The organism is Chitinophaga sp. W2I13 (assembly GCF_050434005.1).
GTDB lineage: Bacteria > Bacteroidota > Bacteroidia > Chitinophagales > Chitinophagaceae > Chitinophaga.
Genome location: NZ_JBNPWD010000001.1, coordinates 3,788,530 through 4,019,215 on the forward strand (window position 1 = coordinate 3,788,530; position 230,686 = coordinate 4,019,215).

General features: G+C 46.7%; 193 protein-coding genes and 9 tRNA genes (2 of these 202 running past the window's edge). 151 read left to right on the forward strand and 51 right to left on the reverse strand.

The window, feature by feature from the left end; genetic code table 11:
• Nucleotides 1–794 carry the 3' portion of an FAD-dependent monooxygenase gene (locus QFZ48_RS15760; RefSeq protein ID WP_429062943.1) on the forward strand. It extends 331 nt beyond the left edge of the window, so the window shows 794 of its 1,125 coding nt (coding positions 332–1,125); the start codon falls outside the window, past its left edge; its stop codon occupies nucleotides 792–794.
• A gap of 5 nt (nucleotides 795–799) precedes the next feature.
• Here QFZ48_RS15760 and QFZ48_RS15765 read toward each other — a convergent pair whose 3' ends face one another.
• The 5 genes from QFZ48_RS15765 to gatC all read right to left on the reverse strand — a co-directional run bounded on the left by QFZ48_RS15765 (nucleotide 800) and on the right by gatC (nucleotide 3,787).
• Nucleotides 800–1,489 carry a hypothetical protein gene (locus QFZ48_RS15765; RefSeq protein WP_429051170.1) on the reverse strand — a complete coding sequence of 230 codons (690 nt, stop codon included), beginning with the start codon at nucleotides 1,487–1,489 and terminating at the stop codon, nucleotides 800–802.
• 40 nt (nucleotides 1,490–1,529) lie between these two features.
• Nucleotides 1,530–2,120, reverse strand: coding sequence for a riboflavin synthase (locus QFZ48_RS15770; protein ID WP_429051169.1), 591 nt, complete (start codon nucleotides 2,118–2,120; stop codon nucleotides 1,530–1,532).
• Between the two features lie 21 nt (nucleotides 2,121–2,141).
• Nucleotides 2,142–2,702: a cob(I)yrinic acid a,c-diamide adenosyltransferase gene (locus tag QFZ48_RS15775; RefSeq protein WP_429051168.1), complete on the reverse strand. Its 561-nt coding sequence runs from the start codon at nucleotides 2,700–2,702 to the stop codon at nucleotides 2,142–2,144.
• Between the two features lie 87 nt (nucleotides 2,703–2,789).
• On the reverse strand, nucleotides 2,790–3,491 hold the full coding sequence (locus tag QFZ48_RS15780) for an ABC transporter ATP-binding protein (RefSeq protein ID WP_429051167.1): 702 nt from the start codon (nucleotides 3,489–3,491) through the stop codon (nucleotides 2,790–2,792).
• Between the two features lie 5 nt (nucleotides 3,492–3,496).
• Nucleotides 3,497–3,787 carry an Asp-tRNA(Asn)/Glu-tRNA(Gln) amidotransferase subunit GatC gene (gene gatC / locus QFZ48_RS15785; RefSeq protein WP_079470697.1) on the reverse strand — a complete coding sequence of 97 codons (291 nt, stop codon included), beginning with the start codon at nucleotides 3,785–3,787 and terminating at the stop codon, nucleotides 3,497–3,499.
• Between the two features lie 185 nt (nucleotides 3,788–3,972).
• Here gatC and trpS point away from each other — a divergent pair, with 185 nt between their 5' ends.
• The 10 genes from trpS (at nucleotide 3,973) to QFZ48_RS15835 (ending at nucleotide 17,809) form a co-directional block, all read left to right on the forward strand.
• Nucleotides 3,973–4,980, forward strand: a complete 1,008-nt coding sequence (trpS, locus tag QFZ48_RS15790) for a tryptophan--tRNA ligase (protein WP_429051165.1) — start codon at nucleotides 3,973–3,975, stop codon at nucleotides 4,978–4,980.
• Between the two features lie 48 nt (nucleotides 4,981–5,028).
• Nucleotides 5,029–5,664, forward strand: a complete 636-nt coding sequence (locus tag QFZ48_RS15795) for a deoxynucleoside kinase (protein ID WP_079470695.1) — start codon at nucleotides 5,029–5,031, stop codon at nucleotides 5,662–5,664.
• Nucleotides 5,665–6,036: 372 nt separating this feature from the next.
• Nucleotides 6,037–6,831 carry a hypothetical protein gene (locus tag QFZ48_RS15800; RefSeq protein ID WP_429062946.1) on the forward strand — a complete coding sequence of 265 codons (795 nt, stop codon included), beginning with the start codon at nucleotides 6,037–6,039 and terminating at the stop codon, nucleotides 6,829–6,831.
• 90 nt (nucleotides 6,832–6,921) lie between these two features.
• Nucleotides 6,922–8,997 carry a ComEA family DNA-binding protein gene (locus QFZ48_RS15805; protein WP_429062948.1) on the forward strand — a complete coding sequence of 692 codons (2,076 nt, stop codon included), beginning with the start codon at nucleotides 6,922–6,924 and terminating at the stop codon, nucleotides 8,995–8,997.
• 693 nt (nucleotides 8,998–9,690) lie between these two features.
• Nucleotides 9,691–12,897: a SusC/RagA family TonB-linked outer membrane protein gene (locus QFZ48_RS15810; protein WP_429051161.1), complete on the forward strand. Its 3,207-nt coding sequence runs from the start codon at nucleotides 9,691–9,693 to the stop codon at nucleotides 12,895–12,897.
• A gap of 19 nt (nucleotides 12,898–12,916) precedes the next feature.
• Nucleotides 12,917–14,404, forward strand: a complete 1,488-nt coding sequence (locus QFZ48_RS15815) for a SusD/RagB family nutrient-binding outer membrane lipoprotein (RefSeq protein WP_429051160.1) — start codon at nucleotides 12,917–12,919, stop codon at nucleotides 14,402–14,404.
• A 24-nt stretch (nucleotides 14,405–14,428) separates the two neighbouring features.
• Nucleotides 14,429–14,926, forward strand: coding sequence for a lipid-binding protein (locus QFZ48_RS15820; protein ID WP_429062950.1), 498 nt, complete (start codon nucleotides 14,429–14,431; stop codon nucleotides 14,924–14,926).
• An 82-nt stretch (nucleotides 14,927–15,008) separates the two neighbouring features.
• Complete coding sequence (locus QFZ48_RS15825; protein WP_079470689.1) at nucleotides 15,009–15,323, forward strand: DUF3467 domain-containing protein; 315 nt, start codon at nucleotides 15,009–15,011, stop codon at nucleotides 15,321–15,323.
• Nucleotides 15,324–15,334: 11 nt separating this feature from the next.
• Entirely contained in the window at nucleotides 15,335–16,408 is a 1,074-nt protein-coding gene (locus QFZ48_RS15830) for an Ldh family oxidoreductase (RefSeq protein ID WP_429051157.1), read from the forward strand.
• A 78-nt stretch (nucleotides 16,409–16,486) separates the two neighbouring features.
• Nucleotides 16,487–17,809, forward strand: a complete 1,323-nt coding sequence (locus QFZ48_RS15835; protein WP_370912172.1) for an aspartate kinase — start codon at nucleotides 16,487–16,489, stop codon at nucleotides 17,807–17,809.
• A gap of 48 nt (nucleotides 17,810–17,857) precedes the next feature.
• Here QFZ48_RS15835 and QFZ48_RS15840 read toward each other — a convergent pair whose 3' ends face one another.
• From QFZ48_RS15840 to dinB, 5 genes are read right to left on the reverse strand one after another with little or no spacing between them, the layout of a single operon-like run.
• Entirely contained in the window at nucleotides 17,858–18,316 is a 459-nt protein-coding gene (locus QFZ48_RS15840; protein WP_429051155.1) for an RES family NAD+ phosphorylase, read from the reverse strand.
• Between the two features lie 17 nt (nucleotides 18,317–18,333).
• Entirely contained in the window at nucleotides 18,334–18,789 is a 456-nt protein-coding gene (gene parS, locus QFZ48_RS15845) for a type II RES/Xre toxin-antitoxin system antitoxin (RefSeq protein ID WP_370912174.1), read from the reverse strand.
• Between the two features lie 41 nt (nucleotides 18,790–18,830).
• A complete protein-coding gene (locus QFZ48_RS15850; RefSeq protein ID WP_429062952.1) occupies nucleotides 18,831–19,466 on the reverse strand; it encodes a hypothetical protein in 636 nt (211 codons plus the stop codon).
• On the reverse strand, nucleotides 19,463–21,790 hold the full coding sequence (locus tag QFZ48_RS15855; protein ID WP_429062954.1) for a PHP domain-containing protein: 2,328 nt from the start codon (nucleotides 21,788–21,790) through the stop codon (nucleotides 19,463–19,465). Before QFZ48_RS15855 ends, QFZ48_RS15850 begins: the two co-directional genes overlap by 4 nt.
• Before the next feature lie 5 nt (nucleotides 21,791–21,795).
• Complete coding sequence (gene dinB, locus QFZ48_RS15860) at nucleotides 21,796–23,007, reverse strand: DNA polymerase IV (protein WP_429051151.1); 1,212 nt, start codon at nucleotides 23,005–23,007, stop codon at nucleotides 21,796–21,798.
• Between the two features lie 308 nt (nucleotides 23,008–23,315).
• Between dinB and QFZ48_RS15865 the strand changes: the two genes are divergently transcribed.
• On the forward strand, nucleotides 23,316–23,987 hold the full coding sequence (locus QFZ48_RS15865) for an SdpI family protein (RefSeq protein ID WP_370912177.1): 672 nt from the start codon (nucleotides 23,316–23,318) through the stop codon (nucleotides 23,985–23,987).
• A gap of 93 nt (nucleotides 23,988–24,080) precedes the next feature.
• Here QFZ48_RS15865 and QFZ48_RS15870 read toward each other — a convergent pair whose 3' ends face one another.
• Nucleotides 24,081–24,530 carry a hypothetical protein gene (locus QFZ48_RS15870; protein ID WP_429062956.1) on the reverse strand — a complete coding sequence of 150 codons (450 nt, stop codon included), beginning with the start codon at nucleotides 24,528–24,530 and terminating at the stop codon, nucleotides 24,081–24,083.
• Nucleotides 24,531–24,639: 109 nt separating this feature from the next.
• Between QFZ48_RS15870 and QFZ48_RS15875 the strand changes: the two genes are divergently transcribed.
• The 33 genes from QFZ48_RS15875 (at nucleotide 24,640) to QFZ48_RS16035 (ending at nucleotide 60,163) form a co-directional block, all read left to right on the forward strand.
• Nucleotides 24,640–25,392, forward strand: a complete 753-nt coding sequence (locus tag QFZ48_RS15875; RefSeq protein WP_079470680.1) for an XRE family transcriptional regulator — start codon at nucleotides 24,640–24,642, stop codon at nucleotides 25,390–25,392.
• Nucleotides 25,393–25,654: 262 nt separating this feature from the next.
• A complete protein-coding gene (rpsU, locus tag QFZ48_RS15880; protein ID WP_079470678.1) occupies nucleotides 25,655–25,852 on the forward strand; it encodes a 30S ribosomal protein S21 in 198 nt (65 codons plus the stop codon).
• A 41-nt stretch (nucleotides 25,853–25,893) separates the two neighbouring features.
• Nucleotides 25,894–26,880 carry a tyrosine-type recombinase/integrase gene (locus tag QFZ48_RS15885; RefSeq protein WP_429051147.1) on the forward strand — a complete coding sequence of 329 codons (987 nt, stop codon included), beginning with the start codon at nucleotides 25,894–25,896 and terminating at the stop codon, nucleotides 26,878–26,880.
• Between the two features lie 161 nt (nucleotides 26,881–27,041).
• Nucleotides 27,042–27,341: an HPF/RaiA family ribosome-associated protein gene (locus QFZ48_RS15890; protein WP_079470676.1), complete on the forward strand. Its 300-nt coding sequence runs from the start codon at nucleotides 27,042–27,044 to the stop codon at nucleotides 27,339–27,341.
• A 235-nt stretch (nucleotides 27,342–27,576) separates the two neighbouring features.
• Nucleotides 27,577–27,650 (forward strand) — tRNA-Thr (locus tag QFZ48_RS15895).
• Nucleotides 27,651–27,706: 56 nt separating this feature from the next.
• Nucleotides 27,707–27,788, forward strand: a tRNA-Tyr gene (locus QFZ48_RS15900).
• A 197-nt stretch (nucleotides 27,789–27,985) separates the two neighbouring features.
• Nucleotides 27,986–28,058 (forward strand) — tRNA-Gly (locus tag QFZ48_RS15905).
• A 23-nt stretch (nucleotides 28,059–28,081) separates the two neighbouring features.
• Nucleotides 28,082–28,153: transfer RNA gene (locus QFZ48_RS15910), tRNA-Thr, on the forward strand.
• Nucleotides 28,154–28,267: 114 nt separating this feature from the next.
• Nucleotides 28,268–28,341, forward strand: a tRNA-Lys gene (locus tag QFZ48_RS15915).
• A gap of 72 nt (nucleotides 28,342–28,413) precedes the next feature.
• Nucleotides 28,414–29,601 carry an elongation factor Tu gene (gene tuf, locus QFZ48_RS15920; RefSeq protein WP_370912179.1) on the forward strand — a complete coding sequence of 396 codons (1,188 nt, stop codon included), beginning with the start codon at nucleotides 28,414–28,416 and terminating at the stop codon, nucleotides 29,599–29,601.
• Between the two features lie 101 nt (nucleotides 29,602–29,702).
• A tRNA-Trp gene (locus tag QFZ48_RS15925) sits at nucleotides 29,703–29,773 on the forward strand.
• Nucleotides 29,774–29,873: 100 nt separating this feature from the next.
• Complete coding sequence (secE, locus tag QFZ48_RS15930; protein WP_079470674.1) at nucleotides 29,874–30,074, forward strand: preprotein translocase subunit SecE; 201 nt, start codon at nucleotides 29,874–29,876, stop codon at nucleotides 30,072–30,074.
• Nucleotides 30,075–30,641, forward strand: a complete 567-nt coding sequence (gene nusG / locus QFZ48_RS15935) for a transcription termination/antitermination protein NusG (RefSeq protein ID WP_079470673.1) — start codon at nucleotides 30,075–30,077, stop codon at nucleotides 30,639–30,641. It abuts the gene before it with no gap.
• Nucleotides 30,642–30,730: 89 nt separating this feature from the next.
• Entirely contained in the window at nucleotides 30,731–31,918 is a 1,188-nt protein-coding gene (locus QFZ48_RS15940; RefSeq protein WP_429062958.1) for a transglutaminase domain-containing protein, read from the forward strand.
• A gap of 227 nt (nucleotides 31,919–32,145) precedes the next feature.
• Entirely contained in the window at nucleotides 32,146–32,589 is a 444-nt protein-coding gene (gene rplK / locus QFZ48_RS15945; protein ID WP_079470671.1) for a 50S ribosomal protein L11, read from the forward strand.
• Nucleotides 32,590–32,633: 44 nt separating this feature from the next.
• Nucleotides 32,634–33,323 carry a 50S ribosomal protein L1 gene (rplA, locus tag QFZ48_RS15950; protein WP_089902929.1) on the forward strand — a complete coding sequence of 230 codons (690 nt, stop codon included), beginning with the start codon at nucleotides 32,634–32,636 and terminating at the stop codon, nucleotides 33,321–33,323.
• 58 nt (nucleotides 33,324–33,381) lie between these two features.
• Entirely contained in the window at nucleotides 33,382–33,909 is a 528-nt protein-coding gene (gene rplJ, locus QFZ48_RS15955) for a 50S ribosomal protein L10 (RefSeq protein WP_079470669.1), read from the forward strand.
• 96 nt (nucleotides 33,910–34,005) lie between these two features.
• Nucleotides 34,006–34,377: a 50S ribosomal protein L7/L12 gene (rplL, locus tag QFZ48_RS15960; protein ID WP_370912181.1), complete on the forward strand. Its 372-nt coding sequence runs from the start codon at nucleotides 34,006–34,008 to the stop codon at nucleotides 34,375–34,377.
• 218 nt (nucleotides 34,378–34,595) lie between these two features.
• Nucleotides 34,596–38,405 (forward strand): DNA-directed RNA polymerase subunit beta, encoded by a 3,810-nt coding sequence (gene rpoB / locus QFZ48_RS15965; RefSeq protein WP_370912182.1) that lies wholly within the window; start codon nucleotides 34,596–34,598, stop codon nucleotides 38,403–38,405.
• Between the two features lie 121 nt (nucleotides 38,406–38,526).
• Nucleotides 38,527–42,825 (forward strand): DNA-directed RNA polymerase subunit beta', encoded by a 4,299-nt coding sequence (gene rpoC / locus QFZ48_RS15970; RefSeq protein WP_429051143.1) that lies wholly within the window; start codon nucleotides 38,527–38,529, stop codon nucleotides 42,823–42,825.
• Nucleotides 42,826–42,923: 98 nt separating this feature from the next.
• Nucleotides 42,924–43,616 (forward strand): DUF4397 domain-containing protein, encoded by a 693-nt coding sequence (locus QFZ48_RS15975; RefSeq protein WP_429051141.1) that lies wholly within the window; start codon nucleotides 42,924–42,926, stop codon nucleotides 43,614–43,616.
• A 131-nt stretch (nucleotides 43,617–43,747) separates the two neighbouring features.
• Nucleotides 43,748–44,746: a glycerophosphodiester phosphodiesterase gene (locus tag QFZ48_RS15980; RefSeq protein WP_429062960.1), complete on the forward strand. Its 999-nt coding sequence runs from the start codon at nucleotides 43,748–43,750 to the stop codon at nucleotides 44,744–44,746.
• Between the two features lie 117 nt (nucleotides 44,747–44,863).
• A complete protein-coding gene (locus QFZ48_RS15985) occupies nucleotides 44,864–45,478 on the forward strand; it encodes an OmpH family outer membrane protein (protein WP_429051137.1) in 615 nt (204 codons plus the stop codon).
• 78 nt (nucleotides 45,479–45,556) lie between these two features.
• A complete protein-coding gene (locus QFZ48_RS15990) occupies nucleotides 45,557–46,990 on the forward strand; it encodes an APC family permease (protein WP_429062962.1) in 1,434 nt (477 codons plus the stop codon).
• Between the two features lie 604 nt (nucleotides 46,991–47,594).
• Nucleotides 47,595–48,200, forward strand: a complete 606-nt coding sequence (locus tag QFZ48_RS15995; RefSeq protein WP_429051134.1) for a DUF4254 domain-containing protein — start codon at nucleotides 47,595–47,597, stop codon at nucleotides 48,198–48,200.
• 10 nt (nucleotides 48,201–48,210) lie between these two features.
• Entirely contained in the window at nucleotides 48,211–49,251 is a 1,041-nt protein-coding gene (locus QFZ48_RS16000) for a glycosyltransferase family 9 protein (RefSeq protein ID WP_429051133.1), read from the forward strand.
• 104 nt (nucleotides 49,252–49,355) lie between these two features.
• Nucleotides 49,356–49,426 (forward strand) — tRNA-Gln (locus QFZ48_RS16005).
• Nucleotides 49,427–49,707: 281 nt separating this feature from the next.
• On the forward strand, nucleotides 49,708–50,316 hold the full coding sequence (locus tag QFZ48_RS16010) for an RNA polymerase sigma factor (RefSeq protein ID WP_429051132.1): 609 nt from the start codon (nucleotides 49,708–49,710) through the stop codon (nucleotides 50,314–50,316).
• Between the two features lie 73 nt (nucleotides 50,317–50,389).
• Entirely contained in the window at nucleotides 50,390–51,574 is a 1,185-nt protein-coding gene (locus tag QFZ48_RS16015) for a FecR family protein (protein WP_429051130.1), read from the forward strand.
• Between the two features lie 206 nt (nucleotides 51,575–51,780).
• On the forward strand, nucleotides 51,781–55,260 hold the full coding sequence (locus QFZ48_RS16020) for a TonB-dependent receptor (RefSeq protein WP_429062964.1): 3,480 nt from the start codon (nucleotides 51,781–51,783) through the stop codon (nucleotides 55,258–55,260).
• 28 nt (nucleotides 55,261–55,288) lie between these two features.
• Nucleotides 55,289–57,097, forward strand: coding sequence for a RagB/SusD family nutrient uptake outer membrane protein (locus QFZ48_RS16025; RefSeq protein WP_429062966.1), 1,809 nt, complete (start codon nucleotides 55,289–55,291; stop codon nucleotides 57,095–57,097).
• A gap of 35 nt (nucleotides 57,098–57,132) precedes the next feature.
• A complete protein-coding gene (locus QFZ48_RS16030; protein WP_429062968.1) occupies nucleotides 57,133–58,683 on the forward strand; it encodes a DUF5123 domain-containing protein in 1,551 nt (516 codons plus the stop codon).
• A gap of 37 nt (nucleotides 58,684–58,720) precedes the next feature.
• On the forward strand, nucleotides 58,721–60,163 hold the full coding sequence (locus QFZ48_RS16035) for a pectate lyase family protein (RefSeq protein ID WP_429062970.1): 1,443 nt from the start codon (nucleotides 58,721–58,723) through the stop codon (nucleotides 60,161–60,163).
• A 61-nt stretch (nucleotides 60,164–60,224) separates the two neighbouring features.
• Here the strand turns inward: QFZ48_RS16035 and QFZ48_RS16040 are convergent, their stop codons facing one another.
• The 3 genes from QFZ48_RS16040 to QFZ48_RS16050 all read right to left on the reverse strand — a co-directional run bounded on the left by QFZ48_RS16040 (nucleotide 60,225) and on the right by QFZ48_RS16050 (nucleotide 62,700).
• A complete protein-coding gene (locus QFZ48_RS16040) occupies nucleotides 60,225–60,860 on the reverse strand; it encodes a class I SAM-dependent methyltransferase (protein WP_429051123.1) in 636 nt (211 codons plus the stop codon).
• Nucleotides 60,861–60,955: 95 nt separating this feature from the next.
• Entirely contained in the window at nucleotides 60,956–61,921 is a 966-nt protein-coding gene (locus QFZ48_RS16045; protein WP_429051122.1) for an MBL fold metallo-hydrolase, read from the reverse strand.
• A gap of 86 nt (nucleotides 61,922–62,007) precedes the next feature.
• Nucleotides 62,008–62,700, reverse strand: a complete 693-nt coding sequence (locus QFZ48_RS16050; protein ID WP_429051121.1) for a Crp/Fnr family transcriptional regulator — start codon at nucleotides 62,698–62,700, stop codon at nucleotides 62,008–62,010.
• A gap of 342 nt (nucleotides 62,701–63,042) precedes the next feature.
• On the opposite strand from QFZ48_RS16050, the gene QFZ48_RS16055 reads away from it, so the two are divergent.
• The 4 genes from QFZ48_RS16055 (at nucleotide 63,043) to QFZ48_RS16070 (ending at nucleotide 71,380) form a co-directional block, all read left to right on the forward strand.
• Nucleotides 63,043–66,264: a SusC/RagA family TonB-linked outer membrane protein gene (locus QFZ48_RS16055; RefSeq protein WP_429062972.1), complete on the forward strand. Its 3,222-nt coding sequence runs from the start codon at nucleotides 63,043–63,045 to the stop codon at nucleotides 66,262–66,264.
• Nucleotides 66,265–66,284: 20 nt separating this feature from the next.
• Nucleotides 66,285–67,781: a SusD/RagB family nutrient-binding outer membrane lipoprotein gene (locus tag QFZ48_RS16060; protein ID WP_429062974.1), complete on the forward strand. Its 1,497-nt coding sequence runs from the start codon at nucleotides 66,285–66,287 to the stop codon at nucleotides 67,779–67,781.
• A 26-nt stretch (nucleotides 67,782–67,807) separates the two neighbouring features.
• On the forward strand, nucleotides 67,808–70,129 hold the full coding sequence (locus QFZ48_RS16065; protein ID WP_429051116.1) for an arylsulfatase: 2,322 nt from the start codon (nucleotides 67,808–67,810) through the stop codon (nucleotides 70,127–70,129).
• Nucleotides 70,130–70,288: 159 nt separating this feature from the next.
• Nucleotides 70,289–71,380 (forward strand): sterol desaturase family protein, encoded by a 1,092-nt coding sequence (locus QFZ48_RS16070; protein ID WP_429051114.1) that lies wholly within the window; start codon nucleotides 70,289–70,291, stop codon nucleotides 71,378–71,380.
• 322 nt (nucleotides 71,381–71,702) lie between these two features.
• Here QFZ48_RS16070 and QFZ48_RS16075 read toward each other — a convergent pair whose 3' ends face one another.
• The 5 genes from QFZ48_RS16075 to QFZ48_RS16095 all read right to left on the reverse strand — a co-directional run bounded on the left by QFZ48_RS16075 (nucleotide 71,703) and on the right by QFZ48_RS16095 (nucleotide 80,826).
• Nucleotides 71,703–74,165: a PQQ-binding-like beta-propeller repeat protein gene (locus QFZ48_RS16075; protein ID WP_429062976.1), complete on the reverse strand. Its 2,463-nt coding sequence runs from the start codon at nucleotides 74,163–74,165 to the stop codon at nucleotides 71,703–71,705.
• 127 nt (nucleotides 74,166–74,292) lie between these two features.
• Nucleotides 74,293–76,086, reverse strand: coding sequence for a RagB/SusD family nutrient uptake outer membrane protein (locus tag QFZ48_RS16080; protein ID WP_429062978.1), 1,794 nt, complete (start codon nucleotides 76,084–76,086; stop codon nucleotides 74,293–74,295).
• Nucleotides 76,087–76,105: 19 nt separating this feature from the next.
• A complete protein-coding gene (locus QFZ48_RS16085) occupies nucleotides 76,106–79,498 on the reverse strand; it encodes a SusC/RagA family TonB-linked outer membrane protein (RefSeq protein ID WP_429062980.1) in 3,393 nt (1,130 codons plus the stop codon).
• Nucleotides 79,499–79,745: 247 nt separating this feature from the next.
• Entirely contained in the window at nucleotides 79,746–80,456 is a 711-nt protein-coding gene (locus tag QFZ48_RS16090) for a FecR family protein (protein WP_429062981.1), read from the reverse strand.
• Nucleotide 80,457: 1 nt separating this feature from the next.
• Complete coding sequence (locus QFZ48_RS16095) at nucleotides 80,458–80,826, reverse strand: hypothetical protein (RefSeq protein WP_429062983.1); 369 nt, start codon at nucleotides 80,824–80,826, stop codon at nucleotides 80,458–80,460.
• Between the two features lie 218 nt (nucleotides 80,827–81,044).
• On the opposite strand from QFZ48_RS16095, the gene QFZ48_RS16100 reads away from it, so the two are divergent.
• On the forward strand, nucleotides 81,045–81,605 hold the full coding sequence (locus tag QFZ48_RS16100; RefSeq protein ID WP_429051104.1) for an RNA polymerase sigma-70 factor: 561 nt from the start codon (nucleotides 81,045–81,047) through the stop codon (nucleotides 81,603–81,605).
• A 1-nt stretch (nucleotide 81,606) separates the two neighbouring features.
• On the opposite strand, the gene QFZ48_RS16105 is transcribed toward QFZ48_RS16100, so the two are convergent.
• Nucleotides 81,607–82,671 carry an SDR family oxidoreductase gene (locus tag QFZ48_RS16105; protein WP_429062985.1) on the reverse strand — a complete coding sequence of 355 codons (1,065 nt, stop codon included), beginning with the start codon at nucleotides 82,669–82,671 and terminating at the stop codon, nucleotides 81,607–81,609.
• A gap of 91 nt (nucleotides 82,672–82,762) precedes the next feature.
• Here QFZ48_RS16105 and QFZ48_RS16110 point away from each other — a divergent pair, with 91 nt between their 5' ends.
• A complete protein-coding gene (locus tag QFZ48_RS16110; protein ID WP_429051102.1) occupies nucleotides 82,763–83,602 on the forward strand; it encodes an AraC family transcriptional regulator in 840 nt (279 codons plus the stop codon).
• Nucleotides 83,603–83,670: 68 nt separating this feature from the next.
• On the opposite strand, the gene QFZ48_RS16115 is transcribed toward QFZ48_RS16110, so the two are convergent.
• Nucleotides 83,671–84,771, reverse strand: coding sequence for a fatty acid desaturase family protein (locus QFZ48_RS16115; RefSeq protein WP_370912216.1), 1,101 nt, complete (start codon nucleotides 84,769–84,771; stop codon nucleotides 83,671–83,673).
• A 185-nt stretch (nucleotides 84,772–84,956) separates the two neighbouring features.
• Between QFZ48_RS16115 and QFZ48_RS16120 the strand changes: the two genes are divergently transcribed.
• Together QFZ48_RS16120 and QFZ48_RS16125 are read left to right on the forward strand one after the other, a co-directional pair.
• Complete coding sequence (locus QFZ48_RS16120) at nucleotides 84,957–85,754, forward strand: TerC family protein (protein ID WP_429062987.1); 798 nt, start codon at nucleotides 84,957–84,959, stop codon at nucleotides 85,752–85,754.
• 52 nt (nucleotides 85,755–85,806) lie between these two features.
• Complete coding sequence (locus QFZ48_RS16125; RefSeq protein WP_370912218.1) at nucleotides 85,807–86,199, forward strand: acyl-CoA thioesterase; 393 nt, start codon at nucleotides 85,807–85,809, stop codon at nucleotides 86,197–86,199.
• A gap of 2 nt (nucleotides 86,200–86,201) precedes the next feature.
• Here QFZ48_RS16125 and QFZ48_RS16130 read toward each other — a convergent pair whose 3' ends face one another.
• From QFZ48_RS16130 to QFZ48_RS16140, 3 genes are read right to left on the reverse strand one after another with little or no spacing between them, the layout of a single operon-like run.
• Nucleotides 86,202–86,597 carry a DUF1634 domain-containing protein gene (locus QFZ48_RS16130; RefSeq protein ID WP_429062988.1) on the reverse strand — a complete coding sequence of 132 codons (396 nt, stop codon included), beginning with the start codon at nucleotides 86,595–86,597 and terminating at the stop codon, nucleotides 86,202–86,204.
• A gap of 10 nt (nucleotides 86,598–86,607) precedes the next feature.
• Nucleotides 86,608–87,441, reverse strand: coding sequence for a sulfite exporter TauE/SafE family protein (locus QFZ48_RS16135; RefSeq protein ID WP_429062989.1), 834 nt, complete (start codon nucleotides 87,439–87,441; stop codon nucleotides 86,608–86,610).
• A gap of 10 nt (nucleotides 87,442–87,451) precedes the next feature.
• Complete coding sequence (locus QFZ48_RS16140) at nucleotides 87,452–88,105, reverse strand: FadR/GntR family transcriptional regulator (protein WP_429051096.1); 654 nt, start codon at nucleotides 88,103–88,105, stop codon at nucleotides 87,452–87,454.
• A gap of 243 nt (nucleotides 88,106–88,348) precedes the next feature.
• On the opposite strand from QFZ48_RS16140, the gene QFZ48_RS16145 reads away from it, so the two are divergent.
• From QFZ48_RS16145 to QFZ48_RS16185, 9 genes are all read left to right on the forward strand, one after another.
• Complete coding sequence (locus tag QFZ48_RS16145) at nucleotides 88,349–89,992, forward strand: FAD-dependent oxidoreductase (protein ID WP_429062990.1); 1,644 nt, start codon at nucleotides 88,349–88,351, stop codon at nucleotides 89,990–89,992.
• 82 nt (nucleotides 89,993–90,074) lie between these two features.
• On the forward strand, nucleotides 90,075–90,563 hold the full coding sequence (locus QFZ48_RS16150) for a DUF4126 family protein (protein WP_429062991.1): 489 nt from the start codon (nucleotides 90,075–90,077) through the stop codon (nucleotides 90,561–90,563).
• A gap of 50 nt (nucleotides 90,564–90,613) precedes the next feature.
• Nucleotides 90,614–90,684: transfer RNA gene (locus QFZ48_RS16155), tRNA-Gln, on the forward strand.
• A 361-nt stretch (nucleotides 90,685–91,045) separates the two neighbouring features.
• The gene (locus QFZ48_RS16160; protein ID WP_429062992.1) at nucleotides 91,046–93,496 is read left to right on the forward strand and encodes a gliding motility-associated C-terminal domain-containing protein; all 2,451 of its coding nucleotides are present in this window, start codon (nucleotides 91,046–91,048) and stop codon (nucleotides 93,494–93,496) included.
• A 127-nt stretch (nucleotides 93,497–93,623) separates the two neighbouring features.
• Nucleotides 93,624–94,196, forward strand: a complete 573-nt coding sequence (locus tag QFZ48_RS16165) for an RNA polymerase sigma-70 factor (RefSeq protein WP_429051089.1) — start codon at nucleotides 93,624–93,626, stop codon at nucleotides 94,194–94,196.
• Nucleotides 94,197–94,256: 60 nt separating this feature from the next.
• Entirely contained in the window at nucleotides 94,257–95,234 is a 978-nt protein-coding gene (locus QFZ48_RS16170; RefSeq protein ID WP_429051087.1) for a FecR family protein, read from the forward strand.
• Between the two features lie 163 nt (nucleotides 95,235–95,397).
• On the forward strand, nucleotides 95,398–98,739 hold the full coding sequence (locus QFZ48_RS16175) for a SusC/RagA family TonB-linked outer membrane protein (RefSeq protein ID WP_429062993.1): 3,342 nt from the start codon (nucleotides 95,398–95,400) through the stop codon (nucleotides 98,737–98,739).
• Between the two features lie 29 nt (nucleotides 98,740–98,768).
• A complete protein-coding gene (locus tag QFZ48_RS16180; RefSeq protein WP_429062994.1) occupies nucleotides 98,769–100,394 on the forward strand; it encodes a RagB/SusD family nutrient uptake outer membrane protein in 1,626 nt (541 codons plus the stop codon).
• Nucleotides 100,395–100,431: 37 nt separating this feature from the next.
• On the forward strand, nucleotides 100,432–101,829 hold the full coding sequence (locus tag QFZ48_RS16185; protein ID WP_429051083.1) for an alpha-L-fucosidase: 1,398 nt from the start codon (nucleotides 100,432–100,434) through the stop codon (nucleotides 101,827–101,829).
• Nucleotides 101,830–101,894: 65 nt separating this feature from the next.
• Here QFZ48_RS16185 and QFZ48_RS16190 read toward each other — a convergent pair whose 3' ends face one another.
• From QFZ48_RS16190 to QFZ48_RS16205, 4 genes are all read right to left on the reverse strand, one after another.
• Nucleotides 101,895–103,496 (reverse strand): NAD(P)/FAD-dependent oxidoreductase, encoded by a 1,602-nt coding sequence (locus QFZ48_RS16190; protein WP_429051081.1) that lies wholly within the window; start codon nucleotides 103,494–103,496, stop codon nucleotides 101,895–101,897.
• Between the two features lie 289 nt (nucleotides 103,497–103,785).
• Nucleotides 103,786–104,634, reverse strand: a complete 849-nt coding sequence (locus QFZ48_RS16195; protein ID WP_429051079.1) for a hypothetical protein — start codon at nucleotides 104,632–104,634, stop codon at nucleotides 103,786–103,788.
• A gap of 353 nt (nucleotides 104,635–104,987) precedes the next feature.
• Nucleotides 104,988–105,413, reverse strand: a complete 426-nt coding sequence (locus tag QFZ48_RS16200) for a hypothetical protein (protein WP_429062995.1) — start codon at nucleotides 105,411–105,413, stop codon at nucleotides 104,988–104,990.
• A 24-nt stretch (nucleotides 105,414–105,437) separates the two neighbouring features.
• On the reverse strand, nucleotides 105,438–105,677 hold the full coding sequence (locus QFZ48_RS16205; RefSeq protein WP_429062996.1) for a hypothetical protein: 240 nt from the start codon (nucleotides 105,675–105,677) through the stop codon (nucleotides 105,438–105,440).
• 216 nt (nucleotides 105,678–105,893) lie between these two features.
• Here QFZ48_RS16205 and QFZ48_RS16210 point away from each other — a divergent pair, with 216 nt between their 5' ends.
• The 5 genes from QFZ48_RS16210 (at nucleotide 105,894) to QFZ48_RS16230 (ending at nucleotide 111,960) form a co-directional block, all read left to right on the forward strand.
• Nucleotides 105,894–109,088, forward strand: coding sequence for a SusC/RagA family TonB-linked outer membrane protein (locus QFZ48_RS16210; RefSeq protein ID WP_429062997.1), 3,195 nt, complete (start codon nucleotides 105,894–105,896; stop codon nucleotides 109,086–109,088).
• Between the two features lie 12 nt (nucleotides 109,089–109,100).
• A complete protein-coding gene (locus tag QFZ48_RS16215; protein ID WP_429062998.1) occupies nucleotides 109,101–110,531 on the forward strand; it encodes a SusD/RagB family nutrient-binding outer membrane lipoprotein in 1,431 nt (476 codons plus the stop codon).
• Between the two features lie 227 nt (nucleotides 110,532–110,758).
• Entirely contained in the window at nucleotides 110,759–111,106 is a 348-nt protein-coding gene (locus tag QFZ48_RS16220) for a DUF6088 family protein (RefSeq protein ID WP_429062999.1), read from the forward strand.
• Between the two features lies 1 nt (nucleotide 111,107).
• Nucleotides 111,108–111,497, forward strand: coding sequence for a nucleotidyl transferase AbiEii/AbiGii toxin family protein (locus QFZ48_RS16225; protein WP_429051070.1), 390 nt, complete (start codon nucleotides 111,108–111,110; stop codon nucleotides 111,495–111,497).
• Nucleotides 111,498–111,525: 28 nt separating this feature from the next.
• Nucleotides 111,526–111,960 (forward strand): nucleotidyl transferase AbiEii/AbiGii toxin family protein, encoded by a 435-nt coding sequence (locus tag QFZ48_RS16230; protein WP_429063000.1) that lies wholly within the window; start codon nucleotides 111,526–111,528, stop codon nucleotides 111,958–111,960.
• 307 nt (nucleotides 111,961–112,267) lie between these two features.
• Here the strand turns inward: QFZ48_RS16230 and QFZ48_RS16235 are convergent, their stop codons facing one another.
• Together QFZ48_RS16235 and QFZ48_RS16240 are read right to left on the reverse strand one after the other, a co-directional pair.
• Nucleotides 112,268–112,864 (reverse strand): RICIN domain-containing protein, encoded by a 597-nt coding sequence (locus QFZ48_RS16235; protein ID WP_429051068.1) that lies wholly within the window; start codon nucleotides 112,862–112,864, stop codon nucleotides 112,268–112,270.
• Nucleotides 112,865–113,311: 447 nt separating this feature from the next.
• Nucleotides 113,312–113,382: transfer RNA gene (locus QFZ48_RS16240), tRNA-Gln, on the reverse strand.
• A 167-nt stretch (nucleotides 113,383–113,549) separates the two neighbouring features.
• Here QFZ48_RS16240 and QFZ48_RS16245 point away from each other — a divergent pair.
• From QFZ48_RS16245 to QFZ48_RS16285, 9 genes are all read left to right on the forward strand, one after another.
• Nucleotides 113,550–115,088, forward strand: coding sequence for a hypothetical protein (locus QFZ48_RS16245; RefSeq protein WP_429063001.1), 1,539 nt, complete (start codon nucleotides 113,550–113,552; stop codon nucleotides 115,086–115,088).
• 83 nt (nucleotides 115,089–115,171) lie between these two features.
• Nucleotides 115,172–116,008, forward strand: coding sequence for a hypothetical protein (locus tag QFZ48_RS16250; RefSeq protein ID WP_429063002.1), 837 nt, complete (start codon nucleotides 115,172–115,174; stop codon nucleotides 116,006–116,008).
• The gene (locus QFZ48_RS16255; RefSeq protein ID WP_429063003.1) at nucleotides 115,968–118,217 is read left to right on the forward strand and encodes a S41 family peptidase; all 2,250 of its coding nucleotides are present in this window, start codon (nucleotides 115,968–115,970) and stop codon (nucleotides 118,215–118,217) included. The genes QFZ48_RS16250 and QFZ48_RS16255 overlap by 41 nt, the downstream gene beginning before the upstream one ends.
• Nucleotides 118,218–118,230: 13 nt before the next feature.
• Nucleotides 118,231–118,782, forward strand: a complete 552-nt coding sequence (locus QFZ48_RS16260) for an RNA polymerase sigma factor (protein ID WP_429051063.1) — start codon at nucleotides 118,231–118,233, stop codon at nucleotides 118,780–118,782.
• Between the two features lie 92 nt (nucleotides 118,783–118,874).
• The gene (locus QFZ48_RS16265; protein WP_429051062.1) at nucleotides 118,875–119,960 is read left to right on the forward strand and encodes a FecR family protein; all 1,086 of its coding nucleotides are present in this window, start codon (nucleotides 118,875–118,877) and stop codon (nucleotides 119,958–119,960) included.
• 108 nt (nucleotides 119,961–120,068) lie between these two features.
• Nucleotides 120,069–123,422 carry a TonB-dependent receptor gene (locus tag QFZ48_RS16270; RefSeq protein ID WP_429063004.1) on the forward strand — a complete coding sequence of 1,118 codons (3,354 nt, stop codon included), beginning with the start codon at nucleotides 120,069–120,071 and terminating at the stop codon, nucleotides 123,420–123,422.
• Between the two features lie 12 nt (nucleotides 123,423–123,434).
• Nucleotides 123,435–124,832, forward strand: a complete 1,398-nt coding sequence (locus QFZ48_RS16275; RefSeq protein ID WP_429063005.1) for a RagB/SusD family nutrient uptake outer membrane protein — start codon at nucleotides 123,435–123,437, stop codon at nucleotides 124,830–124,832.
• Between the two features lie 56 nt (nucleotides 124,833–124,888).
• On the forward strand, nucleotides 124,889–125,866 hold the full coding sequence (locus tag QFZ48_RS16280; RefSeq protein WP_429063006.1) for a cyanophycinase: 978 nt from the start codon (nucleotides 124,889–124,891) through the stop codon (nucleotides 125,864–125,866).
• Between the two features lie 23 nt (nucleotides 125,867–125,889).
• Nucleotides 125,890–126,921: an isoaspartyl peptidase/L-asparaginase family protein gene (locus tag QFZ48_RS16285; protein ID WP_429063007.1), complete on the forward strand. Its 1,032-nt coding sequence runs from the start codon at nucleotides 125,890–125,892 to the stop codon at nucleotides 126,919–126,921.
• Nucleotides 126,922–126,973: 52 nt separating this feature from the next.
• Here QFZ48_RS16285 and QFZ48_RS16290 read toward each other — a convergent pair whose 3' ends face one another.
• The 4 genes from QFZ48_RS16290 to QFZ48_RS16305 all read right to left on the reverse strand — a co-directional run bounded on the left by QFZ48_RS16290 (nucleotide 126,974) and on the right by QFZ48_RS16305 (nucleotide 129,151).
• Nucleotides 126,974–127,243, reverse strand: a complete 270-nt coding sequence (locus QFZ48_RS16290) for a hypothetical protein (RefSeq protein ID WP_429051055.1) — start codon at nucleotides 127,241–127,243, stop codon at nucleotides 126,974–126,976.
• A gap of 105 nt (nucleotides 127,244–127,348) precedes the next feature.
• Nucleotides 127,349–128,317: a hypothetical protein gene (locus QFZ48_RS16295; RefSeq protein WP_429063008.1), complete on the reverse strand. Its 969-nt coding sequence runs from the start codon at nucleotides 128,315–128,317 to the stop codon at nucleotides 127,349–127,351.
• Between the two features lie 120 nt (nucleotides 128,318–128,437).
• Nucleotides 128,438–128,911: a PRC-barrel domain-containing protein gene (locus QFZ48_RS16300; protein ID WP_429051052.1), complete on the reverse strand. Its 474-nt coding sequence runs from the start codon at nucleotides 128,909–128,911 to the stop codon at nucleotides 128,438–128,440.
• 36 nt (nucleotides 128,912–128,947) lie between these two features.
• On the reverse strand, nucleotides 128,948–129,151 hold the full coding sequence (locus QFZ48_RS16305; RefSeq protein WP_429051050.1) for a hypothetical protein: 204 nt from the start codon (nucleotides 129,149–129,151) through the stop codon (nucleotides 128,948–128,950).
• Nucleotides 129,152–129,452: 301 nt separating this feature from the next.
• Here QFZ48_RS16305 and QFZ48_RS16310 point away from each other — a divergent pair, with 301 nt between their 5' ends.
• Nucleotides 129,453–129,581, forward strand: a complete 129-nt coding sequence (locus tag QFZ48_RS16310) for a hypothetical protein (protein ID WP_429063009.1) — start codon at nucleotides 129,453–129,455, stop codon at nucleotides 129,579–129,581.
• Nucleotides 129,582–129,606: 25 nt separating this feature from the next.
• The gene (locus QFZ48_RS16315) at nucleotides 129,607–130,944 is read left to right on the forward strand and encodes an alkaline phosphatase family protein (RefSeq protein WP_429063010.1); all 1,338 of its coding nucleotides are present in this window, start codon (nucleotides 129,607–129,609) and stop codon (nucleotides 130,942–130,944) included.
• Between the two features lie 77 nt (nucleotides 130,945–131,021).
• Here the strand turns inward: QFZ48_RS16315 and QFZ48_RS16320 are convergent, their stop codons facing one another.
• Together QFZ48_RS16320 and QFZ48_RS16325 are read right to left on the reverse strand one after the other, a co-directional pair.
• Nucleotides 131,022–131,774, reverse strand: a complete 753-nt coding sequence (locus tag QFZ48_RS16320; protein ID WP_429051047.1) for an SOS response-associated peptidase — start codon at nucleotides 131,772–131,774, stop codon at nucleotides 131,022–131,024.
• Between the two features lie 63 nt (nucleotides 131,775–131,837).
• Nucleotides 131,838–132,257, reverse strand: coding sequence for a LexA family protein (locus tag QFZ48_RS16325; RefSeq protein WP_429063011.1), 420 nt, complete (start codon nucleotides 132,255–132,257; stop codon nucleotides 131,838–131,840).
• A 380-nt stretch (nucleotides 132,258–132,637) separates the two neighbouring features.
• On the opposite strand from QFZ48_RS16325, the gene QFZ48_RS16330 reads away from it, so the two are divergent.
• From QFZ48_RS16330 to QFZ48_RS16440, 23 genes are all read left to right on the forward strand, one after another.
• On the forward strand, nucleotides 132,638–133,318 hold the full coding sequence (locus QFZ48_RS16330; protein WP_429051043.1) for a hypothetical protein: 681 nt from the start codon (nucleotides 132,638–132,640) through the stop codon (nucleotides 133,316–133,318).
• 285 nt (nucleotides 133,319–133,603) lie between these two features.
• A complete protein-coding gene (gene hisG / locus QFZ48_RS16335; protein WP_370912255.1) occupies nucleotides 133,604–134,458 on the forward strand; it encodes an ATP phosphoribosyltransferase in 855 nt (284 codons plus the stop codon).
• Between the two features lie 15 nt (nucleotides 134,459–134,473).
• Entirely contained in the window at nucleotides 134,474–135,766 is a 1,293-nt protein-coding gene (hisD, locus tag QFZ48_RS16340; protein ID WP_429063012.1) for a histidinol dehydrogenase, read from the forward strand.
• 10 nt (nucleotides 135,767–135,776) lie between these two features.
• Nucleotides 135,777–136,850 carry a histidinol-phosphate transaminase gene (gene hisC / locus QFZ48_RS16345; RefSeq protein ID WP_429063013.1) on the forward strand — a complete coding sequence of 358 codons (1,074 nt, stop codon included), beginning with the start codon at nucleotides 135,777–135,779 and terminating at the stop codon, nucleotides 136,848–136,850.
• Nucleotides 136,847–137,482 (forward strand): histidinol-phosphatase, encoded by a 636-nt coding sequence (hisB, locus tag QFZ48_RS16350; RefSeq protein WP_429063014.1) that lies wholly within the window; start codon nucleotides 136,847–136,849, stop codon nucleotides 137,480–137,482. Before hisC ends, hisB (QFZ48_RS16350) begins: the two co-directional genes overlap by 4 nt.
• Before the next feature lie 37 nt (nucleotides 137,483–137,519).
• Nucleotides 137,520–137,984 (forward strand): imidazoleglycerol-phosphate dehydratase HisB, encoded by a 465-nt coding sequence (gene hisB, locus QFZ48_RS16355; protein WP_429063015.1) that lies wholly within the window; start codon nucleotides 137,520–137,522, stop codon nucleotides 137,982–137,984.
• A gap of 488 nt (nucleotides 137,985–138,472) precedes the next feature.
• The gene (locus QFZ48_RS16360; RefSeq protein ID WP_429051038.1) at nucleotides 138,473–139,885 is read left to right on the forward strand and encodes an anthranilate synthase component I family protein; all 1,413 of its coding nucleotides are present in this window, start codon (nucleotides 138,473–138,475) and stop codon (nucleotides 139,883–139,885) included.
• A 1-nt stretch (nucleotide 139,886) separates the two neighbouring features.
• Nucleotides 139,887–140,456 (forward strand): anthranilate synthase component II, encoded by a 570-nt coding sequence (locus tag QFZ48_RS16365; RefSeq protein ID WP_370912260.1) that lies wholly within the window; start codon nucleotides 139,887–139,889, stop codon nucleotides 140,454–140,456.
• A gap of 60 nt (nucleotides 140,457–140,516) precedes the next feature.
• Complete coding sequence (trpD, locus tag QFZ48_RS16370; protein ID WP_370912261.1) at nucleotides 140,517–141,512, forward strand: anthranilate phosphoribosyltransferase; 996 nt, start codon at nucleotides 140,517–140,519, stop codon at nucleotides 141,510–141,512.
• Nucleotides 141,513–141,527: 15 nt separating this feature from the next.
• Complete coding sequence (trpC, locus tag QFZ48_RS16375; protein WP_429051037.1) at nucleotides 141,528–142,331, forward strand: indole-3-glycerol phosphate synthase TrpC; 804 nt, start codon at nucleotides 141,528–141,530, stop codon at nucleotides 142,329–142,331.
• A 4-nt stretch (nucleotides 142,332–142,335) separates the two neighbouring features.
• The gene (locus QFZ48_RS16380) at nucleotides 142,336–142,971 is read left to right on the forward strand and encodes a phosphoribosylanthranilate isomerase (RefSeq protein ID WP_429051036.1); all 636 of its coding nucleotides are present in this window, start codon (nucleotides 142,336–142,338) and stop codon (nucleotides 142,969–142,971) included.
• A gap of 6 nt (nucleotides 142,972–142,977) precedes the next feature.
• The gene (gene trpB / locus QFZ48_RS16385) at nucleotides 142,978–144,186 is read left to right on the forward strand and encodes a tryptophan synthase subunit beta (RefSeq protein ID WP_429051035.1); all 1,209 of its coding nucleotides are present in this window, start codon (nucleotides 142,978–142,980) and stop codon (nucleotides 144,184–144,186) included.
• A 7-nt stretch (nucleotides 144,187–144,193) separates the two neighbouring features.
• Nucleotides 144,194–144,967: a tryptophan synthase subunit alpha gene (gene trpA, locus QFZ48_RS16390; protein WP_429051034.1), complete on the forward strand. Its 774-nt coding sequence runs from the start codon at nucleotides 144,194–144,196 to the stop codon at nucleotides 144,965–144,967.
• A gap of 4 nt (nucleotides 144,968–144,971) precedes the next feature.
• Nucleotides 144,972–145,565 (forward strand): imidazole glycerol phosphate synthase subunit HisH, encoded by a 594-nt coding sequence (gene hisH, locus QFZ48_RS16395; RefSeq protein WP_370912266.1) that lies wholly within the window; start codon nucleotides 144,972–144,974, stop codon nucleotides 145,563–145,565.
• Between the two features lies 1 nt (nucleotide 145,566).
• Entirely contained in the window at nucleotides 145,567–146,712 is a 1,146-nt protein-coding gene (hisA, locus tag QFZ48_RS16400) for a 1-(5-phosphoribosyl)-5-[(5-phosphoribosylamino)methylideneamino]imidazole-4-carboxamide isomerase (RefSeq protein WP_429063016.1), read from the forward strand.
• Nucleotides 146,713–146,723: 11 nt separating this feature from the next.
• Nucleotides 146,724–147,479, forward strand: a complete 756-nt coding sequence (gene hisF / locus QFZ48_RS16405; protein WP_429051030.1) for an imidazole glycerol phosphate synthase subunit HisF — start codon at nucleotides 146,724–146,726, stop codon at nucleotides 147,477–147,479.
• A gap of 23 nt (nucleotides 147,480–147,502) precedes the next feature.
• Nucleotides 147,503–148,096 carry a bifunctional phosphoribosyl-AMP cyclohydrolase/phosphoribosyl-ATP diphosphatase HisIE gene (hisIE, locus tag QFZ48_RS16410; protein WP_429063017.1) on the forward strand — a complete coding sequence of 198 codons (594 nt, stop codon included), beginning with the start codon at nucleotides 147,503–147,505 and terminating at the stop codon, nucleotides 148,094–148,096.
• A gap of 258 nt (nucleotides 148,097–148,354) precedes the next feature.
• Nucleotides 148,355–149,437 carry a redoxin domain-containing protein gene (locus tag QFZ48_RS16415; protein ID WP_429063018.1) on the forward strand — a complete coding sequence of 361 codons (1,083 nt, stop codon included), beginning with the start codon at nucleotides 148,355–148,357 and terminating at the stop codon, nucleotides 149,435–149,437.
• A gap of 70 nt (nucleotides 149,438–149,507) precedes the next feature.
• Nucleotides 149,508–150,647: a redoxin domain-containing protein gene (locus tag QFZ48_RS16420; protein WP_429063019.1), complete on the forward strand. Its 1,140-nt coding sequence runs from the start codon at nucleotides 149,508–149,510 to the stop codon at nucleotides 150,645–150,647.
• A 169-nt stretch (nucleotides 150,648–150,816) separates the two neighbouring features.
• Nucleotides 150,817–151,176 (forward strand): BlaI/MecI/CopY family transcriptional regulator, encoded by a 360-nt coding sequence (locus QFZ48_RS16425; RefSeq protein ID WP_370912272.1) that lies wholly within the window; start codon nucleotides 150,817–150,819, stop codon nucleotides 151,174–151,176.
• A 13-nt stretch (nucleotides 151,177–151,189) separates the two neighbouring features.
• On the forward strand, nucleotides 151,190–152,767 hold the full coding sequence (locus tag QFZ48_RS16430) for a TonB-dependent receptor plug domain-containing protein (protein WP_429063020.1): 1,578 nt from the start codon (nucleotides 151,190–151,192) through the stop codon (nucleotides 152,765–152,767).
• A gap of 113 nt (nucleotides 152,768–152,880) precedes the next feature.
• Nucleotides 152,881–153,342 (forward strand): peroxiredoxin, encoded by a 462-nt coding sequence (locus tag QFZ48_RS16435; protein ID WP_370912274.1) that lies wholly within the window; start codon nucleotides 152,881–152,883, stop codon nucleotides 153,340–153,342.
• A gap of 3 nt (nucleotides 153,343–153,345) precedes the next feature.
• Nucleotides 153,346–153,855: a DsbA family protein gene (locus QFZ48_RS16440; RefSeq protein WP_429063021.1), complete on the forward strand. Its 510-nt coding sequence runs from the start codon at nucleotides 153,346–153,348 to the stop codon at nucleotides 153,853–153,855.
• Here QFZ48_RS16440 and QFZ48_RS16445 read toward each other — a convergent pair.
• Nucleotides 153,838–154,884 (reverse strand): formylglycine-generating enzyme family protein, encoded by a 1,047-nt coding sequence (locus QFZ48_RS16445; protein WP_429063022.1) that lies wholly within the window; start codon nucleotides 154,882–154,884, stop codon nucleotides 153,838–153,840. The two genes, QFZ48_RS16440 and QFZ48_RS16445, sit on opposite strands and share 18 nt — an antisense overlap.
• Before the next feature lie 185 nt (nucleotides 154,885–155,069).
• Between QFZ48_RS16445 and QFZ48_RS16450 the strand changes: the two genes are divergently transcribed.
• A complete protein-coding gene (locus tag QFZ48_RS16450; protein ID WP_429063023.1) occupies nucleotides 155,070–156,434 on the forward strand; it encodes a GH1 family beta-glucosidase in 1,365 nt (454 codons plus the stop codon).
• 230 nt (nucleotides 156,435–156,664) lie between these two features.
• On the opposite strand, the gene QFZ48_RS16455 is transcribed toward QFZ48_RS16450, so the two are convergent.
• Nucleotides 156,665–157,894: a hypothetical protein gene (locus QFZ48_RS16455; RefSeq protein ID WP_429051019.1), complete on the reverse strand. Its 1,230-nt coding sequence runs from the start codon at nucleotides 157,892–157,894 to the stop codon at nucleotides 156,665–156,667.
• 9 nt (nucleotides 157,895–157,903) lie between these two features.
• Nucleotides 157,904–159,238 (reverse strand): DUF4270 family protein, encoded by a 1,335-nt coding sequence (locus QFZ48_RS16460; RefSeq protein WP_429063024.1) that lies wholly within the window; start codon nucleotides 159,236–159,238, stop codon nucleotides 157,904–157,906.
• 247 nt (nucleotides 159,239–159,485) lie between these two features.
• Between QFZ48_RS16460 and QFZ48_RS16465 the strand changes: the two genes are divergently transcribed.
• The 5 genes from QFZ48_RS16465 (at nucleotide 159,486) to QFZ48_RS16485 (ending at nucleotide 164,462) form a co-directional block, all read left to right on the forward strand.
• On the forward strand, nucleotides 159,486–160,475 hold the full coding sequence (locus QFZ48_RS16465) for a Kelch repeat-containing protein (RefSeq protein ID WP_370912280.1): 990 nt from the start codon (nucleotides 159,486–159,488) through the stop codon (nucleotides 160,473–160,475).
• A complete protein-coding gene (locus QFZ48_RS16470; RefSeq protein ID WP_429063025.1) occupies nucleotides 160,468–160,812 on the forward strand; it encodes a DUF4907 domain-containing protein in 345 nt (114 codons plus the stop codon). Before QFZ48_RS16465 ends, QFZ48_RS16470 begins: the two co-directional genes overlap by 8 nt.
• A gap of 505 nt (nucleotides 160,813–161,317) precedes the next feature.
• On the forward strand, nucleotides 161,318–162,415 hold the full coding sequence (locus QFZ48_RS16475) for a sensor histidine kinase (protein WP_429063026.1): 1,098 nt from the start codon (nucleotides 161,318–161,320) through the stop codon (nucleotides 162,413–162,415).
• Nucleotides 162,412–163,143: a LytR/AlgR family response regulator transcription factor gene (locus QFZ48_RS16480; RefSeq protein WP_079470552.1), complete on the forward strand. Its 732-nt coding sequence runs from the start codon at nucleotides 162,412–162,414 to the stop codon at nucleotides 163,141–163,143. The genes QFZ48_RS16475 and QFZ48_RS16480 overlap by 4 nt, the downstream gene beginning before the upstream one ends.
• A 191-nt stretch (nucleotides 163,144–163,334) precedes the next feature.
• Nucleotides 163,335–164,462 (forward strand): cysteine desulfurase family protein, encoded by a 1,128-nt coding sequence (locus tag QFZ48_RS16485; protein ID WP_370912283.1) that lies wholly within the window; start codon nucleotides 163,335–163,337, stop codon nucleotides 164,460–164,462.
• Between the two features lie 223 nt (nucleotides 164,463–164,685).
• On the opposite strand, the gene glmM is transcribed toward QFZ48_RS16485, so the two are convergent.
• Nucleotides 164,686–166,068 carry a phosphoglucosamine mutase gene (gene glmM / locus QFZ48_RS16490; RefSeq protein WP_429051011.1) on the reverse strand — a complete coding sequence of 461 codons (1,383 nt, stop codon included), beginning with the start codon at nucleotides 166,066–166,068 and terminating at the stop codon, nucleotides 164,686–164,688.
• A gap of 166 nt (nucleotides 166,069–166,234) precedes the next feature.
• Between glmM and QFZ48_RS16495 the strand changes: the two genes are divergently transcribed.
• The 30 genes from QFZ48_RS16495 (at nucleotide 166,235) to QFZ48_RS16640 (ending at nucleotide 197,346) form a co-directional block, all read left to right on the forward strand.
• Nucleotides 166,235–168,253: an LTA synthase family protein gene (locus QFZ48_RS16495; RefSeq protein WP_429051009.1), complete on the forward strand. Its 2,019-nt coding sequence runs from the start codon at nucleotides 166,235–166,237 to the stop codon at nucleotides 168,251–168,253.
• Nucleotides 168,254–168,284: 31 nt separating this feature from the next.
• Nucleotides 168,285–169,028, forward strand: coding sequence for a class I SAM-dependent methyltransferase (locus QFZ48_RS16500; RefSeq protein WP_429051007.1), 744 nt, complete (start codon nucleotides 168,285–168,287; stop codon nucleotides 169,026–169,028).
• A 2-nt stretch (nucleotides 169,029–169,030) separates the two neighbouring features.
• The gene (locus QFZ48_RS16505; RefSeq protein ID WP_429051006.1) at nucleotides 169,031–169,609 is read left to right on the forward strand and encodes a phosphatase PAP2 family protein; all 579 of its coding nucleotides are present in this window, start codon (nucleotides 169,031–169,033) and stop codon (nucleotides 169,607–169,609) included.
• Nucleotides 169,606–170,337 carry a ZIP family metal transporter gene (locus tag QFZ48_RS16510; protein ID WP_370912288.1) on the forward strand — a complete coding sequence of 244 codons (732 nt, stop codon included), beginning with the start codon at nucleotides 169,606–169,608 and terminating at the stop codon, nucleotides 170,335–170,337. The genes QFZ48_RS16505 and QFZ48_RS16510 overlap by 4 nt, the downstream gene beginning before the upstream one ends.
• A gap of 23 nt (nucleotides 170,338–170,360) precedes the next feature.
• Nucleotides 170,361–171,650 (forward strand): hemolysin family protein, encoded by a 1,290-nt coding sequence (locus QFZ48_RS16515; RefSeq protein WP_370912289.1) that lies wholly within the window; start codon nucleotides 170,361–170,363, stop codon nucleotides 171,648–171,650.
• A 146-nt stretch (nucleotides 171,651–171,796) separates the two neighbouring features.
• A complete protein-coding gene (locus QFZ48_RS16520) occupies nucleotides 171,797–173,332 on the forward strand; it encodes an HAL/PAL/TAL family ammonia-lyase (RefSeq protein ID WP_370912290.1) in 1,536 nt (511 codons plus the stop codon).
• Nucleotides 173,333–173,380: 48 nt separating this feature from the next.
• Complete coding sequence (gene fabG, locus QFZ48_RS16525) at nucleotides 173,381–174,109, forward strand: 3-oxoacyl-ACP reductase FabG (RefSeq protein ID WP_429051002.1); 729 nt, start codon at nucleotides 173,381–173,383, stop codon at nucleotides 174,107–174,109.
• A gap of 49 nt (nucleotides 174,110–174,158) precedes the next feature.
• Nucleotides 174,159–175,385 (forward strand): beta-ketoacyl-[acyl-carrier-protein] synthase family protein, encoded by a 1,227-nt coding sequence (locus QFZ48_RS16530; RefSeq protein WP_429063027.1) that lies wholly within the window; start codon nucleotides 174,159–174,161, stop codon nucleotides 175,383–175,385.
• Between the two features lie 95 nt (nucleotides 175,386–175,480).
• Nucleotides 175,481–175,738, forward strand: coding sequence for a phosphopantetheine-binding protein (locus QFZ48_RS16535; RefSeq protein ID WP_370912293.1), 258 nt, complete (start codon nucleotides 175,481–175,483; stop codon nucleotides 175,736–175,738).
• A complete protein-coding gene (locus QFZ48_RS16540) occupies nucleotides 175,738–176,613 on the forward strand; it encodes a lipid A biosynthesis acyltransferase (RefSeq protein WP_429050999.1) in 876 nt (291 codons plus the stop codon). Before QFZ48_RS16535 ends, QFZ48_RS16540 begins: the two co-directional genes overlap by 1 nt.
• Nucleotides 176,614–176,688: 75 nt before the next feature.
• Nucleotides 176,689–177,114 (forward strand): 3-hydroxyacyl-ACP dehydratase, encoded by a 426-nt coding sequence (locus QFZ48_RS16545; RefSeq protein ID WP_429050998.1) that lies wholly within the window; start codon nucleotides 176,689–176,691, stop codon nucleotides 177,112–177,114.
• Between the two features lie 6 nt (nucleotides 177,115–177,120).
• Nucleotides 177,121–177,876 (forward strand): hypothetical protein, encoded by a 756-nt coding sequence (locus QFZ48_RS16550; protein ID WP_429050996.1) that lies wholly within the window; start codon nucleotides 177,121–177,123, stop codon nucleotides 177,874–177,876.
• Between the two features lie 3 nt (nucleotides 177,877–177,879).
• Nucleotides 177,880–178,299 (forward strand): acyl-CoA thioesterase, encoded by a 420-nt coding sequence (locus QFZ48_RS16555; protein WP_079470537.1) that lies wholly within the window; start codon nucleotides 177,880–177,882, stop codon nucleotides 178,297–178,299.
• Between the two features lie 12 nt (nucleotides 178,300–178,311).
• Nucleotides 178,312–179,457 carry a beta-ketoacyl-[acyl-carrier-protein] synthase family protein gene (locus QFZ48_RS16560; protein WP_429063028.1) on the forward strand — a complete coding sequence of 382 codons (1,146 nt, stop codon included), beginning with the start codon at nucleotides 178,312–178,314 and terminating at the stop codon, nucleotides 179,455–179,457.
• Nucleotides 179,458–179,471: 14 nt separating this feature from the next.
• Nucleotides 179,472–180,533: an SAM-dependent methyltransferase gene (locus QFZ48_RS16565; RefSeq protein ID WP_429050991.1), complete on the forward strand. Its 1,062-nt coding sequence runs from the start codon at nucleotides 179,472–179,474 to the stop codon at nucleotides 180,531–180,533.
• Between the two features lie 44 nt (nucleotides 180,534–180,577).
• Nucleotides 180,578–181,834 carry an NAD(P)/FAD-dependent oxidoreductase gene (locus QFZ48_RS16570; protein ID WP_370912300.1) on the forward strand — a complete coding sequence of 419 codons (1,257 nt, stop codon included), beginning with the start codon at nucleotides 180,578–180,580 and terminating at the stop codon, nucleotides 181,832–181,834.
• Between the two features lie 67 nt (nucleotides 181,835–181,901).
• Nucleotides 181,902–182,456: a beta-ketoacyl synthase N-terminal-like domain-containing protein gene (locus QFZ48_RS16575; RefSeq protein ID WP_429050988.1), complete on the forward strand. Its 555-nt coding sequence runs from the start codon at nucleotides 181,902–181,904 to the stop codon at nucleotides 182,454–182,456.
• Nucleotides 182,457–182,475: 19 nt separating this feature from the next.
• A complete protein-coding gene (locus tag QFZ48_RS16580; protein ID WP_079470532.1) occupies nucleotides 182,476–182,742 on the forward strand; it encodes a phosphopantetheine-binding protein in 267 nt (88 codons plus the stop codon).
• Nucleotides 182,739–183,935, forward strand: a complete 1,197-nt coding sequence (locus QFZ48_RS16585) for a beta-ketoacyl-[acyl-carrier-protein] synthase family protein (RefSeq protein ID WP_429050986.1) — start codon at nucleotides 182,739–182,741, stop codon at nucleotides 183,933–183,935. Before QFZ48_RS16580 ends, QFZ48_RS16585 begins: the two co-directional genes overlap by 4 nt.
• Nucleotides 183,936–184,011: 76 nt before the next feature.
• On the forward strand, nucleotides 184,012–185,013 hold the full coding sequence (locus tag QFZ48_RS16590; protein WP_429063029.1) for a beta-ketoacyl synthase N-terminal-like domain-containing protein: 1,002 nt from the start codon (nucleotides 184,012–184,014) through the stop codon (nucleotides 185,011–185,013).
• Nucleotides 185,007–185,786 carry a polysaccharide deacetylase family protein gene (locus QFZ48_RS16595; RefSeq protein ID WP_429063030.1) on the forward strand — a complete coding sequence of 260 codons (780 nt, stop codon included), beginning with the start codon at nucleotides 185,007–185,009 and terminating at the stop codon, nucleotides 185,784–185,786. Before QFZ48_RS16590 ends, QFZ48_RS16595 begins: the two co-directional genes overlap by 7 nt.
• Complete coding sequence (locus tag QFZ48_RS16600) at nucleotides 185,779–186,411, forward strand: outer membrane lipoprotein carrier protein LolA (RefSeq protein ID WP_429050982.1); 633 nt, start codon at nucleotides 185,779–185,781, stop codon at nucleotides 186,409–186,411. The genes QFZ48_RS16595 and QFZ48_RS16600 overlap by 8 nt, the downstream gene beginning before the upstream one ends.
• Entirely contained in the window at nucleotides 186,389–187,012 is a 624-nt protein-coding gene (locus QFZ48_RS16605; RefSeq protein ID WP_429063031.1) for a hypothetical protein, read from the forward strand. Before QFZ48_RS16600 ends, QFZ48_RS16605 begins: the two co-directional genes overlap by 23 nt.
• A 34-nt stretch (nucleotides 187,013–187,046) precedes the next feature.
• The gene (locus QFZ48_RS16610; protein WP_429063032.1) at nucleotides 187,047–187,406 is read left to right on the forward strand and encodes a 3-hydroxyacyl-ACP dehydratase; all 360 of its coding nucleotides are present in this window, start codon (nucleotides 187,047–187,049) and stop codon (nucleotides 187,404–187,406) included.
• A complete protein-coding gene (locus QFZ48_RS16615; RefSeq protein ID WP_429050977.1) occupies nucleotides 187,407–188,600 on the forward strand; it encodes a DUF2062 domain-containing protein in 1,194 nt (397 codons plus the stop codon).
• Entirely contained in the window at nucleotides 188,593–192,468 is a 3,876-nt protein-coding gene (locus tag QFZ48_RS16620; RefSeq protein WP_429063033.1) for a 1-acyl-sn-glycerol-3-phosphate acyltransferase, read from the forward strand. The genes QFZ48_RS16615 and QFZ48_RS16620 overlap by 8 nt, the downstream gene beginning before the upstream one ends.
• Complete coding sequence (locus QFZ48_RS16625) at nucleotides 192,455–193,972, forward strand: phytoene desaturase family protein (protein ID WP_429050973.1); 1,518 nt, start codon at nucleotides 192,455–192,457, stop codon at nucleotides 193,970–193,972. The genes QFZ48_RS16620 and QFZ48_RS16625 overlap by 14 nt, the downstream gene beginning before the upstream one ends.
• 1 nt (nucleotide 193,973) lies before the next feature.
• Nucleotides 193,974–195,659: a C45 family autoproteolytic acyltransferase/hydolase gene (locus tag QFZ48_RS16630; protein WP_429063034.1), complete on the forward strand. Its 1,686-nt coding sequence runs from the start codon at nucleotides 193,974–193,976 to the stop codon at nucleotides 195,657–195,659.
• A gap of 5 nt (nucleotides 195,660–195,664) precedes the next feature.
• On the forward strand, nucleotides 195,665–196,042 hold the full coding sequence (locus tag QFZ48_RS16635) for a holo-ACP synthase (protein WP_370912319.1): 378 nt from the start codon (nucleotides 195,665–195,667) through the stop codon (nucleotides 196,040–196,042).
• Between the two features lie 11 nt (nucleotides 196,043–196,053).
• Entirely contained in the window at nucleotides 196,054–197,346 is a 1,293-nt protein-coding gene (locus QFZ48_RS16640) for a phenylacetate--CoA ligase family protein (RefSeq protein WP_429063035.1), read from the forward strand.
• Here the strand turns inward: QFZ48_RS16640 and QFZ48_RS16645 are convergent.
• The 3 genes from QFZ48_RS16645 to QFZ48_RS16655 form a co-directional block, all read right to left on the reverse strand.
• Nucleotides 197,343–197,723 (reverse strand): helix-turn-helix domain-containing protein, encoded by a 381-nt coding sequence (locus QFZ48_RS16645; protein ID WP_370912321.1) that lies wholly within the window; start codon nucleotides 197,721–197,723, stop codon nucleotides 197,343–197,345. The two genes, QFZ48_RS16640 and QFZ48_RS16645, sit on opposite strands and share 4 nt — an antisense overlap.
• 70 nt (nucleotides 197,724–197,793) lie before the next feature.
• Nucleotides 197,794–198,069, reverse strand: a complete 276-nt coding sequence (locus QFZ48_RS16650; protein ID WP_429050966.1) for a type II toxin-antitoxin system HigB family toxin — start codon at nucleotides 198,067–198,069, stop codon at nucleotides 197,794–197,796.
• A gap of 84 nt (nucleotides 198,070–198,153) precedes the next feature.
• Nucleotides 198,154–198,642 carry a DUF6702 family protein gene (locus tag QFZ48_RS16655; RefSeq protein WP_429063036.1) on the reverse strand — a complete coding sequence of 163 codons (489 nt, stop codon included), beginning with the start codon at nucleotides 198,640–198,642 and terminating at the stop codon, nucleotides 198,154–198,156.
• A 68-nt stretch (nucleotides 198,643–198,710) separates the two neighbouring features.
• On the opposite strand from QFZ48_RS16655, the gene QFZ48_RS16660 reads away from it, so the two are divergent.
• From QFZ48_RS16660 to QFZ48_RS16670, 3 genes are all read left to right on the forward strand, one after another.
• Entirely contained in the window at nucleotides 198,711–199,292 is a 582-nt protein-coding gene (locus QFZ48_RS16660) for a HupE/UreJ family protein (protein WP_429050962.1), read from the forward strand.
• Between the two features lie 8 nt (nucleotides 199,293–199,300).
• Nucleotides 199,301–201,625 carry a M1 family metallopeptidase gene (locus QFZ48_RS16665; RefSeq protein WP_429063037.1) on the forward strand — a complete coding sequence of 775 codons (2,325 nt, stop codon included), beginning with the start codon at nucleotides 199,301–199,303 and terminating at the stop codon, nucleotides 201,623–201,625.
• A gap of 83 nt (nucleotides 201,626–201,708) precedes the next feature.
• A complete protein-coding gene (locus QFZ48_RS16670) occupies nucleotides 201,709–202,521 on the forward strand; it encodes an alpha/beta hydrolase (protein ID WP_429063038.1) in 813 nt (270 codons plus the stop codon).
• Between the two features lie 308 nt (nucleotides 202,522–202,829).
• Here QFZ48_RS16670 and QFZ48_RS16675 read toward each other — a convergent pair whose 3' ends face one another.
• The 7 genes from QFZ48_RS16675 to QFZ48_RS16705 all read right to left on the reverse strand — a co-directional run bounded on the left by QFZ48_RS16675 (nucleotide 202,830) and on the right by QFZ48_RS16705 (nucleotide 215,794).
• On the reverse strand, nucleotides 202,830–204,431 hold the full coding sequence (locus QFZ48_RS16675; RefSeq protein ID WP_370912328.1) for a SusD/RagB family nutrient-binding outer membrane lipoprotein: 1,602 nt from the start codon (nucleotides 204,429–204,431) through the stop codon (nucleotides 202,830–202,832).
• 29 nt (nucleotides 204,432–204,460) lie between these two features.
• Nucleotides 204,461–207,610: a SusC/RagA family TonB-linked outer membrane protein gene (locus QFZ48_RS16680; RefSeq protein ID WP_429063039.1), complete on the reverse strand. Its 3,150-nt coding sequence runs from the start codon at nucleotides 207,608–207,610 to the stop codon at nucleotides 204,461–204,463.
• Nucleotides 207,611–207,997: 387 nt separating this feature from the next.
• A complete protein-coding gene (locus tag QFZ48_RS16685) occupies nucleotides 207,998–209,575 on the reverse strand; it encodes a SusD/RagB family nutrient-binding outer membrane lipoprotein (RefSeq protein ID WP_429063040.1) in 1,578 nt (525 codons plus the stop codon).
• Nucleotides 209,576–209,586: 11 nt separating this feature from the next.
• Nucleotides 209,587–213,072 carry a SusC/RagA family TonB-linked outer membrane protein gene (locus tag QFZ48_RS16690; RefSeq protein ID WP_429063041.1) on the reverse strand — a complete coding sequence of 1,162 codons (3,486 nt, stop codon included), beginning with the start codon at nucleotides 213,070–213,072 and terminating at the stop codon, nucleotides 209,587–209,589.
• 5 nt (nucleotides 213,073–213,077) lie between these two features.
• A complete protein-coding gene (locus tag QFZ48_RS16695; protein ID WP_429063042.1) occupies nucleotides 213,078–214,103 on the reverse strand; it encodes a FecR family protein in 1,026 nt (341 codons plus the stop codon).
• Between the two features lie 92 nt (nucleotides 214,104–214,195).
• Complete coding sequence (locus QFZ48_RS16700; RefSeq protein ID WP_429050949.1) at nucleotides 214,196–214,780, reverse strand: RNA polymerase sigma factor; 585 nt, start codon at nucleotides 214,778–214,780, stop codon at nucleotides 214,196–214,198.
• A 138-nt stretch (nucleotides 214,781–214,918) separates the two neighbouring features.
• Nucleotides 214,919–215,794, reverse strand: coding sequence for an AraC family transcriptional regulator (locus QFZ48_RS16705; protein ID WP_079470510.1), 876 nt, complete (start codon nucleotides 215,792–215,794; stop codon nucleotides 214,919–214,921).
• A 311-nt stretch (nucleotides 215,795–216,105) separates the two neighbouring features.
• On the opposite strand from QFZ48_RS16705, the gene QFZ48_RS16710 reads away from it, so the two are divergent.
• The 3 genes from QFZ48_RS16710 (at nucleotide 216,106) to QFZ48_RS16720 (ending at nucleotide 222,724) form a co-directional block, all read left to right on the forward strand.
• Nucleotides 216,106–217,137: a LacI family DNA-binding transcriptional regulator gene (locus QFZ48_RS16710; protein ID WP_429063043.1), complete on the forward strand. Its 1,032-nt coding sequence runs from the start codon at nucleotides 216,106–216,108 to the stop codon at nucleotides 217,135–217,137.
• Nucleotides 217,138–217,827: 690 nt separating this feature from the next.
• A complete protein-coding gene (locus tag QFZ48_RS16715) occupies nucleotides 217,828–221,109 on the forward strand; it encodes a SusC/RagA family TonB-linked outer membrane protein (protein WP_429063044.1) in 3,282 nt (1,093 codons plus the stop codon).
• Between the two features lie 37 nt (nucleotides 221,110–221,146).
• A complete protein-coding gene (locus tag QFZ48_RS16720) occupies nucleotides 221,147–222,724 on the forward strand; it encodes a SusD/RagB family nutrient-binding outer membrane lipoprotein (protein WP_429063045.1) in 1,578 nt (525 codons plus the stop codon).
• 81 nt (nucleotides 222,725–222,805) lie between these two features.
• Here the strand turns inward: QFZ48_RS16720 and mutS are convergent, their stop codons facing one another.
• Nucleotides 222,806–225,415 carry a DNA mismatch repair protein MutS gene (mutS, locus tag QFZ48_RS16725; RefSeq protein ID WP_429063046.1) on the reverse strand — a complete coding sequence of 870 codons (2,610 nt, stop codon included), beginning with the start codon at nucleotides 225,413–225,415 and terminating at the stop codon, nucleotides 222,806–222,808.
• Between the two features lie 46 nt (nucleotides 225,416–225,461).
• Here mutS and QFZ48_RS16730 point away from each other — a divergent pair, with 46 nt between their 5' ends.
• The 8 genes from QFZ48_RS16730 to QFZ48_RS16765 form a co-directional block, all read left to right on the forward strand.
• Nucleotides 225,462–225,995 carry an RNA methyltransferase gene (locus tag QFZ48_RS16730; RefSeq protein ID WP_429063047.1) on the forward strand — a complete coding sequence of 178 codons (534 nt, stop codon included), beginning with the start codon at nucleotides 225,462–225,464 and terminating at the stop codon, nucleotides 225,993–225,995.
• A 12-nt stretch (nucleotides 225,996–226,007) separates the two neighbouring features.
• Entirely contained in the window at nucleotides 226,008–226,874 is an 867-nt protein-coding gene (locus tag QFZ48_RS16735) for a UbiA-like polyprenyltransferase (RefSeq protein WP_429050935.1), read from the forward strand.
• 25 nt (nucleotides 226,875–226,899) lie between these two features.
• On the forward strand, nucleotides 226,900–227,313 hold the full coding sequence (gene ruvX, locus QFZ48_RS16740) for a Holliday junction resolvase RuvX (protein WP_370912340.1): 414 nt from the start codon (nucleotides 226,900–226,902) through the stop codon (nucleotides 227,311–227,313).
• Nucleotides 227,314–227,415: 102 nt separating this feature from the next.
• Nucleotides 227,416–227,994: a peptide deformylase gene (gene def / locus QFZ48_RS16745; RefSeq protein ID WP_429063048.1), complete on the forward strand. Its 579-nt coding sequence runs from the start codon at nucleotides 227,416–227,418 to the stop codon at nucleotides 227,992–227,994.
• Between the two features lie 104 nt (nucleotides 227,995–228,098).
• Nucleotides 228,099–228,617: an RNA polymerase sigma factor gene (locus QFZ48_RS16750; protein WP_370912342.1), complete on the forward strand. Its 519-nt coding sequence runs from the start codon at nucleotides 228,099–228,101 to the stop codon at nucleotides 228,615–228,617.
• Between the two features lie 66 nt (nucleotides 228,618–228,683).
• Nucleotides 228,684–229,553: an anti-sigma factor domain-containing protein gene (locus QFZ48_RS16755; RefSeq protein WP_429063049.1), complete on the forward strand. Its 870-nt coding sequence runs from the start codon at nucleotides 228,684–228,686 to the stop codon at nucleotides 229,551–229,553.
• A gap of 188 nt (nucleotides 229,554–229,741) precedes the next feature.
• Nucleotides 229,742–230,290 carry an RNA polymerase sigma factor gene (locus QFZ48_RS16760; protein ID WP_429063050.1) on the forward strand — a complete coding sequence of 183 codons (549 nt, stop codon included), beginning with the start codon at nucleotides 229,742–229,744 and terminating at the stop codon, nucleotides 230,288–230,290.
• A 69-nt stretch (nucleotides 230,291–230,359) separates the two neighbouring features.
• Nucleotides 230,360–230,686, forward strand: the 5' portion of a protein-coding gene (locus tag QFZ48_RS16765; protein ID WP_429063051.1) for an anti-sigma factor. It continues 468 nt past the right edge of the window; the window shows 327 of its 795 coding nt (coding positions 1–327); it begins with the start codon at nucleotides 230,360–230,362; its stop codon lies beyond the right edge, outside the window.

The window sequence follows — 230,686 nt, forward strand, 5'->3', positions numbered from 1 at the left end:
TACTCAATATCTTGTTTGATACGGTGAAAAATGACGTTGAATTCATTTTCAACAACAGTATCACCGCCTTAAACGAAACGAACGACGATGTTGAAGTTACCTTTAAAGATGGCTCACAACAGGCTTTTGATTTAGTGTTCGGCTGCGACGGCATACATTCGGCGGTAAGGAAGATCTGGTTTGGCAATGAAGCGGGTTACCTGCATTTTCTCGGGCAATATTTCTCTATCACCATCGTAAATAAATTGCTGATAAAGCAAAATACAACGCAATTCTATAACGTGCCTGATAAGGTAGTAATGCTAAATGCTTACAACAACAAAACTGATATAATTTTCTGCTTTCGTTCAGAGAAGGAAATTCCTTACGATTATCGTGATGAAGAACAACAAAGAAAAATCATTTTGGGACAATTTCAAGAACAAAGCTGGAGAACTGCGGAATTATTGGACGAAGTAATGAATGCTACAACTTTTTACTTCGATAAGCTTTGCCAGGTAAAAATGCCATCGTGGACAAAAGGCAGAGTGGCGCTGGTGGGCGACGCAGGCTATTGTGCTTCCCCTGCTACGGGAAAGGGCGGATCGTTGGCAATAGATGGAGCTGCCGCATTAGCGGATGCTTTTCTGCAACACAATGGAGATTTTGAATTAGCCTTCCAGGATTACAACAAAAATTTCCGCCCGTTTATTGAGGAGGTCCAGGCAGAAGCTATACGCATGGGTTTAGAAACGCTTGTTCCGGGAACCGAAGAAGCTATTCGCAAAAGAAACACGGAAGGTGTTGGTTTTTAGACCGGCTAATGTCTTCTCTTCTTTTTAAACAGGTCGTCTGTATTTTTCAAAATAAGGGAGTCTGCGTCCGGCGCCTGTTTTACTGGTATCACGGATCGCAGGTAGAGGCGGTCGTTGTGTTTGTACCAGGCTTCCACTGTTACTGATTTCAGGGTATCATTTTTTGGGAGTAATAAATCCTGTCCTATTATTTTTCCTGCGGAGGCAGCGAACCTGATGGCATTGGTATCTAACGGGAATACTTTCCCGCTGCTGAATTTTCCTTCTATATTCAGGTAGAAGCGGATATCGCGTTTTATGCTGTCGGCATAATGATTGAACCGGATAGCGGTAATGGCCGGGAGTTGCAGGGTGGTTTGATGGGAGGTGTTGTTGGGTGTAGTAACGGTAAGGGTTATACGGTATTTATCTTTTACCAGTTGTTCCCTGTTAAAACGGAGTACGCCGTTTTGTATTTGCCCGTTGCTGCTGCTAACGGTTAATTTGTTCCAGCGGAGGTTTCCTTCCAGGAGTCCGGTAGTTTGCTGGGTGGAGCTATCGGTATAAATAATCCGGATGCCCAGGGGCGCGCTGTTGTACAATTCCGTCACAGCATCTGCATCATAAAAGGCCACTATGCGCGCTACTTTGGCCTGTTGGGCATTTGCCGGCAGGGTGATAGCAAGTAAGGTGCAGAGCAGGAGATATTTCAGCATGCGGTTTGGAATGTTTTAGCACCGGTGGACAACCGGCTGATTAATTTCTTACCGCCATTTGCCTGGCTACGTATTTACCGAGAATATCAAATTCCAGGTTTACCAGGCTGCCGGTTTTTATATTTGAGATGTTGGTAAATTCGTAGGTGTATGGAATAATGGCAACAGAGAACTCATCGTTGGTGACATTGAATACGGTGAGACTGATACCATTGAGGCAAATGCTTCCTTTTTCCACAATCAGCGCGGCGAATTCGGCAGGGTAGCGGAAGCGGAATAACCAGCTGCCATCCTGTTCCTGGCAGGAGAGGCATTCTCCTACGCTATCCACATGGCCTTGCACCAGGTGGCCATCGATGCGGCCGTTGAACACCATAGCTCTTTCGAGGTTCACGAATTGTGTAGGGGTGAGCTGGCCGAGGTTTGTTTTCTGCAGGGTTTCATCTACCGCTACGGTTTCGTAAGTATCGCCCTGGATATTGGTTACCGTTAGGCATACGCCGTTATGCGACACGCTCTGGTCTATTTTTAATTCAGCTGCCAGTGGTGTTTGTATCGTGATTACCAGGTTACTGCCTTCCTTCCTGGTGGATACTACTTCTGCTAGTGTTTCTATGATTCCTGTAAACATGCGGCAAATTTAAGCATTTTTCTACACCCGGGGTTTCCAGGGAATTTCTTCCGCGCCCAGCTTGTGCCCTGTCCAACGGGCCAGCACAAAGAGGTAATCGCTGAGGCGGTTAATATACTTGAGTACCAGCGGTTCAATGAACATATCGTGCTCCTGCATGCCTACGCAGAGGCGTTCTGTGCGGCGGCATACGCAGCGGGCGATGTGGCAGGTAGATACGGCTACATGTCCGCCGGGAAGGATGAATGATTTCATCACCGGAAGCTCTTCATTCATCTGGTCGATACTTTTTTCCAGGAGGGTGATATCGCCTTCGTGAAGGTCTGGTATTTTCAGTTTGGTTTCTTTGTCGGGGTCGCAGGCCAGTGCGGCGCCGATGGTAAAGAGGCGGTCCTGTATTTCGCGGAGCAGGCTTTTGGTGTCCGGGTCTGCGATGTAATCGTTTACCAGGCCGATGTAGGAGTTGAGTTCATCCACGGTGCCATAGGCATCGATGCGGACATCGCTTTTAGGCACTTTGGTGCCGCCGATGAGGGATGTTTTGCCTTTGTCGCCTGTTTTAGTATATATTTTGAAAGACATGGGTGTTGGTGTTGATCGGTTGCAAAATACGAATAACGGCGTTACGGGAAGTATCCTGTAACGCCGTTATGCAGTAATCGGGAGATTTTATGCGTGTGCTTTTTCGTTGATGCGGTCTGATTCGATGACGCCATCGCGCAGGCGTATAACGCGGCGGGCGTGATCGGCGATATCTTCTTCGTGTGTTACCAGCACCACGGTGTTACCGGAGTCGTGGATGGCCCCAAAGATTTCCATGATTTCCACAGACGTTTTTGAGTCGAGGTTACCGGTGGGCTCATCTGCGAGGATAAGGGACGGATTATTCACCAGGGCGCGGGCGATGGCAACGCGCTGGCACTGTCCGCCGGAGAGTTCATTGGGTTTATGTTTATAGCGGTCGCCGAGGCCTACTTTTTTCAGCATGGCGATGGCCCTTTCTTCCCTGTCCTTTCTGTTGATGCCGGCGTAGATCAGTGGAATGGCCACATTTTCCAGGGCGGTGAGGCGGGGCATGAGGTTGAACTGCTGGAATACAAAGCCGATTTCCTTGCCGCGTACGATGGCCAGGTCGTTGTCTTCCATTTTGCTCACATCATGTCCGCTGAGAACGTACCTGCCGGCAGTGGGCGTGTCCAGGCATCCGAGGATGTTCATCAGGGTAGACTTTCCCGAGCCGGAGGGGCCCATGAGCGCCACATATTCATTCTTGAAAATGTCCAGCGATACGCCTTTGAGTACCGGTAATTCATTTTTACCGAGAAAATAACTTTTCCTGATTCCTTCCAGGTGTATGACGGACTTTTCCATGTGGGTTATTTCTTTATTATTTTCGGCACTTTAAAGTATTCCTCAGTGGCGGAAGGTGCGTTTTTCAGGGCCTCTTCACGGGTGATTACCGGTATTACCTTATCTTCCCTGAAAACATTATAATCATCTGTCAGGTGAAGTAATGGCTTCACATCGGTGGTATCCAGTTCATTCAGTTTCTCCACAAAGGTGATCATCCTCTGGAGGTCTCCGCGTATTTCAATCTTCTCCTGGTCGTTGAATTCCAACCTGGCCAGATCGGCCAGTTGCTGCACCAGTACGTCGTTCACTTCCATAATCAAATTAAATCAAAAGATAATGAAATATAAATGGTAAATATGATAGTATCTCAAAATTAGGGATAAACGGACAGAATAAAGTGCTTTTGATCATCTGCTTTTGGCTTTTGGCGTTTTTTTTACAAAACAGCCCGGTGTTAATGGCTGAAAGCTAAAACCTATTCTTTAAATTGCGCCCTGTTATGGCTACTGAAAAAGAAATTGTGGTAAGCGGCATACGCCCTACCGGTTATTTGCATTTAGGCAATTATTTTGGCGCTATCCGTAATTATATCCGGATGCAGGAAGATTTTAACTGCTATTTTTTTGTGGCAGACTGGCATTCGCTGACCACCCATCCCGATCCGAAAGATCTTCCGGGGAACGTGATGCGGGTACTGGCAGAGAATATCGCATCCGGACTGGATCCTGAAAAGGTATCCCTGTATGTGCAGAGCGACGTGCCCGAAATTGCGGAATTATACCTGCTGATGAATATGCTGGCTTATGTAGGTGAGCTGGAGAAAGTACCTACTTTTAAAGATAAGGTGCGGTTGCAGCCTCAAAACGTGAATGCAGGGCTGCTTACCTACCCGGTGCTCATGAGTGTGGACATCCTGATCCAGCGCGCGGTGAAAGTGCCGGTGGGTAAGGACCAGGGACAGCACCTGGAAATGGCGCGTAACTTCGCCCAGCGTTTCAATCACCGTTATGGTGACCTGTTCCCCGAGCCGGAGGCGTTCAACTATGGCGATAGCCTGGTACGTATCCCCAGCCTGGATGGTAACGGCAAGATGAGTAAAAGTGAGAATGAACTGGCTACATTATACCTGGCAGATGAGGATGATAAGATCATCAACAAAATCAAAAAGGCTAAAACCGACAGTGGTTCCGGTGAACCCGGCTCGCCGGTGCCTGATTCTGTACAAAACCTGCTGGACCTGATGAAACTGGTGTCTGTACCGGATGCGGTATCTTTCTACGAAGAAGCATGGAAGAATACCGGGACTATCCGTTTCGGGGATCTGAAAAAGCAGTTGGGTGAAGACATGGTGAAGTTTATCTCTCCTATCCGTGAGCAGGCGAAAGAGTTACAGCGGAATACAGACTACCTGAAGAAGATTATGAAAGCCGGTGCAGAAAAGGCCAGAGCGAATGCGGCACAAACTTTGCAACAGGCGAAAAAACTTATTGGTATAAATTATTATTGAAAAAGTCGCCAACTGTAGCTATTTTCAGTTTTAACCACCTCACATCGCATGGCAAAACAGAATAAGATCAAACATATAGCTATCGCCGGAAACATCGGCGCCGGCAAAACCACGCTGACAGAAATGTTGTGCAGGCATTATAAATGGCATCCGCAGTATGAAGATGTGGAGCACAATCCTTATCTGAACGATTTTTATGAAGATATGCCCCGCTGGTCGTTTAACCTGCAGGTATATTTTCTGAACGGGCGCTTAAAGCAGCTGCTGGAAGTGCAGAACGGAAAAGAAACCGTTATACAGGACCGGACCATTTATGAAGACGCGCATATTTTTGCGCCCAACCTGTATGAAATGGGGTTGATGACCAAACGTGATTTTGATAATTATTTCAACTTTTTTGAAACGCTGAAAAGCATGGTGAAACCACCGGATCTGCTGATCTACCTGCAGGCATCTGTGCCTACACTGGTAGCGCAGATACAGAAGCGGGGAAGGGAGTATGAAGAAAACATCCGGCTCGACTATCTGAAACGACTGAACGAATATTACAACAACTGGATTGAGAAATACAAAGAAGGCCCGTTGCTGATCATTGATATTGATAAGAATAAATTCCCCGAGAGCGATGAAGACCTGGGCGAAATTATTTCGCGGATCGATTCACAGTTGTACGGCTTGTTTTAGCGCGCGCGTAGGTTGTCTTTCTCAGGATTACGCTGATTATATTGATTTTAAGGATTTGAACATTTTGGATTTTAAATGATTTTGGGAGATGTAGGCGGATACCTGATTTTATTTTTTTGATTTTACTTTTTTTATAAATTTTTTGGGAGTTATAAGCGAAAATATCCGCTTGTATCTCCCAAAATCATTTAAAATCCAAAATGTTCAAATCCTTAAAATCAATATAATCAGCGTAATCCTGAGAAAGACAAACCTCGCGCGTTTATGTTTCATTAACACTTCTATTTTTTCCGCTGCTTATTTTTGTATTCGCCGGCAACAAGTAGTTAACCCGTTAGCCCGCGGAATTTTATTGTTAAACCCAATTCCCTGATGAAACAATTATTGTTAACCGTCTTATTCACGTGGTGGATAGCGCTGTTGTATGCACAACCATTGTTAATGCCGGTTGGAAAGAACACTGGCAGCGGCAGTTACAGCCGGCATTTCCAGCAGGTGGTATCCGCCTGGTATAATCCTGCCGGCTTATCCTGTTTATCTTCTTTTGCAGCGGGTATTTATACAGAGAACCGGTTTATGTTAAAAGAGGCTTCGTTGTATGCTGCGATGGTGGCTATTCCTGCGGGTACAGGCGCTTTCGGCGGAAGTATTACCCGGCTGGGCAATGCAGCGTGGCACCAGCAGCGGCTGAGTGGCGCGTATGGCATGCAGCTGGGAAGGCGGGCCGGTATCGGGCTGCAGTTTAATTATGAGACCACCAGTGTGCAAGGGTTGGGGACGACCGGTAACATCAGCTTTGACGGCGGAATGCTCTGGCATATCAGTGAGCAGTGGCATGGCGGCCTTCATGTGTATAAACCCGCAGACGCGTCTGTTCTATATAGTGGCGGCCTCGGTTTTGAAGCATCGCGCGATTTCCTGTTAACAGGTGAAGTGGTTTCTATGGGTGCATTTACTGCTGTCAAGGCATCGGCTTATTACCGGGTTATCCGGCAGCTGGCGCTGGAAATGGGTATTGCATCCGGTCAGGCTTATAACAGTGCGGCAGTGATATTATTCCTGAGATCCCTGCGGATAGATATCGCTGCGGGGTTTCATCCGCAACTGGGTATTACGCCCGTTACCTCATTGATATGGCAGCTTTCTCCACCACCGGGGATGGAGTGATGCGTATAAGTTTATGGACTTGTTAACCAGGCGTGGCCTTTGGTTTTACCGGAGATCACGTAGGGAAGTTAAACTTTCAATGTTATTGATATGGCAACTATCCGCTCGGCGATTTGCGGCATCACCGGTTGTTTGTTGCTGCTGCTGGGCGGGCGGAAAGCGTGGGCCCGTCAGCAGGAAGAGACGTTGCCGCAGGCAATGGAAAATAACCTTGAGAACGAAGCGGCTGGTACGGAAACGGTACCGGAGGATGATGCGCAATGGCAAACTTTAAATGCATTGGCCCGGCATAAGATCCAATTGAATACAGCAGATGAAGCGACGTTGCAGTCAATAGGGCTGCTCACGCCTTTACAGATCAGCCAGTTTTTGCGGTACCGCGCACTGTTGGGAGATCTGCTCAGTATTTATGAACTACAGGCGGTGCCGGGTTTTGAACCGGATGTTATCCTGCGCGTACTGCCTTACGTAACGGTAGGCGATGACCTGGCGCCACATTATACTTTACGGGATTATACGCAGAAGGGTGATCATTCGTTCCTGTTGCGTTATGCCCGCGCAGCGGAGAAAGCAAAGGGGTACCTGCACACCGATAGCACCTTACCTGCCTACAGGGGAAGCCCGGAAAAAGTGTTTATGCGTTACCGTTATAGCTTTCCCCGGTATATGAGCTGGGGGATCGTGATGGAGAAAGATGCCGGGGAAGCTTTTTTTAAAGGCGCGCAAAAGCAGGGATTTGATTTTTACAGTGCACATATTTTTATCCGGAACTACCGGAAAATAAAAGCCCTGGCATTGGGCGATTATGCGGTGAGTATGGGACAGGGCCTGCTGAACTGGCAGGGCCAGGCTTATGGTAAAGGAGCATCGGTGATGCAGGTAAAACGGGAAGGAGAAGTGTTGCGGCCTTACACCTCGCCGGGAGAGTTTTATTTTTTCAGGGGAGCTGCTGTTACGTTACAACAAAAACGTTGGGAGTTGACCGCCTTTGCCTCTTTCCGTAAACAGGACGCCAGTACAGACACACTGATGGACGAAGTAACGGCAGCCGGTATTATCAGCAGTGGTTACCACCGCACGGTCACAGAAGCAGCCAAACGCGGACAGGTACAACAGGTGAGCGTTGGTGGAAATATCCGCTACCAGGCTGCCCGGTGGCAGGTGGGAGGAAACGTAACCAGCCATCATTTAACGCCGGTACTTCAAAAGGAAACAGCGCCCTATAATCAATTCGACTTTAATGGTAACCAGCTGACGGCTGCCAGTATTGATTATTCCGGCAGCTGGAAAAATGTGCACTTATTCGGGGAGGCAGCAGTAAGCAGTAACGGCAAACCTGCCATAGTTCAGGGATTGCTGACCAGCGTAGCGCCTGCGGTGGATGTGGCTATCGCGTACCGGTATTATGATAAAGGCTACCAGTCGCTGTATGCCAAAGGATTCGGGGATGGCTACCGGACCGTTAATGAGCAGGGAATATACACGGCAGTTACCCTGAAAATAACATCCCGTTTAAAGGCGGATGCATATGCAGATGTGTTTCACTTTCCCTGGTTGAAGTACCGGAGTAATGCGCCTTCTTATGGCAAGGACTTCTTTGTGCAGGGAAGCTATGTTCCCGGGAAAACAATGACCCTGTTACTTCGTTACAACTACCGGCAGGGAGCAGAGAACGTGTTGCTGCCGGAGAACCCGGTCAAAGTACCGGCAGAGGTAACGTCCAGGCACATACGTTTTCAGTGGAGTATAAAAGTAAATAAGCAATTGGACGTTAAAACCAGGATAGAATACAGCAGTTACGAAGTGGCAGGGGATATGCAGCAGGGATGGATGATTTACCAGGATGCCAGTTACCGTTTTATACATTTGCCTGTATCAATCGGCGGCAGGGTATCCCGGTTTCAGACCAGCAGTTACGATAGCAGGATATATGCAACGGAAAGCAGTGTGTTATACGAAAACGCGGTATCGCAGCTGTATGGTGAGGGCTGGCAATATTATCTCAACATAAAATGGAAAGTAAGCCGGCGGCTGGCATGCTGGGCACGTTGCCATCAGAGCCGGTATCCTGGTCAAACCCGTATTGGTAGCGGAAATGACGTTGTTGCAGGAGATAAGAAAACATTGCTTCAATTTCAGCTGCAATATTTAATAGCAGGAAAATGAAATTTTTTAAGCTGGTTATAAGTTGATTATCAGTTTGTTATGGTGATAAAATTATCTGCTGTTAAAATAATGTTAAGTAGATGTATCACGATTTACTTTTTTTTTCTAACTTGTGGATGTCAACCAAAATCTAAATCTGATTTGCTTTATGAGAAAGACCTTTCTGCAAGAAAAAAAGCTTGTGATAATGGCTGTAAACCCGCAGCAGGATACTTGTCATGATTCAAATCAATAAGACACAACGAGAGACTTAGTAAGGCTTTTACCGATTTAAACTATAACAGGCACGTAACCATTCCTGAAATTGAGATCATTAGCTGTTTGTCAACAGCGAGCGAATACAACAATTTACCGACGAGAGAACACATGTTGATCTATTATTGACTTGTACAACCAAAATCAGAACTGTTTATGAAGAAAAACACTTCTCCTTTTACATAGCCGGTCGCCAATATACCTGACCGTATGTTGCGATGATTGTTTGCTGTAACTACAGAACCGAATGGTATTCTGTATGGTTAGTCATGCTTACAAAGACATGATATGGATTTTTTATGCTATTATTTTAATGTGCTAATATGATACAACAATAAATAAAACATCTTATCCGGAAGCAGCTACCGGCAATTGTTTGCCAGGTAAGCATTTATAAGACCCGATGCATTTCTTCTTCAACCAAAATCTGAAACTTTTATGAAAAAGGGGTTCCTCCTTTTTGCCATGGTTATGGCAATCATTCACCTGGCCTACTCGCAGCAGCGACCGGTTACAGGTACCGTTAAGGGCAACGATGGCAATCCGGTTCCGTTTGCCACCATCCAGATTAAAGGCAGCACCACAGGTACCACCGCCAATGACAATGGCGTATTCAACCTGAGTGTGCCCGGTGCCGCTACCGTGCTCGTAATAAGAAGCGTTGGATATAAAGCCCAGGAAATAACCGTGGGAGAAAGTTCAAATCTCCAGGTAACACTCATTGCAGATAACAAGAACCTGCAGGAAGTAGTGGTAACTGGTTTGGGACTGGTGCGTGAAAAGAAAACCGTTGGTTACGCCACCAGTAATTTTGCTACAGAACAAATTAACAGGGTAGCGCCTGTAAGTATGATGGATGGTTTATCCGGAAAAATTGCCGGTGCTGAAATATCCACCACCAGCGGCGCTCCGGGCGCATCCAATAAAGTAATCCTCCGTGGTTATTCATCCCTGCAGGGTAACAACCAGCCACTGTATGTAGTAGATGGGGTGCCATTGAACAACGACCGTCCCGGTTCCAGCGTTGATGGAAAAGGAGTCAACAACGGTGGTTACGACTTTGGTAATAATGCCAATGACATCAACCCAAATGATATTGAAGCAATCAGCATTTTGAAAGGCGCCGCTGCCACCGCTATCTACGGTTCCAGGGCCGCCAGTGGTGTGGTATTGATCACTACCAAAAAAGGTAAGAGCGGAAAACTTAAAGTAGATGTGGCCTCTGCTGCCACTTTTTCTAATGTAGGCATGTTGCCAACCATGCAGGAAAAGTTTGGCCAGGGATGGGGCGGTACTTTTATTCTCTCAGAGAATGGTAGCTGGGGTCCGCGGTTGACCGGCGAAAACCGCGAATGGGGCGCACCTGTGGACGGTGTGTCATTAACAAAGCCATTTTCTTTTGTAGATGATAACGTACGCGATTATTTCACTACCGGTAAAGAACTGAACAACACCATTTCTATCAGCGGAGGAAATGAAACATCCACTTTCTTCCTGTCTTATGGAAATATATACAGCGATGGTATCCTGCCCACTGACGCAGATTCTTATAAAAGAAATACGTTCTCTGCAAGAGCCTCTACAAAATACGGCAGGTTCTCTGCTTCTGCTTCCTTTAACTACGTAAATAAAAATGCGAAAGCAGTATCTACCCGCAGTGAATCCGGACTCGGTTCTTCCTTGTTTGAGGATATTATCCAGATCCCGGTAGATATCAACATTTCCCAGTTTAAGGATTACAAAAACAAATATTACAACGTTGATAACTACTTCACGCCTTACGCGGAGAATCCTTACTATTCCCTGTATGAAAATGGGAATAACCTGAAAAGCAACAGGATCTTCGGAAACATTGACCTTAAATATGGTATCAATGACTGGTTAAGTGTACAATGGCGCCTTGGTGCAGATATCACCAACAGCCAGTCTAAAACCTATAAGGCGAAAAACAGGCCATCACTCGACAGCTGGAATGATGGTAATAATGTGGAAGGATCGCAGCGGCAAGAGGACGTTGGTTATGTAAGGGAAAACAGCGATTACAGGGGTGAGTTCAACTCCGATCTCCTGCTCACTGCCAATAAAAAACTGAGCTCAGATTTTACTATCGATGGACTGGTAGGCTTTAACGTTAACCAGCGGGAAGGAAAAATATTCACTTCGGCTGTGAAAGGCCTCGCCATTCCCGGTTTCTATGTGATCTCCAACTCACCCAATACACCGGTGTCACAAACACAGGAATTCAGACGCAGAATTTATGGCCTTTACGGACAGGCTACCCTAGGCTTCCGCGAATACCTGTTCCTCACGGTGAATGCCCGTAACGACTGGTCGTCTACATTACCGGAAAAGAACAACAGCTATTTCTATCCTGCGGTGAATGCTGCCTTCATTTTATCAGAAGCGCTGAAGCTGGATGACCGCGGTGTTTCTTTTGCGAAACTGCGCGCCAGCTGGGGTAAAACAGGTAACGATGCTGGTCCCTATCTCACTAAAACCACCTTATCTACCGGACAGATCATAGATCTTCCATTTGGTACACTGGATTTTCCTTTTAATGGTATCCCCGGTTACACAGTAGGTGACAACATCGGTAATCCCGATCTTGCTCCTGAGTTAAGTAATGAGTATGAATTAGGTGGCGAAGTAAAATTCCTGCGGAACAGGTTGGGTTTTGATATTGCCTACTATAACAAACTCACCAAAGGGCAGATCCTGGCGGTGCCTACCACGCCGAGTTCCGGTTATGCGAGTATTACGCAGAACTTTGGTAAAGTGAGGAATAAGGGTATAGAATTATCTGTTAACATCATACCGGTAGAAACAAAAGATTTTACCTGGACCCTGAACTACACATACGCACGTAACCGCAATACAGTAGAGGAGCTTCCTGCAGGTTTGGACCAGGTAGTGCTTAATTTCGCTTACGATGCAAAATTTGTTGCACGTAAGGGAGATCCACTGGGTGTATTTTATGCACCGGTACCTGCTACCACACCGGATGGAAAAATAATTGTGGATGCTACCGGCTTGCCTAAGGCGGCAGATACCGACGGTTATTATGGTACCTCTCAGCGCGACTTTACCATGGGGCTGATAAACACACTCCGTTATAAAGATTTAACGCTGGGCTTCTCTTTCGACTGGAGAAAAGGCGGTGTGTTCTACTCTGGTACAGCTGATCTGACCTACTTCGTGGGTAACGCCTTGTTAACTACTTATAACGACAGACGAGCCTTTGTGGTGCCTAACTCTGTAATGCAGGTAGGTACGGATGCACAGGCCAAACCGGTATATGGTGAAAATACCATTCCGCTCACAGATTATAATTATGATGCTTATTGGTATCATACTACCAATAAAGGCGGCGCTTATTCACAGCGTATTATTGATAAAACCTTTTTGAAACTGCGTGATATCACGCTCTCTTACAGTTTGCCTTCATCAGCCGCCAGAAAAATTGCTGCCAGCAATCTCATGCTGACTGTTTTTGCGCGCAACCTGTTTGTGTGGACGCCGGAAGGAAATACATTCATTGATCCCGAAGTATCCAACTATGGTAATGACCTGAACAGTGAGTTTGGTGAATTCAGATCCATGCCGACTACCAGGTCTTATGGTGTTTCATTGAAGGTATCCTTCTAATCTTTTAAATTCTGATATCATGAAAACGTACAATCAATATATTCTCCTCCTACTTTCAGCAGTGCTATTGTTAGGCGCTTCCTGCAAGAAGAACCTGGATATCAACAACGATCCGAATAATCCGCCGTTAGAGAAGGCTACACCTTATGTGTTGTTCCCGCCGGCGGTAATGTCTACCATATCGTGCGCCGGCACCGATGGCGCTGTTATTGGTGGTATCTGGGCGCAATACTGGACGCAAAGCAACGCCTCCAACCAGTACAAAACAATTGATGCGTATAATATCCAGCGGACGGACTACAATGCGTTGTACACGCAGATGTTTTCCGGCGCACTGCAGGATTACAGCCTGATGCTCAAATTGTGCGACAGCCTGCACGATTATAACTTTGGTTTGATGGGAACCGTGATGAAGGCATATTCTTACCAGATACTGGTAGACCTGTACGACCAGGTGCCTTACCAGGAAGCGTTTGGCGGGTTAAACCAACTGCAGCCGAAGTTTGACCGTGGAGATAGCATTTACTCCTGGTTGCTGAGAGACCTGGATATTGCCTTATCAAAAGATCTGACCGTTACTATCCTTGATGAGAATGCAGCACAGGATATTATCTATAAGGGAGATATGGATAAATGGGTAAAGTTTGCGAATACACTGAAACTGAAAATGTACCTGCGTATGGTGAATGTAAATCCATCACTGGCAAGAACAAAGATCATGGAGCTGATTAACAGCGGCGCTGAGTTCCTTACAGATGTAGATGCTTCTTACAGTACTTTTAAAGATGCACCGGGTCAAGACAATCCGTTATACGAATCAAATATCCGCAGCCTGAATACGACTACCAATATCCGGGCTAGTTACACCATGTTATCGTGGTTACAGAAAAATAAAGATTCGCGGATAACCAAAATATTCCGCGCGCCGGGCGCGGCAAGCGGTGTTTATTATGGCATTAACCAGGGTGATTTCACCAGTTTGTCTCCCATTTACAATAAATCTGCTATCTACAGGCAAACAGCTATTGATACTGCATACCTGATATCCAGGGCTGAAGCCAACCTGATGCTGGCAGAGGCAGATGAGCGTTATTTCGGTGGCACTAAAGCAAAAGCCTATTATGATGCAGGTGTGCAGGCCGCATTTCAGCAGCTTAAATTAAGTGCTGATACTTTCCTTCTGCCCGGAAAGGTATATGCTTACCCAACCGGAGCTACTTTTGATAAGAAGCTCGAAGCCATCATTGTACAGAAATGGGCTTCTTTCCCCGGCACACATGCGCTGGAAGGCTTCCTGGAACAAAACAGAACAGGTTATCCTAAATACAGCCCGGTATATTCCACTGATCCGTCCTACATCCCCGGCCAGCTGGTATATTCCCGTAATGGTGTTACCGGCGTTGGTAAGTTCCCTAAACGCCTGGTATTCCCGGATGTGGAAAGGAGCCGGAATAGTAATACACCAGCGGAAGTACCTATTTATCAAAAGGTTTGGTGGGCTTTATAATGTTAACGGTTTAAAATAATTACCATGAGAACAATAATGAATAAACAATATATCATAGGATTACTGCTTGTGGCTACCGTTCTTTTTTCTTCCTGTGAAAAGGATTTGCCGGAGGTAAAGAATACGCAGGTAGTGAAAATGGCCGGTACCTGGTGGGTAACCATGTCGCTCAACGGCGCCCCGCAGATCGATGGGGACCATGTGCAGATCAATACATTTAACACCACTGCCGATGATGGCAAGCAGATGTGGATACAGGATGCAGGACTGGGATTCGACTTCCAGTCGAAGGTGGACGTGAATTTGTCTGATCTTACCTTCAGCGCCACCAACGCCAAGGACGAAAATAGTGACGCGACCGTTACCATCACTGCCGGAAAAGTTCTCCCCAACGGCGGAAAATCGAAGGGCGGGCACATAACGGACAGTATTTACATGGAACTGCAAATATCTTCCGATCCCGGCAAGAAGTACGTAGTGGCGGGTATCCTGCGTACCAAGTTCGACGAAGACGACTATTAATCCCGGTCAATCCGCTGTTTATAAAAAAAGAGGGCTCATTTGAGTCCTCTTTTTCTATTTTTGTACGGCTAAATCATACAACATGGAAAATCAGCATGAAGAACAGAATCAGCTTAACATAGAGTTGAATGAAGAAATCGCCGAAGGACAATACGCAAATCTCGCCATCATCACTCATTCCAATGCCGAATTTGTGGTAGACTTTGTGAACGTGATGCCCGGTCTGCCAAAGGCTAAGGTGAAATCCCGTATCATACTCACGCCGCAGCATGCCAAGCGTTTTATGAAAGCCATGCTTGATAATATTAAGAAATACGAATCTGTACACGGCCCCATTCAGGATCAGGAGCAGGTATCTGTACCATTGAATTTTGGCGGACCTACCGCTCAGGCCTAACTTGTTGACAGATGGAACATATTTTTTCTTATCATCATTTGAGAGAATTCACCAGGGAAGTATTTATCCACATGGGGTGCAGCCTGGAACATGCAGCCCTGGCCAGTGAAGTGCTGGTATCGGCAGATTTGAGAGGTATCGATTCTCATGGAATAGCCCGCTTATCGGGCTATGTTCGTTTATGGGAGGCTAAGCGGATCAACGCTACACCCCATATCCGGATAGTACATGAAACGCCCAGTACGGCGGTTATTGACGGAGATGCAGGCCTGGGCCTGGTAGTAGCCCCATACGCAATGGAAATAGCCATGCAGAAGGCGGCTGCCGTAGGTACCGGCTGGGTAAGTGTGAAAAACTCCAACCACTTCGGTATTGCAGGTTATCATGCTATGAAGGCACTGGACCAGGATATGATTGGTATGGCCATGACCAATGCCAGTCCGCTGGTAGCGCCTACCTTTTCCACTGAGCGTATGCTGGGTACCAATCCCATTGCAGTGGCTATTCCTGCAAAGGAGCAGCCGGCGTTTGTGGCGGATTTTGCCACCACCACTGCGGCCAACGGGAAACTGGAGATCCTGCAGCGTAAAAATGAAGAAGCTCCTTACGGATGGATCCAGGATAAAGAAGGGAACCCAAGTAACAATCCTCATGAACTCAAGAGTGGCGGGGCTTTGCTGCCTTTGGGCGGCGATCGTGAGCACGGAAGTCATAAAGGGTATTGTTTGGGAGCAATTGTTGATATATTTTCGGCCGTTCTTTCAGGCGCCAATTATGGCCCGTGGGCGCCGCCTTTTGTGAGCTTTCTCCCATTGGCGCCGGATCCGGTAGGAGAGGGCCTGGGACATTTCTTTGGCGCTATGCGTGTAGATGCGTTCCGGCCGGCAGATGAGTTCAAGGCCAATATGGATACCTGGATCAACCGCTTCCGTGCTGCAGAGCCGGTAGCCGGAAAGAAAGTATTGATCCCCGGAGATCCTGAAAGAGAAATGCAACACGAGCGGCTGGAAAAGGGTATCCCGGTAATAGCGGCCGTGGTAAAGGACATGCAGGAAGTTGCCGCTAAGTTTAATTTGAATTTTTAATTTACAATCGTTCATAAAAAACGCCCGGAATGAGGCTGATGCAGCGTTTCAGGTAGCTAAAGCAAAATATACATTCAGATGAAAGTGTTAAAATTTGGTGGAACCTCCGTGGGAAAACCAGAGCGTATGCAGTCGGTATCGCAACTGATCACAGCAGATAATGATCAGAAAATTGTGGTCCTGTCTGCACTGTCAGGCACCACAAATTCCCTCGTGGAAATCAGTCAGTCGCTGTCAGAAGGTAAGAAGGAACAGGCAAAACAGCAGATAGACAAGCTGGAAAGCCACTACCGGAACTTTTGCAACGACCTGGTGAAGAAGGAAGCCGGCCGCGCAAATGCCAAGGCTATTGTTGATGAACACTTCGAATTTCTGAACATCATCCTGAAGATATCTTTCAATGAGGCACTGAATAAAGATATCCTTGCACAGGGAGAATTATTGTCTACACGTCTTTTTGGCGTATATCTCGAAGAAGCCGGAATTCCTGCGGTATTGTTACCTGCGCTGGATTTCATGAGCATCGACGAATACGAAGAACCGGAAATTCCAAAGATTAAAATTAAACTGGCTAACCTGATCAGCCAGCATAAAGGCCAGCGTATTTTTATTACCCAGGGATATATTTGCCGCAATGCCAGAGGCGAAGTGGATAACCTGAAACGTGGTGGCAGTGATTATTCCGCATCCCTGATCGGCGCGGCTATCCAGGCAGATGAAGTCCAGATCTGGACAGATATCGACGGTATGCACAACAATGATCCGCGGGTGGTGAACAAAACCTTTCCGATCGAGCAGCTGTCATTTGACGAGGCAGCGGAACTGGCCTACTTCGGCGCCAAGATCCTTCACCCTGCTTCTATCTGGCCTGCACAGCACTTCAATATCCCGGTGAAACTGCTGAATACCATGCAACCCGAAGCAAAAGGTACCATCATTACCGAAATGCCTAACGGCAACGGTGTGAAGGCCATTGCAGCAAAAGACGGCATCATTGCTATTAAGATCAAGTCGAGCCGCATGTTGCTGGCGTACGGCTTCCTCCGCAAGATTTTTGAGATATTTGAGAAATACCGCACCCCGATCGATATGATCACCACTTCGGAAGTAGCGGTATCTATCACCATCGATAACCAGCAGTACCTCGATCAGATCCTGAAAGAGCTGCAACCGTTTGGTACCGTGGAACTGGATTATCATCAGACAATCGTTTCCATTGTTGGTAACGAAGTGGCGGCTACTCCTTCCATTATCACCAAATTATTTGATGCGATAGAAGAAATTCCTTTACGCATGATTTCCTATGGTGGCAGCAGGCATAACATTTCTATCCTGATCAATGGTCAGTTTAAAGAGAAAACATTGCAGGTGCTGAATAAGGGCTTATTTGGCCTGGAATAGAAAAAAGCTTCAGATAAAAAAAGCAGCGGAGATTACTTCGCTGCTTTTTTATTTTTTTAACCGCTGATCAAATACAAACGGCTGTGTATTCAGGATGGTAATATTTGTCGCGTCCGGATGCAGCGGGTTGATCAGGTAGTTATATTCATCTGCAATTACTACAGATGGAATCCGGAGCACTGCGTACTTAGCCGTATCTATCCACTCATCTCCAATGCATTGCAGCTCCGGTGAGGGCGCCAGTGATTGCCAGCCGGATGGCAGATCATGTTTGGTAAGTACTTTGATGGCGATATCATCGGGAATCTGCAGGGTAGCAATGCAGAAATCCTGTACTATGTTTTTCAGCGGAATGTGCACCAGTACTTCCAGCGCCGATAACGCCCGGCTGCCGGCAGTATACACAATAGCATGCCCCGGGCTGTTCCAGCGGCCGCCATACAGGCGCGCACCTGTTCCACTCAGATCATTGATGTAAGCGCACTTACTGATCCTGTATACTTCCATGTTAATGGTTTCGTAAATTATGCAAAGATGCCATGTTCAATGCGCCCCAGCTCATCCTGGATAAGCTGAAACCCAAAGGTGGTATCTAACAGCGAAATAGGGGTTTGATAGTTGAAGGCAGGTAACGGAGTTCTCATCCATTCCTTGAAGTTTTCCAGCTGGCCGAATACTTCGGTACCACGCTGGTAAAGCTGAGAGAGTAAAATGGCACGTTCAGACGTGTCGGCAGACAATTTCTCGTCGTCTGCATAGCGCTGCAGCGTTCTTTCTGACACATGTACTACCTGCGCCAGTTCTGATAAAGAAAAAGACAGCTGCCTGCTCAGATTTAATAAAGCTCTTTTAATAATTCCACTGCGGGAAAGCTGTATAAAATCAAAGTAGCCACTGCTGGCAATATACGCCGCTCCTCCTGGCTGTTCTACTATTAATAATGCATTTTCCTGCACGCGGTATCCTTTTACATGTTTCATACACCCGACATTTGTCACAAAAATACAACAAATTGTCGGGATTATGTTTTTTTATCCTCAAAATAACCAATCTTCCACATCTTATTGATTTCCAATTGTATCACGCCGTATTCCTCCGCTACCCTGCCTTGCAGCACATAAAAGCCGCCCTTTTGAAAAGGATATTGCCGCAGGCTGTCCGGGAAATGGATGGTATCCAGAAAGGCGCCGTCGCGGTCAAGGAAAGTGCCGAAGCACATCGGTTCACCTTTGCTGCTCCGCAGAAATTTGTTGGTTACCAGGTAGCCAAGTGTGGTAACCTGCTGACCGATATACTTTCCGAACTCACGGACAGGCATATACGCACTTTGATCGTGCTGCAATACTTTAAAAGGTGATTGCAGAGGGAAGCCCAGCAGATCTATTTCATCAAAGGCATCTTCATGGGCGTGATAAGCGAGGGTGGGCAGTTCACAATTAACAGTAGTGGTATTGCCAAACAAAGACATGCTGTGTGGATTGGTTTCTTTCTTGCTTACCAGCAAGCTGCTTTTCCACAACAGTTCTTTTTTAGTGTAGCCGGTAAAATTAAAACAACCAATGCGGATCAGTATTTCCAGCTGTTCGGGGCCCGGCGAAATCCGGCTGGTAAAATCTTCCAGGTGCAGAAACGGGCCATACTGTTCGCGGTCTTTCAATATATTCTTTCTGCCAGTAATTGTTCCAGTCCCTCTACATGGATCAGTCCTACGTACACCTCACGGCGGGTAATATTAGTGGCATAGTCGCTGTGGTTAATACAAGGCGGGTGCAGTGTTACCCCGGTTTTCAGTAATTCCCGGAAATATAATTCCCGGTTGTAGAAGCCACCGAAGTTGTTGATAACAGCCACCATGAACTCTGCGGGGAAATAGGTTTTCAGGTAAAGGCTTTGGTAGCTTTCCACTGCGAAGCTGGCGGAGTGGGCTTTGGAAAAGGAGAAGTTAGCGAAGCTGGCGATCTGCCGCCATACTTCTGCAGATACTTCCGGCGGGCGTTGCAGGCGTTCGCAGTTATCAAAGAAACGTTTTTGTATTTCCCTGAAATCATTGGACCCGCGGTATTTCCCTGCCATAGCCCTTCGCAGGCTATCGGCATCCGCCAGTTCCATATCTGCGTATTTGTGCGCTACTTTAATAACATCTTCCTGGTATACCATAATACCGAAGGTATCTTTCAGCAGTTCTTCGATAACAGGATGAAGGTAAACCACTTCCTCGGGGTGCCGGTAGCGATGTATGTATTGTTTCATCATGCCCGATTGCGCTACGCCAGGCCGGATAATAGAACTTGCCGCCACCAGGGTAAGGTAATCATCACATCCCAGTTTCAGCAGCAGTTGCCGCATGGCAGGCGATTCTATATAAAAACACCCGATGGTATTTACACCGGACAGGTTTTTACGCACCAGCGGATCCAGCTGGAAGGCTTTTACATCATGGATGTCTATATCCACATCCCGGTTTTTTTTGATGATATCAATAGCATCGCGGATATGCCCGAGACCACGCTGGCTGAGGATATCAAATTTATGCAGCCCTATCCTTTCCGCCTGCCACATATCCAGTTGTGCGGTTACAAAACCTTTGGGTGGCAGGTAGGTGGTGCAGAACTGGTGAATAGGCGCATCGCTGATAAGAATGCCGCCGGCATGAATACTGAGATGATTAGGGAATGCTTTTTCCTGATCCATCAGGTTACTGAAGTATGCTATTTTCTGGTGGATGCTGTCGGCTTCCAGGTTAACCTGGAAGCCGTTTTCGAGGATTTTATCGATTTCCTTTTTGGGAAGACCATATACTTTTCCCAGTTCGCGGATCACGGCATTGGTTTGAAAGGTGGTCACGGTGCCCAGCAGGGCCGTATGTTGCGAACCATACTTGTCAAAAACATATTGGATAATTTCATCCCGGTCGCGCCATGAAAAATCGATATCAAAATCCGGAGGCGAAGTACGGTAAGGGTTCAGAAATCTTTCAAAATAAAGATCCAGTTCTATGGGATCTACATCTGTAATTTTTATGCAGTAGGCAATAATGGAGTTGGCACCGCTTCCACGGCCTACGTAAAAGAATCCGCGTTCCTGCGCATAGCGTATGATATCCCAGGTGATGAGGAAATAAGATTCAAAATTTAGTTGCGCTACAATAGCCAGTTCTTTTTCGATCCGTTGAAGGGCTTCTTCATGATGTTGGCCGTAGCGGTACATCATGCCTTCCAGTGCAAGCTCCCGCAGCTTTGCGCGATCTTCTTCCACGCTGCCGAGGAAGCATTTTTTATTACGGGAGATGGAATGATGGATATCCATTTCTATGTGGCATGCTTCCATCACTTCCACTGTTCGCTGTACGATATACGGGTAATCTGCAAAGTGTTCCACGAGGGAAGCGGGCGTAACAAATTGTTCCTGCGGATGGCCTGTCATGGCTGGTTCCAGCTGCGTGATCAGGATGTTCTGATCGATGGCGCGCAGCAGTTGGTGTAATTCATAATGGGTGTTGTCCTGGAAGGTGACGGGTTGAAGGATCACCAGTTTATCGCGGAGGGCAGTGGTAGCTGTTCTGAATAATTTATTGCGTTGCCAGGGCTTTACACCAATGAGCTCATGGGGCGCTAATGTTTCAGGGGCGCGGGTTCCCAGCGCATAAATCACCCAGGTGTGTGGGATAACGGGCGCCTGATCGGGAAAAGGTTTTTCGGATTGCAGGTGTTTGGATAAGAAAACATTGATATGATGCCAGCCTTCCTGGTTGCGTGCCAGCAGGAGATATTTAAAATCGTTTCCGTTTCTGCATTCCAGTCCGAGTATAGGTTTAATATCGTGTTTACGGCAGAGGTCTACGAACTCCCAGGCGTCGGAGGTGATGTTGATGTTGGTGAGCGCAAGTGACCCGATGCCCAGTTCATGCGCCTTTTGCACCAGCATTTCTGCGTGCATGGTGCCATAGCGCAGGCTGAAAAATGTTTTGCAGTTAAGGAACATGATGTTTATTTAAAGTATGGCATGATATCTTTTTTCGGGGTGTGCAGGTCTTTCTTCCCGGGTGGTATGACGTTGGTTCCTTTCATGAGATATTCCCATCCGAAGCGGTTTTTAATCTGATCGATGGCCTGGTATAAGGCGATCATTTCCTGTTTATCGTCGAACAGGCTGATTTGGTAGTTGCCATGTACAAGGTGGCTGAAGCGCACGCCTATGAGGCGAACGAGCAGCCGGCGGTCGTACAGTTTTTTGAAAAGGTCTTTTACTTTTTCCAGCAACACATGATCCGCGCAGGAGTAGGGGATCGACATTTGTTTGGTGACGGTTTCAAAATCGGAGTACCGGATTTTGAGGGTGATGCAGCCGGTCAGTTTATTTTGCTGCCGCAGTTCGAATGCAATTTTCTCCGTCATACGCACCAGTTCGGCGTGGAGAAATTGCATATCGATCGTGTCTGCGGGAAATGTACTTTCCGTCGAGATAGATTTCTGTTCATAAAAAGGCACCACCGGCGATTCATCGATTCCATTGGCTTTTCTCCAGAGGGCTATTCCGTTTTTTCCCATCCATGCTTCCAGCAGGGAGATGGGCACTTCGCTCAGTGTCTTTACGGTTTCTACGCCTCGGCGCCTCAGCAGGGCGCCGGTTTCACGGCCTACCATTGGAATCTTTTCTACCGCCAGCGGCGCCAGGAAATTTTTTTCTTCTCCGAACAGGATTTCAAGCTGACCATTAGGTTTGGCTTCATCGGTGGCTACTTTGGAAACCAGTTTGTTGGAGGCGAGTCCGAACGAAATAGGCAGTCCGGATTCTTTCATGATGGTTTTCCGTAGTTCCGAAGTCCATTTCAATGAGCCAAAGAACTTATCCATGCCGGAGAGGTCGAGATAAAATTCATCGATAGATGATTTCTCGTAAAGCGGTGCCTTTCCGGCGATGAGTTCCGTGATTTCCCTGGATTTGGTGCTATACAGTTCCATGTCCCCGCTGCGTACAATGGCGTGTGGGCAAAGCCGCAGGGCGGTTTTCATGGGCATGGCGGAATGAATACCATACCGCCGTGCTTCGTAACTGCAGGCTGCTACTACCGCACGATCACTGCTGCCGCCTACCAGGATTGGTTTACCGAGGAGGCGACTGTCCCGCTGGCATTCCACTGATACAAAGAAGCAGTCCAGGTCGAAGTGCGCTATTGTTCGCTGTTGTAAAGTGATCATACTGGTAATGGTTTATGGATAAACAAAGGACGGAACAGGGCAGGCTGTTAAAAGCGATTACGGATGGCGGACCGGGCAGAGGGAGGATAGTATAGCAGCAGGCCTGCCAGCCGGGATCACTTTTATATGTGGAGTGAAGTTACTAATTTATTTAGTAATGCTAATAAAATTAGTAAAAAATATTGAAATTTCCGGTCGGTTCAATTTTCGTAACTTTAGTACAACATATCTGGCAATCAATATGTAATAGATAAGAGAATGGGAATGAAGGAAAACAGGGAGTATGAGAACATTTAAACTGATCTCACATGAAAAAACCGGATTTTACCAGGGAATTACTTATCCTCGCTTTGCTGCTGGTGCCGATGGTTTATCTGGCGGTTGTCTTTAAAGACTTACCAGTTGTTTTATCCAATACTGTTAATGCGGCGGGTTCTCCTGAGATGGGGACAAAAAATGACTTCCTGCTGCTGATGATCTTTCTCTTTTTCACGAATGGGTTGATTTATTTTCTGTTCCGCTATATTCCGCGTGCCGGCGAAACGCAGCTGCGGCCGTCTGCCATTGAGATGGAGCATAAAGAGTATTACAGGATCCGCTTTCTGATCCATTCTTACCAGGCAGTGTTTACCTGTATTATTATTTTCCTGGTCAGCCAGGGCAAGCCGTTTATCATGGAGCGCTGGGCCTTTATAGGTGTGGGTTTGCTGATTGTGGGCATAGGTGCCTACCTGCGCAAGCTGAAGCCGAATAATTATGTGGGGGTGAGAACGCCGTGGACCCTGCAAAGCCCTGAGGTGTGGATGGAAACGCATCAGATGGCGAGTAATCTGTGGATCAGCGCTGGTGTGGTGATTATCATAGCCGGATTTTTCCTCTCGCTTATCACCGGGGTATTTATCATATTTTTTGCGGCGATTGTACTGGCGGCATTACCCTATATTTATTCCTTCAGGTTATATAATAAGGATAAAGGATAATTCAGTGGTCAATCAATACATCGGAAAAAGGAATGGCGTCCCTGACAGGGGCGCCATTTAATTTTATCAGTTGCCGGATTCACCGGAAAAGGCTTAGAACCAGGCTTTGCCGAGTGTTTCCCGGAAAGGCCATGGGATAAGGGCCAGTATAACGATGAAGGCAAGACCAAAGAAGATCAGCCCCAGTTTATGTTTCCGTGCATCCGTGGCTGCTTTCTTTATTTTTGATTTACCAATATGTACCAGTGCAATGGCGATGATGGCCATTACTTCGTGTTCTACCGTAAAAAATCTTACAGCAGGATTTTTCATAGCAGCTCCCATATCAGCTAAGCCTGTCTGAACAGTTTTGCTCATAAAAAACAGGATCAATCCTACTACCAGCTGCAAATCGCAGAATATCATGAAGAAAAGCCCGGCTTTGCTGTCTGCTGCGGTGAACGGTGTTTTGCCTGTTACGCCTTTCAGGGAGCGGATAACCGCCCAGAGCCCTGCCAGCAATATAGCCCATCTTAAGAACGAGTGTACATAGTTTATTAACATATCGAGTTGGATTTTACCGGGCAAAAATAAGCGAAGCGCCCCGAATATATTTGGTAATTCATAAAAATATTTGCTAATTTTGTTAGCAAGGTACTAAATTATTTAGGTTATGTCCGTAGTATGTCAGAATTTGAAATACCTGCGTAAGCAAAAAGCCTGGACGCAGCAAGAGTTTGCCGATAAACTCGGTATCAAGCGTTCGTTGTTGGGTGCATATGAGGAGGAGCGTGCAGAACCCCGTACAGAGATCCTGGAACAGGTAAGTGATATGTTCCGGGTGTCTATTGATGATCTGCTTCGTCGTGATCTTGGCTCCCAGAAAGATAATTTCCTGGAGAAGCGCCGGCAGCTCAAGCTGGGAAGTTCCCGTCAGGCGATTCAGTTTGTGCCGGTAAAAGCGGCCGCCGGTTACCTGGCCGGTTATAATGATGATGAGTTTATCGAGGAATTGAACACGTTCACACTGCCCATGCTGGGTGCGGGTGATTACAGGGCATTTGAAATAGCGGGAGATTCCATGCTGCCGGTTACCTCGGGTTCTGTAATCGTTTGCCACAAGGTAGAAGGATGGGATGAGATCAAGAACAATGAAACCTATGTGGTGATCACCTCCCGTGAAGGCATTGTTTTTAAAAGGATCCTGAAAAACAACCGTTCCAAATCGAAGATTACGCTGGTGTCTGACAATCCGCAGTTTGAGCCTTACGGCGTGGATATGGAGGAAGTGCTGGAATTGTGGCAGTCGGATGCCGTGATCAGTAAAGCAGGACAACAAAGCCGGATGAGTGTAAACCACCTGGCGGATATGGTGAGCCACCTGCAGGACCAGGTAAGCCTGTTGAAGAAGAAGTTGAAGGACTAAATTGAGTTTATTATACAAGCGGCTGGACCGGAGGTGCTTATGTGCTTCCGGTCCAGCCGTCATGCTATATCCTTCGTAAAGGCTGGGGGCGGTGATTTCCTGTTTGTGCCTGCGGACGCCTCGCACCGGTTCCGGAGTTTTATGGCCGATTGGGTGATCTTTATGGAGAGGAAGGCAGGGAAATGGAATAATTCTTTTGGTCTTTTGTTTTTTTACAAATCTTGTGTTATCTTTGCGTTCCTAAAAATAAGAGGCAAAAATTATGTTGATCATTGATTCTAAAGATTGCGAAAACATAGACAAGGCGCTTAAAAAATATAAAAAGAAGTTTGAGAAAGCTCGCATTTTATTGCAGCTGAGAACGCGCCAGTCTTTTACTAAACCATCTGTTAAACGTCGTAACCAGGTGTTAAAAGCCGTTTACAAACAGCAGTTGGCAACAGGTAAATTTGAAGATTAATATTGCTTAGGCGATAAGCCGTTGGCAACTCAAAATATTTGATGATTGTAAGGTTATTTAATAACTTTACAATCATCAATCTTTTTGTGTTGAACGAAGCTTTATATTCCTTAGCAGAGCGATTCATATCCTATATCCAGCTCGAGAAACGGTATTCAGCGCACACCTGCACTGCCTATCGCAACGATCTTTTCCAGTTTTTTGATTATGTGACCCTCAGTTATGGCAGTACGCCGGTTGGGGACCTCAGTCATATTATGATCCGTAGCTGGCTGGCGAAGCTCATGGAAGATGCCATGACCGCCAAAAGTGTTAACCGCAAGATCTCCACACTTAAGTCCTTTTTCAAATTCTGTCTGCGTCAGGGCCTGATTAAACAGTCGCCTATGATTAAGGTCATTGCGCCCAAGATCAGCCGTCGTTTGCCCGGCTATATTGAGGAGAAGGGGATGCAGGCGCTGGAAGACAATGTGAGCCCGGTTTCAGTCACCGCCCTGCACATCTTTGCCAATGATTTCGAAGGCATTACGCACCGGCTTATTTTTGAGATCTTTTACCAGACGGGTATCCGTTTGTCGGAATTGATTGCGTTGCAGGAATTCCGGGTAGATGAGGGGAACAAATCTGTGAAGGTGATGGGGAAAGGGGGCAAGGAGCGGATCATACCGGTTAGTCCGGAGCTCCTGGCACAGATGCGTGCATACATGGATGAGAAGCGCCGTTGCCTGGAGGAGTTTGAGAGCGGGGTATTGCTGGTGCATCCGCAGAGCGGCCGCCGTTTATATCCTAAATATGTATACCTGACGGTGCGGAAGTATCTCACAGAGCACCAGATTACCACTTTAAAGAAAAAGAGTCCACATATATTACGGCATACGTTTGCCACACACCTTGCGAACAATGGTGCGGATCTGAATGCGATCAAAGAGTTGCTGGGGCATTCGAGCCTCGCAGCCACACAGGTTTACACGCATAATACTATTGAGCAGTTGAAGAAGGTGTACAAGCAGGCGCACCCGAAAGCGTAGCAGTTATTTTAAGCTTTTAACAAAATATTACGCAGCTAAACAGCATTGCATTGCAAAAGTGACTATATTAGTAATCAAGTTCATTATGCTAAAAGAGAATGCCTATGACCTTCCTTTACTAACTAGAACCTAGATTGTTAAATATTTAAAAAATTAGTGCTATGAACGTACAAATTCAAACTGTGCATTTTGATGCTGATTCCAAATTGATAGATCATGTGAACAAGAAAGTTCAGAAACTGAACACTTTTTATGACCGTATCATTAGCGTGGATGTATTTTTAAAAGTGGATAATTTAGCGCATCAAATTAAAGATAAAATAGCCGAGATAAGAGTCCGAATACCCCGTCAGGACCTGTTTGTTAAGCACGAGTCCAAATCCTTCGAAGAGTCCTTCGACCTTGCCTTTGAATCCCTCGTTGAGCAGGTAAAAAGAAAGAAGGAAAAGAAATTTCAATAATTCTCTGAAATAATTTTGGAAATATTAATCTCTTTGCTACCTTTGCCATCCCGATTCAAAAAGAGGGTTGGTAAAGGTAGCAAAGTTCTTTATGGTAGCGCGTTTTCGGGGAAGCAGATAAATTTTTAGATATTTGTAACAAACTGAAAAAAAGATTTTGAGAATTGAAAAAATCTCTTAATTTTGCGCTCTCTTTCAACGAGTTACTTTATTGAAAGAATGTTTTTTGAAAGATGCCAGCATAGCTCAGTTGGCCAGAGCTACTGATTTGTAATCAGTGGGTCGGGGGTTCGAATCCCTCTGCTGGCTCATCGATTTTTATTTGGTTGTTTATTAAGCCGGATGACAAAATCAAAAGATAGTTAGGGCAGGTTCCAGAGCGGCCAAATGGGGCGGACTGTAAATCCGCTGACTACGTCTTCATAGGTTCGAATCCTATCCTGCCCACAAAACAGCGTGTTCCGCTTTTGCCCTTCGCAGAGGCGGAACATAGTTGTTGAGTAGAGGGTGAGAAATTCAGAAGTAGTAGACAGCATACCCTAACCTGTGGTACAACAGCCTTTAAAGCTCTTATTTTTATTCTAATAATTCTATAAGTGGAAAGTTGCAGTGTTGTTTGCCGGAAGCTTAGTGAATTAAAAAATGCGGGAGTAGCTCAGTTGGTAGAGCGACAGCCTTCCAAGCTGTAGGTCGCGGGTTCGAACCTCGTCTCCCGCTCGTATTTTAAAGCAATTTTTCAAGCTGTTGTAGCTCAGGGGTAGAGCACTTCCTTGGTAAGGAAGAGGTCGAGAGTTCAATTCTCTTCAACAGCTCATTGAATTTTAGAAGAATAGTTGTAGTGAATTTTTCAATCGCCTCAACAAACTCCATAAAATTCGAATTTCGGAATTCGAATTTGTAAATTCTGCACTCCGAAATTAAAACTTAGCGTTGTAGCTCAATGGAAGAGCAACCCATTTTTATTTAGGGAAGGCCATGAGTTCAATTCTCATCAACGGTACAAGTTTGTAAAACCGTTTTTTTAAAACAACAATCAATACAATCTTTACAAACCATCTAAAAAGAAAATACAATGGCAAAAGAAACCTTCAAGCGGGATAAACCCCACGTAAACATTGGTACCATCGGCCACGTGGATCATGGTAAAACTACTTTGACTGCTGCCATTACCACAATTTTGGCAAATAAAGGTCTGGCAGAGAAGAGAGGATATGATGAGATCGATGCTGCTCCTGAAGAAAAAGAAAGAGGTATTACTATCAATACAGCTCACGTTGAGTACCAGACAGTTGCTCGTCACTACGCTCACGTTGACTGTCCTGGTCACGCGGATTATGTGAAGAACATGATTACCGGTGCTGCTCAGATGGACGGTGCTATCCTCGTGGTGGCAGCTACAGATGGTCCTATGCCGCAAACAAGAGAGCACATCCTGCTGGCTCGCCAGGTAGGTGTACCTCGTATCGTAGTATTCATGAACAAAGTTGATCTGGTAGACGATCCGGAACTGCTGGAACTGGTAGAAATCGAAATCCGTGATCTGCTGTCTTCTAACGGTTTTGACGGTGATAACGTTCCTGTAATCCAGGGTTCTGCAACCGGCGCACTCGCTGGTGACGAAAAATGGGTTGCTGCTATCGACCAACTGATGGAAGCTGTTGATACTTACATCCCACTGCCTCCACGTCCGGTTGATCAACCGTTCCTGATGTCAGTAGAAGATGTATTCTCTATCACTGGTCGTGGTACAGTTGCTACAGGTCGTATCGAACGCGGTCGCATCAAAGTTGGTGAGAACGTTGAAATCGTAGGTCTGCAGGAAGAACCACTGAAATCTACTTGTACTGGTGTTGAGATGTTTAAGAAACTCCTCGACGAAGGTGAAGCAGGTGATAACGCTGGTCTGTTACTCCGCGGTATTGAGAAAACTCAGATCCGTCGTGGTATGGTTATCTGCCAGCCAGGTTCTATCAAACCTCACTCTGAATTCAAATGCGAAGTATACGTACTGAGCAAAGAAGAAGGTGGCCGTCACACTCCGTTCTTCAACAAATACCGTCCTCAGTTCTACTTCCGTACTACTGACGTAACCGGTGAAGTTGAATTACCAGCAGGTGTTGAAATGGTTATGCCTGGTGATAACGTTAGCCTGACAGTTAAACTGATCCAGCCTATCGCTATGGACAAAGGTCTGAAGTTCGCTATCCGTGAAGGTGGTCGTACAGTAGGTGCAGGTCAGGTTACTGAAATCCTGAAGTAAGCATCTGAATTATATTAAAAGCCATTAGCTTTGGCTGTTAAATGTCAACATTTATTTATATATTTGCTGGCGCTGAAAGCTGAGTGCTAATGGCTTTATACACGGGTATGGTGCAACGGTAGCATACGGGTCTCCAAAACCTTTGATCTGGGTTCGAATCCTAGTACCCGTGCAAGGTTTAGAAAATAATTAAATGGTTGAGTTGTTACAAGAAAACAAGTCAACCATTTTTAGGCTTTAAACAATTGACCATAAATAGTTAACTTTATATAATGAATAAGATCAGAAACTATTTCCGCGAGTCTTATCATGAATTGGTTTACAAGGTGTCCTGGCCTACCTGGCAAGAGCTCCAGTCTTCTACCATGATTGTGCTGATAGCAACAATATTTGTTACCGGGCTGGTTTGGGGTATGGATGCCGCTTCCAACTTCGTGTTAACTCACTATTACCAAATTTTCAAAGCTAAATAAATGGATGCAGCCAATCTTCCTGCTCAGGAAACAAAGTGGTATGTACTCCGCGTTGTTAGTGGCAAGGAAAAAAAAGTGAAGGAATACCTGGATATTGAAGTACGCCGCTCCGATTGGGGTAACGTAATCAGCCAGATCTTCCTGCCGGTAGAAAAAGTTTATAAAGTGCAGGCTGGTAAAAAAGTGATGCGCGAAAAGAACTTCTATCCCGGATATGTGATGATCGAAGCAGTAGATGGTAAGATGACCGATGAAGTAATACAGGCAATACGCAACGTATCCGGTGTTATCCACTTTCTCGGAAAGGAAAAGCCTATCGCACTCCGTAAATCTGAAGTAAACAAGATGTTAGGTAAGGTGGATGAACTGAGCGATCAGGGACTGACCATGAGCGAGCCTTTCATTGTTGGGGAAACCATTAAGATTATTGATGGTCCGTTCAACGACTTCAATGGTGTGATTGAGGAAGTAATTGAAGACAAGAAAAAACTGAAAGTAACTGTAAAGATCTTTGGCCGTGCTACTCCGGTAGAGCTGAACTTTATGCAGGTAGAAAAGCTTTCTTAGTAAGTTATATAACTCTTTATTGAAAAGCGTTCCGTTTTATGCGGAACGCTTTTTCTCGTTTATCCAATATAGCTCCTATATCTATTGATATGAAGTCAGTGATTACTGTAATGCTCGGACTCCTGCTGGTTACTGCTGCAGGCGCCCAGTCCGGGAAATCTGTTAAGCCGGCCGCAACGGCGGCCATTATTTCCATCCCGGAAGAGGCCACCACTTCTCCCGAGCTAATGGCCAAATGGCTGAAAGCCCATACAGGAAACGGTGTGGCATTGCAACGTGCTTTGTTTAACTGGATGGCTACGCACATCGCCTATGATGCAGAGAATGTAAACCGTGTAAGCAGTTACCGGGATTCTGCAGCGGCGATGTTGAAAACGTTGCGTACCCGCAAGGGACTCAGTACTGATTATGCGGTATTATATGCCCGGGTATGCCGGGAGGCCGGTATCACTGCTGTGGTGGTAACGGGTTACGGATTACAGAACGATATTATGCTGCCAACCGGTTCGCACGACTGGGTGGTGGTAAAGAACGGAAGTCAGTGGACGATAACAGATCCCACCTGGGGAGCCGGGGTGGTGGATAACGGCCGTTTTATCCAGCGGACTAACTGGACGTGGTTCCAGTCGGCGCCGCAGGTAGCGGTAAAAACCCACATGCCTTACGATCCGATGTGGCAGATGTTGCCGTTTCCGCTGCGTCATGATGAGTTGGGCAGCCAGGCTTTTGCAGCTGCGGCCAAACGCCCCGTTTTTGCTTATAACGATACCCTGAATAACTGGTTCCGGCAATCGCGGCTGCAGCGGTTACAGTATGCAGCTGCGAGGATCCGGCGGTTTGGGGGAGCAGCCAATCCGTTCATTATGACGGAGCTGGACTGGATGGACCAGTCGATAAAGGTGCTGGCGGCCAACCAGGAAATTGAGATGCGGAACCGGCGGGTGGATCAGTTTAACGGGGTGAGCCGGGATTACACAGACGTGGTGAGGTTATATAATGAGTATGTGGACTTTAAGAACCGTGAGTTTGTACCGGAAGTAAAGGATGAGGTATTGAGGAAGATGATCGACGGGATAGCAGGGAAGCTGGCAGCAGCGGAGAAGGCACTTTCGGGGCTGGAAGGTAATGATGATGCGATGAGCGCTAATATAGCGGCATTGCAGCAGGCGGTTACCGGGATGAAGGAAAAGGTGGGAAATGAGCAGTTGTTTGTAGGTAAGTATATAAAGACGGAGAAAGGGAAGCGGAAAGAATTGTTATATGCAAGTGGGAGATAAGTTGTAACTTTGCCGGCTTCGGAGAGTAAGGAAATTTTACGGGAAATGCAATAGATTTGTAAAAAAAATCCCATCCAGAGCAAAAAGGATGCCCAATTTCAAATACTTTTTGACAATTTCATAATAATATATACCTTTGCATCCCCTTTAAAAGGTTATTTTTAGTCTTTTACTTTTGGGAGTCTTCTGTTTGGCAGAGGGCGTTTAACCAAATTAAATTAAGAAACATGGCAAAAGAAATCGCAACGTACGTGAAATTGCAGGTGAAAGGCGGCCAGGCCAATCCTGCACCTCCAATTGGTCCCGCGCTGGGTTCCAAAGGTGTGAACATCATGGAGTTCTGCAAACAGTTCAATGCCCGTACCCAGGATAAAATGGGTAAAGTATTGCCTGTGTTGCTGACTGTTTACACTGACAAATCTTTCGACTTCGTAATTAAAACTCCTCCGGCACCTGTACAGCTGCTGGAAGCTGCTAAATTGCAGAGTGGTTCTAAAGAACCTAACCGTAACAAGGTGGGTAAAGTTTCCTGGGCTCAGGTAGAAGCTATTGCACAAGACAAGATGGCTGATCTGAACTGCTTTACGCTGAACAGCGCTATGAAAATGGTAGCTGGTACTGCTCGTAGCATGGGTATTACTGTTGATGGTAAAGCCCCTTGGGAAAACTAATTGTTTCACCCTGTTGAGGCAGGATCTTAAAATCATTTTGACAAATGGCAACTAAAAAGAGAAAAGTAGCTGACGCTAAGCTCGAAAAAAATAAGGTTTACAGCCTGAAAGAGGCTTCCAGCTTAGTTAAAGATATTAACTGTACTAAATTCGACAGCTCTGTCGATTTACATATCCGCTTAGGCGTTGATCCTAAGAAAGCAGACCAGGCTATCCGTGGTTCCGTAACGCTTCCACACGGTACTGGTAAAACTAAGAAGGTGTTAGTGCTTTGCACACCTGATAAAGAAGCTGCTGCAAAAGAAGCAGGTGCTGATTTCGTTGGACTGGATGAATTCATCCAGAAGATCGAAGCTGGCTGGACTGATGTAGATGTAATCGTAGCTACTCCATCTGTAATGCCGAAGATCGGTAAACTGGGTAAGATTTTAGGTCCTCGTAACCTGATGCCAAACCCTAAGACCGGTACTGTTACAAACGACGTTGCAGCTGCAGTGAACGATGTTAAAGGCGGTAAAATCACTTTCAAGGTAGATAAGGCTGGTATCATCCATGCTTCTATCGGTCGTGTATCTTTCGCATCTGATAAAATTGAGCAGAACTCTTTAGAGCTGATCAATGCTATCATCAAGCTGAAACCGGCTACTGCAAAAGGTACTTACCTGAGAGGTCTGTCTATGGCTAGCACCATGAGTCCTGGTATTGTTATCGATACTAAATCTGTTCAAAACTAATTGATCACGAGTTGTAGCCGTTATCTGCAAAGATGGGGCTTGCTACAAACGTTATAATATGAATAAAGATCAAAAAAATGATGCGATCGAACTGCTGAAAAGTAAGTTCTCTCAATACAGCAACTTTTATGTCACTAATACCGAATCATTAACGGTAGCGCAGGTGAATGACCTGAGGAAAGTGTGCTTCGACAAGCAGGTGGAAATGAAGGTGGCTAAGAACACCCTGATCCGTAAGGCTTTGGAATCTCTGGACAGCGAAAAATATGCAGGTGTGTTTGACAGTCTGCATGGTGTAACTGCCCTGATGTTCTCTGACAGCCCGAAAGAGCCGGCTCTGATCATCTCTGCATTCCGTAAAGCGAACGGTAAACTGGAAAAACCAGTACTGAAAGCTGCATTTGTTGCTGACGAAGTATTCGTGGGTGACAACCAGCTGGTTGCTTTAACCAACATCAAGACGAAGAACGAGCTTATCGGCGAAGTTATCGGTCTGTTGCAATCTCCTGCAAAGCGCGTTATTGCTGCTTTACTGGAAAAAGGCAAGAAAGAAGAAGCTGGGGTGGAAGCACCTGCGGCAGAATAGTGTGGATGGCCTTTGGCTACCCGCATTCAAAATTGGCTTCCAAGTCACAATATAATTAACAACAACATTACAAACATTACATTAAAACATTATAAAATGGCAGACGTAAAAGCATTAGCTGAACAATTAGTAGGTTTAACTGTTAAGGAAGTACAAGATCTCGCAGATGTACTCAAATCTGAGTATGGCATCGAACCAGCTGCTGCTGCAGTTGTAGTTGCTGCTGGTGGTGGCGAAGCTGCTGCTGTTGAAGAGAAAACTGCCTTCAACGTTGTACTGAAAGCTGCAGGTGCAAGCAAACTGAACGTTGTTAAGATCGTTAAAGATCTGACCGGCTTAGGTCTGAAAGAAGCGAAAGAACTGGTTGACGGTGCGCCTAAATCCATCAAGGAAGGCGTTAGCAAAGCTGAGGCAGAAGACCTGAAAGCTAAGCTGACCGAAGCTGGTGCTGATGTTGAGATTCAGTAATTCTTTGCTTAAGTATACATCTTTTAAAGGTCAAAAGTGCTTTTGCACTTTTGGCCTTATTCCCTTTGGGAAAGTGTCTTTTTCAGAGAGTCAAAACGGGGAATCACTAACAGGTGACTTTGACCACGTGCAGAAGGCATAAATAAATTGGGATGGTATTGGCAAAGAAATCTTAATTTCCCTAATTCTTACAAGTCATATAACTGCTAACTTCGAATATGTCTCTAAAAAAAGCCCAAACAAACGAAAGAGTAAATTTTGGAAAGATCAAACAAGTTACTGAGACACCGGATCTGTTGGCTATCCAAATCCAATCTTTCAAGGATTTCTTCCAATTAGAAACCACACCAGACAAGCGAAACAACGAAGGCCTTTTTAAAGTATTTAAAGAGAACTTCCCGATTACGGATACCAGAAATATCTTTAATCTGGAATTCCTTGATTATTTCGTGGATCCGCCGCGTTATACGATCGAGGAGTGTATTGAGCGCGGGCTTACTTATTCTGTACCGTTGAAAGCGAAACTCCGCCTCAGCTGTAATGATGAGGAGCATGTGGATTTCCAGACGATTGTCCAGGATGTGTTCTTAGGTAACATTCCTTACATGACTCCAAGAGGTACTTTCGTTATTAATGGTGCTGAGCGTGTTGTTGTATCCCAACTGCACCGTTCACCTGGTGTTTTCTTTGGTCAATCTGTACATCCGAACGGAACCAAGATCTACTCTGCAAGGGTGATCCCGTTCAAGGGCGCATGGATGGAGTTTGCAACGGACATCAACAACGTGATGTACGCTTACATCGACCGTAAGAAGAAATTCCCGGTTACCACCCTGTTGCGTGCCATCGGCTATGAAACAGATAAAGATATTCTGCAGCTGTTTGGCATGGCAGATGAAGTAAAAGCAGACAAAAAAAGTCTTGATAAATATGCCGGCAAGAAGCTGGCTGCCCGTGTTTTAAGAAGCTGGGTGGAAGACTTTGTGGATGAAGATACCGGTGAAGTGGTGAGTATCGAGCGTAATGAAATTATGCTGGAGCGCGATAGCATCCTGGATGAAGCGAATATCGAAACCATTGTAGACATGGGATTGAAAAGCGTATTTGTTCAGAAGGAAGAGGTGAGTGGCGATTTCTCCATCATCTACAATACATTAAACAAGGATACATCTAACTCTGAGCTGGAAGCCGTTCAGCACATCTACCGCCAGTTGCGCGGAGCGGATGCGCCGGATGATGAAACAGCAAGGGGTATTATTGATAAATTGTTCTTCTCCGACAAACGTTACGATTTAGGTGATGTAGGTCGTTACAAGATCAACAGAAAATTAGGTCTTCCTACGCCGTTAGACATGAAAGTGCTGACGAAGGACGACATCATCTCCATCATCAAGTACCTGGTACAGCTTACAAATGGTAAGGCGGAAATCGATGATATCGATCACCTGTCTAACCGCCGTGTACGTACTGTAGGCGAGCAGTTATATGCTCAGTTTGGTGTTGGTCTTGCACGTATGGCACGTACCATCCGTGAAAGAATGAACGTACGTGATAACGAAGTATTTACGCCGGTAGACCTGATCAATGCGAGGACCCTGTCTTCCGTGATCAACTCCTTCTTTGGTACTTCCCAGTTGTCACAGTTCCTGGATCAAACGAACCCGCTGTCTGAAATCACCCACAAACGCCGTATTTCCGCTCTCGGACCCGGTGGTTTGAGTCGTGAAAGAGCAGGCTTTGAGGTGCGTGACGTTCACTATAGCCACTATGGCCGTTTGTGTACGATTGAAACACCGGAAGGTCCTAACATTGGTCTGATCTCCACCCTTTGCGTTCACGCGAAGGTGAATGAGATGGGCTTTATTGAAACGCCTTACCGCAAAGTAAGAGATGGTAAAGTGGACATGCATAAAGTGGAGTTCCTGAGCGCTGAGGAAGAAGATTCTGTGAAGATTGCACAGGCCAACGCTCCACTGGATGACAAAGGACACTTTATAAATGATAAGGTAAAATCCCGCGAAACCGGTGACTTCCCGATCCTCGACAGAGAAGAAGTGGAATTCATGGACGTGGCGCCTAACCAGATCGTAGGTTTGAGTGCATCATTGATTCCGTTCCTGGAGCATGATGATGCCAACCGTGCGTTGATGGGATCAAACATGCAACGTCAGGCCGTGCCACTGCTGAATCCGGAAGTTCCTATTGTAGGTACAGGCCTGGAAGGCAAGGCAGCGCGTGACTCCCGTTTGCAGATTACTGCAGATGGTAATGGTGTGATCGAATTTGTGGATGCAAATGAAATCCATGTTCGTTACGAGCGTGATGAAATGCAGAAACTGGTGAGCTTTGAAGACGATCTGATCGTTTACACACTGACCAAATTCGTAAAAACCAACCAGAGCACCTGTATTAACCTCAGACCTTGCGTTAAGAAAGGTCAGCGTGTTAAGGATGGCGACTTCTTAACAGAAGGTTATGCTACCCGTGGTGGTGAACTGGCGCTGGGACGTAACCTGAAGGTGGCGTTCATGCCATGGAAAGGTTACAACTTTGAGGATGCGATCGTAATTTCTGAGCGTGTTGCACGTGAGGATCTGTTTACTTCCATCCACATTGATGAATATGAACTGGAAGTTCGTGATACCAAACTGGGTGAAGAAGAACTGACTCCGGATATTCCTAACGTAAGTGAAGAGGCTACAAAAGACCTCGACCAGAACGGTATCATCCGTGTTGGTGCACACATCAAGGAAGGCGATATCCTGATCGGTAAAATCACTCCGCGTGGTGAATCTGATCCTTCTCCTGAAGAAAAGCTGTTAAGAGCGATCTTTGGTGACAAGGCTTCTGATGCGAAAGATGCTTCATTGAAAGCGCCTCCGTCAACAGAAGGTGTGGTGATTGATAAGAAACTGTTCAGTCGCGCCAAGAAAGATAAAAATTCCAAAACCCGCGAGAAAGCAGCTATCGAGAAACTGGAGAAAATTCACCAGAAGAATGCGGAAGACCTGCTGGAAGTGCTGATGAGCAAGTTGCTGGTATTACTGAAGGATAAAACCTCTCAGGGTATTACCAATACTTACGGTGAAGTGTTGATCTCAAAGGGTTCCAAGTTCTCTCCGAAGAACCTGGTAAATATTGATTTCATGAACGTGAATCCGCTGGGCTGGACAACAGACGAGGTGGTGAACGATCAGATCAATACCCTGCTGCATAACTATAACATCAAGTTCAACGAAGAGCTGGGTCGTTACAAACGTGAGAAGTTCAACATCTCTATCGGTGATGAGCTGCCAGCGGGCGTACTGAAACTGGCAAAGGTTTACCTGGCGAGCAAGCGTAAGTTGAAAGTGGGTGATAAGATGGCGGGACGTCACGGTAACAAGGGTATCGTAGCCAAGATTGTGCGTGATGAAGACATGCCGTTCCTGGAAGATGGTACACCACTGGATATCGTACTGAACCCACTCGGGGTACCTTCCCGTATGAACCTCGGACAGATCTATGAAACCGTATTAGGTTGGGCAGGTCTGAAACTGGGCGTACGTTTTGCGACTCCGATCTTTGATGGTGCTACTACAGACGAAATTGCTGATTATATCAAGGAAGCAGGCTTACCCAGCTTTGGTCACGCTTACCTGCATGATGGTGAAACGGGCGACCGTTTCCACCAGAAAGCAACCGTAGGTGTTATCTACATGCTTAAACTGAGCCACATGGTGGATGATAAGATGCACGCCCGTTCAATCGGACCGTACAGTCTCATTACCCAACAGCCGCTGGGTGGTAAAGCCCAGTTTGGTGGTCAGCGTTTTGGTGAGATGGAGGTATGGGCACTGGAAGCATATGGTGCATCCAACATCCTGCAGGAACTGCTTACAATTAAATCCGATGATATCGTGGGTCGTGCCAAAGCATATGAATCTATCGTGAAAGGAGACAACATACCGAAAGCCGGTGTGCCTGAATCCTTCAATGTATTGATCCATGAATTGCGTGGTCTGGGTCTGGATCTGAAATTTGACTAAGAGCTTTTAGCTACCAGCCATTGGCAGTGATGCCAGTGGCTGATAGCTTGGATATTTCGCAGGAATAAAATTTTTGTCGCTGGCTTACCACCAACGGCTAACAGCTAAAAGCTAATTACAGATGGCTATCAAAAAAGAAAATCGTCCTAAATCAAATTTTAACAGCATTACCATCAGTCTGGCCTCTCCGGATGTTATCCTGGAGCGTTCATACGGTGAAGTGCTGAAACCTGAAACCATCAACTACCGTACTTACAAGCCGGAACGTGATGGTTTATTCTGCGAAAGGATATTCGGGCCTGTAAAGGACTACGAATGTTATTGCGGAAAATACAAACGTATCCGTTATAAGGGTATCGTGTGTGACCGTTGTGGTGTTGAGGTAACGGAGAAGAAAGTACGTCGTGAGAGAATGGGTCACATTCGTTTAGTGGTACCCGTTGTACATATATGGTATTTCAAATCCCTGCCTAACAAGATTGGTTACCTGCTTGGAATGAGTTCCAAGAAACTGGAAACCATCGTTTACTATGAAAGATACGTGGTAATCCAGGCGGGCATGAAACAGGAGAAAGGCATGAACTACGGTGATTTGCTCACTGAAGAAGAGTACCTGGATATCCTGGACACCTTACCAAAAGACAATCAGCTGTTACCGGATGAAGATCCTAACAAGTTTATTGCTAAAATGGGTGCGGAAGCGGTAGAAATGATGCTGGCCCGGATTGATCTGGACAGTCTTTCTTACCAGTTACGTAACCAGGCTGCTACTGAAACTTCCCAGCAACGTAAAGCGGAAGCGCTGAAGCGTTTGAGCGTGGTGGAAGCTTTCCGTGAAGCTAATGGCCGTGTGGAAAACCGTCCTGAATGGATGGTAATGCAATATATTCCTGTGGTGCCGCCGGAACTGCGTCCGTTAGTTCCTTTGGATGGTGGCCGTTTTGCGTCTTCCGATCTGAACGACCTTTACCGCAGGGTAATTATCCGTAACAACCGTCTGAAACGTTTGATCGAAATTAAGGCGCCTGAGGTGATCCTTCGTAACGAAAAACGTATGCTGCAGGAAGCGGTGGATTCCCTGTTCGACAACTCCCGTAAATCCAACGCGGTGAAAGCGGAAGGTGGTCGTGCACTGAAATCACTGTCAGACGTACTGAAAGGTAAACAAGGCCGTTTCCGTCAGAACTTACTCGGTAAACGTGTGGATTATTCCGGACGTTCTGTTATCGTGGTAGGACCTGAACTGAAACTGCATGAGTGTGGTTTACCGAAAGATATGGCGGCTGAGTTATTCAAACCGTTTATTATCCGTAAGCTGATTGAAAGAGGCATCGTTAAAACCGTGAAATCAGCGAAGAAGCTGGTAGATCGTAAAGAAGCGGTGGTTTGGGATATCCTGGAAAACGTGCTGAAAGGTCACCCGGTTATGTTAAACCGTGCGCCAACCCTGCACCGTTTGTCCATACAGGCTTTCCAGCCTAAACTCGTGGAAGGTAAAGCGATCCAGTTGCACCCGCTCGTATGTTCTGCGTTCAACGCGGATTTCGATGGTGACCAGATGGCAGTACACGTTCCATTGAGCAACGCTGCAATCCTGGAAGCCCAGTTACTGATGCTGTCTTCCCATAACATCCTTAACCCGCAGAATGGTACGCCAATTACCCTGCCTTCACAGGACATGGTGCTTGGTTTGTATTATATCACGAAGGGTAAGAAAACAATCGGTGATGTAGTAGTTAGAGGAGAAGGTAAAGCTTTCTACTCTGCTGAAGAAGTAATCATCGCATTGAACGAAGACCGTATCGATCTGCATGCTCACATCCGTGTTAAAGCTGATGTAAGAAATGCAAACGGTGAGCTGGAAAGAAAACTGATCGACACTACTGTAGGCCGCGTACTGTTTAACCAGCACGTACCTAAAGCAGCCGGTTATGTAAATGCCCTGCTGACCAAGAAATCACTGCGTGAAATCATCGGTGATATCATTAAAGCAACAGACATTCCAAAAACTGCGAAGTTCCTGGATGACATCAAGCAATTAGGTTTCCGCATGGCGTTCCGCGGTGGTCTGTCATTTAACATTAATGACCTGATCATTCCGGATGTTAAGCAAGACATGATTGATGGTGCAGCCGGTGAAGTAGAAGAAGTTTGGGATAACTATAACATGGGTCTGATCACCAACAACGAACGCTACAACCAGATCATTGATATCTGGTCACGTGTGGATACGAAGGTGACTGAAACCCTGATCCGTGAGCTGGCAACAGACAAGCAAGGATTCAACTCTGTATACATGATGTTGGATTCCGGTGCGCGTGGTTCCAAGCAGCAGATCAAACAGCTGGCTGGTATCAGAGGTCTGATGGCCAAGCCGCGTAAGAGTGGTTCTACCGGTTCCGAGATCATCGAAAACCCGGTATTGTCCAACTTTAAAGATGGTTTGAACGTATTGGAATACTTCATCTCTACGCACGGTGCCCGTAAGGGTCTTGCGGATACGGCGTTGAAAACGGCGGATGCGGGTTACCTGACCCGTCGTCTGGTAGACGTTGCGCAGGATGTGGTAATTAATGAAGAAGATTGTGGTACACTCCGTGGTATTGCTACTTCTGCATTGAAAGATAATGAAGAAGTGATTGAAACACTGTATGACCGTATCCTCGGACGTACTTCCCTGCACGACGTATTTGATCCTCATAGTGATGAGGAACTGATTGTTGCTGCCGGTGCTGAGATCACTGAAGAAATTGCACACAGAATTGAAGAAAGTGCTATTGAAACCGTAGAGATCCGCTCTGTACTGACTTGCGAAAGCCGTCGGGGTGTGTGCGTGAAATGTTACGGTAAAAACCTGGCCAGCGGTTACACTGCACAGAAGGGTGATGCCGTGGGTATCATCGCTGCACAGTCGATCGGTGAGCCTGGTACACAGTTGACACTGCGTACCTTCCACGTGGGTGGTGTTGCCGGTTCTACTTCCGTTGAATCCGGTTTGCCAGCTAAGTTTGATGGTACCGTTCAATTCGATGGCTTACGTACTACCACTTACGAAAACAACCAGGGTGAAAAAGTGCAGATCGTTATCGGTCGTACCGGTGAGTTGCGTATCATGGACGTGAAAAATGACCGTCTGCTGGTAACCAACAACATTCCTTATGGTTCTACCCTGTTAGTGAAAGACGGACAGAAAGTAGTGAAAGGTGATATGCTCTGCACATGGGATCCGTTCAACGCCGTTATCGTGTCTGAAATTCCGGGTACCATCCGTTTCGACAGCATCATTGAAGGTATTACCTTCCGTGAAGAAGCAGACGAACAGACCGGTCACCGTGAGAAAGTGGTAATTGAAACCAAAGACAAGAATAAGATCCCGTCTATCATGGTAGATGGTAATAAAGAGGTGAAATCATACAACTTACCGGTAGGTTCGCACATTGTTATCTCTGAAGGAGATAAGGTGAGAGCCGGTCAGGTAATCGTGAAGATCCCACGTATTATCGGTAAACTGCGAGATATCACGGGTGGTCTGCCACGTGTAACTGAGCTCTTTGAAGCGCGTAACCCGAGCAACCCTGCCATCGTTTCTGAAATCGACGGTGTGGTAGCTTTTGGTAACATCAAACGTGGTAACCGCGAAATCATCATTGAAAGCCGTGAAGGCCAGGTGAAGAAATACCTGGTGCCGTTAACACGTCATATCCTGGTACAGGACGGTGACTTTGTGAAGGCCGGTACTTCACTCTCCGATGGTTCTACTACTCCTGCAGACATCCTGTCTATCAAAGGGCCGTTTGCTGTACAGGAATACCTGGTAAATGAAATCCAGGAAGTATACCGTTTACAGGGTGTGAAGATCAATGATAAACACATCGAGGTGATTGTTCGCCAGATGATGCGTAAAGTAAACATCGAAGATCCGGGTGATACCCGCTTCCTCGAAGGAGATACAGAAGACAGGTTTGATTTCTTCGAAGAAAACGATATGATCTTCGATAAGAAGGTGGTAACGGAAGCCGGTGAATCTGCTAACCTGAAAGCAGGTCAGATAGTAACACTGCGCCAGGTTCGTGAAGAAAACTCCCTGTTGCGTCGTGCAGATAAAAAACTGGTAGAATTCCGTGATGCACAGCCGGCTACTTCCAGTCCGCTCCTGCAGGGTATTACCAAGGCATCCCTCGGTACCCGTAGCTGGATCTCTGCTGCTTCGTTCCAGGAAACCACGAAGGTATTATCACAGGCTGCTATCAACGGTAAAACCGATGATATGATGGGTCTGAAGGAGAATGTGATCACAGGTCACCTGATCCCTGCCGGTACTGGTTTACGTGAGTTTGAAAACATGATCGTAGGTTCCAAGGAAGAATACGACATCCTGGCTTCTTCTAAGGAAGTGTTCCAGTTTGACGAAGAAGAATAGTATTACACAGATATTAAAACAGGAAGCGCTTGCCCCAAAGGCAGGCGCTTTTTGTTTTAATATTACTACATTTGAGTGCGTAAAAAGAAGCGGATTTCATGAAACACCTGATCATTCCTGTTTTAATATTGTTGTTGATACTGGGCGCCTGTAAGAAAAACAGTGACAGTGCGGTACCTGATACCCACGGTAACTTTTTGTTTGTAAACGCAGCGCCCGGCAATGATCAGTTTAATGTGATGCTGGATACCTTCACTGTTGCCAGCAATATAGGCTATGGAACCAATACGGGATATAAGTCTTTCCGGGCCCAGAAATACAACCTGATTATTACCAACACCAGGCAGCCTGGCGTGGCCGTATACCAGGGGCAGATCTTTCTGCGTAACAACCGTTTTTATTCTGCTTATGTAGGCGCCGACAGTGCAGGCAATCAAATACTGATCACTACCGAAGATGACCTGAGTGCTCCGGCTGCAGGGATGTCTAAATTCAGGGTGATTAATTTTGCCCAGGCATTCAGGCCAAACCGCACACCGCTTGGCATTGATGTTTATTCCGATACGTTTCCCCGCTTCTTCAGGGGGTTGACATTTCCTGCACAAACTGCATTTGCGCCGCTTTACGGCGACAGCGCCCATTACAAGATCAATTTCCGCTGGATTGATTCCTCCAAAGTGTTGAAAACCTTCGACATGGCTACCCAGGCCGGTAAAGTGTATACGCTTATCAGCAACGGTTATCCGCTGGATCCTGCCAGGTTCAATGTGTTGCTGATACAGCATAATTAAAGCAGTCGCATCTTAAAGCTTTATAGTAATTTAACGTCGTGTTTTTCCATCCAGGGGTGAAAATGAATAAATTGCGCGCTATTTTAGCCACAAACGCGGACCACATGAACAATTGCAAAAAAATATTTCTGATGGCAGGAATAACCTTGATAGGTACAGCAGCAGCGGCGCAGCAAGCCAGCGCTCCTTACCTTGATGCCTATACGATTCCCGTTCAGCAAAAGAACGCGGTAATTGGTAAAATCTATGACAGGAACGGGCAGTTATCAGCGGCTACCTTGCTGGAGGACAGGGCCGGGTTATTTACAATCAGCGGCCATGAATTGAAACTGAAAAAGAAAGCTGCCGTAAGCAAAGAAGGTGATTTTAAGTATCCGGTCCGCATTAAAGCAGGGGCTGACACCGCTGAATTCCTGCTGGTAGCGGATGACTTTATCCGCAATAAAGTAGTGGCCCACCGCGGTGCATGGAAGCATCAGGCGGGCAGCCAGAATAGCCTTACTTCCCTGAAAGATGCGATGAAGCTTGGTTGTGAAGGATCAGAATTTGATGTGTGGTTATCGTCAGATAATGAACTGGTAATTTCACATGATCCGGAGATAGGGGGAAAGAAGGTGGAAGAGAGTACGCTGGCGGATTTGCAAACAGTTCAGCTGAAAAACGGCGACCGGGTTCCCACATTGGAGGAGTTTATTGATGTGATCCAGGAACAACACCGTACACGGCTGGTGCTGGAGTTGAAGCCCTCCCGTACCGGCAGGGGCGATTTGCTGGCCACTAAAGCAGTAGCGATGGTGCAGGCTAAGAAGGCCCAGGCGTGGATGTTCTACATCAGCTTTGACTACAATATCTGCAAAAAAATAAAGGAGCTGGATCCCGCGGCTAAAATAGCTTACCTGAATGGGGATAAAACGCCCGCACAGTTGCAGGCCGATGGTATCTGGGGACTGGATTACAATCAGCAGGTATTCAGGAATGATCCGCAGCTCATTGCCACTGCGAAGCAACATAAAGTAACTACCAATGCATGGACGATAGATAATCCGGAAATAATGGACGATTTATTAAAAAACGGGGTGGATTATATTACCACCAATGAGCCGGAGATCCTGTTGGAGAAGGTGAAGTAATAATATTCGTTAAAACCTAGCTAAAAAAATGGACGGGAATATGAAAATCCATTAAAAACCTTATTTTAGCCGTTCCATTTTTCAAATGTACTAAAAGAAGCAAATCCACCTATTAACATGCGCACTTGTAAACAATTAGTGAATAAAGGATTATTAGCGGCATTTTCAGCCGGTTTATTGATGTCTTGCCAGGGAAATAAAGCTGGTAACAGTGCACCAGCTGCATCAAGTGCGGCAAACAGCGGTACTCCTGCTGCGGGTAGTTTTAAAATTGCTTATGTAGATCTGGATTCACTGGAAGCGCATTTTGAGTATTTCAAGGAAAAAAGAGGCTTACTGGAGCAGAAGCAACAGCAGATGGACAACCAGCTGAAAGGCAAGGCCCGTGCATTGCAGAGTGAGTATGAAGACCTGCAACGCAGAGCATCTACCCTTACCCAGGAACAGGGAGAGGCAGCACAACGCAGCCTGATGTCTAAACAACAGCAGTTAGAGCAGGAAGCGCAGAACCTGCGTGCCAGTTATACCGAGCAGGAAACTAAGTTTAATGAAGAACTGCAGAAGAGACTGGATGATTTCCTGAAATCATTTAACGCCGACAAGCGTTTTGCGTATATCTTCTCTTACCGCAGTACCGCCAGCAACATCCTGTATAAAGATCCGGCTTACGATGTAACACCGGACGTTATTAAAGGAATGAATAATAACAGCGCCGCCACTCCTGCCAAATAAGCGAATAAACCATCAGAAATTTTTTCTATCTTATAGTCCCGGTTCCCTTATGAGCCGGGATTTTTTATAAATATCAATATGGAAATCAACCAAACTAAATCATTCAAGCCATCCCTGGGCCTATTAGATGCTACTATGATTGTTGCCGGATCTATGATAGGTTCCGGGATCTTTATTGTAACAGCAGAAATTGCCCGTAGCGTGGGAGGGGCAGGCTGGATTACCGCTATGTGGGTACTGGCGGGCTTTGTTACGCTGATTGCAGCCATGAGTTATGGCGAATTATCAGGGATGTTCCCCAAAGCCGGCGGCCAGTATGTATATCTCCGGGAAGCCTACAATCCTTTTATCGCCTTTTTATTTGGCTGGACGCAGTTCGGTGTTATTCAAACCGGCACCATTGCCGCTGTGGCGGTTGCCTTTGCAAAGTTTACTGCTTACCTGATACCGGGTTTCAGTGAGAAGAACATTTTGCTGGACGCCGGTATTGTGCAGATTTCTGCGGCGCAGATAGTCGCTATCGTATCTATCATCTTACTAACATTTATAAATACACGTGGTGTGCACCACGGTAAGCTGATACAAACCGTATTTACATTGGCGAAGCTGTTGTCTTTATTCGGACTCATTATTTTCGGGTTACTGTTTGGGGCGAAGTCTGAGATCTGGCAGGCCAACTGGCAGCATGCGTGGGATGCGGCTGCGGTTTCATCACAGAACGGGACGGTGGTAACGGCAGCTTTATCAGGGCTGGCGTTGTTTGGTGCCATCGCGGTTTCCATGAAAGGCTCGTTGTTTTCCAGTGATGCCTGGAACAATGTGACCTTCATTGCAGGAGAGATCAAAAATCCTTCTAAAAATATCGGCCGTTCCCTTTTCCTGGGAACGCTGATTGTAACCATTATTTATGTGAGCTGTAACCTGATGTACCTGGCTGTGCTGCCACTGAATGAAATTGCGTTTGCTGCCAACGACCGTGTTGGGGTGGCTGCAGCGGCGAAGATCTTTGGTTCCAGCGGCGCTATTATTATTGCAGTGATGATCATGATCTCCACCTTTGGTTGTAATAACGGGTTGATTTTATCGGGTGCGCGGATCTATTACACGATGGCGGAAGATAAATTGTTCTTTAAAAAAGCAGGTGAGCTAAATAAGCACAGCGTGCCCGCGTATGGTTTGTGGATCCAGTGCGCATGGGCATCCATGTTGTGTTTGACAGGCAGGTACAACGACTTGCTGGCATTGGTAATTTTCGGGGTATTGATATTTTATGTGCTGACGATCCTCGGAATTTTTATTTTAAGAAAGAAACGCCCGGAGATAGAAAGACCCTACAAAGCTTTTGGTTACCCGGTACTGCCAATGATCTATATCATAGTGGCATTATCGCTGGCAGCTTTGTTGCTGGTATTTGAAACCAACTATACTTTACCCGGACTGGGAATTATTTTATTGGGTATTCCGCTGTTTTATCTTACCAAGATTACGCGACCGGCTACCGCCAAAAGCTAATTTGGACAAGAAAACCTTGTAATTACCACAAACGTTGTATAAAAAAAGGGGGCCACTGCAGTGCAAAATGCAGTGGCCCCTTTTAATTTGCACTAAGACACACGGACATAAAGATGTCCACCTTAAACCCTGATAATTTTAGAAAACCCGGTACTATTTGAGTAGAATTAAACAAATGAAGTTGTTAGCAGAAGATTCCCATAAAAAGTAGTGGTAAGAGGCCACTCCAGGTTTATGAAATATAACGTCTGTGATCCTGGCCCCTGTAATTAGTGATCTGGTAATTTGTTAACAGCTATAGCATTTTAGAACACCCTCAATAAAACGTTTAGCCATTAGAGTGATTGATTTTTACTGCATTCAAAAAATATTCAAAAACAAACAATCATAAAAATATTATTTGCCGATATGGTGTGATTACATCATTACAAGGTAAAAAAGGAAAATAAGGTGGTATAACCTTGACGGCATCTCAACCCCAAGATAACCATTGAAAGCCTTCACGATTTGCATTCTCGAACATTCACATGACAATCTTTTACAATAAGCGTATGGTCTCTACCATGCGCTTCTTTTTTGTCGCCAGCCTTTGTACATTTGCGGCATGTTTACACAATTGTGCAATAAGATATTTAACCAGAGTATCGTGGCCTACCATGAGCACAACGATGTGCATCAGGCCATTTCCAATCCCTATGAAAAGAGCAGCATTGAGCACCTGCTTTACCTGAAAAACTGGATAGACACGGTGCAGTGGCACCTGGAGGATATTATCCGCGATCCGAAGATTGATCCCGTAGAAGCATTGGGTATTAAGCGTTGGATAGACCGTTCCAACCAGGAGCGCACGGATGTGGTGGAATACATCGACAGTTATTTCCTGGAAAAATATGGCAAAACGGCGCCTGCTGCGGATGCTGGTATTAATACCGAAAGCCCGGCCTGGGCAATAGACCGTTTGTCTATTCTGGCGTTGAAAATTTATCACATGCAGGAAGAAGCCACCCGTGCGGATGCCACACCAGAACATCGTGCAGCGTGCCAGCGCAAGCTGGATATCCTGCTGGAGCAGCAACAGGACCTGAGTTCCGCCATTGAGGCGCTGCTGGCCGATATTGCCGCCGGTAAAAAGTTCATGAAGGTATACAAGCAAATGAAGATGTATAATGATCCTTCCCTGAACCCGGTTTTATACAAAAACGAAAAATAAATCTTCCTACTTGGGCGCAGTTAAAACGATATTGGTTACCCGGTTGTCTGCTATGGGCGATGTAGCCATGACCATTCCTGTGATGAAGCAGGTGCTGGATGAAAATCCGGATGTGGAGATTGTTTTTGTGACCAACCGGAACTGGGGCGCTTTATGCGCGGGTATTTCGCGGCTGACCTTTTTCCCGGCAGATGTAAAAGGCATTCATAAGGGGGTAAAGGGGCTGTATCGTTTGTTCCGTGAATTAAAAAAGGCGCACCGGATTACTGCCGTGGCAGACCTGCACAATGTGCTGAGGTCCCAGATCATCCGGACTTTTTTCCGGTTGAGCGGTACACCCGTAGCGGCTATTGACAAAGGCCGCGCAGAAAAGAAGGCGCTGACCCGGAAGGACAACAAGGTATTGCAGCAGTTAACCAGTACCATAGAAAGGTATGCGAAAGTATTCCGGCAACTGGGGCTTTGCTGTGAAATGGGCCGCAAACCCGTTTTTCAGCCCCGTGCGTTGCCCGGAACGCTGACCGTGGTTACTGGTGCAAAAAAGGATAAAAAATGGGTAGGACTGGCTCCTTTTGCCACTTACCGCGAAAAAATGTACCCTTTAGAGCAAATGGCGGCCGTTTTGGGTATGCTGGCGCAGGAACAGGGGATACAGGTGTTTCTTTTAGGCGGTGGAAAGCAGGAGGTGTTATTGCTTACGCAGCTGGCAGCCCAGTATCCGCAGGTAATTGTGGCGGCAGGGCGTTTTTCCCTGGAGGAGGAAATGGCTATCATCAGCCAGCTGGATGTGATGATCAGCATGGATTCAGCCAATATGCACCTCGCTTCCCTCTTTGGGGTGCCGGTAGTATCTGTTTGGGGCGCCACCCACCCTTTTGCCGGATTTATGGGGTATGGGCAGTCGCCTGAAAATGCTATCCAGGTTCATGACCTGCCATGCCGGCCCTGTTCCGTATTCGGTAACAAACCCTGCTTCAGAGGGGATTACGCCTGTATGGAGTGGATAAAACCAGCACAGATAGCGGAAAAAGTGAATGAGATAGTTTTATAAGTCTTTGCAGCAAAGGATTCTGAAGGATATTTTAAAAATATTGCAAGTTTTTTTTGCAGAAATAAAAAAAGTTATACTTTTGCCATCCCAAACAATAAGGGTATTGCCCAATAGTATAATGGTAGTACGACAGATTTTGGTTCTGTTTGTCTAGGTTCGAATCCTGGTTGGGCAACAAAATATCACAGGCCTTTTTTAGCTTTCTTTATGATCCAGGTAATCATAGGGGTGTTAAAAAAGGCTTTTTCTTTTTACCTGCATTTCTTCCGCCGTCGTCCCTGTTATAAAAAAGAAAGGTAAAGCAAGTTATTCCCATCCATCCCCATCATTTTTTATTCTCCCACTTTATTTACGCAATCGTTCCCGTAGGTTTCCGGCTTGTTTAGCTTGTTTAAATAGACAAATGTTTAATTTCCCTTTTAATTCCACAGGTAACCTAATAGCAAAATTCACGTTATGAACATAAATGCAATGGATGAAAGGCTTTTACTGCGGCAAATTGCTGAAGGCAGCGAAAAGGCCTTTGCAGTGCTTGTAGCACAGAAGTGGAATAACATCTATTGGCAGGCCCTGAGTTATGTAAAATCATCCTGTCAGGCACAGGACATTGTGCAGGATGTGTTTTTGAAGATCTGGCAGGAAAGAAACAAGCTTTCCGGGGTAGAACGTTTTGACTCATTTTTGTTTATTATCGCCCGTAATCATATTATCAGCGCCCTGAGAAAGAAGACAGAATTACCCCTTAGTCGTGATGAATGGGAAATTGAAGAGAAAAATTATCTCCCCGATAAAATTTTATCACAGAAAAACCTGTCGGAATTGATAGCGAGGGCGATTGAGCAATTGCCGCAGCAACAAAAGACCGCATATCTGCAGAGCCGCGACCTGGGCTTGTCTCATGAAGAAATAGCGAAGAACATGCAGGTATCAAAGGAAGCGGTGAAGAAATATATTTGCCGTGCGCTTGGTTTTCTCAGAACCTATATCAGCGGTCATTTAGATATAACGATGCTTTTATCAATTGTTTACCTCCTCTTTGATGGACCTGCACATATTTATTTTTAAACCAACGTCCCCTTTTGGTTTAGCTATGCGTCTTTAATAATACAGCTGCTTTTTGGAATTGAATTGAATGTTTATGGAGAACAATATTTTTCAGGAGTTATTAGATAAATATCTGACAGGCAGGATGACTGAACAGGAATGGAAGATTTTCAGCCAGATGTTAAAAGAACCTGAGAATGAAAGCCAGCTGGAAGCGATTATTGATACCGAATTGAAGGAACACGCGCTGGAAGGGGAGCCTGATAATAAAGTGTTGGAAGGCATAAAAAATCACTTGCAGCAACATATTAAGGCGGATGGAAAAAGAAGGCCAACATTTTCCCTTTATTTAAAAAGAATGGCTGCTGCGGCTGTTTTTGCGCTGGCACTTGCCGGAGTAGGTTACTGGTGGTTTGTATTAAAGACGCCATTGAAAAATGAAGTGGCACAGGCAAATGTGCCTGACAAGAACATCCCGATTCCGCCCGGCAGCAACAAGGCGGTACTAAAATTAGGCAATGGTACAGAGGTGATGCTCGACAGCTTAACGGAAGGAATGTTGCTGCAACAAGGACAGGCAAAAATTATTAAATCAGGTAACGGGCAGGTATCTTATAAAATAACGGGTACTACGCCTGCGGAAATTGTATATAATACCATCACTACACCCAGGGGAGGCCAATACCAGCTTACATTGGCAGATGGTACCAAAGTTTGGCTGAATGCTTCTTCCAGCTTACGGTATCCTTCAAATTTTTCAGGAAAGGAAAGAAGGGTGGAGTTAACCGGCGAAGGATATTTTGAAGTAGCCAGGAATGGGTCGATGCCCTTTCATGTGAAAGTAAACAGTATAGATGTGGAAGTGTTAGGAACGCATTTCAATATCAATAGTTATAAAGATGAATCTGTAATCCGTACCACGTTGTTGGAGGGAAGTGTAAAAGTTACCAGCGGAAAACAAGCCAGCAGGCTGAAACCCGGACAGGAGGCTTCGGTTATCACTAACGGGGATATTAAGTTGCAGGACGATGTAAATACGGAAGAAGTGATCGCATGGAAGAACGGCATGTTTCAGTTCAAGGCGGCCGATATTGAAACGGTTTTACGGCAGGCAGCAAGATGGTATGATATCCAGATTGAGTATAAGGGAGGTATTTCAGCGCGCTTTTCAGGACAGATTTCCAGAAGCGCCAATGCTGAACAGTTGTTTAAAATTTTAGAATTAACCAATAAAGTACGTTTTGAAATCCACGGGAAAAACATTGTAGTTAAACAGTAATGAAACCGGTGCTGCAGCTGCCGGATCATAAGAACGAAGTCCTGAATACCAGAAAAATTTTGAGGTAAAAAATGTAGCACCACTATTTTCTTCAACCAAAAGAGGAATAAATTATGTCATCGATTGTCTTTGGAAAAGCATCGTTAAAGAGATGCTTTCCCGCCGCCCCGTTATGTCCCGGTGCCGGCGATAAATTCCAGAAAGTTATGAAACTAACCTTTGCCTTGCTGGTGATGATTTACCTGCAGGCGGGCGCTAACATCTCCGCACAGGGAATTATCCTGAATGAAAAAAACGCCCCGGTTGAGAAAGTATTCCGCGAGATAACCCGTCAAACGGGTTATGCCTTCTTTTATGTTGACGGCCTTCTCAATAATGCAAACAAGGTGACGGTTGTTGTTGGCAACGCCACACTTGAACAGGCGTTAGCACTTTGCTTTTCACAATTGCCATTCACCTATTCCATTGTGGAAAAAACTATTGTGGTATCAGAAAAGCTGCCTGCTAAAGGGACATCACCTTCCCGCGGCGGTACGGCTATCCCCATAAACGGCACCATAACCGGCAGCAATAAGGAGCCGCTTCCGGGCGCTACTATAGTAGAGAAAGGAACTAATAATAAAGCGTTAAGCAATGAAGCCGGAAACTTTAGTATGAATGTTTCCCGGCCAGACGCAAGACTGTATGTTTCTTATGTTGGTTACCAGTCGAAAGAAATTGTTGCTACCGGCAAGTCGCCCATCATTATTATGCTCCAGGAAGAGAATAAGAACATGAATGAAGTGGTGGTGATCGGGTACCAGAGTATAAAGCGAAAGAACTTAACCGGCACAGTGTCTTCCATCAGCGGGGCGCAGCTGGAAAAAGCGCCGGTAGCCAATGTAGCGGAGGCGCTCACGGGGCGGCTGCCTGGTGTACAGGTTACTACGGTTGACGGGCAACCCGGAGCGGAGATTGTAATACGTGTTCGTGGCGGGGGCTCTATTACCGGTAGTAACGATCCGTTGTTTATTGTGGATGGATTCAGGGTGAATAATATTAATGACATTGCGCCATCTGACATAGCCAGTATCGATATCCTGAAAGATGCGGCCACCGCCGCCATATATGGCGCAGCAGGCGCTAACGGTGTTGTAATTGTTACCACGAAAAGTGCCAAGGGTGGTAAATCTACTATTTCCTATAACGGCTTTGCCCAGGCGAGGCAGTTGCCACGTAAACTGGAAGTGCTTTCCCCGTACGAATTTGTACTTGCGCAATATGAGTATGCAAGGCTGAGAAGCCAGAGCGACGTTGATAATTTCACCAAATACTTCGGTGTTTACGATGACCTGGACATCTACAAATCCCAGAAAGGAACCGACTGGCAGGACGAACTGTATGGCAGCCCTGCTTTCTCCCAACAGCATAATATCAGCCTGACGGGTGGAAATGACCACACAAAATTTTCCCTGAACTACACTTACAATAAAGAATCAGGTTTAATTTCCAGTAACAACTATTTACGCAATTATCTGAACTTTAAATTGAATCATGATATTTCCAAAGCCCTGAAGCTCGATATATCCATGCGTTATACGCATCCTGTTATAAATGGCGCGGGTTCGGCCGGGGGCGCCAGCTTTCGCATCGGAGATGGTATCACCACGCGTCCTGTAAATGGAATTGCCGATATGATTATTATTGATCCCGGCAGCAGTGATGACTATGAACAGTTTTTGAGCAACCTGATAAATCCATTGGAATTATCCACACAGGATTACCGCAAGCGTACCAGCCGCATTTTTAACGTGAATGCCGGCGCTTCCTGGCTGATCACTAAAAATATTACTTACCGTTCTGAATATAGTTTAGGAATGACTTTTTCAGAGAACCGCCGTTACTACGGACCTTTAACCGGTACCGCCAGGAACGAAGGCGGCAACCTGCCATTGGGAGAAATCACGCAAACACGGTTGCAGGATTATCGCCTGACAAATACCCTTAATTATCAATGGGAGAAAGGTTCCCGCCACAACCTGAATTTGCTGGTAGGGCAGGAGATACTGTCAAGAGGAAAAGGTTTTGAAGAGTATAACCGGGCGAAATATTTTAGTATGGATATTACGCCTGAGAAGCTGTTTGCCACAATGGGCCTGGGCACACAAGATATCCACAGCACAACGGAAATTGCTCCGGACAAAACCGCTTCATTTTTCGGCCGCGCCATTTACCAGCTCGATGAAAAATATATTTTGAATGTAACGGCGCGCTACGATGGTTCAACACGCTTTGCGCCTGGAAAACAGTGGGGAATATTCCCTGCGGCTTCGTTTGCTTGGCGTATTTCTTCGGAGGAATTCATGAACAATGTAAAGTTTGTTTCTGATCTGAAGTTCAGGGCCAGCTATGGTATTGTAGGTAACAACAATATTGCATCTGACCAGTGGCGGCTTTTATTTGCACCGAGCAGTAACCGTCCTTATGGCGCCGGTGACATACCCAATCCGTATTACACCTATGCCAGCTCACAGTTAACAAACCCGGATGTTAAATGGGAAACTACCGTTACCCGTAACGTTGGTTTCGATTTCGATCTTTTCAATAATAAGATATCGGCAACGCTCGACTTTTACCACAACACCACTAAAGACCTGCTGGTGCAATCTGCCATTCCGCAAACGACGGGTTTCTCCACGCAGCAACGAAACATAGGACAAACCTCTAACCGCGGTATTGAACTGGCGCTGAACACTGATATCATCAATAAGAAAGCGTTCCGGTTAAGCGCCAATTTTAATATAGGCATCAATCGTGCAAGAATTGATAAACTGGATGGAGTAGACGAGCGGTCGTTCAACTCTAACTGGGCCGGTACCGATCTGAAAGGCATTGACGATTACAGGTTGATGGTTGGCCGCACCATCGGTTTGATGTATGGATATGTGGAGAACGGTATGTATACCGTTGATGATTTCAGTTCTTACGATCCGGTAGCGAGGAAATACATCGTGAAGGAAGGCGCCGCTCAGCAGGACTTGGGCGGGATCAGTTTGCGGCCGGGTGTGCTGAAGTTAAAAGACCTTGATGGCAACGGCGTTATTGATGCCAGTGACCGTACCGTTATCGGCAGCGCATTGCCAAAGGCTACCGGCGGTTTCGGATTGAATGCTACTTATAAGGGGTTTGACCTGTCGGCTATTTTTAACTGGGTGTACGGTAATGACGTTTATAACACCGGCAAAATTTCTTTCAACATGCTTTACAGAACCACTTATGGTAACATGTTGAGCACTTCCAGCTACGACAACCGCTTCCACTATATCGATGCGCAGGGTAACCTGGTGACAGATCTGAAAGAGCTTGCAGCATTGAATCCTAATCCTAAAACCTGGTCGCCCTTTTCAATGGGTACTGCATCGCCTTATTTCCATTCAGGGGCTGTTGAAGATGGATCTTTCCTGCGTTTAAATACACTGTCATTGGGATATTCTTTACCCAAAAAAATAATCTCCAACGCTTACATGACGAGGTGCAGGATATACGCCACGGTGTACAACGCATTTGTATGGACAAAATACAGCGGATACGATCCGGAAGTTAGCACTACAAGGAGCAATGGTTATAATCAGCTGGTGCCGGGAGTAGACTACTCGGGCTTTCCCAAAAGCCGCTCGTATACTGTGGGCGTAAATGTAACCTTCTGACTTTTAGCATGACATTAATAAAAAAACAATGAAACGTCCTTTATATTTTTCCACCGTTATATTATTTCTGCTGCTTGTTTCCTGCAAGAAATATCTCACATCTGATTCTGCTTCCAGGTTTTCTGAAGAATATGTTTTTGGCTCTGAGCCGGACGCCACGAAAACAGTGAACATGGTATATGCGATGTTTAACCAGGATGCGTTTACATCGCGTGTGTCCACACTTTTTGCCGGTAATACCGACGTGGAAGTAGGGAATTCGGTAAGTGCTTCGCCCGATGGCGCGCGCCGTGACCTGTGGTCATTTGAAGCTACTACTTCCAACAACGACCTGCTCACCGTTTGGAACAACGCGTATAGCGCTATCAATAAAGCCAATGAATGTGAACATGGATTAACCACCATTTCCCTGGTAAAAGATCCAACAAATGCGACGTATCTCAATTTGCTGGGAGAAGTAAAAGTCTTGCGGGCTTATTGGTATATGTTATTGATGCATCACTGGGGAGATGTGCCTTTTAGTATCAAACCATCCCGCGCCGGGGATAACTTTTACCTGCCCAAGACGGGACGGGATTCTATCCTGACTTTTTTGATCAACGACCTGATAGGCATTGAATCAAAAATGCAATGGGCAGATCAGCTGGATAATGGCATTGAGCGTATTAACCGGGAGTTTGCAATGGGTTTAATTGCCCGGCTATCGCTTATCCGTGGTGGTTACTGGCTTTATCCTGATATGATCATGAAACGGAAAGATGATTACCAGGAATATTATAAGATAGCTAATACCTACAGTAAAAAATTAGTAAGCATGAAGCCAAGAATGTTAACCGATTTTGCTACTGTATTTATGAATGAGAACAAATACATTAAACCATTAAACAGTGACATATTGTACGAAGTGGCCTATGCCCCTGGTTTTGGGGATGTTGGCTGGTGCGTGGGAGTAGGTGTAACGAATGGAATCAGTTATCATTCATTTGGCGCTACCACCATTCAAATGAGCCTTACGCCTACTTATTATTACTCATTTGATACAACCGACCTCCGGCTTGCTGCCACCTGTTCCATCATTGCTTATAACGATACATTGGCACAGGTATCCACAGGGCCTACTTCTATCACTATAAACAAATGGAACCGTATGCTGGTGCCTACACCGCTGGGGCCATCATCATCAAAAGGCACGAGTATTAACTGGCCGCTGATGCGTTATGCCGATGTGCTGTTAATGCTGGCAGAAAGTGAGAATGAACTGTATGGCCCTACCGGCGATGCAAAGGATGCCTTACGCAAAGTTCGCCAGCGCGCTTTTCCTCCTGCGTTGTGGGGGGATAAAGTAGAAACTTATATTACTGCCGTTGGCGGAAGCAAGCAATTGTTCTTTAATGCTATTGTGAATGAACGTGCCTGGGAACTGGGCGGTGAAATGGTGCGGAAGTTTGACCTGGTAAGATGGAACCTGTACGGGAAACAAATTGCCGAAACCAGGAAAGTGCTGAACCAGATGGGGCAGGACGCGATAGCGGGTGTTGGTATATACAGCCATCTTGCCGACTACCTGTATGCAAAACGGAACAGCGACAAGACCCTTTCCTTTCTAAACCGGTTCCAGAAAGTATCCGGTGTTGTTCCGGCTGAATACAATATCAAAATAAACTGGATGCGCAACCTGTGGAATACAACCACCGATGGCCCCGCGAATTACACACTTTGGCAATGGAGAGGATATAGTGATAATACGGGGAATACACCGGTACGCTACGTTCTGCCTCTACACAGTTCTGTGATATCGAACAGTTTGGGTACGTTGAAGAATGAATATGGTTATTAATTAGCACATTTTTTTCCGGGGAAATAAGTCAATTTATGAAAAAGATTTCTGTCATTCTTGCAATAACTTCCTGTATTTATATATCCTGCAAAAAGAAGGACGACACTGCGCCATCGAGGTTATTCAGACCAGTGATTGCCGGTGAGTTAACCGCCGATTCCAACACGGTTGTTGCGTCCTGGCAAAAAATTGCGGGCGCTGCTGCTTATGCATTAGAGTTAAGCCGGGATACCTTCCGGACTACCGATTTGTCGTTGTCATTAGATACGAATGCAGCTGTCGTGAAAAAGTTATTGTTCAACCAATTATACCAGGTACGGGTAAAGGCCATTGCTGCTGATACATTGCTCAATTCAAAATGGTCTGACCTGGGCGCTGTTAAAACCTTGTCATCCATATTGAAAGTGCCGGGTATCGACGATATCACGTATAATTCGGTGCGGGTACGCTGGACAACAAAAGGTGCTGCCGTAACGTCCATAAAAATTGTGAAGGCTGCTGATAATGCCCTGGTATCAACTGTCGCGTTAACTGCAGGGGACCTGGTGAACGAGTTCAAAGTAGCCGAAGGCCTGGAAGCTTCTACCCGGTACATTATATTCCTGTATAGTGGCAACGAAGAAAGGGGATATGCGGATTTTACTACCAAAGCGCCGTTTTCAGGTACTATTGTAGATTTAACCGCCATCACCGGACGACCCGGTGTATTGGCTGATACGTTGCCGCTGATTCCTTCCGGTAGTACGGTGTTGCTGAAAAGAGGGGAAACCTATAATATATCTTCCACGGTCAGCCTAAATAAATCGCTTGTTATCATGAGCGCTCCGGACCTCTCCAATACCACGCAGGCGAAGATTTTCTTTACCAGCAATTTCAATTTTGAAGCCGGGACGGTAATTGATTCTCTTGAATTTAATGACATTTATTTGTTGGGAGATAATTACGGAGGACGCTATGTATTTAACAACAGTAACAGCGCCACTGTGGGCAAAATAAAATTCGTTAACAGCCGTGCAGAAATATTCCGGGGCATGGTAAGGCTTCAATCGGGCACTACCAACGTCAATGATTTTATTATCGATAATTGTATCATTGACAGTATAGGCAATTATTTTATATTGAATATCGGTGCTTCCAGCAGGATCAATCATATTTCCATCACCAACAGCACTATTTACAAAGTAGAGGGCGTGATTGCCAGCGCGCAGGGTTCCGCTGCGGTACTCATATCGGATTGCACATTTAGTGAGGCGCCGCTGGGTAACAGCAAAAATTATTATGTTGATTATAATGCCAATGAGGTGGCTAATGGAATTACAGTAAGCAATTGCATTTTCGGGATTGGGAAAGACAGCAAAGGCGCTATTACCGTCAAAGATGTGAGGGCGGGCGCCGGCACTGTGATTGGAGCCAGTAATAACTATCGTACGTCCGATCACTTGTCGGCCGGTAATGATTTCCCGAACATCACCACCTATACCCGTCCGGCGCTACAGTTGTGGCAGGCGCCTGGTATTGGCGATTTCAAAATTGCAGATAATGCATATCCTGGCCGGAACAGTACCGGCGATCCCAGGTGGAGATAAATTTTTTTCATCAATTTGAAAACAGCAAATCCCTTATATGTTGTATACCAGAATCAAGCCGCTGGCGAGTTGCCTGCTAGTATTGCTGTCTTTATTCAAGACGCCTGTTTTGTATGCGCAGCAGCCAGCCTTCCCCGGGGCTGAAGGAGCAGGCATGTTTACCACAGGAGGACGGGGCACGGCCACAGTGCCAACCACCGTTTTTGAAGTAACCAATCTGCTGGACGACGGTTTGGTAGGGAGCCTGCGTTACGCTTTAACAGCGCCCGCTACTTACCGCACCGTGGTGTTCCGTGTTTCAGGTACCATCCATCTCAATTCCGGTCTCAGTATAAAAGCCAATACTACTATAGCAGGGCAAACAGCGCCGGGTGACGGGATTTGCGTGGCGGATCATTCCGTGCATATCAGCGGCGACAATGTTATCATTCGATATATGCGTTTCCGTTTGGGCGATAAGAATCAGCAGAAACTGGATGCAAATGGTAACCCGGTAGACGGCAGTGGTGGTGATGATGCTTTTGGTGGCACGGGTCCCAGCAACATTATTGTTGATCACGTCACCGCCAGCTGGAGCAACGATGAAGCGCTGACTATTTACCGTGGCGATAACCTCACCATTCAATGGTGCATGATCTCGGAGCCACTGAATTATTCCTACCATTTTGAAACGGGAGATACTGATTATGAGCGTCATGGTTATGGTGGTATATGGGGCGCGAAAAGAGGGAGCATGCATCACAACCTGATAGCGCATTGCCGCAACCGTAATCCACGCTTTGCCGGTATCAGCACTTATACGCCTTCTACCCTGGGAATAGAGAATGTAGACTTCCGGAATAATGTGCTTTACAATTGGGGGATCAACACGGTGTATGGTGGGGAAGGTGGAAACTATAACGTCGTCAATAACTATTATAAATACGGTCCCAATACGGGAAGCGGGGTAAAGTACCGCATTTGCAATCCCAGTAACAGTGCCACGGTTACCTTTGGAAAATGGTATGTGAATGGGAATTATGTAGATGGCTCGCCGGGTAACACTGCTGATAACACTGCGGGAGTGAGTACCACTAATCCTGCACAGGTACTGGTGTCCACACCATTTAATCATGGTTATGCGGTGAATACGGAACCAGCAGCAGATGCTTTTGAATCGGTATTACAGCGTGCGGGTTGTTCGTTACCGGGCCGTGATACGCTCGATCAGCGAATAGTAAATGATGTACGCAACAGAACCGGTGGTATCATTGATGTGCAGGGTGGTTATCCTCATGGAACACCATACAGTCAAACCGTAAATGCCTGGCCAGCGTTAACGTCTTTGCCGGCGCCTGCCGACAGCGATCATGATGGGATGCCCGACGGTTATGAAACGGCTAACGGCCTTAACCCCAATGATGCGGCTGATCGCAACGGATATGCTGCCAATGGTTATACCAACCTGGAAAATTATCTGAACAGTCTTACACGCCGGTAGTATATGCCGCCATAACAGTTAGTTACTGCCCCGCCCTGTATTTTCAGGACGGGGCTTTTCTTTAAGCGCGTTCTTTTTTACATTTTATAATGATAAACCGGAAGGCAGGTTTGCCCGGCATCATTTTATTGGGTTCATCAATTTCAAAGAAATCTACCAATCCATATTTCCCGAATTCTTCTTTTACGGATTCATCGTCATAGAAAAATATTTGGGCTCCTTTTGTAGCTTCAAAGCGGTCTTTGCCTATTTGTGTACCCATTCCATAGTTAGGAGATTTTTTTGAAATAACTGAAAAGAAGAGGTATCCGTCCGGCTGCAATTGATTATAACAATCACGGATAAACTTTTTCCGTTCTTCGCTATCCAGCAAATAAATTAGTCCGTAGCTAAAGATGCCCTCATATAAATGCTGATCAAACGGCATTTCGGTTACTGAACCATGATAGATCTTCATTTGATCTCCATAATGGCCTTTTGCCAGATCAATGGCTGTTTTGGAGATTTCAATGCCCGTTACTTTGATACCGTTGTCTACAAATAATTTGGCATTTCTGCCATACCCGATACCAGGGATCAGTATGTCTTTGATACCTTCTTTTAAGAAAAATTCTTTTGCTGAAATGGCAGATTCGGATGGCTCAAACCCCCACATCTCTTGCTTTTCAATAAAACTCGATTCCCAGAAATTTTCCATGATAAACCAGCTTTTTGAGAATAAAGATAAGCAATTATCCAGTAGTGCAACATTGTTGCATTACTGGATAATTGCTTTACGCTGTTAAAAACTAATTAATTAATGGAATAATTGACGGGGAGCCATTGATAATGCTGTGCATTACTGCGCAAATGCCCAATTCCCGGGAAGGAAAGATGCGGCGCCGCAATCCAGTAGCCACTTTTAGCTGCATCTTCAAAAGTTTCCCGGCGCATTTCAGCTGCAGCGGATAAGTCAACATCAAAATCAATAGTTACCGAGGGATCGGCGAATTGAACTGCGCCTGCATGAATAACATCTCCCCAGAAAACGAGCTTTTGTCCTTTACTTTCCAGTGCGTAGCAACTATGACCGGGAGTATGGCCGGGTGTGTTGATAGACGAAATGCCCGGAAAAATTGATGTACCCGGATCATACAATTTTATCTTACCTGCTTTTTGATACGGCGTAAGAGCCGCCTGTGCCGGGTCGAAGAAAGGCTGCGCTCTTTTATTGGCGGTTTGTTTATTGGAAGATGTTAACCAGAACGCCGCTTCCGGCTTGCTGATATAAATAGTGGCGTTAGGAAACATGATTTTATCGCCGTCTATAAGTCCGCCAACGTGATCCGCATGAAGATGTGTAATCAATATGGCACTGATATCTTCCGCATGAAAACCCGCAGCAAGAAGACTGGTCTTTAGTTTCCCCAGGGTTGGTCCGAGAAAGCTGCCACATCCTGCATCAATTAATATCAGCTGATTGTCCTTCCTCACCAGATAAGCTGTTATAGAGGTTTCAACAGTAGTGTCAAGGAAGTTTTGATGAAGCAGCTCCTGCACTTCACCTTTCCGGGTTTCATGCAACAGCCCGTTAAGGTTTAAAGGAATCGTTCCGTCGGACAATGCAATTACCTGGAAATCGCCTAACTGCATAGAATAAAACCCGGGCTGGGCCGGCAATTTAGGCGCTGCCGGTTGTGATCTTACAGCAAGCAAACCGTTTAACAGCAGCAATGATACGAATATCCCTCTGAGGGAAAATACATGTAGAACTTTCATTTTTATAAAATTATTCTACAAAATTCCCCTATTTATTTTCCATGCAGGAGGGCATTTATCACTTTAAAAATGTGACAAATCTGCCATTATTTACGGTATAAACGGCTTATGGTTTCTCTTGAAACACCCAGATAGGAAGCTATTACAGCTTTGGGTATCCGGCTATACAAGTTCGGATATTGTTTCACGAAATTTTCAAACCTTTCTTTTGTACTACCCATAATCATTAATTGCAGCCTTTTTTGCAACGCTACATATCCAAGATTTGACTTCACCGCTACGTAATGTTCATACTTCCACATCTCCCGGCCTAATTTTCCCCGGTTTTCATAGCTCAATCCCAAAAGCTCGCAATCTTCAATACATTCAATAGCAGTAGTTGCCGGTGTTTGCTTTAAAAAAGCTTCCCGCTCCGATATCCACCAGTTCTCTGCTGCAAACTGATAAGTAAATTCCTTGCCCGAATCAGCGTTTGTAATATAGGAGCGAAGACAGCCTTTTAGCACAAAATACTCGTGTTTCACCCAGTCACCTTCTCTCACCAGTAATCTGTGTTTTTTCAGCTTTAAAGGAGTAAAGTGTGATAAAATATATTCAAACTCTTCGTCTGTCAGCTTACAGACGGTTTCTATATGCGTTCTTAATGGATGTACCATAATCAAAAGTAAAGAATAGCCATATTCCCCGCGCGAGTTTTTTCTGTAGCCGCGAAATGCCCTGCCGGTGCAGGAAATCTGCCCCTCCGAAAACTTTTTTTGTTGGATGCTTGCGTTTTCCAAAACCCGGTTGTATATTTGTCTACAATAATAGTAGACTAGTAGAATTTACCACCACCAAAGTCTTTGTCCCCACCATACAAAGCAAATCTGAATTAGTGTTCTTTATTGAAGTTGCCTTACAGGGGCGACCTGATCAACCAGTTTAATAAACATTTCAACAATGAATCAGCTATTGTACAACAATAGAGGCAACAGGAAATTTTACGCGGATACAGTGACATCCGTGTGTTGCTGTTGTTGTTAGGGCTTTCCGATTGGCACATCCGATTATTTAAATGACACCTGGCGTGGTCATCATGGCCATGTATTGTCCCATTCTTCCAACATCTAATTCCCCTTTGTATGTTCAAATATTTACGAAAGACACTATTGAGTGCTGCCTTGTTATTCTTTACCACCAGCATTTATTCACAGGCTCCTGTGCTGTTAAAAGGAAAAGTAATTGATAATAAAACACAGGAAGCACTACCAGGTGCATCCGTGCGTATCAAAGGCGGCGCCACAGGCACGCTCGCAGATGCTACCGGCACCTACCAGCTAAGCCTGTTGAAGTTGCCGCAAACCATCATCGTTACTTTTATTGGGTATCAGTCGCAGGAAGTACTGATTACAAAAGACGACCTGAACAAAGTAGTGAAGCTGGAACAACAGCAGGCATTATCTGAAGTGGTAGTAACGGCCGTAGGCATCAGGAGTGCCACGCGCTCACTTGGTTACAGTGTGGGAGAAGTAAAGGCCGCGGCATTGAAAGATAGCCGGGAACCTAATATAGTAGCAGCACTCAGCGGAAAGGTAGCTGGTGTGCAGATCAATAATTCCGGTGGTTCTCCCGGTGGATCATCTACCATAAAAATCAGGGGAAACAGTTCCCTGCTGGGAAATAATGCGCCGTTATTTATTTTAGATGGCGTACCTGTAGATAATTCTATCCAGGATATTCTTCCCGTGTCAAACAGTGTATCCCTGGCTACACCATCCAACAGGGGCATTGATATTAACAGTGCAGACATTGCCAGCATAACCGTTTTAAAAGGTCCCGCTGCGGCTGCATTGTATGGTATCAGGGCTTCGAACGGCGCCGTGGTGATCAATACAAAAAGAGGCAGTTCCCTCACAGATAAATCTTTTGGGGTAAGCTACAGCGGATCATTTACGGTTGATAAAATAAACCGCCGCATGCAGCCGCGGCAAACCAGTTTTTCCAATGGCATCGGCGGGCAATATGTAAAACCCGGGACTACCGGCTCCGACGAAAACTGGGGCGCATTGCTGGATACACTCACTTACAGCTCACAGCCCAGCAACTTTGATAAGAACGGCACGATAGTAGGGCGAAGCTCCCCGCTCTCCAATGGCATACCGGTGAACAGGTATGACAATATCGGGCAGTTTTTCGTTAACGGCTATACGAATGATCATAACATCAGCTTTTATGGAAATACAGGAAATGCCGGGTATTATTTTTCTTATGGAAACCTGAAACAGACAGGTATTATTCCGACAACAGATTTCTTCCGGCATACTTTCCGTTTTAACGGCGACTATACCGTTAACGACCGGCTGAAAGTATCCGGTGGCCTCAATTACATCAAAGATGGCGCCGGTAACAGGGCTCTAATGGGAGGTTTTAATACCAACGTTGTTCGTGCGCTGATCAATTCCCCGGCAAACTTTGACATCACCAATGGTTACTCCGAACCATGGGAGCATCCCGAATCCTATAAGCTGCCGGCTACCACCAGCAAGCCGTGGGGCGACAGCCGTTCATACGCGAACGGTATTGGCTGGGATAATCCGTATTGGTCGCTCAATATGAATCCGCAAACCGATGAGCTGAACCGCTTCATTACTTTTGCAGAAGCCAGCCTGGATATTACGAGCTGGTTAAAAGCCACTGCCCGTTATGGCATCGACAACTATACCGATGTGAGGAAAGGCGCTTTTAGCCGCGGTACCTCCGGCGTAGGTACCGGTACCATCAATGACGTAAATTATTCCAGGAGAGACAATAACCTGGATGTTTTACTGGTGGCAGACCGGAAGCTTAGCAGAGACCTGGACCTTACCGTAGTAGCGGGATACAACTATTATAATTCCTGGAAGAACCAGGTAAATACCCGTGGCGACGGCTTAACGATCCCTGGTAATTTTAATATCGCCAATGCTTCATCTACCCAAACATTTAATCAAACCATCCGGAGAAAATTGGTGGCCGGATACGCAGATGTAAAGCTGGACTACAGGAAATGGTTATACCTGGAGCTGACCGGCAGGAACGAGTGGACTTCCACGCTGGCCAAAGGTAAAAATGCTTTCTTTTATCCTTCCGCCAGTACAAGTTTTATTTTTACAGACGCACTTCACCTGAATAACAGTATCCTGAATTTTGGTAAGATACGCGCCACTTACGCGCAGGTAGGCAATGACGCAGATCCTTATTCTCTTGAAACTTATTATGTGCCTACCACCAGCAGCGGATGGATACAGAGCGGAATCAGTTTTCCATTCAATGGCAAGCAGGGACTCAGTTACAGCGCTACTATCGGCAACCCCAATCTTAAACCTGAACGCATCAGCACCTGGGAAGCAGGCGTGGATCTGCATTTCTTCCATGATAAAACACAACTGGAGGGAGTTTATTATTACAACAGCAGTAAAGATCAGATTATACCGGTTACGCTACCTTACTCTACCGGTGCCGCCTACACGCTTACTAATGCGGGCAACATCGTTAACAAAGGAGTTGAAGCCAGCTTACAGCAACGTATTGTCAGCGGCCGGAAATTTTCATGGACAGCCACCGCTTTGTTTAACAAAAACATCAGCCGTGTAAATTATATCGCCGATAACATCTCCAGTGTGAGTCTTGGTGGCATATGGATGGAGGCGAGGGGTCAGGCAGGCCAACCCTACGGCGTATTCTACGGCACTGATGTAAAACGTAATGCAGCAGGAAAACCCATCATCGATGATAATCCCAACAGTGCCAGCTACGGTTATCCATTGGTAAATACTACGTTCACGAAAATCGGAGACCCCAATCCTGACTTTAATGCGGGGTTGCGTAATGAACTGAGATATGGTTCCTTCAGCTTTTCATTTTTACTGGATGGCCGCTTTGGCTTTGACCTGTTCAATGCACCGCGGTTGCAGATGGTGTTTAATGGAGTGGATGCCTCCACGGCTGCAAGAGGTACTACCACCGTTTTTGATGGCGTTACTGCTTCAAAAGGAGAACCCAATACCATTGGAGCGGTGCTGTCGCAGGCATGGTACCGTAACACTTTCAATATACAGGGGCTTTATGTGGAGCATGATCTTTACTGGATAAAGCTCAAAGATGTGAATCTTACGTATGCTGTACCAGCACAGCTGTTGAAGCCGGCCCACATATCTGCAGCAAGCGTTACGCTGACCGCCAGGAACTTTTTGTTGTCTACTAATTACACCGGTAGTGATCCGGACCTGGGAAGCCGCAATGGTTTGTCGAATGCAGCAGGTATCGACTTCTGGACAACGCCCAACACGAAAAGTTATGGCGTGGCACTGAATGTTTCTTTTTAATCCATTAAGTAATCAGCAAAATGAGAATATATCCATCTAATATCGGACGTTTATTTATTGCAGTGAGTATGTTAGCCCTGCAGGCTTCCTGCTCGCTTGAAGATACCAATGTTAACCCTAACGCCTCTACGGAGGTATCCGTCAGTGCGGTGTTAACTGGCGCGGAAGTAGCGCTGGGCTTTAACCTGGGCGTTAATGCCGGGTTGATTGCCAACATTTATATCCAACAGGCTTCCGGCGCCAACGGCGATGCCGCGTCCTTTGATAACTACGCTTCATCCACCCAGTACTTTAACCAAACCTGGCGGGGGTTTTATGTAGAGGTGCTGGATGAACTGAAGATTGTGCGAACCACCGCAACGCAACAGCAGTTGCCCTATTACAGCGGTATTGCACGGGTGTTGAGCGTATATACTTACGGCACTTTAACAGATCTTTTTGGAGATATTCCCTATAAAGAATCCCTGTATGGCAACAATATCACCAACCCCGTATATGACAAGCAGGAGGATATTTATAAATCGCTGCAGGAGCAGCTGGATTCCGCTATCGCAGAGCTTTCATTACCGGCGGCCAGTAACCTGGGCGCATTGCCGGCCACAGATGATGTGATATACGGCGGTAACATAGAGCGGTGGAAATCGCTTGCGTATACTTTGAAAGCACGTTTCGCGATACATCTTACTAAAATAAACAGCACCACTGCCGCACAAGCCACCTTGAACGCATTGTATGACGGCGCCCGCTACAGGGGAATAGCTGACAACTCCGGAGATGCGCTGGTGTTATTCGGCGCATCCACCACAAATGCGAATCCTTTCTATCAGCAAAATACCAACAGGCCGGGATGGATAGGGCTGGGCGCTTCTTTTGTAAACCTGTTGAACGGAAACGCTGTAACAGATGATCCCACTAAGCCGGAAGGGCTGCTGGTAGACCCAAGACGGGCATATTTCGCGACTCCTTACCCTGTGGGCAGCAGTACCTACCGGGGGAGCGCTCCAGGCGTGCCTGGCGCCTTTTCAGTGATCGGCAGCTATTATGGAACAGCTACTTCGCCGGTGGTGATCAGCAGTTTTGCAGAAGCAAAATTCCTGGAGGCGGAAGCGCGGTGGAGGATAAACCCCGCAGATCCTTTAGCTAAAACAGCATTGGAAGCGGCGATACGTTCGTCTTTTCAACGGGTAATCAGCAATAGTGCGGACCCTTATGCCACACCGGAGAAGCAACAGGCATATATAACGGCGAAGGCTATATTAAGCGGCGATTCCGGCAATGATCTGAATACGATTATCACCCAAAAATATATTGCATTGTTCCTGCAGCCGGAGGCGTGGTCGGATTACCGCAGAACAGGTTACCCGGCGTTGCCGCTCGCTAAGAACGCCACCAGCGTTGCCAATCCGAATGGACAAATACCACGCAGGATTCCTTACCCGCAGAATGAACAATCGTTGAATAAAAACACCCCGGCGGGATCGGGGTATCAATCACCTGCTTTGTGGTGGGACAAATAAACTATCAGCCAACTAAATAATAAGACATGAAATTTTCAACCTCTTCCGGATCCTTCATTTCGTTGATGCTGCTGGGCGCTGCATCGGGCGCTTATGCGCAGTACAGCCCGCAGAAAAGCTATGCCGGAAAGCCAGGTACCACGCTTGCACAATCAGTTATTACCCCTGCGCCTTTTAACCCGGTTGCCCCGGCAGGCGCCCCCAATATTATTTATGTGATGCTGGATGATGTGGGATGGGGTGCCAGCAGCGCGTTTGGCGGACTAGTGGAAACGCCCGTTTTTGATAGTTTGGCTAATAACGGCCTGCGCTATACGAACTTTCATACTACTGCTATCTGCTCGCCTACGCGTGCATCATTGCTCACAGGCCGCAACCATCATTCGGTGAATGTGCCTACCGTGATTGATGCCGCGGTGAACCTGCCGGGACATAACGGTTATATGCCGTTTGAAAAAGGTACCGTAGCGGAGATATTAAGAGAAGACGGATATAATACTTATGCCGTTGGTAAATGGCATGTAACGCCCAGCCCGGATCTTACACCGGCAGGGCCTTTTAACCGCTGGCCTACAGGGCGCGGGTTTGATGCCTTCTTTGGATTCATGGCCGGGGAAACCGATCAGTACACACCGGCGCTCTGGGAAAACACGGTGAAGGTAGAACCGGATCTGCAGGGGAAACATCTTACAACAGTGCTGGTAGATAAAGCGATTTCCTACATCGCCGGACAGCACTCCGCTGCACCCGATAAACCTTTCTTCCTGTACTTTACTCCGGGAGCTACACATGGGCCTCACCAGGTAGACAGGGCCTGGATAGATAAGTACAAAGGTAAATTTGATGCCGGCTGGGATGTATACCGCGAGCAGGTGCTGGCGCGTCAGAAGGCGCTGGGCCTGGTGCCAAAGGATGCCACCCTGCCACCACGCAACCCGGGCGTGAAGCCGTGGGACTCACTTTCCGCCACTGAAAAGAAAGTGTTTTCCCGCTTCTTTGAAGTGTACGCCGGATTTCTTTCCCATACGGATTATGAAGTAGGACGCCTGGTAAACTACCTGCGGGATACGAAACAGCTGGATAATACGCTGATCGTGCTTATTATCGGAGATAACGGCGCCAGCAAGGAAGGAGGACTCAGCGGCCATGTGCATGGCATTAATGAGTATATCGACGGCAGTTTGTTTACCGAGAACTACGACCGCAGGATAAAGGATATTGATAGTTTATATGAGAAGATAGGAAGCCCGGAATCCGGTCCCAACTACCCGGTGGGCTGGGCGCAGGCGGCGAATACACCTTTCCGTTATCTTAAACAGGATGCGAACAGTGAAGGCGGTACCCGTAATCCGCTGGTGATCTTCTATCCAAAGCTGATCAAAAAAGGAGGCATACGTACGCAGTATTCGCATGTAAACAGCGTGACGCCTACCGTGCTGGAAATTGCCGGGTTGAAAATACCAAAAGTGATCAATGGTTATCCGCAGGATACGCTGGAAGGCATTAGTTTGGCTTACACGATCAATAATGAAAAGGCGCCTGGCAGGCATCACGTTCAGTATTACGAAATATCCGGTGGCCGCGCCATCTACAAAGATGGCTGGAAAGCTGCTGTGAGCCACAAACGGGGTACGCCGTTCACCACAGACACCTGGGAACTGTATAATCTGAATACAGATTTTAATGAACAACATGATCTGGCCGCCGGCAACCCGGCGAAGCTGAAAGAGTTGCAAAGTCTTTTTGACACAGAGGCATGGAAGTATAAAGTGTATCCTCTGCTGGGAGATACCACCCGTCTTACACCGGCTATCCTTACCAGGGGACCATTGGATAGCCGCCCCAGCGCTGTATTATACCCGGGTATCACGCAGGTGCCTTCCCGTTCCGCTCCCTTTCTTTCAGAGCAATCGTTTATCATTAAGGCAGATGTGGAGTTGAGTGATGCAAAGAATGAAGGCGTGTTATTAAGTACGGGCGGGCGTTTTTCAGGGTTTACATTTTTTGTACAGGGAGGAAAACTGCAGGCGGTGCATAACAACAACGGGCAACTCACTTCGCTTACTTCGGGTAAGGCGCTTCCGTTGGGTAAGGCTATACTCCGCTATGAACTGACGTACACACCGGCATTGCGACTCACAGATCCGGCGGGAACAGAGGCACTATACATCAATGATGAAAAGGTGGCAGAACGGGCCATCAGCAAAGCTGATGCTACTATTTCGCCTTATGATGAAGGGCTGGATGTAGGTCGGGACCAGGGTTCTGCAGTATCGCCGTTGTATAAGTCGCCTTACAATTTTACCGGTAAACTTAACCATATCGAAATTATACATCCATCACTTTAAATGCACTATTATGACGTTAGCAGATCTTGTTTTAATAACAAAAAAAATTGCCATCGGCATATTGATATTCCTGATACCGCTGGTAATTATTGCTGGTAGCATCTGGCTGATACACTTTTTATTTAATCAACATCACTGATCACATAAAAAAGATAAAGTATGACAACAACAGCAAAAACGCAGACGCAGGTGATCCTGAAGGACTCCCTGATTAGTTTACTGCTATATGTATTGCCGATAGGGCTCATGTTTCTGTCGTTTTATATCAGTGGCAGCAAACCTTGGCTGAACGCCACTTCTGAGCATCTTTCCTTCCGGGCGCCGGTACTCCTGGATGCGGTATTTAATAATCTTAAAACGTGGGGGTTACCCGCTATTATGCTGGTAGTAGGGGTGATAGAGTTTTCGGTAGGACTGTACGAAAACAAGTGGACAAAAAATGAACGCACACTGGATATCGTATGTTTTATACTTCCAAAAATTGTGTTGCGTCCGATGATTGCTTATTTCGGGTTGAAGTTATTGCCATTTGTTTTACCGGATGCAAAGAATGCGTTTGCCTGGGTACCTTTCTGGTGGGGTATTGCCATCATGGCTGTTGCCGATGACCTTACGCAGTACTGGTATCACCGGCTGCATCACCAGCTGCCGCTGTTATGGCGCTTTCACCGCACGCATCATTCCGCGCCTTATATGGGTATGGCTATGACGAGCAGGCAGAATATTATTTACACGGCGTTCTTTTCGCAGATCTACCTGACGGTTACGCTGACCTACCTGGGTCTTGGCTACCCGGCGCTTTTCGTAGGCGGTATAAAATCGCTGATTACTACTGCGGCGCATTCCAGTCTAAAATGGGATAAGCCGTTTTATACCATCCGGTGGCTCAATCCTATAGGCTGGATCATGGAGCGTTTAATTTCAACGCCGGCCACGCATCATGCGCACCATGCAGATACCACAGATGATGGCATAGGGAACTACAAAGGCAACTTCGGGAATATGTTTTTTATCTGGGACATCATTTTTGGTACTGGTATTATTACCCGTCAGTATCCAAGTGCTTACGGATTGAAACATTATAAAGAAGAGGAATGGTATGCACAGTTGTTATGGCCTATTTTTAAATCGAAGAAAGAAGGCAGTGAGCTGGCGCATAACGGGCCGGTGGTAGGAGATGAAGTAACAGAAGAACCGGTTCCGGTGGTAGCGCCGCCTGTGGCGGCGATTGTACACGCAGAAGCAGTATAGCGTATTGGATATAGCAAAAAGAAACCGCTGCAAACATTTGTTTGCAGCGGTTTCTTTTTTAATGGAGATGTTACCGTTCGCGGTAGGCGATGCAGGAAATTTTACCCATTCCGGTATATGATTTATACAGCTGTAAAGATGCATTGATGTCAGGAACGTTATAGATATCAAGTGTGCCGGAGTTCGCGGGTTGCCCCTGGGTATAGGTGGCTACCAGTAACTTTTTGCTTAGCCCGATATATTCGTAGCGTAATAATTTGATATATAAAAAGAGGATATCTCTTTTAACGGAGATATCCTCTTTTGTACCGGATAGCTATTCTTATAACCGGAACGCATTCACGTTTCCTGAAAAATCTGCCACGTACAGCATGCCGTTATACACGGCCATATCGGCAAATACGGGCGCGCCGGTATTAAATCGACTGATCATTTTCCCCGTAGCCAGGTCAACCACATATACATACCCGTCAGACGCGCCTGCAATGAGGCGGTTGCCGGCCAGTAACGGTGTAGATTCGATAGTAGCGGAAGAAGGGGAAGAGTAGGGCGCTGAGTAAAACAGGGCTTCTCCCGGTACAAAGCGCCACAGTTCCTTTTTTGTTTTTTTGTCGAAGGCCAGCATACCACCGGCGGCAGTGCAGGTAATGATATACTGGTTGGTGACCAGCGGCGCTGTCATGGTTTTCAGATCTTCGGTAACAGGAATGCTGTCTGTTGTTTTCCCGGTGGCAGGATCCAGGATATGAAGTTTGTTGATACCGTGTACATACAGCCGGTTGTCAAAGAAAGCGGGTGTGCCGCTGCGGAAGCGGATACCTTCATCGCTGCGTTTCCATTGTAGTTTTCCGGTGGCGGCATTGTGTGCAAACAGGTGGTTCCAGTTGGAGGAAGTAACGAGCACCCCGTTGTGGATGGCCATTGCTGCAGGCGTGCCTTCGCCGCCGGTCCAGTCGTGGTTGGTCCATTTTACCTCACCGGTATGGATATCCAGGGCTTGCAGGTAATTGCCTGCGCCGGTGTAATAAACGTCCTCATGGATAGCGCCGGCAGAATTATAGGCGGGCAGGTTTTTCAAATCGCCCGCATGTTTCCACCGTAATTTACCGGTAGCGGCATCAAGGGCGCAGGTAACGCCTTCTGCATCGGTGGCCAGTAACAGGCCATCGTGGTAGCTAATGCTGTGTTTAATGGAGTTGCCGGTGGGGAATTGCCACAGCTGTTTGCCGGTTTGTGCATCCAGTGCGGTGATGCTGCTATGGTGATTGCCTTCATCATCAATAGTGCCTGTGAATATTTTACCTGCTGCGCAGATGGGAGATGATTTCCAGATATTGCCTCCCACGTTTGCGGTCCAGATTAAATGCAGCGGGCCGGCGGTAGGTATACCGGTAACGCCTGTACGTTGTATGTTCTGTAATACTTCCGGCCAGTCGGCTATGTTACCGTTATTTTTTACAGAGATATTTTTTGCCAGTGTAAAAGTATCCCTGCGGAACAGCACCCTGCCGGTGCCTAATGTAGCTTCTAACGTAGCCGTATATACGCCGTTTAACCAGCTGCCGGGAATAGCGGTGGTGGCGAACCAGTTCCAATCGGTGCGGGGTTGCAGCGGCACCTGCCTTACGAGATTTCCTTTTTTATCGAATAAGCTGAACAGCACTTTATTTACCGGCGAAGATGTATGATAGGCATTTGCACTGATCACCATTTTATCCTGGTCGAAAGCGATGCCCGCTGCTGATGGCGATACCGCTACCAGCTGATCGTGTACATAGGTATAACGCCGCTGTACAAACGAAAGCCCGTTTTTATCCACGCCGATTACATCGAAGTTGGAAGCGGAGTTATCGATACCGCCGCCGGGAGGCGGCGCTGCACAAAGGGAGCGGATACCGGTGTTGCCGTGGGTACGGGCAAAATTAATATGCCAGTGACCATAGATCCAGGCTTTGAGGTGGTGCTCATGAAGGTTGATGCTATCGTTTTTTGAGCGGATGGTAAACAGCGTATCATAGGTGAGCAGGTCGTGATTGAATATGATCACGGGCTTTTCCGGTGCGGTATTGGCGAGATCATTTTTCAGCCATTGTACCACATCATCCACGGTGTAAGACGGTTGATAATCACCGTTGCGCATAGGCGTTACAATGAAGTGGGCGGGGCCGGCGTCAAAGGAATAGCATACCGGGCCAAACAGGGATTCATACAGTGCTTCGCCGTACGGACCTTTTACCAGGTCGTGATTACCGATGCAGTAATATACGGGTAACCCCATGGTGCGGATATTAATATATTGTGCGTGGAATGCCATGCCTTTTTCGTAGCAGATATCGCCGGTATGGATCATGAAATCAGCGTTTTCATTGTGTGCATATTCTTTTGCATCGGTGATCCAGCTGTTGAACTGGTAGGTTTCGGTATCGGTGAGCCGTACGAATTTCGCGGTAGCAGCTTTGGCTTTATTTGCAGGCTGCACGCCAAAGTCGTAAGCCCGCAAGGCGCTGTCCACGGGTATATAGAATGCTTTGGTGAACCGGTATCCGGCCGGCGTGGTGATAAATATAAACCTTGTTTTCGCATGGCCCGGAAGGTGATAGTTACCGTTGGTATCGGTGATGGTAACGTGCAGTCCATCGGATACGCGAACGCCTGCGAGTCCTTTTCCTGTGTTGTTTGGCTGTCCGCTGGTATTATTGTCTATAAACACCTTGCCGGAAAATCCCTGTGCCATCAACATTTGCAGGCTGCAGACGATGAGGAGGGGTAAGAGTAAATGCTTCATGAATGGATTTATTTTATAAGCATGATGGCGGTATTAAAAAGGATTACCATGATCCATGTTGTTGCGGGAATAATATCACTGCAAAACATGGATCATGGTAATCCTGGTTCATCACTGTTTATCCGGTTTACCAGCCGAATATCTGTTTCAGTTTATCATTCAGTATCGTCTGTTGTTTGGGTATCGGACGATAGTAGTACTGCGGATCTTTAAAAGTGCGGCCGGCGCGGTCGGCAGTAAATTTAATATGACCGTTGGTGCCGTTTTCGAGGTAGAAGTTATTCTCCCCGGTTTTATCCATGAGATAGAAACGCGACAATTTTGCTCTTACATCAGCGGGTAACCCGGCGATAGATGAGGTATCTGTAGTATTGGGCAGGATAGCGATATCGGCTACATTGTCGCCGGTCATATCAATGCCGCCGAGTGCGGGAACATACATGCCCTGTGGCGCTTCCTGGAGGCGTGCCCCGGCTTTCCAGCGATTGATATCTTTGAGGCGCAGTCCTTCGCAGGCCAGTTCCACTCTTCTTTCGCGGCGTATTTCCAGCAGCACGCCTTTATTGGGTCCGCTTACCAGGTAGGCTGCATTCAGCACCGGATCTACGTTTCCATTGGTGGCAGCGAGGTTGAGATCAGGCATTTGTACCCTGCGGCGCAGCAGGTTTACGGATGCATCAAGATCGGCCTGTGAGAGGGTGCCCAGTTCTGCTTTTGCTTCGGCAAAATTCAGCAGTACTTCCGCATAGCGGTATACGGGTAAAGCGGTGTAGTTGGTTTCCCATCCCTGGCGTTGTTTCGGATCACGCGGATAAAATTTCAGCTGGTCGTATGCGCCGAGGTTCGGTTTTGCAATGTACACATTGTTATCCTGCGTGGTGGAAAAGCCGGGGTAGGCCACCGTTTCCGCCAGGCGGGGATCACGGTCCCTGAAAGTTGCCGTGAAACCAATTTTATCATAGCCTGGTTGTGAAGTGAATGGCTTGCCATCTTTCATCAGGTAGCTGTAAACAAGGCTCTGACTGAGCGACCAGGTCCATCCGAGTACGGTATGGGTATTGTTTCCCTTACCCAGGCTCTGCGGATAATCTCTCCATTGAATGATTTCTTTGTTGCCGTTTAATGAAAGGCTGGAAAACAAAGCGCGGTAATCTTCTCCACCTTTACCGGTGTTGTAAATCACATAGCGGTTACTGCTTATTACCTGCTGAGCTGCTGATACTGCTTTCTGGAGAAATGCGTCTGCGGTGTTCGCAAGTTTTACTTCTTCGTGGTATTTTCTGAATGTTCCTTCGAAGAGGCAGAAGCGGGACATTAACACCAGGGCAGCGTATTTATTTACGCGGGTACCGTTGTCTTTATCATCTACCTTAATATTATCCACGGCAAACTGCAGGTCGGCGAGCACAGAATCAGCTACTGCGGAACGCGGATCGCGACCTTTGTACAGATCCGGGTCCACATCTGTTAATGCGTGGCCGTACCAGGGCACATCAGAATAGGTAGCTATCTTTTCAAAATAAAATCTGGCACGGAAGTAACGGGCGATACCGATGTAGTGATTAATATCGGCTGCATCTCCTTTTGCTTTGCCGGCGTTGTCCAGCAGGAAGTTGATATCACGCAGCCGGTCCCAGTCGTCCCATCCGCCCACGGTAGTTGCATCGAGGGTGTTGTGCACCAGTTTGTCCATTTCGCTGCCGGTGTTACCGGAAACGTTATCTGAATTGTTATCATCATACGGCGCGGAAAGATTATCATCGTATAAGCCGTTGATGTAGGTATTCAGATCTTGTGGTGAATTAAAGTATGCTTCCGGTGAAATCTCCGTTTGAGGGTTGCGTTGCAGGAAGTCCTTGTTACAGGAAGCTGCTGCACAGCCCAATATCATGAGTGATAAATAAAGCCTTTTATTTTTCATGTTCCGATGTTTGAATTAATTAAAAGTTCAGGTTTAATCCGAACGAGTATGTTTTCTGGTAGGGATATACAGAACCGTCCAGTCCTTCGGGATCGATATTCGCTTTCAGATGGGAGATGGTAAAGATATTTTCCGCACTGAAATAAACACGGAAGCGGAAGATCTTATACTTCTCTGTGATGGACTTTGGAATAGTGTAACCGATGGAAACATTTTTAAGACGGGTATATGCAGCGTTCTGCAGGTACCTGGTTTGTGGTGCGCCTAGTTCGGAAGCATCTTCCGCGATATATGATTTCAGGCGCGGGAAGTAACCATTGGGTGTTTCGGATGTCCAGCGATCGAGGTTGTGTACCTGTACGTTTGTCCACGGTTGTGCATATACGCCCCAGAAGTAGTGGTTACCTGGGTTGGGGTACCAGTCTCTTTTCCCAATACCCTGGATCAGGGCGCGGAAATCGAAACCTTTATAGGAAGCGGTGAGGTCAATGCTGTAAGGAAAGCGTGGCTGGTTGTTACCAATGATCTTCCTGTCGCCTGGGTTGCTGATGGTGTTATCGCCATAGTCTACCGAGCCGTCGCCATTGAGATCTTTGAATTTCAGGTCGCCCACATAGAACTGGTACTGCTGGTCGTCGGAACCTACTTTGGATTGGTTGGCATGTGATTTCAGTTCGTCTTCATTCTGGAAAAATCCTTCCGTAACGAGGCCCCAGATGTCGCCTATTTCCTGTCCTTTGTAGTAGTTGCGGTTTTCCAGTGAGCCGGCGTCATAGTTGGCGAGGGTACCGGTAGGATTGGTGAAGCGGGTAATAAAGGAGCGGCTGTCGGCCACCAGTAATTTCACGCCGTATCCGAAATCGTTGTTACCGATTTTAAACTGATCGCGCCAGTAAAGGGTCATTTCCCATCCACGTGTTTTCAGGTCGGCAGAATTGGTTCTTGGAGCCGGGGCGCCGTATACGTTGGGCAGTTCCTGGCTTTTGGCGAACATGCCGTTGGTGTAACGGGTGTAGCGGTCGTAGCTGAAAAATAATCTTTCTTTCAGCATGCTGAAGTCGATACCGCCGTTAACCGTTTTTACCGACTGCCAGGTGTAGGTGGCGGTAACCGGCGTGGGTGCGTATACGCCGATAGGCAGCTGACCATTCAACACGGAGTTGATGTTTCCGGCGGACATGAGTGGCATGTAGCCGTAAGCTTTCCATTGCTGATCGCCGAGAGAACCATAGGAGCCGCGGAGTTTCAGTAGGTCGATGCCTTTAATACTACTGAAGAATGTTTCTTTGGAGATCACCCAGGCGGCGGAAGCGGACGGGAAGAAGCCCCAGCGGTTATCGGCGCGGAAGCGCGATGATCCGTCATTACGACCATTTACTTCTACAATATATTTATCATCGTAAGTATAATTCAGGCGGTAGAAAATACCTCTTACGGCCCAGTCTTCGATGGCTTGCTTTTCAGTGATATTACCGGTAGCCAGTTGCGGGGTGGGGTATTGAGTACTGATAAGTCCCTGCCTGTTTACATTAAATATATTCGTGTAGTGGTATTCCTGGTTAAACCCTGCCAGTGCGCCAACGGCGTGTTTTTTATTAAATGTTTTATGGAAGTCGGTGTAAATGTTATACACATTATACTTCAGTTCATTGGTACTGTTGTTGGCAGACGACTGGTTGCCGTTGGTATATTGGGTTGGCTGATCGGGACCGTTGCTGTAAGGAACCGGCAGTGTATAGGATTTACCTACATTATTTCCGCGGCGATAGGTAGCATCTCCTTTCAGCGTCCACACATCTTTTACCAGGTTTATTTCTGCATTGAAGGTGGTCATAAATTCGCTCCAGGTATCTGCAGAGCGGCCGCCATCCTGCAGGTTGCCCAGTAAGGCCGCGCCGTCGGATGTCCAGGTACCATCCGGGTTGCGGGGTACGGATAAAGAAGGTGTGCGGTTGGCATTATGAAAAAATAAGTAATCAACGGTATTGGCGGGTTGTGAATAGGTGGTGTTGGTGTACATGGTGTTGCTGCCAAACTTCACGCGGTCGTTGATGGTATAGGTAGCTTTTGCACGCATGTTATAGCGCGTATATTGATCGGGATTATAGCGGAGCATTCCATCCTGTTTGTAATAATCTCCGGAGAAGTAGTAATTCAGTTTTTCATCTCCGCGGGAAATGCTGAAGTTGGCATTATAGGCGGGCGCTGTTTTCTGGTATACTTCATGGAGCCAGTCGGTAGATCCGTAATAGGCATACTTTGTTTTATCGGTGGGGCTTACGATCACTCTTGGCAGAGAAGGGTCGTTGGCCAGTTTTTCTGCATAGGCCCTGTCGGCAGCGGGATAAAGGTCATACAGCGGGGTGGCGGCATCATGCTTGTATTGCATGGTGGTGAGCGGGTCTGTAATGATTTTGGGTACCAGGCCCAGTGTGCGCACGGCGTAGTTGGTGTTGGCATTCATCTGGAGCCGGCTGTCTTTACCCGATTTGGTGGTAATGAGTACTACTCCGAAAGCGGCGCGGGCGCCATAGATCGCGGCGGAGGCGGCGTCTTTCAGGGTGGTTACGCTTTCCACGTCGGCGGGATTGAGGCGCGATACTTCGTCGCTGGTAAAGGGGATGTTATCAACCAGGATGAAGGGGTCGCCGCCGTTGATGGAAGTCAAACCACGCAGGTTGAATTTTGGTGCGGAAGATACGCGGCCGTTGTTATTAGTAATATTCAGGTTGGGCAATAATCCCTGCAGGCCGTTACCCACATTGGCGATGGGACGGCTTTCCAGCTCTTTACCAGAGATGGCGTCTACAGCGCCGCTGAGGTTAGCTCTTTTCTGTTTACCATAACCCACTACCACTACTTCATTAAGGCCGCTGGAATTGGCTTTCAGGGCGATGTTAAAGGTAGCGCCTTCGCGTGCTTTCATCTGCTGGGCTTCGTAGCCTACGTAGGTAAATTCCACGATGGCATTTTCCGGCGCTTCCAGGGTGAAGCGGCCTTCGGTATCTGTTTTAGCGCCCTGGGTGGTACCTTTTACCAGCACGGTAACGCCAATCAGCGGGTTGCCGGCTTCATCGGTTACCCGTCCTCTTATATGAACATTCTGTGCAGTTTCACCTGCTTCCAGGATTACCACCAGGTTATCTTTCATGATTTTATACCCCAGCGAGGTGCCCGCGAGCGCCTTGTCCAGGATTTCCGCTACCGGAGCGTCTTTCATGGAGATAGAGATTTTCCGGTCGGGGATGCTGGCGCTTTTGTACACGAAAGTGTAGTCGCTTTTCTGCCCGATGACAGTCAGCAGTTTACCAATGTTAATATTGTTATAATTAACACTGATCCGTTCCTGTGAAAACCCGTGTGCGCTTAGTTGTAAGAACCCGGCACAAAGCAATACGGAGGTTAGTTTCATACGCAATAATAGTTTCCTCATATTCCGCTGGGGAATATGGGAAGGCCACCAATAGCTTTTTTTCATAAATTTGTTTCGTTAGGTTAAATAATGAGCCGTTACCAGATCGTAAGGAAATCGGTTTACATTGTTCAGCCAGCATTTTGAAAAGGGGGAATGTTGCTGCATTTCCCTTTTTTTATTTGCTGTCTGCAATAAGAAAAATCAGTGGATTATCAAGCCATAGATGACGTTTGGATGTTGTGTTTTACCATATGTAAATAACATTTTCTTTCGTGTTCACCTCATAATGAAAGCCAGACATCAGTTGTAATGCCTGCAATACATCTTCAATACTTTGTTTCCGGAATGCGCCGGTAAATACTTCGTGTTTATATTTATCGTTTTTAAAACGCAGGGTTACGTTGAACCAGCGTTCCAGGTCGTGCGACAATTGTTCAAAAGTGACATTGTCGAAGTCGAAGCGGTCGTTCACCCAGGCGGTAGCTGGCTTTTCCGCTGTTGTAGGGGCGCCGGCAACAGCGATTGTTTTTACCGGTGTAATGCTAAAATTGGTTTTTCTGTTTACGGGTATTTGTTTGTTTTCTTTTGTGCCGATGATTAACTTTTGTTCCGGTTGCAGTTGTATGGTTTTCCTCGTTCCGGAATGATCGTTATCCGGGAAATTCACTTCCACTTTTCCGCTGAGTAAGGTTGTTTCCACGGTAGCATCCTCTGTATAGGCCTTTACATTAAATACGGTGCCCAGTACGCGGATATTGATGTTACCGGATTGGATGATGAACGGGTGCGCGGGGTCGTGCTTTACATCAAAGTAGGCTTCACCTGTCAGATTCACTTCACGCTCGCCGTTCAGAAAGCGGGTGGCGTCGTACTGGAGGCGGCTGCAGGCGTTGAGTATTACGCTGGTGCCATCAGGGAGTACCACGCTGGTTTTAGAGCCGGTTTTGGTGACCACCTCATTGCGGGAAAGCCTGTTTGCGCGGCATGGCCGGCCACAGGGTATATGCGGCGATGAGCAGGGCGATGCCGGCGGCAATACCACTGATCATCCGCCAGGGAATCAGCCGTTTGGCGGGAGGCTGCTCCTGATCCTGCTGAAGGAACAGGTTGATGCGGTCCATTCCTTCGCTGGCCAGCTGTTCTTCCTCCGCCGGGGAAAACCCCCTGGCACTGTTAACGGAACTGATATCACTGACAATAGTAAAGGCGTACTGCAGCTCCGGAAACTGCATCAGCAATGTTTCCAGTTCTTTCAGGTCGGCTGCGGTGGCCTCTCCCGATACTTTCCTGGCCATCAATATATTTACCCGGTTGCGCTCGATCATTTATTTTTATCCATATTATATCAGAAGGACGAAAAGAAAATGAAAAACCCCCAAAGCTGCCGGCAAATTTTTTCTTTCCCCGGAATCCGGGCAGATATCAGCATTCCAGGCTCCCCAAAAGAGGATCTTAAAAATAAATTGCGGGATAATTTATTTTGTTAACTTTAGCGTAATCTGCGTTATATATTATTGCAACCAATATCAGTGGCTTAAAAGGGATGGATCAGTGTACAATCAATGAATTATTTAAAAACATCACGGTGAACAATGATCAGGCGGCCTTCAAAGCTTTCTATCATCATTTCTTCATCAAGTTGTTACGTTTTTCTTTTTCGCTTACCCGTAATAAAGAGGTGGCGGAAGAAATAACGAACGATGTTTTTATGTATTGCTGGCAAAAAAGGCAATCACTGACGGACATAAAAAATCCGCAGGTATACTTGTTTGTGGTAGCGAAAAATAAAGCGATTGATCATATGCGCAAACAGGCCAGCTCCCGGCAGGTAGTTTTTGCAGAAGAAGATAAGCTGGAAATTGCCTTTGAAAGCGATCCGGAGCAACTGATGATTTCTGCGGAGATGATCCGCAAAATGGAGCATACCATCGAACAGCTTCCTCCCAAATGCAAAATGGTATACATCCTGGTAAAGCAATACGACCTTCGTTATAAAGAGGTAGCCACCATTTTAAACCTCTCGGTTAAAACGGTGGAAAACCAGTTGGCTATTGCCATGAAACGCCTTACGGCTGCCGTAAATTTCACATTGGAGAAAGCATAGTTCAGGGTATCACTTTCATCTTTTTAAAATTTTCAAAGATTTCCAGGAACATAACTTCCGTATCTACAAACTCTCCAAAACCTGCGCGGCGTGCTTTGCTGCCGTCGGCAAAAAAGTCGTAGTCCCACGAAAAAACAAAGTCACCGAACTTCCAGGAAGATACTTCCGCATAACTGTATTGCAATCCGTATTTTTCCGTCATGGCATTCCACAAGGGCTCCTTGTCGGCCATTACTACGTCGAGCTGCATCGGCAGGGGTGCAGCTGTTTCCATGCCAAAATAACGGGCAATGCGCGGCCAGAGATCAGACCAGCGGAAAAGGTCGCCGTTGTTGATATTAAAGGCTTCATTGGCGCCGGCAGGACTTTCGGCTGCCCATACTGTAGCTTTTGCCAGCAGGCCGGCATCGGTCATTTCCATGAGTTTATCGTAGGCGCCTGGTTTCCCGGGAAAGCGCAGCGGCAGTCCAAGTTCCTTTGAAATAGCGGCGTATACGGCGATCACCATGGCGAGGTTCATGGGATTGCCTAATGCAAAGCCACCAACTACAGAGGGCCGGATGGCGGACCACGACCAGGATTTGTCCTGTTGATATGCTTCCAGGAAACGTTGTTGTTCCATATTGAATTCGGGCGGCATAAAGCTGCCTGCATCTGTTTCGCGCGCGGGTGTTTTAAATGGACCGAGGTGGGCGCCGTATACTTTGTATCCCTGCATCAGGCTGATGTGTTGCAGGTTGGTGGCAATGGGGGCTACCACTTCAATCACGTTGCGGAGCATGGTCATGTTGGGCGCCACCAGTTCTGCCCAGCTGCCGCGGTCCTGGTAGGCGGCGTAAAATATATGCGTCACCGTAGTAAGTGGCTTCAGTTGCTGTTCACTGTTTTCCCGGCTTAGTAAGTCTACGGCGATGTGTTTTACGTTAGCCGTATCGGCACCGCCTCTCCGGGATAAACCAATGATATTCCAGTTGGGCTGCGTAAGCAGGTAATCGATAAGATTGCGTCCTATTACTCCCTGTGCGCCTGCTATCAGGGCTACTTTCTTATTATTATGCTGTTCCATATCTGTGTTGTATTTTTAACGGTACAAAGGTCAGCGTTGCGGGTTCAGGATTACTTGTACATCCGCGGGGTTCATTGGTATATTTTAAAGAATGAAGAGATACATACAACACGAATACCTGAAAGTGTCGCACTTTACTGCCCGGGAGTGGGAGCATCCGGTGCATAACCATAATCATTTTGAGCTCATCTTTATACATAAAGGCAGCGGTACGCATTGCATTTCGGGGATGAATATCCCGTATGAGGGTCCCTGTTTGTTTTTGCTGGCGCCCTGTGATGCACATCATTTTGAGATTACCGTGCCTACGGAGTTTACCTTTATCAAATTTACCAATGTGTACCTGCATGGCGCCGGCAATATGCGGCTGCAGCAAAGCTGGAACCAGGAGCTGGATCAGTTGTTATTGCAGGCACGGCAAAAGAAAATGATGAAGACAGGTATTCAGCGTATGGAGCCATTGATACAGCTGGTGGCGGCAGAGTGGAAAGCTGCCGGGCAGGAAAGCAGTGATACTGTTTTCTTTTTGTTGCAGGCGTTGTTTACCATGATCAAACAGGTGGCGGATCACGAATTGTTGGAGGCAGGCCCGAAAAGCGGTGCGCGGGTAACGCATATCCTGAACTATATTCACGAGCATATTCACCAGGCGGATGATATCCAGGTAGAGCAACTGGCGGAGTTGTTTGGGTTTTCCAAACATTACCTGGGGGCTTTTTTTAAGGAGCAAACCGGCACTACGCTGCGGGATTATGTGAACCAGTATAAATTACAATTGCTGGAAAACAGGTTGCATTACAGTGTTTTTTCTTTGAAAGAAATCAGTTATGAACTGGGATTTAACGATCAGAGTCATCTGAATAAATTTTTCAGGAGATATCATGACATGAGTCCTTCTGCTTACCGCGAACAGGTACAGGGGCTGGCGTAATAGGAATATAAATAAAATGGGGAGTACCGGTGGCGGTGCTCCCCATTTTATATTTAATGATGGCATATTTAATGACGGCCCAGTTTTTTGAGCATGCGGGCATGTTCCCACAGGGCGCGTATAAAGGTAGGTTGAACCTGGTAAGGTATGTTAAAGGCTGCCGCCTGTTCTTTAACAATAGGCGCCAGTTTCCGGTAATGCACGTGGCAGATGCCGGAAAACAGGTGATGTTCTATCTGGTAGTTTAGTCCACCGATACACCAGGATAATACACGGCTGCGCGGTGCATAGTTGGTGGTGTTTTCCATTTCATGAATGGCCCAGCTGTCTTTCATTTTCCTGTCTGCATCGGGAGCGGCATACCCGGAAGAGCTCATAACATGCGCCGGCTGGAAGATACAGGCAAGCAGTAATCCGGCGGTGAAATGCATGAGGAAGAATCCTGCCAGCACCCAATACCAGGGCATTCCGGAAAATATTAACGGCAACACCAGGATATATCCGTAGTAAAATACTTTGAATACGGAGATCCTGAACATGGCCTGTTTTAACGTAACTTTTTGTTTTGAGAGCAGACCATGACTTTTATAGCGCAGTACCTGCAGGTAATCTTTTGCTGTCATCCAGAAAAGGGTCATGAGCATGTAAAAGCCCCATGCGTACATGTGCTGGTAACGGTGATACCAGGCGCGTGGCTGATTAGGGGAAAAGCGCAGCAGTTTAATACTGTCTATATCTTCATCCAGACCGGACACATTGGTATACGTGTGGTGGAGCACGTTGTGCTGTATTTTCCAGGTAGGCGCATATCCGCCAATAATTTCCAGGATATGTCCCATCATATTGTTGATGCTCTTTTTGGGAGAGAAGGAGCCGTGATTGGCGTCATGCATAATGGATGCGCCGATGCCTGTAACACCCAGACCACTGAGCAGCCACAAACCGAGGTACAGCCATACGCTTCCTGCGCCGAGGCCCACCACCATCAATGTATAGGGTACAAAATATAAGGCGAGCATTACGATCGTTTTAATCCACATTTCCCTGTTGGCATACACAGAGATGTTGTTAGCGGAAAAATAATCCTGTACTGCAGCCTTTGCAGATTCAATAAAGCTGTTGTTACCGCGCGAAGCAAAGCGCACTATATGCCATTCCTCTTTTTTCATATTATTATTTTAATCAGAAAACGTGTTGTGATACAGAAAACGAGCAGGAGGGGAGAAGTGCTGATCAGTGTATGTACCCGCAATTTACGACAAATGTTTTTAGCACGTGTTTAGCAGATTTCATCACTATCAAAAAAGGAAGTATATTCGGGTTTGCACATACATAATCTATATAACTGTCAATTATGGAACACCTGCTTACCGTTGACTCGCTCGTCAGCCTGTTAACGTTAACCGCCCTGGAAATAGTGTTGGGGATCGATAACATTGTGTTTATTTCTATCCTGGCGGGGAAACTGCCGGAAAATAAACAAAAGAAGGCCCGTCGCCTCGGGCTGGGACTTGCCATGTTTGTACGTATTTTATTGTTGCTGTCGATCAGCTGGATTATGTCGCTGATAAAACCGCTTTTTAATATCGGCGACTGGATTGGTGTGCAGAATACGGAGTGGCTTGGAAAGCTGGCCATTTCAGGTCGTGACCTTATTTTACTGGTAGGAGGTTTATTCCTTATTTATAAAAGTACTGCGGAGATCCATGAGAAACTGGAAGGAGATGAACACGGCGTCGCCAACGCCAAACCTATGAGGTTTGGACAGGTGATTGTGCAGATCCTGTTACTGGATATTGTGTTTTCGCTGGATTCGGTGATTACAGCGGTGGGAATGGCAGATCATGTTGAGATCATGATTGCTGCGGTAGTGGTATCAGTAGGCGTCATGCTGCTGGCATCAGAATCTATCAGCCGTTTTGTGAACACGCATCCTACGGTGAAAATGCTGGCATTGTCGTTCCTGTTGCTCATAGGCGTTTCGCTTTTAGCGGAAAGCTTTGATCAGCATATTCCGAAAGGGTATATTTATTTTGCGATGGCATTCTCTGTATTTATCGAGGTGCTGAACCTGAAGGTAAAATCGCGTTCCGAGAAACCGGTGAAGCTGCATAATGAGGCTGAAATGCCTCCGAAGGGGGAAATAAAATAACGTTATCATCTTCCAAAAAAATAAGAGAGAAAGATATAAAATTATACGGGTCATGAATTTTTATACACGGAAATGGGTAAAGCCGGAGGATCTGAATGCGCACGGCACTTTATTTGGCGGCAGTTTGCTGCGTTGGATCGATGAAGAAGCAGCTATTTATTCCATCATCCAGTTAGGCACCAACCGATGTGTAACCAAGTACATGTCTGAAATTAATTTTATCAATTCTGCCCGTCAGGGTGATATTGTGGAATTGGGTATTAAGGCCACGCATTTTGGCAGAACATCTCTTACACTTACCTGCCAGGTGCGGAATAAGATTACACAAAAAACCATTCTTACGGTGGATAAAATGGTATTTGTAAGTGTGGATGAACTGGGAAAGCCGGTTCCCCATGGCAGAACAGCCATTACGTATACCGATGAACGGTTGAGAGAAGAATAGTATTATATTTTCAGTCCGCCGAACATACTGAACAAAATAATCCCCAGCACCAACGTAGTAATAAACACATACAGCCTGTCTTTTTCCACGGCAAACGCTATCAGTGAAAAAAAGATGCGGAGGAGAGGTGTGGCCAACAGCACCAGTACACCCAGTTGTATAAACTCGGTGGCGCTGCCGGTAGCTACGCCGTGAAATATTCCCCGGAAAGAAGTGTATTCCGCGTCTTCTCCTTTAAAGTGCGAATAGTCCGGTACGCTGGCAGCGCCCTGTTGCACGAGGTAAAAGATGCCTCCCAGCAATGCAATGCAGCTGGCGGTAATTACCCCGGTTCTCAGTTGTTTACCGATGAGTAATTCGATATCGCGGTCGCCGAGCATTTTCTTAAATATATTCATAACATCCTCATTAAAACTGGTGATTTAATCCGTTATAGATCATTTCCAGCGCAACAAATGTGATGGCTGCGCAGAAGATGATCCGTAGCGTGCGTGCGTTGATGAAGGTAAGCAAACGGGCGCCGGTAAAGGCTCCGCCCAATACGCCCAGTACCACCGGGAAGGCCATACCGGGATCGATATAGCCCCGTTGAAGGTATACCACCGCACTGGCTGCGGCGGTAACGCCGATCATAAAATTGCTGGTAGTGGTACTTACTTTGAAAGGGATGCGCATGGTGCTATCCATGGCCAGTACTTTTAATGCACCTGATCCGATGCCCAGCAGGCCTGATAACATACCTGCTATCAGCATGATACTGAAGCCACCGGCTACATTTTTAAGTTTGTAACTCACTTCCCCGGTGGGTGTTGGATAGCTGCTGTTTAGTTTTAAGAGATAAGATAATTTACTGCCCGTTTGCTCCGCATGTTCATGCTTTTTCCGGATGGTCATAGCGGCGGAAAATATCAGCACTACCCCAAGCAAGATGGCAATAGTATTTACGGGAGTGAATATTGCCAGCAGCGCACCTCCCACCGCGCCCGCGGTGGTGGCTATTTCCAGGAACATGCCCAGGCGTATATTGGTAATGCCTTCTTTTATATACGCCGTGGCGGCGCCGGAAGAATTAGCAATAGAAGCCAGCAGGGCTGCACCGATGGCATACCGGATATCTACATGAAATACGAGTGTGAGTAATGGAATCAATATCACGCCGCCGCCCAAGCCGGTGAGGGAGCCTAAAAGCCCGGCCACGTAGGCGCCCGCCAGGAGTATTAAGCTAAAGATCAGGATATTCATCTGTTGATATTTAATAATTATTGTCCAGTATGTCTTCCATTACCTGCCGGGATAATTTGGCGTTGCCACTTTTAATGGCTTTGTATAATTGTTCATGCAGGTGGTGGCTGATGGCAAAGTGACTGATACTTTGCGTATCGCGTTTAGTGAAAAAGTCGCGGATTACAGCAGTGAAGCTGCGAAAGAGATCGGCCAGCACATTATTACCTGAAGCGTTTGCTATAGCGGTGTGAAAGGCGATGTCGGCATCCAGGCATTGCTGGTACTGTTGTTCCAGGATGGCCTTTTTGCGTTGTTCCAGTAATGATTTCAGCTGGTGGAGATCTTCTTTGGTATGGTTTTCTGCGGCCAGTTTCACCATTTCATAGTCGAGCATGCGCCTTACCTGGTTAATTTCTTCGAAGTCGGCTCGCCTGAGCCGCTGGTCCAGCGATTCCGCCTGCACGGTTTCATTAACAAACGTACCCGCGCCCTGCTGCACCCGCAGGATGCCCATCATGGCGAGTGTTTTAATGGCTTCACGAACGGTAGAGCGGCCTACCGCGTATTGTACCATCAGCTCGGGTTCTGCAGGTATTTTCTGGCCGGGTTTATATTTCCCCTGGGAGATATCTTTCTGGATGGCGTTGATCACGCGGTCCGACAATTTGGATGGTTGCTCCATAAATTTTCATTTACCCTACAAAGGTATGATGTTTAGTTAAACATCTGATGTCTTATTTTTTAATCATGATAATTTAGCCGGTTGCAGGGTACGGTGTGAAATTGTAAATTTAGCTTTGCCGTTTACTTTCCACGCGAGTTGGATTCCACGTGAAGAAATTATAATACAGTGGTTATTTGTTGCCATTCCGCGTTTAGTATCAGGAAAGAAAAGTTATCCCGCATATCTTAAAAAATTTATGACATGAGAAAAATAGTCCTGTTAGCAACGATCCTGGTGATCCCTTATTTATTTTCCCGGGCAGGAGCGCCGGTGGATAAGGCAGACGTAATTATTTATGGCGGCACTTCGGCCGCGATTGTGGCTGCGGTGCAGGCGCATAAAATGGGTAAGACGGTAATCGTGGTATCGCCGGATAAACATGTGGGCGGTCTTTCGGCCGGCGGACTTGGTTTTACCGATACCGGCAATAAATCAGTCATCGGGGGGCTGGCCCGCGACTTTTACCACCGCATCTGGCTGCACTACCAGCAACCTGCCGCCTGGAACTGGCAACAGCAGGCGGAGTATGGCAATAAAGGCCAGGGTACGCCGGCAATGGATGGTACGGAGCGCACCATGTGGATCTTTGAACCGCATGTAGCAGAACAGGTATTTGAAGATTATATCCGGGAGAATAATATTAAGATTTACCGCGACGAATGGCTGGATCGCCAGCAGGGCGTAAAAAAGGAAGGAGGAAAGATAACGGCGATTACTACCCTGAGCGGGCATACCTATAGCGGTAAAGTATTTATTGATGCCACCTATGAAGGCGACCTGATGGCGGCTGCCGGCGTAAGCTACACGGTAGGACGCGAAGCAGTAGCCACTTATGGCGAAAGCTGGAACGGCGTGCAAACCGGTGTGTTACATCACGGGCATCATTTCAAGCAAAACATTAGTCCGTACCGCATTCCCGGCGATGCGAAAAGCGGGTTGCTGCCCCGTGTTTCCGGCGAAGACCCCGGTGAAAAAGGAGCGGCAGATAAAAAGATCCAGGCATATTGTTTCCGTATGTGCCTGACCGACAAACCTGCCAACCGCATTCCTTTTCCAAAGCCGGAAGGATATGATGCTGCGCAATATGAATTACTTACCCGTGTGCTGGACAGCGGCTGGAATGAAGTATTCAATAAGTTTGATCCGATCCCCAACCATAAAACAGATGTGAACAATCACGGTCCTTTTAGTTTTGATAACATTGGCATGAACTACGATTATCCTGAAGCTACGTATGAACGCCGGAAGGAGATTATCCATGAGCATGAAGTGTATCAGCAGGGCTTATTATATTTCCTTGCACACGATGCCCGTGTGCCGGCCGCTATTCAGCAACGCATGCAAACATGGGGATTGTCGGCCGATGAATTCCGTGACAACAAGAACTGGCCGCACCAGTTGTATGTGCGCGAGGCAAGGCGGATGAAAGGCATGCATGTGATGACGCAGCAATCGGTACTTGGGGAAACTCCTGTACCCCAATCGATCGGTATGGGCTCCTATACCCTGGATGCGCATAATGCGCAACGTTATGTGAAAAAAGACGGGTATGTGCAGAATGAAGGCGACATCGGTGTGGATATTAAGGAGCCTTACCAGGTATCTTACGGATCCATACTTCCGCAGCGGGAAGAGTGCAGTAACCTACTGGTGCCGGTATGTATGTCCGCGTCACATATTGCCTATGGCTCTATCCGGATGGAGCCGGTGTTTATGATCCTGGGTCAGAGTGCTGCCACGGCGGCGGTATTGGCCATTAACGGAAACAAGGCGGTACAGGAAGTGGATTATGCGCAGTTGAAGGCACAACTGGAGAAAGACCATCAGCGCTTATCAGCACGATAGCTTACTATTTCAATGGCCATCCATGCCGCAGCGGGCAGAAGCAAAGCGGCATGGATGGCACAATGATTGCGGCTGCTGCGGTATGAAAAAAGCTATGATACCTACTATTTGCCGGGCTATTGGCCTGGGTATTGTTACAGGAATGCGCGGCGCGATGGGCCCCGCTTTTGCCAGTTATTTTGTTAGCCGGCAACCTTCGGAAAAGCTGCGTAAGTCGCCTTTGGGGTTTATGCAAAAAAACGTGACTTCCCGCTATTTACAAACCATGGCCGCCGGGGAACTGGTGATAGATAAAGCACCGGGTACACCAAATCGTATAGCCGCTACCGGTATTACGGGCAGGGCGCTTTCCGGTGCATTGGCAGGAGCTACTATATACCAGGCGCGAGGTGAGAAAGCCTGGAAAGGGGCGTTGATTGGCGGCGTGGCAGCAGTAGCCGCAGCCTATGCATTTTTCTATTTACGCAAGGCTACCGGCAGGAAACTACACGTAAGGGATGCAGCAGTAGGCGGATTGGAAGACGCTGTGGCAGTGGGTATCGCGGCATTGTCTATCAGGAGGAAAAGATAAATACTTGTTTTCATAGAGAAAAAAACTACATTTGCATCCCCATTGAACAATGCCTAATAGTATAATGGTAGTACGACAGATTTTGGTTCTGTTTGTCTAGGTTCGAATCCTGGTTGGGCAACAATAATTGAAAGCCGCTACAATTTGTAGCGGCTTTTTTATGTTTGGGATTACGGTGATATGATCACATGGTTTTTAGAGCGGGCTTTTTTTATTCAGAAAGGTTGAGTAGCTTGAGTTAAATTTAGCCCAATAGTTTGATGCGTATATCCCTGTATTTTTTTTGTATCATAGTTTTTAACCTGATAACCAATCAATTATTTGGCCAGGCCAGTTTCACTGCGCCGGATACCGTTTGTGTAAATATGCCCGTCAACATAACTAACACTTCTGTTGGAGGAAATACTTTTCTATGGAATTTCTGTTCAGGCGGGTTATATAATCCACCACAGGTTACAAATCTGGGAAATATTGGAGGGCTAATGAATTTACCTGTGTTTTTGGTGACTGCGAAAGAGGGGGCTAACTACTATGCTTTTTACACCAATAACATTGGTAATTTGGTGAGGCTATCGTTTGGTACCAGTCTGCTGAATACGCCGGTTTCACAAAATCTTGGAACTTTTGGAGGATTGCTGACCAATACTACCGAAGGATTGCAGGTGGTGAAAGATGCTACTGGCTGGCATATAATAATAGTAGGAGGCAATGATCCCAGCACGGCAAAAATCGTAAAACTGGATTTAGGTAACTCACTGGCTAACGCGGTGACTGGCCAGACAGATTGGGGAAATATAGGTTCGCTGAATTACCCGGTTGACTTGTATATCACACAGGAAAATGGAAACTGGTACGGATTTACAGTAAATTATTATAACAATACGGTTACCAGGTTTGAATTTGGTACTTCATTCAGTAATATACCGGTGGCTACTAATTTTGGTAATCTTGGTGTAATGGATCATCCCACCGGCATTTTTGCCATGAAAGAAAACGGAGAGTGGCATTTGTTTGTTACCAATGAAGGATCTTCCTCCATTACCAGGCTGGATTTGGGTACTTCCCTTTCCAATACTCCCACCGGGATAAATCTTGGTAATCCCGACAATGTACTGAATAGTCCCCGCGATCTGTCCCTCATCCATGATTGTGGTAATATATTCGCGCTTGCAGTAAACAGGGGAGACAACAGTATGGTAAGAATTGATTTCAAAGATGGAATCAATAGCCAGCTGCCGTTCGGATTAACCGGAACATCCATCGCCGCCAATGGAAATTTCAGTTTCCCCCATTCGATTTCTACCGTTTTCCGGGAAGGAAACAACCTGTATGCTTTTATTACCAATGCCTATAACAATACCTTGTCCAGGCTGGTATTCAGTAATTGTAATAATTCCAGCATTCCCTCTGCCAATACAAAACAGCCTCCGGTGTTCTCCTATAACCAGCCCGGTACCTACACCATTAATCTGCTAAAGGATGAATTTACGCTAACAGAAAGCGCCTTTTGTAAAAATATAGTAGTATTGCCAGTGCCGGTAGTCAATCTGAGTGCCGACAAATTAGTGTGTGACGGCACAGTGGTAGAGTTAGATGGCGGCGCCGGATTTTCTTCCTATAAATGGAATACCGGTGAAACCAGCCAGAAAATTTCAGTTGATCAACCCGGTGTTTATGAAGTGGAAGTAAGTAACGGGGGATGCACCGCGAAAGACCAGGTACAGGTAGACGTTTATAAGATAGCTGTTAGCGGCACTATTACAGATATTGATTGTAATGAGAAGCAGGGCGCAATAAAACTGGCCGCCACCGGAGGAACAGCCCCTTATACATTTTCCATTGATGGCGCCACTCCGGGAACAGACCCTCTTTTTGATCAATTGCAACAGGGTAGTTATACTTTTAAGGTAACGGATAAAAACGGTTGTGCTACTACCAGCACCTTAGCGGTTAATATAGCGGAAGACAGACTACTCAAAACAACAGCTTCCTCCACACCACCCACCTGCAATGGCACAACAGACGGCACTATTACCATAAATGTACAAAAAGGAGTACCGCCTTTTGAGTATGCTATCAAGGGGCAACCTTTTCAATCGCAACCTGTTTTAACGGACATGGCTCCCGGTAATTACATGGTGTATACCCGCAACGGGATTTGTTTGGATAGTGCCTACCTGGAGATAGTGGCTCCCGGGGTAATAGATTTGAAGGTACTGACAGAGGATGACCTTTGCGACAGGAAGATAGGAAAGGTACTAACTGACATAAAAGGCGGCACACCTCCATATGATTTGTACTGGGAGGGTATGCAAACAACGGCTCCTATTGAAAACTTAGGCGCCGGCAGTTATGATTTAAAGATCCTGGATGTTAATAAATGCAGTATGGACACCATCATCAACCTGGTGAATAATATATATCCGCGTGTGCAGATCCTTAATAACGATATAGCCATAAATATGGGAGAAACGATTTCGCTTACTGCGGTAAATGCGCCCGATTATGAATGGACGCCCGCGGAAAGTTTAAGTTGTGCTACCTGCCCCAATCCAATTGCAATGCCTTTACAGAATACCACCTACATTGTAACCACCAAAACAGGGCTGAATTGCATTAAATCAGATACCTTGAATGTAACAGTATCCAATATAAGAACCTTATACGTTCCCAATGCCTTTACACCTAATAATGACGGAATAAATGATGTTTTCAGGCCAAGAATAAATGGAGTAGCCAAATATCACCTGGCCGTTTATAACCGCTGGGGTGAAATGATATTTGAAACGAATAATACCAAAACTGGTTGGGATGGGCGTTACAAAAGTATATTGCAGCCAATAGGTGCATATGTATATTTTATTCAGTATTCGTATTATGGTTTTGAAAACCAAATGCTTCTGCAAAAAGGCGCCTTTACGCTTTTGAAATAGTCCGCATAATTAAAAATGCCCCAGCCGGCGCGAAATAACCACTCATCTTTTTTGCCCAAAGCATAATCATTTAAACTCTATATTTACCCCGGGATTCCGCCTTCACCATAAAAAATAAATATCAGCCATGCCGGCCATAGAGGGGCAAACAGATGAAGAATTGTTGTTGTTGCTGCAGTCGGGTAATGAACAGGCGCTCACCCTGTTGTATAAGCGGCACTGGGAACCGCTGTTCTTGTCGGCCTACCAGGTGCTGAAAGATAAAGAAGCCTGTAAAGACCTGGTACAGGAGCTGTTTACAGAGCTGTGGCAAAAGTCCCATCGCATTCAATTAACCGTTTCCCTGAAAGCTTATCTTTCTGCCAGCATCCGTTACAAGGTATTCCGGTATATCCGGCAAAACCCGGTGAGAGAGGAGTTGTTTGATCATATGATGGAGCGGATGGAAGCTGCTTCGCCGGAAAGTAAGCTCGCCGTAAAAGAGCTGCAATCCCTGCTGAATACCCTGATAGACACCTTGCCGGAGAAATGCCGGATCATATTCCGGATGAGCCGGGACCAACATCTTTCCCACAAAGAGATCGCCACACAGCTGAATGTTTCGGTGAAAACCGTTGAAAACCAGATCAATATTGCCATCCGTAAGTTGCGGTCCGCCCTGGGCTATGCTTTGCTGCTTCTCCTGCTTGTTAATAAATAATTTTTTGCCCTGCTTTGGGGGTAGGCCTTGTTTTTTGTCACTAGTGATAAAATACCCGGTATGAACAGACAGGAGTTTTTTTCATTGATAGATAAATGGATGGACGGATCGGCGAGCACGGAGGAGATGCAATCATTAATGAATTACTATCACAGCTTCAAGGCTACCACCGAATGGGATGAAGCGCAGCTTGGCGCTAAAGCCCTGCTGGAGGCAGAAATGGAGCAGCAGCTATTATTGCGCATCAGAACCTCGCAGCCGGAAACAGCGCCGGTAAAACGCATCTGGTGGGCTAAGGTGGCCGCGGCAGCAGCCGTTGTGCTGGTGCTGATAGCCACCGGCTGGTGGTATTTCCAGCGCCCCCCGGTGCAAACGTCCGCTCATTCCCAACAGCAATTAGTAGCCACTAAAGCCGGAGAACATAAAAAGATGCTCCTGCCCGATAGTAGCATTGTTTGGCTTAGCCCGGCCTCCCGGCTGGAATATACGGATGCTTTCGGGAAAGAACGTCGTGAACTTACACTAAGTGGCGAAGCCTTTTTTGAGGTAGCTACCAATGCGGCGCAGCCTTTTATTATTCACAGCGGACGTGTAGATACGCGGGTGTTGGGCACTTCCTTTAACATCCGGGCATTTGATGCGCAGCCGGATGTGGCGGTAACGGTGTTAACGGGTAAAGTGGCGGTAGGCAACGCAGATAGCGCGGTGCATGTATCTCCCAGCGAGCGGGCAGTGTTTAGCAAGGCAACGGGGAAGATCACGAAGGAAGACGGGGTAGCCACCGGCAATTTATTGAGCCGACGCGAGGGCATCCTGAAATACGACCGGGCGGGCCTGCGTGAAGTAGCAGCCGAGCTGGGATATTATTACAATGTAAAAATTGAGATCACAGGAGATATTTCCAACTGTTTTTATTTCGGGGAATTTAATACCAACGGCACTTTGGAGAAAGCGTTGCGGCAGCTGTGCCTGTCGCTCAATGCTACCCTGGAGCACAACGGTACTACCTACATCATCAGGAAGGATAAGGAATGCTGAACGTTATGAAATAAACCACCAACCTATGCATAAAGAAGCGCCACCTACATAAAAAGAACCTCCCTTGCGGGAGGCTGAAAGTTAAGTCTTAACGCTAGTATGCCACACTGGCCTGGTAACCGATGGCAGCTAGTTTTTACTCAACCTTAATCTACGTAAAAGTATGAAAAAATGTGTACCTGTAATAGGCATGCTAATGAAAATGTCATTGTGTATTGTAGTCGTTGTATGTAGTACCACACTAACATTGCTGGCCAAGCATACCGAAGCTCAACTGCTTGAAAAAAGAATTACGCTGAAAGTGGAAGGAGGAGCATTGCATGATGCCCTGGATGAGATAGGCGCCAGCGCCAATCTTTCTTTCAGCTATGCGGTTAACAAAGAGATCTTTAACAGCGTGGTAACTATCCGGGCAAAGCACCAGAAAGTAGGCAATGTGCTAAAAGAGCTACTGGCGCCGTTTTCCCTGGAATATTTTATAGCAGATGATAAAGTGATCATCCGCCGCAGCAATGAAATGCTGGCGAATATGCTGCTGGACGCTGATGCCGGCCTGATGTACAAAGACATCCGCGGGAAGGTGGTGAATGAAAAAGATGAACCCCTGCCCGGTGTATCTGTTCGTGTAAAAGATGCTTCCATGGCAGCGGTTACCGATGAAAAAGGAGAATACGTGCTGAAAGGCATCCCTGAAAACGCGGTGCTCATCGTATCTTTTATGGGATATAATACCCAGGAGATAGCCAGCGGTAAGGACATCCAGCTCCGTATCGTACTCACGGAAGACACCAAAAAGCTCGGTGAAATTGTAGTAGTAGGTTATGGCTCCCAGAAAAGGGCCAGTCTTACCAGCGCGGTATCCTCTGTAAAAGGCGCCGCAGTAGCGGAAAGGCCCGTGCCTAACGTGGTAAACGCCTTACAGGGACAAGTACCTGGTTTGTTTATACAACAAACCGATGGTATGCCCGGCACCAACAACAACAAACTGAATATCCGCGGTATCAGCACTTTATCCAGCAACCCCGTGCTGGTGCTGATTGACGGCGTGGCCGGTCAGCTGGAAACCGTAAATCCCCAGGACATCGATAACATCAGTATTCTGAAAGATGCTTCTGCCACCGCTATTTATGGTGCGCGAGCCTCCGGCGGGGTAATACTCGTTACCACCCGCAAAGGTAAACTGAACAGCAAGCCTTCGCTCGCATACGATGCTTACGCAGGCGTACAGCAGCCTACCTATCTCCCAAAACTGGTAGACGCGGTATCCTTTATGCGCAAATGGAATGAATCCCAGCTGAACGATAATCCCGATGCCACCGTGCGTTTTTCTGACGCCAATATCCAGCAATACGCCAGCGGCGAATTGCCCAGCACCGACTGGATCAGTACCATCTTCAAAGAAAACGCACTCCAGATGCAACATAACGTTGGCATCTCCGGAGGAACAAAAAATACAGATTACTTTGTATCACTGGGATACCTGAAACAGGAAGGACTGGTAGAAGGCGTCATGAACGAGCGCTTTACCTCCAGGGTAAACGTGAATACTCAGATATTGGATAACCTGAAGTTTGGGATCAATACCGTGTATATGAATGCCCCTAAAAGCTTTGCAGGCGCCGGTATTTACACTACCGCCATGCACTGGGCGTATATTTTAAACCCTACAGAATGGGCGTATACACCGCAGGGCCGCGACAGAAGCTACCGCGGTGGTTCCCAGCCGGTGGCAATTATCAATCACGGCGGGTTTGAAAATTACAAAGACAATTACTTTAATACCAACCTGACCCTGGATTACGGCATTGCTAAAAACCTGTCGGTAAAAGGACAGTATTCTTATAACAGCCGCGATATCAAGCATAAAATTTTCAGGGCTACCTACAAGCTGTATGATGACGAGGAGAACCTCGTTACCACCCAGCAATCGCCCAATTCACTGAACGACGATTATAATACCACTATTAACCAAACCTTTATTGGTACGCTTAATTATGGATTACAGGTAAAGCAGCACGACTTTAAAGCCCTGCTGGGATACAGCCAGGAAAGCCTGAAATATGACTCCTATTCCCTGGGCCGCCAGGATTTTCTGAATAATGATATTCACGTCATCAACGGCGGCAGTATGGAAAAGGACCAGTGGACTACCGGCGGCGGTGCATATGAATGGGCGATCCAGTCGATGTTCGGACGGTTGTCTTACAGCTTTAAAGACCGCTACCTGCTGGAAGTAAACGGCCGGTACGACGGATCTTCCCGTTTCAAGAATAACCGCTGGGGATTCTTCCCTTCTGTTTCTGCCGGCTGGAGAATTTCGGAAGAAGATTTCCTGAAAGGGTCTGATATTGTAAGCAACCTGAAACTGCGTGGCTCTTACGGTAAAGTAGGTAACCAGAATGCAACGGGAACGGATACACGTGGTATCTATTCCTGGGCCAGCCTGATAGGTACCGGCGCTTCTTATTTCAACGATAAGGCGCAAACCACTACCTACTATAACAATACCGCTAACCCGGATCTTACCTGGGAAGAAAAAGTAACCGGCAACATCGGGGTGGATGCAGGATTCTTAGATGAGAAAATTACCCTTACCGCTGATGTTTTTAAAGAGAAGACCACCGGGATTTTATTAACGCCCAGTGTGCCGTCGACCTTTGGCCGTGATGCCCCCGTAATGAACCTGGGGCGCATGAGCAACTGGGGATGGGAAGTATCTGCCGGCTACCAGAACCGCGATAATAAGCTGAAGTATGGCGTAATGGTGAATATCTACGATTCCCGCAACAAGATCCTCGACCTGGGCGGCACACCGGATGTATTGCAGGAAAACCCTGTCATGGTGGGTCAGTCGCGGTGGACCTGGTACGGCTATAAAGCGCTTAGCCTGTATCAGTCCGACGAGGAAGTGAAAGCATCGCCTACCTATAAGCCGCAGAATAAAGCCGGCGATATCAAATACCAGGACACCAACGGCGATGGAAAAATTACCCCGGAAGACCGTGTAATACTGGGTGATGCAGACCCGCATGTGATGTTTGGCGTGAACGCCAATTTTTCCTGGAAGCAGTTTGACCTGAGCATGTTATTCCAGGGGGTGCTGAAAAACAAAACCTATCTCACCGGCTATGCCGTGAGCCCGTTCAACTACGGCGGTTCCTTTACCACCGACCTGATGGACTCCTGGACACCGGAGAATAAAGGCGCCCGCTATCCATTGATGCGTCAGGACCTGAGCGTGAACTACGATCTTTCCGACTGGTGGCTGTATGATTCAAAATATGTACGTTTAAAGAACCTGCAACTGGGATATAATGTGCCCACGCATATTTTGCAGCGTGCGAAGATTGGCCAGCTCCGTTTTTATTTCATGATGGAAAATGCGCTGACGCTGAAGTCGAAACGTTTCCCGAAAAACTTTGACCCGGAAATCGACAACTGGCAGTCGGGTGTAAACTTCCCGCAAATGAAGACGTACACCTTTGGTTTGAACCTGAAATTCTGATGACGCTATCACTGCAAAACAACAACAACATGAAACGACTACACATCTTCACTATATTATGCGCCTGCTGCCTTTTGGCTGCCTGCTCTAAAAATTTCCTCGACCGTGCGCCGCTGGATCAATACTCTGATGTCACCTACTGGACCACTGAATCGGATGCGGTGAAGTTTGCTTCCAGGGTATATGAGTTCCTTCCTTCCGCCGACTTTTTTGTTTGCTATGAAGGAATGAGCGACAACGCTTTTTCCAAAACGGCTTCCTGGGGAAATACCCTTCGCAATGCACAGCTGATTGGCAACAGCACTTTTGTAGCCACCACCGGTAATCTTGGCGACGAATGGAAATACGACCAGGTGAGGCATTGCCTCGAATTCCTGGATCGTGTGAACAAAGTACCTGATATGAACGAGGGGTTGAAGAAAAGATTAAAAGCAGAAGTGAAGGTATCGCTGGCTTACCGCTATTTTATAATGGCTACGCTTTTCAGGGATGTGCCTTTGGTGACAAAAGTATTTGCTACTCCCGCGGAGTCGGATGTGCCGCAGGACAAGAAAGCCCTGGTGATTGCCCAGGCCATCAAATGGCTGGATGAAGCTGCGCCGGACCTGCCGCCATCTTACACTGGTGATGATAAAGGACGCTTTACACAAGGCGCCGCCTGGGGACTGAAAGCGCGTGTACTCTTATATACCGGCGATTATGCAGGCGCTGCTGCGGAAGCAAAGAAGGTAATTGACAGCAAGGTGTATTCCCTGTATCCTGATTATTATAACCTGTTTCAGCAGGAGGGAGATTATTCTGCTGAAAGCATCATCAGTTATATCCACGTAAAAGAGTTACGCCCCAATGGCCTGCGTGATATTGCCGGTGTGAATTCCGTTTCAGGAGGTACGCTTTACCTGAATCCATTGCCTTCGCTGGTAGATGATTATGAAAGCGCTGCCGGTTATTATCCTTACACCAAAGACCCTGCCTATGATGTGCACGCACCGTGGAAGAACCGCGATCCGCGTTTAAACGCTACTATTTATTACCCGGGCAGCACACTGGCAAATGCCAAGATGTATGATCCTATTAACAGTACGCTGGATAAAATAGGCGGTGATAAAGCAACATACACCGGCTACGCCTTTAAGAAGATCTTCGATAAAACGGAGCTGGAATCGCGCGATAACGGTGGCAACGACTGGAAGATCCTTCGTTATGCAGAAGTTTTGCTTACGTATGCAGAAGCAGCTAACGAAGCTACCGGGCCATCTGCAGATATTACCAATGCGCTGAATGAAATCAGGCGCCGTGCCGGCATGCCCGATGTAGCTGCCACTTTTGCCCTCAACGGATGGAGTATGAGCAAGGAAACACTGCGTACTTTTATCCGTCATGAGCGCCGGATAGAGCTGGCTGGTGAAGGACACCGCTACTTCGATATCCTGCGCTGGAGGATTGGCCAGCAGGCATTGAACGGGCCTATCTACACTATAGATGCGTCTGCCGGTTTAACGGATATTCCTGCCACTGGCGGCAAAACAAATAAGTATCCTAAAACAAAGCTGGAAGACCGGCATTTTACTACGAATAAATTTTATGTATGGCCAATACCACAGGGCATACTGGATCAGGGCCGCAAATTGGCGCAACAACCTGAATGGAAGTAGGTACTTTTTATTTTTTGATATTTTAACTCATTAGCTTGTGAAAAAGAATCAGGTTATCAGCATTTTGGCAGCAGCACTGTTACTTATAACGGGGCGGGCAGGAGCGCAGCAAACGCCGTCGCTGACTGCATTGCAGCAGCAGTTTGTAGATCTGCGTTTCGGTATGTTTATCCATTTCAATATTCCTACTTTTATGGATGATGACTGGGCCGATCCGGAAGCCTCGCCGGCTATTTTTAATCCAAAGAAATTGGATTGTAATCAGTGGGCGGAAGCAGCCAAATCAGCGAACATGTCGTATGGTTGTTTAACTACAAAGCACCACAGCGGTTTTGCCATCTGGGATACCAAAACAACTCCTTACAACGTGATGAACAGCCCGTTGAAAAGGGATGTGGTAAAAGAGTATACCACTGCTTTCCGTGCGAAAGGACTGAAGGTGATGCTGTATTATTCCATCCTGGATACGCATCATAAAATCAGGCCGGGGCAAATTACGAAGGAGCATATTAAGATGATCAAAGCGCAGCTCACTGAACTGCTCACTAATTATGGCGACATTACGGCGTTGATCATCGACGGCTGGGACGCGCCGTGGTCGAGGATTTCCTATGATGATGTTCCTTTTGAGGAAATTTACGGCCTGATCAAAAGGCTGCAGCCCAAATGCCTCGTGATGGATTTGAATGCGGCCAAGTACCCTGCGGAGGCTTTGTTTTATACCGATATCAAATCCTACGAACAGGGTGCGGGTCAGCATATCTCCACTGATAATAACCGTTTACCGGCGCTGTCCTGTTTGCCTATCAATACTGCCTGGTTCTGGAAAGCTGATTTCCCTACTACGCCGGTGAAGAGTGTGGACAGACTGGTAAATGAGAACATTGTTCCTTTCAATAAAGCATGGTGTAATTTCATTTTAAACGTAGCGCCCAACCGGGATGGATTGATTGACAACAATGCGCTGGAAACATTAAAGCAAGTGGGCAAACAATGGAAAAATGACGGGCCGGTAGCGGCGTTACCTGCGTATGCATCTCCCATTATTTCTCCTAATATTGCCAAGCACCAGGCGGCCAATTCCAGCTGGAGCAGTGATATGAACATCATGGATTTTGCAAACGACGATAGTTTCAGAAGCACGTGGCAGTCGAACCCCGCGGTGAAGCAGCCCTGGTTTGAAGTGGAATTCGACCGGCAGCAGGGTTTTAACATGATTGTGATTACGGAAGATAAAGTGCGTCTTAAGCAATACAGGCTGGAGTATAATGAGAACGGGGAGTGGAAGCCATTGCCGTCGGCAGGGGAGAATGCGGGGCGTGTGAGGATTCACCGTTTTCCGCGTGTGTGGGGTAATAAAGTAAGGATACTGATAGACGGTTACGCTGAAACGCCTGCGATTGCAGAGTTTGGCGTGTATAACGAGAAACGGTAATAATGGATGTTGTCCGCAGACTTTGTTCCTGGAGATAATTTCCAGGAACAAAGTCTGCGGATTTTTTATTTTTTCTCTTCATGATATTCCTGTTCTGTGTTGATAGACCATATATTTGATTTGGTGACGATGCCGTTTGAAATATTATCTACTGCTACCATGGCGGTGAGCATAGAGTGGTCGGAGTTATTATATTTGTGCATACCGTTGCGGCCAACCAGGAACAGGTTTTCGAAGGTATCTATATAACTTTTCAGTTCTTCGAAGCGGGCATAGGTGCCCCAGTAGGCAGGATATGTTTTTTCCATTCTGAGTACGGTGGCGTCCAGCACATCTGCCTGTTGGGCCAGTCCTATTTTACAAAGTTCTGTGATGGCTGTTTGGCGGATTTGTTCGTCTGTCAGTTCCCAGAAGTCGTCTCCTTTATTACAGAAGTATTCCATTCCCACCCAGGTGGTGTCAGGGTCTTTCACCATGTAGGGGCTCCAGTTGTTGAATAATTGCAGCCGTCCTACTTTCACATCTTTTTCCTGGATATAGATCCAGGTGTCTTTCAGTTCCAGTGGTTTGTGTTCGCCGGTTTTTTTATCCGCGAAGCTGAGGTTTTTTAACAGGATACCGATGGTGATAAAGTCGCGGTAATGTAACCCTGCCGCGATTTCCCTAACATTACCCGGTACATTTGCTTCCAGGTCGGCTACCAGTTCTTTGATGGGCATGGTAGAAAAGAAGTAGTCGCCTTCCAGGAGCACTACTTCACCGGTGGTGCGGTCCAGCGCTTCGATGGCCGTGATGTTATTACCGGAGGTATGGATCTTTTTCACATCGTGCTGCATGAGCACCGTGCCGCCTTTGTTGATCACCTGGTGGGCTACTTCTTCCCAAAGCTGGCCGGGACCATGTTTAGGGTACAGGAATTGTTCGATCAGGCTGGTTTCTACATTTTTTTGTTTCAGGTCTTTTGGCTTTCCTGCTTCGATAGCTGATTTTACCGCATGCGAAATTGCTTTGCCGATGGAGATGCCTTTGATCCTTTGTGCGCCCCATTCTGCAGAAATGGCTTTGCAGGAAACGCCCCACACTTTTTCTGTATAGTCTTTGAAGAAGAGGTGATAAAGGGTAAGACCAAAACGGTTTACCATGAAGTCTTCCAGCGATTTTTCATCTTTCCTGGGAAAGATCTGTGCCCACAGGTATGATACCATGATGCTGATGGTGGTGGAGAAGCCCAGTTTGCGGAGGGTATCTACTGACAGCTGAATAGGGTAGGTAAAGAATTTATGCAGGAAGTAGATGCGTGACAGGCGTTTCCTTACGAGCATGATGAGGTCGGGGTCGGGAGCTACCAGGGTATCGGTGTTATTGCTGTTGCGGGCGGCTTTTACTTCTCTTGTTTTTTGCTGATAGCTGATAGAGAATATTTCCGCGGCTTCTTTGTCCAGCGGCATCATGTTCATCCACCAGTCCATTACGCGGTCTGATTTGGAGAAGAAGCGGTGGCCTCCGATATCGATGCGGTTACCTTTATAGTTTACCGTTTTGGAGATGCCGCCGATGTCTGTGCTTTTTTCCAGTACAATAGGGAGGATACTGGTGCGCTGTAGTAGTTCATAGGCAGCAGTGAGCCCTGCAGGGCCAGCGCCAATGATGATAGCTTTCTTTTGCATGAGCGAATGAGGTTATTGAATAAATGGTTCTGAGGTGAGCTGTTGTGAATTACCTGTCGGAAATTACCTGCCGGAGAGGCATTCCCCGGGCAAAGAAATGGTGGAAGCTGTTTGTTAGTGGCATAGTAGAAAAAATGGTTTTACGACAGGTATTTCCGGGCAAGGGAATTACCTGTTTTTTTTGAGGGTGTATATTATATGGGTTAGCAGCAGATAATGAGGGCTGCCCGCACTATACAAGTATAGACGATGTTACTGAAATGCGACGGCAGCAATAAAGGTTAGCGGTTCAGAATTTCCATTTATAAAAATTTACGGGCGCGTGTTTTCCTTCGCTGATGGTAACATAGCCGCTGTTGTCGGGAAGGATGGTAATGCCTTCGCCTTGTTTCTCGGTTACATAAGGCAGTTCTTTTGCAGGTTTTGACATGGCCTGTTCCACGCTTTCATTGGTATTGCGGTGCCAGTAGTAAACGGTGGTGAGGGTTTTAATAACGATGTGATGGCCGTCTTTGGAGATATCGCCGGAGGTGATCCAGGTGTAGGGGAGTTTTATTAATTTCTCGAGGGTAGCTTTATCGCCGTCTTTGAAGAACAGCTGGCTGGTTTTATACAGGCTTATTTCTTTTTCTCTTTTGCTGAGGATATAAATTTGTTTGCTGATGGGATCAATCATGAGCGACTCTGCATCGCGGGGGCTGTTGGGGTAGTGCAGCGTGAGCACATCGGGGGTAACTTCCACGTGTGCCGCGGGCAGTTTATCGGGTTCCTGGAACCGGTAAATGCGGATATGATTCCGGATGCCGGAGTTATCGCCGATATCGCCAACATATACATAGTGCTTGCCTTTTTCGGGGCCTATACCTTCCGCGATATCTTCCCAGTCGCGGTTCCCTGCATCAGTGAGTTTCACGGTGCTGATCAGCGCCGCTTTACTGTTGAGCAGGTATACTTCTGGTTTATTGCCACTGTCGTTATGCGTCCAGTAGCAGCCTTTCAGGGTGGAGCTGGAGGCGATGCCGGAGGCTTCTTTGATTTTGTCGGAAGACAGGGAGCCGAGCGCTACCGGGGCTACGGTTTGTGCCACGGTGGTGATAGAGGACAGGAGCATGAGTATATAGATAGTGATATAACGCATGCGTTAAATTACGGAAAACTGGGGAAATATTGCGTGTATGCGGTGGGGTGGCTTCGGGGATACGGTGTATATACAGTATACACGCGGTGTACACGGATGGGAGGTGGACTTGAAGCGGATTTTGTCTTAACCAGGATTACGCTGATTATGTTGATTAGTTTTTTGATTGTTTTTTGTTTTTGATTTGATTTTTGATTTGATTTTTATGATTTTTTTTGATTGTTGGTAGTTGGATAGGGGATTTTTGATTTTTTTTGGGAGATGTGTTACAGGGGCGCATGGCGGCTCCATGGAACGATGGCTCCGGGGGGTAAAGGGGATTGTTTATTGATGGTTTGTTTAGGCTTGGGGATTCATTCCCGTTGCTGTTTATGGATGGTATGGAATGCAGGAGAGGTGAGTATTTTTTCCTTACGGAGCGATGGTGCGTAGGGTAATACTTTCCTGACGTCCGGTATGTGTTGTTTCCTTTTGGGAGTTTCTTTTTTAGTTTCCGGTGTGCCGATGAAAAGGATATCTGCGGCCATAAAGCGGCGGTCCCTGGTGAGATCGGCTCCTTTCCGGGCGGTTAACTGCAATACGATGAATAGTATGCCTTTTCCGGGGATAGAGGCATCCAGTTCTGCTCCACTGAAGGGCGCGTTGATATCCACTTTTATGGTGGTGGAATGCTGCCGGGTGATCCGCCGTTCCACGAAGCTGATTCGTGTGGCAATTACTGTTATTTCGAGGTGTGTAAGGGCGTCTTGCGGCGGTAGTGTTTGGGCGGGTATTTTCAACCTCCCGTTTTGTATGACCGGCTGCTAGGGGAAGAACTTATCGATTCCCGTGTGTTTGTTGAACCGGAAGCCCTCTATTTGTTTCCACTGATCTTTTCCGGCGGTAATCAATGCTTTGTTGAAGCGGTTCACGAGGGAGCCGTCGCGGTTGATTTCCAGTTGAGGCGTAAAGGCCTGCCGGATAAGCTTTGCTTTCCTGCTGGCGATCCCGAAATTACGGGATGCCTGCCGCGTGGCGGCAGTTTGTTTTACAGTGACCGGCATGGTGCGTACAAATAGCTCCCATTTCTCCGGTAACCGATCACATTATCCAACTTACCGGTGAATTGGAATAACCCAGATTGTTTTGCCATATCGATTTGTTTTTCTACTGAAAATACGAAGAAAAAGCGAAAAAGGAGCTTCCCCCTGCTATTGACATTAAGAGATTAATATGCTATTTTGTATAGTATATCTTAACCAAAATCTAACCTCTATTCAATGAAAAAATTCTTCACTATCCTATTAGTGTGCTGTACCTTTTCCTTATCCTCCTTTGCGCAAACAGGTATTATTACCGGCAAGGTAACAGGGGAAAAAGGGGAAAGCCTGCCCGGCGTGAGCGTACAGATAAAGAACACTAATAAAGGCACCTCCACAGACACCGATGGCAATTTCCGGCTGGACGCCGGCAATACGGATGTGACACTGGTTTTCCGGCTGGTGGGCTATCTTACAACAGAAGTAAATACCGGCGGGAAGGGCAGCATTACCGTTACACTAAAACAGGACACCCGGAACCTGGACCAGGTGGTGGTTACTGCGTTGGGTATCTCCCGTAAAGAAAGAGCAGTAGGTTATTCTGTACAGGAAGTAAAAGGCAGCAACCTTACACTTACCAAAGAACAGAATGTGCTGGGCTCCCTGGCGGGTAAAATAGCCGGCGTGCAGGTAGTAGGTGCATCCGGCGCCAGTATGGGCGGCACGCAGAAAATAAAGCTCCGGGGAATTAACTCCATCAACGGGCAGGAAGAGCCGTTGATAGTAGTAGATGGAACGCCCATTTCCAATAATAACTTTGCGGGCAGAAACGGTCCGGATCTGGGAAACCTGGCGCAGGACATTAACCCCGAAGACATTGAGTCCGTGAATGTGCTGAAAGGTCCGGCTGCTTCTGCGTTATATGGATTGAGGGGACAGTATGGCGTGATCCTGATCACCACCCGGCAAGGCGGCCGTAAGGGAAACAGAAAAGTGAACGTGGATGTTAACTCCGCTTTTTCTGTGGAAAAAGCCGGCAACTTTATGCCGTTGCAGAACATCTATGGCGCAGGCAGCAGCCAGCAATTCAGTACTATTACCGTGAACGGGCAGGAGCAGTTGGTGGCTTCCGGCACAGATGAAAGCTGGGGCCCAAAAATGGATGGAACACCGGTGAGGCAAATGTATAGTTTCTATCCTGCTGATCCCGATTATGGCAAGCTGACGCCGTTTAGTCCGCATCCCGATAATATCAAGGATTATTTTGTAACGGGTACCACTTTTAATAACAACATCAGCATGTCTGGTGGCGGTGAAAATACCACTTTCCGGTTGTCGTTCAATCATACGGATATCAAAGGTATTGAGCCTAATACCTATCTCAAAAGAAATAACCTGGGCTTCAATGGCTCGCTGAACCTGACGCCGAAACTAACGGTGACTACCAGCTTCAATTACGCCAACAATAAAGGCTTGCGCCCGGCCCAGGGATATTACCAGGGTTCGCGCAACTTTTATCAGTGGTTTGAGCGGTCGCTGGATATGAACCGGTTAAAGCAGTATAAATATCCTGACGGTACTTTTTATCACTGGAATCATGAAGATATTGATGATCCTGATTTCCTGAAGAAGCCGGGCAGCGACTGGAACAACCCTTATTTTGAAGCATACGAGAATCTTAATCACGATACGCGCGACCGCTTCTTTGGTAATGTAGGACTAAGCTATGATGTATTACCGGGCCTGAAAGTAAGCGGCGCCGTGAGAGGTGATATGTATACGCAGAGCATTGATCAGCGCAAGGCTTACGGGGGCAGGGATATCAATGAATACTACGAAGCGAAATTTGAGAATAAGGAAATGAATTACGAGCTATTGGCGCAGTATAATAAAACATTTGATAAACTAAGTTTTAATGCCAACGTGGGCGGTAACCTGCTTACGCAGCGTTATAACGGCATCCAGGGAAGAACGCAGGGTGGTTTATCTGTTGTTAATTTCTATAATCTTTCCGCGTCCATCGACCGGCCGGATGTATCCAATTATCTTCGCAGGAAGGAGGTGCGCAGTGCGTTTGCAGCTGTTTCGTTTGGCTATGATAACATTTATTACCTGGATGCCACGGTACGTAATGATATTTCTTCCGCTTTGCCGGCAGGTAATAATTCTTATTGGTACCCATCTGTTTCTTTTAGTATGGTATTTAGTGAGTTGCTGCAATGGGAGCCGCTCTCTTATGGAAAGGTCCGTATCAGTTTAGCGAAGGCCGGATCAGACCTGGACCCTTACCAGATCTATGAATCTTATATATTGGAAGCGCCGTATAAAGGACGTGACGATAACACCTACCTCCCCATGCACCTGCCTACCACGCTTAATAACCCGGAGATCAGGCCATCGCTGGGTAACTCCTTTGAAACAGGGTTAGACCTGAAGGTGCTGAAAAACCGTTTAGGGCTTGCATTTACTTATTATAACCAGCAGAATATTGACCAGGTGCTGAGCATACCTGTGTCGGGTGCTATTGGTTATGAGAATACAATCATTAATGCCGGTAAGATCCAGAATAAAGGCGTGGAGCTGAGTTTGACTGCCATGCCTGTACAAACAAAAGTGTTCAACTGGAATTCCACGCTGAATGTGAGCAGGAACAGGAGCCTGGTAAAGGAATTGTATCCCGGTATAAATACCCTGCAGCTGGATGTGAATACCTATTCGCGGGTAAGCGTTTACCTGAATGCGGATGTAAACGCTGCATTTGGCACCCTGGTAGGGAATGCTTACCGGCGGGATGCTAAAACGGGTAAAATATTACTGGATGCGGCCAATTTACCGATGTTTGAAGAGAACCACAATTTTGGCAGCGTGGTACCGGATTTCACCGGCGGCTGGCTGAATAGTTTCCGTATCGGCCGGTTTGATGTATCGGCGATGATTGATTTCCAGTCGGGCGGACAATTTTTCAGCTGGACAAAAATGCTGAGTGTTAAATCCGGCCAGGCAGAAGAAACAGCAGCCATTAATGATAAAGGAAAGAATGTGCGTGATCCGCTGGCAGATGGCGGCGGTGTGAAAGTAAATGGTATTTCCAGTGTAACAGGGGAGGAGGTGACTGCTTATGTAGACGCAAAATCGTATTACCGTACGGTGCTGGGCACATCGGTATATGAAGAATGGTTGTATGATGCCAGCTATATTAAAATGAGGGAACTCCGTGTAGGCTATACGTTTAGTCGTGAGGTGCACCGGAAAATGCCTTTCAACAGCATTAATGTAGCGCTTATTGCACGTAATCCTTTTATGATTTACCAGCAGGCGCCGAAAGGGCTTGATCCTTCCGAGCTTTCCACCGGGCGGTCGTCTATCAGCTGGCTGGAAACAGGTCAGTTAGCCACCACCCGCTCTTTTGGCATTAATCTTAACATTTCGCTGTAAACCCAGACTATCATGAAGAAGCTATTATATATTGTTATCGTACTTGCGTTTACGTTAGTATCCTGCACCAAGTTTTCAGACAGTATTAACCGCAACCCGAATCTGCCGGATACTTTTTCCAATCCGAAGTTGCTTACCTATGCCATCCTTAGAATGGATACTACCATGGCCACTCCTTATGGGTTGTTGTATGTGCAGCATCTTTCAGAAAAAGTGTATACAGATGCTTCCCGTTATATCAACATCTCCTTTGAATTTTCCAGCTTCTATGCGGACGCTTTGATGAACCTGAACAAGATCATTAAAACCGTTCACTTTAATGAAGATGAAGGGTCCGCTAATAATCAGAAAGCAGTAGCGAGGATACTCCGGGCTTATTTTTTCTGGTTCATTACAGACCGCTGGGGAGATGTACCGTATAAAGAAGCACTACTGGGACGTGAAAAAATAGATCCTGCTTACGACAGCCAGAAAGATATTTATACAGATCTGTTTAAGGAATTAACCGAAGCTGCCGCCCAGCTGGAAGACAGTAAAACTGCAGCAGCAGGCGATGTGCTATATTATGGTGATATCAGTAAATGGAAACGCCTGGCAGGCACCCTGCATGCGCTGATGGCACTGCGGCTATCGAAAGTAGATCCTGCCTGGGGCAAGCGTGAATTTGCGGCAGCACTGAGCGATGGCATTTTTACCAGTAACGACGACAACGCTATTTCACAGCACCTGGGAGAAGCAGCTTACCAGAACTATTGGTATTACGTGTATTCTGTGCAGGGCCGCAGATGGTATTGCATCAGTAAGCCACTGGTAGATTACATGAAGCCGCTGGGCGATCCCCGTTTGAAAGTATATGCAGGCACCACCGGCAGTGGCGATTATGTGGGCATGCCTTACGGCCTCCAGGGAAACGAGGCGCAGAATATACCAGCGGGCAATGTGTCTTTCCAGGGCACGGCTATCCGTAAACAGGATGCTACGGTTTATTTGGTGACCTATGCGCAGGCGCTGTTTGCCCGTGCAGAAGCAGCGAAGCTGGGATGGGTCCCCGGCGGCGATGCCGCTGCATTGCTGGATTACAATGCCGCTGTTACCGCCTCCATTAATCAATGGACGGGCTCTTCCACCGGTGTTGCCGCTTATCTCGCACGCCCGGAAGTAGCTTATAATCCCGCTACTGCCATTAAACAGATTGCGTATCAGCGTTGGGTGCATTTGTATATGAATGGCTATGAAGCATGGGCAGAATGGCGAAGAACAGGCTATCCTGTGTTGACGCCTGCGCCGGACAATAATAACACGCCTATTCCGCGGAGACAGGGATACCCGCTTTCGGAGCACAATGTGAATACCAAGCATGTGGAAGATGCTATTGCCGCGCAGCCGGGGCTGCATGGCAAGGATGATTTGACGGGGAGAGTATGGTGGGATGTGGAGAGGTAGGAGGGCTTTGGAATATGACTGCGGATAATAGCTCCTTTATTCGCCACTTATTTTGCGGCGAATAAAGGAATTACCAGCTATTTATTTAACAGGGATCTTACTTTTATTATATAACAAACCTGATAATATTCATACTGTATCTGTAAATAACAGCTTTTAATAAGCTGTTATTGTTCTACCTAGTTTCAAATGTTTGAAGGATTTGCGTATTGACCTTGAAGTCCTTTTTGGGTTCGTTATTTTCTCTATCTCAGGCGCTGCACAAATTAGGGCTTACTACTCAAGTGCCAACAAAAATGACCTATTTAACAGACGGGGAGCGCAGGCAAATCAAAATGGGCAATTTGTATATTGAGTTTAAACCTACTACTCCCAAAAAGATGGCATTTGAGGGTGAGTTAAGTAGCCTTGTTATACTAGGTCTCATAGAAATTGGAACCAAAAATCTCTCAGCAGAATTTGAAAAAAGAATTAAGGAAATTCTTCAAACCGAGAAAAGTGAGGCACTGACAAAAGATTTGGCTTTAGCTCCTGCCCAGGTTTATGACTTTATTATACATCTATTAAGCGATTAGAATGATCGAATGGCTAAATCTTACAGATGCCCAAAGACGAACTTCACTCAACCAGGCTGCTGTTAAATCGGGAGTGATTCCTGTTGCAATTGAAAAGGACTGGTGGGTAACCCTGGTACTTAAAGCACTTTTTACAACCCCCAATGAAGGACATTTTATTTTTAAAGGTGGTACATCCTTAAGTAAAGGGTTTGGATTAATTGAGCGTTTTTCTGAAGACATAGATATAGCCCTGTCCCCGGAAGCTTTTGGTAAAAAGTATAAGGATGAGCCTACCCATAGTTATGTAAAGGGATTGAAAAGGGAAGGATGTGCATTTACTACGGATACTATAATTAAAGAATTGGCAGTCAGTCTACAACAGGGCAGGATTAGATCTTGCCAACATTGAATTGTTCGCCGAAGCAATAGATCCTCTAATGCGGGACAAAGATCCTCAAACAATTTATGTACGGTATCGCTCTTTATTTGAGCCCCACCCTTATTTGAAAAATGAAGTAAAGATTGAGTTTAGTGTAAGATCCCTGACTGAACCATTTGAGACAGTGGACATTCAATCTCTTCTTTGGCAACATTTTCCTAATCCCAGATATGCGGAGCAGTTATCTAAAATAAGAGCTACCCATCCAATGAAGACGCTATTGGAAAAGATGTTCCTACTTCATGAAAAATTTCAAATTATTAATCAAAGGCAGATTTTATCCGAAGATGTTAAGCTGGAACGCGGGTCCAGGCATTTATTCGATCTAATCAGAATGGATGACAAAGGAATTGCAGATCAGCTTTTGACCGATCCACAGTTTATGAAAAACTATTATTACACCGGCGATACTGGATACGTCAGAAAGGGGTGAACTATGATAAACTTCAGACCTCCAGCAGAAATCTTAGAAATTTATCGGGCTGACTATGCCACAATGCGCTCTGAGATGATATATGGTAAGTCGGAGGATTTTGATTCCCTCATTCAAAAACTAAACAATTTAAACGACAAAATTAATAGGATGGTACTACCATCTTCTGTTAGCGGCCACCTTTTGTAAATGCGAGGTATTAATTTTCCCGATGTGCGGGTGTTGCCCTGGTCCAACGTCAATGAAAAGATGCCGGCTCCTTATTGAAGCCGGCATCTTTTAGTTTAAAATAATATAGGTATCTGTATCAGTATGCAATAAACCATTTCTGGCTGTTTGAAGAGTACCATATTTGTGGAACTAATTTAGCACCGTCCCAGGTGGCACCGCCAGCAACACCGATCGATCTGCCACTCAGAGCATGTACGATGGAGTATTGGTAGTTACCCAGGTCATTTACTATCCACCACTGGGATACTAAATTCGCCCATTCTTTCTGAATGATTTGTCCACCTTCGGAAGGAAAGACATTTGTAGTAGTGATGGCTTTACCGCTGTGTACCGCTGTTATTTTATAATAGCCATTGTTCAGGTAAGTAAACTGCCAGTGTTGGTTATCACCGCCGTTCCAGGTAAACTGTTGCAGAGGGGTTCCATCCTCCATGGAGAAGCGATCTACATCCATGGCTTTGCCGCTGTGAACTGCCTTTAACTGATAAATGCCATTTGCAATGGACTGGCTCGGGTACCCGAGTAATGATCCATCGGGGGATGTTTTACCAGTGTTGTTTACCAGTGGGGTCTCTTCAGGAGTTGGTGTTGCTATTTCTTTCCGGCAGGATGTCATCAGGGATTGTCCGGCAACAATGGCCAACACTAAAATGATTTTGCTACAATAATTCATGGAATTTGTTTAGAAAAATTAATGTTGATTATAGTTAACATGTACAATAAGTTGCTATGACTGGGTTCTTGTCATAGTACATAGGATCACATGGAGATTTTTTATTTTTTAAATTGGTTACCTATACACCTAATGTAATTATAAACCGGAAGAATTTTCAATAAATATTCTGCTTGATAATTACTATACAAAACCAATCCAGAGCTTCATCATCACTGATCGCGCCATCCACACCAATGGGGCTGCCTACGATCAAGTTTTTGTGATTTTAGCCGGCTGTTGTCTTAATTTCCCCGATTTTCTCTGAAATAGAGACAATGAGTTGAAGAATCTGGTGGGTAATCTGATATGGAGGCGTCATCTTTAGCGGTATTGATAGTATCACGTGATACTATCAATACCGCTTTCCCCAATAAAAAAGGTCCGCTGTCATAGCGGACCTTTTTGTTGCCTGACCTGGATTCGAACCAAGACAAACAGAGTCAGAGTCTGTCGTACTACCGTTATACTATCAGGCAATAGTAAATCAGGACCGCGAAATTATGACATTTCTGATAATTACCAAATTTTTAATCCTTTTTTCTCAAAAAAAGATCCTTAAAGCACTGAAAATCATATACTGACGCGCCAATTCAGTGGCTTCTTTTATACTTGCAGCTGTAAGTCAAATCCCTCAAAACAGGCTATGTTATTACTATCTCCCCGGTCCCTTGTTGCCCCTGCTCCCGGTTTCGGCGCCTTTGTATTTGCCAGCCGGCGTAATGGCCTGCTCCTGGCAGCTGCTATTATTGTTGCGGTGATCAAGATGGTGGTATTCAAACATTTTTTCCCGTACATAGATTTTACATCAGATACCGGTTCTTATATGGAAACGGCCCTGCAGAACAGGAATTATAATCTCTGGCCTATAGGATATTCCAAATTCCTGTGGTTGTTTCACCAGTTTTCCCGCTCAGAAACGATGCTCACCGTGGTGCAGTTTGTATTGCTGGAAACCAGTGCGTTTTTCTTCTATTTCAGTGTATGTTATATTTTTAATCCACAGAGCTATTTCAGGTATGGCTTTTATGCTTTCCTGCTTATTAATCCCTTGTTCCCTTTCCTGAGCAATTATTTTATTTCAGATGCGCTGTTCCTTTCGCTCGGACTTACCTGGATTACTTTGTTGCTGTGGATCCTGCATAAGCCAACTACGTTGTTGCTGGTATTTCACGGGCTATTGCTGGGCTATGCGTTTACGGTGCGCTATAATGCCATGTTTTACCCGTTGGTGGCGCTGATCCCGATTTTATTATCTGCTTACCGGCCGTGGCAGAAAGTGGTAGCTGTTTTGTTGCCGGTAATGCTGATCGTTTCGTTTGTACTGTTTACCCGTCAGAAAACAGCAGAGCATTCCGGGGTGAAAATATTTTCTGCTTTCAGCGGCTGGCAGATCATGAATAACGCGATGTATATGATGCAGTATGTGCCGCTGGATTCTGCGGGCGTGCCGCCACAGTTTGCCAAAACACATAAGGCGGTATATCACTACATGATGGCGCTGAAGAAGCTGCCGAGGAAAATAGTGGTGTCAGACGGATCGTATTTTATGTGGGACATGAACGGGCCGCAGAAAGGATTGCTGAGAGATTATGGGTTGGAGCATCAGGGTAAAGATGTATATGCGGGCTGGTGTGGCGTGGCGCCTTTATGCAGTGATTACGGCAATTATATGATCCGGAAGTACCCCTGGGATTTTGCCCGCTATTATTTGCTGGGCAATGCAAAGCTTTATTTGTTGCCGGAACTGGAAGTGTTAGGCGGATATAACCGGCCTGTTATTAACCTGGTGAATAAAGAGGTAGCCACTTTTTTTAAAGATGGGGACAAGCCTAAGCCGGAAGGTAAATATAATAACTGGCAAAGCACGCTGATGTCGCTGTTCCCTTCTTTGATCGTGATTTGTCATTTGTTGTTTATAGAAGAAACGATCCGCTATCTTATTAAAAAAGGTACCCGGAAAACCAGCCGTAAATTTAATATTGCGCTGTTGTTGTGCTGGGCTTTCATCGGGCTGAATTTTGCATTCAGCGTTTTTGCCGCGCCTATTGTATTGCGGTACCAGGTATTGCTGATCGTATTGTTGCTGGGGTATACCCTGCTGCTCACAGAAATAACCGATGCGCCACATGTGTCGCAGGCAGAAGCCGAAGCGGAGGAAGAGCGGGTGATGCTGGGCATTTAGCAGGATGTAGAGTACCCGGAAAATATGAATTATATATTTGTATCTTTATCCGGGCTGTTACAAACTGCATTCATGCACTGCGAATGAAAAGACTGATCATTATTTTACTCATCTTGTTTTGGGGGGAATATATTTTTGCCCAAAGTTCTCCCTGCTGGTTGCGCTATCCTTCTCTTTCTCCTGATGGAAAAACAATTGTATTTACTTATAATGGCGATTTATACACCGTTGCTGCCAGGGGTGGTGCTGCTGTACAGTTAACGGCTAACCCTGCGGAAGAGTGGATGCCTGTATGGAGCCATAATAGCAGCAGTATTTCTTTTGCATCTGACCGTTATGGTAATGCCGATATTTTCCTGGTACCCGCAAAAGGAGGAACTGAAAAACAACTCACCTTTCATTCGGCAGATGAGTATCCCTATGATTTCAGTGAAGATGATCAGCAGGTGATTTTTGGCGGCTTGAGAATGGATGCAGTAAACAACCGGCAGTTTCCTTCAGATGCGCAGCCCGAGCTATATCGTGTATCCGTAAACGGTGGACGGGTGATGCAGTTACTAGCCGTTCCTGCAGAAGATGCAAAGCTGAAAGGTCCATTCATTGTTTATCACGATAAGAAGAACCGGGAGAATCCCTGGAGAAAGCACCAGGTATCTGCTGCGGCGAGGGATATATGGCTGTATGACACGCAAAACGATACGTATAAGCAACTGACAGATTTTCTCGGGGAAGACAGATCCCCGGTATTTACCGATAAAGGGAAATCCATTAGTTATTTGAGTGAGGAGAGCGGCAGTTTTAATGTGCACCGTTTGTGGCCCGGTCGTCCCGGCGCATCAGAACAACTGACAGCATTTAAGCAATTCCCCGTCCGTTTTTTTGAGTGCATCCCGCAATGGGACACTGTGCTTCGGTTTTAACGGAGATATTTATTTACAGGCGCCGGGCACTGCGCCCAAAAAAGTAAACATACATCTTACCAGCCGGGTTACGGAAAATACAACCGTAGTGCCGGTAGCGGATCATATTAAATACGGGGTGGTTTCACCGTCCGGTAAGGACATCGCGTTTATTTTCAGGGGAGATGTATTTTCCGCCGGCATGGAACACGGCGTTATCCGGCAATGGACGCATACTCCCGGGGAAGAAGCAGACCTGAGCTTTTCACCGGATGGTACCAAACTGTTGTATGCCAGTGAAAGCAGCCATGGCTGGCGGCTTTGTGAAATGGATCTGCTGCATGGAAAGGAAACCGTGTTGCTGGCCAACAACCAGGAAAACTATCAGCCTTTATATTCACCAGATGGAAAAGAAGTAGCTTATATCGAAAACAGGGTAACGTTAAAAATATATAACATCGCTTCGGGAAAAAGTCGCCGCATTGCGTCGTTGTTCAGTCGCAGGGATCATGATCAGTATTTCCGCTGGAGTCCTGATGCCCGGTATCTCCTGCTTCAATACAACCAGCCGGGCGCCGGCAACCAGGAAGTGGGCCTGGTAGCAGCCGATGGTAGTGGTAGTGTACAAAATATTACGCAAAGCGGCTTTTCCGATGAGGCGCCACAATGGGCAACGGACGGAAAGATGATGATCTGGAAAAGCGACCGGAACGGACTCCGGGGTTTTTCCACGAGCAGCAGCCGGCAACAGGACGTATATGCGTTACCGTTTTCCGGCGGCAGCTTTAAAGATGCAGAACAGATTACAAAACTGACGCCTTCAGCCGCTATGCTGGCAGATGTATTACTCAGTAAAAGCGGCAACAAATTATATTACCTGGTAAAAGCCGGAGCGGCTTACCAGTTGTGGATAACAGATATTCCCACCAAAACGTCCACGATGCCTTTGTCGGTGAAGGCAGAAGATTGCTCGCTGCAATGGGACGCTGCACAACAACAACTTTTCCTGCTGACAGACGCCCGCATCCTGCAATTGGATACTACGGGGCAAACGCGGCATAGCATTACCATTAAGGGTTCCATGAAAATAGACCTGGCAGCAGAGAGGAAGGCGATGTTTTCCCATATCTGGCGAAGAACAAAGGAAGCGTTTTATACCGCTGGTTATCACGGCGCCGACTGGGAAGCGTATGGCCGGAATTATGAAAAGTTCCTGCCGCATATTGCCAACAACTTTGAACTGGCAGAAATGGTGAGTGAAATGCTGGGTGAGCTGAATGTAAGTCATAGTGGCGCAACGGGCAGCCATGTGGTGGAAGAAAAGGAAGAAACAGCTTCCCTGGGTATTTGTTACGATGTATCTTACAGTGGCGACGGTATGAAAATAAGTGAAATACTTCCTGGTGGCCCGCTGGATCAGGACGCATTTAATCTGAAGCCGGGCATGTTTATTACGGCCGTAGATGGTGAGGAGATTACGGCAGATAAAGATCTTTCGCAATACCTTAATCACCGGGCAGGTAAAAATACCCGGCTGCGTATTGATGATGGTGGCCAGCGACGGGATATAGTGGTGACGCCGGTTACGCCGGAAGCAGAAAACGACCTCCTGTATAAAAGATGGGTAAAACGTAACAGGGACGAAGTAACACGCCTCAGCAACGGACAATTGGGATATGTACATTTATACCGGATGAACGACGCCGCCTACCGCAATGCCTACAGCGAAATAATGGGCAGGTACGCCGGCTGTAAAGGTATTGTAGTGGATACCCGTTTTAACCGGGGAGGCGATCTGGCTTCAGACCTGGGCATGATGCTGAGCGGCACGGAGATCAGGAAAAATACAACAGACGAGCAGGTGGAAAGCATAGAGCCTGGCTTCCGCTGGACAAAGCCGTCGGTGGTGATTGCCAACGAAGCCAACTATAGCGATGGCAGCTGTTTCGTGTTCGATTATCAGTATCTCCATATGGGTAAGCTGATAGGGATGCCAGTGCCTGGCAGTTGTACCTTCATGACCGGGGAAACATTGCCCGATGGTAACCTCCATTGGAGCGTGCCTTCACTGGGTGTAAAAAGCCGGGAGGGCTATTACCTGGAAAATCATCAAACGGAACCGGATATACGTGTAAGGAATGCGCCTGAAGAAATAATTAAGGGAAGAGATCAGCAACTGGAAGCAGCCATCAGGGAATTGATGAAGGAAACTGCTCCATCAACATTATAACGACCTGCATTTTATGTCTTATGAAGAAGACAATAATATTCATTGGGAACGCCTGAGAAACGGCGATAAGCAGGCGTTGTTTGCACTGTATAATAATACCTATTCACATCTGCTGAGGTTTGGATTGAAAACCTGCGGCAGCGATGAACTGGTAAAGGACTGTATCACACAATTATTTTTGCAGCTGTGGACCCGGCATCAAAGTCTGCGCCCGGTAACCAACGTGCCGGCCTATTTATTTACCGCGCTGAAAAGACAGCTACTGGATCAGTTGGCGTACCAGTCGAAGATCCATGCAGCTATTCACCGGATGACTGATAAGGAAGCGGAGCGCGAATTATCTTACGAAGAAATTATTATCCAGGTACAACAGGACGAAGAATTAAAGCAGCGGCTGCAGCAGGCGCTGAAAGCGCTCACTCCGCGACAGACAGAGCTGATACGGCTTAAGTTTTTTGAAGGATTGTCGTACGAACAGATTGCTGCACAAACTTCACAAACGGTGAAAACGGCTTACAATACTATTTATGATGCCATCAAAGCATTAAGGAAAATGCTGAAATAAGCCCGGCTTTCCCATCTCCCGAAAAAAAATTTATAAAACCTTTAGGAAAAACGATTGATTTTGCCGTCTGTATAGTCAAAGGCATTATCTACATGAATTTCCAGGATTTCGAAGCCGCCGACTTTGCATGTGATGAATCTTTCCAGCGCTATTGCCTGGAAGAGAATGACAGCGATATATTATTTTGGGAGAGCTGGATAACCCGCCATCCTGAAAAGAAGGCTGTTGTACAGGAGGCCCGGTATATGATTGAGGTATTGTCGGCCCGGCAGGGTAACCGCCTGGAGCAGTTGAAACACCTGAAAGATGGTATTTTACAGTATGATCTGCTCCATTCGGCCCTGGAAGAGCCGTTGGGGCAAAATACACCTGCTCCCGCCAGGAAAACCGGTCCGTTATTTAAATATGCTGCCGCATTGGGGGGCATCCTGCTACTGGCCGGCGCCATTTATCTGTTCAGCCGTACCAACACCGTTACTGATATCACCTCACCCAAAACAAGCATGGTTGTTATCAATGCCGGCAACGATCCCCGTAAAACCGTGGTGCTGCCGGATGGCTCTTCCATTATTTTACGGAAGAACAGTACCGTGGAACTGGCGGAGGGATTTAATGAGGCCAACAGGAAGCTAACCCTTACAGGGGAGGCTTTTTTTGATGTAACGCAGCATGCGCAGTATCCTTTCATTGTACATACTGCCGCTTTTGATATTAAGGTATTAGGTACCGTTTTTAACGTAAGTGCCTATGCCGGCAGCCATCAGTCGGAAACCGCTTTGTTTAAAGGCAAGGTGGAGGTTACGCTGGCCAATAAGCCCGAAGAAAAGATCATATTACAACCAAACCAGAAGCTAACGATGAATGTTGCCGGGCTGCCGGCGCCGGTCAATCCTTTTAAAGTAATGCCGCTGGACGCAGATCCGGTAAATCATAAAGCCAGGGAAATAGCCTGGGTAAGAAACCGGCTGGAAATTGAAAATGAGCCGCTGGAAGTGATAGCGGGCAAGCTGGAAAAATGGTATGGCATCAAGGTCACCTTTGCGGATGAAGAAGTAAAGCATTACCGGTATTCCGGCACCTTTGAAAGTGAAACGATCCTGAAAGCATTGGATGCCCTGCAGTTATCTTATCCATTCAGTTTTAAAATGGTAAACGGTCAGATTATCATAAGTAAATAAATAATTATACATCAACCAAATAAAGAAAGGGGAAGTGCTGGAACACTTCCCCCGGAATTAGGCTAGAAAATGTCCTGAATGATCATTAACTAAACCAACATCAAAGGTATGTTAAAACTTGTATTCCTGGAATGGAAGGGGAAACCTGTTCCCACCGGCAAATTGCTGCTTACTATGAAATTAACTGTTCTTCTTTTTTTGACCTGCCTTCAGGTGCAGGCTATTTGTTTCGCGCAGGAGACCATTACCCTGCAGGTAAAAGAAACAAGTATCAAACAATTGCTGAAAGCACTGGAGCATCAAACGGCCTACCGCTTTGTGTTCCATGATAAAACACTGCCTGAAAACAAAAAGGTGACGGTAGCAGCAAAAGAAGCCACACTGGATGCGGTGCTTTCACAGGCATTCGCCGGTACCAACCTGGCATATACACTGAAAGAAGATGGGCTGGTGGTAGTATATGCAGGCGCAGAAAGTACATCTGCCGTAGATATTACGATCAGGGGAACGGTGAGGGGAATAGATAACCTGCCTTTACCGGGAGTTACCGTTCGTGCCTCCGGCACCACCGCCGGTACGCTTACCAATGAAGATGGCGCTTATACGCTCATCGCCCCGGACAATGCCACCACGCTCCAGTTCTCACTGGTAGGGTATCTCAGCCAGCAGGTAACTATTGGCAACAGACGTGAAATCAATGTGGTACTAACAGAAGACATCAAAACGCTGAATGCCGTAACGGTTACCGGGTATACGAATTATACCAGGGATAAATCTACCGCAGCCGCCGGCGTAGTAGGCGCTGATAAGATTACGCAGGTACCGATGGCTACCTTCGACCAGATATTACAGGGACGGGTTCCGGGAATGGTGGTATCTGCCGGCTCCGGCCAACCAGGTACCGCTGCAACGATTACCGTACGGGGCGTTGGTACCATCAATGGCAGCTCCTCCGTTTTATATGTAATGGATGGTATTCCCATTGAGGCAGGGCAGTTCCAGGGCATCAACCCTTCAGACATCGCTTCTGTTACCGTATTGAAAGACGCTTCTGCTAAAGCATTATACGGATCACGCGGTTCCAACGGCGTAATTGTGATCACTACAAAAAAAGGACAGGCCGGAAGAATAGCGGTGTCGTATAAATCGCAGTATGGTTTTTCCAATATGACCACCCCCAAGTTCCAGATGATGAACTCCGTGCAGCACCTGCAGTTTGAAGAAGAGATTGGCCTGGAAACCGGCGCTAACCTGGGACCGGGTTGGGAGTTCTCCAATAAAAATCCTGACTACCTCAATAAAACACCACAGGAACAACAAGAGGCAGATCATATCATTGATAGCTTAAGAGGTGTTAATACCGACTGGAGAAAAATTTTCCTTCAGACAGGTAAATTCCAGGAACAACAGCTGAGTGTAAGCGGCGGTAATGAAAATGTGCGGTTTTATAGTTCTGTGAATTATTACGATCAGCAGGGTATTGCCAAACGCTCTGAATTGAAACGCTACAGCTTTAAAAATAACCTGGATTTCAATGCGGGTAAATTAACCGCCAATATCAACGTAGGACTGGCCTATTCTGAGTCTTCCTTTATAGAAAGAGAAGCCTCCAGCAGCGGCAGCAACCCGTTGGCAGCGGTATACTACGCCCTGCCTTATGAATATCCTTATGCACCGGATGGCACACTGGTCACCAATTATAACGATGATGTGTACCCGGTATATGATCTGCGGGAAGGCAGTAATGCACTGGAAGCGTTATTAAATACCAGCAGTAAAGATAACCAGCTGAAAAGCATTATCGGTACGTCACTGAATTACATCCTGGCCAAAGGATTGGTGGCGAAAACCAGGCTGGGCATTGACTTTAGGGAAACTACCACAGAGCGTTATGTGAACCCGGATTCTTATTCCGGCTATAAAGTGGATAACGGCGGAAGAGGTAGTTTTGGAGAAGGCGTTACCAGGAACGTTACGCTGGTGAGCACTTCGGGGTTAACGTATTCAAAAGTTACCGGCAAACATGATTTCGAAGTATCCGGTTATTTTGAGTTTACCAGGAATAATTACCGCGCATTTGATTATACAGGTTATGACCTGGACGACAGGTTACCTGCCACTCCTGCCGCCATTACACCCGGTTCGCCCTACAGCGCCTTGCTGGGCGGAGGTCGCACCAAAAGTGCGCTGGCTTCTTACATTGGTGTAGGCCGGTATACTTTCAATGAAAAATATACCCTGAATGCGAGTTACCGGTATGATGGCGCTTCTACCGTGCCACCGGACAACCGCTGGCATGGGTTCTACTCCCTGGGTGTTGGATGGGAAGTAAAGAAAGAGAATTTCCTGAAAGATGTGAGCTTTGTAGATAACCTGCGCTTCCGGGCCAGCTATGGTACTTCTGCCAATCCATTTTCCAATCTCGGCCCCTTTGCTTATTTCCGGACTTATGGAACCGACCAGTATGGCGGTAACCCGGCGATTGTGCCTAACCAGCCGGGTAATCCGAACTACGACTGGGAGTACGCCAAAGAATTTAACATCGGTTTTGACCTGGGTGTAATGAATAACCGCATCCGCCTGGTAACAGATGTATATAATAAAGTAACCAATAACCTCTTTATAGAACAGCCGTTATCTATTACGTCAGGATTTTCCACCATGTTCCTCAATTCCGGCGCTATGCGCAACAGGGGAATAGAAATGGACCTCCAGGGAGATATTGTGAAGGGAAAAGATCTCACCTGGTCGGTAGGTGTGAACTTTGCCTATAATAAAAATGTGATCACCGATCTGGGCGTCTCTGGTGAATTTACGCAGGGTACTACACAGATTGTAAGAGTGGGCTTGCCTTACGGATCTCACTATGCGCCTAAATGGGCCGGTGTGGATCCGCAAACAGGCGATCCTTTGTACTATGACAGGTCAGGTAATAAAACAAGCGATTATAATGAAACGGCTTTGAGCGTAGCCGAATTCGGCACTTATATTCCTCCTTTCACCGGTGGATTTAATACGGCAGTTAGCTGGAAAGGTTTTTACCTGAATGCGCTGTTTACATTTGCAGATAAAACCATGCGGTATCTCAACGAAGATTATTACAACGAGAATCCAAGTTTTGCCAGCAGTAATCAATCGGTACGTATGCTGTATGACCGTTGGAAGAAACCCGGTGATAATGCCATCCTGCCTAAGTTTGATGCCAGCAGGGGATTTTCTTCCAAAGATATCCAGGATGCCTCTTACCTGCGTTTAAGGAATGTAAACATCGGCTATAATTTCCCGAAAGAAGTCATGACCCACCTGAAATTTGTGCAGGGCATCCAGGTATTTGCGCAGGCTCAGAACCTGTACACCTGGACCAGCTGGAAGAGTTTTGATCCGGAGAATAATTATGGTGATGGCAGGTTTGATTACCCCAGCGCACGAACCTACACTTTTGGCCTGAACGTTAATTTTTAAATCATTAAGCTCATGACGATCCGTTATATCAAATATACTTTTGCACTCCTGTTGTCGTTGTGTACACTTGCCTGTAATAAGCAACTGGACCTTTCTCCTACCGACAGCATTATAGATCCGGGAAGAACCTTCCGGACTGTCAGTGATCTGAATGGCGGCCTGCTTGGCGCATACGCTGGTCTTACTTATAACACCATCTACGGCGTATCATTGGTTACCGATGAATGTACCTTGCCCAGTGAGAACGGTACTGGCGGCGGTGTAGCCACTTACCGCTGGCAGATAGATCCCAGCAATACCACTATTACTGCTTCTTTCGGGGAGTATTATATTGCCATTGACCGTGCTAACCGCGTATTGGGCGCTATGGGCAATGTTACTGCCAAAGGTGATGAGATAGCTTTGAAAGATCAGTACCGCGGAGAGGCGCTGGCGATACGCGCTTATTGTCATTTCCAGCTATTGCAGAGTTATGCAGAGGCATATGAACCGGCAGCGATGGGAGTACCTTATATGGATACTTCCGTTAACAGTTTTCCTGCCCGGAATACTTTTGGAGAAGTAGTAGCTGGTATAGAAAGAGATTTACAGCTGGCTAAAACACTGATCCCAGCTGAAGCAGATGATAACACGAGGATTACGGTTCCTGCCATTTCTGCTATCCAGGCGAGAGTAGCTTTATATGCCAAAAAATGGACCGATGCCATCACCTATGCTACAGAAGCTATTGATGCGCTGCCGCTAGCCTCCGCCAGTGATTTTCCCGGCATATGGAAAGACACCAAGCAATCTGAAGTTATCTGGAAGCTGAAACAGGTAGCAGGTAGTGATGATGAGTTGATCGGCAGTGCTTATTTCGACAGGGATGTAGCGTTATATGTGCCTTCTTTTGAACTGATTAACCTGTTCGATAAAAATAACGATGTGCGTTATCCTGCTTATATACAGTTTGACGATACCCGTGGCGATGGCAACTCTGAATACCTGGTGAATAAATATTTTGGATCTTCCGGCAGCATGGGCCTGGCAGATATTAAACTTTTCAGAACAGGAGAAATGTACCTGATCCGTGCAGAAGCATTGGCGGAAAGTAACCGGGTGGCGGATGGCGCCGCTGACCTAAACGACCTAAGGGCCGCGCGTATCAATGGTTACACGCCGCAGTCTTTCAGTAATAAAGATGCATTGATCACCGCTTTATACACCGAACGATTCAAAGAGCTGGCCTTTGAAGGGCATCGTCTCTTCGACCTGAGAAGAAGGGGACTGTCTGTAACCCGCAACCCGGAAGACGCCATCAACGCACTGGGTGCTGTGTTGCTGAAACCTGGTCAGAAGGGATATGTATTTCCTATTCCTGATGCAGAAACGAAAGCTAATAAAAACATGAAACAAAATCCCGGCTACTGATGAAAAGAATAATAACTGTACTAACCATAACGGCTATATGTTTAAATGCCTGTTATATGCGTATGCCCAAACCGCTGACTATTGCCGGCCGGCCGGCTTCCATCGGGATCATTGGTGATACGGCAGATGTAACCACGCCGGTAAAAGGAGGAGTAGCGTTGATTGGTGGTGGCGGGAATGTGGACGGCGCTTTCCAATGGATGATTGAACGCAGCGGTGGCGGTGATGTAGTAGTGCTTACCGCCTCCGGCAATGGCGGCTATAACCATGACATCGACTCCCTGGGGAAAGTGAACTCAGTAGAAACGCTGAATATTACCAACAGGGAACTGGCCAATAATGATACCGTGGCCAATATTATCCGTAATGCAGAAATGTTGTTTATTGCCGGTGGTGATCAGTCGCGCTACATGCTGCAATGGAGAGGTACCAAAGTAAATGATGCGATCAATTATTTACTGCAGGAAAAGAAAGTGCCGGTGGGCGGCACCAGCGCGGGTTGTGCTATCCTGACCGGGTTTTATTACAGCGGCGAGGGAGGCAGTGCGGTGTCTGATTCGGTGTTGGTCAATCCATATGATTCGCTGGTAAAAGTGTATAACAACGATTTCCTGCATGCGCCTTATCTTCGTGACGTAATCAGTGACCAGCATTACCTGAAACGTGGCCGCGAAGGCAGGCATGTTATTTTTATGAGCCGGATCATTAAAGACCAGGGCATTTTTCCAAAAGGCATTGCGCCCGATGAAAAAACGGCGGTGTGTATTGATGAAGCAGGAGTGGCCAAAGTTTTTGGCGTGAGCAAGGCTTATTTCATTATGTCTGACAGTCTTAAAAAACCGGAACTTTGTGAACCGGGGCAACCACTGCAATGGAACCATGGCGGGCAGGCATTGAAGGTATATGAAATCCCTGCCAGCGCTTCCGGCAACGGCAGTTTCCGTGTAGCTGACTTTGATGCCGCAACGGCCAGTGGCGGCGCCTGGTATTGGTGGTGGGTGGAAAAGGGACAGCTGAAGAAAAAAGCAATCTGATTATTTCCGTAATAAAATTTGATATGAAAGGCAGGTTTGGTATTTTATTTTTTCTGATGGTACTTTTTGTTTTGCCTGTAATGGCGCAACAGAAGGCATCATCTTATGTGCTGGTGATCCATGGTGGTGCGGGTACTATTCTTAAAAAGAATATGACCCCTGAAAAGGAAGCCGCATACAAGGCATCTTTACAAAAAGCACTGGAAACGGGCTATAAGATCCTGCAGTCGGGCGGAAGCAGCCTGGATGCGGTAGAAGCGACTGTAAGGGTGTTGGAAGACGATTCACTTTTTAATGCGGGCAAAGGTGCTGTGTTTACCCACGAAGGGCGCAACGAGCTGGATGCCGCCATTATGAATGGTAAAACCAGGGCAGCGGGTGCGGTAGCCGGTGTTACCACCGTGCGCAACCCGGTGAGCGCTGCAAGGGCGGTGATGGAAAAGTCGGAGCATGTGATGATGGTAGGGCCGGGTGCAGAAAAGTTTGCAAAGGAAGCAGGACTGGAAATAGTGGACCCCTCGTATTTCAGAACGGAATCGCGCTGGAGGGACCTGCAGAGTGCCATCAGGGAGGATTCTATTGCTGCGGCTAAATCAAACGCCTATACGAACCCGGGCAAGCTGGGTATAAAAAACCGGGATTATAAATTCGGAACGGTTGGGGCGGTAGCGTTGGACCGGCAGGGCAACCTGGCGGCAGCAACTTCTACCGGCGGTATGACCAACAAAAAATATGGCCGCATTGGTGATTCGCCTATCATTGGTGCGGGTACCTATGCGAACAATGAAACTGCTGCCATATCCTGTACCGGCTGGGGTGAGTTTTACATCCGTAATGTGGTGGCTTATGATTTGTCTGCCCTCATGGCGTATAAAGGACTTTCTGTACAGCAGGCGGGTAATACGGTGATCAAAAAAGTAGGGGATATGGGTGGCGATGGCGGTTTGATTGCCCTGGATAAAAAAGGAAACATGACCATGTCTTTTAACACGGAAGGCATGTACCGGGGCGCCGTTACCAAAGACGGCAAAATTGAAATTTCGATTTACAAGTAAACATTATAACGAACGGATGCGGGGCGTAGTACCCGTATCCGTTCGTATTGTTTTACTCCAGCGGCCTTTTTGGCGCATCATCTTCTTCCAGGCTGTTTTCTGATACATCCTCATCCGTAATATCTTCTTCCTCCAGCAGCTCATCTATTTCCACGTCGTCATCTTCTTCGTCGAGTAATTCATCAGAGTTGTCGTCGCCCCGCCGGGATTGTTCATCCTGGTTGCCTCTCTGCGGCACGGGTTGTTGTTTTTGACTAAAAACATCGTCTGGTTGAAGATCGTCGTTGAGCAGTGGTCCGGGTGTTTTAGGTTGTGTGGTCATAAAGCAAGTTTTCCAGGGAAAGTCCAAACATCGCACCACTAAAAACAGCTTGATTTACAGGCTGCTGTTGCGGAGGGCTGCGTAAATAAATACACAGTTAATGGGTTATTCATTCACCACTTTACTTTTTCTGAAAACGGCGCTCCATTTGCTTACGAAGGCGGCCGACAAAGTTTCTGTTTTTTGGGCAATGAAAATGGCATGAAAGGATCTGGGGCCCTGTATCACATAATACAGCTGCGATTCCGGACTTCCGGCGCCGGGTGTTTCCACTTTAAACAGTGCCCAGCGCCGCTGGGGAATATTTTCTTTTCCAAGCAATGTCACCTTTGCCTGTGATGCTTTACTCACAGCGGCTTCCGAGAAACTTTTTACAGCGAGATCAATGTTATCGACCCGTGCATTTTCCATGGTCATATTGTTGATCAGCAGGGTCCATTGCTGCGCCGTTTCATTGGCAGGCAGGAACTGACGGGTAGCGAGATTGTCCACTTCAGTATCGGTGATCGTTGTCCATTTTACATTAGCCGGCAGCGCTATTTTAAGGCGTTCCTTTCCCGCCGCTTTGCCTGTTTTGAAGGAATTGCCAATTTCATGAAATAAAGGTTTAAAACCGGCTGAAAATGGCAAAAGGGTGGTGGCAGTCAACAGGTAGGTTTTATTGTTGGAATACGCAATGAAGATGCTGGCGAATATGGTATCGGTTCTGCTTCCCTCCAGGTGGATTTCATCCAGCCAGATCATCCGTTTGCCGGAGCTGACAATACTGCCGGAATCCAGTAATTTGAAATAAGGATTGCGGCCGATATAGTACAGGAGCTTTTTTGCAACGGCATCCACATTGGAACGGGGTTCATCCACTACGTTGACCGTAAAATTTTCCGGCGCTACCAGGGCACTGTCGGCCCGCTGCGCCATGAATTTCAGGGAAAGGATCTGTTTGTTTTTTATTATCTGCCATCCGTCGGGAATTCCTACGGAGAAGTGGTTCGCCGTATCGCGGTAGTTCACAAGGTTCTGGCCGTTGGCAATAAAAGAGAGTAACACGAGGCCACACAGCAAAGCATATTTCATCCGGAGCAATTTGTGGTACAAATAAAACATATTTAGTGTTAGCCTGCAAAAGAGAAAGCCTCCGACCGGAGGCTTTCTCTTTTGCAGGCTAACATCAACGGACGATTATTTAGGCAAGTATTATACGCGGTTATCCCGGGGCGCCCTTGTTCCATAAAATCTATCCTGGTCAAACTGGTCGTGGTTGTAAAAGTCGTTATCAGCGATAGTTGAATCCGGCGACACAAACACATTCCGGATATCCCGTTCTGTTTCGGGGGTAACGATCACACCTTTTTCATAAAAAGGAAGGATGCTGATCTGTAAAGGAGTTATTTCCGGCAGCAATACGGTATCATCTTTTTCATGCAGGATGGCTACACCTATAGGAAACAGTACTTTCCGTTCGGTGAGTCCTACCCGGTTCCCCTTGAGGTTGATAACGAGATAGCGTACCCTGCGTGAAGCGGGATTGAACAGCAAGTCATCTACTTTTCCGAATCTATTGCCTTGCAGATCTTCCACCCCCCAGTTCCTGATATCGGGCTGTCCGTCTACAATCTCAAATCTGCTGCCGCTTAATTCTTCAAGACGATTGGTTTCAGTGATAGACATAGTAATATTTTTTGGATAAAGAATAGGTGAAAACCTTTACGGTTGTGCGCCGGGAGTATCTGCCGCGGGTGCAGCGTTGCCGGTAGTACTAACAGTATCAGTAGTGGTAATTACGTCCCGTTGATGGTTATTACTGCTGCGCATCAGAAAAAACAGGATCGCAGCGATGATGATAAGTCCTAAGATCAGCCATAGCCACGCCGGGTTTCTTTTCCTGGGTTGAACTTCTAAGTGTGCCATAGTTGTATGGTTAAGGTAGATAAATATCCCGGATGAGTTTTGTCCGGAAGGTTCATTCACTATTCGGCAATCATTATACCAATGCACAGAAAAAATGTGAGGAGCGCTATTTTCCTTGTCTATGGCTTGTTATAAGGGGATTTAGGTACTGATTCCGGGGAGTTCAGCCATTTTTTTGTTAGGGGTCTTTTTCCTACGTATTGCGGAATTATAGTCCGCTGTATATACTCACTGCTACGAGTACAGAGATGCGGTCTTTGTCCCGTTTCCCGAATGTTAACGAAAGCGTAATACACGCTGTATGCCGGAGATACGCCGCGAAAGAGGCGTTGAGCTGATCCCGGAGGGCTTCCGTTTTTACATTCTGATACGCTGCGGACTTGGCCCTTTACCTTTGAAGCCTTATATTGGCTGGTATGGCTGGTATTGAAACCGGCGTTGAAAAAATATATTGTATGAAGAAGATTACCGGTATAGCATTGTTGCTGATGATAGGATTCACTTCCTATGCACAGCGCGCCTCGCATGTGGTGCTGATTACCATTGATGGCTTCCGGCCAGAGTTTTATACAGACGCTTCCTGGGGTATGGTAAACCTGCGGGCCATGAAAGACAGCGGCGCTTATGCAGACGAAGTAAACAGTGTATTCCCTACCGTTACCTATCCCAATCACACGTCGCTGATCACCGGTGTAACACCGGCGCGGCATGGTATTTATTATAATACACCTTTTGAGCCTAATGGCGCCAGCGGCATCTGGTACTTTTATTACGACAGCATCAAAACGCCTACGCTGTTTGATGCGGTGCATAAAGCCGGGAAAAAATCGGCTAATGTAATCTGGCCGGTATCTGTGGGCGCACCGATCGATTACAATATACCGGATGTATGGTCTATTGGAAAAAAAGACAGGCGGGAGCTGCTGGCTACCGTCACCAATCCTGGGTCGTTATGGCAGGAAGTACAGGAATATGCCACGGGTAAGCTGGGTGAAAAGGATTTCACGATGGAGGATGAAGAAATGATCCTGGATGAAAATGTGGCGCGTATGTCGGCCTACCTGATCACTACCTATAAGCCTGCTTTTACCACGCTGCATCTGGCCTGTACAGATCATTATGAGCATGAACAGGGGCGGGATGGCCTGCTGGTAAGAAAGGCGGTAGCGGGAGCAGATAGGGCGTTGGGTACTATTATTGAAGCGCTCAAACGCGCAGGCATATACGAAAATACGACCGTCATTGTTACCGGCGATCATGGTTTTGTGAATATCAGCAAAAGCTTTTCCCCGAATGTATTGCTGGCGCAAAATGGTTTGCTGAATAATATCAAAACGGGTGATTGGAAAGCGCAGTTCCATTCTTCCGGCGGGTCGGCCTTCCTGCATCTCAAAGATCCGAAGGATGCAGCTACACAGCAGAAAGTACTGGCGTTGCTGAAAGCACTGCCAGCGGCACAGCAGCAAATGTTCCGGATTATTGACCGCAAACAGCTGGATGCAGTGGGCGCTGATCCGCATGCTGCTTTGGCCATTTCCGCCTCTGATGGCGTTACCATTGGGGGTGGCTCCACCGGGGAACTGGTAATGGCAGCCAAAGGGGGCACACATGGTTATTTCCCGGATTTTAAAGAGATACAAACCGGCTTTGTGGCTTCCGGAGCAGGGATAGTGGCAGGCGGTCGTGTGAAAGAAATGAATGTAACAGATGTGGCACCGCTGGTAGCGCAACTGCTTGGATTATCATTGGATAATACTGATGGTAAAGTGCCTGCGGGCGTGGTAACTAAGTAAGCATTGAAACGTAGCAATACTGATCGGACGCCTTGTGAAAGGGGCGTCCGTTTTTTTGTGGTGCCTGGGAAGCGATATTACATCTGCAGGGCAGGTAAATGCTCATATGCTGCAGGGGCTATTACTGCTGCGTCATCAGGCTTTGCTTTTCTGACAGAATTTACCGGCCAGCATTCCAGTTGTGTTGCGGGCAGTTCATACTGTATAATTGATCGTATATCCGTATCAGTTAGTTCAGGTTGCAGCCATTGTTCTGCGAGTCCGGGAGTAAGCATCATGGGCATTCTGCCGGCGTTGTCGCCGCCGTTATGGATCTGTGCCATCAGTGGGTTAGCGGCACGGGTTAGCAGGGTGAACGCGGGAATACGTGCGGGTTTATCTACATCCCAGGAATTAGACATTGCCCACAATCCGGCTATAAAAAAGAGTTCCTGTTCTTTGGGTTTGATATAATAGGCCACTTTATTTTTCCATCCGGGAATGTGCCGGTATTCAAAGAAGCCGCTGGCCGGAACGAGGCAGCGCTGGTGCCGGATGGCATTCCACATGGTGCCGTTTTCAAGTACTTTTTCGCTGCGGGCGTTGAGGAAAAGTTGCCGCTGGCGTTTTACTTTTTCCAGGGTGTCCAGCATTTTAGGTATGGGACCCCAGGTGTATTTTTCAAGTTTGATGCCGTTGTTGTTAGTAACTACGGGCCATTGCGGATAAGACATCCCGATCTTGTGCCAGGTAGGGTCGAAGTCGATATCCAGTTTGCCGCCGGGTTTAAGTCGCGGCAGGTATTTGAAAATGCTCTCTATGCTGGAGGTAAAGGCAATATCGTAACACATATTATCTGTCGTGGTATTATAATCGGATAAAGGTACTTTTATTTCTGTATCTGTCCCGGTGCGCTATTTCCGCATATCTACAATGACGGCGGTTACAACGCCCCATACCTGGAAGTCGGCGTCTTCTGTGATAACAATAGGTTTATAAAAAGGATTTTCGGGATGTAGTACCCAACTGCGACCCGCTTTTACGAGCCGTTTTACGGTATATTCCCCATTGAGTGCCGCCACTACAATATCTCCCGTGGAGGGGCGGATAGAGCGGTCTACAACCGCCATGCAACCATCGGGAATGCTGGCATCAGTCATGCTATCGCCCTTTACCCTGATAATGAAGGAGGTAGAGGGATTTGGCTGCAGGATACGGGAGAGATCAATCTGCTCTTCTTCATAATCCAGGGCAGGAGTAGGAAACCCTGCAGGGACACTGGTATTAAAGAATGGCAGGGTAATGTGCGGGTCACTCAGTTTCAACACTTGCATATAACTATCGTTTTTGTAAATACTAATATTATTAGCAAAATAAAGCTAAAATTATTAGTTTATGAAATCCATTAACACATCGTTTGCAAAAGATGGAAATCCGCTGCAGGAGAGGGGAGAAGTAAGTGCCGGGAGATCAGTGAGCTATGAATTCTGGTTGCTAAAACAGGCGCAGTAAGATTTTTTTTGACAGAAGAGAAGATAATGTATCCAGTTCAATATTTATCATTTATTGGCCGTTTATGTTAATGTTAATCACTTGTTATTCAGTACATCCGGATTTTTTTTCTACACTCCCTGTATGTCCCACACATAATTTTATGCGCCGTTAAATTTTGCGCGGTGAAAATATTGTAAACCTCAGATAATCCTTATTTCTTATGGGCATTCAAATGAAAGCACTCCTTTTCTGCTGCCTGGCAGCCTTCACCTTCTTTGCACCCAACGATGCAGCTGCAAAAGTTAAATCCAAAAAGATCGTTATTAATACGGAGAACGACGCACGGATTTATGTAGATGGAAAACTGGTCAATAACACTTCTACAGAAATCAAGGTAGCAGCATACGCGCAGGTAAACATCCGTGTGGAAAAGGTAGGTTTTATTACACAGGAGCGGAACTACATCAATGATGGAAAGCATACATTGCCTTCTACAGATTATATTAAGCTGGAGAAAGATGATGCGTACGAAAATTCAATGGTAACGAATCTTGCTAACCAGGATATCGATGTACGGACCAGTCATGATGAAGAAAATTCCTGGAAGCTGATCAACCGCATCATTACCGGTTATTTTGATGTGATTGCGGTTACCGATAAAGCGACGGGATACATGTGCACTGCCTGGGTAGTAAAATCTTTTAAAGCAGCTACTGTCCGTACCCGTCTTATCATTAAAACAGGGAACACAGACCCGCTTACCTACAAGGCAAAGCTGGTAAGTGAAATAGCTCCTCCTGGTGTATCTGCAAGCTCTGATGAATCATTCCGTAACTGGGACCGGCTGCTGCGTACGTTTGAAAATGTAGTGCCTGAACTGCAAAGCAGGCTGGCGAAATAAGCAGGCTGGAATGCTGAAAAGAGATATTGGCAAAGGTTTATTATACCAGTGATTATATATAAGCGCTTATATTTAAATTTCCCGTTAATTCCAAAAAAAACCTTTGTTATTTCATTTTACTTCCTATTTTTGCACCTGAAATTATGATTACAAACAAACATACACATCACCACCATCATATCTTACCACAAGGGTAGGCAGGGGGATGATTTGTGTATATCACCATATTACATCATCAACAGGGGCTTACCGCAGAGGTAAGCCCCTTTTTTTATTTTATCAGGGATGAAACTGAAAATTGCAATCCAGAAATCCGGCCGCCTGCACGACGATTCCATCAAACTTTTGAAGGAGTGCGGCATCGACATCAACAACGGTGTTAATAAACTGAAAACAGAGGCCACCAACTTCCCGCTGGAAGTGTTTTTCCTGCGTGATGATGATATTCCGCAATACATTGAAGATGGTGTGGCAGACATAGGAATTGTAGGAGAAAATGTAGTGCTGGAAAAACAAAAGCAGGTAAACATTGTTCAGAAACTGGGCTTTGGAAAATGCCGTTTGTCTATGGCGGTGGAAAAATCGGTGGATTATACTTCCGTGAAAGACCTGCAAAATAAACGTATTGCTACCAGCTATCCTGTAATAGTGGAAGATTTCCTGCAACAAAACGGTATTACCGCAGAAATCCATGAAATCAGCGGCTCCGTGGAAATAGCGCCAGGTATTGGTTTGGCAGATGCTATCTGCGACCTGGTGAGCAGCGGATCTACCCTGTTCATGAATGGTCTGAAAGAAGTGGAAACGGTGCTGAAGTCGGAAGCAGTGCTGGCAGCCTGCCACAACCTGAAGCCGGAACAACAGTTGTTGCTGGACAAACTTTTATTCCGTATCCAGGCAGTAAGGAAAGCAAAAAATAACAAGTACATCCTGCTCAATGCACCCAATGATAAACTGAATGAAATTATTGGTTTGCTGCCGGGCATGAAAAGCCCTACAGTACTGCCTTTGGCTGAAGCCGGCTGGAGCTCCGTTCATTCGGTACTGAATGAAAATGATTTCTGGGATATTATCGAAAGTTTGAAAGAAGCGGGTGCACAAGGCATCCTGGTAGTACCCATCGAAAAAATGGTGATCTGATAAACTGAGTAAACGATGCAAACAACCAGATTTCCCGATAAAAGTTCCTGGAATACGCTGCTGCAAAGACCTGTAATGGATACCTCCACGCTCGAAAAGAAAGTGAATGATATCCTGCAGGAAGTACGCACCGGCGGCGATGCCGCCATCAGAAAATTTGCAGCTGAATTTGATAAAGTAACGCTGGATAATTTACAGGTGCCATCTGCGGCTTTCGCAGCTGCAGAAGCTACGCTGGAACCAGCACTGAAAGCGGCTATCCAGCAGGCGGCAAAAAACATTACTACCTTTCACCGCGCACAGCAGGAAAAGGTACAGGTGATAGCCACCATGCCCGGCGTACAATGCTGGCGCAAATCAGTCGCCATACAAAAGGTAGGCTTATATATTCCCGGTGGTTCCGCGCCACTGTTTTCCACGATCCTGATGCTCGGCATACCAGCCATGATAGCAGGTTGTAAGGAGATAGTGCTCTGCACGCCCTCCCTGCATCCGGCGATCCTGTATACTGCCCAACTGATAGGCATTGAAAAAGTATTTACCATCGGCGGCGTACAGGCCATTGGCGCAATGGCGTATGGTACGGAAAGCGTGCCGCAGGTATATAAGATCTTCGGTCCGGGTAACCAGTATGTTACCTGTGCAAAACAGCTGGTGAATAAAAGCGGCGTGGCCATAGATATGCCGGCTGGTCCTTCTGAAGTGGCCGTGCTGGCGGATGATAGCTGTGTGCCGGCTTTTGTGGCGGCCGACTTACTATCGCAGGCGGAACACGGCCCCGATAGCCAGGTGGTATTGGTTACCACAAGTGAGCAGGTACTCACCAATGTAACCAATGCGTTGAATGCCCAGCTGGACGAACTGCCCCGCAAAGGCATTGCCACAGCGGCATTGGAAAACAGCAAGATGATCCTGGTGAAAGATATGGATACTGCCATTGACATGCTGAATGCCTATGCGCCGGAACACCTCATCCTGGCCTGTGAAGGCGCAGAAAACCTGGCAGATAAAGTAACAGATGCAGGTTCTGTTTTCATGGGAAATTATACCCCGGAAAGCGCAGGTGATTACGCCTCCGGCACCAATCACACCCTGCCTACAAACGGCTATGCCAGGGCTTACAGCGGCGTGTCGCTGGACAGCTTCGTAAAAAAGATTACTTTTCAGCAGATATCTCCCGATGGGCTGCGGAATATTGGAAGTACCATAGAAGCCATGGCAGCAGCAGAGGGACTTGATGCGCATAAAAACGCCGTTACCGTAAGATTAAAACAGCTGGAATACACCGGCTCACTTATAACAGATTAATTAATGCAATATGTTTAATCTCGATACCCTGGTAAGGGAAAACATAAAAAAACTGGTGCCTTATTCTACTGCCAGAGATGAATTCAAAGGAGAAGCATCCATCTTCCTGGATGCGAATGAAAATAATTTCGGATCCCCGTTGCCGGTGAATTACAACCGCTATCCCGATCCGATGCAATGGCAGCTCAAGTACAAAATTGCTGATATCAAAGGTGTGCCGCCGCAAAATATTTTTATTGGTCACGGCAGCGACGAAGCCATAGACGTGCTTTACCGCTCTTTTGTGAATCCGGGTGTGGATAACGTGATCCTTTGTCCGCCTACCTATGGCATGTACGAAGTAAGCGCGCACATCAACGATGCTATTATCCGCAAGGTAACGCTGACAGAGGATTTTCAGCTGGACATCCCGGCGTTGCAACAGGCCATAGATGTCAACACAAAGCTCATCTTCATCTGTTCTCCCAATAACCCTACCGGCAATTCTATCAACCGCTCGGACATAGAACTGTTGTTGAATAATTTTGATGGTATTGTGGTGATAGATGAAGCATATATCAATTTCTCCCGTCAGAAAACTTTTATACAGGAACTTACCGAATACCCTAACCTCGTGGTGATGCAAACACTGTCGAAGGCATGGGGATTGGCCGGACTCCGCATCGGGATGGCTTTTGCCAGTGAAGATATTGTGAACACCTTCAACAAGGTGAAGCCACCCTATAATATCAGCCAGGCCACCAATGAGCTGGCGCTCCAGGCATTGGAAAATGTAAGCCAGGTAAATGAATGGATCCGTGAAATAGTGATAGAACGCGACCTGCTTTCCGGGGCGCTGATCCAGTTGCCGGAAGTACTGCACATTTATCCCAGTGATGCGAGCTTTATCCTGGTGAAAACCACCGATGCAAAAGGCATCTACAATTATCTCATTGAACAGGGAATTGTAGTACGCGACCGTTCCAAAGTGGAACTGTGCATGGGCTGCCTGCGTATCACCATTGGCACGCCGGCCGAAAACCTGCGACTGCTGGAAGTATTGAAATCTTTTAACCTGAAAACAGCCACAACTGCATCTGCATGAAACGAGTGCTCTTTATAGACCGTGATGGTACCCTGATCAGGGAAGTGCCGCCAACTTACCAGATCGATAGCCTGGACAAAGTAGAGTTTTATCCCAAAGTATTTGTGAATATGGCGCGGATCGCCGCTGAGCTGGACTATGAGCTGGCAATGGTTACCAACCAGGACGGACTAGGTACTGCTTCCTTCCCGGAAGATACCTTCTGGCCTGCGCAGAACATGATCATGAAAGCGTTTGAAAACGAAGGGATTAAATTTGATGAGGTGTTTATTGACCGCTCTTTTCCCGCCGATAATGCGCCTACCCGCAAACCCCGCACGGGCATGCTCTCCAAATATCTCGATGGCAGCTACGACCTGGCCAATTCTTTTGTGATCGGCGATCGTATCACCGATGTGGAGCTGGCAAAAAACCTGGGCGCAAAAGCTATCTGGATCAATGAAGGCGTTGGTTTGGGAAGTGCCGAAATCAGCGATAACGCAGCTGCGCTGCAATCCGTGATTGCCCTCGAAACCACCGACTGGAACCGGATCTATGAGTTCCTGAAACTGGGATTAAGAACGGTAACGCATGTACGGAAAACCAATGAAACAGATATCAATATTGAACTGAACCCTGGATGGAACCGGTAAAGCGGATATTCATACAGGGCTGGGTTTCTTTGATCATATGCTCGACCAGATTGCCCGCCATGGCGCTATAGACCTGAAGATCACTGCCAAAGGCGACCTGCATATTGATGAGCACCACACCATAGAAGATACGGGCATTGCCTTGGGAGAAGCCATTGCCAAAGGCTTAGGCGATAAACGCGGTATCGAAAGATACGGTTTCTGCCTGCCGATGGATGATTGCCTGGCCCAGGTGGGTATTGACTTTGGCGGCCGTAACTGGCTGGTATGGGACGCGGAGTTTAAGAGGGAAAAAATAGGGGAGATGCCTACCGAGATGTTCTATCATTTCTTCAAATCCTTCTCAGATGGCGCCAAAGCGAACCTGAACATTAAGGCAGAAGGCGAAAATGAACATCACAAGATAGAAGCCATCTTTAAAACCTTTGCCAAGTCTATTAAAATGGCGGTGAAACGGAATCCGGCTAATATGCAGCTGCCTTCAACGAAGGGGGTACTGTAGCGGACGGGCGGCGCCTTCGGCGCCTTTTGTCTTTCTGCAGGATTACTGGATTAATCGTGATTGCACTGATTTTCCCGCCTTTTGTTTTAATATATTTGGGGGAGATAGGAGCGGATAAGATTAATTGATTGCAGAAGATATAAGCGTATTTCGCTTTTATCTCCATACAATAAATCCAACAAACTGTGGGAAAATCAGTGCAATCACGATTAATCCAGTAATCCTGCAGAAAGACAAAAGGTGCCGAAGGCACCGCCCCCCACAAAAAAAATTTGCATTTTCTAAAAAAATGTTTCATTTTTGTTCTCGCTATGCAAAATATCATTACAAACAAACATTGGTGGTGGCACGGAATCAATTCCTGATCTGTGTTACAGTGCCATGTTTCGTTTAGAAATATATTTGGAAGGCCCGCTGTTACACAGCGGGCCTTCCGCTTTTTCAGCCCTTCCCATTTTAAAAAAAACAAATACTTCACCCAATACATCATGCGTACCATCCAAGTAAAAACGAGATCCAAACAGATGCTGGCAGACATTTTCACGCCAGTGGGAATATATCTGCGGCTGCGCGATAAATTCCCGGGTTCTATCCTCCTCGAAAGCACTGACTACAGGGCCAGTGACAACAGTTATTCCTTTATTTGTGTGAAGCCCATTGCAGGTATCGAAGTTACTTCCACGTCGCACTTCGAATTTAAGTATCCCAACCTGCCCGTAGAAAAGAAAGAGCTGAAAAATAAGCAACAGGTGCTGGATGAAATGGAGCAGTTTCTCGGCAACTATTCTTTCTCCGGCAAACACCCGGTACCAATGGCGCAGAGCCTCTTCGGGTATACCACTTTTGATGCCGTACAGTTCTTTGAAACCATTGAATTCAATAAAAAGAAACAAGAGGCCGGTAATACCATCCCGTTGATGCGTTACCGCTACTATCAATATGTAATAGCGATCAATCACTTTAAAGATGAACTTTATCTTTGTGAAAACCAGATAGACGGCATCGATAGTGAGTTTGAGCTACTGGAGTCGCTTATCCGGCACAAAGATTCCCCCGGGTATCCGTTTGCCACTACCGGGGAAGAGAAAAGCAATATGACGGACGCGGAATATATGCAGATGGTAGAACAGGGCAAACAACACTGCTTCCGCGGAGACGTTTTCCAGGTAGTACTTTCCCGAGCTTTCCAACAATCCTTCAAAGGCGATGAATTCAATGTTTACCGCGCGCTCCGCTCCATCAACCCCTCTCCTTATCTTTTCTTCTTCGATTACGGCGATTATAAATTAATGGGTTCCTCACCGGAAGCACAGATCGTGATTACAGATGGCAAAGCCACTATTCACCCCATTGCAGGTACTTTCCGCCGCACCGGGGATGATGAACAGGATAAACTGCTGGCCAATAAACTGCTGGAAGATCCGAAGGAAAACGCAGAACACGTGATGCTGGTAGACCTGGCCAGGAATGATCTCAGCAGAAACGCCACAGAAGTGGAAGTAGCTTCTTACAGACAGGTGCATTTCTATTCACATGTAATTCACCTGGTAAGCGAAGTAACCGGAAAGGTAGATCCGAAGCTGAATCCGTTCACGCTGCTGGCTTCTTCTTTCCCGGCAGGCACACTGTCCGGCGCACCAAAATACCGTGCCATGGAAATTATTGATCAGTATGAACCCACTGCACGTGGCTTCTACGGCGGTTGTATCGGCGCTGTTGGTTTCAACGGCAACTTCAACCATGCCATCATGATCCGCTCCATACTCAGTAAAATGAATACCCTGTACTACCAGGCCGGCGCCGGTGTGGTAGCAAAATCAGTAGCTTCTTCAGAACTGGAGGAAGTGAACAACAAACTCAATGCGTTAAAACAAGCCATTCTGCTGGCACAAAAAATTTAGTATGAACATCCTCGTTTTCGATAACTACGACTCCTTCACATACAACCTCGTTCATCTCGTGGAAAAAATCATCAACGGTAAAGTAACCGTAGTACGCAATGATGAAATTCCATTGGAGAAAGTAAATAACTACGATAAAATTATTTTATCGCCCGGCCCCGGTATTCCGGAAGAAGCTGGATTACTGCTGCCCCTGATTAAAGAATATGCGCCCACCAAATCCATCTTTGGCGTGTGTTTGGGGCAGCAAGCCATCGGACAGGCGTTTGGTGCTTCTCTCACCAACCTGAAGGAAGTATACCATGGCGTTGCTACCAACGTAAATATTATTAAGGAAGATGGACGGCTGTTTAACGGCTTACCACGACAAATACTGGCCGGCCGTTATCACTCCTGGGTAATTGATGAGTCTACCCTGCCTGCGGAACTGGTGATCACCGCCAAAGACGAAGATGGTTTTATTATGGCTGTACAGCATAACAAATACGATGTAAGTGGTGTGCAGTTCCACCCGGAAAGTGTGCTTACCCCGCAGGGAGAAAAGATTGTAAGAAACTGGTTAAGCCTGTAATAACAGCACGACACCCGTTTTAAAATTATCGAACACTCAATCAGCAAAATTCTTCCAAAAATGAAAAAGATTCTTAATTACCTTTTTGAACATAAAACTTTCAGCCGCGAAGCTGCCAAAGATATCCTGATCAGTATTTCCAAAGGCATGTTCAACGAAAGCGAACTGGCGGCTTTCATGACGGTATACCTGATGCGCAGCATCACCATCGATGAGTTGCTGGGCTTCCGCGACGCGCTGCTGGAACTCTGTGTACCGGTTAATCTCAACGGTTACGATGTACTGGACATTGTTGGTACCGGCGGGGATGCAAAAAATACTTTTAATATTTCTACCTTGTCGTGCTTTGTGGTAGCCGGCGCAGGGGCAAAAGTAGCCAAGCATGGCAACTATGGCGTGTCTTCTGTCAGTGGTGCTTCCAATGTAATGGAGCTGGTAGGGTATAAATTCAAGAATGACGATGCCAAACTGAGAACAGAGCTGGAGGATTCAGGGATCTGTTTTCTGCACGCACCACTGTTCCACCCGGCATTGAAACATGTAGCAGGCATCCGTCGCCAGCTGGGTATCCGTACGTTCTTTAACATGCTTGGTCCTCTTGTGAACCCGGCGCTGGCCAAACATCAGCTGATCGGTGTTTACAGCCTGGAAATGGCGAGGGTATACAACTACCTGTTCCAGCAAACGGACAAGCAGTTTGTGATTGTTCACAGCCTCGATGGATATGATGAAATATCCCTCACGGCAGATACCAAAGTGATTACCAATAAAGGTGAACAGGACTGGACCCCGGAGCAGCTGGGCAAACGTAAAGTTCACCAGGAAGATATTTACGGCGGTAACTCTACTGAAGAAGCCGCAAAGATCTTTATGAAGATCCTGAAAGGAGAAGGTACCTGGGCACAGAATTCCGTTGTTTTTGCCAACGCAGCAATGGGTTTGTACAGCCTCGGAACATATAATTCGTATGAAGATTGCTTCGCCGCCGCGGTAGAATCCCTGGAGTCGGGCAATGCACATAATGCGTTCAAAAAACTGATTGCTTTGCAGTCGTAGTACAGATAGTTTATCATGAAGAATATTTTAGCAGAAATTGTTGCTCATAAACACATCGAAGTAGCTGCCCGCAAATTGCAGCGCAGCGCGCAGGACCTGGAGCAGTCGCCGGCCTTCCCGAGGGAAACATTATCGCTCCGCCATTTCCTGCAGCAGCCGGAAAAAACGGGCATTATTGCGGAATTCAAACGGCGCTCTCCTTCGAAAGGAGTGATCAATGGCGATGTAACTGTTCAACAGGTAACTACCGCATACACCCGTTACGGCGCTTCCGGGCTGTCGGTGCTCACCGATGAAAAATATTTCGGTGGTTCTTCCGACGATCTGCAACAGGCGCGTAGCTTCAACCAGATCCCGATTCTGCGGAAAGATTTTGTGATAGATGAATACCAGATACTGGAGGCAAAGGCTATCGGGGCAGATGTAATACTCCTCATTGCAGAATGCCTGGATGCCGCACAGGTAGCACACCTGGCTGCTTTTGCACATAACCTCGGACTGGAAGTGTTACTGGAAGTACACAGTGAAGCGCAACTGGAAAAAGTAACGGCACATACCCACCTGGTGGGCGTGAATAACCGCGACCTGATCACGTTCCAGGTAGACTTTAACCGTTCCTGTGAACTGGCGCCGAAGATTCCAGCGGATAAAGTGAAAGTGGCGGAAAGTGGTATCAATGACCCCGCTGCTATTGTAACACTGAAAGCCGCCGGATTCCAGGGATTCCTGATAGGCGAGCATTTCATGAAGCAGGAAGATCCCGCACGTGCCTTTGAAAATTTTGTACAAACACTCAGCGATCTGCAGCATAAATCATAACACGATGCGTATTAAAGTTTGCGGTATTACCAGGATAAATGATCTGCAGGCGCTGGCGGATAACGGCGTTGACTATGCAGGATTTATTTTTTACGAGAAGTCACCGCGTTTTGCCGGTAATAAAATAGATGCGAGATCGGTACGGGAAACCTCCGGCATCAAAAAGGCAGGGGTTTTTGTAAACGCGCCGCTGGAACAGATCCAACGCACCGTGAGTGATTATGCACTGGACCTGGTGCAATTGCATGGTGATGAAACGCCGGAGTTTTGCGCTGCTGTCCGCACCTTCATCCCGGTGGTAAAAGCTTTTCGTATAGGTGATAACGTTAACTGGCAAACGGAAGTGGCGCCTTTTATACCGGTAACCGATTACTTTCTCTTCGATACCGCTTCCGTAAAAGGTTATGGCGGAACAGGCGAGCAATTCAACTGGGATCTGCTGAAAACGTACCCGTTTGATCATCCTTTCTTTTTGAGCGGAGGCATCAGTGCCGGCCAGGCAACAGAAATACAGGAGATGCAGTTGCCGGCGTTGTTTGCAGCAGATGTGAACAGTAAATTTGAGGACAGTCCGGGTGTGAAAAACATCGCGCTGGTAAAACAATTTGTGAAACAAATTCATTCATCAATAATAAAATAAACGGTCATGGATATTGCGATTAATACCGGCAACTCCAGGTATCAGGTGGATAAGAATGGCTATTATGGCAGATTTGGCGGGGCGTACATTCCCGAGATGCTGTATCCCAACGTAGAGGAATTACAGTCCAAATATCTCGGCATCCTCAGCGATCCCGGTTTTCAGCAGGACTTTGAAGCCCTGTTGCGGGATTATGTAGGAAGGCCTTCCCCTTTATATTTTGCCAAACGTTTGTCTGAAAAATATAAAGCGAAAATTTATCTTAAAAGAGAAGATCTGAATCATACCGGTGCACATAAAGTAAACAATACCATCGGGCAGATCCTGCTGGCGCAACGCCTGGGCAAACGCCGTATCATCGCTGAAACCGGCGCTGGTCAGCATGGCGTGGCCACGGCTACCGTATGCGCGCTCATGGGCATGGAGTGCGTGGTGTATATGGGCAGCATTGATATAGAAAGACAGGCGCCCAACGTAGCGCGGATGAAAATGCTGGGAGCCACCGTAGTGCCGGCCACCAGCGGCAGTAAAACCTTGAAAGATGCTACCAATGAAGCGATCCGCGACTGGATCAACAACCCGGTAGATACACATTATATTTTGGGCACCGCTGCAGGTCCGCATCCATATCCTGATATGGTGGCCCGCTTCCAGTCGGTGATCAGCGAAGAAATAAAAAAACAGCTGTTGGAGAAAACCGGCAGCGAGAATCCTGATTATGTACTGGCTTGTATCGGTGGTGGCAGCAATGCAGCCGGCGCTTACTTCCATTACCTCGACAGGGAAGAAGTAAAACTGGTAGCCGTGGAAGCTGGCGGAAAGGGTGTACACAGCGGGTTTTCCGCAGCTACTACGCAGCTGGGCACCATTGGTATTATCCATGCCAGCAAAACATTGCTGATGCAAACCAACGACGGACAGATCGTGGAACCACATTCCATTTCCGCAGGACTCGATTATCCCGGCATCGGACCTATGCACGCCCATTTGTATGAATCGGGCCGCGCACAGTTCCTGTCGGCTACCGATGAAGAAGCCCTGGCGGCGGCTTATGAACTGAGCCTGCTGGAAGGAATTATTCCTGCTATGGAATCGGCTCACGCCCTGGCTAAACTGAAAGACCTGCCCCTGAATACAGATGATGTAGTGGTGGTATGCCTTTCCGGCCGCGGAGATAAAGATCTGGATACTTATATCCGTCACATGAATAAATAAATGGATTATGCAAAATCGTATTGATCAACTGTTTGCTGTTAAGCGGCACAACGTTTTAAATATATATTGTACGGCTGGCTTTCCGCAGTTAAATGACACCCTGCCTGTAATGACCGCATTACAGCAATATGGAGCGGACCTTATTGAGCTGGGCATGCCATTCTCCGATCCGCTGGCCGACGGGCCTGTTATCCAGGACAGCAGCACCAAAGCGTTGCAGAACGGCATGAGCCTGCACAAACTGTTTGAACAACTTACCGGTTTCAGGGACCGTATACAGGTGCCTGTTATCCTGATGGGATATTTCAACCCGGTATTAACTTACGGTGTGGAAGCCTTTTGCGCAAAATGTGCAGAAGTAGGTGTGGATGGTATCATTGTGCCGGACCTGCCAATGGCCGAATATGAAAATGAGTACAGACCAGTGTTTGAAAAATACAACCTGCACCTGATTTTCCTGGTAACGCCGGAAACCAGTGAAGCACGGATCCGTAAAATAGACAGCCTGAGTAAAGGCTTTATTTATGCCGTATCTTCTTCTTCCACCACGGGAAAAGACAAGGATATGAAAGACCAGCAGGCTTATTTTGAGCGGCTGAAGCAGTTGCAGCTCACAAACCCTGTTTTAATTGGTTTTGGTATAAAAGATAAAGCTACTTTTGATACGGCATCTGCATATGCCAATGGCGCTATTATCGGCACTGCCTTTATCAGGGCCATTGAGCACAGTAAGAATATTGACGAAACGGTGAAAACGTTTATTTCGGGAATAATTCAGTAATAACATGAAAACGGTTATCATAAAATACAACGCCGGTAATATCCGCTCTGTGCAGTTTGCATTGGAGCGTTTAGGCGTAAACGGCACTGTTACGGATGATCACGAAGAGATCATGTCGGCCGATAAGGTGATTTTTCCCGGTGTGGGAGAAGCCAGCACGGCGATGCAGTACCTGAGAGAAAGAAAACTGGATGCCGTAATTGCCGGCCTGAAACAGCCGGTGCTGGGCATTTGCCTGGGTATGCAGCTGTTGTGTAAATATTCGGAAGAAAACGATACCAAATGCATCGGTGTATTTGATGTGGATGTGAAACGTTTTCAATCGCCGGTGGAAAACCTGCTGAAGATACCGCAGATCGGATGGAACAATATCACCGGTTTGCACAGCGTGGTGTTTGAACACGTACCGGAGAACTCCTATATGTACTTTGTGCATAGCTATTATGCGGCACTCGGGGCAGATACCGTAGCCATCACCAATTATGTGATCAACTACAGCGCTGCGTTGCAGAAGGATAATTTTTATGCAGTGCAGTTTCACCCGGAGAAATCAGCTATAGCAGGCGCCCGTATTATTGAAAACTTTTTGAACCTGTAAGATGAATATCCGGAAAATCAGCGCAGATGACACGCTGCAACTCCGCAGGGATGTGATGTATCCCAATGAGTCGCTGGAAGCCGTAAAAGTAGACCACGATGCAGATGGACTGCACTTCGGCGTTTTTGACCAGGGGCAACTGGTAACAGTAGTGTCCCTTTTCCTGGGCCGCGAAAGCGCGCAGTTCCGCAAACTGGCTACAGCGCCGGCTGCACAGGGGAAAGGCTTTGGTAAAGCGATACTGGCACATCTGGTGGACATCTGTAAAAAAGAAAAAATAAAACTGCTCTGGTGTAATGCCCGTGATACCGCAGTAACATTTTATGACAGGCTGGGCTATACGAAGAAAGGAGATTACTTTGTTAAGGGAGGAATCACTTTTGTGAGAATGGAACTGCCTTTGGATCAGCAAAACATGACAACTAAAAAATTTGAAGCTATACCTGCCATTGATATCATCGATGGTAAATGTGTAAGGCTTACCCAGGGTGATTACAACCAGCAGAAAGTGTACAACGAACATCCGCTCGAAGTGGCAAAGGAATTTGAAGCCATCGGCGTTCGCCGCCTTCACCTGGTAGACCTCGACGGCGCCAAGAAAGGAGCGGTGGTAAACTGGAAAGTGCTGGAGAGCATTGCCGGTAAAACCGGTTTGATAACAGATTTTGGCGGCGGTATTAAAACGGATAAAGACCTGGAGATTGTATTTCAAAGCGGTGCTGCATTGGCTACGATAGGCAGCGTAGCGGTGAAGCAACCGGAACTGTTTTTCAGTTGGGTGAAGCAATACGGAGCCGGTAAAATATTCCTGGGCGCCGATGTAAAAGAAGAAAAGATTGCAGTAGGTGGGTGGCTGGAAACAACGGAGTTGTCGGTATTCGATTTTCTGGAAAGCAATATCTCGCAGGGCGTCAGCAATATCTTTTGTACAGATATCGCTAAGGATGGTCTTTTACAGGGACCGTCTGTAGAGCTGTATAAAAAGATTATAGAACGCTTCCCGGATATTAACTTTGTGGCCAGCGGCGGCGTGAGTAATATTGAAGATGTGGCTGCCTTGCAGGAAATTGGCTGCAGTGGCGCTATCATCGGTAAAGCGATCTATGAAGGTAACATCTCCATGGATGCATTAAAAACATTCCTGTAAACTATTAGCACATGTTGACCAAACGCATCATACCATGCCTGGATATCAAAGACGGCCGTACCGTGAAAGGCATCAATTTTGAAAATATCCGCGATGCCGGCGACCCTGTTGAACTGGGAGCGTTGTATGCTTCACAGGGAGCTGATGAGCTGGTATTTCTGGATATAACAGCAACGAACGAACGAAGAAAGACGCTGGCGGAACTGGTAACGAATATTGCCCGTCATGTGAATATTCCTTTTACCGTGGGCGGGGGCATATCTTCCGTGGAAGATGTATACGTGCTGCTGCAATCCGGTGCGGATAAGATTTCGGTGAATACCTCTGCGTTTAAGGACCCTGCGCTGGTGGACAGGCTGGCCCGTGAATTTGGGAGTCAGTGTATAGTACTGGCTATTGACACCCGCTTTGAGGAGGGCGACTGGTATGTGTACCTGAATGGTGGCCGTGTGAAAACGGATATAAAGGCATTTGACTGGGCAAAAGAAGCGGTAGGCCGTGGTGCTGGTGAGATACTGCTCACTTCCATGAACAACGATGGCACCAAGAAAGGCTTTGCCCTGGATATTACCGGGCAGCTGGCACAGCACCTGAATGTACCTGTTATCGCTTCCGGCGGTGCTGGTACAATGGAACATTTTACCGATGTTTTTGAAAACGCACAGGCAGATGCCGCACTCGCAGCCAGCATCTTCCATTATAAAGAAATAGAAATTCCTGCGCTCAAAACTTTTCTTTATAACAAGGGAGTGAACGTAAGATTTTAAGTGATACCTGAAATAAGTAAACAATGCAGATAGATTTTCAAAAGTCGCCCGATGGCCTCGTACCGGCCATTATACAGGACGCCATCACCAATAAGGTGCTGATGCTTGGTTATATGAACCGGGAGTCGCTGGAGAAAACCGTTTTGGATGGCAAGGTGACTTTTTTCAGCCGCTCAAAAAACCGTTTGTGGACAAAAGGAGAAGAGAGTGGTAATTTCCTGATCGTAAAAGACCTTAAAGTAGATTGCGACCAGGATACGATTCTCATCAAAGCCAGTCCTGTAGGCCCGGTATGCCATACCGGCGCTGATACCTGCTGGGATGAAAAGAATGTAAGCAACGACTTTCTTTCTACCCTGGAGAACATCATTACCGACCGGAAAAATAATCCTTCCGATAAATCTTACACTGCCAGTCTTTTTGAAAAGGGCATCAACAAAATTGCACAGAAAGTAGGAGAGGAAGCGGTAGAAGTGGTGATTGAAGCCAAGGACAATAACGATGAGCTGTTCCTCAATGAATCCGCTGACCTGTTGTTCCATTACCTGATCCTTCTTCAGGCAAAGGGTTTCCAGCTGGCAGATGTTATATCGGTGTTAAAACAGCGCCACAACTAGCTGCCGGCTTCGCCGGCTTTTAGATTGTCTTATTGCATGATTTAGTTGATTATACTAATTACCATGATTTTATTTTTATTTATTAGAGGTTGATAATTAACTTATAAGCTTGCTCATAAACAAAATCAAATCATGGTAATCAGTATAATCAACTAAATCATGCAATAAGACAATTTAGTGCTGGCGAAGCCGGCACCCCTCGCCATAAAAAAATCTCTTCGTATATTACACCCCACTAACTAATTAAAATAATTTGTAATGAAACAGATTTTACTGTTAGCCGGTGCGGTGTTGGTTTTCGCAGGTGTGAATGCCCAGCAGGTGTCGGGTGTTGTGAGGGGAGGCAACGGCAAAACCATTTATCTTTTTGACGACCAGGATAATAACCCGGATGATTCGGTGGTGATAAAGAATGAGCAGTTCAGCTTCCGTGTAAAAAGTGGCAAGGAGCCAGCAGTGTATGCGTTGATCCTGCGGGATGTAAATTACCCGATGTTGTTTGTAACAGGGAATGAGCCTGTTCAGTTTACTACTTCCGTGGCTACTTATCCTATTGCTACTTCCGTGAAGGGAAATGCGAATACGCTGGCGATGCAGGAGTACCAGAAGGCATTTGAGCCTTTGATCAAACAGGCGCAGGAGCTGAACAACGAAGCAAAGCAGATTAACCCCGAGGATGAGCCAGGGAAGAATGCCTTTCGTAAGAAAGCGGAGACATTCAGCCGGGAGGTGGTGAACACTGGTAAGCAGTTTATTACCTCACATCCAAAGAGTATTGCCAGTATATGGCTGATGATGAATGAGCTGCGCAGCAGGCTGGAACCGGAGGAGTTCAGGCAATTGTTTGAATCACTGGATAAGTCGGTGCAGGAAAGTTCGTACGGACAAAGCGTAACCGCCTATGTAAAAAGTTTGAAAGCAAATGTGTTGAATGTGGCCGCAGACGATTTTTCGCAGGAGGATACCAAAGGGAATCCGGTAAAATTATCGTCTTTCCGTGGTAAGTACGTATTGGTTGATTTCTGGGCGAGCTGGTGTGGTCCCTGCCGCCAGGAGAATCCTAATGTAGTAAAGGCTTATAACAGGTTCAAGGATAAAAACTTCACCATTTTGGGCGTTTCGCTGGATGACAACCGTGATCGTTGGTTACGGGCTATCAGCCAGGATGGACTGGCCTGGACCCAGGTATCTGACCTGCGAGGCTGGGGCAATGAAGTAGCGGTGCAGTATGGCGTTCAGTCTATTCCCACCAACTTCCTGGTAGATCCTGCCGGGAAAATTATCGCCCGCAATCTCCGTGGGGAAGAGCTGGAGGCGAAGCTGGAGCAGTTGTTAAAATAGCCGCTTATCAAAATCAGGTTGCTAAAGAGCGGCGGATTTTACAAATTTGTTATTCGTAAAACAAAAACCAATGAAAAAAGCGATTATAGGTGTTGCCCTTTTAGTGCCGGGGTTCATGTTTGCCCAGGATAAGAAAGACGCAACTGCAGGAAAACCTTATACTATACAGGGAACTGTTTCCCAGCAACAGAATCCGGCTACTGTTTATCTCAGGATGCGCAAGGGCGGTGAGAACTTCATGGACAGCGCGCAGATCAAAGACGGCAAATTTACCTTTAACGGAACTTTGGAAGAAGCCGGTTTGGCCAGCCTGATGCTGGTACAAAAAGGTTCAGAAAAGCCAATGTCGATGGGACGTGATATGCTGGCGGTTTTCCTGGATAAAGGCGTTATCACTATCAGCACTACTGATTCTATCAGCAAAGCTACTGTTACGGGCTCTAAAGCAAACGATGATTACAAAAATCTGAATGAACTGCTGAAAGATGTAAATGAGAAAGGTGCAGCTTTGCAGAAACAATACCGTGAACTTGCGAAGAATAAGGATGAAGAAGGGATTAAGAAACTGGAAGCAGCATATGATTCGTTAGATACAGAAGAGAAAAAAATTGAGAACGATTTTCTTTCTAAAAATACCAATTCTCCTATTGCGATGTTCCTGTTAAACCAGGTAGCCGGTTACGATATAAAACCTGCTGAAGTTACACCGCTGTTCAAGAAATTAAGTAAGGAAGCAAAGAATTCACCTTCAGGTAAAGAATTCTCCAAGCGTCTTGAGGCTGCCCGTAAAACGGCGGTTGGTCAGCCTGCTATTGAATTCGCCCAGGCAGATGCCAATGGTAAGGACATCAGCCTGTCGTCTTTCCGTGGTAAATATGTATTGGTTGATTTCTGGGCCAGCTGGTGCGGTCCCTGCCGTGCAGAAAACCCTAACGTGGTAAAGGCATACGATAAATTTAAGTCCAAAGGCTTTGAAATCCTCGGTGTTTCCCTGGATGACAAAAAAGACAAATGGCTGGCTGCTGTTGATGCAGATAAGCTCACCTGGACGCATGTTTCCGATCTGAAAGGCTGGAAGAATGCAGCAGCAGACCTTTACGGCGTGCGTGCCATCCCGCAGAATGTACTGATTGATCCTAAAGGAAAGATCGTAGCGAAAAACCTGCGTGGTGAGGAACTGGCCTCCAAGCTGGAAGAAATATTGAAGTAATAATTTCCCCTCGGGAGAAACATATCAAGAGGTGCAGGGTTTATCCTTGCACCTCTTTCTTTTTTAAACAATTTTGCCTGCTAAGATCATTTATCTAAAAAAAAAATTTGTTTATCTACGAAACATTCGTAGATTTACGAAAGAATCGTAATTCAAAATATTCATTTGTATGGAAAAACTTACCCAGCAAGAAGAAACGGCCATGCTGGCTATCTGGAAAGTAGGGAAAGGTTTTGTGAAAGACTTCCTGGAAGCGCACAGCGCTCCGGCGCCGCCTTATACTACATTGGCTTCTACGATTAAGAACCTGGAGAAAAAGGGATTTGTGGAAAGCCGGAAAGTGGGTAACGTATATGAATATACGCCGGTTATGGAAGAAGCAGCTTATAAACAGAAGTTTATGAATGGCTTTGTAAAAGACTATTTCGAAAACTCCTACAAAGAGCTGGTGTCTTTTTTCGCGAAAGAGAAAAAGATCAGCCCGGATGAGTTAAAGGAAATTATCAACATGATAGAAAAAGGTAAATAATAAAATTACAGCCATGGTACCTGCTATTTTAATATACCTCTTAAAGGCAAATATCGCACTCACCTTATTTTTTCTCGCTTACCGCTTTGGTTTGCGCAGGCTTACCTTTTATACCGGGAACAGGTTGTTCCTGCTCACCGGTATTGTCTTTTCGTCCCTGTTTCCCTTAATTCCCATTGATGCGTTTGTAAACAGGCATGAAGTGCTGGCGGGCAACGTCATGACCTATGTTCCGGATCTGGCCGGCTGGCGGGCGCCTGCACCGGTGTTCACGATCTGGACACTACTGGTGTATATTTTCTGGACAGGGGTATCTGTAATGGCTATACGTTTTTGTTTCCAGTTGTTATCCTTATGGAAGATACACCGGACCTCGCAACGCAGTGAAATAGCCGATATCCCGGTGCAGGTATTGCGGCAACCGGTGAATCCTTTTTCTTTTTTCCGGAATATCTATATCAATCCGGTACTTCATCAACCTGAGGAGCTGCCCGCTATACTGCGTCATGAAAAAGTGCATGTACAGCAGTGGCACAGCGTGGATGTGGTGTTAGGAGAACTTAATAACATTTTTTACTGGTTCAATCCCGGCGCATGGCTGATGAAAACAGCCATCCGTGAAAACCTGGAGTTTATAACAGACAGGTACCTGCTGAAGCAGGGTGTGGATAAAACCGCCTATCAATACAATTTAATTAAAGTAAGTGGGATCCCATATGCGACGGCCATCGCAAACAATTTCAATTTCTCACATCTAAAAAACAGGATCATCATGATGAACAGCAAAAAGTCATCACGTTATCAAATGGCGCGTTACCTGGTATTAGGACTGCTGGTAGGTGGAACCGTTTTGTCGCTCAATTACACCAAGGCGCCTTCCGTTAATCCTTTAGCCCTTGTTATCGTCAAGGACACTGTACCGCCATCTCCGCCGGCGCCACCACTTCCTCCACCTCCGCCGGCGCCACCTAAAATAAAGGTGGCTAAACCGACACCACCGGCAAAAGTAAAAGAAGTACCAGCGCCGGAAGTCAAACTGAGCGGTAGTATGACTCTTCGGGGAATAGACCCCGCCAATGCACCGCTCTATATAATTGATGGTAAAGTTGCGGAATCAATTGAAGGTATTGACCCTAACAGGATTGAAGCCATCAATGTGCTGAAAGACGGCTCTGCCACCTCGTTGTATGGCACACGTGGAAAGAACGGCGTAATTCTCGTTACTATGAAAGGCACAGAGACTGTGAAAGGCAAAGGTTCTGATGACAAGCTCTCAGAAGTTACGGTGGAAGGATACGGGGAAAAGAAAGGGGGCCGGCCCTTAGAAGGTAAAGTTATCGGACTCGGAAGCAACAATGCTTTTCCCGCTGATGCATTGATAGTAGTAGATGGGAAAAAAGTAACCCATGAAGAAGCCGCGGCCATACCGCCAGGCGTCATCCAGTCGGTAGATGTAGTGAAGGGCGGTAAAGCCGTTTATAAAGGCACACCGCAACCAGGAGGAATTATTTACATCAACACAAAAGCAAATGCGGACAAAAACACCCAATCGGGAATAAATGTGAAATCCGATACCAGCAACATAAAATAGAAAATAATAGCAACAGCAGAACAAAAAGCCACGGTCCGCCACCGTGGCATTTTTGTTTCTGCACAACATTATTCCGCAATAGCTGTTTATATAGGGTTAAGAACTCATTGCTTATGTTACAGAAAGGCGAAACTGCTCCCGATTTCACGCTGGATGCCACTCCTGAAAAGAAGGTGCATTTAAAAGACCTTCGCGGAAAAAATGTTATCCTGGCTTTTTACCCGGCCGACTGGAGCCCTGTATGCAGCGATCAGATGGCGTTGTATAACGAAATACTGCCCTATTTCGAAAAGTACAATGCGGTGTTGCTGGGTATTTCGGTAGATGGCGCCTGGTGTCATCAGGCATTTGCCAGCGCCCGCCAGATCCACTTCGACCTGCTTTCCGATTTTGAGCCGAAAGGCGCCGTTTCCATTGCTTACGGTGTATATGAAGAAAAGTTTGGGGTGAGTAAACGTGCCTTGTTTGTAATAGACGCCAACGGCATTATCCAGTGGAGCTATTTATCGCCGGTAAATGAAAACCCCGGTGCAGATGGTATCCTCGAAGCATTGGAAAACCTCAAAAATAAATAAGATATGCCCACCCTCATCCCGCCGGTAAATGCTACGGATCATGTGCTAGGCAAACCTGATGCAGCTATTGAACTGGTAGAATACGGAGATTTTCAATGCACTTTCTGCGGCGAAGCTTTTTTTATTATAAAACAGTTGCGGGAACAACTGGGCACCCGGCTCCGTTTTGTGTTCCGTAATTTCCCTTTGTCTGAAGCCCATGAATATGCGATGGATGCTGCGCTCGCAGCGGAGGCCGCCAGCCGGCAAAACCAATTCTGGGAAATGCATGATGCGATCTACGCCCGTCAGTCTGATTTGACTGAAGGGTTGCTATTGCAGCTGGCCACCAGTCTCGGATTGGATCTGAGGCAATTCAGGGAAGACATGGAATCCCCCAAACTACTGAGCAGGGTGGAAGCCGACTTTGAAAGCGGTGTTCGCAGCGGCGTGAATGGTACGCCCACTTTTTATGTAAACGGCAAACGTTATAACGGCGACTACCGCGAATTGCCGTCATTTCTGGACAAGTGAACGCACGCAGCGGAAGCCAAGATTGGCCAGGCCCGATTCAGGCGTGCTTTTCATACGTGCAGATACCCGGTATCCCCGGCAATATTCATCACTGCACATAAAGGAGCCTCCCCGGATGACGCGCTTGGCCTGGCCCGGATCGTCCGGATCAAATCCTGCTGCCGGTCCGGCCGGATTCTTCACCCCTTTTTCTCCCTGGATATAATAATTGGCGTCGTACCAGTCTTCACACCATTCCCACACATTGCCGGACATGTCATATAACTGGTAACCATTAGGGCTATACGATTTCACTGGCGCAAGCCCGTAGTAACCATCTGTTTTGGTATTATGGTAGGGGAAGTTACCGTTCCAGGTGTTGGCTTTAGGTTGGCCGCTGGTTAAGGCTTCGGTTCCCCAGGGATATATTTTGCCTGAGAGACCGCCACGTGCCGCGTATTCCCATTCGGCTTCCGTAGGAAGGCGTTTCCCGGCCCATTTGGCATAAGCCTGTGCATCCAGCCACGACACCTGCGTTACCGGCTCATTTTCCCGCTTATCGATATTACTGGCTGGTCCTTCGGGATGCTGCCAGGTGGCGCCTGGTACAAACGACCACCATTGGGAAATATCATTAAAAGGAACAGCATGATCAGGAGGCGTGAATACCAGGGCTCCCGGCGCCATCATTCCTGCCAATGCCGCGCTGTCGGGTTCCGGTGTTCCGGGCGGCAGGCTGGCCAGCAATTCTTCTTTGCTGATGGGCTTTTCGGCAGTAGTTACATATCCTGTTGCCGCCACAAACTGTGCAAATTCGGCGTTGGTTACTTCATGTTCATCCATCCAGAACCCGGCGATATCCACCGTGTGTTTGGGATATTCATCTGCCATACCGGTTGAATCGTCGGCTCCCATCGTAAAAGTTCCCGCCGGTATCAGTACCATTTTATTCAGTGAGTCCTTTCCGCCGGCAGCTGCATCCTGCTTTCCCGGATTGCCCGCACAGGCGCTCAGGAATGCAAGGCCAAGCAATAGGTTTATCTTAAACATATATTTGTCTATCAATTTAGTAGGCTTCCAAAAATAGGATATTAAAACAGCTTTTGCGAAATTTTCACGGCGGACTTTCACACCGTAATTACCCGTTAACAATTATATAATTAAATTTCCCCGAAAACTGTTGTAAACTGCATGCTGTTTCGGGAAGCACTTGGCCCCGGTTACAGGTATTGCATATGCAAACAACTGCCGTACCCTTTACCCGAAAGGATTTCGGGGACGATTTTCTCTGGGGGGTTACTATTTCCGCATTTCAGAATGAAGGTGCCTTCGATACCGATGGCAAAGGGCCTTCTATTTGGGATACTTTCACCGGCCGTAAGGGCAAGATCAAAGATAAAAGCCACGCACAAACCGCTACCGATTTTTATAACCGCTACACGCAGGATATCCTGCTGGCAAAGCTGCTGGGCTTTTCCGTTTTCCGTTTTTCATTGTCGTGGTCACGCATCATGCCTAAAGGCACCGGTGCGGTAAATCCTGCCGGGATCGACTTTTACCACCGGGTAATAGACGCGTGCCTGGAGTTGGGGCTGGAGCCTTATGTAACGCTGTATCACTGGGATTTGCCCCAGGCGCTGGAGCATAAAGGTGGCTGGGGCCACCGGGGTGTTGTTTTTGCTTTTGAAGAATTTGTACGGGTATGTGCCCGTGAATTCGGGAATAAAGTGAAGAACTGGATTGTGATGAATGAGCCTTTCGGGTTTACCGCCCTTGGTTATATGCTGGGTGTGCATGCACCTGGCAAATTTGGCCTTTCCTGGTTTTTGCCGGCGGTGCACCATGCGGTGATGGCGCAGGCGGAAGGCGGACGGGTACTCCGGGAAGAAGTTGCCGGCGCCAATATCGGCACGGCATTGTCGTGCTCACAGATTATTCCCAACAGCAACAGCGATGCCGACCTGATGGCCGCGCGCCGTGCAGATGCACTGTTTAACCGCTTGTTCCTGGAACCCTCGCTGGGGATGGGATACCCGGTAGCAGATTTTCCGTTGCTTAAACGTATTGAACGTCGCTACGCCCTGTGGCGCGACTGGGACCGGCTGGCCTTTAATTTTGATTTTATTGGTGTGCAGAATTATTTTCCGCTGGTAGTAAAGTACAACACTTTCATGCCGGTGGTAAGGATCTCTGAGGTGAAGGCCAGGTACAGGAATGTACCGCTAACAGGACTGGGATGGGAGATTAACGGCAATGGGTTATACGAAATTCTCCGGCAGTTTGCCGGTTACAAAGGAGTGAAAAAACTGATCGTTACTGAAGGCGGAGCCGCTTTCCCGGATATCCCCGGCGCCGATGGCCGTATTGCGGATACAGCCCGCATCAGCTACTTCCAGGAATATCTTGCTGCCGTACTGAAAGCAAAGAAAGAAGGGATTCCGGTAGACGGTTATTTCGCCTGGACCCTCACCGACAACTTCGAGTGGGCCGAAGGCTACCGTGCACGCTTTGGCCTGGTGTACGTAAATTTTGATACACAACAGCGGATGATTAAAGACTCCGGCTACTGGTTCCGCGAGCTGCTGTCGGCGGGATTATAGCGGAGATCGCCTTCGGCGATGCGAAATTTGTCTTGGCTCAGGATTACGCTGATTATACTGATTAGTTTGATTTTTACTTTTTTGATTTTATAAAGGATTAAGGGAGATAGAAGCGGATATTCGCTTTTATCTCCCTTAATTATTAATCTAAAAATCCAAAAAAAATCCAAAAGTAAAAATCAAACTAATCAGTATAATCAGCGTAATCCTGAGCCAAGACAAAATCCGCGCTATTGTGCCAGGCGTTTGAAGAACCAGATATCGCGCAAGCTGAAGTTGAATACGGCGTTGACATAAGTTTCCTTGACCAGTGCCGTGCCTTCTTTTCCGCGTTGCCCGGCTTCCAGGCCGATGTAGTATCTGAGCTGCCCGTTTTTATTGGGGAGTGATACGCCTAGTGTGCCCGAGATATCGGTGATTTGCGTGCTGCCTATTACCAGCGGGGTTTTATTATAAGCAAATCCGGCCTGTAACACGGCTCCTTCAAAGCTTTGGTTATAGTAATGCCGTTTAATCGTATATTCTACACCGGTAGAATACCGTTCTCCGTCCTGGTAGCGGTAGGTAGCGCCTTTTTCATTCAGTGAGTTCCACAGTGAATGGCGGTAGTCTGCCACCCAGGTAATGGTACCGTTGGTAAGGCTCAGACCAGCGCCGTATTCTGCGGGCAGGGTGAAGAAAGAAGGGTCCTGGTCTTTCTGATACAACGACGTGCCGTCCTGGTTAACGATATTCAGTTTTTCCTGGAGTTTCATTGTTGTTTCGAAGCGATAAGTGGCGCCCAGTCCCAGTTGCCAGTCTTTACCTATTTTTCCTGCATATTGTGCGCCGGCTGTAAAGTTAGGTTTGAACCCATATTTATTGTGCTGTGTTTGTAAGGAGTCAGAACCAATGTATTGTGTAGTATTCAGCGGGCCAAATAAGAAAGCGGTGGATACGCCGGCGGAGAAGTTTTTGCTGATCTGGAACCCGTTGGAGATATAGGCCCTGTTGAACCCGCCGGTGCCGGTAGTAGTGGCGGTTACGGGGCTGCCGGTACCGGTTACAAATTGCTGGTTTTCCAGTTTGTAATCAATCGTGCTGAAAGGTGTGATACCTGCGCCGATGCCCCACCATTTAGCTGCTTTGAATCCAAGTGCGAGCCGTTTAAAGTTAATATCCCCGGCGCTTTGTGAAATATTATTGCCACTATAATTTATCTGTTGTGCTTTCAGCGACACATCAAACATAAAGTTTTGCGGAGGCAGTGCGCTATAGGAAGCGGGATTGAGTTCGTTGAGATAACCGGAGTGCCTGCGGCCGATGCCGGTGCTTCCCAGTCCGAAATTGCGGCTGTAATCCCTCGATTCCAGGTCGCCTATGCCGTAGGCAGAATAAATGGAATTAAGGCCACGTTGCGCTTTTACGGTAGCCGTGCACAACAGGAGTAAGATTAATCCGCTATATATTTTTATTCGCATGAGTGTCCTTTATTTATACAACAGGTAGTATAACTGTATTTTAAGCTGGTTTTGCGTATTCTTCTGATCACCGGTAACCAGCCTGTCCAGCGTTGTTCTGCTGTCGGTAGCACTTGGTGTAAGCAAAAGGCCGCGGGAGTCGACATCGCTGACAGTTTGTTCTTTTGTTACATAGTTGGTGATGTCGAAGGTGTAATTGGTATTTTTATCATACAGTTTATCTACTGTCAGTTGACCATAAGTAAGGGTATCTGTTACATCATTCAGTTTATTCACCTCGCACAGTGCCATTCTCGGTAGAAGGCGGCTATCTGTGTAGCTGCCGAGGACCGGTTTTAGCGTCATATATACTTTCATTATTTTAAAGAACTGCCCCATGTACACGAGGTTCTTGATATAAGGGATATCTATTCGTGTAGCCGATCCCGTGATAGGCCGGGTGAACACCCTGTTGCCGGTGCTGGCGGAGGAAAGTTCTTTAACGTTGCCTGTAAGCGGCGCCAGTGGCGTGCCGGTCTGATCTGCTACTACCTGGTTGAATTGCAGGTTAGATGCCTGCATTTTAAAATCAACATATTTAACGGTGGTAATAATTTCGTTGACATGATAGTATAACCGCATTACGAGATAATTTTCTGTAGCACGAAAGCCGCTAACGGCTTTGCTATTGGGGCCACCCCGTACATTCAGACCTTTAAAAAATTCGAGGAAAGTATTATTGGCGGTGATATCCGGACTTTTGTTAACCAGCATAGTAAATAGCTGACTGCCCAGCTGATCGGACATATGTACGGTAACGATGGTGTCGGTACCGGGCCGTATAAGGCCGTTGAAGCTGCCTATTGGGGTACTTTCTGTTGAGAAGCTGCTGTTGTTGTACAGGTAATAGAAATTTTTTGCGGTCTGTATGGTAGATGTTACCCGGTATACCTGGAGTTCCTGTGGTATGGTGGAATCGCCGGCGATGTAACCGTTGGGGCGCATCATCAATACCATTGAATCGTATGCAGAGCCATTCGCCGGAATTTCCACGGCGGCAGGTTGTGCTATCTGGAAAAAGGATTGTATGGTGGCGGTGCCAAAAAGCGGATCGGTATTTTTACCGGCCAACAGCACTTCTACTCCCGAGGTGGGTACAGAATCCTGCTGCACGGTTTTCACATTTACGGTAAGTGTGTCGGTCAGGATGTAATCTGTATTCTGATTATTATCTACAACATTATTATAGGTAAAGCCTGTTTTTTGGCAGGAAGAAACAGCAGCCACCAGTAAAAGCGCCGGAAGATACCTGCGTAAATTCCCTGCCGTACGCCTGAAAAATAAGTGATACATGGTATTGTTCATGGTGCGCAATTTTAGACAGGATCGATACTTTCAGTTCCTTTAATATGCCAACGGCCAAAATTCATCGATGAATAACGAAATATATCCTTTATGCCGCCAATAGCGCAGCAACAGGCATTTCAGGCGAAAGAAACCAACTGGTAGATGAAATAACGGTATCCGTCCGCTAAAAACAGGGGAACAGCTATTTCCTGTTTGCCGGAATGCTCCTGCGGATAATTTTGGCGCTAGTAAAAAGAACATGCTAATGCGATATTTAAAAGGTTATAGTTTATTATTGATGGCTTCCCTGGCAGCCTGTTCGAAAGGTTCAGATACTACTACGCTGGTAGGAAACTGGGTTAAGCGCTCTCAGTATGAAGGCGTTGCCAGGAGCTCGGCAGCTTCCTTTGTAATTGATAATAAAGCTTATGTAGGTACCGGCTATGATGGAACTGAAAGGTTACAGGATTTCTGGGTATATAACGTGGATCAGAACCAGTGGACACAGGTAGCGCCGTTTACCGGTGTGGCCCGTAACGGAGCCGTTGGCATGGCTATGGCCGGTAAAGGGTATGTAGGTACCGGTTACGACGGATTAAATAAACTGAATGATTTTTACGAATACGATCCAGCTGCCAACAGCTGGACAGCGAAAGCTCCTTTTAAGGGTACTGCCCGTTATGGCGCGGTGGCTTTTGCACTGAACGATAAAGGCTTTATTACTACCGGTTATGATGGCAACTGGTTAAAGGATAACTGGCAATATGATCCGGGTACCAATGCGTGGACGCAGGTAGAAAGCATGAACAGCGGCAAGAGAACAGATGCTTCGGCGTTTGTGATCGGCAACAAAGCCTATGTTTGTATGGGTACCGCCAATGCTGCTAATGTAACCGACTTCTATTCATTCGACGGAACTACGTGGACGACGCTGAACCAGATTTCCAATGTAAGCGACGATAGCTTTGATGATGACTATAACTTTGCAGGCAGTTCTGCCGCCGCGTTCTCTATGCAAGGCAAAGGCTACATCGTTTCCGGTATTAAGGGTGGCTATTCCGCCGCAGTGTGGGAATACACTCCGGGTACCGACCGTTGGGTGCAGAAAACCGCTTTTGAAGGTGCTGCCCGGTCGGGTGCAGTAGGCTTTGGTATAAAAGACCGTGGCTTTGTAGGTTTGGGCGCCAGCTCCAGCCTGTCGCTGGATGATTTATGGGAATTTAATCCTAGTGCAGAGTACAATAAAAATGACTAAGCGTAATATCATTATCATAGCCGGTATAGCCGTGATCATACTGGCTTTTGTGGTGGGGAGATCTTACCGGCGACCACACGACGCTGGCAGCGATATGCTTCCGGTAGCGGTGGTGCCCTTTGAAATACACAACGGATGGGGATATAAGGTAAACGTAGACGGACATACCTACATCTACCAGGATATCATTCCAGGCGTTCCGGGCAACCGTGTTTTCAGTTCAAAGGAGCACGCCCTGCGCGTTGGGCAGGCCGTGGCAGCGAAGCTGACACAGAACAAAATACCATCGGTATCCCGGCAGGAATTAATAGCCATCGGTATCCCGGAAGCGCAATAACGCGCGCGGATTTTGTCTTGGCTCAGGATTACGCTGATTATACTGATTTAGAGATTTGATCACTTTGGATTTTAAAGGATTTGGGAAGATGGGCGCGAATATATCCGCTGTTATCTTCCCAAATCCTTTATAAAATCAAAAAAAATAAAATCAAAGTAATCAGTATAATCAGCGTAATTCTGAGCCAAGACAATTTCCGCGTTTTTAAGCTGTTTTTAATTTCTTTATTAAATTTAACAAACCCTTATATCGGATTAACAAATTTTAACACAAGCCTAACCCTATCTGGTGTAAGTTTATCGCATCAAATAATGTGATGCTAAATTTTAAACGGATTATCAAAAGTCGTCCCTTCCTCATTTCACTGCACATCCTTGGCTGGGCGTGCTTTCTGTTTTTTCCATTTTTCATTTATCGCATCCAGATTCTGCATACAGGTTTCTTTATTAAGGAACTTATTGACAACCTGTTTTTAATCGGTATATTCTATCTCAATATTTATGTGTTGATCCCCCGTTTTTTTAACGGGAAAAAGATTGCTATTTATCTCAGCACGATCGTTTTGCTGATCGTTTTTATTACGGCGCAACAGGCAGTCTTAAATTTTTATTTCTTCCGGAATTATGCGCACAGGGCGCATCCGATGATGGCTATTCGCCTGGATAAAAAATTTAACAATTCAGAAGTAACATCCGACGACTTTCCGCCGTTTCAACGTCGTCGTATGATGATCAGGGAAAGAATGGCGGGTGCAGAGGCGATCCCTGTTGAGCAGGCAACTGTGACGAGAGACACGCCTAACGATACCGCCGGTGTTGCCGTTGCCAGTGTAGCCGCTACTCCCTTGCCGCCCGGAATGCCGCCAATGGAGCCGGATGCGCCAACTATCCTGGAGTACCTGTTTTTTCCGGAAGTGCTGCGGAGATCCGGATTTTTTGCCTTGCTCATGTTGTTTATGAGCGGATTTATAAAGATTGCCCTCGAATGGTTTAAAAGTGAAAAACAACGGGAAGAGCTGAAAGTGGAGAAATTAAATGCGGAATTAAAATTTTTAAAGTCGCAGATTAATCCTCACTTCCTTTTTAACTGTCTAAATACTATTTACTCGCTGGCGCATAAACAATCGGCGCAAACAGAACACGCCATTCTGAAGCTGTCAACCATTATGCGCTATATGATCTATGAGTCCAATGAAGCCAGGGTATTGCTGTCGCACGAACTGAAATACCTCCATGATTACATTGAAATACAACGTTTGCGGTTACCAAAGGACATAGAGATCACCTACCAGTTAAACGGAAATGCAGATGGCGTAGAGATAGAGCCTATGCTGCTGGTGCCCTTTGTGGAAAATGCGTTTAAACACGGGATCAGTTACACGGAAGATTCCTTTATAGACATAGATATTGCTACAACTGAAAATATGATCAGATTAACGGTTAAGAACAGTCACTTTAAAGAACGGGTAGCCGAAAGGGGGGGCGTTGGCCTGGACAACGTATTAAAACGATTGGCATTGCTCTATGAGCATGAACATGAGATTGATATCACGGAAACCGAGAACCAATTTATTGTTGATCTTAAAATTGCGTTGAAAAAATGATAAAGTGTATTGCAGTGGATGACGAGCCGCTGGCGCTGGAAATCATGGAAGACTACATCCGTAAGGTTCCTTTTCTGACCCTGGCAGGTAAATTCGAAAACGCGGCCACCGCGTTACGCTTCATCCAGGATGAACCGGTAGACCTGGTATTCCTTGATATCAAAATGCCTGATATTACGGGTATCCAGTTCCTGAAGTCCCTCAAATACCCGCCAATGGTGGTGTTTACCACTGCCTACGGAGAGTACGCCCTGGATGGCTTTAACCTGGATGTGGTAGATTACCTGCTGAAACCCGTTCCTTTTGAACGCTTCCTGAAGGCGGCCGCCAAAGCCAGCGAAACATGGTCTGCCACCCAGCAGAAAAATGTAAGCGCCGGCAATAATGCCATCCCGATGGACGCCGCATGGGTAAATGACTACATCTTCATAAAAACAGAATACAAGATCATCAAGATCAATCTGGAAGACATTCTTTTCATTGAAGCACTGAAAGACTATACGAAGATTTATACACAAAACCTGCCCGTACTCACGCTGCGCAGCCTGAAATCATTTGAAACCCGTTTGCCGGCCGATAAATTCATCCGGGTACACCGGTCGTACCTCGTTTCCCTGAATAAAATCAACTGCGTGGAGAAGAATACCGTGATGATCGCCAACCAGTCGATCCCTATTTCAGATGGGTACCGCGACCGGTTCTATGACGTGATTAACAGAAATTCATAATATATTTTCCCTTCGGGAGATGTGGGTTAAAAGGAAACAACGCGCTTCAACAGGTTGGGCGGGCTGTTTCCTTTTAAATTTCCGTTCATAAAAAACCAAAATCAAAAATCCCAAAATTTTCGGAACTTCGCTTCCTTTTAAGACCACCAACCACCATTAATTATTATTCTTTTATCAAAAACCACCAAACATTGGAAAGAATATACTTCGACAATGCAGCTACCACATCGCTGGATCCAGCGGTATTGGAAGCAATGCTGCCATTTATGACGGAAAAGTTCGGTAATCCTTCCTCTATCTATTCTTACGGACGGGAATCAAGACTGGGTATCGAAAACGCGCGTAAATCAGTCGCCAAAACACTCAATGCACATCCGGGAGAAATTTTCTTTACCTCCGGCGGGACCGAAAGCAGCAATACGGCCATCAATGCGGCAGTAAAGGATCTTGGCTGCAAGCATATCATTTCTTCGCCAATCGAGCACCATGCTACGCTGCACACCGTAGAATACCTGCATCACCACGATGGCATAGCCCTTTCCTTTGTGAATGTGCTGCCTAGCGGCCATATTGATATGGACCACCTGCGTGAACTGCTGCAGAATGCTCAGGAGCGTTGCCTGGTATCCCTCATGCACGCCAATAACGAAATCGGTAACCTGCTGGATATTCATGCCGTGGGCAACCTCTGCAAAGAGTTTGACGCCATTTTTCATTCAGACACCGTGCAAACCGTAGGTCACTACCCCTTTGACCTGCGTAATACGCCTGTACACTTCATCACCGGCGCCGGGCATAAGTTCCACGGCCCCAAGGGAGTTGGAATCCTGTACATCAATGAAAATGTTAAGATAACACCTTTCATCCAGGGAGGCAGCCAGGAACGTAACATGCGCGCCGGCACCGAAAACCTGTATGGCATCATCGGTTTTGCCAAAGCCCTGGAACTGGCCACCATACACCATGAAGAACACAGCGCACATATCAATGGCCTGCGCATGTACATGGCAGAACAACTGCAAAAGCATATTCCTGAAGTAGCTTTCAACGGCGACCTGTATGGCCGTAGTTTGTATACTGTATTGAATGTGGCTTTTCCCAAATCTGAGAAAACAGAGATGATCCTGTTTAATATGGATATCAACGGCATCTGCGCTTCCGGCGGCAGTGCGTGTACATCCGGCGCCAATGCGGGATCTCACGTTATTCGCGCCATCAACAGCAATCCTAATCAAATTGCGGTGCGCTTCTCCTTCTGTAAAAATAACACCAAAGAAGAAGTGGACAAGGTAGTGGAGCGGCTGAAAGAATTGATGTAAGCGGATTTTGTCTTTCTCGCTGATTACGCTGATTTTACTGATTACCTGGATTTTTACTTTTGGATTTTATAAAGGATTAAGGGAGATAGAAGCGGATATTCGCTCTTATCTCCCTTAATTATTATTTTAAGAAAATCAAAAAAATCCAAAAGTAAAAATCCAGCTAATCAGTAAAATCAGCGTAATCAGCGAGAAAGACAAAATCCGCACCGCCGAAGGCGATTTAGTGCATAAACTCTTTAATGTCCTGCATGATCCTTTTGGCGATATTGTCTGCCGTAGTTTCATTCTGGCTTTCGGCGTATATACGGATGATGGGTTCTGTATTGGAAGTGCGCAAGTGTACCCAGTCTTTGTCGAACTCTATTTTCAATCCGTCTTCGGTATTTAAAGGCTGGTTTTTATACTTTACCTTGATTTTTTCGAAGATAGTTTTTACATCCACACCTTTATCCAGCTCTATTTTATTTTTGGAGATGAAATAGTCGGGATAGCTGTTGCGTAAAGCTTTGATGCTTTTTTTGCTGTGCGCCAGATGGCTCAGGAAAAGCCCGATACCGATCAGGGCATCGCGGCCGTAGTGCAGGTCAGGCACAATGATGCCGCCATTACCTTCTCCCCCGATCACCGCGTTGGTGTCTTTCATTTTCTTTACCACATTCACTTCACCTACTGCAGAGGGAGTGTATTCACCACCATGCTTGAGGGTGACGTCTTTCAACGCCTGTGTGGAAGACATATTGGAAACGGTGTTACCTTTTCTTTTGCTTAACACGTAATCGGCTACAGCCACCAGCGTGTATTCTTCGCCGAACATGCTTCCATCTTCACAAACAAAGCATAAGCGGTCTACATCCGGATCAACGGCAATACCGAGGTCGGCATTGGATTTATTTACCTCATTGGAAAGAGCGGTCAGGTTTTCTGCCAGCGGTTCCGGATTGTGGCTGAATTTGCCGTTTACTTCTGCAAACAGCACTTCTACTTCCTCCACACCCAATGCTTTCAGCAAAGGTGGAACAAAGATAGCGCCGGTAGAATTTACCGCATCCACCACAATTTTGAAGTTACGTGCTTTAATGGCAGGCACATCCACCAATGGGTAGTTCACGATCAGGTCGATATGTTTCTGCAGATAGGAATCGTCGACGGTGTAGGAGCCGAGCTTATTTACATCTGCAAAATTAAAGTCTTCCTGTTCGGCTATTTCCAGCAACTGTGCACCATCTTCACCGGAAATGAACTCGCCTTTGCTGTTCAGCAGCTTCAGGGCGTTCCATTCTCTGGGGTTATGGCTGGCAGTGAGAATAATACCGCCTGCGGCATTTTCCATCGTTACCGCCAGTTCCACGGTAGGGGTGGTGGATAAACCGAGGTCTATCACATCAATCCCCAGCCCGTTGAGGGTGGATACTACCAGGTTTTTTACCATTTCGCCGGAAATACGGCCATCACGGCCTATTACCACCTTACGGTTGTCTGTTTGCCGGCTCAGCCAGGTGCCGTAGGCAGCAGTAAATTTCACCACGTCTAATGGAGAAAGCCCCTCGCCGGGCTTACCGCCTATGGTTCCGCGTATGCCGGATATCGATTTGATCAGTGCCACAAGATTCAATTTTAAAGGAAGGCAAATATAAAAAAATCCATTCCAGAAATCCTAATTATGAAAAGATGACCACGAATACGCTGCTGTCATTCCTGTTTTTCAATTTTCCGCCATCACTTTTCACTATATTTGCAGCTACGCTTTTCAAAAAACAGCTATACGTTACATGCAATACTCGTGGAAGAATATACCCCGGTATATTCGTTATGTGTTTGTTCAAACGCTTTACCTCTTCCTGTTAATGGTGATGTTCAGGGCTATATTTTACCTGTTTTTCTTTAAAACAACCATTACAGAGCATGCAGCGATACTCAAAGCCTGGAACCTGGGACTAAGATTTGATCTCCGGCTGGCACTTTACCTCATGATCCCCATCTTGTTATTAACGCTGATTACCCGGAATAAATTTTTTACCTCCAGGGCTATACGTAATACCAGTTTTATCTATTTTTTCCTTATTTACCTGTTACTTACGCTTTTATATATTCTTGACCTGGGTCATTACGACTATCTCGGACAACGTCTAGATCCTTCTGTACTGAGGTTCCTGGCAAAGGGGGAGCGGGCCGACAATGCCAGGATGGTATGGCAAAGTTACCCCGTAGTGCGGGGCGCCCTGGGAATTGTGGTGTTCATGTTCCTTGTATACCGTTTGCAAAAGGCTACCTGGAAAAAATTTGCCGCCCAGCCGGTTACTTACCTGCGTAACTGGCCCTTTACCGGCTACGTTATAGGGATGGTGCTGCTGTTTGCCGCCGGCATCTATGGGAATATCGCTTATTTCCCGCTGCGCTGGAGCCAGGCCATGTTTACCCGTGATAACGGCGTAACCAGCCTGGGACTCAATCCCATCCTGTATTTCGCTTCCAACTTCTCCGTAAAAGGAGATACTTACAACCTGGAAGCCACCAAAAAATATTATCCTTACCTGGCTTCCTACCTGAAAGTGGATTCCACGGATGTTAATAATCTCAATTATGTTCGTACCGTTGCCGGCGATAGCAGCAAGCCCAGGCTCAATGTAGTATTGGTGATGCTGGAATCTACCGGTGCGGCGGTAACCAGTATGTATGGAAATCCCATGCAGGCTACGCCTCATATGCAGCGCCTGGCAGACAGCGGTATCCTGTTTAAGAATTTTTATGTGCCGGCTATCAGCACCGCCAAAACAGTATTTGGTGTGCACACCGGTTTACCGGACATTACCGCGGTAAAAACAGCGAGCCGTCATCCTAAAATGCTGGATCAACGTATTGTGATGGACCAGTTCAAAGGATACGACAAACTGTACCTGCTTGGCGGAAATACCAACTGGGCCAATATCCGCGCGGTATTTACCAATAACGTGGAAGGTATCCGCATCTATGAAGAGGGGATGTACAAATCAGGAAAGGCCGATGTATGGGGTATTTCCGATTACGACCTCATCACGGAGGCCAGTGGTATTTTTAAAGAAGATAATGATAAGAAGAAACCTTTTGTAGCGTTCCTCCAGCTGGCAGATAACCACCCGCCGTATACCACCACCAGCGGCTCCGGCGATTTTAAGAAGCTGACGGAGAAAGACCTCGATATGAAAAAGTTTAAACAATCGGGCTTTGTGTCGGTGGATCAGTTCAATGCGTTGAGGTATGAAGATTATAACGTAGGGCACCTTATTGATATGGCGCGCAAAGATGGCTATCTTGATAACACCATTTTTGTATTTTTCGGTGATCATAACTGTGTGCTCAATCCATATAGTTTTATGCCGTTGCCGGAGTATGAGTTATCCACCGGCGGCGTGCATGTAACCGCATTTATGTACAGTCCGAAGCACCTGGCGCCGCAACAGGTTAATACGCCGGGAAGCTTACTGGATGTGTATCCTACCGTGGCAAAACTGGTGGGAATGCCATATAAAAATTATACATTGGGCGTAGACCTGTTTGACAGCACCCGGGTAAACGATAAATATGTGTTCATGACCTACCTGCGTAATCAGATGCCTTTTTACGCTACATTGGGCGATCGTTACCTGTACGAAATCAACCTGGTTACGGATGCTGCTGCTCTGTATGATCTGAAGGGCGACCCGTTGAAGAATATCCGTGCCCAGCAGCCGGATACAGCGAAAAGCCTCGATAATTTAACACGTGGCTTTTACGAAAGCACCCGATATTTGATGTTTAATAATAAAAAATAGCTGTTAGTTTCTGCCTATAGCTGCACAAAATATGGAAGTAGATAAACTATGGTTTAAAGATTGGTTTAATTCTCCTTATTATCACCTGTTGTACAACAACCGGGATGACAGGGAAGCCGCGGCATTTATTGATAAGTTACTCACCTATCTGCAACCGGCGCCGGATGCGGAAATGCTGGATGTAGCCTGTGGAAGGGGACGGCACGCCAAATACCTGGCAGATAAAGGTTATTATGTAACCGGGATCGATCTTTCTATCGAAAGTATTAATGTGGCAAGAAAGCTGGAAAATAATCACCTGAGCTTTTTTCAGCATGACATGCGCTTACCTTTCTGGGTAAACTACTTCGATGTGGTGTTTAATTTCTTTACCAGCTTTGGCTACTTTGAATCGCAGCGCGATAATGACAACGCATTGCGTACACTCAAAAATGCGTTGAAGCCGGGTGGTAAACTGGTGCTGGACTACCTGAACAGTAATTATGTAGCTGCCCACCTGGTGAATGATGAAGTAAAGGAAAAGGACAATGTGGTATTTGATATCCGCCGGGAACTGAAGGCGCATAAATTTATGAAGCAAATCAGTATCCTGGATAAGGAAAAAATGCGCCGCGCTACTTACACAGAAAGCGTGAATGCCTTTACCAGGCAGGAGTTTGAGGTCATGTTTGCCAAACAGGGACTCAAAATAACAGAAATATTCGGCGACTATCACTTTAACAGCTATGATGAACAACGTTCGCCACGACTGATCATCATCGCCACAAAATCATAGCCATGCTTGAATCGATACTCCGCGGGGATCTCCGGCTCTTCTTTCATATTAATGGTCAATGGTATAACGGGTTCCTGGATGTGGTGCTGCCTTTTTTAAGGGAGCCTTTTGTTTGGGCGCCGCTGTACCTGTTCCTGGGGCTGTTTGTAACTATTAACTATGGCTGGAAAGGCCTTTTCTGGATATTATTTTTCCTGCTGTGCTTTGGCGTGGCAGATCAGAGCAGCTTGTACCTGAAAAGCGCGATCGGAAGGGTGCGGCCCTGCCGTGATCCGCTGGTGTCGCATTACGCCCGGGTATTGGTGGTGTATTGTCCTATGAGTGGAAGTTTTACTTCTAATCATGCCGCCAATCATTTTGCACTGGCTACATTTTGTTTCATAACTTTAAAACAGGCATTTCACCGGTACGCCTGGTTATTCTTTGCATGGGCGGCTGCTATTGCCTATGCTCAGGTATACGTAGGGGTGCACTATCCGCTCGATGTGGCAGGAGGTGCGGTACTGGGTATTTTAATCGGACTGCTGAGCGGCAGTTTTTTTCAACGCCGCATAAGACTGGAGTCTGAACTCGCATCATGAACTGGAACTATCTGATACTAATACTGGCTGCAACCATTGCTGGTGGGATGATTCCCATGACAGTAAAACGCGTCAATGCCAACTTTTCCATTTACCTGCTCGCTTTTACGGGGGCTTTTCTTTTCGGCGTGATCATTATGCACCTGCTGCCGGAAGTGTACGAGGCGCTGGGTCACCAGGCGGGTGTTTATATTGTGTTGGGATTTTTCCTGCAGGTATTCCTGCAGCAGCTTTCGCATGGAATGGAACATGGCCATACCCATATGCCGCAGGAGCATCACCATCATATTGCGGTTACCCCGCTTTTGCTGGGGCTTTCCATCCATGCGTTCATGGAAGGGTTGCCGCTGGGCTTTAAATATAATGATCATTCTGCGCTGCCTTCACTGATGGCGGGCGTTGCTGCTCATAAAATCCCGGAGGCATTAACGCTTATTACCGTGATGATGCATGCCCATAAGAAAAGGGCGGATCTCTGGCGGATCCTGATCATTTTTGCGCTGGTAACGCCGCTGGCCGCAGTACTGGCGGGTTGGCTGGGAAGCCGATTTGAAGTGATACAACATTACTTTTTATACGTGGTAGCGCTGGTGGTGGGTGCATTTCTGCACATTTCCACTACTATCTTTTACGAAAGTGGTACAAAACATCATGAACTCAGCAGGAAGAAAGTGCTGGCAATAGCCGTAGGCTTGCTTCTGGCATTTCTAACCCTGATATTTGAATAATTTTTTATTTTTAGGCTTTATATATGGAAGTCGTCATTATCCTCATCCTTATTTTATTGAACGGCCTGTTCTCGATGTCGGAGATAGCGTTGGTCTCGGCCCGGAAGATCCGATTGGAGAACCAGGCCAATAAAGGGGATGAAAAAGCAAAGGCAGCTTTAAAGCTTGCCAACAATCCGGACACCTTTCTTTCTACCGTGCAAATCGGTATTACGCTGATCGGCATCTTAACGGGTATTTATTCAGGCGAGAACATCAAAACTGATGTGATGGCCTGGCTCAATACCTTTCCGGCCATACAGCCTTACAGCAGTGTGGTGGCCACTATTCTCATTGTAGTGGTGATCACTTATTTTTCTATGGTATTGGGAGAACTGGTTCCGAAACGTATCGGGCTGGCCAAACCGGAAGCGATCGCCAAGTTTATGGCGAAGCCCATGCAGGTGCTTTCCTGGCTTACTTTTCCTTTTATCTGGTTATTAACCGCTTCTTCTGCGGCACTGATAAAATTGTTAAATCTCAAATCCGGTGAACCCCATGTTACGGAAGAAGAGATCAAAGCCATTATTAATGAGGGTACCAGTTCCGGCGCCATTGAAGAAACAGAACAGGAGATCATAGAAAGGGTATTCCACCTGGGCGACCGTAATATCACGTCGCTCATGACTTACCGTAATGATATTACCTGGCTGGATATCAATGATGAACCGGCCACCTACCGGCAAACGATCCTCGACAGCCTGCATTCGGTATATCCCGTGTGTGACGGGCAGATAGACAGTATTAAGGGATTAATTACCATCAAAGACCTGTATTCGGTAGCGGGCCAGTCGACCCCGCTTACAGAAATTATCCGTAAGCCGTTGTTTGTGCCGGAAAATAATACCGCTTACCAGGTGTTGGAGAAATTTAAGGAAACGCACCTGCACGCCGCTTTTATTGTAGATGAATATGGTACCTTCCTGGGAATGATTACATTGAATGATATCCTGGAAGCCATAGTGGGCGATATGCCGGAAACAGCTGAAAGCGACGACTATGAAATGGTGCTCCGGGAAGATGGGACCTGGCTGGTAGATGCCCAGATCCCGTTTTATGATTTCCTGGAAGAATTTGATAAAGAAGACTGGATGACCGAATTTGAGCAGGATTTTGATACGCTGGCAGGGTTTATCCTGCATCACCTGGAACACATTCCTCAAACGGGAGAGAAGTTCTCCTGGAGAGATTTTACCTTTGAAATAGTGGACATGGATGCGCATCGTATCGACAAAGTACTGGTTACACCGCCAACAACAAACGAAGAAGAATAAGCTTGCTCCCTTCCCTGATAAGTAAAAACCGCATGCGTAATTACCCGTAATTCGTTGAATGGGATTGTTATTTATTTGGATAAATCTAGCTTTATGCTAATTTTGAGCACTTTTTTACATATACAAATAATTTAATTTAAGATAAAATGGTTGCAATAGGAAGTAAGGCACTGTCTCTGGAAGAAGTGTACAGGGTCCTTTTGGGCGGGGAAGAGCTGACATTGGAAGCAGCGGCTTTGCAGCAGGTGGAAGCTAGTTTTTTATTCCTCGAGAAATTTTCGGCAAAGAAACTGATCTACGGTATCAACACTGGTTTTGGTCCGATGGCCCAATACCGCATCAGTGATGAAGATACTTTCCAGTTGCAGTATAACCTGATCCGCAGCCATAGCTCCGGCGCCGGCAACTGCATGTCGCCGTTGCATACCAAAGCCCTGATGATCGCCCGTTTGAGCAGCTTTATGCAGGCGCATTCCGGTATTCACCCGGAAGTGGTACATCTTTTAAAAGACCTGATCAACAAAAACGTATATCCTTGTGTGTTTGAGCATGGAGGCGTAGGTGCCAGCGGCGACCTGGTACAGCTGGCCCACCTGGCGCTGGTACTGATCGGGGAAGGAGAGGTTTGGTATGAAGATAAATATCAGCCTACGGCAGATGTTTTTGCTAAACTGAACCTGAAACCTATAGGCATCCATGTGAGGGAGGGACTGGCCATTATAAATGGCACTTCCGCCATGACGGGTATCGGGCTGGTAAACCTCATTGAAGCGAAGAAGCTGCTGGGATGGTCGGTGGTATTATCTGCCATGATCAATGAAATAGTAGAAGCATTCGACGATCACCTGTCGGCCGAACTGAATGCCGTGAAAAAGCATGAAGGCCAGCAGCAGATTGCCGCAAAAATGCGGGAGATCCTTACTGGCAGCAAAATGGTGCGCCATCGCCCTGATCATCTCTATAAAGAACTGGAAGAAGAAATTTTTAAAGATAAAGTACAGGAATATTATTCCCTGCGCTGCGTACCGCAGATACTGGGGCCTGTTTACGATACCCTTGCACAGGCAGAGAAGCTGGTGGTACAGGAGCTGAATTCCGTGAGTGATAATCCTGTAGTGGATCATCACCTGGAAAACGTTTTCCACGGCGGAAATTTCCACGGCGATTATGTCTCCCTGGAAATGGATAAAATCAAGATAGCCATCACCAAATTGTCGATGCTGGCAGAAAGACAACTCAACTACCTGCTGAATGATAAGCTGAATCACAAGTTTCCGCCGTTTATGAACCTCGGTAAACTTGGCTTTAATTTTGGAATGCAGGGAGTGCAATTTACGGCAACCTCCACCGTGGCGGAAAACCAGACATTGTCGTTCCCGATGTACGTACACAGTATTCCGAACAACAACGATAACCAGGATATTGTGAGTATGGGAACCAATGCGGCTGTTATGACCAGCAAGGTAATAGAAAATACTTTCCAGGTATTGGCTATACAGGTAATGACAGTGTTACAGGCGGTGGATTATCTGAATTGCCAGGACCGTTTGGCGGGATTTTCACACAAAGTATACCAGGAAGTGAGAGCAATTTTCCCTAAATTTATTGAGGACAGCCCGCGCTATAAAGATCTTCAGCAAATTAAAGCTTACCTGGTAAAGAATATGCCGATCCAGTTCTGATCAGATAATTGTGGTTAGCCGTCATTCGTCATTCGTAATTTGTAATTCATGAAATGTGCATTAGTAACAGGAGGGTCAAGGGGAATAGGAAGGGCAGTATGTATTAAGATGGCCGAAGCAGGTTATCATGTGCTGATCAACTACAAGGGAAATGAGGCAGCAGCACTGGAAACGCTGGAAGCAGTGAAGGCAAAAGGCAGTACCGGTGAACTGATACCATTTAACGTAGGCGATGCCGCCGAAGTGCAACAGGTATTGGGAGGCTGGGTGGAAAATAATAAAGATCAACAGATAGAAGTGCTGGTGAATAATGCAGGTATCCGGGAAGATTCCCTGATGTTCTGGATGAATGAGGCGCAATGGAGTAATGTACTCAATATCAGTTTGAATGGATTTTTTAACGTAACCAAGCAGGTGCTGAATGGCATGTTGCTGAAACGTTACGGACGTATCATCAATATGGTATCGCTGTCCGGTATTAAAGGTTTACCCGGACAAACCAATTATTCTGCCGCCAAAGCAGGGGTAATAGGCGCTACAAAGGCGCTGGCACAGGAAGTAGCCAAAAGAGGGGTAACGGTGAACGCCGTTGCGCCGGGTTTTATTAAAACAGATATGACGGCTGAACTGAATGAAAAGGAGCTGGCAGCGCAGGTTCCCATGAACCGTTTTGGCACAGCCGAAGAGGTGGCAGATGCAGTGGCCTTCCTGGCTTCCAGGTCGGCAGGTTATATTACCGGAGAAATTTTGAACATCAATGGGGGGCTGCACACTTAATAACGTCAATATTACTGGGCTATAGGCTAACCGCTAAAAGCTAAGAGCTATGAACAGAGTAGTGATCACTGGGATGGGAATTTATTCCTGCATCGGAAAGGACATGCAGGAAGTGAAAGATTCATTGTATCAGGGCAAATCCGGTATTGTACTGGATCCTGAAAGAAAGACATTTGGTTACCGTTCCGGTTTAACCGGGTATATAGAAAGACCTGAACTCAAAGGATTGCTGGATCGCCGGGCCAGGCTTATGATGCCTGAACAGGCGGAATTTGCCTATATGGCCACCCGGGAAGCCCTTGCACAGGCAGGCATGACACCTGAATATATCGACTCCACACCTATAGGACTTTTATATGGTAACGACAGCTCCGCAAAACCGGTGGTAGAAGCCAATGACATAATGCGGGCTAAAAAAGATACGATGCTGGTGGGTTCAGGATCTGTTTTCCAGACCATGAACTCCACGGTAAATATGAACCTGGCTACTATTTTTAAGCTCAGGGGCGTGAATTTCACTGTAAGTGCAGCTTGCGCGAGTGGTTCACATGCCATCGGGCTTGGGTATATGTTTATCCGCAACGGTATGCAGGACGCTGTGATCTGCGGCGGGGCACAGGAAGTGAATGTGTATGCCATGGGTAATTTTGATGCCATTGCCGCTTTTTCGGTGAGGGAAAGCGATCCTACCAGGGCTTCCCGGCCATTTGACCGCGACCGGGATGGACTGGTACCCAGTGGTGGTGCTGCCACCGTGATCCTGGAAAGCCTTGAATCTGCGCAGCGCAGGGGCGCCACTATTTTAGGTGAAGTGCTGGGATATGGTTTTTCCTCCAATGGCGCGCATATTTCCAATCCTACTGTAGACGGACCTGTAAGATCCCTGCAGATAGCCCTGCAGGATGCAGGGTTACAGCCGGGAGATATAGAATATATCAACGCGCACGCTACATCTACCGCCGCCGGCGATGCCAGCGAGGCCAAAGCGATTCATGAAGTATTTGGCGGTTCGCGCCCGTACGTAAGCTCTACGAAATCCATGACCGGCCATGAATGCTGGATGGCGGGCGCCAGTGAAATTGTGTATTCCATGCTGATGATGCAGCACGGCTTTATTGCCCCCAATATCAACCTGGATAACCCCGATGAGGATGCCGCGAGGCTAAATATTGTAACCAGTACAATTAATAAAAATTTTAATATATTTTTGTCGAATTCTTTTGGCTTTGGAGGAACAAATTCGTCCCTGGTAGTAAGGGGGTGGAATGGAAAATAAATATCCTTAACTTTGGGCGCTCGGAATAGGATTAGCTGACCAATGGACTACGTAAACACAATTTTTAAACCGACCTATATCTGATTTCACACTTTATGGACATTAGAGAGATAATAACTGTTACGAATAAGTTTCTGGTAGAGGAGTTTGAAGCAAACCCCGCGGCCATCACGCCGGAAGCAAACATGAAATCCACACTGGATCTGGATAGTTTGGATTATATCGATATGGTGGTAGTAATAGAAGATAACTTCGGATTTAAAGTAAATCCCGAAGAATTCCAGGCTATTGTTACTTTCCAGGATTTCTACAATTATGTAGCCACTCGTGTACAACAAAAAGAACTGGTATAATGCCCTCCTGGCAAGGAAAATCTAAAGGGAGTAAGTTCGGATATAGTTGTTTTGTTTTCCTGTTGAAGCATGGAGGGGTGGTGCCTGCGTATATGTTGCTGAGATTTGTAGCCTTCTATTTTTTTGCATTTTCCTGGAGTTCCTCAAAACCTGTCTATCATTATCTCCGTAAAAAAATTGGTTATAGCAGGGCGCGCGCATTGCTCAGTTTATACCGGAATTATTACGTATTTGGTCAAACACTGATCGATAAGGTGGTGGTAATGGCAGATATGTCCAATAAATTCACCTTTGAGTTTGAGGGAGAACATCATTTACGTGAAATGATTGCCGGTGGCAAAGGCGGTATCCTGTTGAGCGCACATGTGGGTAACTGGGAAGTGGCAGGTCATTTGTTTAAGCGCCTGCAAACCCGTATTAATATCGTGATGTTCGATGGCGAACACCAGCGGATCAAAGATTACCTGTCTGGTATTACGGGCGACCGGAATATGAATGTTATCGTGATCAAAGACGACCTGTCGCACATTTATGCTATCAATGAAGCATTGAGTAATAAAGAACTGGTGTGTATGCATGCCGACAGGTTTCTGCCCGGTAATAAAACTGTAACAGTCCCTTTTTTAGGACAGGACGCCCGTTTCCCGCTGGGTCCTTTCCTGTTAGCCGCCACCTTCCGGGTGCCGGTTTCCGTGGTATTCGCCTTTAAGGAATCGTCTGCCCACTATCATTTTTTTGCGACCGAGCCCCGTCAGTACCACGGCCGGCGTAACCAGGGAGTAGAAACCGCCCTGCAGGATTTTGTGCATCATGTGGAAGAAAAAGTATACCGTTACCCGGTGCAATGGTTCAATTATTACGATTTTTGGGAATAATGCGTGTTTTTACTGTTCATAATTTCGTATAATTCTATTTATTTCGTGTTTCATATTTAATAATAACTTGTGCAGATGTTTATTCATTCAGACGATATCACCGCCTATATTCCCCAGCGTACCCCCATTGTAATGATCAGTGGTATTCTGGCAGTAGATGGCCCCATCACCCGCACCGGTCTTCATATCGCACCTGATAATATTTTTGTGGAGAATGGAGTGCTTACGGCGCCCGGCCTGATGGAGAATATTGCACAAACCGCCGCTGCCCGCATCGGCTATATCGCCAAACAACAAAATACACCCGTTCCCCTGGGATTTATTGGCGCGGTGAAAGACCTGGAAATACTGGAGCTGCCGCCGGCAGGACAAATGATAGAAACGACCACCGAAATCGGCGGTGAAGTGTTTAACGCCACTATGGTAACCGGCAAAGTAATGTTTGACGGCCGCCTGATGGCACAATGTGAAATGAAAATATTCATCAATCCCCAAATTTAATCACACATGAACTGCAGAAAATTAATTGCACTTCCGTTGCTGATGTTGAGCATGATGGCTATGACAGCAAATGCTCAGACACTGAAGAACTTCCTGGACAACAAAGATTCGAGCTTTACCTGGCTGGGCGTGGATTTTACACAGGCTAAACTGATAGGTGACGCCGCTGCCAAAACAGATGCGATCGTAGACCACGAGTTTACTGCCCTGAACCAGGTAATTGTGAACGAACAAAAGAAGTACGATGTACCAGGCGCATTTCACCGCGATAAATACAATACCAGTATTGGTTTGGTGAACAAACGCAATGAAGCCATCAATAAAGATGCGCTGAAATCCGACGAATCTTCCGACTTTGAACGTCTTAAACCGGAAGACATCACCAAAGTGGTGAAATCGTATGATTTTTCCGGAAAACACGGAATTGGCGTAATGCTGGTAATGGAAGGTATGAGCAAAACCAGCAAAAGTGCGTCTATGTGGCTGGCCATAGTAGATATGGACCGGAAAAATGTACTGCTCACAGAACGTTATGTGGGTAAAGGCCAGAAATGGAGCTTCGCATGGCGCAACTACTGGCTGGCTACCATTAAAAGCGCGTTGGAAGAGATCAATGATGATTACAGCAAACTGAAAACCAAATATGCTGACGCCAAAGATCCGGAGGAACCAAAACCGGTAGTGCAGGCGCCAGCAGCAAAGAAGGAAACTAAAGCTGCCGGTACAACACCCGCAACAAAGAAACCAAAGAAGAAAGGATAAATTATGATACTCACTGAATGCACCAACATACTGATAAGATTTAATGAAGCAGATCCGCTGGGAATAGTATGGCACGGGCATTATGTGCGGTATTTTGAAGATGGCAGGGAAGCTTTCGGAGAAAAATATGGGCTCAGATACCTGGATATTTTTGAAGAAGGATTCACCGTGCCGGTAGTAAATGTACAATGTGATTACAAACGCTCTTTGCGCTACGGCGACAGGGTAATAGTAGAAACAAGGTATGTGGACGACCTGGCAGCAAAAATAAAATTTGAATACATCCTTACCAATCCCGCCACAGGGGAAATAGTAGCAAAGGGTTCTTCCGTACAGGTATTCCTGGACAAGGAAACTTCTTCCCTGCAATTGATTGCTCCTCCTTTTTTCAGTGAATGGAAAAAGAAGCACGGACTGGTATAACCAAAGGGTACTATGCAACAGGTGTATGTAGTAGCAGATAATATTGTGGGGCCTCTTGGCAGTACTACCCGGGAAAATTTTGACCAGGTGTTATCTGGCAACAGTGGCATAGCGCAGCACAACAATGCTGCCTATGCCGCTGCTCCGTTTTATGGCGCCATCACAACGCCTGCGCTACTGGATGCCTTTACGGCAAACACTAACGTAAAAGGATATACGCGGTTTGAGCGGCTGCTGGTTGCCTCCATACAATCGGCCCTGCAGCAAACTGCTGTTACGCTTACGGATACACGTACCGGCTTCATTGTTTCCACTACAAAAGGAAATATTGAATTACTGGAGCAGCAACCCGAAGGCGCCGTACCGCCGCTGGCCAACATGCAGCTGTACACCACCGCAAAGAAGCTGGCGGCCCATTTTAACGCCGCTAATGAACCGCTGGTGATTAGCAGTGCCTGTATTTCCGGACTGGTAGCCATTTTAACCGGCAAACGGCTCATTGAATCGGGACGTTATGACCATATAGTGGTGGCCGGCGCAGATGTGCTCACCCGCTTTGTGTTATCGGGGTTTCAGTCGTTCCAGGCGGTAAGCGCCGTTCCCTGTAAACCATTCGATGCCAACAGAACAGGTGTTACACTCGGAGAAGGCGCGGCCACCGTGATCCTCAGCAGGGAGAAAGGGAATGCGCTCTTTTCATTGGGTGCAGGCGCTATCAGCAACGACGCCAATCATATTTCCGGTCCTTCCCGTACCGGCGAAGAACTGGCGGCAGTAATGCAGCTCGCGGTAAATGGCAGCGGACTAACCGCTGCCGACATCGGTTTTGTATCGGCGCATGGCACTGCCACGCTGTACAACGATGAAATGGAGGCGAAGGCGCTGCACCACGCAGGCCTGGCAGCAGTACCAGTGAACAGCCTGAAGGGCTACTACGGTCATACGCTGGGCGCCGCCGGGCTCATTGAAGCAATCATCAGCATGCAGGCCATGAAAGCCGGTGTGGTATTGCCGACAAAAGGATTTGAAATACCCGGTGTAAGTATGCCGGTGAATGTTCATAATACCCCGCTGCAAAAAACATCCCGCCACTTCCTGAAAACAGTATCAGGTTTCGGTGGATGCAATGCAGCGATGGTTTTTAATCTTAACAGCTAAACAAAGTTATTGTCGTGTTTAATAAAGAAACAAAAACAGCACTCGAAGCAAAAGAAGCGGCATTGCGTCTGGCATTTGCCCCCGTTGCTTTTCAGGCTACCCGGGCATTACGTGATATGGGCATTTTAACGGCAGTGAGCAACAGCCGCTCTGCCGGTATTACCATTGAGGAAATAATGGAGCAAACCAAAATGTCGCGTTATGCCGTAAGAGTGTTGCTGGAAGCAGGTTTAGGTATGGAGCTGGTGATCGTGAACGATAAACGGTATACCCTCACCAAAACCGGTTACTTTATTTTACATGATCAGCTTACCCGCATCAATATGGACTTTTCACAGGATATCTGCTACAAAGGCATGAATCACCTGCAGGAAAGCCTGAGAGAAGGAAAGCCCGCCGGCCTGCGCGAACTCGGTCCCTGGGATACGATTTATCCCGGCCTGTCGCTGCTGCCACCTGAAGTAGGTAAAAGCTGGTTCGACTTCGACCATTACTATTCAGACCTTGCCACTCCTCAGGCGCTGGATATTGTTTTTGAAAAGAAACCGAAACGTTTGCTCGATATCGGTGGTAACACCGGTAAGTGGGCCCTGGCCTGCACGGCCAAAGATCCGGAAGTGGAAGTAACCATCTTTGATTTGCCGGGTCAGGCAGGACTGGCACAGCAGAAAATGAAAGATGCCGGCGTGGAAAACCGCGTGCATTTTCATATTGCAAACATCCTCCACGAGGAAGTACCCTTTCCGAAGGGCTTTGATGCCATCTGGATGAGCCAGTTCCTCGATTGTTTTTCTGAAGCAGAAATTGTTTCCATCCTGAAACGTTGCCGCGAAGCGCTCAACGACGGAGGAACAGTATATATCCTGGAACCTTTCTGGAACCGCCAGCAATTTAAATCCGCCGCTTTTTGCCTGCAGCAGACTTCCCTGTACTTTACCGCTATGGCTAATGGTAACAGCCAGATGTATCACACAGATGATTTCTTCCAGTGTATTGACGATGCGGGGTTAACGATTATCGAGGAAAATGACCAGATGGGCATGAATTATACTTTGTTGAAATGTCAAAAAAAATAACCAATCCAATCGCATAAAATTTATAACTCCCAAAATCGTCACTTATGAAAACTGAGCAAGTTGATGTACTGGTAATAGGGGCAGGTCCGGCGGGAACAGTAGCGGCGTCTATTATTCATCAGGCAGGGTACAAGGTAAAAGTGGTGGAGAAGCAGAAATTCCCCCGTTTTGTAATCGGCGAAAGCCTGTTGCCACGCAGCATGGAAGCCCTGGAAGAAGCAGGATTTATTGATGCCATCAAAGCAAAAGGTTTTCAGCAGAAGTATGGGGCAAAGTTTGTAAAAGGAGATGCGCTCTGCGATTTTACTTTCGAAGAGCAATTTACGCCGGGCTGGACCTGGACCTGGCAGGTAACGCGTGCCGATTTTGACAAAACGCTTGCCGACACCGTAGAAAGTATGGGAGTGCCGGTAGCTTATGAAACAACCGTAACGGATATACGTTTTAATGGATCCGATTCCATTACAACCGTGGAAGATAAAGATGGCCAGCAATCGCAGATAGCCGCCCGTTTCATTGTAGACGGCAGTGGCTACGGGCGGGTAATTCCCAAATTATTCAACCTGGAGAAAAACTCCAACCTGCAACCCCGTAAGGCGTTGTTTGCCCATACGGTGGATGTGCGCCGTTCCATGGCCGACCAGCCAAACCGCATTACCGCGGTGGTGCATAAAAAAGGCGTATGGATCTGGATCATTCCTTTCTCTACCGGGGTTACTTCCCTGGGTTTTGTAGGAGATCCTGAGTTTTTTGAGCAGTACCCCGGCACTGATGAGGACAAATACCGCGCCCTGCTGGAGGCGGAACCCTATACCAGGGAACGTTTCCGCGATGTAGAGCTGGTATTTGAACCACGTGTTTTACAGTCGTGGTCTGCCACCACGGATAAATTTTACGGGGATGGATTTGTGCTGACAGGCAACGTGACAGAATTTCTGGACCCGATTTTCTCATCTGGTGTAACTTTGGCCTGTGTTTCTTCACAAACGGCGGCAAAACTGGTGATCCGGAAACTGAAAGGTGAGGCGGTTGACTGGGAGAAAGAGTATATGGAGCCTACTATGCAGGGCGTGAATACGTTCCGCTCTTATGTAATGGCCTGGTACGAAGGTACACTGGATACTATTTTCTTTAAAAAAGATGCTGATCCGCTGATAAAAGGACAAATTTGTTCTGTACTGGCTGGTTATGTGTGGGATATGAACAATCCCTTTGTGAAAAATCATGATACTGCCTTAAAACGTCTGGCAAGAACTATTGAATTAACAGAAAAATTAAAAAGCAGCCCTGAGATTGAATAGCGGATCGACATATATTACGGGGAGTTGCGTCATACGGCAAAACAGGGTTTATTTAAATGGCTCTTTGTTGTGGGAAGCGGATTCCGCGCTGGAATTACCTGAATTTCTGCGGGCGGGATATGACCGTTTTTCCGGTCAATATCCTAAATTCCATAAAATGGATGCCCTCAGCAAGCTGGGCTGGCTGGCAGCGGAAGTATTGCTGAAAGATACCGGCATCCATTCGTTGTCACCGGAGCAAACGGGCATGGTATTGTCCAACCGGAGCAGCAGCCTGGATACGGATTTGCGGTATTACGCTACTGTAAAGGACTTTGCCAGTCCGGCGCTGTTTGTGTATACCCTGCCGAATATCGTGATGGGAGAGATTTCTATCCGGCATGGTTTTAAAGGAGAGAATACTTTTTTTGTATCAGATATTTTTGATACGGCTTTAATGAGTACCTATCCGGCACAGCTGCTGGCAGAAACGCCTTTACAGGCTTGTATTTGCGGGTGGGTGGAAGTAATGGAACAAGCATACGAGGCAGTATTATTCCTCGTGGAAAATAAACAGCGAAACAATGCCATCCCGTTAACGGAGGCGGCTTTGTCAGCGTTGTATCAACAAAAAAACAGTTAATAACTTTAATCAAACTACAGTGGAAAAGTTGATGGCGGATCTGAAAGCGCAGATCATAGAACAATTGAACTTGCAGGAAGTAGCACCGGACAGCATTGGCAACGATCAGCCGTTGTTTACAAAGGAGGGGCTTGGGCTCGATTCTATCGATGCGCTGGAATTGATTGTATTGCTGCAACAGCACTACAATATCCGCATTGCCAATCCTGAAGAAGGACCGAAGATCTTCCACTCGGTGCGCACGATGGCGGTGTATATTACCGAAAATCAAACCGTAAAGGCATGAGTGAAAAGGTGTGGATAGCAGGTGGTGGTGTGATCTGCGGTATCGGGCTGGACGTACCTGCCTGTATACAATCATTCCGGGACATGAAGCCCGGTATGGAAGCCATGCAGCACCTGTCTTCTGTTCACCGCAGTACTTTTCCGGTAGCGGAAGTAAAGGCCGATAACGCCACCCTTGCTGATATAGCACGGATGCCGGAAAATATCAGCCGTACGGCCCTGCTGAGCATGATTGCCGCCCGTGAGGCGTGGCAATCCAGCGGTTTGGGAGATATTTCCCAATACCGGGTAGGGTTTGTTTCAGGTAATACCGTGGGTGGGATGGATAAAACCGAGGATTTTTTCGCGGAGTACCTGTCTGATCCCCGTGGTGGCCGGTTGCAAAACCTGCTTCACCACGAGTGCGGGAGCATCACAGAACTGGTGGCCGACAGCCTTGGGGTGCGTCATCATATTTCTACCATCAGCACCGCCTGTTCTTCCGGCGCCAACGCACTTATGTATGGCTCCCGGCTGATCCGCAACAACATTGTGGATGTAGTAATTGCCGGTGGTACAGATGCGCTGACCCGCTTTACCCTCAACGGGTTCAACACCCTCATGATCCTGGATCAGCAACCCTGCCGGCCTTTCGATGATACCCGTACGGGGCTTAACCTCGGCGAAGGCGCGGGTTATGTGGTACTGGTGTCCGACAGCCTGGCTGCCCGTTTGCAGCCCTGGTGCCGCTTCAGCGGCTTCGCCAACGCCAACGATGCCTTTCACCAAACGGCTTCTTCGCCGGATGGCACCGGTAATTACCTGGCCATGAAAGGTGCGCTGGATATGAGCGGATTGCAGCCACAACAAATTGGTTATATTAATTTACACGGTACTGGTACACAGAACAACGATGTATCGGAAGGAATCGCTATAAACCGGCTCTTTGCACCGTATTTCCCGGCAATGAGTTCTACCAAATCCTTTACAGGTCATACGCTGGGCGCCAGCGGCGGCATAGAAGCTGTATTTTCGGCGCTGGCAGTAAAGGAAGGAATTATTTACCCGAATGCACGTTTCGAACACCAGATGAAGGAGTTACCGTTTGCACCCGTTACCGCCTTTTCTGCAGGTCATGATCTGCAACATGTAATGTCCAACTCATTCGGTTTTGGCGGCAATTGTTCCAGCCTCGTATTTTCAAGGGCCAGTTAACAGCTATAAATTATGCAGATCTATATAAAATGGCACCGGTTGTATTTCTCCGCAGGAAACTGCACAGGGAGGCCCTTTGCTGGCGGCTCCAAGGGAATATGAGCAGGTACGCCTGGCGACAGTGGACCCGGACTACAAACAGTGGATTGATGTGAAACAGATCCGCAGGATGAGCCGCGTGGTGAAAATGGGAGTAGGGGCAGCGAATTTAAGCCTGGAAGCAGCCGGTGTTACCGCCCCGGATGCTATCATTACCGGTACTGCTTATGGCTGCCTGGACGACACCGGCGTGTTCCTCACCAAAATGGTAAACCAGCAGGAGGAAATGCTGACGCCTACTGCATTTATACAAAGCACCCACAACACCGTAGCCGGCCAGATTGCGCTGCTACTGGGTTGCAACGGATATAACAATACCTTCGTTCATCGCGGCTTTTCTTTTGAAAACGCCCTGCTGGACGCTATCATGATATTGAAAGAAGGTTCGGCACAACATATTCTCGCCGGTGGCGTGGATGAAATTACGAATCACAGTCACCAGTTGCTGTCGCGTTTCGGACTCTATAAAAAGACGCCGGTAAAAACGATGGAACTGCTGAATAGTCCTTCCAGGGGCACTATTGCCGGAGAAGGCGCCGCCTTTTTTACATTGGGTATTGCCAAACAACCCGGCGCTGTAGCCGAATTATCCGGTGTAAGCACCTTATACAAGCCGCTCTGGGAAGGAGAAGTGATCGGGCACATCATGAAATTCCTGGAAGATAATAATTGCACGCCTGCAGATATCGATCTGATCGTTACCGGCAGGAACGGGGATATTGACCAGGATGAAATTTATGAAGAAGTAGCCGATGCCTTATTTCCTGATCATGCGGAAGCCAGCTTTAAACACCTCTGCGGGGAATACCCTACAGCAGCGGCATTTGGCGTTTGGATGGCGAATGCCATTATAGCGCAGCAGGAAGTGCCGGAAGCAGCAGTGTTTTTTGGCAGGGCGCCGGAGAAGATAAAAAAAGTATTAATCTATAATCATCACCAGGGAACACATCATTCACTGGTATTACTCACTGCATGCTAAACAACAGGATTGTAAATATCATTGCTGTTATCACGCTCCTGGTACTTTTATTCCTGGATAAAGTAATGGCGTATGGTATTTCTTTCTGGTGGTATAGTTTGCCGGTGCTTATTTTTCTCCCGGTAACTGTTTACGGGGCGATGAATATTGAATCGGGTTTTTTTTTAAAGGCGTTCTGTGAGGCCAGTACTACGGAAAAGGTAGTGGCACTGACTTTTGACGATGGGCCACAGGAGGCATATACGCCGCAGATACTGGATATCCTGTATCGGGAACAGGTACCTGCTGCTTTTTTTTGTATCGGGAAAAATATCAGGGGGAATGAGTACTTACTGAAACGGATATACGAAGAGGGACATGTAATAGGCAATCATACTTATTCACATCACTTCTGGTTTGATATGAAGTTGTCTGGTAACATGCTGAAGGATATGCAGGAAATGGATGCGCTTACGGTAAATGCTACAGGCTTGCATCCACGGTTGTTCCGGCCACCTTACGGCGTAACCAATCCTAACCTGGCAAGGGCAGTAAAGGCAGGGAATTATCTGCCGGTAGGCTGGAACATACGCTCACTGGATACAGTAGCAAAAGATGAAACGGTTTTGTTGCACCGGATCATGCAGCAGCTGAAACCGGGAGCAGTTATTTTGTTGCATGATACCTGTAAAATAACCGCCGACATACTGCCTCAGCTGATCCGGGGCATCCGTGAAAAGGGATACCGCCTGGAGAGAATTGATAAAATGTTAAATGTTCGAGCATATGTGTAAATGGCTGTTATTATTAATTGGATGTGTGGTGAGCCTGCAAATGCAGGCGCAGTCCGGGTTTAAACCGGTAGCGGATATGGCGCCGCTGAAACAGCAGTTTGCAAAAGCGGCTCAGAGTACACAAAGTATTCAGTGCGATTTTGTACAGGAAAAGAACCTGAGCATGTTGTCTGATAAAATTGTGTCTAAAGGGAAATTCTGGTTTAAGAAAGATAATAAAGTAAGAATGGAATACCTCCAGCCTTCTTATTATCTGCTGGTGATTAACGGGAAAGATATCCGTATCAAAGATGCACAGAAAGAGAATAAAGTATCGGGAAAGAATAATAAGCTGTTTGAGCAGATCAATAAAATTACGGTGGATTGTGTAAGAGGAACTGTGCTGGATAACGCCGATTTTTCTACCAAAGCCGCTGAAAATGCGCAGTATTACCGCCTGGAGCTTACGCCGGTAAACAAGGTGATGAAAACATATTTTCAAACGATTGTGTTGTTGGTAGATAAACAGGACTATTCTGTATCAAAGATTACAATGGCAGAATCATCAGGTGATGATACCACCATTAGTTTTTTACATAAACAATTGAACACAAATATCCCGGATGCGGTATTTTCTGCTAAGTAGCTTGTTGGGCATCGTGTTGCTGATGGCAGGTTGCCGGTCGGTGTACAAAGGGTTGCAGCCTGTAAACGGCGATGTGACTTGTATCAGGCAGTTCAGCCCGCAGTTTACCTCCACGCTGTACAGCACACAGGTGGATATCCTGAAGCATCACCTGAGCGGACTCCTGTTTTTTAAGCAGATGCCGGATAGCAGTATCCGCGTGGTATTTGCCAATGAGATGGGATTTAAGTTCTTTGATTTTGAATTTGACAAGCAGGGAAATTTTACCAAACACTACCTGATGGCCAAAATGGACAAGAAGGCGGTGGTGAGAACCTTGCAGCAGGACTTTGCATTAGTACTGCTGCGGCCCGATCTGCGGGCGGCACATACAGCTGTGGATAACCGTTACCGTTATACAGTGGTACCTACCGAAAAAGGTAATAACTATTATATCACGGACACGGCTTGTAGTGAACTGGTACGGATAGAAAAGTCGTCGCGCCGCAAACCGGCTGTCACCGTATGGATGCAGCATTATAACAATGGTGTGCCGGATACGATCAACATCCGTCATGAGCATTTCAAATTCAATATTTCATTGCAGAAAGTAGAAAAGTAAAACGTCACCTTAATTATATAATCACATAAGTTCAATGTTAGCAGGAAATTTTTATACCGTCACAGCGCAATCCCGGGAACCAGGGCAGGTGACTGCCACCATCGAATTGAATGCGGCACATCCCATATTCCAGGGTCATTTTCCGGAACAGCCTGTAGTGCCTGGTGTATGCATGATGCAGACCATTACGGAAATGCTGGAAAGCGTATTGGATAAAAAGGTGATGCTGAAAAAGGCCAGCCAGATGAAATTCCTGCATATGATAGACCCGGTGAAACAGCCACTGGTGGATGTTTCACTTACCTACAAAGAAGATGAAGGAGGGTGGAAAGTGAATGCTACGCTGAAGCGCGACGATAAAATATTTATGAAGTTCCAGGGTATATTCAATTAAGTGACCAGTCAGCCTACACATAACGAACATTTTGAACGTCACCGCGCCGCGGTGCTCATTCCTACGTATAACAACGCCGGTACCCTGGGCGCTGTATTGTCTGATGCGCTTACCTATACCAGTCATGTGATTGTGGTAAACGACGGCGCTACAGATGAAACAGCTGCGGTGCTGGAAAAGTTCCCTTCCCTGCAAATAGTTTCGTATAGCCCCAACCGTGGTAAAGGAGTGGCGCTTCGCCGCGGATTTTCCTATGCGCTGGAGCAGGGCTACGACTATGTAATCACCATGGATGCCGACGGGCAGCATTTTGCGACCGACCTGCCCACCATGTTGCAGCAGATTGAAGAACATCCCGGGGCGCTGATCATAGGCGCCCGGAACCTGCACCAGGAGAATATGCCGGGCAAAAGTACTTCTGCCAATAAAGTATCTAACTTCTGGTTTCACGTAACTACCGGATTAAAAGGCCCCGATACACAATCCGGCTACCGCCTGTATCCCCTGCAGCGCATGGGGAGAATGCATTACTTCTGCACCAAATACGAATTTGAGATAGAGGTGTTGGTGCGTAGTGCGTGGAAAGGTATCAAGGTGGACTGGACACCTGTGCGTGTATATTACCCGCCACCGGAAGAGCGGGTATCACATTTCAGACCGGTAAGGGATGTTTCGCGTATTACTGTATTGAATACCATACTGGTGTTCGTCACCTTTTTATATATCAAGCCCCGCGACCTGATCCGTTTTCTTTTAAAAAAAGAAAACTGGAAAAAGATGTGGAAAGAAGAAGTGCTGAAGTCTGACGAATCCAATATCAGGAAAGCGGCTTCCATTGGCTTTGGTATTTTTATGGGGATCATACCTATCTGGGGATTCCAGCTGCTGGTATCTATCCTGTTGTCTATAAAATTCAGGTTGAATAAGGCGTTGGTACTGCTTTTTGCGCATATTAGCACGCCGCCGCTAACGCCGTTTGTGATCTTTGCCAGCTTCCTGGCCGGCCGGGTATGGATGGGGCAAACTGCCAAAGACCTGGTATTTTCCAATGGTATTAACTTCGACACCATCAGGGATAACCTGTTACAATATGTATTTGGCAGTATTACACTGGCAGTATTGGGTGGATTGCTGGCCTGGATAGTGAGTTGGGCAATACTGACAATTTTTAGAAAAGAACGAAGAAATGGGTAATCTTTTTGTAGCGATCTATAATTTTTTTGAGCGGCGTAAGGCATGGCTGTGGTGTTGCACCATCGCCAGTTTTTTGCTGGTTGGATATTTTGCTGCACAAATAAAGCTGGAAGAAGATATTACCAAAATTTTACCGCAGGATAAGAAACTGGATAAACTGCAACAGGTGTTCCAGGATTCCAGATTTGCAGACAAGCTGATTGTTACCATCTCCCAAAAAGATACTACACAGGAAGCCCGGCCCGACAGCCTAACGGCTTATGCCGCAGAACTGTCTGCCAGGGCGGGCACGCAGCTATCGCCCTATATCAGGCAGATCCAGTCGCAAACAGACGACGCCATGATAATGGGATTGATGCAGGTGATACAACAACACCTGCCCATCTTCCTGGAAAAAAATGATTACGCGAAGATTGATAGTTTGTTGTTACCCGGGCAACTGCAGCAATCGTTACAATATGATTATAATACGCTGATATCACCAACAGGACTGGTGTTAAAAAAGATGATCCAGGCCGATCCCGTAGGCATCTCCTGGATAGGCGTAAAGAAACTGCAACACCTGCAGTATGATGACCAGTTTGAACTGTACGACAACTACATCATCACCAGGGATCATAAACACCTGATGATCTTTATCACCCCGGCAAATCCGCCGGGCGCCACAAAAATCAATGCACAGTTCCTGAAAGGACTGGATAAAATAAAAGATAGTCTTGATCGGCAATACCCCGGCATTGCCGCTTCTTACTTCGGGGGAACCGCTGTATCTGTGGGCAATGCCACGCAGCTAAGACAGGATACTTTTTTAACACAAGGCATTACCGTAGTACTATTGATAGTGCTGATCGCCCTGTTTTTTAAAAAGAAAAGAGCGCCGGTGCTGGTCATGCTGCCGGTTATTTTCGGCGGACTGTTTTCACTGGCATGGATATACGTTATTAAAGGGCATATCTCTGTAATGGCCATGGGTGCGGGCGCTGTAGTACTCGGTATTGCGGTGAATTATTCGCTGCATGTATTTAATCACTACCGCCATTCGCAGGATATCCGTGAAGTAATCAGCGACCTGGCTACCCCTATGACGCTCGGTAGCTTCACTACTATCGGCGGGTTCCTGTGTTTGCAGTTCGTGCATTCCCCCATGCTGAAAGATGTGGGGCTGTTTGCCGCACTCAGCCTGGTGGGCGCTGCATTGTTTTCGCTGATTTTCCTGCCCCACTGGATTGTGATGGGACAACAACCGGTGCAGGTAGCCGCGCATCATGATAACTGGCTCGACAAATTATCGGCATACCGGCCGGAGAAAAATAAATACCTGGTAGGCGCTATTTTCCTGCTGACGATCGTATTTTTCTATACCGCGCGCAACGTATCCTTTGAAAGCGATATGATGCGTATGAATTACATGACGCCGCAATTAAAAGCAGCAGAAGCACAGCTCAACAGTGTGAATTCCTATGTAGCGCAGTCGGTATATGTAGTATCGGATGGCCGGGACCTGGAAGGGGCGCTTGAAAGCGGCGAAAAGCTGTTGCCGGTTATTGAACGGTTGCAGCAGAAGGGCATCGTAAAAAAGTATGCCGGCGTACAGGCGTTACTGTTATCCAATAAAGAACAACAGGCACGCATTGACCGCTGGAACAAATACTGGACGGCAGACAGGAAACAACAATTGCTGGAATATCTCCGTAGTGAGGGGAGTGTGCTGGGATTTAGCAAGGCAGCTTTTGATCCGTTCGATCAGCTGATAAACAATGATTTCAAACCACTTGATCCGGATGCTTTGAAGGTACTGCGCAGCGGCAACCTGGGAGATTTTATCATAGAGAAGAACGGCACTACCTCCGTAGTAACATTGCTGAAAGTAGATCCGGCGCACAAACAGGCAGTATACGATGCGTTGGAAAATATCCCGAATACGACAGTGCTGGACAAGCAATACGCCGCTAACCGCCTGGTGGAAGTAGTGAAAGATGAGTTTAACAGCATTGCGTGGATGACTTCCCTGCTGGTATTTTTTGCCTTGTTGTTATCGTATGGCCGCATTGAACTGGCGCTCATCACCTTTATCCCGATGGCCATCAGCTGGGTATGGATATTAGGTATTATGGGGCTTTTCGGGATTAAGTTCAATATTGTAAATATTATCCTTTCTACTTTTATTTTTGGTTTGGGAGATGATTACAGCATCTTTATGATGGATGGGCTGTTGCAGGAGTACAGAACCGGAAAGAAAACCCTTTCTTCTTTTAAATCATCTATCTTCCTGTCGGCCATCACCACTATTCTTGGGCTTGGTGTGCTGATCTTTGCACAACATCCTTCGCTTAAATCTATTGCGCTGATTTCTATTATCGGTATTAGCACTGTAGTACTGATTTCGCAGGTAATGATCCCTTTTCTGTTTAACTGGCTGATCACCGGCCGTGTACGGAAGGGCTTTGCACCATGGACTTTCAAAGGATGGACGCTGTCTGTGTTTTCCTTTACTTATTTTGCCATGGGCAGTTTTATCCTTACCGCTATTGGTACCGTGCTGATACGCTGGAATCCGTTCAATAAAGAAAAGGGCAAGGTGTTGTATCACCGTATACTTTCTGCTTATACGCACAGCGTGTTGTATATTATGCGCAATGTGAAGAAGCGCATCATCAATCCTTCCAATGAACAACTGGAGAAACCGGCGGTGATTATCAGTAATCATCAGTCTTTCCTCGATATATTGGTATCCACTATGCTGCACCCGAAGGTGATATTGCTTACCAATCAATGGGTATGGCGATCGCCGGTGTTTGGGTCAGTGGTTCGCCTGGCGGATTACTACCCCGTAGCGGATGGCGCAGAAGGAGCTATTGACAGGCTGAGAGATAGAGTGAAGGCGGGCTATTCCATTGTGGTGTACCCGGAAGGCACCCGTTCTCCCGATCCGGCTATTAAGCGTTTTCATAAAGGCGCCTTTTATATTGCAGAGCAACTGGGGCTGGATATTTTACCAATGGTGATTCACGGTACCGCCTATACGATGAGTAAAGGAGATTTCCTGTTGAAAGATGGAACGGTATCGGTAAAATACCTGCCGCGTATCAGGCAGGAGGATAAGTCGTGGGGAGATAACTACAGCGCACGTACGAAATCTATCAGCCGGTATTTTAAACAACAATACGAGCTATTGCGCGCAGAAACGGAAGTGCCAAAGTATTTCCGGGAGCAGCTGAAGTATAATTACATCTACAAAGGGCCGGTGCTGGAATGGTATATGCGCGTGAAAACGGCGATGGAAAACAATTACCAGCTGTTCCATGAGTTGCTGCCCAAAGAAGGACGTATACTGGATATTGGCTGCGGATATGGATTCATGGATTACATGCTTACCTGGACCGCACCGGGCAGAACCATCACAGGTATTGACTATGACGAAGATAAGATTGCCACTGCCGCTTACTGTTATAATAAGCCGGAACAGCTGCAATTTATTCATGGAGATATTTCGGCTACTCCTTTTAAAGAATACGACGCCTTTATACTGAGTGATGTATTGCACTACCTGCCTGCCGGTGAGCAGGAAATGCTGCTGCAGCAGTGTATAGCGCGCCTTACGCCGGATGGCGTGATTGTAATCCGTGATGGCGACAGCGACATGGCCAAAAGGCACGAGCGGACGAAGTTCACGGAGTTTATGTCTACAAAAGTAATTGGGTTTAATAAAACGAAAGACCAGCCATTGTCGTTTTTCTCAGCTGCACATGTCCGTAGTCTTGTTCACAAATACGGCGCGGTGGCGGAGGAAATAGACAATACGCGGTATACCTCTAACGTAATATTTGTGATAAAAAAACTTCCCCGGGAGGATTATGCACCACTATGATGTGATCATTATAGGCAGCGGCCTTGGCGGACTGGTATGTGGAGCTATCCTCAGCCGGCATGGGTATCGTGTATGCATATACGAAAAAAATAGGCAAACGGGTGGATGCCTGCAAACATGGTCACGCGATAAGGTTATTTTTGACTCGGGGGTGCACTATATTGGCGGACTGGCGCCCGGTGAAAATCTCTACAAAGTATTTAAATACCTCGGCATTTATGATAAGCTCCGGCTGAAACGTATGGATATGGATGGTTTTGACCATATCAGTTTTGCCGGCGATGATAAAGTATACCGGATAGCGCAGGGAGAAGAAAATTTTATCCGCACGTTGCTGGAAGATTTCCCTGGGGAAGAAAACGCATTGCGTGCTTATTGCAATAAAATCACGGAAGTCTGCAGTAAGTTCCCGCTGTATAATCTCCGTACCGGCGATTATGAAGAGAAGCGGTCGGTGTTACAGCTGAATACCGCTGAGTATTTGCGCAGTATTACCAGCAATGAAAAGCTGCAGCAGGTATTGGCTGGTAACAATCTTTTGTATGCTGGTGTAGCGGAGAAGACACCATTTTACGTACACGCGTTGGTGTTAAACAGTTATATGAAAAGCTCCTGGAAGTGTGTGGATGGCGGCTCCCAAATAGGAAAGCTGTTGTGCCAACAGATCCGGGAGAACGGCGGAGAGGTAATCCGCAATATGGCGGTTACCGCTATCCACGGCGAAGGTGATAAAGTAAATCATATTGTATTGCAGGATGGGAGAACGGTACAGGCCACGCATTATATTTCCAACCTGCATCCGGCGCAAACCATGGCGATTACCCATAGCGATGTATTGCGCGGCGCTTACCGCAGCCGTATGCAGGGATTAGAGAACTCTATAGGGGCTTTTGTATTGAACGTGGCATTGAAACCAGGTACCTTTAAATACCTTAACTACAATCATTACTACCATGCCACGGGCAACGCCTGGGCAGGAATTGACTATAAAGAAGAAGATTGGCCGCAAACCTATGCGATGTATGTGTCGGCCAGCTCGCGGCATGAAACCTGGGCAGATAGTTTATCCATCATGACCTACATGCGGTACGACGAAGTAAAGCAATGGCAGCATACTTTTAATACAGTGTTGCAAACAGGCAGCAGGGGCGCGGACTATGAAGCTTTTAAAGAAAGAAAAGCCAACCTGCTGATCGATTGCGTGGAAAAACAGTTTCCCGGCTTCCGTAATTGTATTCATACTTCCTATGTGGCTACGCCGTTATCTTATCGTGATTACATCGGTACCAGCGACGGCAGTATGTACGGCATAGCAAAAGATAGTGCAGATCCGCTACGGACAATGGTTTCGGCCCGCACCAAACTATCCAATTTGTATCTTACCGGTCAAAACCTGAACTTGCATGGAATTTTAGGGGTAACTATCAGCAGTGTGATCACCTCGGCAGAGTTGCTGGGAATGGATTTTTTGGTAAATGAAATTAATCAGTCAATATATACTTGAAGTGAAAAATAAGAAACGCAGCGGCTGGAGACGATTTGGGCGCATACTACTATACATCATCGGCTTTTTTGTATTGCTTTTTATCGGGCTGGCCATTTACCTGGTATCGGTAAGTAAAATGCCGCCGCCGGTAATAGCCGACCAGCGTGCATTGCAGCTGCAACGTACACAACTGGACAGCACCGCCTACACACTGGGTAACAACTGGTTCCGTAAAAGCAACAGTGGTTTATACGAGATGTATGTGGAAGGCGCTCCGTTTGAAAGAGGCGTGATCAACGGTAAGCTCTCCGGGGAGTTGATCCGGCGCCAGGAAGACGTATTTGTGGCACAGTTCAGTAAAATGGTGCCGTCCACTTTTTACCTGCATTTCCTGAAATATTTTATCGGTTGGTTTAACCGCGACCTGGCGGATCATGTGCCGGAAGAGTTTAAGGAAGAAATTTACGGAGAGTCTTTTTCTGCTTCTCCCAACTACGATTATATCGGGACCAACTATGCCCGGCTGATGAACTATCATGCAGCGCACGACATTGGACATGCCCTGCAAGGCATGATGCTGGTGGGTTGTACGTCGTTCGGTACCTGGAATGATCAATCGGCCGACAGTAACCTGATCATCGGCCGCAACTTCGATTTTTACATGGGTGATGCCTTTGCGGAAGAGAAGATGGTGGTATTCTATCGTCCTGAAAAGGGACACAACTTTATGTTTGTCACCTGGGGCGGCTTTACCGGCGTGGTTTCCGGCATGAACGACAAGGGACTCACCGTAACGATCAATGCAGCCAAAACCAGCGTGCCTACAGCTGCTGCTACGCCGGTATCGCTGGTAGCGCGGGAAATACTGCAATATGCGAAGAACATCCAGGAAGCATGGGAGATTGCGCGGAAGCGTAAGATGTTTGTTTCAGAATCCTTCCTCGTAGGTTCAGCGGAAGATAATAAAGCGGTGCTCATTGAAAAAACGCCGGAAGGCATGGATATGTACAGCTCCGGTAAAAATTTTATTACCTGTACCAACCACTTCCAGGGCGATTCACTGGGCAGCCTGGCGTCCAACAAATTACAGATAAAGGAAAGCGCCTCTGAATACCGCTACGAAAGATTGACAGAGCTGATGAAAGAGAAAGGACCCAATACTGTTCAGAAAACGGTGGATATCCTGCGCGACCGCGGTGGTTTACACAATGCCGATATCGGGATGGGGAATGAGAAAGCTATTAACCAGCTGATTGCACATCACTCAATCGTATTTGAACCTAAGAAAGGGATGGTATGGGTATCTACAGCTCCTTACCAGCTGGGGCAGTATGTGGCTTACGATCTGAATAAAATTTTCAGCATGCATGGTCTTGCTACCGATCATGAAGTATATGACAGCGCGCAGAACATTGCGGCTGACAGTTTCCTGCTGTCAAAAGATTATCTTGCCTTTGAAACCTACCGCAGGCTGAGAGACCAGCTGAAAGAAGGAAAGGCAGTGGATATACAAGCATTGATCGCTTCCAACCCGGCCTACTATCATACTTATGTGCTGGCCGGCGATTATGAGTATCAGCAGAAAGCATATGCAAAGGCGAAAGGTTATTACGAAACGGCGTTAACAAAAGTAATTGCTACCAAAGGAGAGGAAGATCACATCCGCAAACAACTGGCACTGTGCAATGCTAAACTAAAAAGCTAACCACTATGATCATTGGCATCGGAACAGATATCGTAGAAGTACCGCGTATCGCGGCCAAGCTGGCGAAGGGAGATGGATTCCGGAACCTGGTATTTACTCCTTTTGAAATCAGTTATTGTGAAAACCAGGCGATGCCGGCAGAAAGCTATGCCGCGCGTTTCGCTGCGAAAGAAGCCCTGCTCAAAGCATTGGGTACCGGCTGGGGAAACGGCGGTGTTAACTTCGATGAAATAGAGATCCGTAATAATGAAGTTGGGAAACCGGAATTATTTTTAATAGGAAATGGTGCTGACAGATATGCATCATCAGGCATCAGGAAAATATGGGTATCCTTATCCCATGAAAAAAGTGCCGCTGTTGCAATGGTGATTTTAGAAGGATAAATTTATAGCAGATGTATATACCGGATATTGAACTACAGTCGAAAGCAGCCATCAGGGCCTACCAGGAGAAGGAAGTAATGCGCCTGCTGGGTTACCTGCGTGAATTTTCACCATTCTATAAAGCATGGTTTAAAAAACACGGCATCGTTGCAGACCAGGTTCAATCGCTGGAAGCATTTTCACAGATCCCGCCCGTAACAAAGGAAGATCTCCAGGAACACAACTGGGAATTTCTTTGTGTAGATAAAAGTAAAATAGCCGAATACACCACTACATCAGGCACTTTAGGACGCCCGGTGATCATAGCCCTGACAGAAAAGGACCTGCAGCGTTTAAGCTATAATGAATATATTTCTTTCTGTTGTGCAGATGGCACCGATAGCGACATCTATCAGCTCATGCTTACGCTGGACCGCCAGTTTATGGCAGGTATGGCTTATTACAATGGCATCCGTAAACTGGGAGCGGGCGTGCTGCGTGTGGGGCCTGGTGTACCAAGCATGCAGTGGGAAAACATCCAGCGGATACAGCCTACCACTATTGTAGGTGTTCCTTCTTTTATTGTAAAGCTGATTGCTTATGCCCAAGAGCATCATATAGATATCAATCAGACGTCTGTAAAGAAAGCTGTTTGCATTGGGGAGAATATCCGCAATACGGATTTTTCGCTGAATGTATTGGGTAAGAAGATTACGGAGCAATGGAATATCCAGCTCTATTCCACCTACGCATCCACTGAAATGCAAACTGCTTTTACTGAATGTAAAGCCGGGCAGGGCGGTCATCACCATCCGGAACTGCTCTATGTTGAGTTGCTGGATGAAAACAATCAGCCTGTTGCCCCAGGTGAAGAAGGCGAAGTAACTATTACTACCCTGGGCGTGGAAGGCATGCCCCTGCTGCGTTATAAAACCGGCGACATCTGCCAGTATCATTATGAAGCCTGTTCCTGCGGCAGACATACGCTCCGGTTATCTCCCGTAATAGGCCGTAAAAAACAGATGATCAAATATAAGGGTACTACGTTGTATCCACCTGCGCTGTTTGATTTGCTCAATGATATGGAAGATGTGAAAGAATTTGTGGTGGAAGTGTATTCCAATGAACTTGGTACGGATGAAATACTGCTGCACCTGTGGCCGCGGGAAGAATCAGAGGAAATGGACCGGAAGATAAAGTCATATCTGCAGGCAAAGCTGCGCGTCATTCCACAGGTACGGTATACCAGTCAGCAGGATATTATGCGGATGCAGTTTCCGGAGAACAGCCGGAAGCCGGTAAAGTTTTTGGATAACAGGAGTTAAACATGCTGCATAATAAACTCTGCATCAATTTTGAGCTTGTGATAAATTTTCTTCAGAAAATCCACATCCGGATCTCGTTTGCCATTTAATATCTGTGAAAATTTGGCTTCTCCTATATCCAACATACTTGCCATCTCTTTTTGTTTGAGTTTCATTTCAAACATTTTTAATGCTATCATGCCAGCCAATGTAGTTGGCTTAGGGATTGGATAACGTGTATCTTCATAATGCTCAGCAGCGATGGAAAGTTGTTGAAGTTCTTTTAATTCATTAGCACTTAAATTGGATTCACCTTTTTTCATTAATAGGTGAATACGTTGCATTGCGGCAGCATACTCTTTTTCAGTAGAAAAGGAAGGGTTGGGTAACTTTTTCATATTATCGTTTTTACTGTGTGCACACATCACCCCATGTGCAGATGGGCCTGTTATTAAAGCGAGTCAGGTTTTACCTTATCATATTCTTTGTGAGTACCATAAATCTTATATATACGGTTCGGACACGAAAGAAAATCCTTGCTATTAGTCTGAATTTATTTCCACCTATATCAAAAACATATAAGTCGTCACCAATATAGTCTACAGTATTAAAGCTTTCCTTTATATCCGAAAACTTTGACCAGTCAGCCAGTTTACTAATATAATACCAGTATAATAAAGGGTCAACAGCGTCTGGATGTTTTAAGGAAAACTCATTGATTGCAGTTTTCGAAACGATCACCATAACAAGAGTTTACCTCTCGAAGGTATAAATTAAATTTCAATAAATGAAATTTAATTTAGATTTTTGAAATTTGTTCTTTATGGTCTAAAACCCCATCACCGCCACCTCTTTCGGGTTATCCAGCTTCACACTTTTCCGCTCTCCGCCCACCAGCACATGCACCATGTTTGTTTGCGTAGCGTGGCGTTCATACAACAGGTTATTCTTTACCTGTACCTGTTTTGGCGTGGGCACATTTTCCGCTTCCAGAAAGCTCCACACGGCATCTTCTTCTATTTTATAGCCAATGAAGTGCAGGGGAACATTTTTACCGTCGAGTGTGATCGTGAGGTGCTGGGAAAGATAGGCGGAAATATAGCCCTCCACCTGTTTCCGGTTGGCAGGGTGGGTGATATCCAGAGGAATTTTATACTGAGCTTTAAGGGTATTTTCCAGGTCATCTGTAAAAATGCGGCAGCTTACCTGCAGTTCCTTTTTACCGGCGTCGTGCGAAATCTCTGTCACGCTTGCATAGAAGGGGTGCAGGGCTGTGAGCCACAAAGTCATCCACCATTTACATAATAATAAACCCACTGGACTAAGATTTTAAAAAAAATTAACTTTTACTTTTTATAATTACCAAAATTATAGAAAAGGGAACAATGGATGAGTTGTATTTTCAGCTGGGGTGGCAACATATTATAAACTGGGATGCGTATGACCATATTCTTTTTGTAATAGCGTTGAGTGCCATTTACCTGCTGCGTGACTGGAGGAAAGTCCTGGTATTGGTGACTGCATTTACTATCGGTCATTCTATTACGCTGGCTTTGAGTGTGTTACATATTATCCGTATACCCGCGGCGCTTATTGAGTTCCTGATACCGGTCACTATTTGTGTAACAGCTGTTTCTAACATTATCCGGAAAGACGATGAGCCGCAAAAGCTGCAGCTGAACTATTTTTACGCCTTATTTTTCGGTTTAATTCACGGACTGGGATTTTCCAATTATCTGAAAAGTTTGCTGGGAAGCCAGGCAGATATTGTAAAGCCACTGCTGGGATTCAATTTAGGACTGGAATTCGGGCAGATCATCATTGTGATGTGCATACTGCTCATTTCCTCTGCGATCGTGAATTTTGGAGGCGTAAAACGCCGGGATTGGAACATGTTCCTTTCTTCTGCCACCTTTGGCGTCGCATTTTTAATGATCATTCAAAGCGTAAGAGCACTGTTTATATAATACTGTTTATGAGAAAACAACTTTACCTCGCGGGGGTATTGTGTTGCAGCGTTTTGTTGCTGCAGGCGCAAAGTAACCCGGGATCCAACCATGGCAACCGTTTTGAGCAGCTGGGAACAATGCTGCAAACACCCAACATGTACCGCTCGGCCTCCGGCGCTCCCGGCCCTAAATACTGGCAGCAAAGAGCGGATTACGACATCGAGGCGCAACTGGATGATGAGCAGCAGAAACTCACCGGCGCAGAGACCATCACCTACTTTAACAATTCTCCCGATCCGCTCACCTACCTGTGGCTACAGCTCGACGAGAATGAACACGACAGCAAAAGCGATAACCAGCAGTTCAATGAAAGCCGTATGTCTGATAAAATGACGCTGGCTACGTTGAACAGCATTCTGCCTTCCGGGAAAGACCTGGGCGTAAAGATTGTAAAGCTCACAGATGCTGATGGTAAAGCACTACCTTATACTATCAACCAGACCATGCTCCGCATCGACCTGCCAAAGCCATTGATGCCCGGTGAGAAGTACCGGTTTAAAGTATCCTGGTGGTATAATATTTCCGATCGCATGACCATCGGGGGCCGCGGAGGGTATGAATATTTCCAGGAAGATAAAAATTACCTGTACACCATTTCCCAGTGGTATCCGCGACTGGCAGTATATTCCGACTTCCAGGGCTGGCAGAACAAGCAGTTTACCGGCAGGGGAGAATTTGCCCTCACCTTTGGGAACTTTCGTGTACGCATGACCGTTCCTGCAGATCACGTAGTGGGCGCCACCGGTGAATGCCAGAACTATAAAGAAGTACTCACACCGGCCCAATACCAGCGCTGGCAACAGGCGCAGAACAGTAAAGAGCCTGTTGAAGTGGTGAGCCTCGACGACGCAAAGAAAGCCATGCAGGGCCACGCCGGCAAAACAAACACCTGGGTATATGAAGCGCAGAATGTGCGCGACTTCGCCTGGGTATCTTCCCGTCGCATCGTATGGGATGCCCTGGCTACCAACGTGGAAGGCAACAAAGTAATGGCCATGTCGTACTACGGGCCGGAAGCCTACCCGCTCTACCGCCGTTATTCTTCCAAAGTAGTGGCGCATACCCTTCAGTCCTACTCCAAACATACTATTCCGTATCCTTACCCGGTGGCTATTTCCGTAGAAGCGGCCAACGGCATGGAATATCCAATGATCTGTTTTAACTATGGACGCGCCGATAAAGACGGTACCTACAGTGAGTCAACAAAGAACGGGATGATTGGCGTGATCACGCATGAAGTGGGGCACAACTTCTTTCCCATGATCGTGAACTCCGATGAAAGGCAGTGGACCTGGATGGATGAAGGCCTCAATACCTTCTGCCAGTTTATGGCGGAACAGGAGTGGGACAGTAACTTCCCTTCTTCCCGCGGGCCTGCTCATAAGATCGTGGATTATATGAAGATGCCGAAAGATCAGCTGGAGCCCATCATGACAAACTCCGAGAACATCGTGCAGTTTGGGCCTAATGCCTATGCAAAACCGGCTACAGGATTGAATATTCTCCGCGAAACCATCATGGGCCGCGACCTGTTTGATTTTGCATTTCGTGAATACGCACGCCGCTGGGCCTTCAAACATCCCACACCGGCCGATTTCTTCCGTACCATGGAAGATGCCTCTGCAGTAGACCTGGATTGGTTCTGGCGCGGATGGTTCTTCGGAACGGAACCGGTGGATATCTCTATCGACAGCCTCAAATGGTATCGCATGGATGGTAAAAACCCGGAAGAAACAGCTAAAACAGCGCAGGCAGCCTACGATAAAAATATGGATCACGTAGCAAGGCAGAGAAATAAGGCGGCCGGCGTAAAATACACGGTGGACCAGGATACCAGCCTGCAGGACTTCTACAGCAAATGGAACCGCTTCGAGGTAAGCCAGGAAGATAAAGCGGCTTACACGCAGTTCTATAACGGCCTGAGCAAAGAAGAAAAAGCCTTGTACGACAGTAAGAAGAACTTTTACCAGCTGACATTCTCTAATAAAGGAGGGCTGGTGATGCCGCTCATCATTGAGTGGACGTTTGCAGATGGTACCAAAGAAACCGACCAGATCTCTGCCTACATCTGGCGCAAAGATGAAAACACCGTTACAAAGGTGTTTGCAAAAGATAAAGAGGTAGTAGCCGTGAAGCTCGACCCATTACGTGAAACAGCCGATATCGATGAAAGCAACAACAGCTGGCCGCGGGAGGCCGCACCCTCCAGGTTTGAGTTGTTTAAATCATCGGGCGGTATTCGTGGCGCTTCCAGTGGTGATAACCCGATGAAGAAAGCAAATACAAAATAAACAAGCTATTTTATATTTTGTGGCGGCTATCATCCTGGTATGGTAGCCGCTATATTTTTTAGATTCTTTTAAAAGCCCGAGTTATGAAAGTAATAGCCCGATTTTTATTGTTGATATGCCTGGCACAAACAGCCAGGGCCGCGGATGTAGATACCGTTTCTATTCCCAGCGGCAAAATGCAGCGCGCCTACAAATGCGTGGTCATCACCCCCAATACCTATAAAAACGGCACGCAGCGCTACCCGGTGGTATACCTGCTGCATGGCGCCGGTGGCAACTTCGCTAACTGGGTAACCAATGTCCCCATTATCAAAGAGCTGGCAGACACCTATCAGTGCATGATCGTATGCCCCGATGGCGCGGTAACCAGCTGGTATTTCGACAGCCCCGTAGACAGCTCCATGCGTTTTGAAACCTATGTGTCGAAGGAAATTCCACAATACATTGACCAGCATTACCAAACCTTACCCGAACCCGCTCACAGGGCCATCGCCGGTTTAAGCATGGGTGGCCATGGTGCTATGTTTCTTGCCATCCGCCACCAGGATGTATTTGGAGCCGCCGGCAGCATGAGCGGCGGCGTGGATTTCCGCCCCTTCCCAAAAAACTGGGATCTGAAAAAACGCCTGGGTGAACCCGGAACAGATGGCGCTAACTGGTACGACTATACGGTCCTCAAGCAGGTAGATAGCCTCAAATCCGGCGCATTGTCCATCATCATCGATTGCGGGGTGAAAGACTTCTTCATCGATGTAAACCGGGATCTTCATAAAAAATTATTACTGGCGGGTATCGACCACGATTATACGGAGCGCCCGGGAGAACACAACTGGAAATACTGGGCTAACGCGGTGAAATACCAGCTGTTGTTTTTCCACGAGTTCTTTCAAAGGTAAAGAGCGGATTTTGTCTTTCGCGGATTTTGTCTTGGCTCAGGATTGCGCTGATTATACTGATTAGCTGGATTTTTACTTTTGGATTTTATAAAGAATTAAGGGAGATAAAAGCGAATATATCCGCTTCTATCTCCCTTAATTATTAATCTAAAAATCCAAAAAAATCCAAAAAGTAAAAATCCAGCTAATCAGTATAATCAGCGTAATCCTGAGCCAAGACAAAATCCGCGAAAGACAAAATTCGCTGCCGGTCCTCAACAAGACCGGCCTTTTTTATGCACGCGATTCAAAATAAGAATGTCTGGTAATTATTTTTTCGGATCCCACCACAGATGGGTACCACCTACGTCTTTTGGTTCGCTTAGGGTACTCACGGCTTTCGCAACAGCAGCACCGTTGGTAGAGTACTCGTTACTTGGGAATGGCGCCCTGCGAACGAAATCAGTTGTACTTACTTTTCCACCGCTGTTATTCACAACAACAGGGAACAGTTTAGGATAACCGGTGCGGCGGAACTCACTCCATGCTTCCTGTCCTTCAGGAAAGTTAGCGATCCATTTCTGGGTAATGATTCGTTCCAGCTTCCTGTCGAGTGTAACGCCTTCTTCCCATTTGATGGTAACAGTGCTCAGGTACTGTGAACCCTTCTTAATATCATTTTGTCCGGCAGTCATGGCCTTGGGATCAATGTATTCAGCAGGCAGGGAAGTGGCATTGTTGTAGTAAGTGCTGGCGCTGCCTAATGAATATTGATTAAAGGATGTCTGGATACCTGTTTCGTAGTTGGTTTGTGCATTACCGGCGCCTGCCCATCCGCGGATGGCGGCTTCTGCTTTCAGGAACCAGGCTTCGGCAGCTGTTACCAGTTGCAGTTTACCAGGCAGGTCTACCAGTTTCGAATAGTCGGCGTAACGTGCCTTACCGTCAATGTTAATACCATTACGGATACCGATATACCTGTCTTTTACAGCTGGGTCCACTGCTTTCTTGAAGTACAGGGGCAGGCGTGGATCGTTGTAACCACCGAGATAAGTACCAATGGGTGCGCCCATTAAAATATCGCCCCAGGAGCCGCAGATGGTGTTCAGTGGATGCGTGGTGCTTCCGATATCCACCGTGAAGTTATCTTTGTAAGTTTGCAGCAGTCCGCCGGCATTGGCGAGTGCGGCTTCACCTTCCAGCTTGGCTTTTGCAGCATCTACGTTTACGATACGCAGTGCGAGTCTTAAGCGGAGGGTATTGGCAAACTGTAACCATTGTTTGTAATTACCACCGTATACGAGATCTGATTTTTTAAACAGCTCTGTAGACGGTTTATCGGCCAGCGGCGTTAGAATATCGATCGCTGTTTTCAGTTCTTCAAAGAAGGTATAATAAACATCCTTCTGGCTGTCGTACTCAACAGAACCATCACCGCTGGGTGTATTGTATTTGCTGTAGATGATGGGGCCAAAGATATCGGAGGTACGATGCATGGCTTCCACCTTCACGATCAGCGACATGGCGTAGCTATCGGGTACTTTACCTTTTGTAAAACCGGCTACTTTATAGCAGGGGTTCATTACATTGGTATAGCCGGTGCTGAAAGTAGTGTTGATCCAGCCATCCACGAAGCTGTATGTGATGTTGTTGATGTTGCCGCCAAACGGAGTAGGAGACATCATGTAACCACTGTAAATATCGCTCAGGAGATTTTGTTGCAGCTGGAAGGTTGGCGCCGGCTGATACAGGTAAATACTGCGTTGTGCCTGTTGCAGTAGGGCAGGTACCAGGGCGAAATCAGCCGCTAACTCCTCATCAGTGGAGCCGTATGGATTTTTGTTGATGTCTTCAAAGTTTTTGGTACAGCTGCTGAAGCATAGTGTGGCTGCCATCGCCAGACCAGCTATTTTGAATATTTTATAATTCATAGCTCTTGTTTTTGTTGTTCTTAATCAGGTTAAAATGCACATTTCAGGTTCAATCCAAAGCTGCGGGTAGATGGTAAACCAAATACATCCACACCTTGTACACCGTTGCCGGTACTCATGCTCAATTCAGGATCGTAAGGCGCTTTTTTAGTGATGAAGAACAGGTTACGTCCTACCAGTCCAAGCTTCATGTCTTTGAAGAATCCTGGTTTCAATGCGAAATTATAGCTGATGGATAATTCTCTTAAACGGATGTTGGTAGCATCATACATGTAGAATTCAGTGATGCCTGCGCGACCGCCAATGCCCTGGTAGTAGAGATCTGCAGGAACTTTTCCGGTGTATGCTTTACCACTGGCATAAACAGCAGGTACATCCACACCACCGTTATTACGGGCATCTGCGCTCGCTTTTGATACGCCATACTGGTCCATCATGGCCTGGGTAATACTCATTACTTTACCACCAAAGCGGCCATCTACCAGGATGTTTACATTGAACTTTTTCCAGTTGATAGTATTGCTCCATCCCAGGAGGAAGTCTGGTGTGGGATTACCGAGGTATTCCAGTTTGCCGTCTTTTGCTTTTGGCTTACCGGTTTCGTCATCTATTACGAGTGCACCGCTTTCACTGCGCACTGCTTTCCTGCCGTAAATGTCGCCATAGGAGCTTCCTTCATGCAGTACTAGCGCATATGTATTAACGTTATCGCCTCTTGGTGTGAGGGTATAATCACCGTTTAACTGCGGTGCCAGTTTGATAAGTTTATTCCTGTTACGGGTGAAGTTGAAGGCGGTATTCCAGCCCACGTTCTTCTGTTTAACTACCTGGAAACCCAGCGTGGCTTCTATACCGGTATTCTGTACATCACCTGCATTCAGGTAAGCATTAGGATACAGGTAACCTACGGATACGGGGAAGTCGAAGTACTGGTCTTTGGTGTGTGAATTATACCAGGTCACATCCAGGTTCAGGCGATTGTCGAAGAATCTCCACTCTGTGCCGATTTCAACGGAAGTGGTGATCTCTGGTTTCAATGCCACGCCGCCAAAAGGACCGGCAATGTTTGATATCAGCGTTCCGGAAATGATCTGGTTGGTAGGGCGTGTTACAAACTGGTCCACGTCGTTACCCACCTTCGCATAAGATGCGCGGATCTTTGAATACGTGATCGCGGAAGGCATCTTAAATACATCACTCAGAATAGTATTTAAACCAGCTGAATAATACAGGTAACCTTTCTTCATGGAAGGGGTATAAGCCATGGTGGATGACCAGTCGTTACGGGCGGTCAGGTCCAGGAATACTTTTTCGCTCAGGTTCACACCCGCTGTTGCAAATACCGACTGGATCTGCCTTCTGGCGCCTGTGGGCGTTAATTTTGCGGCAGGGCTCAGGTTCAGGTTACCAATGTGGAATACGTTGGCAAAGGCCAGGTCGCCGTCTTTGGAATCTATAAAGGTACGGTCTTGTTTAAGGTCGTTGATGCTGGTTCCGGCAGTGAAATTGAACCCGAGTTTATCGGACAGTTTCCTGTTACCCGATACTAACAGATCTCCGTAGTATTGTGTGCTGGTCAGGTAATCGTAGGTATAACGGCCGTTGGCGTCTGCAATGGTAGTTTGTGTACCGGCATTTGCTTTCAGCTCATACTTATCCCATGCTTTGTTGGCGTTACCGCGTACCTGTACATTTAACCAGTCGTTGATAGCATAACGTAGGCTCAGCGAAGCAATCAGGTTATCTTTCCTGTTTTCGGTAACGTTCCTGTTGAGGATCCAGTATGGATTCTGTTGAAAGTCTTCTCCCGCCTGGCCCTTATCATAATTGATATTCCACCAGTTCTGCATGTTCACGTTACGTTGGGCAGAAAAGTATTCGTAATTGTTTTTATAACTTTCGAAGTCCAGTCCTCTTGGGAAGATGTATAAACCGGTAAGCGGGTTATAGTATAAACCGGAAGTAGGGCGGTTATGTGCATTTTGTGTGGTCATTTGCACATTCGCGTCAATGTTCAGTTTGTCGTTCAGGAAAGTACCTGTTTCCCTAAAGTTGAGCGTATGCTGACCATACTTTGCAGTAGGCATTATTCCTGTATTCGTGGTATTGGAGTAGGAGAAATAGGTTTGTGCCTTTTCTGTACCACCGGCTACGTTTACTGAGTTGATCCAGGTGGTGCCTGTTTTGAAGAAGTCTTTTACAATTTCCTTACTGCTGCCTGCTTTACCCCAGCTATCAATAGTGCCGGCGCCGGTTTGAAGATAGGAGTTTTGTGATTCGGGCAGATATGCAGGTCTGTCGATAGTGAAGTTAGAAGAGAAGTTCACTTTTGCCTGACCGGCTTTCCCTTTTTTGGTAGTAATGATGATCACACCATTACCCGCCTGGCTGCCGTACAGTGCAGATGCAGAAGCGCCTTTCAGTACGTTGATGCTTTCAATATCGTCCGGGTTGATGGTGCTCAGGATGTCGCCACCATCGCGGCCACCGGAAGAAGCGCCTGATGCTTGTCCCCAGAGATCACCTGGCTGTGCGCTGGTGAAGTTCGCGATGGGTACTCCATCGATCACGTACAGCGGCTGGTTTTCACGGATAGATTTTTGTCCGCGTAAAATCACCCTGGCAGAGCCGCCCACACCGGAAGCGCTGCGGTTGATCTGCAATCCGGATACCTTACCGGATAAACTATTGATAACGTTTGTTTCTTTTACATTCGTGAGATCTTCTCCTTTTACCTGCTGGGTAGAGTAGGTGAGATCCTTTGCTTTACGCTGGATGCCCAGCGCGGTAACTACCAGTTCATTCAGTCCTCTTACATTGTCTTCCAGGGTAGCATTGAGGGTAGCGCTGTTGCCAACGGTACTTTCTTTAATGGCAAAACCAACATAGCTGAAAACAAGTACATCACCGGTTTTGGCATTGATGTGATATTTACCTTCTGCGCTTGTTTGGGTGCCTTTGGAGGCGCCTTTAATTTGTACAGTAACACCAGGAAGAGGATTGCCTTTGCTGTCCTTTACGGTGCCGCTGATTTCTTTTTCCTGGAAAGTGCTACGGAATGAAGATGCGGGCGACCATACATAGCTGGCTGCCTTCACATATGCACTGTCTGCTAATATGGAAGTGAGGGCCAGACCGGTCATAGCGCACACTTTCATAAGGCGTAGTTTTTTTTTCATACTTGCCTTTTTTATTGGTTAATAAATGGGATTTGTATTGTTGAATTAAACTGACCATTTTTTTATTGCGTGCATTGTTTGGAAATGAGATGTCCGTTAGCATGGCGCTTACCATCCTTTAGCGGCTGTTTTTTCTTCGTGTTACATGCATTTACCGGCCTATAGGGGCGTGCAAGGCCTCATCGCTTATGGCAATGTGTTGACCGGGTTGAGCAAAGCAGTTTGTTGTTATGTGTTTTCCTTACATGAAATGTTGTTTTTAATAACGTCTGTTTTTTACAGGCTGCGTAGCATAAAGCGTTCAAATGTGGCGCTTCCGGAAAGGAGTCGTGCGGAGTTATATTTAGTACTATCTTGTTTTAAATTATTTTTAATTTTTTTTGAGATTTACCGGAGATCCCACCAGAGTGGTGTTCCGCCGGTGTCGGGTCCTTTTAACGTGGCTACTGCGCGGGCTACTGCTTTAGGATTGGTAACGAGTTCTATCTGCGGCATGGGCAGGCGGCGGATAAATTTTTCGGTAGAAATGGTGCCGCCGCTGTTGTTAATTACTACGGGAAATAATTTAGGGTAACCGGTGCGGCGGAATTCACTCCATGCTTCCTGTCCTTCGGGGAACATGGCAATCCATTTCTGCGTGATAATCCGTTCCAGTTTCTGTTGAAGCGTAGCGCTTTCATTCCACTTGATGGTAACCGTACTTAAATGCGGATCGCCTTCCGGTATGTTATTGTCGCTATTTTGAGGATCCGTATATGGGTGGGGTTTATCCACATTGTTATTCATATATACGTTAGCGTTAGTAATGCTGTATTGATTAAAAGAAGTGCTGATGCCGGCAGCATAATTGGTAGCGGCATTACCGGCGCCCTGCCAGCCGTACAGCGCAGCTTCGGCTTTCAGGAACCAGGCTTCCGCGGCGGTCATAAACAATATCTTACTGTCGAATTTCACCAGCTGTGAAAAACCGCTGTATTCTTCTTTGGCGGCGATCTTAATGCCGTTGCGGATGCCGTGGTATATATTCACACCATCGTCGGTAGGTACAAAATAATGCGCCAATCGCGGATCTTTATATCCCGTGAGGATTGATTCCATGGGAGCGCTCATTCTCAGATCAGCCCAGGTATAACACATAATATTCAGCGGATGCGTAACCGGTGAAATATTCACTGCAAAGTTATCTGCAGGTGTTGTGAGCAATCCCAGCGGATGCCGCAGCGCTGCTTCTCCTTCTTCCTTTGCTTTCTTCGGATCAATCCCGGAAATACGGATGGCCAGCCGTAAGCGAAGGGTGTTGGCAAATTTTACCCATTGGGTGTAATCGCCTTTGTATACCAGGTCGAAGGCTGCAAAGCGTTGGGGGAAGCCACTGTTTATAAAACCGGTTAATGTGTCCACCGCTTCATCCAGGTCTTTAAAAAAAGCATAGTACGCTTCCTGCTGTGAATCATAATCAATGCCCATTTCTTCATTCAGTATACCATATTTTGTGTAGATCACGGGACCGTAAATATCGCTGATGCGGTGCATGGCTTCTACTTTGATGATCTGCGCCCAGGCATAAAAATCGGCATAATGGCCTTTCGCTTTCGACTGTGCAAAATCGCAGGTTTTCATTACGTTGCTGTAAGTTACCTGCCATGGTTTATTGTTCCAGTAGTATAACAGGCCATAGTTGGTATTATTGATATTGCCCTCAAAAGGAGTGGGGGCCATCATATAGCCGGAGAAAACATCTGCATTCAGATTCTGTTGTAACTGCGCGGTAGGCGGGTCGTTATAAATAAGCAGGTTCAGTTGCGCCTGGGATAAGGGTTCCCCCATCAGCCGGTAATCGGCTTTCAGCTCCTCTTCTGTAAAGTCGAAAGGGTTTCTGTTAATCTCATCAAAATTCTTCGTACATGCACTTGCCAGCAGAATTGCCATAACGGCGGATAATGTGGCGATTTTCCAGCTTTTCATTGGTGAGTATTTTAAATGCCTAATCTCAGGTTGATCCCCATACTTCGCGTGGGCGGTAAGCCAAAAACATCTACGCCCTGCAGTCCGTTGCCTGTTCCCATCGATACTTCCGGATCAAATGGTGCGTGCAGCTCAAAAAAGAAGAGGTTCCTGCCTACGATGCCCATCCGCATATTCCGTATCCATTTCCACTTCAGCGGTATGCGGTAGCTCAGGCTCAGTTCCCGTAAGCGGATGTTGGTGGCGTCGTACATATACATTTCACCGATGCCGGCCCTGCCGCCAATGGTGGTATAGTAGCTTTGCGCATCCAGTTTTCCGCTGTAAGGCGTTCCATTGCTGTTCACCGCATTTATTTCCACGCCGCCTTTATCGCGGGCTTTGGCGCTCTCTTCACTTACGCCATACCAGTCCAATACCGCCTGTGTTACACTCATCACCTTGCCGCCGAAGCGGCCGTCGATGAGGAAGCTCAGGTTGAAATTTTTATAGTCGATGCTGTTGTTCCATCCCAATGTGAAATCAGGATTGGGATTGCCTACTTTTTTAAATGCGTTGCGCGTTTGCAATTTGCCGGCAGCATCAATTACATAAGCGCCCTTATCGTTCTGCAACAATTCTTTATTGGAGTAGATATCGCCCCAGGAGCCGCCTTCCATAATGAAGGAGCCAAACATATTTACCCCGAAATCGGTGAGCACAAACATGCTGCTCGTATCCGCTCCAATGATCCTGGAATTGGAAAGAGAAACGATTTTATTTTTATTCGCGGCAAAGTTGATGGTGCTGGTCCACGATACTGCCTTATTACGTATAGGCATTAAGGTGAGCGTAGCTTCCCAGCCCTGGTTTTGTATATTCCCCATGTTGAGGTAGTAGGTGTTATACCTGTTACCCAATGGTGCCGGCACTTCCATGTACTGCTTGTAGTTATTATTTTTATAGAAGGTTACATCGGCGGTGATCCTGTTTTTCAGCAGATGTGTTTCCAGTCCTATTTCAAAAGAACGGTTGTCTTCCGGTTCCAGGCTGAGACCGGGATACAGGGTACGTTGATTCAATACTACCCGTGTTACGCCGGCAATGGTTTGTAACGTAAATGCCGCCGGCCGGGATGCGTAAGCGGCGATATCATTACCAACCTTGGCGTAGGAAATACGGGAACGCAGGAAATCAATGAAGGCGGGCATTTTAAACATCTCACTCCATACGGCAGACAGCCCGGCGGAATAATAAAAGTATCCTTTATGCAGGGTAGAGGTATAGGCAAAGGTGCTGGACCAGTCGTTACGACCGGTGACATCCAGGAAAAGGTAGTTGTTGATGCCTGCCTGCACATTGCCGAATACGGCCTGCAATTGTTTCTGATCTATGCTGTGTTGTGCATCGAGCGAGGTGCTCAGGATATTGGATACCGAAAATTTATTAGGGTACGTGAGTCCCGGATCGGCATTGGGATTGGAGCCGTTAAAAGTGCGTTCGTGTGCTTTGGTGTCGGTGATGCTTGCACCGATATTACCGGCCAGGTGCAGCCACTTGTTCATTTTGCGGCTGGCATTCAGCATGATATCCCCGTACAGTTGGGTATTAAATTCCCGTTCGAGGGTATACCGGCCGTTGGAACCGGCGAGTACGATTTGTGTACCGGCGTATGCTTCCAGTTCGTATTGATCGAGCGATTTGTCAAAGTTGCCGCGCCCTTTCAGCGACAGCCAATCGTTCAATTGCCAGGTAAGCGATATGGTAGCGAGGCCGCGGTAGCGGGAATCCAGGCGCAGGTCGCGGTACAGCGCCCACATGGGGTTTTGCTGGTCGTCCTGGCCAATCCATTTTTTATCATTGCGGATGTTCCACCAGTTCTGCATGTACAGGTCGCGGCCCTGGTCGTAGTATTCAAAATTGTTTTTGTAATAGTCGAAGTCCTGCCCGCGGGGGAAGGTATAGAGCCCGGAAATAGGACTGTAGTACAATCCGGATGACAACCGGTTAGTCGTGTTTTGTGCGGTAAAGGATACATTGGCGTCCATTACCAGTTTGTCGTTCAGCAGCTTCAGGGTTTCGCGCAGGTTCACCGTATGGCGGTCGAATTTGTTGGTGGGAAGAATTCCTTTATTGGTGGTGTTGGCGTAGGAGAAGTAACTCTGTGCGGTTTCTGTGCCGCCGCTGAAGGCGATGGTGTTGGTAAAGGTGGAGCCGGTGTTATAAAAGTTTTTTACATGATCGGGTGCGTTCACAGGTCTGCCCCAGCTGCCGAGTGATCCGGGTTGTGGCGTGCCTACTTTATCTACGCCGGGCGTATCGGTTTGTGCATAGCGATATTGCAGCGGGGGCAGGATTGCGGGCATTTCCCGGGTATAATCGGAAGAAACGTCGATTTTGCTTCTGCCGGGTTTTCCTTTTTTGGTGGTGATGAGGATCACGCCGTTGGCGGCCTGGCTGCCATAGAGGGCGGCAGCAGAAGCGCCCTTCAGGATGCTGATGCTTTCAATATCGTCGGGGTTGATGTTGGAGATGCCATCGCCGCCATCGCGGCCGCCGGCGCCGATGATGTTGTGCGACTGGCCCCATACATCTGAAGGTTGCGCGGGTGTGTAGTTGGCGTAAGGTACGCCATCCACGATATAAAGGGGTTGGTTTTCGCGGGTGGATTTGTTACCGCGCAGTACTACTCTCACGGAGCCGCCAACACCGGAGGCGCTGCGGGTGATGGTGGCGCCGGCTGTTTTTCCGTTCAGGCTGTTGATAACGTTCGCATCTTTCACCAGTTGCAGGTCATCTCCATCCAGCTGTTGGGTAGAGTAGGGCAGTTCCCTGCTTTTTTTCTGGATGCCTAGTGCGGTAACCACCAGCTCATTGAGTGCCTTTACATTTTCCTGCAGGCGTACATCGAGGTGTGGATCGGCGCTCAGGGTAACTTCCCGGGTGATAAAGCCAACGGAACTAAACACCAGCACGTCGCCGGTGCTGGCTTTTAGTGAAAAACCAGCATCGGCGTTAGATTGGGTTCCTTTATTGGAATATTTGATCTGAATGGTGACTCCCGGGAGCGGCGTGCCTTTGTTATCGCGTACTGTTCCACTGATCTCTCTCTCCAGGGATACATGATTCAGCAGGTCTGCAGTGGGTGAGGGTTTGGCTTCACTTTCTGCGCCTACAATGATTTTGTTGTTGATAAGGGTAAACTTTAATCCGGCCTGACCTGATAATAACGCAAGTACTTCGTCAATGGGTGTTTTCGTACAGTTTAACGTAATCTTTTTCTTCAGGTTAAGATCAGCTTTGTCGTAATGAAAGTTTAGTCCTGTTTTTACCGAAATTTCGGCCATTACTTCTTCCAGGTTTTTGTTTTTTACCTGTATGGTGACAACTATACCTGTGGGCGGGTCGGGTGTTTGCGTGATGGCACTAGTCGTTGTGTTCAAGCTCCCCGCCAACAGTAGTGTCAGCATCAACCCCATGGATACAAACCACATCATGGGGCATGGCTTTACCCTCATATGGACTAGTTTTTGTTTTGCAGGTGAACGGTATCGTTTTTAATGGTATAAGAAAGGGATTTGGCCAGGCAAATAATATCCATGACGTCTTTCAGGCTTTCGTTTTTGAAAGAGCCGTTGTAGTTCCATTCTTTTTTGTCGCTTTCGTTGATAACGGTAACGTCATAACGATTTTCTATACCTGTTACTATTTCATTATAGGGGGCATCTTTGAATACAAGGTATCCCTGTTTCCAGCCGGTGATGTCTTCGGGTTTATTGAAAATAGATTTTACGAGGCTAAGTGAAATAGGGTCGTAGCTGATCTGTTCACTTGGCAGCAAAATGAGTGATGAAGCGGATTGGCTGTTTTTATTCAGTTGGTCTACTTTTACCTTGCCGCTCACAAGTGCTACGGTTACTTTATGTTCGCTGGCATATGCGCGTATATTAAAGGCGGTACCGAGTGCGGTGGTGGCCAGTTCGCCGGTATTCACCACAAATTTCCTGGCCGGGTCGGCGGCTACATTAAAAAAGGCTTCTCCTTCTTCCAGGAAAATGGTGCGGCTGTTGCTGTCGAAATGTTCGGGGTAGCGTACTTTACTACCGGCGTTCAGTTCCAGGGAGCTGCCATCTTCCAGCGTAATACTTTCTTTATTGCCTTTGGGCGTGGTGATTTCCACAAATCCGTTCCTGATGATCCGGTTGGATTGCCGCGCAATAACCGGAGGCTGGAAGTTGCCGGCACCTGGCCCGGTACGGGGCGTTTGTTGGTTAAACCAGAAAAGCCCCGCTGCCAGTAATATGATAGCCGCAGTTGCGGCGTACCAGTAACGGGTATGGATATGCCGCACCTTTGGCGTGGGTGTGATATGTTCATTGAGTTGTAAACGGATGCTGTCGAGCTCGTGGTCCAGTTCTTTATCTGCTATGTAAGTGGACTTATGCCGGTTGATATTTTCAAACCACTGATCTACTATAGCAGCTTCCTCCGGTGAGCAATTCCCCTGGTTATATCGCTCCAGCAATATTTTAATCTGTTCTGTGTCCACCTGTTGCCGTTTTATGTGTTGATAAGTCGTAATAACGTGGAAAAGGTACCATGTACATTTAATTATTTTTTACCTGGCTACGGGCCTGCGGGCTAAATAAACAAATAAATATATATCAGGAGTACGATCAGGTCGGTCCTGGCATAACTGGTCCTTAGTATCTTCAATGCTTTGGTAATCTGGTTTTTTACCGTCTGTTGGGAAAGGCCAAGATGAGTGGAGATCTGTTCTACGGTGAGGTTTTCAAACCGGCTGAGCATGAAAATTTCTTTCATGCGGTCGGGCAGGTGGTTGATCGCCTCAAACAGTTCCTGTGTCCGTGCTTTATTGTCTACTGTTTCCGTGATGGAATGCGGCTGGGCATCGAAATGTTCGATGAGTTGCTGCAGGTATTTGCGGTAAGTGGCGTTTTTCCGGTAAATATCGATGATTTTATGGCGGGCTACCTGGTACAGGTAAGCTTTCAATGATTCTTTGAGGATCAGTGAATGTCTCTTCTCCCATAGGGAAATAAAGAGTTCCTGCAGCACATCTTTGCTGATCTCTGAGGCGTCCAGTTTGCTGTGTATGAATAAATACAGCATTTTACTGTAGCGGTCGTAGATGGCATTGAAGGCAGCGCTGTCGTCGCTTTTCAGCAGCGAAATTAGCTGGTTGTCGGAATAACTGCTGTACATCGAATTACAGTAGTAATTAAGCGTTTTGGTTGATAATTACTGAAATGAATGTAAGAAGAAAATTTTGATATTCTGACATTTGACGCTTACTTTTTAAAATAACTAAAGAACCAAATGATAAAATAATTACATTTTTTATCATGCTTCCTTCAGGCGCAGTTCATTTTTATATTCCTTGGGTGTTTTGCCTACAATTTCCTTGAAGAAGCGATTGAAATTGGAAAGGTTTTTAAAGCCGCAGGAGTAGGCGATTTCCGCGATGGACCAGTCTTCCTCGGTTAACCGTTTACAGGCGTGACCGATACGTACTTCGTTGAGGAACTGTACAAAGGATTTTTTTGTACGGTTTTTAAAGAAGCGGCAGAAGGATTGGGGTGAGAGGTTGGTGATGCTGGCCACATCCTGCAGGGATATTTCCTTGGAGAAGTTATTCATGACGTACTTGAACACTTCATCGATCTTATGATTATCCTTTACGTTGTAGGCGTGGGAGTAACCGGTGCTGGCCAGGTAGTAGCAGTCGCGGGTTTCCGAAAGTGTTTTTAAGATATGGAGAAGGGAAATGATGCGGTCCAGTCCCTCCTTCCGCGGAAGCGCCAGGATTTCGGGTTTCAGCAGTTCATGGGTGGCGCCGGTGATTTTCATCCCTCTTTGTGCCCGGTGAAACAGTTCACTGAGTGCTTTGGTTTCCGGCAATCCGTAAAATTTCTCCCCGAATATGTCTTTGGGAAAATAGATAACCACAGAACGGGCTTTCAGATTTTCATCTCCCTTATAGTATTCTTCTTCATTATACCATACATGCGGAATATGCGGACCGAGAAACACCATATCGCCTTCTTCAAAGCTTTCGATGCTATCCCCTACAATTCTCTTCCCATGGCTTTCCGTAACATATACCAGCTCGCACTCCGGGTGGAAGTGAAATGGTGTATTGAAATAAGGATCACTTCTTTCTATGATCGTGATCTGATTATCGGCAAAAGCCCCAACTTTAATAAGGATGGGTTTCATTCATGTATTAATTTAAGCTACTATATTACTGTGACCGTCCTATACTTTATTACCATCGCCATTATCCTGGCTCAGGGGAACCCTATGCAGGCAAGTGAGTAGTATTGATATCATCCTATGAATGATGCCAAATTATTAAAAATTGGTTAAAAAAATATCATTTTCCCGAAAATAACCTTTTTATGTGATAGAAAATCAACCGGGTAGGGCAATAGTTTTGGCGAGGGTACTTGGAATAATTAGTACAACAATGTAATTTCCAACTTCATTTTGTAAATTACGTCCGGCTAAATCGATGTAGCATTTTTTCTATGAAAGGGATCTCTATTAAAGATATTGCAAAACAGGCCGGAGTATCTCCCACAACGGTATCTTTTGTACTCAACGGTAAAGCAAAGGAGAAAAGAATCAGTGAACAGGTAAGTAAGAAAATCCAGAAAATTGCAACCCGGCTGAAATATAAACCCAACCAGCTTGCCCGCGGACTGCGAACCGGTAAAACTAAAACGATTGGTCTTATTGTGGAGGACATTGCGAACAACTTCTTCGCCACGCTGGCTAAAGTAGTGGAAGACGAGGCCGACAAGCACGGTTATAAAGTACTTTACGGCAGTACAGAAGATAATACAGAAAAGGCAAAGGGACTACTGGAAGTGCTGAAATACCGGCAGGTAGATGGTTATATTATTACGCCCACCAAAAACCTCGACAAAGAAATAGAACTGCTTCAATCGGCTGCGAAGCCGCTGGTGCTGGTGGATCGCTATTTCCCGCATGTGAACAGTCACTATGTGGTGCTCAACAACTATAAGGGCGCCTATGATGCTACTGCGCACCTGGTGGAGCAAGGCTATAAGAAAATTGCGATTGTTACCATCGCATCTGATCAAACGCAGATGAAAGACAGGCTGGATGGTTTCACGGCAGCACTCAAAGACCATAAAACTCCTTTTAATAAATCGTTTGTGAAACGCCTGCCGTTCGACCTGGACCGCGAAAGTTTCAATAATGAAATAAAAAAATTCCTCACTGCTGCAAAGGGTGTGGACGCCGTATTTTTTGCCACCAACTACCTGGGAATTGCAGGTATTGAAACCATCCGCTCTATGGGATGGGAAATAGGAAAAGAGATCGGGCTGGTAGGCTTTGATGACCACGACCTGTTTCGTTTGCATAGTCCGTCCATTACCTGTGTTTCACAACCTATTGCTGCCATCGGGAAAAGTATTGTGGAAGTGTTGATGAAAGAATTAAATCATCCGGCAGGGGCACCTGCTTCTCCACAACAACAGGTAGTGCTGGAACCGGAGCTGATTATCCGGGCGTCTTCTTCGCGGCGGTGATTGGCGCGGAGGTTGTCTTGGAACACTGATTACGCTGATTATACTGATTTTACTTTTTTGATTTTATTTTGATTAAAAAGAAGAAGGGAGATATATACAGATCTGCTTATGTCTCCCTTCTTCTTTTTAATCAAAACAAAATCAAAACAAAATCAAAACAAAATCAAAACAAAATCAAAAAGTAAAATCAAAACAAAATCAAAAAGTAAAATCAAAAAAATCAGTATAATCAGCGTAATCAGTGTTCCAAGACAATTTAAAATCGCCGAAGGCGATCACGAGTTGTAATGCTATTTTAATCACATAGAATATTATTTTCTCTTTCTTAACGAGCTGTTAACGATAAATAAAAAAATTGTTAAATCTTCTTTGCACTTCTCATAATTATCCCTAAGTTTGAAACCATTATTCAGACGGATCAGCCAAACTTGTAGTGAAAAAGAAATGTGAAAGTGGGGTACAGGTTTTTTTTATGTGGTATTGCTAAAACGTTTTACTACTGGTATGATGTCAGAATAACAATTAATGCCAATGGAGTAATTCCATTTGATTATTTAAGAACGGAAACCACGTGATTACCATCAGGACTCCTGTGCAATGCAGGCAAGTTAATGGTAGCGGGTCTTTCGTGTCTTTTTTTGCTTATGTGTCTGATTCACTTGTTATAATTCACTAAACCAAAAGGAAGCTATGCGAAGATCACTTCTTCTCACCACGTTGCTTTTCTTATGCTGCTGTATCACTGCGTGGGCGCAGGATAAGAAAGCTGTTGCGGGAACCGTTAAGGACGCAAAAGGAACGCCTTTACCAGGTGTTACCGTAAAAGAGAAAAACGCCTCCAACGGAGCTACAACCGGCCCCGATGGAAATTTCAAAATCCAGGTAGCTGACGGCGCTACACTCGTTTTTTCCTACATTGGATTTATCAACCAGGAAGTAGCTGTTAATGGACAGTCTGCCGTAAACATTGTATTAAAAGAAGACAACAAAAATCTGAACGAAGTAGTGGTTACCGCTATGGGTATTAAGAGAGAAGCCAAGGCACTGGGTTACTCCGTTAGTACCGTAAGTTCCAAAGAAATTACCGAAAGCGGAAGTACCAACTTTGCTTCTGCCTTGTATGGTAAAGCAGCCGGTGTGAAAATCGTATCTGCTCCCGGTGGCGCTTCCAGTGGTGTTTCCGTGCAGGTAAGAGGAGTTTCTTCTGTAAGCCTGAGCACACAACCGCTGTACGTAGTGGATGGTGTACCGCTGAGAAACTTTAATGATCCTACCACCAACACTTTTGGTACCAGCAATTCAAGGATTGAGGGGAATGGTGCACTGGATATCAACCCGGAAGACATTGAAACACTGACGATCCTCAAAGGCGCCAGTGCATCTGCTTTGTACGGTTCTGAAGCCACTAACGGGGTGGTGGTAATTACCACCAAGAAAGGAGCGAAAGGCCGCGGCCTGAATGTAGACGTTAATTATGTTTACAACCAGGAGAAACTCGCAGCTACACCGGATTACCAGAATGAATATGGTCCCGGTTATGACCCCGCAACCAACATCTCCGTAGGTGCTACACCCGACGGCTGGATTACAGACGCTGATGGTGCTATGCATCCTTATTACAGAGCATATGATCAGTTCGGACCAAAATTCGACGGCCGCGACGTGAAATACTGGGATGGCACTACCCGCAAGTATGTAGCGCAGAAAGATAACTACAAGGACTTCTTCCAGAATGGTTATAACTCTGCAGCCAACGTGGCTATTTCCAACGCAAGCGATAAAGGTAGTTTCCGGTTTTCTTACAATCGTGTAGATTATAAGAGTATTATGCCAGGAAGTAATCTCTATAAAAACAACTTTAACTTCAACGGTACATTAAAATTAAGTGACAAGGTTAGCGTAGATCTGATATCTACTTATAATAACACCTTTGTTCACAACCGCGCGAATGTGATGAGTAACATATTTGGGTCATTCGATGGCTTCTTCAGCCGCTTCGATGACATGAGTACGTTCTTCAATAAATATCAGACCAGTAACGGTTACAAATATGTAGCTGCGGACAATAACCAGTACGATCAGGATGAGAAAATGGCATACCGCTTCAGGGCTACCAACCTGATGGACTATCTGTGGAATAACCTGCGTAACAGGTATGATGAAACACAGAATCGCTTTATCAACAGCGCTACGCTGAATGTAAGCCTTCTGAATAGTCTACGTTTCAGAGGCCGTGTAGGTGGTGACTTCACCAATGTTACAACTTCCGATCAGCAATACAACACCAAACCGGCTGTTTATGGCTATACCGGTCAGTATGCGCTGAATACCCGTAATAATAACTCCTTTTATGGAGATGCGATGTTGATCTATAACCCTAAAGTAGCGAAGGACTTTGATATGTCTTTCACCGGTGGTGTTACGGGCCGCAAACAGAAATATAAGAATCAGTTTACCCAGACGAAAGGTGGTTTGATGGATGAAAACTGGTTCAGTTTGGCCAACTCTGCTGATCCGTTGTACGCAACAGGAGTTCGCGCAGAACAGATTGATGTAGCCGGCTTTGGTATGGTGAACCTGGCTTATAAAGGATTTTTGTTCCTGGAAGGAACCGGTCGTTATGAGTCTACCTCCACTTTGCCGGTAAAAAATAACAAGTACTTCTATCCTTCCGTGAATGCTGGTTTCCTGTTGTCAGAAGTAGTAAAGTTGCCTTCTTTCGTTGATTATGCGAAATTCAGGGCTTCTTACGGTCTGGTGGGTAATCATCCAAACATGTACCAGGCTAATGTTGCCTACAATCCTTACACGGTTACCCTCAGTAAAAATAACATTCCCTATCAGCAAACCAATCCCAGCGCCTTTGGTAATGAAGAGTTGAGATCCGAAAAGAAAAGGGAAACTGAGGTTGGCTTCGAGGCAAGGTTCCTGAAAAATAAGATTGGTGTAGACTTCAGTTACTATAATAACAAAGTCATGGATCAAATCCTGACTATGAGTACACCAGCATCCGGTGGTGCTACCTCTCAGATCATGAATGCAGGGGACCTCAGCAACTCCGGTTTTGAAGCAGCTATCAATGCTTCTCCCATCACTACCAAAAATTTCAGCTGGACTACCCGCTTTAATTTTGCCATCAACAAGAACAAGCTGACCGCGCTGAGAGATGGTATGACAACCTTAACCATGCAGAGTTATGACGGTGGTTATCTGTTGCTGCAATCCAACGTAGGTGATCCATTGGGTAACATTTATGTACACCCACGTGATAAAGACGCGAACGGTAACTACCTGGTAAATGCAGATGGTATTTATACCGCTAATACCAACGCATGGGAATTAGCCGGTAACATCATGCCTAAAGTAGTGGGTGGTTTCTCCAACTCGCTCCGCTATAAAAACTTTACGCTGGACTTTACGCTGGATTACCGTTTAGGTGGCGATCTGGTATCTATTCCTTACTACTATCAGATCGGTGCAGGTATGTTTAACAGTACCCTGCAATACAGGGATGCTGCTCATGGTGGTATTGCTTACGATGCAATTGACTATGCCAGTGGTAACCTGGTGGCTAACCCGAATGGTGCACATCACGATGGTGTGATTTTACCAGGTGTAACTGCTGATGGTAAGAAGAATGAAAAGGTAATTACTGCTGCGCAATATTACATGAATCAGTATGATTGGCAAACCAATGGCCTGTATGAGAATGCTGTAATGAAAAACAGTTATATTAAGCTTCGTGAAGTAACCCTTACTTATAACATGCCTAAAAGCATTGTTGAAAAATTACACTTCCAGGGTTTGCAGTTCTCATTGGTTGGCAGAAACCTCTTCTATGTATGGAAGACTTTACCAAAAGGCTTAGATCCGGAAGTAGCAGTAGGTTCTCAATGGTTTAGCCAGGGAATTGATGGTGGTACCGTTGGTCCAACAAGAAGTTTGGGAGCCAGCCTGCGTGCCCGTTTCTAGCAGAATACTGATTTGTAAACGAACTTAACAGATTAAAATGAAACGCCTTTTAATAAATACTTCACTGCTCATCTTGCTGGTAGCTACTTTCAGCTCTTGTAAGAAACAAATTGCAGACGCCTACCCGAACCCGGAGTTAACTACTACCGGCTCAATGAGCAAACTGCTCAGCGGTATGTACATGAACAAGCGTATGCGCCCGTCTTACTGGGATTACGCGACCTTTATACTGCCTACCACTGCAGCATTTTCGCAAACAACGGCACTGTCGCCATCCATAAAAATGTATATTCCTACTCCGGCTTATACAGAGAACCGTTGGATCGATTTTTACGCAGGTAGCAAAAGCGACGATAATGACCTGAACTATGTTGGTCCGGGTATCATGGCTAACTACCGGGAAATGGAAACTACTTATAGTAACCTGACGCCCGCCCAGCAGGCAGATCAACTGATTTTCCTGAACTGTGCCAAAGTGGTGTTGTACGATCAGGCTGCACAAATGATAGATCTCTGGGGAGATATTCCTTTCAGCAAGGCTGGTTCTCTCAACACGGACCGTGTGGTGATACCTGCACCTTTTGATAATGCAGCTGCTGTGTATGATACACTGATTGCCGGACTGGACAACCTGAACAGTTATTTTGAAACGGCTTCTATCTCTGTTGAAACGTTAGCCGCTTTTCAGAGAGCTGATTTCGTGCTGAATGGTGATCTTACCGCCTGGAGGCGTTATGCTAACTCCCTGCGCCTGCGCCTGTTGATGCATACTTCTTATGTGAAAGAAGCTAATGCCAAAACAGCGGTAACAGCTATGCTGACCAACCCGTCCAAATATCCGCTGGTGAGTGACAATTCTCAGAACGTATTGATCAAAATGAGTTCGCCTACTTTAAAAAGCGACCTGCAAAGCGCTCTGACGGGTAGTCCGTTTGCACCTGCTTTTCTGCTGGATACTGTGATGGCGATCAATGGTGATCCACGTACAGATGTTTATTGGGATGCGGGTGCAGAGCACGGTATGCATGGTTTCCCGGCAAATGGTACTGCTACTGATTATGAAAACTTAGGGTATGCTACCTACGATACCGCTACTTTCTTTAATAACTACAATGTGCCTGGCGTAATATTTACGGCATCTGAAGTAAGCTTCCTGAAAGCAGAAGCAGGTGAAAGATGGAGCATTGGTACACCGCAAACAGATTATGAAAACGGTATTGCTCAATCAGTAAATTTTTATTACAGTATTAACCAATCTGCTGTATTCAGCTCCGGTGTGTGGCCTATACTGCCTACACCGTCCGGCACTGTTATCAGCAGTTTCATTGCCAAGCCAGCCATTGCCTATACCGGTACTTCCCAGCAAAAACTGGCAAAGATCTGGACACAAAAATGGGTGAACTTCTTCATCCTGCAGGCAGGCGAGTCATGGACAGAAGTAAGACGTACAGGTTATCCTGTATTACCTTTTGCTACCGGTACATCTTCCGGTTCCACTACGCCACCACAGCGTTTGCTGTATCCATCTACAGAGCAGATTTACAATCCTGATAACTATGCTCAGGTAGCGTCAAAGGACAAAGCCAACATCAAAATTTTCTGGGACGTTCGTTAAGGACCAGTGAACAATGATTATAATAAAAAAACGTCCCGGATATTCCGGGACGTTTTTTTTATTATAATGATGATCAGAAACCTACCCGATCATATTCTTAATCTCGCTCAGCTTCAGCAATGCTTCCACCGGTGTTAACCGGTTAATATCCACGGTATCCAGTTTCTCACGGATCTGCTGGAACACATCACTGTGGGCGTCAAAGATATTCAGCTGTAATTTCTGAGAGGGTGTGCTGATCTGTTTTATGTTTTTCTGCAATGGCGCATCAATATGTTTTTCTTCGAGATTTGCCAGCACTTCATTGGCCCTGTTGATCAGTTCTGGCGGCATGCCCGCCATGCGCGCCACATGAATACCAAAGCTGTGGCGACTTCCGCCCGGCGCCAGTTTACGCAGGAAAATAATTTTGTTCCCCGATTCCATATTAGTGATATGGAAGTTCTTTACCCGCGCATGTTTGTTTTCCAGTTCATTCAACTCATGATAGTGCGTGGCAAACAGCGTTTTAGGGCAGTGCGCCGTCATATCGTGAAGGTATTCCACGATGCTCCAGGCAATGGAGATCCCGTCGTACGTGCTGGTACCTCGTCCTATTTCATCCAGTATCACAAGGCTGCGCGGGGTAATGCTGTTGATGATGCTGGCGGTTTCGTTCATTTCCACCATGAACGTAGATTCGCCGCCGCTCAGGTTATCGGAAGCGCCTACACGGGTAAATATTTTATCGGTAAGACCAATATCAGCACTGGTGGCAGGTACAAAGCTGCCCATGTGCGACATCAGGGTGATGAGCGCTGTTTGCCGCAACAGGGCCGATTTACCGGACATGTTGGGTCCCGTAAGAATAATGATCTGCTGGGATGCTTTGTCCAGCTGCAGATCGTTGGAAACATAGCTTTCACCGGCAGGGAGTCCTCTTTCGATCACCGGGTGACGGCCTTCTTTGATGACCAGGTCAAATCCTTCCGTGATATTCGGGCGGCGGTATTTGTACTGCATGGCATTATGTGCAAAACACAGGAGGCAGTCGATTCGCGCAAACACCTGCGCATCTTCCTGTACCGGCTTAATAAACGCCTGCAGGCTTTGTACCAGGTCGTCGAACAATCTGCTTTCCAGCACCTGGATCTTATCTTCCGCTCCTACAATCTTTTCCTCATACTCTTTCAGTTCGGGTGTAATATAGCGTTCTGCGTTGGCCAGTGTTTGCTTGCGCATCCAGCGGTCGGGCACTTTGTTTTTATGGGTATTGGTTACTTCCAGGTAATAGCCGAATACATTATTGAAAGCTATTTTCAGGGAAGGGATGCCGGTAGCTTCGGATTCTTTCTGTTGAATTTGCAGCAGGTAGTCCTTCCCTTTGTTCGCGATATTGCGGAGGTCATCCAGCTCTGCGTTTACGCCTTCTTTAATGCAGCCGCCTTTGTTAACCAGTACCGGCGGGTTTTCCATGATTTCATTAAGAATGCGGTCCAGTAAGGGAACGCAGGGATCCAGCTTTTCGTTTAGCCGGCGGAGGTAGTCGCTGCTGCTGTTTTCCAGGAGTGCCTGCACGGCCTGTACCTGTTGCAGGGAGCGGGCCAGCTGTAGTACTTCCCGCGGATTTATTTTCTTCAGCGGTATCTTGGATACCAGTCTTTCCAGGTCGCCGGTTTGTTTCAGGTGGTGTACCAGGGATTTGGAGAGATCGGTTTCTTTGATAAAGTATTCCACGGTATCCAGTCGTTCGTTGATGGCTTTGATATCGCGGAGAGGGAATACCATCCAGCGTTTGAGCAGGCGTGCCCCCATGGGGGTAACGGTATTGTCCAGTACTTTCAGGAGGGTATGGCCGTTTTCCACGCTACTGTTGAGCAGCTCCAGGTTGCGCACGGTGAAGCGGTCCATCCAGAGAAAATCGTCCTGGCTGATGCGCTGCATGCGGGTAATATGCTGGAGGTTGGGATGCTCGGTATCTTTCAGGTAGTGAAGGGTGGCGCCGGCAGCGATAATAGCAGCGGGCAGGCCTTCCACGCCGTATCCTTTCAGGGAATGGGTCTGGAAATGTTTCAGCAGTATTTCTTCCGCATAGGTGGTGGTAAATATCCACTCATCCATCGTATAGGTGTAGAAACGGGTGCCGAAAGTGGCTTTGAAATTTTTCTGTTGTTGTTTGGCGAACAGTACTTCCGCCGGACGGAAGCTCTGGAGGAGCTTATCCACATATTCCGTGCTGCCTTCTGCAATAAAAAACTCGCCGGTAGAAATATCGAGGAAAGACACACCGGTGGTGTCTGCACCAAAATGAACCGCCGCCAGGAAGTTGTTGCTGGCGTTTTCGAGCAGCTTATCGTTGATGGCTACGCCGGGTGTGACCATTTCGGTGACGCCACGTTTAACAATGCCTTTTACTGTTTTGGGATCTTCCAGCTGGTCGCACACGGCCACCCGGTGACCGGCTTTTACCAGTTTATGGAGATAAGTATCTAACGAGTGGTGGGGAAATCCTGCCAGGTCAACATAAGAGGCGGACCCATTGGCCCTTTTGGTTAACACAATGCCCAGTACGCGGGCGGCTATAACTGCATCCTCATTAAACGTTTCATAAAAATCGCCAACACGGAACAACAGTACGGCATCAGGGTATCTGTCCTTGATGGCCTTATGTTGCTGCATGAGCGGTGTTTCTTCCGTTTTACTTTTTGCCATGGCGCAAATATATAAAACTCATCCCATCCTATTATCTTTGCAGGTGATGAGAAAATTAAGCATGGATGAACTGGGCCGTAAAACGGTGGAAGAGTTCAAGGCTGCCGATAAAACGCCTATTGTACTGGTATTGGATAATATACGCAGCATGCACAACGTGGGATCAGTGTTCCGTACCGCGGATGCATTCCTGGTACAGGGGATCATTCTTTGTGGCTATACGCCGGTGCCACCGCACCGCGATATCAATAAAACGGCTTTGGGCGCTACCGAAACGGTGGAGTGGCAGTATTTTGACACCACCGTGAGCGCAGTACAGGAACTGAAAGCAGCCGGGTACAGGGTGATGGCCATTGAGCAGGCGGTGAACAGTTATATGCTGAATAGTTTTACGCCTCCGGAAGATCAGCCGCTGGCACTGGTTTTTGGGAATGAAGTGAGTGGGGTGGACGGGGAAGTAATGAAGCTGGTAGATGGTTGTATCGAAATTCCCCAGCTGGGCATGAAGCATTCCCTGAATATTTCCGTGAGCACTGGTATTGTGGTTTGGGATATCTTTGTAAAATTGAAGAAGGCTTAAAGGATTAATTATATGATTTCTACGGTCAACAAGTATTTATCGCTGGTAAAGTTCAGTCATACCATCTTTGCCATGCCTTTTGCCCTCACCGGCTTTTTTATGGCTACCACCAAAGGAGGCGGCGGCTTCAACTGGGTTACTTTTTTACTGGTAGTGCTGTGCATGGTGTTTGCGCGCAGTGCTGCAATGGCGTTCAACCGGTGGCTGGATGTGGATATCGACAAGCTCAATCCACGTACGGCAAAAAGGGAAATCCCGGCCGGTATCATATCTCCCAAAAATGCCCTGTTCTTTATTATAGCCAATGTGGTATTGTTTATTATCGCTACCTGGTTTATCAACCCGGTATGCTTTTACCTGTCGCCGGTAGCTTTGCTGGTGGTGCTGGGATATAGCTATACCAAGCGTTTTACCGCGTTTTGCCACCTGGTGCTGGGCGTGGGATTGTCGCTGGCGCCTATAGGCGCTTACCTGGCAGTAACCGGTAGTTTTGCACTGTTACCGGTACTGGTATCTTTCCTGGTATTATGCTGGGTATCCGGATTTGATATTATTTATTCCCTGCAGGACGAGGATTTTGACAAATCACAGCAGCTGAATTCCATTCCGGCCTGGCTGGGACTCTCCGGCGCCCTGCGTTTTTCGGAATTACTTCATGTGATAGCGGCTGCACTGGTAGTGACTATCGGCTTAACCGGGCATTTTCACTGGATTTACTGGATAGGAGCGGCTGTTTTTGTGGTGATGCTCGTTTCCCAGCATTTACTGGTAAAACCCAATGATCTCAGCAGGATCAATATTATGTTTATGACTACCAACGGGATTGCGAGCGTGGTATTCGCTGTTTTTGCGATCACGGATATGCTCGTTTTTCATTAGCCCTAACCTTGTTAAAAGCTACTATATGGCCCGCCTGATGGCAATAGATTACGGAAAAAAGAGAACGGGACTGGCCGTAACAGACCCTTTACAGATGATTGCCACCGGGCTAACCACCGTGGCCACGCACGACCTGATCCCTTTCCTGAAAAAGTACTTCGCCGCCGAACAGGTGGAAACGATTGTAATAGGAGAACCCAAAGGACTGGATGGCAACGCTACCGATGCCACTGCACTGGTGGTGGAATGTATCCGCATCATTAAAAAGAATTTCCCCGATATCCCTGTTGTAAAGGTAGATGAGCGTTTTACCTCTAAAATGGCCTTCCAGACAATGATCGACAGCGGTCTGAAGAAAATGGACCGCCGGAATAAAGCCCTGGTAGACGAAATAAGTGCCACTATTATATTACAGGAGTACCTCCGTAATAAAATATAATAACATATAAAAAATCACCAAAATCAGCGTAATCCTGAGAAAGACAACCTCCGCTGAACTCCGAAATTGTCTATCTTTGCGGATTAAACCAAGTATTTGAACATGATTTTGCCAATTGTAGCTTACGGGCACCCGGTATTGAGAAAAGTAGCAGAAGACATCACTCCTGAATATCCAAACCTGAAGGAATTGATTGCCAATATGTGGGAAACCATGTATGGTTCTAACGGTGTGGGCATTGCTGCTCCACAGGTAAATAAGGCGATCCGGCTGTTTGTGGTAGATAGTGAGCAGATTATTCATAACCTGGAAGAAGACGAAAAGAACGATTATCCCGGAGATGAAGGGGTAAAAGGCGTATTTATCAATGCGCATATCGTGGAAACCGGCGGAAAAGAGTGGGCGTATAATGAGGGATGTTTGAGCATTCCAAAGGTGCGCGAAGATGTAACCCGTGCGGAAACCGTTACCCTCAGCTATGTGGATGAGAATTTTGCCCCGCATGTAAGAACGTTCACCGGCGTGACTGCCCGGGTAATCCTCCATGAATATGACCACATCGACGGGGTTCTATTCATCGATCACCTGAAGCCATTAAAGCGCAGAATGTTGAAAAGTAAGCTGGAAGATATTACCAAAGGTAAAATAAGAGTAGATTACCGGATGACTTTCCCTAAATAGGAAATAATTTTGTAATGTAAAGAAAACCTGTTATTTTGGTATCATAAAGTATAACATCCATATCCTCAAACTTGGGAGCTACCTTAACATACACTGAAGTTGAATTGATTCAGGGCCTTATAGCCAGGGATGAAAAGATATTCACTTATTTGTATGATCACTATTCACCCGCTTTATATGGTGTAGCCCTGAAAGTAGTGGGAGAAGAAACAGCCGCCGGAGATGTGCTGCAGGAAGTATTTGTAAAGATCTGGCGGAATATTGACCGTTATGATGCCTCAAAAGGCAGGTTATTCACCTGGATGTTGAATATCACCCGCAACACAGCAATTGATAGTCTCCGCTCAAAAAATCACAAACTGGAACAGCGCGTACAGGATGTAAACAGCGTGGCACTGATGTATGAACCACAACTGGCGGTGCATTTATCTGTGGACCATCTTGGTTTAACTAAAGTGATTGAAAAGCTTCAAAAAGATCAACGTATTATTATTGACATGGCTTACTTCAAGGGACATACCCAGGAAGAAATAGCCAAGTCCCTTGAAATACCATTGGGTACGGTGAAAACCCGCATGCGCAATGCTATTATACAATTGAGAACACTGTTAAAACAATTGTAATTATAAGAAATAGTGGATGTACAACGATACATATCATCCGGAATCCTTGAAAGCTATGTATTCGGTATGTTACCGGAAACAGAACAAGGTGAGGTAGAAACGGCCGTGTCTCAATACCCCGACGTTAAAGCTGCAGTGGATTCATTGCAGCATGACAAGGAGCGTTTTGTGCAGCTGTACGCGATAGCGCCTCCTTACGGCATTAAGGAACGGCTGATGGAAATGATCCGTCAGGAAAACACGCAGGAAGGAAACTACCTGCTGCCGGATGAACTGCGTACACCCATCTCCGCTCCCCTGAACGGAAAAAAGAAAAAACAAGTGCAGCAACCCGCCCGGGAAACACCGGTAAAACAGCTGCCGGTGGCAAAAAAATCAAATGACAAGCTATGGAAGTATCTCACAGCCGCCATTGTAGCTTTGTTGCTGGGCAGTGTTTTCATGAACTTCTTTTTCTTCCGTAAATCCACCGACTATAAAAGCCGCTACCAGTCGCTCATAGCCACCAAAGAAAAGCTGGAAGCAGATAAGGAACAACAGGCGCTGACCAGTTTGAAGGAAACGCCCGCCAATGTGGTAACAGATGCAGATCCGCTGAATAACCCCGATTTTAAATGGACAAAGATCCCCGGCGGCGGCAAGTATGCAGGCAACCTGGTAGCCGTAGGATGGAATGCAAACACACAGGCCGTATACCTGCAGGCACAATTAATGCCTATACCTCCGGCCGGTAAGCAATTCCAGCTGTGGGCCATAGTAAATAAGAAACTGGTAGATGCAGGTGTGTTCCTCACCGGAGCCGATGCGTCACAACTGTTACAACAAATGAAAGCGGTGGCTGCCGCACAAGGCTTTGCCATTACGCTTGAAAAGAAAGGCGGCAGCCAGGACCCCAGTATGGACCAGGTATGCATGTCGGCAAAACTGGCAAAATAACGCCGGGTTTGTTTATCATGATAAATGAGTATCTTGCCTTTACCGGCACCCCGATTAACCATTTCAAAGAAGCACAACTGTTATAAAAAAAATATCCGTGAAAGCTGAAGGCATGATGATCATGTTCCGTTCTGTCGTGTTGTGAAATCTATCCGTAACTAACTATCTAAAATTATATCCAATCTGTTTTGGAATACGCTGCTACATATACAGAAGCTGAGCTGGTGCAAGGTTTAAAAGCCCGTGACCAGAAAATATTCAGTTACCTGTATGACCAGTATTCACCGGCATTATATGGGGTGATTGTGAAGGTACTGAACGACGACAACTCCGCCGGGGATGTATTGCAGGACGTATTCATGAAGATCTGGCGTCATCTCGACCGCTACGATGAAACAAAAGGCAGGCTTTTTACCTGGATGCTGAATATTGCGCGGAACACTGCGATAGATATTCTCCGGTCCAAATCACATAAGATGGAGCAGAAAATCCGGAATATGCCGGATGACGTACATGTAGTCGACAGCCTCATTGCTGTGCAGCCATCTGCCGACTACCTTGGTTTTTCCAGGTTCCTGGAAAAGCTTACCAAAGAACAGCGTACCCTGATAGATTTAGCATATTATAAAGGTTGTACCCAGGAAGAAATTGCCCGGGTGATGGACATCCCTTTGGGTACCGTGAAAACGAGGATGCGCAATGCCATTAATCAATTAAGAACCATTTTAAACAAGTAAATATTTTTTCCAATAGTGGACCCACAACATTTCATATCGTCCGGAATTATTGAGCTATACATAGCAGGTATGGCCAGCGATGAAGAAACTCAGGAGCTGGAAGCCGCTATGGCCCAATACCCGGCTGTGGCCGAAGAGGTGGAAGCCTATCGCCGCAGTATGGAAGAATATATCAGGTTGCAGGGCAAAAATCCGGAGACGGATATTAAAAAACGTTTATTCACACAAATCAATAATGAACCCAATTTGCAGGAGGGTGAACCTGTACCCGATCAAGACCTGCAACAACCAAAAGTAGTGTCCATGCAAGAAACTAAAAGCCTATCCTGGAAATGGCTTGCCACCGCCGCTGCCGTGCTGCTGGTGGGAAGTCTTGTTTTAAATTATGTGTTCTTT

Coding starts and splice junctions, on each gene's coding strand:
- QFZ48_RS15765 (WP_429051170.1), bottom strand. CDS start 1,489: ATGCTGAAATATCTCCTGCTCTGCACCTTACTTGCTATCACCCTGCCG.
- QFZ48_RS15770 (WP_429051169.1), bottom strand. CDS start 2,120: ATGTTTACAGGAATCATAGAAACACTAGCAGAAGTAGTATCCACCAGG.
- QFZ48_RS15775 (WP_429051168.1), bottom strand. CDS start 2,702: ATGTCTTTCAAAATATATACTAAAACAGGCGACAAAGGCAAAACATCC.
- QFZ48_RS15780 (WP_429051167.1), bottom strand. CDS start 3,491: ATGGAAAAGTCCGTCATACACCTGGAAGGAATCAGGAAAAGTTATTTT.
- gatC (WP_079470697.1), bottom strand. CDS start 3,787: ATGGAAGTGAACGACGTACTGGTGCAGCAACTGGCCGATCTGGCCAGG.
- trpS (WP_429051165.1), top strand. CDS start 3,973: ATGGCTACTGAAAAAGAAATTGTGGTAAGCGGCATACGCCCTACCGGT.
- QFZ48_RS15795 (WP_079470695.1), top strand. CDS start 5,029: ATGGCAAAACAGAATAAGATCAAACATATAGCTATCGCCGGAAACATC.
- QFZ48_RS15800 (WP_429062946.1), top strand. CDS start 6,037: ATGAAACAATTATTGTTAACCGTCTTATTCACGTGGTGGATAGCGCTG.
- QFZ48_RS15805 (WP_429062948.1), top strand. CDS start 6,922: ATGGCAACTATCCGCTCGGCGATTTGCGGCATCACCGGTTGTTTGTTG.
- QFZ48_RS15810 (WP_429051161.1), top strand. CDS start 9,691: ATGAAAAAGGGGTTCCTCCTTTTTGCCATGGTTATGGCAATCATTCAC.
- QFZ48_RS15815 (WP_429051160.1), top strand. CDS start 12,917: ATGAAAACGTACAATCAATATATTCTCCTCCTACTTTCAGCAGTGCTA.
- QFZ48_RS15820 (WP_429062950.1), top strand. CDS start 14,429: ATGAGAACAATAATGAATAAACAATATATCATAGGATTACTGCTTGTG.
- QFZ48_RS15825 (WP_079470689.1), top strand. CDS start 15,009: ATGGAAAATCAGCATGAAGAACAGAATCAGCTTAACATAGAGTTGAAT.
- QFZ48_RS15830 (WP_429051157.1), top strand. CDS start 15,335: ATGGAACATATTTTTTCTTATCATCATTTGAGAGAATTCACCAGGGAA.
- QFZ48_RS15835 (WP_370912172.1), top strand. CDS start 16,487: ATGAAAGTGTTAAAATTTGGTGGAACCTCCGTGGGAAAACCAGAGCGT.
- QFZ48_RS15840 (WP_429051155.1), bottom strand. CDS start 18,316: ATGGAAGTATACAGGATCAGTAAGTGCGCTTACATCAATGATCTGAGT.
- parS (WP_370912174.1), bottom strand. CDS start 18,789: ATGAAACATGTAAAAGGATACCGCGTGCAGGAAAATGCATTATTAATA.
- QFZ48_RS15855 (WP_429062954.1), bottom strand. CDS start 21,790: ATGTTCCTTAACTGCAAAACATTTTTCAGCCTGCGCTATGGCACCATG.
- dinB (WP_429051151.1), bottom strand. CDS start 23,007: ATGATCACTTTACAACAGCGAACAATAGCGCACTTCGACCTGGACTGC.
- QFZ48_RS15865 (WP_370912177.1), top strand. CDS start 23,316: ATGAAAAAACCGGATTTTACCAGGGAATTACTTATCCTCGCTTTGCTG.
- QFZ48_RS15870 (WP_429062956.1), bottom strand. CDS start 24,530: ATGTTAATAAACTATGTACACTCGTTCTTAAGATGGGCTATATTGCTG.
- QFZ48_RS15875 (WP_079470680.1), top strand. CDS start 24,640: ATGTCCGTAGTATGTCAGAATTTGAAATACCTGCGTAAGCAAAAAGCC.
- rpsU (WP_079470678.1), top strand. CDS start 25,655: ATGTTGATCATTGATTCTAAAGATTGCGAAAACATAGACAAGGCGCTT.
- QFZ48_RS15885 (WP_429051147.1), top strand. CDS start 25,894: ATGATTGTAAGGTTATTTAATAACTTTACAATCATCAATCTTTTTGTG.
- QFZ48_RS15890 (WP_079470676.1), top strand. CDS start 27,042: ATGAACGTACAAATTCAAACTGTGCATTTTGATGCTGATTCCAAATTG.
- tuf (WP_370912179.1), top strand. CDS start 28,414: ATGGCAAAAGAAACCTTCAAGCGGGATAAACCCCACGTAAACATTGGT.
- secE (WP_079470674.1), top strand. CDS start 29,874: ATGAATAAGATCAGAAACTATTTCCGCGAGTCTTATCATGAATTGGTT.
- nusG (WP_079470673.1), top strand. CDS start 30,075: ATGGATGCAGCCAATCTTCCTGCTCAGGAAACAAAGTGGTATGTACTC.
- QFZ48_RS15940 (WP_429062958.1), top strand. CDS start 30,731: ATGAAGTCAGTGATTACTGTAATGCTCGGACTCCTGCTGGTTACTGCT.
- rplK (WP_079470671.1), top strand. CDS start 32,146: ATGGCAAAAGAAATCGCAACGTACGTGAAATTGCAGGTGAAAGGCGGC.
- rplA (WP_089902929.1), top strand. CDS start 32,634: ATGGCAACTAAAAAGAGAAAAGTAGCTGACGCTAAGCTCGAAAAAAAT.
- rplJ (WP_079470669.1), top strand. CDS start 33,382: ATGAATAAAGATCAAAAAAATGATGCGATCGAACTGCTGAAAAGTAAG.
- rplL (WP_370912181.1), top strand. CDS start 34,006: ATGGCAGACGTAAAAGCATTAGCTGAACAATTAGTAGGTTTAACTGTT.
- rpoB (WP_370912182.1), top strand. CDS start 34,596: ATGTCTCTAAAAAAAGCCCAAACAAACGAAAGAGTAAATTTTGGAAAG.
- rpoC (WP_429051143.1), top strand. CDS start 38,527: ATGGCTATCAAAAAAGAAAATCGTCCTAAATCAAATTTTAACAGCATT.
- QFZ48_RS15975 (WP_429051141.1), top strand. CDS start 42,924: ATGAAACACCTGATCATTCCTGTTTTAATATTGTTGTTGATACTGGGC.
- QFZ48_RS15980 (WP_429062960.1), top strand. CDS start 43,748: ATGGCAGGAATAACCTTGATAGGTACAGCAGCAGCGGCGCAGCAAGCC.
- QFZ48_RS15985 (WP_429051137.1), top strand. CDS start 44,864: ATGCGCACTTGTAAACAATTAGTGAATAAAGGATTATTAGCGGCATTT.
- QFZ48_RS15990 (WP_429062962.1), top strand. CDS start 45,557: ATGGAAATCAACCAAACTAAATCATTCAAGCCATCCCTGGGCCTATTA.
- QFZ48_RS15995 (WP_429051134.1), top strand. CDS start 47,595: ATGTTTACACAATTGTGCAATAAGATATTTAACCAGAGTATCGTGGCC.
- QFZ48_RS16010 (WP_429051132.1), top strand. CDS start 49,708: ATGAACATAAATGCAATGGATGAAAGGCTTTTACTGCGGCAAATTGCT.
- QFZ48_RS16015 (WP_429051130.1), top strand. CDS start 50,390: ATGGAGAACAATATTTTTCAGGAGTTATTAGATAAATATCTGACAGGC.
- QFZ48_RS16020 (WP_429062964.1), top strand. CDS start 51,781: ATGAAACTAACCTTTGCCTTGCTGGTGATGATTTACCTGCAGGCGGGC.
- QFZ48_RS16025 (WP_429062966.1), top strand. CDS start 55,289: ATGAAACGTCCTTTATATTTTTCCACCGTTATATTATTTCTGCTGCTT.
- QFZ48_RS16030 (WP_429062968.1), top strand. CDS start 57,133: ATGAAAAAGATTTCTGTCATTCTTGCAATAACTTCCTGTATTTATATA.
- QFZ48_RS16035 (WP_429062970.1), top strand. CDS start 58,721: ATGTTGTATACCAGAATCAAGCCGCTGGCGAGTTGCCTGCTAGTATTG.
- QFZ48_RS16040 (WP_429051123.1), bottom strand. CDS start 60,860: ATGGAAAATTTCTGGGAATCGAGTTTTATTGAAAAGCAAGAGATGTGG.
- QFZ48_RS16045 (WP_429051122.1), bottom strand. CDS start 61,921: ATGAAAGTTCTACATGTATTTTCCCTCAGAGGGATATTCGTATCATTG.
- QFZ48_RS16055 (WP_429062972.1), top strand. CDS start 63,043: ATGTTCAAATATTTACGAAAGACACTATTGAGTGCTGCCTTGTTATTC.
- QFZ48_RS16060 (WP_429062974.1), top strand. CDS start 66,285: ATGAGAATATATCCATCTAATATCGGACGTTTATTTATTGCAGTGAGT.
- QFZ48_RS16065 (WP_429051116.1), top strand. CDS start 67,808: ATGAAATTTTCAACCTCTTCCGGATCCTTCATTTCGTTGATGCTGCTG.
- QFZ48_RS16070 (WP_429051114.1), top strand. CDS start 70,289: ATGACAACAACAGCAAAAACGCAGACGCAGGTGATCCTGAAGGACTCC.
- QFZ48_RS16075 (WP_429062976.1), bottom strand. CDS start 74,165: ATGAAGCATTTACTCTTACCCCTCCTCATCGTCTGCAGCCTGCAAATG.
- QFZ48_RS16080 (WP_429062978.1), bottom strand. CDS start 76,086: ATGAAAAATAAAAGGCTTTATTTATCACTCATGATATTGGGCTGTGCA.
- QFZ48_RS16085 (WP_429062980.1), bottom strand. CDS start 79,498: ATGAAACTAACCTCCGTATTGCTTTGTGCCGGGTTCTTACAACTAAGC.
- QFZ48_RS16095 (WP_429062983.1), bottom strand. CDS start 80,826: ATGATCGAGCGCAACCGGGTAAATATATTGATGGCCAGGAAAGTATCG.
- QFZ48_RS16100 (WP_429051104.1), top strand. CDS start 81,045: ATGGATCAGTGTACAATCAATGAATTATTTAAAAACATCACGGTGAAC.
- QFZ48_RS16105 (WP_429062985.1), bottom strand. CDS start 82,671: ATGGAACAGCATAATAATAAGAAAGTAGCCCTGATAGCAGGCGCACAG.
- QFZ48_RS16110 (WP_429051102.1), top strand. CDS start 82,763: ATGAAGAGATACATACAACACGAATACCTGAAAGTGTCGCACTTTACT.
- QFZ48_RS16115 (WP_370912216.1), bottom strand. CDS start 84,771: ATGAAAAAAGAGGAATGGCATATAGTGCGCTTTGCTTCGCGCGGTAAC.
- QFZ48_RS16120 (WP_429062987.1), top strand. CDS start 84,957: ATGGAACACCTGCTTACCGTTGACTCGCTCGTCAGCCTGTTAACGTTA.
- QFZ48_RS16125 (WP_370912218.1), top strand. CDS start 85,807: ATGAATTTTTATACACGGAAATGGGTAAAGCCGGAGGATCTGAATGCG.
- QFZ48_RS16130 (WP_429062988.1), bottom strand. CDS start 86,597: ATGAATATATTTAAGAAAATGCTCGGCGACCGCGATATCGAATTACTC.
- QFZ48_RS16135 (WP_429062989.1), bottom strand. CDS start 87,441: ATGAATATCCTGATCTTTAGCTTAATACTCCTGGCGGGCGCCTACGTG.
- QFZ48_RS16140 (WP_429051096.1), bottom strand. CDS start 88,105: ATGGAGCAACCATCCAAATTGTCGGACCGCGTGATCAACGCCATCCAG.
- QFZ48_RS16145 (WP_429062990.1), top strand. CDS start 88,349: ATGAGAAAAATAGTCCTGTTAGCAACGATCCTGGTGATCCCTTATTTA.
- QFZ48_RS16150 (WP_429062991.1), top strand. CDS start 90,075: ATGAAAAAAGCTATGATACCTACTATTTGCCGGGCTATTGGCCTGGGT.
- QFZ48_RS16160 (WP_429062992.1), top strand. CDS start 91,046: ATGAATTTACCTGTGTTTTTGGTGACTGCGAAAGAGGGGGCTAACTAC.
- QFZ48_RS16165 (WP_429051089.1), top strand. CDS start 93,624: ATGCCGGCCATAGAGGGGCAAACAGATGAAGAATTGTTGTTGTTGCTG.
- QFZ48_RS16170 (WP_429051087.1), top strand. CDS start 94,257: ATGAACAGACAGGAGTTTTTTTCATTGATAGATAAATGGATGGACGGA.
- QFZ48_RS16175 (WP_429062993.1), top strand. CDS start 95,398: ATGAAAAAATGTGTACCTGTAATAGGCATGCTAATGAAAATGTCATTG.
- QFZ48_RS16180 (WP_429062994.1), top strand. CDS start 98,769: ATGAAACGACTACACATCTTCACTATATTATGCGCCTGCTGCCTTTTG.
- QFZ48_RS16190 (WP_429051081.1), bottom strand. CDS start 103,496: ATGCAAAAGAAAGCTATCATCATTGGCGCTGGCCCTGCAGGGCTCACT.
- QFZ48_RS16195 (WP_429051079.1), bottom strand. CDS start 104,634: ATGCGTTATATCACTATCTATATACTCATGCTCCTGTCCTCTATCACC.
- QFZ48_RS16205 (WP_429062996.1), bottom strand. CDS start 105,677: ATGCCGGTCACTGTAAAACAAACTGCCGCCACGCGGCAGGCATCCCGT.
- QFZ48_RS16210 (WP_429062997.1), top strand. CDS start 105,894: ATGAAAAAATTCTTCACTATCCTATTAGTGTGCTGTACCTTTTCCTTA.
- QFZ48_RS16215 (WP_429062998.1), top strand. CDS start 109,101: ATGAAGAAGCTATTATATATTGTTATCGTACTTGCGTTTACGTTAGTA.
- QFZ48_RS16225 (WP_429051070.1), top strand. CDS start 111,108: ATGATCGAATGGCTAAATCTTACAGATGCCCAAAGACGAACTTCACTC.
- QFZ48_RS16230 (WP_429063000.1), top strand. CDS start 111,526: ATGCGGGACAAAGATCCTCAAACAATTTATGTACGGTATCGCTCTTTA.
- QFZ48_RS16235 (WP_429051068.1), bottom strand. CDS start 112,864: ATGAATTATTGTAGCAAAATCATTTTAGTGTTGGCCATTGTTGCCGGA.
- QFZ48_RS16245 (WP_429063001.1), top strand. CDS start 113,550: ATGTTATTACTATCTCCCCGGTCCCTTGTTGCCCCTGCTCCCGGTTTC.
- QFZ48_RS16250 (WP_429063002.1), top strand. CDS start 115,172: ATGAAAAGACTGATCATTATTTTACTCATCTTGTTTTGGGGGGAATAT.
- QFZ48_RS16260 (WP_429051063.1), top strand. CDS start 118,231: ATGTCTTATGAAGAAGACAATAATATTCATTGGGAACGCCTGAGAAAC.
- QFZ48_RS16265 (WP_429051062.1), top strand. CDS start 118,875: ATGAATTTCCAGGATTTCGAAGCCGCCGACTTTGCATGTGATGAATCT.
- QFZ48_RS16270 (WP_429063004.1), top strand. CDS start 120,069: ATGTTAAAACTTGTATTCCTGGAATGGAAGGGGAAACCTGTTCCCACC.
- QFZ48_RS16275 (WP_429063005.1), top strand. CDS start 123,435: ATGACGATCCGTTATATCAAATATACTTTTGCACTCCTGTTGTCGTTG.
- QFZ48_RS16280 (WP_429063006.1), top strand. CDS start 124,889: ATGCGTATGCCCAAACCGCTGACTATTGCCGGCCGGCCGGCTTCCATC.
- QFZ48_RS16285 (WP_429063007.1), top strand. CDS start 125,890: ATGAAAGGCAGGTTTGGTATTTTATTTTTTCTGATGGTACTTTTTGTT.
- QFZ48_RS16290 (WP_429051055.1), bottom strand. CDS start 127,243: ATGACCACACAACCTAAAACACCCGGACCACTGCTCAACGACGATCTT.
- QFZ48_RS16295 (WP_429063008.1), bottom strand. CDS start 128,317: ATGAAATATGCTTTGCTGTGTGGCCTCGTGTTACTCTCTTTTATTGCC.
- QFZ48_RS16300 (WP_429051052.1), bottom strand. CDS start 128,911: ATGTCTATCACTGAAACCAATCGTCTTGAAGAATTAAGCGGCAGCAGA.
- QFZ48_RS16305 (WP_429051050.1), bottom strand. CDS start 129,151: ATGGCACACTTAGAAGTTCAACCCAGGAAAAGAAACCCGGCGTGGCTA.
- QFZ48_RS16310 (WP_429063009.1), top strand. CDS start 129,453: ATGCCGGAGATACGCCGCGAAAGAGGCGTTGAGCTGATCCCGGAGGGC.
- QFZ48_RS16315 (WP_429063010.1), top strand. CDS start 129,607: ATGAAGAAGATTACCGGTATAGCATTGTTGCTGATGATAGGATTCACT.
- QFZ48_RS16320 (WP_429051047.1), bottom strand. CDS start 131,774: ATGTGTTACGATATTGCCTTTACCTCCAGCATAGAGAGCATTTTCAAA.
- QFZ48_RS16325 (WP_429063011.1), bottom strand. CDS start 132,257: ATGCAAGTGTTGAAACTGAGTGACCCGCACATTACCCTGCCATTCTTT.
- QFZ48_RS16330 (WP_429051043.1), top strand. CDS start 132,638: ATGGGCATTCAAATGAAAGCACTCCTTTTCTGCTGCCTGGCAGCCTTC.
- hisG (WP_370912255.1), top strand. CDS start 133,604: ATGAAACTGAAAATTGCAATCCAGAAATCCGGCCGCCTGCACGACGAT.
- hisD (WP_429063012.1), top strand. CDS start 134,474: ATGCAAACAACCAGATTTCCCGATAAAAGTTCCTGGAATACGCTGCTG.
- hisC (WP_429063013.1), top strand. CDS start 135,777: ATGTTTAATCTCGATACCCTGGTAAGGGAAAACATAAAAAAACTGGTG.
- hisB (WP_429063014.1), top strand. CDS start 136,847: ATGAAACGAGTGCTCTTTATAGACCGTGATGGTACCCTGATCAGGGAA.
- hisB (WP_429063015.1), top strand. CDS start 137,520: ATGCTCGACCAGATTGCCCGCCATGGCGCTATAGACCTGAAGATCACT.
- QFZ48_RS16360 (WP_429051038.1), top strand. CDS start 138,473: ATGCGTACCATCCAAGTAAAAACGAGATCCAAACAGATGCTGGCAGAC.
- QFZ48_RS16365 (WP_370912260.1), top strand. CDS start 139,887: ATGAACATCCTCGTTTTCGATAACTACGACTCCTTCACATACAACCTC.
- trpD (WP_370912261.1), top strand. CDS start 140,517: ATGAAAAAGATTCTTAATTACCTTTTTGAACATAAAACTTTCAGCCGC.
- trpC (WP_429051037.1), top strand. CDS start 141,528: ATGAAGAATATTTTAGCAGAAATTGTTGCTCATAAACACATCGAAGTA.
- QFZ48_RS16380 (WP_429051036.1), top strand. CDS start 142,336: ATGCGTATTAAAGTTTGCGGTATTACCAGGATAAATGATCTGCAGGCG.
- trpB (WP_429051035.1), top strand. CDS start 142,978: ATGGATATTGCGATTAATACCGGCAACTCCAGGTATCAGGTGGATAAG.
- trpA (WP_429051034.1), top strand. CDS start 144,194: ATGCAAAATCGTATTGATCAACTGTTTGCTGTTAAGCGGCACAACGTT.
- hisH (WP_370912266.1), top strand. CDS start 144,972: ATGAAAACGGTTATCATAAAATACAACGCCGGTAATATCCGCTCTGTG.
- hisA (WP_429063016.1), top strand. CDS start 145,567: ATGAATATCCGGAAAATCAGCGCAGATGACACGCTGCAACTCCGCAGG.
- hisF (WP_429051030.1), top strand. CDS start 146,724: ATGTTGACCAAACGCATCATACCATGCCTGGATATCAAAGACGGCCGT.
- hisIE (WP_429063017.1), top strand. CDS start 147,503: ATGCAGATAGATTTTCAAAAGTCGCCCGATGGCCTCGTACCGGCCATT.
- QFZ48_RS16415 (WP_429063018.1), top strand. CDS start 148,355: ATGAAACAGATTTTACTGTTAGCCGGTGCGGTGTTGGTTTTCGCAGGT.
- QFZ48_RS16420 (WP_429063019.1), top strand. CDS start 149,508: ATGAAAAAAGCGATTATAGGTGTTGCCCTTTTAGTGCCGGGGTTCATG.
- QFZ48_RS16425 (WP_370912272.1), top strand. CDS start 150,817: ATGGAAAAACTTACCCAGCAAGAAGAAACGGCCATGCTGGCTATCTGG.
- QFZ48_RS16430 (WP_429063020.1), top strand. CDS start 151,190: ATGGTACCTGCTATTTTAATATACCTCTTAAAGGCAAATATCGCACTC.
- QFZ48_RS16435 (WP_370912274.1), top strand. CDS start 152,881: ATGTTACAGAAAGGCGAAACTGCTCCCGATTTCACGCTGGATGCCACT.
- QFZ48_RS16440 (WP_429063021.1), top strand. CDS start 153,346: ATGCCCACCCTCATCCCGCCGGTAAATGCTACGGATCATGTGCTAGGC.
- QFZ48_RS16445 (WP_429063022.1), bottom strand. CDS start 154,884: ATGTTTAAGATAAACCTATTGCTTGGCCTTGCATTCCTGAGCGCCTGT.
- QFZ48_RS16450 (WP_429063023.1), top strand. CDS start 155,070: ATGCAAACAACTGCCGTACCCTTTACCCGAAAGGATTTCGGGGACGAT.
- QFZ48_RS16455 (WP_429051019.1), bottom strand. CDS start 157,894: ATGCGAATAAAAATATATAGCGGATTAATCTTACTCCTGTTGTGCACG.
- QFZ48_RS16460 (WP_429063024.1), bottom strand. CDS start 159,238: ATGAACAATACCATGTATCACTTATTTTTCAGGCGTACGGCAGGGAAT.
- QFZ48_RS16465 (WP_370912280.1), top strand. CDS start 159,486: ATGCGATATTTAAAAGGTTATAGTTTATTATTGATGGCTTCCCTGGCA.
- QFZ48_RS16470 (WP_429063025.1), top strand. CDS start 160,468: ATGACTAAGCGTAATATCATTATCATAGCCGGTATAGCCGTGATCATA.
- QFZ48_RS16480 (WP_079470552.1), top strand. CDS start 162,412: ATGATAAAGTGTATTGCAGTGGATGACGAGCCGCTGGCGCTGGAAATC.
- QFZ48_RS16495 (WP_429051009.1), top strand. CDS start 166,235: ATGCAATACTCGTGGAAGAATATACCCCGGTATATTCGTTATGTGTTT.
- QFZ48_RS16500 (WP_429051007.1), top strand. CDS start 168,285: ATGGAAGTAGATAAACTATGGTTTAAAGATTGGTTTAATTCTCCTTAT.
- QFZ48_RS16505 (WP_429051006.1), top strand. CDS start 169,031: ATGCTTGAATCGATACTCCGCGGGGATCTCCGGCTCTTCTTTCATATT.
- QFZ48_RS16510 (WP_370912288.1), top strand. CDS start 169,606: ATGAACTGGAACTATCTGATACTAATACTGGCTGCAACCATTGCTGGT.
- QFZ48_RS16515 (WP_370912289.1), top strand. CDS start 170,361: ATGGAAGTCGTCATTATCCTCATCCTTATTTTATTGAACGGCCTGTTC.
- QFZ48_RS16520 (WP_370912290.1), top strand. CDS start 171,797: ATGGTTGCAATAGGAAGTAAGGCACTGTCTCTGGAAGAAGTGTACAGG.
- fabG (WP_429051002.1), top strand. CDS start 173,381: ATGAAATGTGCATTAGTAACAGGAGGGTCAAGGGGAATAGGAAGGGCA.
- QFZ48_RS16530 (WP_429063027.1), top strand. CDS start 174,159: ATGAACAGAGTAGTGATCACTGGGATGGGAATTTATTCCTGCATCGGA.
- QFZ48_RS16535 (WP_370912293.1), top strand. CDS start 175,481: ATGGACATTAGAGAGATAATAACTGTTACGAATAAGTTTCTGGTAGAG.
- QFZ48_RS16540 (WP_429050999.1), top strand. CDS start 175,738: ATGCCCTCCTGGCAAGGAAAATCTAAAGGGAGTAAGTTCGGATATAGT.
- QFZ48_RS16545 (WP_429050998.1), top strand. CDS start 176,689: ATGTTTATTCATTCAGACGATATCACCGCCTATATTCCCCAGCGTACC.
- QFZ48_RS16550 (WP_429050996.1), top strand. CDS start 177,121: ATGAACTGCAGAAAATTAATTGCACTTCCGTTGCTGATGTTGAGCATG.
- QFZ48_RS16555 (WP_079470537.1), top strand. CDS start 177,880: ATGATACTCACTGAATGCACCAACATACTGATAAGATTTAATGAAGCA.
- QFZ48_RS16560 (WP_429063028.1), top strand. CDS start 178,312: ATGCAACAGGTGTATGTAGTAGCAGATAATATTGTGGGGCCTCTTGGC.
- QFZ48_RS16570 (WP_370912300.1), top strand. CDS start 180,578: ATGAAAACTGAGCAAGTTGATGTACTGGTAATAGGGGCAGGTCCGGCG.
- QFZ48_RS16585 (WP_429050986.1), top strand. CDS start 182,739: ATGAGTGAAAAGGTGTGGATAGCAGGTGGTGGTGTGATCTGCGGTATC.
- QFZ48_RS16595 (WP_429063030.1), top strand. CDS start 185,007: ATGCTAAACAACAGGATTGTAAATATCATTGCTGTTATCACGCTCCTG.
- QFZ48_RS16600 (WP_429050982.1), top strand. CDS start 185,779: ATGTGTAAATGGCTGTTATTATTAATTGGATGTGTGGTGAGCCTGCAA.
- QFZ48_RS16605 (WP_429063031.1), top strand. CDS start 186,389: ATGCGGTATTTTCTGCTAAGTAGCTTGTTGGGCATCGTGTTGCTGATG.
- QFZ48_RS16610 (WP_429063032.1), top strand. CDS start 187,047: ATGTTAGCAGGAAATTTTTATACCGTCACAGCGCAATCCCGGGAACCA.
- QFZ48_RS16620 (WP_429063033.1), top strand. CDS start 188,593: ATGGGTAATCTTTTTGTAGCGATCTATAATTTTTTTGAGCGGCGTAAG.
- QFZ48_RS16625 (WP_429050973.1), top strand. CDS start 192,455: ATGCACCACTATGATGTGATCATTATAGGCAGCGGCCTTGGCGGACTG.
- QFZ48_RS16635 (WP_370912319.1), top strand. CDS start 195,665: ATGATCATTGGCATCGGAACAGATATCGTAGAAGTACCGCGTATCGCG.
- QFZ48_RS16640 (WP_429063035.1), top strand. CDS start 196,054: ATGTATATACCGGATATTGAACTACAGTCGAAAGCAGCCATCAGGGCC.
- QFZ48_RS16645 (WP_370912321.1), bottom strand. CDS start 197,723: ATGAAAAAGTTACCCAACCCTTCCTTTTCTACTGAAAAAGAGTATGCT.
- QFZ48_RS16650 (WP_429050966.1), bottom strand. CDS start 198,069: ATGGTGATCGTTTCGAAAACTGCAATCAATGAGTTTTCCTTAAAACAT.
- QFZ48_RS16660 (WP_429050962.1), top strand. CDS start 198,711: ATGGATGAGTTGTATTTTCAGCTGGGGTGGCAACATATTATAAACTGG.
- QFZ48_RS16665 (WP_429063037.1), top strand. CDS start 199,301: ATGAGAAAACAACTTTACCTCGCGGGGGTATTGTGTTGCAGCGTTTTG.
- QFZ48_RS16670 (WP_429063038.1), top strand. CDS start 201,709: ATGAAAGTAATAGCCCGATTTTTATTGTTGATATGCCTGGCACAAACA.
- QFZ48_RS16675 (WP_370912328.1), bottom strand. CDS start 204,431: ATGAATTATAAAATATTCAAAATAGCTGGTCTGGCGATGGCAGCCACA.
- QFZ48_RS16680 (WP_429063039.1), bottom strand. CDS start 207,610: ATGAAAAAAAAACTACGCCTTATGAAAGTGTGCGCTATGACCGGTCTG.
- QFZ48_RS16685 (WP_429063040.1), bottom strand. CDS start 209,575: ATGAAAAGCTGGAAAATCGCCACATTATCCGCCGTTATGGCAATTCTG.
- QFZ48_RS16690 (WP_429063041.1), bottom strand. CDS start 213,072: ATGAGGGTAAAGCCATGCCCCATGATGTGGTTTGTATCCATGGGGTTG.
- QFZ48_RS16700 (WP_429050949.1), bottom strand. CDS start 214,780: ATGTACAGCAGTTATTCCGACAACCAGCTAATTTCGCTGCTGAAAAGC.
- QFZ48_RS16705 (WP_079470510.1), bottom strand. CDS start 215,794: ATGAAACCCATCCTTATTAAAGTTGGGGCTTTTGCCGATAATCAGATC.
- QFZ48_RS16710 (WP_429063043.1), top strand. CDS start 216,106: ATGAAAGGGATCTCTATTAAAGATATTGCAAAACAGGCCGGAGTATCT.
- QFZ48_RS16715 (WP_429063044.1), top strand. CDS start 217,828: ATGCGAAGATCACTTCTTCTCACCACGTTGCTTTTCTTATGCTGCTGT.
- QFZ48_RS16720 (WP_429063045.1), top strand. CDS start 221,147: ATGAAACGCCTTTTAATAAATACTTCACTGCTCATCTTGCTGGTAGCT.
- mutS (WP_429063046.1), bottom strand. CDS start 225,415: ATGGCAAAAAGTAAAACGGAAGAAACACCGCTCATGCAGCAACATAAG.
- QFZ48_RS16730 (WP_429063047.1), top strand. CDS start 225,462: ATGAGAAAATTAAGCATGGATGAACTGGGCCGTAAAACGGTGGAAGAG.
- QFZ48_RS16735 (WP_429050935.1), top strand. CDS start 226,008: ATGATTTCTACGGTCAACAAGTATTTATCGCTGGTAAAGTTCAGTCAT.
- ruvX (WP_370912340.1), top strand. CDS start 226,900: ATGGCCCGCCTGATGGCAATAGATTACGGAAAAAAGAGAACGGGACTG.
- def (WP_429063048.1), top strand. CDS start 227,416: ATGATTTTGCCAATTGTAGCTTACGGGCACCCGGTATTGAGAAAAGTA.
- QFZ48_RS16755 (WP_429063049.1), top strand. CDS start 228,684: ATGTTACCGGAAACAGAACAAGGTGAGGTAGAAACGGCCGTGTCTCAA.